178 protein-coding genes and 3 tRNA genes (1 of these 181 cut by a window edge) are annotated in these 206,241 nt (G+C 37.7%); 83 read left to right on the top strand and 98 right to left on the bottom strand.

Annotated elements, in window-relative coordinates; all coding sequences use genetic code 11:
• Positions 1-1,090 precede the first annotated feature (1,090 nt).
• Entirely contained in the window at positions 1,091-2,815 is a 1,725-nt protein-coding gene (gene dnaX / locus ACKTS5_RS08420) for a DNA polymerase III subunit gamma/tau (protein WP_408043424.1), read from the top strand.
• Between the two features lie 62 nt (positions 2,816-2,877).
• On the top strand, positions 2,878-4,533 hold the full coding sequence (locus tag ACKTS5_RS08415) for a MutS-related protein (protein ID WP_408043423.1): 1,656 nt from the start codon (positions 2,878-2,880) through the stop codon (positions 4,531-4,533).
• Here ACKTS5_RS08415 and ACKTS5_RS08410 read toward each other — a convergent pair.
• Positions 4,520-6,340, bottom strand: a complete 1,821-nt coding sequence (locus ACKTS5_RS08410) for a cation:proton antiporter (protein ID WP_408043422.1) — start codon at positions 6,338-6,340, stop codon at positions 4,520-4,522. The genes ACKTS5_RS08415 and ACKTS5_RS08410 overlap by 14 nt on opposite strands.
• A gap of 81 nt (positions 6,341-6,421) precedes the next feature.
• Here ACKTS5_RS08410 and ACKTS5_RS08405 point away from each other — a divergent pair, with 81 nt between their 5' ends.
• Both ACKTS5_RS08405 and ACKTS5_RS08400 read left to right on the top strand, forming a co-directional pair.
• Entirely contained in the window at positions 6,422-7,249 is an 828-nt protein-coding gene (locus ACKTS5_RS08405) for a universal stress protein (protein ID WP_408043421.1), read from the top strand.
• Positions 7,250-7,257: 8 nt separating this feature from the next.
• Positions 7,258-9,474, top strand: a complete 2,217-nt coding sequence (locus ACKTS5_RS08400) for a SulP family inorganic anion transporter (protein WP_408043420.1) — start codon at positions 7,258-7,260, stop codon at positions 9,472-9,474.
• Here ACKTS5_RS08400 and pbpC read toward each other — a convergent pair.
• The 3 genes from pbpC to ACKTS5_RS08385 all read right to left on the bottom strand — a co-directional run bounded on the left by pbpC (position 9,458) and on the right by ACKTS5_RS08385 (position 19,038).
• Positions 9,458-12,193, bottom strand: coding sequence for a penicillin-binding protein 1C (gene pbpC, locus ACKTS5_RS08395; RefSeq protein ID WP_408043419.1), 2,736 nt, complete (start codon positions 12,191-12,193; stop codon positions 9,458-9,460). The genes ACKTS5_RS08400 and pbpC overlap by 17 nt on opposite strands.
• Before the next feature lie 108 nt (positions 12,194-12,301).
• Entirely contained in the window at positions 12,302-13,426 is a 1,125-nt protein-coding gene (locus ACKTS5_RS08390) for a metallophosphoesterase family protein (protein ID WP_408043418.1), read from the bottom strand.
• Between the two features lie 116 nt (positions 13,427-13,542).
• Positions 13,543-19,038, bottom strand: coding sequence for an alpha-2-macroglobulin family protein (locus tag ACKTS5_RS08385; protein WP_408043417.1), 5,496 nt, complete (start codon positions 19,036-19,038; stop codon positions 13,543-13,545).
• 115 nt (positions 19,039-19,153) lie between these two features.
• Between ACKTS5_RS08385 and miaE the strand changes: the two genes are divergently transcribed.
• From miaE to ACKTS5_RS08370, 3 genes are read left to right on the top strand one after another with little or no spacing between them, the layout of a single operon-like run.
• Positions 19,154-19,735 (top strand): tRNA-(ms[2]io[6]A)-hydroxylase, encoded by a 582-nt coding sequence (gene miaE, locus ACKTS5_RS08380; protein ID WP_408043416.1) that lies wholly within the window; start codon positions 19,154-19,156, stop codon positions 19,733-19,735.
• A gap of 27 nt (positions 19,736-19,762) precedes the next feature.
• Positions 19,763-20,200: a DUF4268 domain-containing protein gene (locus tag ACKTS5_RS08375; protein ID WP_408043415.1), complete on the top strand. Its 438-nt coding sequence runs from the start codon at positions 19,763-19,765 to the stop codon at positions 20,198-20,200.
• A 12-nt stretch (positions 20,201-20,212) separates the two neighbouring features.
• Positions 20,213-20,680: a CAP domain-containing protein gene (locus tag ACKTS5_RS08370; protein WP_408043414.1), complete on the top strand. Its 468-nt coding sequence runs from the start codon at positions 20,213-20,215 to the stop codon at positions 20,678-20,680.
• Between the two features lie 62 nt (positions 20,681-20,742).
• Here ACKTS5_RS08370 and ACKTS5_RS08365 read toward each other — a convergent pair whose 3' ends face one another.
• The gene (locus ACKTS5_RS08365; RefSeq protein WP_408043413.1) at positions 20,743-21,078 is read right to left on the bottom strand and encodes a DUF4870 domain-containing protein; all 336 of its coding nucleotides are present in this window, start codon (positions 21,076-21,078) and stop codon (positions 20,743-20,745) included.
• 98 nt (positions 21,079-21,176) lie between these two features.
• Here ACKTS5_RS08365 and mnmE point away from each other — a divergent pair, with 98 nt between their 5' ends.
• The 7 genes from mnmE to ACKTS5_RS08330 all read left to right on the top strand — a co-directional run bounded on the left by mnmE (position 21,177) and on the right by ACKTS5_RS08330 (position 27,302).
• A complete protein-coding gene (gene mnmE, locus ACKTS5_RS08360) occupies positions 21,177-22,571 on the top strand; it encodes a tRNA uridine-5-carboxymethylaminomethyl(34) synthesis GTPase MnmE (protein ID WP_408043412.1) in 1,395 nt (464 codons plus the stop codon).
• A gap of 258 nt (positions 22,572-22,829) precedes the next feature.
• Positions 22,830-23,390: a helix-turn-helix transcriptional regulator gene (locus ACKTS5_RS08355; protein ID WP_408043411.1), complete on the top strand. Its 561-nt coding sequence runs from the start codon at positions 22,830-22,832 to the stop codon at positions 23,388-23,390.
• Between the two features lie 51 nt (positions 23,391-23,441).
• Positions 23,442-24,599: a tyrosine-type recombinase/integrase gene (locus ACKTS5_RS08350; protein WP_408043410.1), complete on the top strand. Its 1,158-nt coding sequence runs from the start codon at positions 23,442-23,444 to the stop codon at positions 24,597-24,599.
• 22 nt (positions 24,600-24,621) lie between these two features.
• The gene (locus tag ACKTS5_RS08345) at positions 24,622-25,659 is read left to right on the top strand and encodes a hypothetical protein (RefSeq protein ID WP_408043409.1); all 1,038 of its coding nucleotides are present in this window, start codon (positions 24,622-24,624) and stop codon (positions 25,657-25,659) included.
• A 94-nt stretch (positions 25,660-25,753) separates the two neighbouring features.
• Positions 25,754-26,104, top strand: a complete 351-nt coding sequence (locus ACKTS5_RS08340; RefSeq protein ID WP_408043408.1) for a helix-turn-helix domain-containing protein — start codon at positions 25,754-25,756, stop codon at positions 26,102-26,104.
• Positions 26,104-26,406, top strand: coding sequence for a hypothetical protein (locus tag ACKTS5_RS08335; protein WP_408043407.1), 303 nt, complete (start codon positions 26,104-26,106; stop codon positions 26,404-26,406). Before ACKTS5_RS08340 ends, ACKTS5_RS08335 begins: the two co-directional genes overlap by 1 nt.
• 2 nt (positions 26,407-26,408) lie before the next feature.
• On the top strand, positions 26,409-27,302 hold the full coding sequence (locus ACKTS5_RS08330; RefSeq protein WP_408043406.1) for a hypothetical protein: 894 nt from the start codon (positions 26,409-26,411) through the stop codon (positions 27,300-27,302).
• Between the two features lie 24 nt (positions 27,303-27,326).
• Here the strand turns inward: ACKTS5_RS08330 and ACKTS5_RS08325 are convergent, their stop codons facing one another.
• Positions 27,327-28,031: an SH3 domain-containing protein gene (locus ACKTS5_RS08325; protein ID WP_408043405.1), complete on the bottom strand. Its 705-nt coding sequence runs from the start codon at positions 28,029-28,031 to the stop codon at positions 27,327-27,329.
• Positions 28,032-28,338: 307 nt separating this feature from the next.
• Between ACKTS5_RS08325 and ACKTS5_RS08320 the strand changes: the two genes are divergently transcribed.
• A complete protein-coding gene (locus tag ACKTS5_RS08320) occupies positions 28,339-28,926 on the top strand; it encodes a hypothetical protein (RefSeq protein ID WP_408043404.1) in 588 nt (195 codons plus the stop codon).
• 649 nt (positions 28,927-29,575) lie between these two features.
• On the opposite strand, the gene ACKTS5_RS08315 is transcribed toward ACKTS5_RS08320, so the two are convergent.
• The 4 genes from ACKTS5_RS08315 to ACKTS5_RS08300 are packed head-to-tail and all read right to left on the bottom strand — an operon-like array spanning position 29,576 to position 36,909.
• Positions 29,576-30,028, bottom strand: coding sequence for a hypothetical protein (locus ACKTS5_RS08315; protein WP_408043403.1), 453 nt, complete (start codon positions 30,026-30,028; stop codon positions 29,576-29,578).
• Between the two features lie 11 nt (positions 30,029-30,039).
• Positions 30,040-31,725 (bottom strand): hypothetical protein, encoded by a 1,686-nt coding sequence (locus ACKTS5_RS08310; RefSeq protein WP_408043402.1) that lies wholly within the window; start codon positions 31,723-31,725, stop codon positions 30,040-30,042.
• Positions 31,709-33,313 (bottom strand): hypothetical protein, encoded by a 1,605-nt coding sequence (locus tag ACKTS5_RS08305; protein ID WP_408043401.1) that lies wholly within the window; start codon positions 33,311-33,313, stop codon positions 31,709-31,711. Before ACKTS5_RS08305 ends, ACKTS5_RS08310 begins: the two co-directional genes overlap by 17 nt.
• 5 nt (positions 33,314-33,318) lie before the next feature.
• The gene (locus tag ACKTS5_RS08300; protein WP_408043400.1) at positions 33,319-36,909 is read right to left on the bottom strand and encodes an nSTAND3 domain-containing NTPase; all 3,591 of its coding nucleotides are present in this window, start codon (positions 36,907-36,909) and stop codon (positions 33,319-33,321) included.
• 766 nt (positions 36,910-37,675) lie between these two features.
• Between ACKTS5_RS08300 and ACKTS5_RS08295 the strand changes: the two genes are divergently transcribed.
• Positions 37,676-39,010: a DUF4886 domain-containing protein gene (locus ACKTS5_RS08295; protein WP_408043399.1), complete on the top strand. Its 1,335-nt coding sequence runs from the start codon at positions 37,676-37,678 to the stop codon at positions 39,008-39,010.
• A gap of 267 nt (positions 39,011-39,277) precedes the next feature.
• Here ACKTS5_RS08295 and ACKTS5_RS08290 read toward each other — a convergent pair whose 3' ends face one another.
• From ACKTS5_RS08290 to ACKTS5_RS08255, 8 genes are all read right to left on the bottom strand, one after another.
• Positions 39,278-40,867, bottom strand: a complete 1,590-nt coding sequence (locus tag ACKTS5_RS08290; protein ID WP_408043398.1) for a tetratricopeptide repeat protein — start codon at positions 40,865-40,867, stop codon at positions 39,278-39,280.
• A gap of 88 nt (positions 40,868-40,955) precedes the next feature.
• A complete protein-coding gene (locus tag ACKTS5_RS08285; protein WP_408043397.1) occupies positions 40,956-41,120 on the bottom strand; it encodes a hypothetical protein in 165 nt (54 codons plus the stop codon).
• 5 nt (positions 41,121-41,125) lie between these two features.
• Positions 41,126-43,327, bottom strand: coding sequence for a T9SS type A sorting domain-containing protein (locus ACKTS5_RS08280; protein WP_408043396.1), 2,202 nt, complete (start codon positions 43,325-43,327; stop codon positions 41,126-41,128).
• A gap of 298 nt (positions 43,328-43,625) precedes the next feature.
• The gene (locus ACKTS5_RS08275) at positions 43,626-46,082 is read right to left on the bottom strand and encodes a leucine-rich repeat protein (protein WP_408043395.1); all 2,457 of its coding nucleotides are present in this window, start codon (positions 46,080-46,082) and stop codon (positions 43,626-43,628) included.
• Positions 46,083-46,097: 15 nt separating this feature from the next.
• Positions 46,098-46,964: a hypothetical protein gene (locus tag ACKTS5_RS08270; RefSeq protein ID WP_408043394.1), complete on the bottom strand. Its 867-nt coding sequence runs from the start codon at positions 46,962-46,964 to the stop codon at positions 46,098-46,100.
• 15 nt (positions 46,965-46,979) lie between these two features.
• Complete coding sequence (locus ACKTS5_RS08265; RefSeq protein WP_408043393.1) at positions 46,980-48,635, bottom strand: hypothetical protein; 1,656 nt, start codon at positions 48,633-48,635, stop codon at positions 46,980-46,982.
• Between the two features lie 82 nt (positions 48,636-48,717).
• Positions 48,718-52,839: a hypothetical protein gene (locus ACKTS5_RS08260; protein WP_408043392.1), complete on the bottom strand. Its 4,122-nt coding sequence runs from the start codon at positions 52,837-52,839 to the stop codon at positions 48,718-48,720.
• A 186-nt stretch (positions 52,840-53,025) separates the two neighbouring features.
• Positions 53,026-54,711, bottom strand: a complete 1,686-nt coding sequence (locus ACKTS5_RS08255; RefSeq protein ID WP_408043391.1) for a hypothetical protein — start codon at positions 54,709-54,711, stop codon at positions 53,026-53,028.
• Between the two features lie 325 nt (positions 54,712-55,036).
• On the opposite strand from ACKTS5_RS08255, the gene ACKTS5_RS08250 reads away from it, so the two are divergent.
• The 20 genes from ACKTS5_RS08250 to ACKTS5_RS08155 all read left to right on the top strand — a co-directional run bounded on the left by ACKTS5_RS08250 (position 55,037) and on the right by ACKTS5_RS08155 (position 78,746).
• On the top strand, positions 55,037-57,931 hold the full coding sequence (locus tag ACKTS5_RS08250) for a G8 domain-containing protein (RefSeq protein WP_408043390.1): 2,895 nt from the start codon (positions 55,037-55,039) through the stop codon (positions 57,929-57,931).
• A gap of 717 nt (positions 57,932-58,648) precedes the next feature.
• Positions 58,649-58,864: a beta/alpha barrel domain-containing protein gene (locus ACKTS5_RS08245; RefSeq protein ID WP_408043389.1), complete on the top strand. Its 216-nt coding sequence runs from the start codon at positions 58,649-58,651 to the stop codon at positions 58,862-58,864.
• 64 nt (positions 58,865-58,928) lie between these two features.
• On the top strand, positions 58,929-59,735 hold the full coding sequence (locus ACKTS5_RS08240; protein ID WP_408043388.1) for a GLPGLI family protein: 807 nt from the start codon (positions 58,929-58,931) through the stop codon (positions 59,733-59,735).
• Positions 59,717-62,356: a carboxypeptidase-like regulatory domain-containing protein gene (locus ACKTS5_RS08235; protein ID WP_408043387.1), complete on the top strand. Its 2,640-nt coding sequence runs from the start codon at positions 59,717-59,719 to the stop codon at positions 62,354-62,356. The genes ACKTS5_RS08240 and ACKTS5_RS08235 overlap by 19 nt, the downstream gene beginning before the upstream one ends.
• Before the next feature lie 184 nt (positions 62,357-62,540).
• Positions 62,541-63,647, top strand: a complete 1,107-nt coding sequence (locus ACKTS5_RS08230) for a helix-turn-helix domain-containing protein (RefSeq protein WP_408043386.1) — start codon at positions 62,541-62,543, stop codon at positions 63,645-63,647.
• A gap of 117 nt (positions 63,648-63,764) precedes the next feature.
• Positions 63,765-65,399 carry a serine hydrolase domain-containing protein gene (locus ACKTS5_RS08225; protein ID WP_408043385.1) on the top strand — a complete coding sequence of 545 codons (1,635 nt, stop codon included), beginning with the start codon at positions 63,765-63,767 and terminating at the stop codon, positions 65,397-65,399.
• A gap of 88 nt (positions 65,400-65,487) precedes the next feature.
• Positions 65,488-66,081: a hypothetical protein gene (locus ACKTS5_RS08220; protein WP_408043384.1), complete on the top strand. Its 594-nt coding sequence runs from the start codon at positions 65,488-65,490 to the stop codon at positions 66,079-66,081.
• Between the two features lie 13 nt (positions 66,082-66,094).
• Positions 66,095-66,832 (top strand): hypothetical protein, encoded by a 738-nt coding sequence (locus ACKTS5_RS08215; RefSeq protein ID WP_408043383.1) that lies wholly within the window; start codon positions 66,095-66,097, stop codon positions 66,830-66,832.
• 51 nt (positions 66,833-66,883) lie between these two features.
• On the top strand, positions 66,884-67,828 hold the full coding sequence (locus ACKTS5_RS08210; RefSeq protein WP_408043382.1) for a DUF2157 domain-containing protein: 945 nt from the start codon (positions 66,884-66,886) through the stop codon (positions 67,826-67,828).
• Positions 67,816-68,880, top strand: coding sequence for a DUF4401 domain-containing protein (locus ACKTS5_RS08205; RefSeq protein WP_408043381.1), 1,065 nt, complete (start codon positions 67,816-67,818; stop codon positions 68,878-68,880). The genes ACKTS5_RS08210 and ACKTS5_RS08205 overlap by 13 nt, the downstream gene beginning before the upstream one ends.
• Complete coding sequence (locus ACKTS5_RS08200) at positions 68,867-69,361, top strand: GDYXXLXY domain-containing protein (RefSeq protein WP_408043380.1); 495 nt, start codon at positions 68,867-68,869, stop codon at positions 69,359-69,361. Before ACKTS5_RS08205 ends, ACKTS5_RS08200 begins: the two co-directional genes overlap by 14 nt.
• 22 nt (positions 69,362-69,383) lie before the next feature.
• Positions 69,384-70,565: a hypothetical protein gene (locus ACKTS5_RS08195; protein WP_408043379.1), complete on the top strand. Its 1,182-nt coding sequence runs from the start codon at positions 69,384-69,386 to the stop codon at positions 70,563-70,565.
• Between the two features lie 156 nt (positions 70,566-70,721).
• Positions 70,722-71,417 carry a hypothetical protein gene (locus ACKTS5_RS08190; RefSeq protein WP_408043378.1) on the top strand — a complete coding sequence of 232 codons (696 nt, stop codon included), beginning with the start codon at positions 70,722-70,724 and terminating at the stop codon, positions 71,415-71,417.
• Positions 71,418-71,431: 14 nt separating this feature from the next.
• Entirely contained in the window at positions 71,432-72,319 is an 888-nt protein-coding gene (locus ACKTS5_RS08185; protein WP_408043377.1) for a hypothetical protein, read from the top strand.
• A gap of 1,222 nt (positions 72,320-73,541) precedes the next feature.
• Positions 73,542-73,727 carry a hypothetical protein gene (locus ACKTS5_RS08180; RefSeq protein ID WP_408043376.1) on the top strand — a complete coding sequence of 62 codons (186 nt, stop codon included), beginning with the start codon at positions 73,542-73,544 and terminating at the stop codon, positions 73,725-73,727.
• Positions 73,728-74,310: 583 nt separating this feature from the next.
• Positions 74,311-75,750, top strand: coding sequence for a hypothetical protein (locus ACKTS5_RS08175; protein WP_408043375.1), 1,440 nt, complete (start codon positions 74,311-74,313; stop codon positions 75,748-75,750).
• 15 nt (positions 75,751-75,765) lie between these two features.
• Positions 75,766-76,404: a hypothetical protein gene (locus ACKTS5_RS08170; RefSeq protein WP_408043374.1), complete on the top strand. Its 639-nt coding sequence runs from the start codon at positions 75,766-75,768 to the stop codon at positions 76,402-76,404.
• A 779-nt stretch (positions 76,405-77,183) separates the two neighbouring features.
• Complete coding sequence (locus tag ACKTS5_RS08165; protein ID WP_408043373.1) at positions 77,184-77,798, top strand: hypothetical protein; 615 nt, start codon at positions 77,184-77,186, stop codon at positions 77,796-77,798.
• Between the two features lie 210 nt (positions 77,799-78,008).
• On the top strand, positions 78,009-78,290 hold the full coding sequence (locus ACKTS5_RS08160; protein WP_408043372.1) for a VOC family protein: 282 nt from the start codon (positions 78,009-78,011) through the stop codon (positions 78,288-78,290).
• A gap of 66 nt (positions 78,291-78,356) precedes the next feature.
• Positions 78,357-78,746 (top strand): hypothetical protein, encoded by a 390-nt coding sequence (locus ACKTS5_RS08155; RefSeq protein WP_408043371.1) that lies wholly within the window; start codon positions 78,357-78,359, stop codon positions 78,744-78,746.
• 2 nt (positions 78,747-78,748) lie between these two features.
• Here the strand turns inward: ACKTS5_RS08155 and ACKTS5_RS08150 are convergent, their stop codons facing one another.
• Positions 78,749-79,237, bottom strand: coding sequence for a DUF2867 domain-containing protein (locus ACKTS5_RS08150; RefSeq protein ID WP_408043370.1), 489 nt, complete (start codon positions 79,235-79,237; stop codon positions 78,749-78,751).
• Between the two features lie 89 nt (positions 79,238-79,326).
• Here ACKTS5_RS08150 and ACKTS5_RS08145 point away from each other — a divergent pair, with 89 nt between their 5' ends.
• From ACKTS5_RS08145 to ACKTS5_RS08110, 8 genes are all read left to right on the top strand, one after another.
• Positions 79,327-80,025 (top strand): hypothetical protein, encoded by a 699-nt coding sequence (locus ACKTS5_RS08145; RefSeq protein WP_408043369.1) that lies wholly within the window; start codon positions 79,327-79,329, stop codon positions 80,023-80,025.
• Positions 80,026-80,031: 6 nt separating this feature from the next.
• Entirely contained in the window at positions 80,032-80,499 is a 468-nt protein-coding gene (locus ACKTS5_RS08140; protein ID WP_408043368.1) for a hypothetical protein, read from the top strand.
• Positions 80,500-80,546: 47 nt separating this feature from the next.
• Positions 80,547-80,975 carry a DUF1801 domain-containing protein gene (locus tag ACKTS5_RS08135; protein WP_408043367.1) on the top strand — a complete coding sequence of 143 codons (429 nt, stop codon included), beginning with the start codon at positions 80,547-80,549 and terminating at the stop codon, positions 80,973-80,975.
• A gap of 314 nt (positions 80,976-81,289) precedes the next feature.
• A complete protein-coding gene (locus tag ACKTS5_RS08130; protein WP_408043366.1) occupies positions 81,290-81,877 on the top strand; it encodes a Crp/Fnr family transcriptional regulator in 588 nt (195 codons plus the stop codon).
• Positions 81,878-81,975: 98 nt separating this feature from the next.
• Positions 81,976-82,374 (top strand): DoxX family protein, encoded by a 399-nt coding sequence (locus ACKTS5_RS08125; RefSeq protein ID WP_408043365.1) that lies wholly within the window; start codon positions 81,976-81,978, stop codon positions 82,372-82,374.
• Positions 82,375-82,380: 6 nt separating this feature from the next.
• Entirely contained in the window at positions 82,381-82,575 is a 195-nt protein-coding gene (locus tag ACKTS5_RS08120) for a tautomerase family protein (protein ID WP_408043364.1), read from the top strand.
• A complete protein-coding gene (locus ACKTS5_RS08115) occupies positions 82,572-82,934 on the top strand; it encodes a nuclear transport factor 2 family protein (RefSeq protein ID WP_408043363.1) in 363 nt (120 codons plus the stop codon). Before ACKTS5_RS08120 ends, ACKTS5_RS08115 begins: the two co-directional genes overlap by 4 nt.
• A gap of 310 nt (positions 82,935-83,244) precedes the next feature.
• Positions 83,245-86,130: a ligand-binding sensor domain-containing protein gene (locus ACKTS5_RS08110; RefSeq protein WP_408043362.1), complete on the top strand. Its 2,886-nt coding sequence runs from the start codon at positions 83,245-83,247 to the stop codon at positions 86,128-86,130.
• 69 nt (positions 86,131-86,199) lie between these two features.
• On the opposite strand, the gene ACKTS5_RS08105 is transcribed toward ACKTS5_RS08110, so the two are convergent.
• The 7 genes from ACKTS5_RS08105 to ACKTS5_RS08075 all read right to left on the bottom strand — a co-directional run bounded on the left by ACKTS5_RS08105 (position 86,200) and on the right by ACKTS5_RS08075 (position 93,396).
• Positions 86,200-86,964, bottom strand: coding sequence for an MBL fold metallo-hydrolase (locus ACKTS5_RS08105; RefSeq protein WP_408043361.1), 765 nt, complete (start codon positions 86,962-86,964; stop codon positions 86,200-86,202).
• A 59-nt stretch (positions 86,965-87,023) separates the two neighbouring features.
• On the bottom strand, positions 87,024-87,620 hold the full coding sequence (locus ACKTS5_RS08100; RefSeq protein WP_408043360.1) for a Crp/Fnr family transcriptional regulator: 597 nt from the start codon (positions 87,618-87,620) through the stop codon (positions 87,024-87,026).
• A 528-nt stretch (positions 87,621-88,148) separates the two neighbouring features.
• Positions 88,149-89,390, bottom strand: coding sequence for a dioxygenase family protein (locus ACKTS5_RS08095; RefSeq protein ID WP_408043359.1), 1,242 nt, complete (start codon positions 89,388-89,390; stop codon positions 88,149-88,151).
• A 72-nt stretch (positions 89,391-89,462) separates the two neighbouring features.
• A complete protein-coding gene (locus ACKTS5_RS08090; RefSeq protein WP_408043358.1) occupies positions 89,463-90,302 on the bottom strand; it encodes a LytR/AlgR family response regulator transcription factor in 840 nt (279 codons plus the stop codon).
• 54 nt (positions 90,303-90,356) lie between these two features.
• Positions 90,357-91,070, bottom strand: a complete 714-nt coding sequence (locus tag ACKTS5_RS08085; protein WP_408043357.1) for a DUF6090 family protein — start codon at positions 91,068-91,070, stop codon at positions 90,357-90,359.
• A gap of 348 nt (positions 91,071-91,418) precedes the next feature.
• A complete protein-coding gene (locus ACKTS5_RS08080; RefSeq protein WP_408043356.1) occupies positions 91,419-91,832 on the bottom strand; it encodes an immunity 22 family protein in 414 nt (137 codons plus the stop codon).
• Between the two features lie 841 nt (positions 91,833-92,673).
• Complete coding sequence (locus tag ACKTS5_RS08075) at positions 92,674-93,396, bottom strand: HNH endonuclease (RefSeq protein ID WP_408043355.1); 723 nt, start codon at positions 93,394-93,396, stop codon at positions 92,674-92,676.
• A gap of 384 nt (positions 93,397-93,780) precedes the next feature.
• Here ACKTS5_RS08075 and ACKTS5_RS08070 point away from each other — a divergent pair, with 384 nt between their 5' ends.
• The 3 genes from ACKTS5_RS08070 (at position 93,781) to ACKTS5_RS08060 (ending at position 96,552) form a co-directional block, all read left to right on the top strand.
• Positions 93,781-94,812 (top strand): hypothetical protein, encoded by a 1,032-nt coding sequence (locus tag ACKTS5_RS08070; protein ID WP_408043354.1) that lies wholly within the window; start codon positions 93,781-93,783, stop codon positions 94,810-94,812.
• A 10-nt stretch (positions 94,813-94,822) separates the two neighbouring features.
• Positions 94,823-95,236, top strand: a complete 414-nt coding sequence (locus ACKTS5_RS08065) for a hypothetical protein (RefSeq protein ID WP_408043353.1) — start codon at positions 94,823-94,825, stop codon at positions 95,234-95,236.
• A 92-nt stretch (positions 95,237-95,328) separates the two neighbouring features.
• Positions 95,329-96,552, top strand: a complete 1,224-nt coding sequence (locus ACKTS5_RS08060) for a hypothetical protein (RefSeq protein WP_408043352.1) — start codon at positions 95,329-95,331, stop codon at positions 96,550-96,552.
• On the opposite strand, the gene ACKTS5_RS08055 is transcribed toward ACKTS5_RS08060, so the two are convergent.
• The 12 genes from ACKTS5_RS08055 to ACKTS5_RS08000 form a co-directional block, all read right to left on the bottom strand.
• Entirely contained in the window at positions 96,539-97,951 is a 1,413-nt protein-coding gene (locus ACKTS5_RS08055) for an MFS transporter (protein WP_408043351.1), read from the bottom strand. The two genes, ACKTS5_RS08060 and ACKTS5_RS08055, sit on opposite strands and share 14 nt — an antisense overlap.
• Positions 97,941-99,455 carry a glycoside hydrolase family 30 protein gene (locus tag ACKTS5_RS08050; RefSeq protein ID WP_408043350.1) on the bottom strand — a complete coding sequence of 505 codons (1,515 nt, stop codon included), beginning with the start codon at positions 99,453-99,455 and terminating at the stop codon, positions 97,941-97,943. Before ACKTS5_RS08050 ends, ACKTS5_RS08055 begins: the two co-directional genes overlap by 11 nt.
• The gene (locus tag ACKTS5_RS08045; protein WP_408043349.1) at positions 99,452-100,459 is read right to left on the bottom strand and encodes a glycoside hydrolase family 2 TIM barrel-domain containing protein; all 1,008 of its coding nucleotides are present in this window, start codon (positions 100,457-100,459) and stop codon (positions 99,452-99,454) included. The genes ACKTS5_RS08050 and ACKTS5_RS08045 overlap by 4 nt, the downstream gene beginning before the upstream one ends.
• Positions 100,452-101,723, bottom strand: a complete 1,272-nt coding sequence (locus ACKTS5_RS08040; RefSeq protein WP_408043348.1) for a glycoside hydrolase family 17 protein — start codon at positions 101,721-101,723, stop codon at positions 100,452-100,454. The genes ACKTS5_RS08045 and ACKTS5_RS08040 overlap by 8 nt, the downstream gene beginning before the upstream one ends.
• Positions 101,724-101,733: 10 nt before the next feature.
• Positions 101,734-105,153: a hypothetical protein gene (locus ACKTS5_RS08035; protein WP_408043347.1), complete on the bottom strand. Its 3,420-nt coding sequence runs from the start codon at positions 105,151-105,153 to the stop codon at positions 101,734-101,736.
• A gap of 139 nt (positions 105,154-105,292) precedes the next feature.
• The gene (locus ACKTS5_RS08030) at positions 105,293-106,978 is read right to left on the bottom strand and encodes a family 16 glycosylhydrolase (RefSeq protein WP_408043346.1); all 1,686 of its coding nucleotides are present in this window, start codon (positions 106,976-106,978) and stop codon (positions 105,293-105,295) included.
• Positions 106,979-106,988: 10 nt separating this feature from the next.
• Positions 106,989-109,043 (bottom strand): PKD domain protein, encoded by a 2,055-nt coding sequence (locus tag ACKTS5_RS08025; protein WP_408043345.1) that lies wholly within the window; start codon positions 109,041-109,043, stop codon positions 106,989-106,991.
• Positions 109,044-109,054: 11 nt separating this feature from the next.
• Positions 109,055-110,506, bottom strand: coding sequence for a RagB/SusD family nutrient uptake outer membrane protein (locus ACKTS5_RS08020; RefSeq protein WP_408043463.1), 1,452 nt, complete (start codon positions 110,504-110,506; stop codon positions 109,055-109,057).
• A 38-nt stretch (positions 110,507-110,544) separates the two neighbouring features.
• Positions 110,545-113,565: a SusC/RagA family TonB-linked outer membrane protein gene (locus ACKTS5_RS08015; RefSeq protein ID WP_408043344.1), complete on the bottom strand. Its 3,021-nt coding sequence runs from the start codon at positions 113,563-113,565 to the stop codon at positions 110,545-110,547.
• Positions 113,566-113,769: 204 nt separating this feature from the next.
• Positions 113,770-116,568, bottom strand: a complete 2,799-nt coding sequence (locus ACKTS5_RS08010) for a helix-turn-helix and ligand-binding sensor domain-containing protein (RefSeq protein ID WP_408043343.1) — start codon at positions 116,566-116,568, stop codon at positions 113,770-113,772.
• Between the two features lie 119 nt (positions 116,569-116,687).
• A complete protein-coding gene (locus tag ACKTS5_RS08005) occupies positions 116,688-117,359 on the bottom strand; it encodes a transglutaminase-like domain-containing protein (RefSeq protein WP_408043342.1) in 672 nt (223 codons plus the stop codon).
• A 3-nt stretch (positions 117,360-117,362) separates the two neighbouring features.
• On the bottom strand, positions 117,363-119,144 hold the full coding sequence (locus tag ACKTS5_RS08000) for an acyl-CoA dehydrogenase family protein (protein ID WP_408043341.1): 1,782 nt from the start codon (positions 119,142-119,144) through the stop codon (positions 117,363-117,365).
• An 88-nt stretch (positions 119,145-119,232) separates the two neighbouring features.
• On the opposite strand from ACKTS5_RS08000, the gene ACKTS5_RS07995 reads away from it, so the two are divergent.
• Both ACKTS5_RS07995 and ACKTS5_RS07990 read left to right on the top strand, forming a co-directional pair.
• Positions 119,233-119,874, top strand: coding sequence for a TetR/AcrR family transcriptional regulator (locus ACKTS5_RS07995; protein WP_408043340.1), 642 nt, complete (start codon positions 119,233-119,235; stop codon positions 119,872-119,874).
• A gap of 115 nt (positions 119,875-119,989) precedes the next feature.
• Positions 119,990-123,982: a collagenase gene (locus tag ACKTS5_RS07990; RefSeq protein ID WP_408043339.1), complete on the top strand. Its 3,993-nt coding sequence runs from the start codon at positions 119,990-119,992 to the stop codon at positions 123,980-123,982.
• Between the two features lie 87 nt (positions 123,983-124,069).
• Here the strand turns inward: ACKTS5_RS07990 and ACKTS5_RS07985 are convergent, their stop codons facing one another.
• From ACKTS5_RS07985 to ACKTS5_RS07965, 5 genes are all read right to left on the bottom strand, one after another.
• Positions 124,070-124,237, bottom strand: a complete 168-nt coding sequence (locus tag ACKTS5_RS07985; RefSeq protein WP_408043338.1) for a hypothetical protein — start codon at positions 124,235-124,237, stop codon at positions 124,070-124,072.
• 2 nt (positions 124,238-124,239) lie between these two features.
• On the bottom strand, positions 124,240-129,687 hold the full coding sequence (locus ACKTS5_RS07980) for an immunoglobulin-like domain-containing protein (protein ID WP_408043337.1): 5,448 nt from the start codon (positions 129,685-129,687) through the stop codon (positions 124,240-124,242).
• Between the two features lie 159 nt (positions 129,688-129,846).
• Positions 129,847-131,487, bottom strand: a complete 1,641-nt coding sequence (locus ACKTS5_RS07975) for a tetratricopeptide repeat protein (RefSeq protein ID WP_408043336.1) — start codon at positions 131,485-131,487, stop codon at positions 129,847-129,849.
• 62 nt (positions 131,488-131,549) lie between these two features.
• Positions 131,550-132,329 (bottom strand): DUF481 domain-containing protein, encoded by a 780-nt coding sequence (locus ACKTS5_RS07970; RefSeq protein ID WP_408043335.1) that lies wholly within the window; start codon positions 132,327-132,329, stop codon positions 131,550-131,552.
• A gap of 162 nt (positions 132,330-132,491) precedes the next feature.
• Complete coding sequence (locus ACKTS5_RS07965) at positions 132,492-133,256, bottom strand: hypothetical protein (protein WP_408043334.1); 765 nt, start codon at positions 133,254-133,256, stop codon at positions 132,492-132,494.
• 331 nt (positions 133,257-133,587) lie between these two features.
• On the opposite strand from ACKTS5_RS07965, the gene ACKTS5_RS07960 reads away from it, so the two are divergent.
• Positions 133,588-133,848 (top strand): hypothetical protein, encoded by a 261-nt coding sequence (locus ACKTS5_RS07960; RefSeq protein ID WP_408043333.1) that lies wholly within the window; start codon positions 133,588-133,590, stop codon positions 133,846-133,848.
• Positions 133,849-133,907: 59 nt separating this feature from the next.
• Positions 133,908-134,528 carry an MBT domain-containing protein gene (locus ACKTS5_RS07955; protein ID WP_408043332.1) on the top strand — a complete coding sequence of 207 codons (621 nt, stop codon included), beginning with the start codon at positions 133,908-133,910 and terminating at the stop codon, positions 134,526-134,528.
• Positions 134,529-134,771: 243 nt separating this feature from the next.
• Here the strand turns inward: ACKTS5_RS07955 and ACKTS5_RS07950 are convergent, their stop codons facing one another.
• From ACKTS5_RS07950 to ACKTS5_RS07920, 7 genes are read right to left on the bottom strand one after another with little or no spacing between them, the layout of a single operon-like run.
• Positions 134,772-135,860, bottom strand: a complete 1,089-nt coding sequence (locus ACKTS5_RS07950) for an FAD-binding oxidoreductase (RefSeq protein ID WP_408043331.1) — start codon at positions 135,858-135,860, stop codon at positions 134,772-134,774.
• A gap of 4 nt (positions 135,861-135,864) precedes the next feature.
• Positions 135,865-137,058 (bottom strand): aromatic ring-hydroxylating oxygenase subunit alpha, encoded by a 1,194-nt coding sequence (locus ACKTS5_RS07945; RefSeq protein WP_408043330.1) that lies wholly within the window; start codon positions 137,056-137,058, stop codon positions 135,865-135,867.
• Complete coding sequence (locus ACKTS5_RS07940; RefSeq protein ID WP_408043329.1) at positions 137,048-137,455, bottom strand: DUF2147 domain-containing protein; 408 nt, start codon at positions 137,453-137,455, stop codon at positions 137,048-137,050. The genes ACKTS5_RS07945 and ACKTS5_RS07940 overlap by 11 nt, the downstream gene beginning before the upstream one ends.
• 7 nt (positions 137,456-137,462) lie before the next feature.
• The gene (locus ACKTS5_RS07935; protein WP_408043328.1) at positions 137,463-138,425 is read right to left on the bottom strand and encodes a sterol desaturase family protein; all 963 of its coding nucleotides are present in this window, start codon (positions 138,423-138,425) and stop codon (positions 137,463-137,465) included.
• A 57-nt stretch (positions 138,426-138,482) separates the two neighbouring features.
• A complete protein-coding gene (locus ACKTS5_RS07930; RefSeq protein ID WP_408043327.1) occupies positions 138,483-138,725 on the bottom strand; it encodes a hypothetical protein in 243 nt (80 codons plus the stop codon).
• The gene (locus tag ACKTS5_RS07925; RefSeq protein ID WP_408043326.1) at positions 138,718-138,978 is read right to left on the bottom strand and encodes a hypothetical protein; all 261 of its coding nucleotides are present in this window, start codon (positions 138,976-138,978) and stop codon (positions 138,718-138,720) included. Before ACKTS5_RS07925 ends, ACKTS5_RS07930 begins: the two co-directional genes overlap by 8 nt.
• Before the next feature lie 14 nt (positions 138,979-138,992).
• Positions 138,993-139,286, bottom strand: a complete 294-nt coding sequence (locus ACKTS5_RS07920; RefSeq protein WP_408043325.1) for a DUF6787 family protein — start codon at positions 139,284-139,286, stop codon at positions 138,993-138,995.
• A gap of 150 nt (positions 139,287-139,436) precedes the next feature.
• On the opposite strand from ACKTS5_RS07920, the gene ACKTS5_RS07915 reads away from it, so the two are divergent.
• From ACKTS5_RS07915 to ACKTS5_RS07890, 6 genes are read left to right on the top strand one after another with little or no spacing between them, the layout of a single operon-like run.
• On the top strand, positions 139,437-139,820 hold the full coding sequence (locus tag ACKTS5_RS07915; protein WP_408043324.1) for a hypothetical protein: 384 nt from the start codon (positions 139,437-139,439) through the stop codon (positions 139,818-139,820).
• 1 nt (position 139,821) lies between these two features.
• Positions 139,822-140,967, top strand: coding sequence for a hypothetical protein (locus ACKTS5_RS07910; RefSeq protein WP_408043323.1), 1,146 nt, complete (start codon positions 139,822-139,824; stop codon positions 140,965-140,967).
• A 1-nt stretch (position 140,968) separates the two neighbouring features.
• Positions 140,969-141,313 (top strand): hypothetical protein, encoded by a 345-nt coding sequence (locus ACKTS5_RS07905; RefSeq protein WP_408043322.1) that lies wholly within the window; start codon positions 140,969-140,971, stop codon positions 141,311-141,313.
• A 7-nt stretch (positions 141,314-141,320) separates the two neighbouring features.
• The gene (locus tag ACKTS5_RS07900; protein ID WP_408043321.1) at positions 141,321-141,866 is read left to right on the top strand and encodes a YceI family protein; all 546 of its coding nucleotides are present in this window, start codon (positions 141,321-141,323) and stop codon (positions 141,864-141,866) included.
• Positions 141,844-142,233, top strand: coding sequence for a hypothetical protein (locus ACKTS5_RS07895; protein WP_408043320.1), 390 nt, complete (start codon positions 141,844-141,846; stop codon positions 142,231-142,233). The genes ACKTS5_RS07900 and ACKTS5_RS07895 overlap by 23 nt, the downstream gene beginning before the upstream one ends.
• Positions 142,218-143,090: a DUF5777 family beta-barrel protein gene (locus tag ACKTS5_RS07890; RefSeq protein WP_408043319.1), complete on the top strand. Its 873-nt coding sequence runs from the start codon at positions 142,218-142,220 to the stop codon at positions 143,088-143,090. Before ACKTS5_RS07895 ends, ACKTS5_RS07890 begins: the two co-directional genes overlap by 16 nt.
• A gap of 57 nt (positions 143,091-143,147) precedes the next feature.
• On the opposite strand, the gene ACKTS5_RS07885 is transcribed toward ACKTS5_RS07890, so the two are convergent.
• The gene (locus ACKTS5_RS07885; RefSeq protein WP_408043318.1) at positions 143,148-143,708 is read right to left on the bottom strand and encodes a Crp/Fnr family transcriptional regulator; all 561 of its coding nucleotides are present in this window, start codon (positions 143,706-143,708) and stop codon (positions 143,148-143,150) included.
• 85 nt (positions 143,709-143,793) lie between these two features.
• Complete coding sequence (locus tag ACKTS5_RS07880; protein WP_408043317.1) at positions 143,794-145,053, bottom strand: glycosyltransferase; 1,260 nt, start codon at positions 145,051-145,053, stop codon at positions 143,794-143,796.
• A gap of 199 nt (positions 145,054-145,252) precedes the next feature.
• On the opposite strand from ACKTS5_RS07880, the gene ACKTS5_RS07875 reads away from it, so the two are divergent.
• The 4 genes from ACKTS5_RS07875 to ACKTS5_RS07860 all read left to right on the top strand — a co-directional run bounded on the left by ACKTS5_RS07875 (position 145,253) and on the right by ACKTS5_RS07860 (position 146,742).
• On the top strand, positions 145,253-145,618 hold the full coding sequence (locus tag ACKTS5_RS07875) for a hypothetical protein (RefSeq protein ID WP_408043316.1): 366 nt from the start codon (positions 145,253-145,255) through the stop codon (positions 145,616-145,618).
• Complete coding sequence (locus ACKTS5_RS07870; RefSeq protein ID WP_408043315.1) at positions 145,618-146,010, top strand: YchJ family protein; 393 nt, start codon at positions 145,618-145,620, stop codon at positions 146,008-146,010. The genes ACKTS5_RS07875 and ACKTS5_RS07870 overlap by 1 nt, the downstream gene beginning before the upstream one ends.
• Before the next feature lie 64 nt (positions 146,011-146,074).
• Positions 146,075-146,413 (top strand): DUF805 domain-containing protein, encoded by a 339-nt coding sequence (locus ACKTS5_RS07865; protein ID WP_408043314.1) that lies wholly within the window; start codon positions 146,075-146,077, stop codon positions 146,411-146,413.
• A gap of 143 nt (positions 146,414-146,556) precedes the next feature.
• The gene (locus ACKTS5_RS07860; protein ID WP_408043313.1) at positions 146,557-146,742 is read left to right on the top strand and encodes a hypothetical protein; all 186 of its coding nucleotides are present in this window, start codon (positions 146,557-146,559) and stop codon (positions 146,740-146,742) included.
• Between the two features lie 61 nt (positions 146,743-146,803).
• Here the strand turns inward: ACKTS5_RS07860 and ACKTS5_RS07855 are convergent, their stop codons facing one another.
• The 3 genes from ACKTS5_RS07855 to ACKTS5_RS07845 form a co-directional block, all read right to left on the bottom strand.
• Positions 146,804-147,148: a hypothetical protein gene (locus tag ACKTS5_RS07855; RefSeq protein WP_408043312.1), complete on the bottom strand. Its 345-nt coding sequence runs from the start codon at positions 147,146-147,148 to the stop codon at positions 146,804-146,806.
• A gap of 86 nt (positions 147,149-147,234) precedes the next feature.
• Positions 147,235-148,230: a hypothetical protein gene (locus ACKTS5_RS07850; protein ID WP_408043311.1), complete on the bottom strand. Its 996-nt coding sequence runs from the start codon at positions 148,228-148,230 to the stop codon at positions 147,235-147,237.
• A 106-nt stretch (positions 148,231-148,336) separates the two neighbouring features.
• Positions 148,337-148,879, bottom strand: a complete 543-nt coding sequence (locus tag ACKTS5_RS07845; protein ID WP_408043310.1) for a nucleotidyltransferase family protein — start codon at positions 148,877-148,879, stop codon at positions 148,337-148,339.
• Between the two features lie 218 nt (positions 148,880-149,097).
• Between ACKTS5_RS07845 and ACKTS5_RS07840 the strand changes: the two genes are divergently transcribed.
• Positions 149,098-149,301 (top strand): hypothetical protein, encoded by a 204-nt coding sequence (locus ACKTS5_RS07840; RefSeq protein WP_408043309.1) that lies wholly within the window; start codon positions 149,098-149,100, stop codon positions 149,299-149,301.
• 74 nt (positions 149,302-149,375) lie between these two features.
• On the opposite strand, the gene ACKTS5_RS07835 is transcribed toward ACKTS5_RS07840, so the two are convergent.
• Positions 149,376-149,567, bottom strand: coding sequence for a cold-shock protein (locus ACKTS5_RS07835; protein WP_408043308.1), 192 nt, complete (start codon positions 149,565-149,567; stop codon positions 149,376-149,378).
• A gap of 401 nt (positions 149,568-149,968) precedes the next feature.
• Between ACKTS5_RS07835 and ACKTS5_RS07830 the strand changes: the two genes are divergently transcribed.
• Positions 149,969-150,148, top strand: a complete 180-nt coding sequence (locus ACKTS5_RS07830) for a hypothetical protein (RefSeq protein WP_408043307.1) — start codon at positions 149,969-149,971, stop codon at positions 150,146-150,148.
• A gap of 99 nt (positions 150,149-150,247) precedes the next feature.
• Here the strand turns inward: ACKTS5_RS07830 and ACKTS5_RS07825 are convergent, their stop codons facing one another.
• From ACKTS5_RS07825 to ACKTS5_RS07775, 11 genes are all read right to left on the bottom strand, one after another.
• Positions 150,248-151,618 (bottom strand): hypothetical protein, encoded by a 1,371-nt coding sequence (locus tag ACKTS5_RS07825; protein WP_408043306.1) that lies wholly within the window; start codon positions 151,616-151,618, stop codon positions 150,248-150,250.
• Positions 151,619-151,817: 199 nt separating this feature from the next.
• Positions 151,818-152,111: a DUF1330 domain-containing protein gene (locus tag ACKTS5_RS07820; RefSeq protein WP_408043305.1), complete on the bottom strand. Its 294-nt coding sequence runs from the start codon at positions 152,109-152,111 to the stop codon at positions 151,818-151,820.
• A 62-nt stretch (positions 152,112-152,173) separates the two neighbouring features.
• The gene (locus ACKTS5_RS07815; protein ID WP_408043304.1) at positions 152,174-152,647 is read right to left on the bottom strand and encodes a Crp/Fnr family transcriptional regulator; all 474 of its coding nucleotides are present in this window, start codon (positions 152,645-152,647) and stop codon (positions 152,174-152,176) included.
• A gap of 239 nt (positions 152,648-152,886) precedes the next feature.
• Entirely contained in the window at positions 152,887-153,528 is a 642-nt protein-coding gene (locus tag ACKTS5_RS07810) for a hypothetical protein (protein ID WP_408043303.1), read from the bottom strand.
• A gap of 225 nt (positions 153,529-153,753) precedes the next feature.
• Entirely contained in the window at positions 153,754-154,152 is a 399-nt protein-coding gene (locus ACKTS5_RS07805; protein ID WP_408043302.1) for an ACT domain-containing protein, read from the bottom strand.
• A gap of 331 nt (positions 154,153-154,483) precedes the next feature.
• Positions 154,484-154,559, bottom strand: a tRNA-His gene (locus tag ACKTS5_RS07800).
• Between the two features lie 220 nt (positions 154,560-154,779).
• Positions 154,780-154,855, bottom strand: a tRNA-His gene (locus ACKTS5_RS07795).
• A gap of 253 nt (positions 154,856-155,108) precedes the next feature.
• Positions 155,109-155,184: transfer RNA gene (locus ACKTS5_RS07790), tRNA-His, on the bottom strand.
• A 55-nt stretch (positions 155,185-155,239) separates the two neighbouring features.
• The gene (bshB1, locus tag ACKTS5_RS07785) at positions 155,240-155,956 is read right to left on the bottom strand and encodes a bacillithiol biosynthesis deacetylase BshB1 (RefSeq protein WP_408043301.1); all 717 of its coding nucleotides are present in this window, start codon (positions 155,954-155,956) and stop codon (positions 155,240-155,242) included.
• Positions 155,953-157,149 (bottom strand): trans-sulfuration enzyme family protein, encoded by a 1,197-nt coding sequence (locus ACKTS5_RS07780; protein ID WP_408043300.1) that lies wholly within the window; start codon positions 157,147-157,149, stop codon positions 155,953-155,955. Before ACKTS5_RS07780 ends, bshB1 begins: the two co-directional genes overlap by 4 nt.
• Before the next feature lie 49 nt (positions 157,150-157,198).
• Positions 157,199-158,614, bottom strand: a complete 1,416-nt coding sequence (locus ACKTS5_RS07775; RefSeq protein ID WP_408043299.1) for an MATE family efflux transporter — start codon at positions 158,612-158,614, stop codon at positions 157,199-157,201.
• Positions 158,615-158,712: 98 nt separating this feature from the next.
• On the opposite strand from ACKTS5_RS07775, the gene ACKTS5_RS07770 reads away from it, so the two are divergent.
• Genes ACKTS5_RS07770 through ACKTS5_RS07760 form a run of 3 tightly spaced genes read left to right on the top strand, consistent with a single transcriptional unit; the run spans position 158,713 to position 160,491 of the window.
• A complete protein-coding gene (locus tag ACKTS5_RS07770; RefSeq protein ID WP_408043298.1) occupies positions 158,713-159,513 on the top strand; it encodes a Rossmann-like and DUF2520 domain-containing protein in 801 nt (266 codons plus the stop codon).
• On the top strand, positions 159,497-160,024 hold the full coding sequence (locus ACKTS5_RS07765; RefSeq protein ID WP_408043297.1) for a KdsC family phosphatase: 528 nt from the start codon (positions 159,497-159,499) through the stop codon (positions 160,022-160,024). Before ACKTS5_RS07770 ends, ACKTS5_RS07765 begins: the two co-directional genes overlap by 17 nt.
• Before the next feature lie 41 nt (positions 160,025-160,065).
• Positions 160,066-160,491, top strand: coding sequence for a DUF2147 domain-containing protein (locus tag ACKTS5_RS07760; protein ID WP_408043296.1), 426 nt, complete (start codon positions 160,066-160,068; stop codon positions 160,489-160,491).
• Between the two features lie 31 nt (positions 160,492-160,522).
• Here the strand turns inward: ACKTS5_RS07760 and msrA are convergent, their stop codons facing one another.
• Both msrA and ACKTS5_RS07750 read right to left on the bottom strand, forming a co-directional pair.
• Positions 160,523-161,158, bottom strand: coding sequence for a peptide-methionine (S)-S-oxide reductase MsrA (msrA, locus tag ACKTS5_RS07755; RefSeq protein ID WP_408043295.1), 636 nt, complete (start codon positions 161,156-161,158; stop codon positions 160,523-160,525).
• An 11-nt stretch (positions 161,159-161,169) separates the two neighbouring features.
• Entirely contained in the window at positions 161,170-163,614 is a 2,445-nt protein-coding gene (locus ACKTS5_RS07750; protein ID WP_408043294.1) for a M1 family aminopeptidase, read from the bottom strand.
• Positions 163,615-163,830: 216 nt separating this feature from the next.
• Between ACKTS5_RS07750 and ACKTS5_RS07745 the strand changes: the two genes are divergently transcribed.
• The 7 genes from ACKTS5_RS07745 (at position 163,831) to ACKTS5_RS07715 (ending at position 170,969) form a co-directional block, all read left to right on the top strand.
• On the top strand, positions 163,831-164,625 hold the full coding sequence (locus ACKTS5_RS07745) for a TrmH family RNA methyltransferase (RefSeq protein WP_408043293.1): 795 nt from the start codon (positions 163,831-163,833) through the stop codon (positions 164,623-164,625).
• A gap of 3 nt (positions 164,626-164,628) precedes the next feature.
• Positions 164,629-165,393 (top strand): DUF6122 family protein, encoded by a 765-nt coding sequence (locus tag ACKTS5_RS07740; RefSeq protein ID WP_408043292.1) that lies wholly within the window; start codon positions 164,629-164,631, stop codon positions 165,391-165,393.
• A gap of 9 nt (positions 165,394-165,402) precedes the next feature.
• On the top strand, positions 165,403-166,281 hold the full coding sequence (locus ACKTS5_RS07735; RefSeq protein ID WP_408043291.1) for an AraC family transcriptional regulator: 879 nt from the start codon (positions 165,403-165,405) through the stop codon (positions 166,279-166,281).
• Between the two features lie 91 nt (positions 166,282-166,372).
• Positions 166,373-167,257, top strand: a complete 885-nt coding sequence (locus ACKTS5_RS07730; RefSeq protein WP_408043290.1) for a nuclear transport factor 2 family protein — start codon at positions 166,373-166,375, stop codon at positions 167,255-167,257.
• Positions 167,258-167,414: 157 nt separating this feature from the next.
• Positions 167,415-168,647: an imidazolonepropionase gene (hutI, locus tag ACKTS5_RS07725; protein ID WP_408043289.1), complete on the top strand. Its 1,233-nt coding sequence runs from the start codon at positions 167,415-167,417 to the stop codon at positions 168,645-168,647.
• A 24-nt stretch (positions 168,648-168,671) separates the two neighbouring features.
• Positions 168,672-169,685, top strand: coding sequence for a formimidoylglutamase (locus ACKTS5_RS07720; protein ID WP_408043288.1), 1,014 nt, complete (start codon positions 168,672-168,674; stop codon positions 169,683-169,685).
• A 108-nt stretch (positions 169,686-169,793) separates the two neighbouring features.
• Positions 169,794-170,969 (top strand): hypothetical protein, encoded by a 1,176-nt coding sequence (locus ACKTS5_RS07715; RefSeq protein ID WP_408043287.1) that lies wholly within the window; start codon positions 169,794-169,796, stop codon positions 170,967-170,969.
• On the opposite strand, the gene ACKTS5_RS07710 is transcribed toward ACKTS5_RS07715, so the two are convergent.
• From ACKTS5_RS07710 to ACKTS5_RS07675, 8 genes are all read right to left on the bottom strand, one after another.
• Positions 170,966-171,727 carry a LytR/AlgR family response regulator transcription factor gene (locus tag ACKTS5_RS07710; RefSeq protein WP_408043286.1) on the bottom strand — a complete coding sequence of 254 codons (762 nt, stop codon included), beginning with the start codon at positions 171,725-171,727 and terminating at the stop codon, positions 170,966-170,968. The genes ACKTS5_RS07715 and ACKTS5_RS07710 overlap by 4 nt on opposite strands.
• The gene (locus ACKTS5_RS07705; RefSeq protein ID WP_408043285.1) at positions 171,720-173,135 is read right to left on the bottom strand and encodes a sensor histidine kinase; all 1,416 of its coding nucleotides are present in this window, start codon (positions 173,133-173,135) and stop codon (positions 171,720-171,722) included. Before ACKTS5_RS07705 ends, ACKTS5_RS07710 begins: the two co-directional genes overlap by 8 nt.
• An 87-nt stretch (positions 173,136-173,222) precedes the next feature.
• Positions 173,223-173,978, bottom strand: coding sequence for a LytR/AlgR family response regulator transcription factor (locus ACKTS5_RS07700; protein WP_408043284.1), 756 nt, complete (start codon positions 173,976-173,978; stop codon positions 173,223-173,225).
• 77 nt (positions 173,979-174,055) lie between these two features.
• A complete protein-coding gene (locus tag ACKTS5_RS07695) occupies positions 174,056-174,367 on the bottom strand; it encodes a 2TM domain-containing protein (protein WP_408043283.1) in 312 nt (103 codons plus the stop codon).
• 1 nt (position 174,368) lies between these two features.
• Entirely contained in the window at positions 174,369-174,701 is a 333-nt protein-coding gene (locus ACKTS5_RS07690; RefSeq protein ID WP_408043282.1) for a 2TM domain-containing protein, read from the bottom strand.
• Positions 174,691-174,978, bottom strand: a complete 288-nt coding sequence (locus ACKTS5_RS07685) for a 2TM domain-containing protein (protein WP_408043281.1) — start codon at positions 174,976-174,978, stop codon at positions 174,691-174,693. The genes ACKTS5_RS07690 and ACKTS5_RS07685 overlap by 11 nt, the downstream gene beginning before the upstream one ends.
• A 1-nt stretch (position 174,979) precedes the next feature.
• On the bottom strand, positions 174,980-176,338 hold the full coding sequence (locus tag ACKTS5_RS07680; protein ID WP_408043280.1) for a 2TM domain-containing protein: 1,359 nt from the start codon (positions 176,336-176,338) through the stop codon (positions 174,980-174,982).
• Positions 176,339-176,349: 11 nt separating this feature from the next.
• The gene (locus ACKTS5_RS07675; RefSeq protein ID WP_408043279.1) at positions 176,350-176,763 is read right to left on the bottom strand and encodes a DUF2141 domain-containing protein; all 414 of its coding nucleotides are present in this window, start codon (positions 176,761-176,763) and stop codon (positions 176,350-176,352) included.
• A 436-nt stretch (positions 176,764-177,199) separates the two neighbouring features.
• Here ACKTS5_RS07675 and ACKTS5_RS07670 point away from each other — a divergent pair, with 436 nt between their 5' ends.
• From ACKTS5_RS07670 to ACKTS5_RS07660, 3 genes are all read left to right on the top strand, one after another.
• Positions 177,200-177,409 carry a hypothetical protein gene (locus ACKTS5_RS07670; protein WP_408043278.1) on the top strand — a complete coding sequence of 70 codons (210 nt, stop codon included), beginning with the start codon at positions 177,200-177,202 and terminating at the stop codon, positions 177,407-177,409.
• 225 nt (positions 177,410-177,634) lie between these two features.
• Positions 177,635-178,129: an RNA polymerase sigma factor gene (locus ACKTS5_RS07665; RefSeq protein WP_408043277.1), complete on the top strand. Its 495-nt coding sequence runs from the start codon at positions 177,635-177,637 to the stop codon at positions 178,127-178,129.
• A gap of 5 nt (positions 178,130-178,134) precedes the next feature.
• On the top strand, positions 178,135-178,788 hold the full coding sequence (locus ACKTS5_RS07660; protein ID WP_408043276.1) for a hypothetical protein: 654 nt from the start codon (positions 178,135-178,137) through the stop codon (positions 178,786-178,788).
• Between the two features lie 33 nt (positions 178,789-178,821).
• Here ACKTS5_RS07660 and ACKTS5_RS07655 read toward each other — a convergent pair whose 3' ends face one another.
• The gene (locus tag ACKTS5_RS07655) at positions 178,822-179,841 is read right to left on the bottom strand and encodes a threonine aldolase family protein (protein ID WP_408043275.1); all 1,020 of its coding nucleotides are present in this window, start codon (positions 179,839-179,841) and stop codon (positions 178,822-178,824) included.
• A 152-nt stretch (positions 179,842-179,993) separates the two neighbouring features.
• Here ACKTS5_RS07655 and prfB point away from each other — a divergent pair, with 152 nt between their 5' ends.
• The 3 genes from prfB (at position 179,994) to ACKTS5_RS07640 (ending at position 184,391) form a co-directional block, all read left to right on the top strand.
• Positions 179,994-181,094 (top strand): peptide chain release factor 2, encoded by a 1,101-nt coding sequence (prfB, locus tag ACKTS5_RS07650; protein ID WP_408043274.1) that lies wholly within the window; start codon positions 179,994-179,996, stop codon positions 181,092-181,094.
• A gap of 18 nt (positions 181,095-181,112) precedes the next feature.
• Positions 181,113-181,454: an arsenate reductase (glutaredoxin) gene (gene arsC, locus ACKTS5_RS07645; protein WP_408043273.1), complete on the top strand. Its 342-nt coding sequence runs from the start codon at positions 181,113-181,115 to the stop codon at positions 181,452-181,454.
• 114 nt (positions 181,455-181,568) lie between these two features.
• Positions 181,569-184,391: a M16 family metallopeptidase gene (locus tag ACKTS5_RS07640; protein ID WP_408043272.1), complete on the top strand. Its 2,823-nt coding sequence runs from the start codon at positions 181,569-181,571 to the stop codon at positions 184,389-184,391.
• Between the two features lie 75 nt (positions 184,392-184,466).
• On the opposite strand, the gene ACKTS5_RS07635 is transcribed toward ACKTS5_RS07640, so the two are convergent.
• The 12 genes from ACKTS5_RS07635 to ACKTS5_RS07580 all read right to left on the bottom strand — a co-directional run bounded on the left by ACKTS5_RS07635 (position 184,467) and on the right by ACKTS5_RS07580 (position 195,428).
• Complete coding sequence (locus tag ACKTS5_RS07635; protein WP_408043271.1) at positions 184,467-185,411, bottom strand: UDP-glucuronic acid decarboxylase family protein; 945 nt, start codon at positions 185,409-185,411, stop codon at positions 184,467-184,469.
• 39 nt (positions 185,412-185,450) lie between these two features.
• The gene (locus ACKTS5_RS07630) at positions 185,451-186,464 is read right to left on the bottom strand and encodes a glycosyltransferase (protein ID WP_408043270.1); all 1,014 of its coding nucleotides are present in this window, start codon (positions 186,462-186,464) and stop codon (positions 185,451-185,453) included.
• A 14-nt stretch (positions 186,465-186,478) separates the two neighbouring features.
• On the bottom strand, positions 186,479-187,270 hold the full coding sequence (locus ACKTS5_RS07625) for a DUF3050 domain-containing protein (protein WP_408043269.1): 792 nt from the start codon (positions 187,268-187,270) through the stop codon (positions 186,479-186,481).
• A 73-nt stretch (positions 187,271-187,343) separates the two neighbouring features.
• Positions 187,344-188,156 carry an enoyl-ACP reductase FabI gene (locus ACKTS5_RS07620; protein ID WP_408043268.1) on the bottom strand — a complete coding sequence of 271 codons (813 nt, stop codon included), beginning with the start codon at positions 188,154-188,156 and terminating at the stop codon, positions 187,344-187,346.
• Between the two features lie 86 nt (positions 188,157-188,242).
• Positions 188,243-189,898 (bottom strand): DNA repair protein RecN, encoded by a 1,656-nt coding sequence (gene recN, locus ACKTS5_RS07615; RefSeq protein WP_408043267.1) that lies wholly within the window; start codon positions 189,896-189,898, stop codon positions 188,243-188,245.
• Between the two features lie 71 nt (positions 189,899-189,969).
• Positions 189,970-190,860 carry a type IX secretion system protein PorD gene (gene porD / locus ACKTS5_RS07610; protein ID WP_408043266.1) on the bottom strand — a complete coding sequence of 297 codons (891 nt, stop codon included), beginning with the start codon at positions 190,858-190,860 and terminating at the stop codon, positions 189,970-189,972.
• Positions 190,853-192,064 (bottom strand): bifunctional phosphopantothenoylcysteine decarboxylase/phosphopantothenate--cysteine ligase CoaBC, encoded by a 1,212-nt coding sequence (coaBC, locus tag ACKTS5_RS07605; RefSeq protein ID WP_408043265.1) that lies wholly within the window; start codon positions 192,062-192,064, stop codon positions 190,853-190,855. The genes porD and coaBC overlap by 8 nt, the downstream gene beginning before the upstream one ends.
• Before the next feature lie 3 nt (positions 192,065-192,067).
• Positions 192,068-192,388 carry a DNA-directed RNA polymerase subunit omega gene (locus tag ACKTS5_RS07600; protein ID WP_408043264.1) on the bottom strand — a complete coding sequence of 107 codons (321 nt, stop codon included), beginning with the start codon at positions 192,386-192,388 and terminating at the stop codon, positions 192,068-192,070.
• A gap of 3 nt (positions 192,389-192,391) precedes the next feature.
• Positions 192,392-193,213, bottom strand: a complete 822-nt coding sequence (locus ACKTS5_RS07595) for an outer membrane protein assembly factor BamD (RefSeq protein ID WP_408043263.1) — start codon at positions 193,211-193,213, stop codon at positions 192,392-192,394.
• Between the two features lie 121 nt (positions 193,214-193,334).
• Positions 193,335-193,847: a ferritin gene (locus ACKTS5_RS07590; protein WP_408043262.1), complete on the bottom strand. Its 513-nt coding sequence runs from the start codon at positions 193,845-193,847 to the stop codon at positions 193,335-193,337.
• Between the two features lie 190 nt (positions 193,848-194,037).
• Complete coding sequence (gene dapA, locus ACKTS5_RS07585; protein WP_408043261.1) at positions 194,038-194,913, bottom strand: 4-hydroxy-tetrahydrodipicolinate synthase; 876 nt, start codon at positions 194,911-194,913, stop codon at positions 194,038-194,040.
• Positions 194,913-195,428 (bottom strand): DUF6913 domain-containing protein, encoded by a 516-nt coding sequence (locus ACKTS5_RS07580; RefSeq protein ID WP_408043260.1) that lies wholly within the window; start codon positions 195,426-195,428, stop codon positions 194,913-194,915. The genes dapA and ACKTS5_RS07580 overlap by 1 nt, the downstream gene beginning before the upstream one ends.
• Positions 195,429-195,480: 52 nt before the next feature.
• On the opposite strand from ACKTS5_RS07580, the gene ACKTS5_RS07575 reads away from it, so the two are divergent.
• From ACKTS5_RS07575 to ACKTS5_RS07565, 3 genes are read left to right on the top strand one after another with little or no spacing between them, the layout of a single operon-like run.
• Positions 195,481-196,233: a 5'-nucleotidase C-terminal domain-containing protein gene (locus ACKTS5_RS07575; RefSeq protein ID WP_408043259.1), complete on the top strand. Its 753-nt coding sequence runs from the start codon at positions 195,481-195,483 to the stop codon at positions 196,231-196,233.
• A 4-nt stretch (positions 196,234-196,237) separates the two neighbouring features.
• Entirely contained in the window at positions 196,238-197,152 is a 915-nt protein-coding gene (locus ACKTS5_RS07570) for a bifunctional metallophosphatase/5'-nucleotidase (RefSeq protein WP_408043258.1), read from the top strand.
• A gap of 42 nt (positions 197,153-197,194) precedes the next feature.
• The gene (locus ACKTS5_RS07565; RefSeq protein WP_408043257.1) at positions 197,195-197,581 is read left to right on the top strand and encodes a DoxX family protein; all 387 of its coding nucleotides are present in this window, start codon (positions 197,195-197,197) and stop codon (positions 197,579-197,581) included.
• Positions 197,582-197,648: 67 nt separating this feature from the next.
• Here the strand turns inward: ACKTS5_RS07565 and ACKTS5_RS07560 are convergent, their stop codons facing one another.
• From ACKTS5_RS07560 to ACKTS5_RS07525, 8 genes are all read right to left on the bottom strand, one after another.
• The gene (locus ACKTS5_RS07560) at positions 197,649-198,107 is read right to left on the bottom strand and encodes a GyrI-like domain-containing protein (protein ID WP_408043256.1); all 459 of its coding nucleotides are present in this window, start codon (positions 198,105-198,107) and stop codon (positions 197,649-197,651) included.
• Between the two features lie 60 nt (positions 198,108-198,167).
• Positions 198,168-198,863 (bottom strand): helix-turn-helix transcriptional regulator, encoded by a 696-nt coding sequence (locus tag ACKTS5_RS07555; RefSeq protein ID WP_408043255.1) that lies wholly within the window; start codon positions 198,861-198,863, stop codon positions 198,168-198,170.
• A gap of 2 nt (positions 198,864-198,865) precedes the next feature.
• Entirely contained in the window at positions 198,866-199,519 is a 654-nt protein-coding gene (locus ACKTS5_RS07550) for a lysoplasmalogenase (protein ID WP_408043254.1), read from the bottom strand.
• Between the two features lie 18 nt (positions 199,520-199,537).
• On the bottom strand, positions 199,538-201,538 hold the full coding sequence (gene ligA / locus ACKTS5_RS07545; RefSeq protein WP_408043253.1) for an NAD-dependent DNA ligase LigA: 2,001 nt from the start codon (positions 201,536-201,538) through the stop codon (positions 199,538-199,540).
• Positions 201,539-201,553: 15 nt separating this feature from the next.
• Positions 201,554-202,123 carry a hypothetical protein gene (locus ACKTS5_RS07540; protein ID WP_408043252.1) on the bottom strand — a complete coding sequence of 190 codons (570 nt, stop codon included), beginning with the start codon at positions 202,121-202,123 and terminating at the stop codon, positions 201,554-201,556.
• A gap of 171 nt (positions 202,124-202,294) precedes the next feature.
• Entirely contained in the window at positions 202,295-202,672 is a 378-nt protein-coding gene (locus ACKTS5_RS07535) for a lipocalin family protein (protein ID WP_408043251.1), read from the bottom strand.
• Between the two features lie 100 nt (positions 202,673-202,772).
• Complete coding sequence (locus ACKTS5_RS07530; protein ID WP_408043250.1) at positions 202,773-204,215, bottom strand: glyceraldehyde-3-phosphate dehydrogenase; 1,443 nt, start codon at positions 204,213-204,215, stop codon at positions 202,773-202,775.
• Positions 204,216-204,350: 135 nt separating this feature from the next.
• Entirely contained in the window at positions 204,351-205,727 is a 1,377-nt protein-coding gene (locus ACKTS5_RS07525; RefSeq protein ID WP_408043249.1) for a trypsin-like peptidase domain-containing protein, read from the bottom strand.
• Positions 205,728-205,865: 138 nt separating this feature from the next.
• Between ACKTS5_RS07525 and dapF the strand changes: the two genes are divergently transcribed.
• On the top strand, positions 205,866-206,241 hold the beginning of the coding sequence (gene dapF / locus ACKTS5_RS07520; protein WP_408043248.1) for a diaminopimelate epimerase. The gene runs 410 nt beyond the window's last position; 376 of the gene's 786 nt are visible here — the first part of the coding sequence; its start codon is at positions 205,866-205,868; its stop codon lies off the right edge, out of view.

Below are 206,241 nucleotides of genomic sequence, written 5' to 3'. Positions count from 1 at the left end.
GAAACATAAAGTAAACAGTAGCACTGTCCCTAAAAAGAAACACGAATTTCAAGTTTAACCTTACCTCTTATCACATATACAATACTTTTGCCCCCTAGGCAGATCCACCTGGCACAATTAACATTCCTAAATCTTATTCAATTCATTATTTGAACCTTTTTTTATCCTCAGTAATTCAGCACGTCTCTACTCTATGCTTAGTATTTAAGAACATAGGTTTATAATAAACGCTATTATTTCCCCATTCACCGACAGCTAATTGTCACTCATCCAAATACCGATAAAACAACCGAACTGCCATCGTATCTTTGAAGTGTCAATGAAACATAAAGTAAACAGCGCCGAACAGCTAAGCCGTCCCTAAAAAGAAACATTGATCGCTAGACAAAAGAAAACATCGAAATAGGAAACAAGGTAGCAACCTCGTGAAACATAAAGTAAACAGTAGCACTGTCCCTAAAAAGAAACACGAATTTCAAGTTTAACCTTACCTCTTATCACATATACAATACTTTTGCCTCATCGGCAGCTCTACCTACACAGTGAGCACTCCAAATCCTATCCAACTTATTTTTTGAAACTTTATTTATCCTCAGTAATTCACCTCGTCTCTACTCCCTGCTTAGTATTTAAGAATATAGATTCATAATAAACGTTATTATTTTCCCATTCACCGACAGCTAATTGCCACTCATCCAAATACCGATAAAACAACCGAACTGCCATCGTATCTTTGAAGTGTCAATGAAACATAAAGTAAACAGCGCCGAACAGATAAGCCGTCCCTAAAAAGAAACATTGATCGCTAGACAAAAGAAAACATCGAAAAAGAAAACAAGGTAACCCCCTCGTGAAACATAAAGTAAACAGTAGCACTGTCCCTAAAAAAAAACACGACCCAAAGTAATGTAGTTCCTGAGTTACCTGTCAAGTACTGAAATAGCGCTACCGCACAAGGTAGTACCACCATTCTTCAATCGCCAAGTTCCTGGCACTCAACAAATGTTCACAACTTTCTAGATTCCTCAATTAATTTCTTTGTGAATTGAAAGGTTGTTTTCTATTTTTGCTTAGTAAATAATAGAGCTCAATGGAACATTTTATCGTATCAGCAAGAAAGTATCGTCCTCAAAACTTTGAAGATGTGGTAGGGCAGCAAGCCATCACCAATACCCTTGAAAATGCTATAAAAAACAATCATTTAGCGCAGGCTTTGTTATTTACAGGACCTCGAGGTGTGGGTAAAACTTCCTGTGCTCGTATTTTGGCGAAGCGTATTAATCAAGAAGATGCTGGCAATAGTGAAGATGAGGATTTTGCATTCAATATCTTCGAGTTAGATGCTGCTTCGAATAACTCTGTTGACGATATTAGAAACTTAACTGATCAAGTTCGTATTCCCCCTCAAACAGGAAAATACAAAGTTTATATTATTGACGAGGTACACATGCTCTCACAGGCCGCTTTTAACGCATTTCTGAAGACCTTAGAGGAACCACCCGCTCATGCTATTTTTATTTTAGCGACCACCGAAAAGCACAAAATCATCCCGACGATACTCTCAAGGTGTCAAATTTTTGATTTCAAGCGAATCAGTGTACTGGACGCCAAAGAGTACCTTAAAACCATTTGTAGTAGAGAAGGAATAACCGCTGACGATGATGCTTTACACATCATTGCGCAGAAAGCAGATGGTGCCATGCGTGATGCGCTTTCTATTTTTGACCGCGTTGTAAGTTTTTCTGGAACTGAACTAACACGAGCAGCCGTTACTCAAAACCTCAATGTTTTAGATTACGACGTGTATTTCGAAATGACCGATTTATTAGTTGAAAATAAAATCCCGGAGGTTTTAATGGCCTACAATGCAGTTTTAGCCAAAGGATTTGAAGGACAGCACTTCATTACAGGATTGGCAAGTCATTTCCGCGATTTATTAGTTGCTAAAGATACGGCTACCATCAGTTTGCTCGAAGTTGGGGATAGTACCAAAAAGAAATACCTGGAACAGGCAAGTAAAACTGGACTGCAATTTTTACTACAGGCCATAGACAAAGCCAATGATTGTGACCTTAAATATCGAGGAAGTAAAAATCAACGCCTACTGGTTGAACTTTGTTTGATGCAAATTGCCTCTATCAATTTTGATGGAGCAAAAAAAAAATCTAGCAACTACATAATACCGGCTACCTTTTTCACGGCGCTAGTCCCTACAAAGGCAAAAGTACCTACGAAAGCAGTTACTGATGTCATTCAGGAAGCAGCAGGAGCCGTTAAAGTCCCTGTTACCAATACACAGGAAGCTCCTAATCAAACTGTTCAGGAAACCAATAGACCTCCTTTGCTTAAGAACATCAAACGTCGTACTTCGGCATTTTCTTTGAAGAATGTTCACCAAAAGAAGGAATTTAAAGGCGGTAATGATGAGGAAAATTACGACAACCACCCGAGAACACCGTTTACCCACGACCAGTTAAAAGATGCTTGGAGAAAGTACTATTTTAAACTTCAAGACATGGGAGAACGCAGCATCGCCGCTGTGATTGCTTCAGGAGAACCACAATTGTTAGAAAACTTTAAGGTATTATTTTCTGTTCCTAATGAATTGATGAAAAATCAACTTCAAAAAGGAAAACCCAAACTACTGCGCTTTGTGCGCGAAAAGCTCAACAACTACGGTATTGATATCCAAGTTACCGTCAATGCAGTTGAAGAAAAAAAGTTTGCTTATACCCCGCATGAAAAGTTCGAAAAACTAAAGGAGAAAAATCCGATGATCGCACAATTGAAGTCCACCTTTGGTTTAGATTTATAAAATGTTAGTGTCTTGCTGTAACATATTCAAAGGAACTACTACCAATAACTATATCACAGGCTATGGATTATTTTTTTGGAACCTTTGTTTTAATACTTTGTGCGTACCTCTACAGCAGATACGACAAAAAGAAACGGTATAGAAAACTACGACGTGTTTTGCATCGTACTTGGGGCAAACCTGTTAAGAACAACCTTATCGACTTTTCTTTAGTTCGAGCTTATTTTGAGCATAAATCCACCTCTAAAAACAGTACGACAATTCGTGTAAGCGATCAGGTAACTGACGATTTAGACCTACACGACGTTTTTATTCGCCTTAATAAAACACGTTCTAAAATAGGTACTCAATATTTGTACTACCTGTTGAGAACCGAAGGCTCTGCTCAACAACTGCAGCACTTTAATACCCTCAGAACTGCATTTAGCAAGCAACCTGAACTCGCAATCAATTGCCAGCTAGCGCTATCAGAACTCGGACATTCCAAGGTTTATTATTTCGAGCAACTGATTCACGGAGCTCCCATTAAACCTTCAAAATATCATCTTGCCATCCAAGTGATGACTGTATTCACCATGGCATTGCTGGTCGGGAGTTTTTTTATGCCGATTTTGAGTCTGGGGCTTATCCCAATTTTAGCTATCAATACCGTTGTGCACTACGCTAACAAAAGCAATTTGCATTACTATCTGAACGGGGTTACCCAACTAAACAAAGCCCTGCGCATTGCTAAATCACTCTACAAAAACGAGCTTATTTCCAAGCATTTCGGAACCACGCCTTGCTTTTCCAAGTTGGAGAAGATGAAATTAAAGACAGAATTTATCGCTTTTGAAAATCATATTGATAATGAATTTTTATTTGCCTTTTGGATGGTTTCCGAAATTATCAAGATACTGTTCAACATAGAATACTTAGCTTTCTTTAGCTTTACCAAAGACCTAAGTACTCAACAACAGTCTTTAGATGACCTCTTTTGTTTTTTAGGGGAGATTGACAGCGCATTAGCCATCGCTTCAGTACTCGCGGAAGATACGAGTACCTGTATGCCCGTTTTTACCGAACGTACAGTGGCTATAAAAAACTTGTACCACCCACTGCTTGAAAACCCCGTAACCAACAGCCTCCAATTGGAAGGAGACAGTGTTCTGCTCACGGGCTCGAACATGTCAGGAAAAACTACATTTATCAGAACAGTTGCCGTTAACGCCTTGCTTGCACAGCGATTTCATTTTGCCTTTGCTACGAGCTACCGTGCTCCTTTTTACAGGGTACTATCGTCGATTCGCATTAGCGATAATATACAAGAAAACACAAGTTATTTTTTGGCCGAAGTCCAAACTGTTAAAACCTTGCTCGAAGCCGCTGATGGCAATAGACCTTGTTTATTTGTCTTAGATGAGCTTTTAAAAGGAACCAACACTGCTGAACGAGTTTCTGCTGCCTTTGCCATCTTAAAATACCTAAACCAAACACAACATACAGTATTTGCCGCAACACACGATTTAGAATTGACATCTCTACTAAAAAACTACGGGTACCTACCCTATCATTTTAAGGAGTCTGTTGCCGGTGGAGGTCTTATTTTCGATTACAAATTACAAGAAGGAATCTTACAAAAAAGTAATGCTATCGAAGTACTCAAATCAAATGAGTACCCCAATAGCATTCTCGAAGATGCTAGGGCTACAAGAGCCCAATATTTTAATCAAAAGTAACCTTTTTCCCTAGGTATACAATGCTGTCATTTTCATGAACACTGCTGCGTTCCACTTCAGGTATCACTGCTAATGTTTTTGAGTTCTTTAAGAACAACGGAATTGCTTTGCGTTCCGCAGTTATCAAATTCAACTTCTCCTGATAATCATCGAACGACTTCACCGGTGCCTCGTGAATAGACGGATAGTCACGCGCACTTTCATTCAAATTGATATAGTCGTCATTTGGCGTAAACAACATGTCTTCATTTTCACACTGTTTTTCACGTGCTTCGTTCTGTGAAGCCAGTCGATACGTTCCTCGCTCACCATAAATGGCTGAAAACTGATTAATCGCGTATTTGTTTACTTCATCACTTCCCGTCATGGCAATCAAATACCCTACGTCATTTAACTCTGCATCATCATCAATGGTGTCGTTGTATATATCAATATCGAAGGCTTCAATTCCTAAATTTCTCGCCTCTTCAATATAACTTTTATTCTGATCGAGGAGCACTACTCTTCGACCATTACCTATTAAATACTTTGCTATCACACGCGCTGCATCTGAAGCTCCAATCATTACAATGGCTTCTGATCGCGTTAAGAAAACTCCCACGATTTTTGCAAACAAACGGGCAGTAGTAGCATTCAGTAATACCGTTCCTAGCACAATCATAAACACCAACGGGGTGATATATTCCGCCCCTTCTACACCTTGCTTCATCAATTTGGTCCCAAAAAGAGAAGCAATCCCTGCAGCCACAATACCTCGTGGCCCTACCCAACTGATAAATAATTTCTCGTTGAGTTTCAGCGTTGAACCATAAGTACTCAGAAATACTGCTAATGGTCGGATCACAAACACTACAGCAGCAAATAAATACAACGCTTTCCAGTTAAATACCAAAAGGAGCTGATCTATGTTCATATTGGCCGCGAGTAGAATAAAAAGAATAGAAATCAGCAATACCGATAACGATTCTTTAAAATACAACAGTTCATCAAAACTTTTCAGGTTGCTATTGGCGATTACCATTCCCATCACTACTACCGATAACAGTCCAGATTCATGTGCAAACAAATCTGACAATACAAACACGAAGAGTACTAGTGATAATGATACGACATTGAGCAAGTAATGTGGTACTAGTTTTTTATTGATGATAAAAATCAAGGCATGAGCAAAGGTAAATCCGAAGGTAGATCCAAAGAGTAAAATTTTACCAAACTCCATCAAAGCAGTTTTGGTAAAACCACTACCTCCACCTACACTGATAAACTCAAACACCAATACTGCGGCTAATGCCCCAATAGGGTCAATGAGTATTCCCTCCCATTTAAGTACGGCAGCGACGTCTTTTTTCAAAGGTATATTTCTCAGAATTGGAGAAATTACTGTAGGTCCTGTTACGATGATCAACGCAGAGAACAGCATGGATATTTCCCATCCTAAATCAAAGGTATAATGCGCAACTATGGCAGCAATAGCAAAGGTAACTCCTGCTCCCAACGTAATTAATTTTGAGATAGCTGGCCCTACATTGGCTATTTCACTTTTTCTCAGTGTCAATCCACCTTCAAAAAGTATGATACTTATGGCCAGTGACACAAAATAAAACAGTCCCTCTCCCGGAAACAATCCATTCTTTCCATTCCATATGGGTTCTATCCATTTACTCCCATCATTACTAAAAAATTCTGCGGCTATCGGACCTACCAATAAACCGATTAAAATTAAAGGTAAAATAGCGGGAATTTTAAACTTCCACGCCACCCATTGGGCAAGTATCCCTAAAATAATGATTCCTGCAAGTTCAATCATAAAGTTTTTATTACGCTTGTTTAAGTATATTTTTTAAAACTACAATAAAATTTTATATTCGAACTCTAAATTTTTAATATTTTGATTCACAAGATTATTGTTGGAATTGCTTTTTCCCCTAACCTAAAAGCTAACTTTTTTGAAGCCATACGATTAGCCAACACCTTTAATGCTGAACTCATCGGAGTACATGTTGGCGTCAAAACAACAGCGAAAGAAAAAGAGTTAGAAACCCTGTTGAAAAGCGCTCCTCTAATGAAAGCGAAATTCACAGCCATTTGGCAAGATGGTGATCCGGCAAACGTAATCATAGAAACCGCAACTGAACTGCGTGCTGACCTTTTGATAATCGGTGCTTTGCAACGCGAAAACCTATACAAATATTACGTAGGGTCTATAGCTCGTAAAATCACCCGAAAGTCTCCTTGCTCCGTATTGCTATTTATAAAACCTTCAGTTGAACGCGTTCCTTGCAATCACATGGTTGTCAATGGACTCGAAAACCACGATACTCAGAAGACTTTACAAACCGCTTTTTACGTCTCTAGACACCTCGGATGTAAACGCGTTACCATCGTTGATGAAATAGACCAAAAAGCCCTTAAGGTGAATGTCTGTGACGATAAAACACTTCAAGAAGCTACAGTGGCGAAAGAAAATATGACTCACCAAGAGAACGAACGAATACAGCGGGAACTCGCAGGAGTAAATATCGGTGATACCATCGTAAAAACCCAAAGTATATTCGGAAAGCGGGGATACAGTATTGGGCATTACGCCAAAGTTAAACGGGCAGACTTGCTAGTCATGAATGCCCCCCAAAAAACGAGTTTACTCGATCGTATTTTTCCTCATGACCTCGAATACATCTTATCGGATTTACCTACTGATGTATTAATCGTAAAATAATATTGACTATGAAAAACACACAAAACGCAAAGGCGTTTATGGCTGCTTTGCCACAAAATATATTCGCTGGATTTGTAGTTTCGTTAATTGCACTTCCCTTAGGTTTCGGATTAGCTATTGCCTCTGGAGCTCCACCTATGTCAGGTGTTATTGCCGCGATAGTAGGAGGAACACTCGCTGCAATTTTGGGCGGATCCAACGTCACCATTACCGGACCAGGTAATGGATTGGTCGTAGTGGTACTCTCCGCCATCACAGTACTAGGAGCCGGTGATATGTATACCGGGTACCTCTATACGCTGGCTGCCATAGTCATCTCCGGAATCATCATGATTATCTTAGGTTTTCTCCGCTTGGGCTCTCTGGGAGACTTTTTCCCGTCATCAGCCATTCAGGGAATGCTCGCCGCTATTGGTATCGGAATCTTTGCTAAACAAATTCACGTAATGTTCGGGAATTTAAACGAAAAAGGGAGTATTGTGCAATTACTTGTCAGGGTACCGGAAACGATTGTTAACTTTTTCCAAACCAATGATACGAGTTTTTTCTATGCCGGAATGGTCGGAGTTGTCAGCTTACTCATCATGGTATTTTACAGTAAAATTCGAAATAAATATTTCCAATTGATTCCTGCTCCTATGTGGATTGTAGTATTGAGCGTAGGCATGTATTACTATTACGAATACCTAGCATCAAGCCCCTACCCGATTCATTCGGATATACTGATAAAGCTTCCCGACAATGTCTTTTCGAGCTTTGCCTTTCCAAACTTTGACAAATGGCATGAATTTGAGTTTATCAATGCCGTTGTGGCCATCACCTTAATAGCGAGTATTGAAAGTTTACTAAGTATCAAAGCAGTGGACAAACTCGACCCTCTCAAGCGACGTTCTAACGTAAACAAAGATATTAGGGCACTCGGCTTCGCAACAGTTGTCAGTGGCCTTTTAGGAGGTTTAAATGTCGTTACTGTAATTGCCAGGAGTTCTGTAAATGTTAACAACAAAGGAAGCAACAGGTCTGCTAACTTTTTCCACGCTACCTTTTTAGTACTCTTTATTCTTTTGTTCGCTTCTGAATTACGCAAAATACCATTGCCTGCCCTAGCGGCAATTCTCGTTTATACAGGCTATAAATTAGCTGCTCCAAGTAATCTAAAAAAAGTATTCAATATCGGAAAAGAGCAATTGGTAATCTTTTTAATAACCTTAATCACGACCATTACAACTAATTTAATTACAGGAATTCTCATTGGGATTTTTTCGACATTTCTCATTCATATCATTATCAATAAAAATCTGAGTTTATTCTTAAGAAATGTTTTAAAACCCAATGTTTTGATGTTTACTGAAGATGGTAAATACTACGTATCTGTAAAAAACTTTTCGAGTTTCTTAAATTATACTAAGCTCAAATCAAAACTGAATCAAATTCCAGAATCCAAAGAAGCTATTGTCGACTTTTCACTTTGCGACTTCGTCGATCATTCGGTAATGGAAAATATGAATAATTACGCGGAGACTTTTAAAAGAAAAGGGGGACACTTCGAGGTAATCGGACTCGACGGCTATAAAACAGGAAGCTCACATCCGTTTGCACTCCGAAAAAACTCACTTGACAACGAGGTTACGACCAAAAAATCAAGTGCCCTTACCAAGCGTCAAAAATCATTGCACACCATCAGTGAGGAATTGGGTTGGACTTACAAAACGCACCCACAAGAGGTCACAGAAATACCGTCATTTGGTTATTTCAAAACACGTCAAATAAATCAGGTTTCAAATATATTATCAAACGACAAATGCACCCTTTTTGACGTACAATTTTCAGAAGGAGAACTCTTTGCTCAACAAATTGTCAAAGCTACGATGTTGTACATAAGATTGGATAATATTCCAGAGTTTACATTAGACAGAGAAGGAATTTTCGAATACATTTATCACTTTGCAGGGTTTAATGATATCGAAATCACTGCCCATCCTGACTTTAGCAAACGTTTTTATCTTTCGGGTAAAGACGAAAATGCCATCAAAGCATTTTTTACGGACGAGCTTATCTTATTCTTTGAAAGTAACAATTACTACCATATTGAAGGTAGTGAAAAAGGCTTGCTCATTATCGGGAAAGAACGCTTGGCAGGTGTTCGAGAAATTAAAGGCTTAGCAGATTTTGGAATTCGATTAAAACACTGCTTACAAAGCACCGCTGTTAGTACAGTTCAATAAATTTTATTTCTTTATTACCTTGTTCATCAACAGTGGTTAGCGTATGTATGCCTAAGGCGGGCTTTACCAAAAATTCATGGACATCCGTAGTAGACCCCAAATACCTATCATCCAAATACCAGTGCACTTTGGTATTTGGGTTTCTGTGGGTAAGTTTTAGAACAATTCCATTCACTTTCCCCTCTATACCTTTCGTCAAACTTAATTTCGTCCATTTCTTTGCCGGGAAAACAAAATCCATCATTTTCTCTTGCCCCTTTACACAATCACTTCTCATTGGAGGTAAAGCACGATAAAAAATATCCTTTTGCTTGTAATAATGCTCCATGATTGGTGGCAATACAAACCACAAGGCCTGCTTGCGCTTATCGACACTTTCACAGGATGCATTTACACGGAATTTCTCCTCCATATCCACAGTGATCTCTTTGTGATACGGACAGGGAGCTCCCATTTCTCCTTTTTGCGGTACCAGTTTCTCAACTTTTGGACACAAGGGTAAGGCCAAATACCCGCTGCGCTCGCATAACTCTATAGCTACCAGATCTTCATGAGGTTCAAGAAACCAATCACTTTTGGGCAATAGCTCAAACACATTAAACAACAAAGGCCCTGCACTGCTTACCCCTGTTAAATCAGGGCGTCCTTCTCCATCCGAATTTCCAATCCAAACTCCTACTACGTAGTCTTTGGTTACTCCGATAGCCCAAGCATCTTTATTTCCGAAACTCGTTCCCGTTTTCCAGGCAATTTTTTGCGCTGAATCGTAATACTTCCAAGCCTGACTACTCGTAGGCCTGTTTACCTCTGTCAGTGTTTCAAGCGTTAAAAAGGCCGCACCTGCACCAATGTGCTGTGGTGCTGTTAGTGTATTCCCAAAATGTACCTGCTCCTTCTCCAGCAAAACAGGCTCCGCAAACTCATTTGAATAATACTGGTGATCCAGAGCTTCAAAATGCGAGACCATGCCTGAATATCCTGCATAGGTTTTACACAAATCCCACAAACTCGCTTCCGCCCCACCGAGAATTAAGGAAAGTCCGTAATACTCAGCCGACTTATCCAGGTGTTGTAAGCGATAGCCTTTGAGTTCATCTCGAAATTTTTCCAAGCCATAGCGTTGTAACATACGAACCGCAGGTATGTTTAGCGATCGCGTAAGAGCTTCATTCGCTGGTACAGCTCCATCGAATTTTAGACTGAAGTTCTTTGGAGAATACCCAGCAATTTCAACGGGTATGTCTGCTAACAATTGTGTTGGCAGTAACTCTCCGGCATGGAGCATGTGTCCGTATAGTATCGGTTTTAGTGTACTTCCAGTACTTCTCCTAGCCATGATATTATCAACATCTTTGTGGTGTATTTTTGTCGTTGGAGTATTCCCTACATAACTCAATACTTTTCTGTCTTTTACACGCAGTACTAATACAGCTGCATTGTGCACTTCGTTCTGTTTCATTTGACGATAGTGCAAACGAACCTGCTCTTGTACTTTTCGTTGCAAAACAGCATCCAATGATGTTTGCAATTGCTGACCAGGATGCTTAGTTGCCAATCGCTGAACCACGTGGGTAGCGTAACTCGGCAGTGGATATGGCTTTTGGGGTAACTCCTCTTCCTTGGCAAGTTCACAAGTAATACTATCGATAATCTTTTTTGCCAATAATTTATCTAAAAGAGCATTTCTTTTTGCCTTTAAACGGCTTTGATTTTTTCCAGGATAAATCAGTGAAGGAGCATTGGGCAATACCGCTAAAGTAGCACTTTCTGCCCACGACAACTGATGTGGAGCTAATCCGTAATATCTCCAAGCAGCCATTTCTAATCCTACTACATTACCTCCGAAGGGCGCGTGTGAGGCGTATAATTTGAGAATTTCTTCCTTGCTATAGCCGAGTTCTACACGTGTTGCCCAAATGAGCTCAATACACTTTTCTAGGTAAGAACGCTTTTTGTTTTTACGTGCTAACCTCACCACTTGCTGGGTTAAGGTACTCCCTCCTCTAACAATCCTATTCGCTTTGCGATTTTGCTGAAAGGCCCTAACAATAGATACCGGGTTAAACCCCATATGCTTGTAAAAATAAGCGTCTTCAAACTGTAGAATACAGGCTTTAAACTTATTAGGTACTGAATCTAACTCCGGAAATCGCCACTGTCCATCTTTCGCAATTACCGCTCCCATCAGTTCATTGTTACGAGCTTTTACCACTGTGGAATTAGGAGCAACAAACAAGGTATCAGGAATACAATTTGCGTACCATCCTAGTAGGAGTACTAGCAGTAGTATTCGCCATAGATACTTCTTAAAACGAGCAAGAATCCAGGGAAATCCCAGTTTTTCCCTGCGCATTTTTTGTACCGTACTCATCGCCACTACCAAAAATACAAACAGTGTAATATCTCTTAGCACTACCGAAGTACTTTCAATGGTATAATCGAGCTCCCCCGTAACGATGTAATAAATATTCACCCCCAAAAAGACCATCGCAGCTCCTAAAATAAGATAGCCACCTATATTTCGTAATACCCCCAAATGCTTCGGAGCGTACTTTCGTATAAGCATATATCCAACCACGATAGCTAAAAGTGCCAATATCCAATAGGCACCAGAAGCTCCAGCGTATACTAATTGTAATATTCCCGACAAAAAACAAACGAAAACAATGGGAATACCGATGTTTTTCCAAGTAGTGATAAAAAAATCTCTTCTATTCATAAACGTCTTAATTTCTTAGCTAATTTTCCTCAAATATACGCCAAATAGCAAAAAAAAACCACCAATCTGTCTCCTGATTGATGGTTAAAATACGACGTAAATCGTCGGCTATTTTGTATAGGGGTTTGCGTTTTTTTGCCAAGTCAATGTAGTGTGATCACGTACCGTGCTGGGATTGTTGGGAACCGCTTTATAGTAGGGATTTCCTTTATCGTAGCCCATAGACGTCAATACCACACGCCCGTCTGTCATAAGATCAATTTTCGAATAGCCGAAAAACGTAGCCTCTCCCGGACTACCACTATTTCCAGCGATCACCTGGTAGGTACCTTCCCCCTCTGGTTGCATGCGCTGGTAATCGTGTAAATGTGCCGAAAGCATGGCTATAACACGGTTGTTACGCAGGGCCGGCCACAATACAGGTCCTTCCGGAATTCCTGCATGTCCAGTTTGTGGTTGACCACTCACATAATAAGGCTTATGCCCCAACACAAAAACGTGCTCGATGGCTGGATTTTCACGGTAAGCTTTTACCTTGTCAATAATCCATTGTGTCGGAATTTGGCCTTCCAGACCATAGGGATTTTCTTTGGTAGGTGCATTATAAGTATCTGTATTCATCAACACAAACCCTATATTTTTTCTTGTAAATGCAAAGGTCATCTGATTGTTAATACTATCATTTCCTGTCACTACCTCTCTGTCCGTAGGCATATATTTTGCCATGTGCTTCATCCAAATTTCTGTAGCTCCTTTTAAAGGCCATTCATCGTGATTGGGTACGTTATAATCATGCCAATACAACATTTCGTGATTTCCAGGAACGGCGACCATTTCAATCCCTGCTTTTGATATGGGGCTAAAACTCGTATCGTTGTACAAGGCATTCCAAGCAGTTAACTGCTGCTCTAAATTTTCAGTGGTCGATTCTGCCAAAACCATATCTCCTAGAAAGAAGAACAAATCTGGTTTGCGTTCTAGCGCTGCAATCTCTGTCCAAATGCGCTTCATTGCCGACAAATTTGCGGTGGACGCATTGGTTGCTGTACTGTCGCCTACTTGTTTTCTGTCAACTCTGTTACAACCAAGAAACACAAAACTAAAGGCTATACTGTCTTTAGCAACTTGTTTTTCCGAAGGAAGAACTTCAGATGTTTTGGTTTTTTTCGCGCCTTGACAGCTGACCGCCATCCACGCTAATAAGACTAAAATAAGATAGTTTAAAAACTTCATAGTATTTCGTTTGGGTTAGTTACCCAAATATACACCTTCTCACCTATAGCCCCCTAAAGATCAGACAAAAAAAAGAGGTGACTTCCGCACCTCTTTTTTTACTTTATATACTGTATTTACTTTATCACTTTGACCCACTGACCTTGAGTTCTAGCGAAATAATTATTATCGTACATGGCCTCTGCCTGCGCTCCCGGTAAATAAAACTCACCTAAATAAGACGCATTGAGCAGCACCGTAAACGTTTTTGTCTCGTAGGCTTTTAAATTGAAGTACTGACTAATACTCGCATCTCTGATGTCGGTGTAATCCGCAGCAGCATTTCCAGCATTCCCCCCATAATCTGTATATCGGGTATTAATAATTTCCCATCCAGAAGGAATGTACTGAGTGAGTGCAACGTCATTTAAAGTCCTATTTGCACTGTTTCTGATAGTAACTACTGCCACGAAGTTCGTTCCTTGAGTCAACTCTTGTGGATTCAGTGTTGCTCCCGATTTCGACTTATAGTTAACCTGAACATCAATGTTTCGCTGCACCGCAATTTCTTTTCCTACTGGTAAAATCCCTTTGTTGATTAGGCGAACATAAACAGTTCCTTCTGAATTATTTTTCAAGGTCACTACGTTTTTCTTACTCAATTTCGTAACGTCTTGTGTATAAAAAGATTTAGAAGTACTTACATCCTCAGAAACTGATCCTAAACTGTACTTTACATCAATACCTTTAGCTCCTTTGTTTTTAAGTGCATACTGACTCATTGCCAGCAAACAATAAGCAGTTGTTTGTGTACTCATCCATTGCTCGCTTGACAGGGCTGTTGCTAACTCTTTAGCGAGTGCAATGCTCTTAGCTTCATCATTCATCAATGAATAGGTTTCTAAAGCCATTGCTTTACTTCTGTCTTCCGAACCGTAATTGTAATACCTCGTACGCTTGTAGGCTACTGCTCCGAGAGTGCCCATTACGGTTCTCGCAATTGCCTTTTTACCAATTAAGGCATAGGCCGCTGCCAAACGCATTTTGGCTTGATTAGAAATCCCGTTCGTTTCTCTGAGTCGATTCATAGAAGCGAGATCGGGACTTTTAGCCACACATAAGGTATACAAACGATAGGCTTGATTCATATCATCGCCATTATCGGAATTAAAGCGCCAATTTCTGGCTTGCTGCTTTTGATACGAAATCCACTTTCCTTTAAAACCTATCGGGAGCACGTAGCCTTTTTTTGCAGCTTCAAGCATAAAATGACCAGCATATGAGGTTCCCCATTGATTTGCGTATGAACCGCCTTGCCAATACGAAAGCCCTCCACTTGACAATTGGAAGTTCGACAGGCGATTGATGGTTGCTTTTATATTCTGATCGATAGTTTCCAATTTTTCCTCTGAAAGATCAAAAATATCTTTCAAAAACAGTTGTGGAAACGCACTAGAGGTCGTTTGTTCTACGCAACCATGAGGATACTGGATTAAGTATTCCATACGACTTCCGAAATTTATTGCCGGAATACTCGATAACTCAACCGTAGCTACATTGGTACCTGCCGTTCCAAAGGTTTCAAAACTCAAACTAGCTTTTTCTTTACCCTTCAACACCAAGGCTTCAACTTTACTCGTAACTGGATTTGGATTTAACACGTCAATTTCAACTTCAAAGCTCGCTTTTTCGCTGCCCGATCGCGCTTCAACCGTCACTTTTCCAACTCCTTTAAAATCGTCTATTTTCAACGTAAAATAGGCCATTTTTTCATCCGGTTGTGCGAAACTCAGACGTTGCTCATCTGCTCCAATAACGGTATAGGCATCATCAGGTAGCACGCGTACCTTCACATTTTTTACAGAAGGCTTCATCGCAAACACTGTCACGGGTAAACTCACTGTTTCTGCAGGTGTAATTTTCCTTGGTAAGGATGCCAATACCATTAACGGTTTGCGTACAAATGCTGTTTTCTCAGCACTTCCGTAGGCTTCGTTTTTTGCATCGCTCGCAACTACCATGGCTCTTACCGAACCTAAGTATTTAGGAATCGAAATCTTATGCGTTTTTGTTTTTCCTTTTTCCAAAGTAAACGGACCTATAAATTTAACCATAGGCTTAAATCGATTGGCCTTCTTATTTTTACTTCCTGCTTCGGCTTCATCACCCCCAATACTTAAAATTTGATGTGCTCGCCCTCCGTAGGCTCCAATAACATCATCAAACAAATCCCAAGTTCTGACACCCAACGATTGACGTGCATAAAAACTGTACCAAGGATTTGGAGTTCTAAATCTCGTTAAATCAAGCAAACCTTCGTCGACTACAGCCAAGGTATAGGTCATCGGTTTCCCTGCTGCTTCGCTAACACTAATCGTAGTAGTTTCTTCAGGACGGAATTCATCAGCCATTTCAATTACTGGACTCAACTCAGTTTCAGGGTCAGTAATCTTCAAAGGAATAATTCCGTACATGCGTATCGGCAAATCATTTACTGTCTTGCTGTGTTTTTGCAAGAGCGATATATTCACGTATACATTTGGTGTATAACTCGCCAATACTGGGAAGGTAAAACTGGTCTGTTTAGCAGTTGTATTTACCCAAAAATGATCGAGAACTTCCTCTCCATTTTCAATCGTTACAAAGGCTCTTCCTCCCTCCGTTGATGGAAACTTAACCGTGGCTTCTTCACCTACCTTATAAGCATCTTTATCCGCAGTAAAAACCAACATGGTTGCATTTGACTTATCTTTTGCTCCCTTTTGCTTTCCGCTGTACCAAGGCCAGTCAAAATAAACTACCTTTGACGTTATATGACCACTCTTTTTATCGCGTACTTTAATGAGGTAACGCCCCCAGTCATTTTCTCGAATTTTTAAAACAAAGCTCCCTTTTCCAGTACCATTCGTAGTTGTTGGCAATGTTTTATAAGCAGACTGATAGCTACTTCCATCATAACTCGACAAACCTGTATTTGATTGATTCCACCACCATCTCCACGAAAGCTTGTAAACCTTTACCTCTAAATTTGAGGCGGTCGCTTTTCCATTTTCATTTACCGTAGCTACGTTAAAACGGTACTCCTTATCTGTAAACAGATAATTCTTACTCTCTTTTTCTTCTGCAGATTGCAATCCTACATACGAAGTATAAGGCGAAACGTTTTTAGTATACACATCCGTACTAAAATCACCTCCATTTTCGTATACTTTGGTTATAAAGCTGGCCTTAAGCATCCCGGGAGCCTTTGAGGCAACACGAGGTTTTAAACTGAATTTTGCTTTCCCTTCATTGTTTAAACTACCTTTAAAAACTGAAAACTCTTCAGTTCCGAAACTCCTAGTTACATCGTCAAACTGGTAAGCACCCAAGCCTTTAAAACTCGTTTTTGCCGGTCTGAACTTCCCAGTAATATCCATTTTCATGTTTCTCGCAATCGCCCCGTGTAACCACTTAACTTCCGCAGTTCCTTCCACGCGTTGATTTGCTTTTATCAAGTCACCGGGCAGCGCCATTTTTATTTTTAAACGATTGGGTTTTATGGTTTCTACCTTAACCGTTTTACTAAATTTAGCGCCTCCTACAGCTACGTGCAATCTCCAATTTCCTGTTAACGCTTCTGATGCTGTGGTTGCCTTGTACACATACACGTCAGTATCATTGGTATACTGTACCGTGCGATCTACAATTTTACCTTGAGGATTTTCAAGTTCAAAACTTATCGGGTGATTGTTTGGTAATGGATTCGCTTCATCATTGAGCACAAAGGTTAAATACATCGTATCTCCTGGTCTCCAAACTCCGCGTTCTCCGTAAACAAACCCTTTCAATCCTTTTTGCGATTTCACACCTGCCACATCAAACTTACTCAATGACAAGGTGTTTCCATCGGTTAGTTTTACGTATGATGTACTTTCTCCTTTTTTAGCTACAGCAAAAAAACTTCCTTCCAATTTGTCAAAGCTCACCACCCCGTCTTTGTTAGAAATTCCGGTTTCTATAGGTTGTTGTTGTAAATTGTACAAGGAAACTTCTGCCCCTTGCACTGGGCTCGCCTCTAATAAATCGGTCACAGCAATCAAGGTCTTATCATTTGTTCCTCGCTTCACTATAACTCCCAAGTTAGATGCCAAAATATTTTTTCTTACTTCCTTATCGTAATAATACGAGGGAGTACATGGGTTTTCTCTATCTCTCCAACGGTAATCGCTATACGATTTCCCATAATATCGGGTACTGTTGTACGCTCGCGTATCCACCTCTTTCTCTCCATAAATAATGGTCGTTTCTTCGTTCTCCTCACAACCGTACTTTGCGTAGGCTTGCTCAAAAGAAAGCTCTACGCGATACATAGCTCCACTTTCTACGTCAATCAGTTCTGCCAAGTCAACAGAAAAGGCATTTTCTTTAGAAATTTCTACTCCTTGATCTTCAAGGTTCATCGTGTACTTTACTTCAGGACGACCTACATAGCGGATATTCCCTTGATTACTCAGCTCATTCTGTTGTAAAAACTGAAGTATATTATCTTCGTAAATCTTATAAACAGTAACGTCAACGGCCTTCAAACTCGCCGCTTTAAAATTGATTTTTAAATTATCCGAATCAGGTAAAATACTCCCGCTGTTAATAAAGGAAACAGTTGGTTTTAGCTCTTCAAAATAGAGGTGTTGTTCATAATCCTCTCGAAGTGTATAGCCGCTCGTATTTTTAATTCCCTTAAATATTTTTAAAGTTGCAGAGCGGTTAAATGAACGTTTCGGGTATACCGTAATAATGTTCTCCTTCACCTTATAGGTATAGGCATTCTTTGCCGTTTCTGTAAACTGAATAAGCCCTTTGATGTTTTGTGATTTTTGAATGGGGTCAGAAAAACTAATTTCTATCTGTTGTTTATCTCCACCAATAACTTCAGTTTGTAGTATTTTAAAATTGTTTTTTCCAGTAATTACCACTTCTTTGTTCCCTCCAGAATTAGAACCCAAAGCTTTACCATCCCATTTCAATTTTACGTAGCTATCATCTTCTCCTCGTTTCAAGCTATCAATTTTAAAATATACCTTGTCTGCGTACGCATCGGTTTTTTCAAAGTTTACTGGATGCTCTTTTGACAAATAATTTGCCTTTAACACTTCCTGTAATTTAGCCGTCTCCATAACATCACTTCCGATCAATACCCCCTCGATATAATACCAATCTTTAGAGTGCACCTTTAACGACTGGGTAGTTACGGTAAATCGAAGTTCTTTGATTTTCAATTTTAAGCGTAACTCCTCTGCATTCGAAGGAACCTCCGCATAGAGTTTATTCAAATTGAGTTTTACCGTATACTCTTTTCCATTCTGTAATTTTTCAGTGGGAACAAAACTCAGCGTTCTGTTACTATCATCGTACAACAAATTTCCCTTTACCTTCGGTTTTATGGTCATCGCCTCAGGAGCAATACTCGCTACATCTGGCTTTTTTGCCAAAATAAAGGAAATGTTATCGGTTGAGGACAGCAATTTTTCTGGTAGCGCACTGATGTACTCACCAAATTTGTTGAGATCCTTAGTTTCATCAGCTGATTTTTTACAACTGTGCAATGCCACTACTGCTATGAAAAGCAGGGCAATTTGATAGATTTTTTTCATTTTTGCGTTATTCTTTTTCTTAAAGTGATTGAAGAACACCAAAGTTAGCCATTTTCGGACTGGATTGTATTAAAAAAGACTTATATTTTTTACTTTTACAGCCTAAAATAGAATTATGCTTGGATTAAAATTTGAAACAGAGACTTCTTGGGTAGCTGTAGCCAAAAATGGATTGCAACAATTGCTTACTGATCATGCTTTTGCTGAACAAAAAGCAGCATCAAATGCCGTATCGATTATCATTAACTATTCAGAAGAAACTGAATTGGTAAAAGACATGAGTGATATTGCCATTGAGGAAATGGAGCACTTTAGAATGGTTCACAACATTATGGTGGAGCGCGATATGGTTTTAGGAAAAGCGACCAAAAATGACTACGCTTTAAAGTTACAAAAGTTTTTCCCTCACACTGGCGACCGCACAGAGGCTTTGGTTCACCGACTCTTGGTAGCTGCCTTAATCGAAGCGAGAAGTTGTGAACGTTTTAAGGTCTTTGCCGACAATATGAACGATGAACAGCTATCAAAATTTTATTACGATTTGATGATTTCAGAAGCAAACCACTATACTTTGTTTTTAGGCTATGCCCGTAAATACATGGATCGTGAAATCGTTGATCAAAAATGGAGTGATTTGTTGGCTTTTGAAGCTGCGATGATGCGCGACAGAGGAACTACCGCCAAAGTTCACGGATAAAAAACACGCAATACTCAAATAATTTTTATGTTTAGTAAAGAAGAATCTGCACGACTGCGCAAGGAATTCTGGACCAGTTTTGGTAAGTCGTTTCCGCGTAAGTGGTTGTTGTATCACACAAAAATCAAAGGTTTTGCGTTCAAATTTCAAGCGGATCGTAAAAGAGCCTCTGTTTGTTTAGATTTAGAACACCCAGAAACCATTGCCAATGAGCTGTTGTACGACCAAATGATTTCATTAAAGAAGATATTGGAATCTGAATATTTACCAGAAGTCATTTTTGACGATAATTTTGAATTGGACAACCGAAAAATCATCCATCGTATTTACGTACCTTACCCCAATAAATTTAGTATTCACAATAAGAATACTTGGCGTGAATGCTATGAGTTTTACGTGGAGACCATGACGCAGTTCGAACTCTTTTTTTACGAGTATGAAGATTTTATAAAACAAGCAATTTAAATACTTTTACATATGAAAAATTCCCCTTTAATTCTCCTTATTACATTAGTACTCAGTTTTTGTACTGCCTGCTCTGATGACGACACCAGTCAAGGATCATCAGCGCACAGCGCTTACGAAACTGAAATTATCAAGCTCATCAACGAGCATCGCAAGGGCAAAGGCCTTGCTGCATTACAAGAATTAGAAGCAATTAAATCGCAAACCGATGCCCATACCGATTATATGATCGGTGCCGGAAAAATATCGCATGACCTCTTTGATCAGCGAAAAGCCTATTTGGTAAAAAATGCAAAAATCAAGAGCATTGCTGAAAACGTTGCTCAGGGCTATTCAACAGCCCAAGGCGTTGTCAATGGTTGGCTAGGAAGCTCGGGACATCGAAAAAATATCGAAGGTAATTACAGTCATTCTATGATAACGGCTAAAAAAGACAAAAACGGTCGTTGGTATTACACACATATCTTCGTAAAACTTTAAATCAAACACAAAAAAAGCGCCCTAGAGCGCTTTTTTTATTCAAATAATTATATGTAATACTCCTAAACAAATGTCATGCTTAACGGATATGATGGTTTTTCATTTTTATTTGCTTTGATGGCATTTACTACCGCGTAGATGTAGGTGATTGCCATAACGGCAAAAATCCCTAACAAGCCAAGTCCAAACAATAAGATGAGCGGGATACAAATTAAGGTGTAAATAAACATCGAAATTCTGAAGTTAATTATTGCTCTACCGTGCTCATCCAAATCTTCTATTTCGTCTTTCTTTACCGCCCAAATTATCAGAGGAACGATAAAACCACCTACCCCCGTTACAAGATCCAATAATTGGCTTAAATGGGTTAAAGTAACTAATTGACTATTTCTTTTCATATGTTTTTGATGAATTGGTTATACTATATAGACGCAGGAGTTGCGAAAATGTTACACTTTGCAAATTCAAAATCGGGATTACTACGTATATTTGCAGCATGATACAAAACGACACCATAATAGCCTTAGCCACTCCGGCAGGCGTTGGAGCCATTGCTGTAATCCGATTATCAGGAGCAGCTGCTATACGTACAGTGAACCAATTTTTTGCTCCTGTAAAAAAAGGGAAAGATTTACTGACACAAAAAACGCACACGTTACATTTAGGACATATAGTACAGGGCACCAAAGTATTGGATCAGGTTTTGGTATCTATCTTTAAAAATCCACATTCGTATACAGGAGAAAATGTGGTGGAGATTTCTTGTCACGGATCGAGTTTTATCCAACAAGAAATTATCCAATTATTTTTACAGAATGGCTGTAGAATGGCAGACAATGGTGAGTTTACCATGCGAGCCTTTTTGAACGGTAAAATGGACTTGAGCCAAGCAGAGGCCGTTGCCGATGTGATTGCCTCAAACTCTGCAGCTTCGCATCAAGTAGCCATTCAACAAATGCGTGGTGGAATTACGAATGAACTCAAAGAACTTCGCGGACAGCTTTTAGACTTCGCCGCATTGATTGAATTAGAGCTCGATTTTTCGGGTGAAGATGTCGAGTTTGCCGATCGAACCAAATTCAAAGAACTCGTTGCAACTATTTCGAGTGTTTTAAAACGACTTATCGACTCTTTTGCTTTTGGTAATGCCATGAAGAATGGAATTCCTGTTGCCATCATCGGTGAGCCCAACGTAGGTAAATCTACCTTGCTGAATGCCTTGCTCAACGAGGAAAAAGCGATCGTTTCTGATATCGCCGGAACAACACGTGACGCTATTGAAGATGAAGTTATCATTGACGGTGTTGCCTTTCGCTTTATCGATACCGCCGGAATCCGTGAAACAGAAGACGTCGTAGAGAATATCGGAATTCAAAAGGCCTATGAAAAAGCAGAAGCTGCCCAGCTAATTATCTTCTTAATCAACGCTGAGAAATACCTCAACAACGCTGCCGAGTTCCACAGTGAAATACGCAGTGTAAAAGAGCGCTTCCCGAATAAACGCTTATTAGTGCTCGTCAATAAAATAGACAGGGTACATACAGAAGTACTCAATGCGCTTACCACAGATCGAGAAGAATTTATTTTGCTTTCTGCCAAGGAAAAAATTGGTATTGACGCTTTACAAGCAGCATTGACCTCATTGGTAAATACCGGTGCCTTGAGTAACAACGAAACCATCGTAACCAATTCACGTCATTTTGAAGCTTTGACCTTAGCTCTTGAAAGTATTGAATCGGTAAAAAATGGAATTGAACTGGATATATCTTCCGATTTGTTTGCTATCGACATCCGCGAGTGTTTACGTCACCTAGGTAATATTACCGGTGAATACGATGTGGATAAAGACATACTCGGACATATTTTCGGTAATTTCTGTATTGGGAAGTAATATAAACGAAACAAACATTTAACACAAATACAAAAACAGTTGATAAGCCCTTTATTTAAGGGCTTTTTTATTACTTTAAAGGTACTGTTTACTTTGTGATATTATACGTTTATTCGGTACAATTTTGTACCTTTGGTGTACCTCAACAGGAAATATTCAGAAAAATAGCTTTTCTGTACCTCGTTTAGGTTAAATAAAGTCTTTTAATTACTCTTATTTATTCTTACTGGTAGTTAATGACATTTAAAACAGGGTTAAATGAGCAAAACAAATTTCACAATTTTAAGGCAATGCGAACATTGTGGGGATATGTTCAAAAGTCAAAAGCGTACAACTCGTTTTTGTTCGCACAAATGCAATTCAGCAAACTATAAATTGAGAAAAAGGCAGGAACTTAAAAAGGCAGTTGAAGCAGAAACCAAACAAAAGTTAAAGCCTAAAGTAAAAGCATTTGACCTTGCAATGATTAAAGAAAAGGAGTTCTTAAGTGTTGCAGAGGTTTCTAAATTATTTGGATGTAGTACAAAAACTATTTACAGAATGATTGAAGCAGATGAAATAAAAGCAAATAACCTTTCCCAAAGGCTTACACGAATAAGACGTAAAGACATTGAAAAGTTATTTGAAACACCTACAAAAGAAGCCCCTAAAGAATTAACTCCTTATAATTGCTATCGAATGAATGAGATTATTAAAAAGTACAATGTTTCGAGAAATACGATATACAACTACGGAGCAAAACACAATATTCAAAGATTGAAACATAACGGAATTACCTACTATTCCAAAACTGATATTGATAATTTGTTTAACCCTTAAAAAAAATTACACGTTTCCTTTTTTCACGATTTTAACAAAGTATAAAAGACAATGGCAACAAAAGTAAGTTTAAGACAAAAGAAAATAAGTAAGGGGCGTAAAAGTCTGTACCTTGATTTTTACCCTCCTATACCCCACCCCGAAAAAGGAAAACCCACACGCAGGGAGTTTTTAAGGCTTTACATTTTTGAGAAACCTAAAACACCTATCGACAAACTACATAATACCGAAACTCTAAATATTGCCCAGAGTATTCGACAAAAGCGTGAAAATTTCCTAAACAAGCCTGAAATTTACAGTCAGTACGAAAAGGAACAACTAAGATTAAAGGAATTAGGCGAACAATGTTTTATTGAATACTTCACTAAGTTAGCCAACAAACGTAAAGCAAGTAACCACGACAACTGGGTTTCAGCACTCAATTATCTTGACACCTTTACAAATGGTAGTTTGAAGTTTACAGACCTCAACCAAAAGTTTTTAGAGGATTTCAAAGAATACCTATTGAACACCAAAAGCAATAGGAGTAACAAAACCACCCTTTCACAAAATTCAGCCGTTTCGTACTTTAACAAGGTAAAAGCTGCACTAAAACAAGCCTACAAAGACGGTATTTTACAATACGACTTGAACTCCAAAGTAAAGCCCATAAAAGCAGCCGAAACAAGACGTGAATACTTAACACTTGACGAACTCAACAAACTAGTAAAGATTGATTGCAACAACCCTCTATTGAAACGTGCAGCCCTATTTTCAGCACTTACAGGATTGAGATTTTCAGATATTCAAAAAATGACATGGAGCGAACTAGAATACATAAACGGGCAAGGGTATTTCCTAAACTTTAGTCAAAAGAAAACCAAAGGCGTTGAGGTATTGCCAATTTCTGAACAAGCGTATAGTTTTACATGGGGTACAGAAAACCCAAAGGATATGCCACAGTACAACCCCGTATTTGAGGGGCTTAAATATTCAGCGTACCATAACAAACACCTCTTTCAATGGATCGGAGCAGCAGGAATAACAAAGGATATTACCTTTCATTGTTTCAGACATACGTTTGCCACCTTGCAACTGTTTAACGGTACAGACATTTACACAGTTTCCAAAATGTTAGGACATAAAGACCTAAAAACAACTCAGGTTTACGCCAAAATCGTTGATGAAGCCAAACGAACAGCTGCCAATAAAATAAAACTGGATATGTAACCACTTAAAGCATAAAAGACAAATGATAACACCGCAAATAAAAGCCTTGTTTCAGTTTGTTGAATATCTACATTCAAATATTGAAAACTTCAAACAGTACAACGGTTTAATAAAGGAACTGGAAGACTTAAAAGACATAAAAAACAAGTTAAAGCCCAAACAGAACTACAAAGACAAATTGCAGCACAGCCAGGTACAGACTGAACTTAAAAGAAAGTTTAAAACCTTGCAGGACAATACTGCTAATTTGATAAAAGCCAAAGCAAGGGAGTTAAACGTATGCAATTTTGATGGCGAACCGCATTACAATTTTAACGGGATTGAAAATGAAATACTCCAATTAAAAGATAATTTCAACAATGAAGATTTATCCGAAATATTCAAACATAAAAGCAAATATCTGAAATACAGAAGCCAAACGCACAAAACGTTTTTATCCTTGGAGTTTTTCTTTAATGATCTTGACGATATAGCAAAAAGCCTGTTTGATTACTTCAAAGACACAGAGCAAAACGAATTTGAAGCCTTTGAAATTAAAGCTATACCAGTAAATAGCATTGCAGAAGTGATACAGGGGTTTAAAAAAGGGCAAACGAAATTAACTTTGCCAACCAACTTTCTTTTTAATACTTCTACAAGTGAAGCCTTATCACCTCAACAAACTGAAAAGCTAAAACCTGAACCAAAGGAACCAGAACTTTCAGAAACGATTAAAAAGCATTTCGAGTTTTTCAATAAAAATTGCCCCCGACAACACAAACAAATATTGAATGATACAGATTTTAAAAAGCTGATTGATTGGACTATTTGGTATTTTGAAAATGAGTTTGAAGTACCCGAAATTTCAGAACCTATTAAAGTAGTGAATACCAATAAAACATTTGTGCAGTTAGCTTTTAAGTATTTATTTAAGGAGTTGCATAAAAGTAGTCCATATCCTGAAACCTTATTTGAGTTATACCGAAGTGCGTTTGCCCCTTATTCACAGGACAAAAAAAGAAACTTTGAAGCCGTTAGAAACAATGATAACGTAAAGAAACTTATGCAAATAGACTACTAAATATCAATATCCGTAAACACGCATTTTTACCGTGAATTAACCGTATTCCCGTTTCAGTATTTCGCAAAAGTATTACAAAAAAAATACTTTCGATATGACTGAATATTTAACATTCGACCAGTTACCCAAAGCGGTAACAATGCTAACAAAAGAAGTTAGTGAACTAAAACGCCTGTTAATCGAGAAACAGGAGCAACCGCAAACAGAACAACCTGAAAAACTCTTAACCGTTCAGGAAGCTGCACAATTTCTAAACCTTACAGTACCTACTATCTACAGTAAGGTAAGTAAAAGAGAATTACCCGTAATGAAAAGAGGCAAACGTCTGTACTTTTCCAGCATCGAACTTTTGGAGTACCTCAAAGAGGGGCGTAAAAAGTCAAACGCTGAAATTGAGCAGGAAGCGGAAACCTATTTGTCTAACAATAGAAAAGAGTTGAAGTAATGGAAAGCACCAATAGCAACAACCCTTTGCATAAAAGACAGATTAAAGATATGGAATTTAAAAGCCAACTGAAAACCATATTTCAATATCTAGAAGAAAATATCGCTACTGCTTCAATGGTTTCTGTAGCAACAGGAATACCGCAAAAGAATATAACGAGGTATAAAAGAGATTTAGAGAAAGCAGGTAAACTTTGGGAGATTTCAAAAGGGTATTGTAAACATACTGGTTTTAAAGCATGGTATTTATCAACAAACCCCAATTTTTCTCCTTATAAAAATCAATTAGGCTTATTTGACTAATTATGCCAGTTGATTATACAACTTTGTATGTGAGGTCGTATAACTGTGATAGAATTTTAAACAACCCTAAACTCGATTTTAGTTTGAATTATAACGAGAACGGGGTTGTTTTAGATAATAAGAGAATTGCGGAACATCATTTTTGTAAAATTCTTGTTTATGATAATGGAACGGTATTTTTTAAAGGTAGTTTGCATAAGATGTATAATTCTATTATGGGAATTAAACCGCCTAACTATAATTCTAATTCAGTTTATAAAGGCTTCAATGGTAATGAGTTTACAGTTGAAAATGTATTATTTGTTATAAGCTACCTTGAATTACTATTTGGAACAAGTAGGTTTAATTTTGTTATAAAGAAAATAGAAATAGGTTTGAATGTTCAAGTTTTTTTCAATCCGCTATTTGTTGTCAGAAATTTACTTGAAATAGGTGGAACACCTTTTGATTTTAAGTATAATAGACATTTTGCGATATGTGAAAAGAGTGATTACTTTTTAAAGGTCTATGATAAAAGCAGTCAATACAATTTAGAAGAATCTAGACTTAGAGTAGAATTAAAAACTCGTAAAATGAGGGTTTTTGAAAGTGCCAATATTAAAACGTTGGGAGATTTAACACATAATAATTTAAGTGAAGCATTAAATATTCTTTTAAAACATTGGAACAAGGTTTTACTATACGATTTCACAATAAATGAAGCTATGTTAACTGCAAGAGAAAAGAACGCTTTAAACAGCAAATATCAACATATTAAATACTGGCAAAGTTTATCTGCAAATAATAAAGACAAGCCAAGAAAAAGATACCAAAAAATTGTAGATAACTATTCAGAAAACATAAAGGAGCAAATTGCAAAAAAAATTCAAAGTACTAAGATTTCACACTTCAATTAGACTGTGATTTCTTAGTTTTTAATGTTAATTCTGATAACTACTTAGCTTACCATTTTTAAAATATAAATAGAGTCCGCTATTAGGATAAACCCACTGTTCTCTTGTTTCCCAAGAATTTACACTTTTATTTTTTTTATTTGGTTCGCCTAAAGAAAGGATAGCCATTTCTTTACTCATACCAATCCAAAAATAACCTTTTTTCAATTTATCATATGTTTTTCTACCATATTCAGCAATATACTTCTTATCTAGTTCTATTTGTTTTACCCTTGCATTTTCTTCTTTTTTTATTCTATTTGCTTTTATTCTTTTTAACTTAAAAGATTGGATATAATTACGTGTGTTTCTGTTCTTGTGAATAGATAGTTCACTTATAAACCCAGATAAAGAGTCAAAGGAAATTTTGAAATAATTACTATCAACTTCATAATCCAAAAGTGTTATTTCAGAATTATGAGGGATTGTTTTGATTTTTCTACTTGAAAAACTTGGTTTTTCTCTTAGATAAGTTGTCCCTAGAGTGTAGATTTTTATATTACTTTTTTGAATAGTGCTAAGCTCTTCTTTTGTTTCAAGTTTGTTTATTTCTTTTTCAGTTTTAATAAGAGAGTCATTCAATAGTTTTATTTTTCTAATTAAAGAGTTTTTTACTGTAAATAAACTGTCTAGTTTTTGAGAATAGCTAGAGGTGTTGTAGGTTAAAAATATTAGAACAATGTACCTTTTCATAATATGTAAATTACTTTTTCACTAAAACCCAAAGCGAAAAGATTAAAATTAAAAACGTGGGTCTGTATAACTCTATTTGCTAATAGAGGTTCTGACAAAACCTTACGACACAAACAGTACAGCCCACGTAAAGCGTGAGTGTTAACTGATTTATTCTGTGTCGTTTGTGAAATTGTCAGATTTCTATTATGCAGAATAAAAGCTAACGCTTTATTAATATTTTAGTTGTAGCAAATTTATGTAATATATTGATTATTGTATTAATGTTTCTTAATAATTTAGGTTATAAATTTAAAAATAGATTTCTATGTCAAAACCTTATACATATCCAGTTTTATACGATGAGGTATTACAATTACATATTTCAAAACTAAAAGATTGGGGTTATCTTAAACCTAAACAAACAAAGAGAGGGGTTATCACTTGGAGCAGAAACGGAAGCCCGACAGGCAATATTTCTATAAAATCAGACACCTATCAAAAGGACTTTTTTATTGAATTAAGCTATAATTATAAAAACAAGGAAATAAACTATAAAATACACTTAGTTTCCATGCCGTCCAATTTAGGTAAGGGGCTTATTTGGTATTTCCTTTGCCCTCAAACAAAAAAACGTTGCCGTAAACTCTATTTAATAAACGGTTACTTTTTACACCGTGAAGCCTTTAACGGTTGTCTGTACGAAACACAAACCCTAAGTAAGAAGTATAGGAAACTTGATAAAACATTCGGGGTTTATTTCAGAACAGATGACCTTTACAGCCAACTTTATAAAAAGCACTTCAAAAAGACCTATGCAGGAAAGCCAACCAAAAAGTATTTGCTAATAATGGAACAAATACAGAAAGCTGAAAGCATACCATACCACGAGATTGAACGTGCAATGTTAAGTTGAAATGTTTAGCGGAAAGTTTCTTATTTCCCGTTTTAGACGTCCTCAAACCTAAAAAATTATTTTATCCTTTAAAGTATTTCATAACAGAAACGTACCTTATTTGTACCTCTTAAACATAACAAACTGATAACCAGTATTAATTACTTTTTGTATTGGGAAGTAGATTTAGTTAACCAATAAAAATGAATAATCTGATTATCTAGAACACTAACAGAGACACTTATGGAGTACATTGGCGTCCTTGATTGGTATTATTAATCCCAGTAATTCCATATTTATCAATGGCTTCTTGCCGTGTTTCTGCAGAGTAGCTAGCCTCCTTTGTGCTGGGTACAGACCAGTTTAAACGTGTCTGTGATTCACTAAATTTTGATCATTTGATAAGTAATCAATTTAGTTAATTTAAACATCTTTTTGCTCTAAACTCTCCAATTCTAATCTGTCCGATTTAATGGGAGGAGGTCAGTTCCTTACCTCAAGCCTTTGCTTGTTTCACTTCACTAACTTATTTAAACCGCAAGGCTCGGTACATATCTTGATGTATCGAGCCTCGAAACTCAGTCTCCCTAGCTTCGGTGAGACGAGCGTTACAAAGTTAATTATTTTTATAAAATTAATGAAACCAAAGATAACAGCTACAAAACAAAAATTAGTTAATACTATCTATAAACTTCAAATCATCATCATCAAACTTACTCATAAATTTTTCATGATTATTTACTCTAACACTATAATTTCCCTCCTTTAACGAATCTTCATAATCTAAGTTCAGAACATATACTATATCTTCGAAATTTTCTATACCAACTAAAGAACCATTATCTTTAATCAGTATAAAGTTATTAAAACTAGATACTGATTTATAGTAATTCAAAGATTGTACATAAATATTATCAGTAGTAATTATATATTCTCTTATATGGAAGCAAAATTTTAACACAAGAGTTTTATCCACTTCCATAAATAGACTCAATAACTTGGCAATATCTATATTTTCATTTTCAAATCTTCTTCTAAGAGCACCTATTAAAAATGGTATTGTTAACCCTGTTTCCTTTCTTTCTCTTTTTTTATCAAGTAAATCAATTACAAACTCATCCATGACTTATCCTATTAACTCAAATTAGTTCTATTATTCATGTCAAATAGTCTTCGCCATAAAAAAGGAAATGGTAAATCTCTATGGTAAATACTCGTTATTGAAAAAATTAAATCATTACCAAATTCCATACTTTTAAACTCCTTCTCAGCTGAAAACAATTCAACTTCTTCCATTATTTCTACTTGATATTCTTGAATAGAATCGTAAAGTGTTATAGAATGTTTAACTTTACCTGAATTCCTACTATAACCTTTACTTAAGTACATTTTTTCAGTTTCTTTCTTCGGAAACCATATTTGTAAATTTAACTTATTATCAAATAAACCTAATATCTTTTTTAAATCTTCATATGCTTCTTTACAATTTAGGATAGCTGACCAATCTGCTAAAAACGTTAGAAGCATTGAAGACTTTTCGTCTTGTTTTTTTATACCCAAATGGTAATCTATCAAATTTTCGTAATTGGAATTAAAAATTGGAAAAAAGTTTTTTATTTTTTTAGAATCATGTATACCTACAACTATCATTCTTAGCCATTTAACACATTCTTCTCCATGACCAGTAAAATATAAAAACCTCATTGCTGGCTCAATATCTATTATATTATCATCATACAAAGGATAATATGATGTTGGGTTTGTATTTATCAAAGAAAGAAGGGCTTCAGAAATATTCATCGCAGATTTTTCATAAATAGCACTAGATTCTGTTTTTTTTGGGTCAAAGTGATACTCAAAATGTTTTATTTCAGTCAATCCAATACTTGCTAAAATATTTATTTCTTCCCAAACTGTTAAATTATATTCAATTTGATTTCTCGAATATCGATGCAAACTATGTTCTACAAAATAGTGTTCATTAACCTTATTAAAATACGCTATTCCTATTTTTCTCCTTAATAAATGAATATTGTAATATTCTAATCTAATATATCTTTTGTTAAAATGATTTTGACCTTCTAACCATTTGTAAACTTCAATTATTGTTTTATCTGCTGCTATAATTGCAGATTTTAGATATCCATTATCTTCAGACCATTTAAAAACTATATTTAGACATATTTGTAATAGTTTTAACTTTTTAATTAATGGTTTCTTAGTTTTGGCACTCTTATTTAAAATTAAACCAACTAACATGTTGTAGTGTTTTAAATCATAATCTTTAAGCTCTAAGAATGCTAAAGTTTTTTTTAAGAGAGACCTCTTTTCAGAATCAAATAGTCTTTCTGAAAGTAAATTTTCAGAAACCATTTTTGTTATGATATCTATTCCCCAAAAATCAAATCTTAGACTATCCTTTTCATATTTTTCACAATATTTTGCCCAGGTAATTTGAATAGTTTGATTTAAATTACCATTAGTAGCAACTATGACTTTCTTGGGTAATTTCTTTTGTTCCGAAGTCAAAGATATTGATATATAAGTTTCTAAAATCTCATTTAGTGATTGTCTAACTGAATTTTGGTTAGAATCCCAAACAGTTCTTGTTATATCCCCTTGCTTTACAGTTATCAAAAACAATTTTTCTACACCATCTTCATCCTTTCCTATTGCTGCAATATCAACTCCATATTGTCTTCCTTTTTGGGGTTTTGATATTGGCGTTATTCCTTTTTTTATTAAAACATCGATAAGTAATGCATCAAGTTCTCCATCTTCTTTTAATAAAGCTATATATTCATTAATTAGGAAGTTCATCTCTTTTAATATTTTGCCACATTAATTTTAGTTTCTCCTCTCCTATCTCATCTATATTTCTAGAGCGAGAAATTTCAATACTGCTTTTTAAATTTTGCATTTCTGACTCCTCTGTATACTTTCCGTCATACTTTAAAAAAAATGATTTTCCAGTTCTAATACTTATATTAGTCATCATACTTAAAAAAGATTCATTTCTAGATTCTTCATTATTCATAAGCTTTTGTATAAGCTTATTTTGTTGTTTATAATAATAATCCATACGTGTTTCAGAAGGTTCAAACTCATTTAAAAACTCTAAATCAGACAACTGTTTGTAATAATTATTTGAATCTGAAACTACTTGATCAATTATACTTTTTATAATTTTATTTGATTTCTTCCTCTTAGCTTTCAAAATATTAGTAACAGAATAATGATTAATTATTAAGTGTTTAGCAAAAAAAGTTGCTATATGGTTTCTAATTCGTTCATTTTCATAATTAGCCTCTAAAACGTTATATAACATTTCGGAAGTATATTTATAATCTGGAATATACCCAACTATCATGAAAACGATATAAAGAGAATCCCTTTCAGATAACTCTTTTAAATCTTTTTTAGGAAGACTAATAACATCTATATCATCATTCAATTCATTAATTAAAAAATGTAAAGCAATTTTATATGACCTCATATCTGAGTTTAACCATGATAGAAATAATTTTCGAATAACTTTCGGATGTTCTGCATATAAATCATAAATCATATCTTTCAAAACTTTTATACCTTTCTGTTTACCTTGATTATTTTTAACCCATTCATTTATAAACTCAATAATACTTTTCGGATTATTAACAATTTCTTTTTTTAATCTGTAATAAAGAGTTCTATAAATCCAATCATGTTTTACATCAGTAAAGACCATTAAGTTTAAACATCTTTGAAAGTACTCTGGATTATCTTCTCGTTTTATTTCTTCTGTTAATGATCTTGCAACTTCATTTTGAATAACAAATTCTTTTCTTTTTAATAATCTTACAACTTTCTCTCTAAACTCTTCTACATCTCTTATATTGTTATTATAAAATCTTGTTATTATACCAAAACATTGTGACGATTTTTTATTTAAGATTGGAGTTAAAGCTTTATTTACATCTTTCAAAAAATTTATTCTTTCTTCAGAATCTTTAATTACCACTTGATAAGCACTATTTACTCCAGCACAAATTTCATTGTCATTATCACTTTTAATAAGTGATAATATATCTTCTTTAAACGGATAATTCTTCTCACTTTGTGATAAACCACCTAATATTGAGGGAACAAAACTCAAAACTCTTAAATCTCCTGCATTCTGTATTAATTTAAGTAATTCAATTCCTTTATTTGATTCTTGAATTGTAAACTTTCTTAACGCTTCATATATTTGATATGACGCCCCATCATTTTTTATTTTATCATATAAAATAGGCAATGATTCTACAAAAAGTTCAATATCATCTATCTTAAAATTTTTGCAATAAATATGATAATCCATCCAAAATCTATTATAATTTGGATTACTTTTAATTTTCTCTTGGAAAGTTTTACAAATATCCTCTTCCATTTTTTTTATGAATTATAGAAATAATTAAAGTTTTCCAGCTTAGGTTCTTCAATAAACTTAAAATACAATTCTTGTTTTTCCTTTATTCTATTAGGAATACTCTTAAGTTTTTTCATCAAATCATGATTTAATATTTCTTTCTTTTCTATTTCACTAATTAATATGAAAATTATATTAAGTTTTATATCCTCTTTTCCCACTTCTTCCATTATAAGTTCAACGACTTCTACCTTATTATCTTCTGTCAACTCTTCATCTTTTATCACCGTCAAATAGGCAAAAATATTATTTTGAGTTTCCATCCATTTAAAATAATCTTTTGTTAGAAATTTATCTATATCAAGAGCTTTAAATACATCTCTATCACTGGAAGTATATATCAATAATTCATGTTTCTCTGCTAACTTTTGACTTAAAAAATCAACACTTCTATTTCTCAAATGGTAATCAATTACTATCCTAAATAATTCTTTAGTTTCATAAATACAAAAACTACTTCTCCCAACTATTTCAATTACAATATTTAATAGTTTATTTTTATCAGCTGAGTTCTCATAAATTTTTTTCCATCTTTCCTTATACTCTTCTAAAACTTCTCTTGAAATTCCATTAATAAATTCTCTTAAAAAAATTTTCACACATTCATCATAATCTATATCCAAATTGTTTTCTGCTATATGAAAAATTATTCTTTTTACTATTTCATTATCCGAAAAACCTCCTATTTGCTGAATTGCCCAATCATTTCCTCTATATACAGTTAAAATATCAATTAACACTTCTTTTCGTAAAACAGACACTAGTTCTTCAATATTTTTATTGAAAAAATCTTCGTCACCAAAAATAACCTTCTGTATTTCTTGTGATAATGATTCGTTTCCATTAATAACTATTGCTCTTAACCAATTTTCATCACTTCTCCTAGAAGAAAGAATATTCAATATAATTTCCTTTTCTTCATCTAAAAGATCTTCCCATCTGCTTATTGCCCATTTAAGGTTATAGCCTATTAAATAAGTTGGTAGATTTATTTCAAAAAAACTATTAAATACTAAACTTCTAGCTTTTGGCTTTTTTAAAGTAGCATTTATTAAAAAGTTTATCAAACTCATTTCCCAATTATCCAAAATTCTAATCTTACTAATCTCTGTAAGTCTTTTTAACATCTTCTTTGATATATTCACTGCTTGTTCAGGACATATCATATCTTTAGCAGCAAACATCATCCCTGAAAATCTTGGCGTATTTGAAAATTTTATAGATGGAGGGAAAACATTCAGAAAATATGGAAAAAATTCCCCCCATACTTTCCATAACCAATTATGTTTACTACGTTCTATTTTTTTCCATTCTATACTATCCTCTGCGTAGTCTGTATCAAAATTTGTCATTAGATTACTAGACCTAATACAAAAAACATCATCGTTCTTAAAAAAATAAAGAAACCTCTCGGTTATTTCTTTATTTATTTTTTTTGAGTTTTTTGTCATTCCTTGAAAAAAACCTTTTAACGAATTTAAAATCACACTCGGATGTTCATCCATTAATATTTTATCCTTAAGTAAAGAATTTTGAAGACTGTGTAAATTAGAAAAATAGATGTACGCACACAAATTTCTTATAAATATTTGGTTACTCTTGAAAGCATATTCTAATAAATTAATGTCAATGCCAATTAAGCCCTTATTAATTGATATCAATGACTTCCAGACTTCTTCGCTTGATAAATTTTTTTTATTCTTTAACTTCTGAATAATAAAATTATATTCTTCCTTATTTAACAAAACAAAATATCTTTCTTTAAAAGGACTGTTTTTCCATTTAAAAGATACTCCTTCTTTAAAACGAATATTTCGTTCTTCAGAACTGGACTGTAGGGTATAAATAATCGAACGCCTTTTATTTTCATCTAAAAGAGGGTTTTTATAATTCTTAATTAAGAATAACGATGACTGATCCGATACTTCTGGAAATATACATTGGTCAGCTACTTTATAAATAAAATCTAAAATATTTTTCTTATGCTCCTCTTCTTCAATTCTTTCAAAAATATAATCTAATGCATTTGAGCATTGAAAAGAGACTTCTCTATTTAAGGTTGTTAATAAATTAAAAATATGATTATATATTCTATTTTTTTTTATCCTGGTTAATTTTCTGAAGATTGCCTTACCTATCTCTTTATAGTGTGGATGAGAGAAAACATAATGATTATTTTCAAAAATTACATATCCGCTAGATTCTAATATTTCTAAACCTCTTTCTATATCCTCTTTATTCCCATAATCTTTCTCATAACTTGGAAGAACTAAATCATCTGCAGTTCCAAATACATATTTCCCAATACCTTCTTCTTTCTCTTTTTTTAATGAAATCTCATAAACTTCTTTTGAATATATATAATCTAAATCACTAATTGAAAGCCCATTAACAGTATTACATCCAAAACCAAGAATCACTAATAATTTCCATAAATCATCATCACTTGATAAAAAACTTTTACATATTTCATCTATATCAATTTGAGCCAAATAATATATTTCGTCAATTGTAAATATCTCCGTCTTTAATTTTTCATGATTAGAAAGATGAGCTAATTGACCAATGTGTATTGACTTTTCTCCCTCAATTATATTAAAAACACTATAAATATTTTCCTTTCTAATTCTCTTTATTTTAGACACTTTTCCCCAAAATTCACTTAAAAAAACAGCATCTTTTTTTGTGAGATCAATCCAACTATACTCCCCCAACTTACAATTCTTTAAATCAGTTTGACTAAAAACAGAGCGTACAATCTCTATCCTTGAAGTCACAATTAAAAAATTATTTTCAGGTAAATTTAAAAGTAAATCTCTTAGTAATTTAAGTTCACTGCTTTTCTCATTTTGTGAAGTATGCCCAAACGGGTCTTCTAGAATACATATTCTTTTACCATCTTTAGATTCAAGAAAAGATGACGCATCTCTTACATTAATAACTCTCTTATAAAAATAATTCTCTTCAGAATAAAAATGCTCAGAAATCTTTTTAGCAAGTTCCGATTTCCCACAAAAAGATACACCTGTTAGTAACAAAACTTTATTCTTCCTAAGCTCACTTATACATTTAGCTTCTATTTCTCTACTAATATAGTTTTCAGATAATGAAGGCTTATGTGGTCCGTCTAAAGCTTCAATCTTATTATAGAATTCTCGAGTGTTTATTATAAAATCATGAATTAGTTCTTCAGATATAGAATAATCTGTATTTAAAAACTTTTTATAGTGGTCCTTTTTCCAACTAATTAGTGTAGTTTTATCATATTCTTCTTCATTAATTTTATTATCAATCATTTGGTGATGTTCATCACACAATAAGATAAGATTATCATATGATCTCCTCTCGTCATTACTCATTCCCTTATTAAATCTAGGACCTCCTTTTTTTGCAGCTTCAATGTGACAAATTTTTCCTATGATAGTATTTCCATCTTCTGCTATAAGTCTGTTTGTACAATCAGGTTTTGAACATTGATTATTTGAAAAGGCAAATAATCTTTTAACATCCGATTGTCTATATTGCCTTGGATTAACTTCTTTTTCTTCTGTTTTCAATAGAATGAGGTTCATGTATAATTATATCCTAAAAATAATAAGAATGTTTAAAATTTACCTTTAATGAACAAAAGAAAACAAAATCTTCCACCACTACTCCACCTTAACCTGCTGAACACACTGATTCTACTAACGTTATTACTTTTTGTATTGGGAAGTAGCGTAAAAGAAACAAAAGACAAGAAAAAGCTTCATAAGGTTGAGTCGTCCTAAAATAGGTCAACAGATTAAAAGGGATTGTTTACAAACCTTTTTTCTGTACTTATGTTTTACTTGTCTTGACCTCCTCCCATTAAATCGGACAGCTTACATTTAGAAAAAACTCTAACAAACAAGTAACATAATACCTCTATTAACAGATTTTCACCCCAACCAACTGTTGGTTTTCATCCTAAAAGAGGTTGATTTTTTACAGTTACTAAGCTCCATACTTAGATTGCCAACTACAGGGGTTGCTCTAGTAGTTCATTGATAGCGGCCAAAACCCCTTGCTTCCACTCTTGTTATAGTCTGCCGAATCATCGCAACTACTTACTTTTCAGCTAGCGTAGCTTTTCATTGCTCACAAAAACGTATAAACCAATAATTTATTCAACGAAAAACCAATAGTGTTAATTCTTCCAAAAAGGAGTAGTAATTGCCGGAAATATTGGAAATTTGACGGCGTTATTTCTGGGAACATACCATAACAACGCCCCTAAAGGTTATGATACACCGGAAGTAATATTTATACCCCAATAGCACAATCATAAAACCAGATATAAAAATGAAAAGATTACTGGCTGTAGTATTCGTATTTAGTATTCCCCTATTTTGCTTAGCTCAAGATCAAAAAAATGTACTTTTCTTAGGAAATAGCTATACCTACACGCACAATGTTCCAAACACGACAAAATTATTAGCACAATCCAATGGAGATGTCCTAAAATTCGACAGTCATACCCCCGGAGGGTACCGGCTAAATCAGCATGCCACCAATACCACATCATTACAAAAAATACGAAACACCAATTGGGATCACGTAGTTTTACAAGACCAAAGCTTAACACCAGCCTATAATTTTAATGGTTTTTACAGGGGTGTCAAAGGGCTTATTGAAGAAATAAACAACGGTTCTTGCACAAACAAAACCATTTTATTTATGACTTGGGGGAGAAAAAACAACGCTACGTATCCCTACAAAGAAATGCAAAAACGCACTACGGATAATTACAATAAAGTTGCTGATGCCTTTGAGACTGAAATTTCACCAGTAGGTGTTGCCTGGAAAAAAGTGCGCGACGACAAGGATCCTGTGAATTTGTACAGTGGCGATGGTAGCCATCAAAGTTTTGCAGGCACCTATTTAGCGGCATGTGTGTTTTATGCAACTATTTTCGACAGATCACCAGTCGGATTAGCCTATCGTGGTTCATTATCAGCAGCCGATGCTTTGTACTTGCAAAAAAAAGCTTTTGAAGCATATAACGAATACGTTGCCTTGAACCGCATTCACACTTCAAGCAATGAGGATGTCATTACCGATGTATATACCGGTAAAATCAACCATACCGAGGCAGAGCTTTCTAAGTTAGTTACCAATTGCTGCTTAAAGACTAATTTCAATCTTAATTTTTCAGGAAAAAAACCTAGTGCTCAAGCTACTACGGAAATTAAGTATCGTATATATCAGAGTGCTGGATTAGTAACTGAAGAATCAAAACGCTTAACCATAGATATCAATCCAACTATTTGCAATAAGGTGTCAAAAAACTTCCCGTTAAACATAAATCTTACTGCTGTTAATATTGGGACGTTTTATTTAGACCTTTATTTAAATGATATCTGGATAGCGTCATACACTTTAGAAAAGTCATCTACCTTAAACGTTCATGAAGTTGCAGACACTAACGTTAAGATAGCCCCCAACCCAACAACAGATTTTTTGTATTTCAATAATTTAAACAAAGTAATTCAAGTTTCAGTAATAGACACTAAGGGTAGCACTGTGCTCGACGCTAGTATCAATAATAACAAACTAGATGTAAGAAGCTTAACAAACGGCATCTATATTTTAAAGATTAAGAATAGTACCGTTAATTATAAGTTTATCAAAAACTAAATTTTAACATTAATGACAAATTTAAAGGGTGGTTTTATCTTATTGTTTACGCTAAGACACATGATCATCCTTTTAAGTTTAGGACAGTAAGAATACTGAATTAAGATCATCAATTAATTCATGCTACTCGTTGTTTTTTCGGAACCCGCACCCCATTCATTGGTAGTGAATTTTAAACTCGATGATGTTATTTGCGATCCTTGCAAAGGAAAATAGCCTTTGCATTGCTTGTACCTAACTACTCCCCTTACGCATGTACGCCATACCTCATATCGTTGCTATATAGGCTTCGAGGGCTTCTTTAGCACTGAGTTGAAGCTTCTTTTTTAGACGAAAACGTGTCGATTTAATGGCTGCTATGCTCGTTTTTCTGATGAGGGCAATCTCTTTTCTCGAAAATCCATTTCGTATGTACAAACACACTTCCAAATCAGTTTTTGTAAGGTTTGGATGCTTTTTTTGCAATCTTCTTACAAAAGAACTTTGCGCATTTTTTAGCTTGCTCTTTACTGAGCTTATATCTTCTGGACTATGAATCCCTGCTTTTATCTTAGCAATGGCTATTTCCAAACTGGGCTCAACCTCTTTACGGGTCACATTCGAACTCAAAGCTGTATTTAACTCCTGGACTAGCCCGTTTTCTCTATTTTCTTTTTGTCGAATTAGCCAAGGATTCTTTGTCCTAGCTCGAAAATGAATCACCACACTAAAACCGATAAACACCACCAGCAACCCCACAAATAAGTAACCGCCTCTAACCTGCGATTTTAATTGTTGATTTTCTTTTTTTCTTGCGTGCTGTATTCGCTCTGAAACACCTAAAAGACTGTCTTGTAGTCGTTGTTTTTCATACTCATGATAAGCTTCTAGTTCTTGAATTTTTTCCGTTTGTTGTAGTAATTGAATTTCGGTGCTTACCTCATTGTACTTGGCCAAATCACTCATAGCTAACTCGTATTGCCCATTAACTTTAAAAATCTCACTTCGTATCAGATATCCCTGACAAAGTTGCTTTTTTTCTCCTTCGCGAATGGCTCCTTCAATACCTTCATTGGCATACTGCAAAGCCTCATCCAAATATTTCATTGAAAGAGATAGTTTCGCTAAACTGATTTGTGTGGCAATAACAGCTCTTCTTTTTTTTATCTGTTGTGCATAACTCAAATACTGTTGATACATCAATCGAGCTGTATCGAGTTTCTTTTCTATCACAAAAAGCGCTGCTCTATGAGCTTCCACCTGTCGTTTTCCTTCCTCATAGCCCACTCGATTAAAATAATGAGTGGCACTGTCCAAAGCAAAAATGGCAGCATCACGTTGCTTAAGATCTTTATAAACCATTGACAGTAAGGTAAAATTATTCCCTAAACGCTTATATGCTTTGCGAGTTCGATTACTAGCAATAGCTTTTTTAAAAAGTTGAATAGCGGTAGTAGCTTCTTTCTGAAGCCTGTAGATATACCCCATATTGTGATATACCGAAGCAAGTCTCCATGTATCGCCCATACTGAGATAAATTTTTTCGGCTTGGTAATAGTTATTGAGGGCCTTTGCATAGTCGAGTTTCCTACGGTAGTAAATTCCCCTGTGATTGTAGGTCTTAGCTCGTTGTATTCGACTGTCGTAGCTCGCTGTTTTAAGCAGCTGAACAATCTCATCACAGTAGTAAGGTACTTTATTGTAATCCCGACGCTTTTGATATCCACATAGCACTAGCAAGGCCTCTACCCTTAAGGAATCAGAACTCGCTGTTTTGTACTTCGCTACTAAAAGCTCTAATTCCGTTTGATTTTTTACTTGTGCCAAAGCAATTACACTCACAAAAAACACGATCCCAAATAAATTCCAATTTCGCATAGCTACCTTACTTAAAAAACAACAAGGCCAGCAGCGCAAATACTGACCTTATTAAGTTAAACTCATAACAATTCTCTTTTTCACTGAATTACCACCCTGGTTCCTCAGGACTTTGTGCTTGTGCTTTTTTAGGATTCAAAAGCACATAAGTGCCAAGGGCGGTCAAAGCGGTATATTTCCCGTAATTCCCCAACTTTTTCAACGCTTCTTTTCTACTAATTTCCTCGGCTTTATGTTGATTTCTATCTTTCATTTTAATTAATGCTTTAGTACTATTTTTTGTGTTTTCACCCCATTCTCCGTGCTGATCTTCACTATGTAAACACCAACTGCGATTCCTTTAATCACGATACTTTTGTCTGTATTCAAGAGTGCAGTGCTCTCGATTATTTCAGCACCAGTAACGCTGTACATACTCAGGTGTATTGGTGAGTTTGCTGATCCTTGAACCCTAAGAATGCCATCGGTATAACTGATAGTATAGTCGTCCAATGCCTCCTCTTGAAGCTCTTCCTTTTTTGTATGAAGGTAAAATCGACCTACGCCTTTTGCTCCCTCTGTAAGTACTAGCGAATAGTCTTCTTTTTTCAAATTAACATACTTCCCTAGCAAACGATCTTCTAAATACACTTCCCTGCTAATCGTTTCTGTACCCTTTGTCAATGAAATGCTTACTTGCGCTCCTTGCTCCGCCAGTACCCCTAAGGATATTTCATCATCTGCAGAGGTCATAGGTAGGTATTGGTGGGTAAAGTTACTTTCTGAAGAACCGTCTACCAATCGCGAATACAAATCCAAACCATTCGCATCAAAATTCCCTACATCATATCCGACATCCAATCCGTTGGTACTCGCTTGATGGTATGCTATTACTGTGCTTACCACCCTACTTTTTGAAGTAATGTTTAGTTCTAATTTCTCAACAGAGTTCATCTGTTCTCTTTGAAATGCTCCTCCTGTAGCTGGCTGCATAACTCTTTGTACTTGATTAAAACTAACAGAACTCGCGCTGGTAGCAGTCTTTACAAAAAAACCTTGCCCTGGAGCCAATGCTCGCTCACCACTGGCCAAGGAGCTTACTACGTATTTGTGCTGAGCATTGTCCCAAACATAAATACCGGCATACATCGGATCAAGATTGGCCAAATTGGTAGTTATAAAATTGGTACCTGAATTTTCATTAACAGGTAAAAATGCCGTAAACGGGTTTCCAATAGCATTCCAGGCTCCACCTGTAACAGCTCGGTTGACATCCGCAGTTTCCACAGTTCCTGTAAAACTAACACCTCCATCAGTTCCCCTAGAAATTGCATAGCTTCTCCCCTTTTCAAACTGAATGCTATTCGTAGTTAAATCGTCAACGGTATAATACACCCATTTTGTTCCTGCTGCCCGGCTATCATCGTAATATGCAACGGCATACTGATGTGGACTTACTGTTGTGTTTTTACGAATATCATTACTTGCATTCTCAACAAACTCTTTGATACTTTGCCCATGAACAGGCGCTGTAATAATACTCCATTTATCAGCCATTAAGCCTCCTCGTTCATAGGTCACCCTTCCGGTAGCACTTCCGGTTACCAGTAACGTTGGGCTTGCATTCACCGAGCTTATCATGGTTAAGGTTCCCTCATTCGTAAAGGTACCAGCAACCTCTAAGGTACCGTTATTGGTAAGTTGTAAAGCTGAACCACTATGAATTTTCAAATCGCGACTCTTAGCAAGTACTCCCGTACCAATTATGGGTGTCGTAGCTACATTTGGTAGCTCCACATTATCCGTCTCCGTTGGGATACTTGAAGTACTCCAGTTAGCCGTATTGGTCCACGAAGTGTCTGAGGTACCTGACCACAGATGACTGCCTTTGATTGTAGCTCCTGATGAATCAAAAGAATCACCAAAAATTTGCGTTCCCGGCGAATTGGTACAATCCGGAAATCCAAAGGTGGCAGGACCACAAGCAGTAAAAAATTGATCTAGAAAAGCGGTTCCCGTTTCAAAGGCAACAGTAGGATCTTGAGTTTTGTCTTGGTATTTAATTTTAATACTACATAGGTGTTTGGCTGTAGTCGTTACATTATTAGCGGTTATAGTTCCACTGCTAACTCCTTGCTGAAAGGAGGTGGATACTCTTCCACTAGTATTGTCGTTGACAATAAAATCTTTATACGCAGGAAATCCATATACTTCTGCCAAAATACTCCCTGTTGGCTGTAAAAAAGAAAAACTTCCATTGGTGTGAATATTAGCACCAAAAGCTGCGGTGTTATAAGTAAAATAAATTTGTCCAGAACCTAATTTGAAGGCGGTATCGGAGGTAATATAAATATCTGCCTCGTAAAAATCATTGGTTCCATCGTTTGTATTTCTGGCATTAACTATGGTAAAACTTATCTGCTGTGCCTTAGAAAATGTACTAATTAACAGCAGCAATACGATGAGTAGTTTTTTGTTCATGATGTAGTAATAAATTTGAGGTTGCTTAAAAACCTGCCTTCCTGAAATCCCCAATAGCGCAGAGAAAGCTATTAATTTCCCTTCAGGAGGCAGGCAAGCCCGAATTCTTATTAAATTTTTTGAATGTTTACAATTTGCATGGTCGAACCATTAAAGGATTTCTCTATTTTAACTCGAGATAACCAGAATAACGTTCCTCGATAAACAATGGGTAGAAATGAAAACTTATTTATTTCTCTTCTCACTCTAAATTTCCTTTTGGGGTTAAATAATTTCATTTGTTGTTTGTTTGTTTTGATTAAAATTGTTCTCCAGCCCCCATGTTGTAATGGAGTACTTTTGTGATATCTATATTTTGAATTTGTCCGTTTAAATCAAGATCTTCTGAGGTATAGCCAGCACTGCCTAATTTTTGCACCAAGCGATTCATATCCGTGTTTTGAATTTGTCCGTTGTTGTCAGTATCTCCGGCGATCAAGGCATATTTCTTTTGTCCGCCAGAACTTGTGTATACATATCGAACAGCGGCTTCACCGCCTTTTAAGTTTGAACTATCAGACAAATCAACTGCCGTTGTAATTGCCGATAAACTCATCGGATTACTGGTTATTACCCCCAAGTGATTGCGGTGAAACACCGCTAGGTAATAGTCTCCGCTTGGAACTGCGAAAAACAAGTTGGTGGTATTGCTTTCCACATCTACAAGGCTACCAGAGCGTGTTATTAGAAAAGATTTCGCAGCTGTAATTTTCGTTTGGTCCGATGCGTCTCGTAATTGAATCTCAACCCAATCAACAACTGCCGTTTCGCCTGTTACCGCTAGCCTACTCGCCGTAGTGCTTATTGCATCAGAAAACGGAGTGCGTTCCGGTACCAATCCCTGCGCCCGAAGATCATCTCTCATTAAATGCTCTTCTCCTACGCTAGGATTTTTCATTGCTCCCTCTAAAAAAAGGCTAACCGTACATTGAATGCCACATGCGGTTTTTACGGAATCAAAACTGGTATACTTCCCTGAATCGGCATAGAACGAAAAGAAACTTGGCCGGGTACCGTAGGTCGCATAATTTACCAATCCACAAACTTCCGATGTGTTGGGTAAATACAAAGACCAATAATTGCCATTTACAGTTCTCAGCGCTGATAAATTCACCGAAACCAACTGTTCTTCTGCCAGATAATGATCTATATTAACATCATTTCCTCCATTGAGGCTCACTAAGTTTTGCAGGCCATCGAGATTTTTTAATGCATTTCCTGAGATATTAAGACGTCCAATATCGGTGAGAGACTCAAACCCCGTTACAGAAACAAGGCTGTTGTTATCTAAAATCAACAAGTTAGCGATACTCGTAAGCTTTGGAAATCCCGTCATGCTTACCAGCCCCGTATTTCTCAAACTCAGCTTTTCCAAGCCATTGAGGTTGTGTATTCCTTGTAAGGATCTAAAACCACTACAATTCTCTACAGCGATCTCTTTCAAAGTTGTAAACGCATCCAATCCAGCTAAATCAGGGAGATTTGCACTACTTTTAATTTCGATAGTTTCTGTAGAATTTTGAGCTAAACCACTTAAGGAAGTCAGACCATCACAGCCTTCAATAGCTATTTTTCCAATTGAACTAACATTGGATACCCCTGTCAAATTGGTTATATTCGGAACATTTTTGATGCCGAGATAAACTATCGAATTCAACTGTGAAACTCCCGACAAAGTTGTCAGTGAATTACAGGTATCTAGATTCAATGAAGACAAGGACTTGATGTTTTCTGCTCCTGTAAAATCGGTGAGCGCACAATTTGTGATGGAAAAGGAAGTCGTAATCCGTTCTAAATTAGAAATCCCTGTGAATTTTACTAAAGAGGTACAATCTATCAACTCAAACGTGGCCAATTCTTGTAAAGATTCCATTCCCTGTAAGTCAAGTACCTTCAACCCTTGTAGCTTTAGACGATCGAGCGAACTAACCTTCGGGAAATTGTTTAAATTCTTCAACCCAGTCATCCCTGAAAGCAACAATTCATTTAGAGAGCTAAGGTTGGAAAGCCCGGCCAACGATTCAATGTTTTCATTGTTTTGAATAGTAATACGCTCCGCACGTATCATTTTTGTAAAATCCAAGAGATCGGTTAACGCACTTTCCGTAATGGTGATATTTTTCCCAGACGTGAGGTTGTGTAATCCGTATAAGCTACTGAGCTTGTTGTTTCCTATAGTGATATTAAAATTGGCTTCCTCCCAATGGCTAAAGGCACTGATATCTTCTAACTTACTATTAGCGTTAATGCTAAGACCATTAAGCACACTTAAGTTTGCCAAACCATCAAGAGCCAGCAGGGCGTCGTTTCCCGATATCGAAAGTCCATTTCCAATAGAACTCAATCCACTCAACCCTTGCAAGCTAGTTAAACTGTCATTGTTACTAATGGACACGGAACTCCCAACACTTTCAATTCCTTTAAGTCCGTTGAGTCCCGCTAGGCTGGTATTGGATATCGACAAAATACCCGTAACTTTTTTAACTTTATTATCAAGCACTGACACATCTGTAATTCCTGCTCCGGAAATAATGAGATTCCCTGTTATTTCCGTGCAATTAGGATAATTGGCAACAAAAGAAGCTACTGCTGCTTGTGAGTTTAAATACACAGTACCGCTAGGGCATTGCGCAGCTAACCGCAACCCCAAAAAACACAAACTCATTGCGAGTATCGCTTTCTTTAAAACGAAAGGCAGGTATTTTTCTGTATTCATGATCATTTGTATTGACTATTTAAACTGCTCTCCTTTACCCATATTTACCTGTAATACGGTATTGACATCTGAGTTTTGAACTTGACCGTTCATATCCACATCGGCATCCGAATACCCAGCAACTCCAATTGATTGCTTCACTGTTGTCGCATCCGTGTTTTGAATTTGTCCATTTCCATCACAATCACCTGCAATCATGGCATAAATTCCATTACCCATCGATACTAAGGCCGCGGCTCCCTCGTATACTGCTGACGGTGAATTCCCTAGATTAACCGATGTTGCTACCGGTGTCAAAGCCACCGTATTTTGGCTGCGTATCGCCAGGTGATTTCTATGATTAACAGCGATGTAATAATCTCCTGAAGTTATTTTAAATCCTACAGCAGAAACACCGTCTGTGCTCACGATGTCACCATCGACCTGTAAAAGAGCAGATTGCCCAGTTACTACAGTATCAGAGTCACTTTTATCTCGAAGTGTTATCCAAACCCAATCGACTATAGCATCCTTACCAGTGACAGCCAAAACTCCAGCATCACACTGCTGTTTATCTGAATACGGGCTCGTTGTAGGAAGCATATTATTTTTCCTCAATCCATCATCCATCAGAACGGTTCCTGTGGTAACCAATGGCCCTTGTAAAAAGACCACCGCAGCGAGCTTAAGTCGAAGTTGAATACTTTCTTGCTGAAAACCTTGATGTAATTGCTGTGTTGTTCCTACTTTTGACTGTACTACCAATTCTCCTAAGGTAAAGTCAAGACTACCATTAACAGTACTTAAATCAGTACCTCCAGCCCCAATTACCGTGCGCTCCAAAGATTGAGAAACCGCTAAGACACTACATAAAATGAAACTTATGATTAAAACTTTTCTCATAATTACACCTTTAAATTATCGCCTTCCAATTATATGTAACACGGCCCCTGCATCTGTTTTTGAAGTACCACCACTACTCGCTACTCTAAACTCTACTTTTCCTGAACCTAACAACGTAATCGTTGGTATTCTGATATTTGAGGTTGATGCTGCAATACAGGTAATATTTACCGCTGGCGGTGAAGAGAAATGTCCTGAGTAACTTACTGTATAAGTATTTCCACTCAAGGAAGAAGTGATACCCGATGAATTTGTTACGTTGGAGTTAATGGTTCCTGAAGGATTGATGATTACAGAAATTATTTCAACAGCTTTTTTTGCTCCTGCGGCCATTAAGTCATCCCCATCTTGATCGATGGTTATTTCTCCATCAGTTTGGATATCATCATCCACCTCTAAGGCCCCTTTTACCTGTAACAAATCGTTATCAAACTCACCATATAGAAGGTCTCTAATATAGAGTTTGTTCGAAAATGCAGCACCTGAAGTACCTGCACCCGCTCCGATTATTACATTAGAACTACCATTGAGGTTATACCCAGCAAAATACCCTATAACAACATTGTTTCCTCCAGATTGAGCTGCTTCAGCAGCCTGAGATCCTATAATTACATTTTTATCACTGAGGTTTGACAAGTTTCCTGTATTCGAATAATCTCCAAAAATCACATTCCCAGAAGTAGGATTGAGAATTCCGCCTACATCGATATTCCCTCCTACTGCCAGTCTATCTGTTACATTGACAAGATCTTTAGAAACATCTAATTGAGAGGCTCCATCGGTTACGAAGTGAATTTCGTCTGAACTCCCAAAATTACCGTCATTTCCAAGAGTGATCAACGTTGAGCTACTTCCTCTCTCATCAGTTGCCTCAATAGCTTTAGTATACATCCATGGACTGGTCACAAATCCTAAATCCTTTTGAGAAGAGGCATTTTGTGAAGTACTTTGCGTACCTACCGTGGTATTCCCAATAACAGCGATGTCTACGACGTCCAAACTCGCCTGAGGTGTTGTTTCTCCAATTCCGACATTCCCACTGGTTATTACACTTCCTGTACTGTCGAATTTAATTCCTTTCCCGTTGGTTCCATCAGCATTAATCCAGTTGGTACCGAGGTTTACATTACTTCCAAGCACTAATTTCTCAGAAGTAGTAACGCGTCCTTCTGCATTGATAAACAGTCCTTCATCATCACCGTCGTTCGAAACCCAATACCCTGCTGTTTGCATGTTTTTTGTCGCTGTATGACTCCCCAGGTCATCTCCGTTTTCGACGTACTTTGCCTGCAGTGCATAGGGTACACTCCACAATTGCGAAGTTCCCATATTGGTATAGCTAGTTCCTCCTGACATATCTACCCCTACTTCTAAAAAATATGTATCCGCTGCCCAGTCAATTGATGAAAAATCGGCTGATGAAGTTCCTTGTCCAACTACCAATGCAAAAACTCCATAAGCATTCGTTGTGGGAGTATGGGTTTCCGTATAGGTAACCGCACCTGTAGCCGTAGTTTTACGCAATTTAAATTGTACTCCAATAACTGTATTGGAAACTACTTCACCAGAAGCATCTCGCAATACAGATTGGTAATTGAAACCTTTAGGCGTCTGGGCAAAAACCCCAACTGAAAGGCAGATAAAAAAGAGTAACGTACTTAATTTTTTCATGTTGTTCTGATTAAAATTATCGTAGGAGCATGCCTCTTTAGCGGCTGCTAACGATGTAATATTGCTATGTTTTGTGTTTGTTTTAGTCTATACTATTAATGAGCTGTTCCCCTTTACCAAGGTTAGGATGCATCAAGCTATTGATATCTGAGTTTTGTACCTGCCCATTCATATCAAAATCTGCTTTACTATACCCGGAGACCCCAAGTTGCTGAATGACAGCGGTACTATCGAGGTTTTGAATCTGACCATTTTCATCATAATCGCCTGCAATCATGGCAAATACTCCTGATTCCATGGCAACTACCGCATTGGTTCCTCCGAGAAGTAGGGAACTTTCCGACGTTAAATCGACTGTAGTTGTGCTGGCTGACAATGGCAAGGCAGCAGCGGTCATAATACTCAAGTGATTTCGGTGTTTGACAACTACGTAATAGTTTCCTTCTGGGATATTAAAATGGAGAGGTGTTATTCCGTCATCCGTAATTGCGACGACATTCCCATTTCGTTGCAATACTGCAGAAGTTCCGGCCACTGTAGTACTCGGAACAGTTGCATTCCGCAACTCTATCCAAATCCAGTCGACCATGGCATTCGCACCAGCATTCCCTAATTTTACTGCATCTGATATCGAAGCTCCATCGCCATAAGGGGAAACTGTTCCATAACTTCCGCCATTACTTCTTAAATCATCTCGCATCAATGCTTCTTCTCCACTGTAAGGGTTTGTCAATGCACCTTGCAACCAAACCCTCAAGCTTAACTGCACTCCATTACAAGACGTTTCATTAAAAACCGAAGGACTGTCAATGGTAGTCCAATTCGTTGCACTATAGGCATAATCATCTACCAAAACACAGCGTAACTTTGGACAATCTTCGGCTTCAAAATCCGAAATCATAGAGTTTGTACCATTTTTGATTGCGATACGCTCTAGTACGGCGCACTCATTAAAATACACCTCTTCTAACTCGGTGAGTTCATTCAAGCTAATCGTCATAAGCTTGTCTGCATATTCCGCTTCAATATAGGTCAGATTGACATTGTTGCTAAGATCGATCGTTTCTATCAGCGTCGAAGAAAATGTAAAGCTCTTTAGTGCCGTATTGGCCGAAACATCAAGTGAAGTAATGTCATTAGCATCGATTTCTAAAATTTCCAGTAACTCGTTTTTCGTAACGTCTAAAACGCTGAGATCACTGCCTCTAACTTCTAGTTCCACTAAACCTAGATTCGTTGAAACATCCAGTGTTTTTAAAGCATTCCCATTAAGTTCAAGGGTCTCCAATTTAGTCAATCCATTTACAGAAATACTCGTAAGTTGATTGTTTGAAAGGTCTACTTCTGTCAGGTTTACATTTTTCGTAAAATCTACGCTGCTAAGATCAGCCCCTGAAACTACCAATCGTTCCAAGGCTGTGAAATCTTCAATTCCTGTAAGATTTTTCACGGGATTTGATGCACTCAACGGTATGTACAAATACTCAATTTCAGTAATCAATTGAGTAGGAACTTGTCCATCATTGGCAATGTCATCATACCCTAAAGCGGTTAACCTATTCTCAAAAGTGGCATCAGGAATACTCGTATACTCACAATAGCTACTGCTAAAACTCGTCGTCGAATCTCGATTCGTCCAGCGAGTAGCGCTTGTGGCAGCATCATCCACTCTAATACAAGATAAGGCACTATTATTTTTCGTATTAAACTCATGAATGGCATTGTTATTTCCATTCTGGAGGTTTAAGGAAGAGAGCTCATTATTCGTCAAATACAAAATTTGCAGGCTCGTAGCCTCTGTCAAATTGAGGTGTTTTAAGTTATTATAACTGGCCGAAATTTTCAACAAATTTGTCGTCCCTCCTAAGTCCAAACTTTCAAGTTTATTTTCATAAACAGAAAGGTTTGTCAAACTTCCTGCACTTTTTGAAAAATCGAGACTCGCTAAACTATTTTTATAGGCAAATAAATACTTCAACCTCGTTGAATTGATCGCCTCAATTTGAGTGAGACCACAGTTGGAGGCATACAGCTCTTCCAGTACAATATTGGCACTCAAATTCAATGCATTCAACGGATTATTACTCAATACCAATACCTTTAACGCCGTATTGTATGAAACATCGATACTTGAAAGACTATTGCCACTCAACCTCAAATCGTATAAGTTCGTATTTTTACTCAAATCAATACTGGTAAGACCATTATTTCCGAGATGTGCGGTTTCTAATAAGGTATTTTTTGAAATATCGACTCCTGCAATCCCTGCGTTATACGAACACCTCAAGTCTTTCAATAGCAAATTATTACTTAAATCAATTGTTGTCAAAGTCATGGCATCTACTCTTAAAAACTCTAATTTGGTCAAGGTAGTAAGCGCAATTTCCCCCGCTTTGTTATTACCAACATCCAAAGAAACAAGACTCACAAAATCTTGAATTCCTGTAAAATCAGTAATTGACTTGCCATTGATACTCAAGCTTTCTATACTATCGATTAAAGTTGTTGGTACTTGACCATCCTCCTCAATATCATCGTATCCTAATTTGGCCAATTGGGCCTCAAATTTACTATCGGGAATTGCGGTATACCTGCAATAACTAGCACTAAAACTAGCCGTACTATCCACTCCTAACCAATGTGTACTACTGTAATCGGCATCATCAACCTTAATACAGGTCAAGTCCGTATTTCCAGAAGCGACAAAATTGGTAATATTCTCATTATTCCCATTTCTCAAATCGAGAGAAACCAAACTATTGTTCGCTACGAGTACAGTATTCAGTTGCGATTGCGCAGAGAGATCGAGATTGGTTATCATATTACTCCCACAAGAAATTGAAGTCAAGGCTCTATTGTCGGCTACATTTAGTTGATTTAATGCATTGGCTCCGCATCGAAGGTCCAACAAGGACGTATTTTCTGAAAGGTCTAAACTTGTTAGGTTGTTATTGTTGCATTCCAAATACGTCAATTCTGTATTGCTAGCTACCGATAAAGTTGACAGTTGATTAAATGAACATACCAGTGTCGTCAATTTAATGCAAGCCGAAAGGTTTAAGGTTTCAAGAGGTGTGAATTTAGTAACTAAACTCTCCAATAAGACATTCTTAGAAAGGTCAAGTGTTTTGAATGCATTGTTAGCGCAATTCAGGGACTTAAGTGATACAAAATCGCGAATCCCCGTTAGGTCCTCAATCCCTAAACTCACCAAAGACAAATCACTCACATCTGCAATCAAAACAGTTGGCACCTGTCCATCTCCTGAAATATCATCATAGCCAAGTGACTCGAGGGCACTTTCAAATTTGGCATCAGGAATAGCTGTGTATGAACAATAGGTTTCACTAAAAACTAATCCCGCCGGAATCGAGGTCCATTGTGAAGCGCTGTAGGATTTATCATCAACGATAGCACAGGATAAATTCGGGTTATCTTCTACCCTAAAGGTGGTGATATTAAGATTATTTCCATTTTGAATCTTCAAATACTTCAGCTGGGCATTTTGGGCATATAGCGCTTTTAATACCGTATTCTTACTAAGATCTAAGCTTTCGATTTTAGTGTCATTCACTCGTAGACTCTGCAAATTACTATTATTGGTTAGATCAATAGATGCAAGCGGTGAATTGTACGCTTGTAAGACTTTCAAATTTACATGACTACTGAGATCTAAGTTTTCAATATTGGTACTGTAGGTACTTAGTTCTTTTAGCGCTGGATTGTTGCTAATATCAATACTCGTTAAGCCACTATTCACCTGTAAATACAGTTTTTGCAAGGAAGTCAACAAACTTACATCAATGCCGGTGAACTGATTTGCACCAAGATTCAAGTTTTTAATTTTCGTATTGTTCGAAAGGTCAATATTCGTCAACTTGTTATTATTTACCGCTAAGGTTTCCAATAATACATTTTTACTTAGATCAACCGCGGTCAGCTCATTTCCTCGACAATTCAACGTTTTAAGAGCTACAAAGCTCTCGATACCGGTTAAATCGACAATTCCAATATCATTCAAGTTTAGACTAGTAACTCCAGCAATTGCAGCCGTTGGTACTTGACCATCTCCAGCAATATCATCGTATCCCAAAGTATTGAGACGTTCCTCAAATTTTGCATCAGGAATAGACGTGTATTGGGCCAAGATCTCCGATGTACTAATGAAAAAACAACAAAGTAGTAGGTAGTATTTGCTCTTCATGTTCTTGCTCTATTTTTTGATTCAAACACGGTGCAATACTATTTCATAATGCCAAGAAAAAAAAGAAATCAAGGGGTGCAAAAAGGGGTGCAAAAAACAAAAACAACTGAAAAACAACGAGTTATATATGTTTTTTTTGCACCCCTCATACTAGTAGCATGATTAATATGCTACCTAAAAAAACTCTTAAAGTGATTGAATATAGACATCCAAGGAATCTTCTGACGTTAATTTTAACTTCTTTTTTAAGCGGTAACGAGTAGATTTGATAGCATCGATACTCGTCTTTCTTAAATTGGCAATTTCGGTTCTTGAAAATCCAATTTTTATAAAAGAACAAATTTCGATATCTGTTTTTGTCAAGCCTGGATGTTTTAACTTGAGGGTCTGCAGAAATTCGTAATTCAAGGTTTCTATATTCTTTTTTAGAACCACAATTTTAGCGTCCTCTAATTTATCAGCCTTTAGATCGGCAATAATTCCTTTGAGAGTGACTCCCTCTTTTTCATTAGACAGTTTTGCCAAATCCTCTGCCAACTTTTCTTTCGTACGCAAATGAATTAAGGTCTCAGTCAACAATTGATTTACTTCACCTGATAATTTCTCTTTATCGGAGTTCAACACCGAAATCTCTTTATGACTTTGTTTCAGTTCTTTTTCAATTTGTTGCCCCATCGCTTGTTCTCTGCGCCATTTCCTCCAGAGACGTCTAATAACGAAAAAGGCAAGTAAGACTCCCAATACACTCAAAAGCACTAACAGCTCGTTTTGGGCTTGGGTTTTCTCTTTTTCCAAGACTAGAATCTCTTTCTGTTTTACATACAAAATACTATCCTTCATCTTCTTTTTCTCGAACTCTCCAGCCATTTCTATTTCTCGAATTTCTTTCGATTTTTTATCTGTATAAATCTCCTTTTGCATTTTCTCATAAGCCTTGTAATCTACCAAGGCTTTACTCAACTTACCTTGTTTCTCATAAATTTGACTACGTAGTTTATAGGTCATTGACTCCAAATGTTTCTTCTGTATTTGATTTGCTAAGCGGATCGTGGTATCGGCATACTTTTCCGCCAAGGCATAATTTTTAGTATTAAAGTTGATCTTTACCAAATCGTAGTAACTCTCACTCAAATAATGCTTGTGCTGTTTCTTCTTAAAATACGCAGTCGTTTCTTTAGCCATAGCTAACAGGTGATCGTGAGAAGCAGTTTCATCCAACTCCAACAAACAATATCTCACAAACTGAATATTTGAAGCGTAATACTCAATTTTCACATTTATTTCCTTAAAAATAGCTCGTGCCTTTTCTAAATAGTACAAAGCAGAATCTTTCATTTCACGAGATTCGAAATTTCCCGCCAATAAACGATAACTAATTCCCAAACTCTCTTTTATGGGCTTGGTATTTATCTGGATGGACTTTTTCAGATATTTAGCTCCTGTTTTATAATCGTACTGATAGTTGTATAAGTTTCCAATGTTCGTATACAAATTGATTAATTTTTCTGTATCATTAATTTCTTCGTATAAAGCGTTTGCCTTATTGTAATTGCGTAGCGCTTTTGGATAATCACCTCGTACACGAGCTATGATTCCTCGTCGACTGTAAATTTGTGCTCGATGTCGCCTGGCATCATAGTCAACTGTATCCAGCATTATCAGTATCTCACTTAGCAAGTTCTCCGCTTTATAAAGATCACGAGCGTGATAATATTTATTCAACCTTAAATAGTGGATTATCTTTAGCGAATCATTCTTGGCAACAGCTATATTTTTTTTTAATCGAACTAAAATTGTATCCGTTTCTTGTCCCAGTATTCCGGTAACAAAAAACAATGCTGAGAAATAAATAATAACTTTTAATGACCTCATTGAGTATCTAATTTTAAGTTATTCAAAGATACTTAAAGAATTTCACCTTTTTCAGTGAACTTCGACGAAGCTCGCGACAAGTACTACGATCAGTAATTTTCAAAAACGAGCTCCATGGTTCACTAAATTTCGTGAATATCCCTCAGTAACTTCAGTATTTTTTAAAATAGACCCACAGTTTTCACAACACCGATCTAACACCCTGTAAAACAACCCTAAAACCAACTCTGTATACTAAAAGTATACCTAAAACAGGAAGCTCAAATCGAGTATTAATTCACTAAAAAAATAACTTTGTGCTATCGAAATTCAAACCCCGAACCTTATGAAATTATCCTTTAAACACTATCTTTATTTGTGTTACTTTCTATTCCTTAGCCAATACAGCATTGCGCAAACCCCCATACAAGTAGCCGGTACACCAACAAATACAGCAGTCAATTCAGGGAATTGGAGCAACCCCAACACCTGGGGTGGTACCCTACCTCCTAATGATGCTAGGATTTTAATTCCTCCAAATATTACCGTTACTGTAGACGGTAAAATTCCAGAAGCCTTTAAATCTGTACGAATTGCTGCCCAGGCAAAACTTCAATTTTCAACGAATGTAAATACGGAACTCAAAACAGAATTTCTGGTGAGTCATATGGGAGGACAACTTGAGATCGGAACGCCAACCAACCCCATACAAAACAATGTGAAAGCGTCATTAATTTTTGCCTGGCGCGGCGGAACCACCAAATCTCAGGATCCCAAACGTTTTGTACCAGGAGCTGTACTTATGGGGCCTGTACGCATGCAAGGTGCTCGAAAAACAAGCTGGTCAACACTAGCCGTAGCTCCAACCGCTGGAAGCACCGTACTCCAATTGGGAAGCACACCTACTGGATGGAAAGCTGGAGATCAGCTCGCTGTTGCCGGTACTAATATTAATGATTATCAAAGTGACGAACTGGTAAGCATTCAGGCTATTTCAAACAATTCAGTTCGCCTTAGCACAGCTTTATTGAAAGACCACCTACCGCCCACTGAGCTTATGAATAAAGTGACTGTCCACGTTGCTAACAATACCAGAAATGTTATTATTTCCTCTGAAAACGCCAGTGTCGATGCTCTACCAGCCACCAATGGCTATGGCAAACCAAGAGGTCATTTGATGTTTATGCACAACCCTGATGTTCAATTGCGATATATTGCCACTAAAAATTTGGGGAGAACCAATAAAATGATTCCTCTTGACGACTGGTCGGTGCCCTTAGAAGGACCTGCGGGACAACCCGATCCACGTTTTAGCACCACCGTTCCCTACCCTGCCGGATTGGGTACGAATCCTCGTGGTCGCTACTCCATCCATTTTCATCGATCATTAGATGCTAATAACAACAAAGCTACAGTGGAAGGCTGTGTCGTTAACGGCGATCCTGGCTGGGGCTTTGTCAACCATTCTTCCTATGTAGACTTCGTTGAAAATGTTACCTATGACGTAGTTGGATCTGCCTATTGTACGGAGGCCGGTGATGAACTCGGATCTTTTAAAAGAAATATTGCCATTCGTACCTATAATGCTAACGAACCCTTAAACGAAGGACGCCCGATGGGTGGTGCGCTAGGAATTAACGGTGGTAGAACCGAAGGCCTGACCGATGGTAGAGAAGGTATTTCTGATTTTGCCCATCAAGGCGATGGCTTTTGGCTGCACAGCACGGGAGTTACCCTTGAAGGAAATGTCGTTGCTGGATGTAGCGGACATGCCTATATTTATTGGACAGAAGGACTCTTTGAAAGTTTGCGTGGGCGACCACAAATGCAAAACAAAATAGACTTATACGTACCTCCAAGTGAATTCCCAACCCTAAACAACGAACTAAAAAACCATCGTCAACGCTATCCTAACTGGATTTATGACGTGTGGTATATACTTCCGAGACCCTTTAAAAACAATATTGGATACTGCGCTGCTCAAGGATTTAGAGGTGACTATATTATGACAGAGTTTCATGAAAATAATGAACCCAACAGTACTGAATTCAATATGACGCCTACACTGTACCGAAATACTATGAATTTAGTAATTGAAAACACCACACTATGGTCTATTCGCAGAACGGGTATGCAATTTGAGAACTGTGCCCAAATCACCCTTAAAAACAATAAAGTATACGGATACGGTGCTTCGACAGAACTAGCTCCTTGGCGTCCGATTCCGAATCCCTACCCAGGGCGCTTGGAGAATGAGCCACATTCCATCGGTATTGACTTAGACCACTATCACAATACGAGGAACTGGAAACTCGAAAACAACGTCATCGCTGGATGGAATGGGCAATCACAAGGACTCACACTTCCCATAAATGCACAAGTACTCGTTAAAGATGGACTTTTTGACAATACTGGGACGGACATCTACATACGCGAAGTAAACTGGGCTAAAGGCTGGACAGATCGTATTGTTGACAATACGGAAACTACTGGTAACCCGGCCACACTGGTAAACCCCGTCCCGAGAGACCTTACCACTGCTTGGAGGAAAATTAGAATTGAAGGTAATATTACCTTCAACAAGCCTCAGAAAAACATAGTGCTCGACGCTCAATTTCACCTTTTAAATAATGCTGGAGATGCCTTTGCCCTATTGCATCCTGACGGATCAGGTGTAAAAATGACTGCCTATTTTCTATTGCCTGACGATATTCAGTTAAACTTTGGGCCATTTCATAATTCTAAGCTCTATTTTGACGAACAGGCTGCTGACTTTATACCCGTCCCTAGCGCAACGTTACTAAGCCCATACCTTTACCCACAAGAAAGTCTATTTCCTGAACGGGTGACACCTACTATGTTTTTGAACAAATCCAATGCGCAACTTAAAACCGCATTTGGAAGTTCTTTTGGAGGCGCAATCACTCCTTCCAATGCACAAAGTCACTCAATGATTACCGGAGGAAAGGCTACCAACATCAATACACTCACTATTGCGCAACATCAAGTAGCTTCGAATAAATGCGTTTTATACCCCAACCCGGCATCAACAAACATACAATGGAAGTTCCAGAATGAACTTACTATCAAAATCTACAATTTACAAGGGCAACTATTAAAACAACAACAAACCTCTAATCAACAGTTTGACATCCATGAGTTTCCTTCAGGAATCTATCTGATTACACTCACGGACAGGCAAACAGGAAAAAGTTGCTCTCAAAAACTCATCAAAAAGTAACAATTACACGAAGACCGGTACTGCTACCGGTCTTACTTTTTAGTATACATCAACAAGGGTTACTCTAGCAATGACGGCCTAATTACTTTAGAAATACTTCGATTCCTCTTGAACATACTTTTGGCTTATCTATGTACCCTATTGAACACTCTACCGCACAGCGCTTCACTTAGATGAATTGTTCTCTACAGTTAAACAACTCTTATTCCTAAAGAAGGCGTTCACAGCCTTTCGTTACAACGACACTATGTTGATCATGTTTTTAACATTTCGCTTACGATATTCTCACAATTTTCTAACAAATATTTTCATTTTTCAAAATTACCCATATATTTGCCTCGATTAAAAAACAAAAAAGGAATTGCTAGCCTTCTTGTAAAAATCATTGCTAAAATTGAAAAGTTTCTCAATACATATTAGTAAAAACACATCGTACCATCGAAACTATTATTGTCATTAATCTCTCGAATTAATTACACATAGACTCAAAATATTTCGAAATCGCATCGATAACCTTTGGAGCTTTTTATTTAATAGTTTCCAAATAAAGTTTGTTGTTTCTTTTGTTATCAAAGAGAAAATTATCAAGCAGTGTGCTTGGAAATTACTAAGGGAAGAACCTTTTGATACTTGTAGACCAAAAATTAAAATGAATATAAAGAAATAGTCGAACACTAATCGCCCAAGACTATAATGGGGCACTTAAATAATTCAATTATGAAAAGATTAATTTTAGGAGTGACATTTGCAGCCGCTATCGGTGCTAGTTTTGCATTCAGTAACCCAAAAGAGTCTGCACCAGCAGAAGATTTTATTGAGTGTGAACGAGCTACATTATCATGTGGTGTTAGCGGAGTTGCTTGTGGACAAACTAAAGAAGAAGTTAAGCAAGTAATCAAAAATGCTGAAGACGCTATCTGCTCTGAAAACTAATTAAATCGCAACCTGTTCACTTGTGAACAGGTTGTTTTTACTATATTTAACGCTATTATCATTCATGTTGAAAAAGCTCACTTTTATACTAAGCCTATTGTTTGCACTGAATAGCAGTGCTCAGTCGGAAAACTTCCAACACAAATTCACGTACTTACTTACGTATCAACCAACAAAAGAAGACCCCAACAGTAAGAATTCTGTTGAAATGGTATTGTTGCGAAACCGAAAAGGATCGGCCTTTTTGAGTAAAAATGAATTTATTAGTGATTCGCTCTTTACCGAAATCAAAAACAAGAGGGCATCTATCGATGTAAAAATGCCTAAAACACGTTTTCCGTATAAGATTATCAAAGATAACTCTGACAATACCATAACGACGTATTACCGATTGTTTATGGATACCTACCAATACGAAGAGTCAAAGAAAAATATCCAATGGAAAATCCATACAGCAACGAAAAAAGTAAACGGTTTTTTATGTCAAAAAGCGACGACTACCTTTTCAGGTCGCCATTATACTGCGTGGTTTACAAATGAAATTCCAGTTTCTGATGGCCCGTATAAATTTAGTGGTTTACCCGGTTTGATAGTAAAAATAGCAGACTCCAAAAACCATTATACGTTCGAATTATTACATCAGGTTCGTTTTAATTACAACTACCCCAATTTGATTCCTACTAAAAACGTGTACACAACAGATAAAAAGACATTTCTACAAAAGCACGAAGAATACAAAAAAAATATCGTCAGTAAACTATCTCAATCTGGCTTTACTTTAGACGAGGAACATCGAAATAAAATCAGAGAAAAATACAATAGGAGAAATAATCCAATAGAATTGGGTGGTGCATGGTACTTAGGACGCTAATATTCATACTTCTCTTCAGTAGTTTAAGCTATGCTCAAACACGAATCAAAGGGACTGTTGTAGACGAAAACAATGGTCCTTTACAAGGCTGTAGTGTTACGGTTACCCGAGTAAACAACAGCGTTATACTGGCCTATGCTATTAGCGATAGTCAAGGATTATTTGAGCTACAACTCGATAGTAAATACACCGAAATACAGCTTAACACCTCGTATATTGGGTTTCAAAAGCAATCCAAAACGCTGGCAAACACCTCTCAATCTGTTCATTTCATTCTCAAGGAATCTTCTGAGAAGCTCAAGGAGGTCATCGTTAAAAACAAGCCTATTCGTCAGCAAGGAGATACCCTAAACTACGCTGTTTCATTATTCAAAAACAAACAAGATCGGGTTATTGCTGATGTGCTTAAAAAACTTCCAGGCATCTCCGTACTCAGTGACGGAAAAATCTTATACCAAGGTACTCCTATTGAAAAATATTATATTGAAGGGATGGATTTATTGGAGGGGAAATACCATTTAGCCAATGCTAATTTGCCTGCCAATGCTGTTTCTAAAGTTCAGATTTTAGAAAATCATCAACCAATACGTCTTTTAGACAGTGTTTCCTTTTCTAACAACACCTCTCTAAATATCAAATTGAAACGCGCCATTGCCGTAACAGGAACGGCAAAAACAGGAGTTGGGATACATCCGACCTTATGGGAATTCAACGCAACTCCAATGTTATTTTCGAAAAATAAGCAAATGATTTCCTCTTACCAAACTAACAACACGGGTAATGATATTGCTACTCAGATCAAAACACTGACTATCGATGCTTTGTTGGAAGAGTTCGATGATGCTAAAAAACAGTGGGTAAACATCCATCAACTCAGTCCACCAAATTTTGAGAAAACAAAATGGTTAAACAACAAAGCTCACCTAGTTAGTACTAACTATTTACAACGGTTAAAGAAAGATTCAGATTTAAAAATAAACTTATCTTATAGTAAGGATCAGCAAGTTTATCAGGGTACTAGTAACACTACCTACCTTACGAATGCAAACGCAATACGCACCACAGAAAAAACCTATAACTCTTTAAACTTTGAAACCTTCAAAGGGAAGGTAATTTATACCAACAATTCTAAAAACTCTTATTTTAAAAACGTAAGTGCCTTTAAAAAGTATTGGGATACTCAACAAGGGACTCTTGTTTTTAATGGCACCCCTTCACAACAACAGGCTAAAATACCAGAACTAGCCATAAGCAATAGGCTAAAATGGATACAACCCATAGGTAAACAACTCCTGAACATTAAATCTATTATTCACTATTCCTCTTCTCCACAAGAGCTCGTATTTGATCAGGTTCAATTTGAAGATGTACTCAACAGCGGGAATACGTATGATAAACTTCGACAGACTGTGAATTATCGAAGGTTCTATACTCGTAATACTGTTGGAATGACCAAAAAATTCAATAACTTCAGTTTTACTCCGGAAGTGGGAGTTACACTGCAACAACAAAAACTTCAAAGTGCTATATTTTTAAGTGAACTAGGGAAAACCAAACAACTAACAGGTAATTTTATAAATGAACTCCAACATCAGGAACTTCAATTGTTTGCGAATATTGCTAGTCAGTATCAGCAAGACCGCTGGAAAATCCAACTAGAAACGCCTTTCCGATTGTACAAAATAGACCGAGAAGATCCACATTTGTTTAAACAGGAGCAGCTTAACAGGTTCACTTTTCAACCGCGAATTTCAGTAAAAAGAACCTTAAATAAGTACTGGAAAACGACCTTAGTTGCTGGCATAAAAAACAGTTTTGGTGAGCTAGATCAGCTGCATTACGGCTACCTATTACGCAATTATAGAAACATACAACGCTACGATACCCCCTTGTTGCAACGATTACATCAAAATTCCTCCTTAGGAATCGCCTATAGAAATCCACTGAATTCCCTTTTTATCAATGGAGTATATACCTATACGCACACTTTACAAAACCTACTATTGGGAAATCAAATTAATAATAATGGTAGCATTGCACTCAACTATAAACAACAGCAAAACACAGCGAATAGCCATTCTTTGAGCATTCATGCAAGTAAATACGTAAGTCGTTTAAAAACATTGGCTTCTCTCACTGTAGATGGGGGGTTTTTCAGTAACAAACAATTACTTAATAGTAGTATGATTACTGTTCGTAATCAAAATATCCAATTTGAAACCAACATTAACAGTGAACTTAACGATTGGTTGCACCTCAACTACCGCAACAGCTTTAATTTTTTAAAAGCATTTATCGGAAATCAACCTGCTTTAGCTACAATTGTTACACAGAAACACGCCGTAAATATCGATTTTCACCCCTTAAAAAATCAATATATCGGTTTAAAATCGTCGTACTACCACAACAATTATTCAGCGAAAAATAATGCCACGTATTTCCTCAATGCTCATTATCGCTATACATTCTCAAAAAGTGGTATTGACCTTGAAATTCAATGCACTAATATTTTGAACTCTGAAGCGTTTACCACCGCCCAGAACGATACGTATTTTTATTCAGAAAGCAACTTTCAATTAAGACCTCGTCAAATAATCGCCTTGGTAAAATTCAGCTTCTAATTCACCAACAATCCCCCCCTTTTATTTTTCACTTTTTTCATGAATGCATTGGATGACTGTAAAATATCTCTCGCTAAGTTTTCAATTTCCTAACCAAGGCGAGGTAACGTTTTCTCCTTTGTATTTAAAGAGTATATTTACCACCAGCAAAAGGGCTTAACTATACCTTAGAATTACCTGTACTATGAGCTTTACATTTATTGAACTTTTGAGTATTTTTTCCGTCTTCTTATTTGTATCCTTCTCAGGATATCTACTAAGTATCCCCTCAAAGAAAAAACTCAGCAATCAATTGTTTGCCTGTTATCTCCTGATAATCGCTCTAGACATTTCAGCTTTCTTTTACCACAAATTCATCCAGCTCCCCCTCGCTCTTGAGATGATCCGTATAGAAGGACTTGCAGGTCTAAAGTCACCTATGCTGTATTTGTACATTTTATCGGTACTGTACGATGACTTTAGCTTAAAAAAGAAACACCTGTTATTTTTTATCCCTCTACTAATTAATTTTATCGTTTTAATACCCGCCTTCTTTAATCAGTCTTCAAGTGTACAAAACGAATTTTTCCAACAATATACCTCACAACCCGCGGCAATATTTATTACCTTTTTCGGCTATCTAGTCGGTTTTTCCTTTTTGTTCGTTGAAATTTATCAGGTGCGACGATATGGTCTTATTGTAAAACAGCACTATGCCAACGCTGCAGCACTCAACAACTACCATTGGCTTAAGCAATTTCTTATTGTAGATGTAATCATTTCCGTGATTACCTTCGTAAAAAGCTATTATAGATTCACTTCAGAAAGTGCCACGACTGTCGATTCATGGCGTATTGTGACCCTTATCTTAATCGTTCTGTTTATTTCATGGCTCTTTAGTAAAGCGCTTTTTGCTCCCAAACTATTTCAAGGCATCAATGCAGCGCTCACTCCCATGGAAGATAATCATAGTACTCCTACAGACGAACGCATTCAAACGTTAAATACCTACCTAAAAACGGAGAAACCCTATTTAAATGCATCCCTAACGATTCAACAATTGTCCGATGCAATGGACATACCCGTACGTGAACTTTCAGGAATTATTAATCAAGAAACGGGCAAACACTTTTTCGACTATATCAATGAATTTCGAATTAACGACGCGAAGGAACTTTTAACCTCTGATCAGGATTTAACAGTGTTAGAAATCCTCTATGATGTCGGATTTAACTCAAAATCTTCTTTTTATACAGCCTTTAAAAAAGAAACCAACCAAACCCCAACAAGCTACCGAAAATCAACCACTTAACACTAGTACGACTAAAAGTCGAACGCTTTTATCACTAAAAAAACAGTTCGACTTCCTGTATTCAAACCCCTATTTCTCAAAGTTGTTTCACTTTTGTCTCGAACAAATAAAACAACCATGAAATCAGTTACTATAGTTATCACATTTTTACTTATTTGCTATTCGAATAGCAAGGTGTACTCACAAAAGAACACGACCAAGTTTCCAGAATACGGTCAAATTGATTCTTTATTTAACAGCCTCTTTAAAGCCGATAAAACAGGAGCCTCATTTGCTATTATCAAAGATGGAAAAACCCAGTACCAAAACAGTATTGGATTGGCAAACTTGGAACACGGCATCCCCGTAACAAAAAAGACCGTCTTTCCAATAGCCTCGGTTTCCAAACAGTTTACAAGTTTCCTTGCCTTGAGCTTGGAAAAAGAAGGAAAGTTATCTATGAAAGACAATATAAAAAAGTACCTACCTGAACTGAAAATGCTCCCCGACAATATATGTTTAGAAAATTTGGCCAATCATACGCACGGACTTCCCAACATCCACGAATTAGCAGGACTCAAAGGTATTTTTCCAAACAAAGCCATGAATCATCGTGAAATTGTAGCCTTTTTACTGAAAATCAGAACGGTGAATTTCGAAGCAGGAACTCAATATCAGTACGGGAATACAGGATTTATTCTCCTTGCTGAAATTATTGAACGCATAGAAAAGAAACCTTTTCCGGAGATTCTTAAAGAGCGAATTTTTGCTCCTTTACAAATGAATAACAGTGCCGCAATAACCGATATGACGACAATCGTTCCGAACAAAGCCTATTCGTATCGCAGTACCAATGGTGGTTATAAAGTATTGCCAGCGACCCTAACTGCAGTAGGTTCGGCAGGGATCAACACCACGATAGAAGATTTTAGCAAATGGGCTCAATACTTCCAAAAAAGTCCCGATGCCACTCAGAGCATATTTCAAAAAATGCATGTTCCAACCGTGCTAAAAAACCGACGTCAGATTGGATATGGACTTGGTTTACAGTTCGAAACTTATAAAGGTATCGATATCGTATTTCACGGTGGAGGAAATGCTGGGTACACCTCATACATACTTCACGCTCCTAAACAAAAACTATCAATGGTCATCATGACAAACACGAACAACTTTTTGGGGTTTGATATGATTTACGGGGCCATAGACCTATTGCTCAAACCTTATTTTACTAACGCTCCAAAAAAATCGAAACCTACAAAGGCTACCTTGAAAAAATTTGCTGGTGTTTACGAATTTCAACCGGGAAATTACTTTGAATTACTCGAAAAAAATGGAGTCCTTCATTTTAGGTCTTTTGGCTCAGAAGAATCAGCTCCATTGCCCCATCTTACGGGAACTACCTATACTTTTCCCTTTATTCCCTATTCAAAAATTCATTTGTACGATGGTAAATTTGACTTTAGGATTGCAGACTTTACTTATGAATGCCCCAAAATTGAAACGCCGAATCTCTCAAAAATAACAGTGAACGTCGGAGGAACCTATTTTAACGACGCCTTTAACATCTATTTAAAAATCATCATTGAAGACGGAAAGGTCTACGTCATTAGAGAATCAGGGGCAAAAGTTTTACTACAAGGTAAATCGGAAAACTGCATGTTCGCACAGCCTATTGGTGAGTTCAATTTTCATAGAGATGAATTAGGAGCAGTTAAAGCGTTTAAGCTATCTGGACAAAACTTCAAAGGTCTGACATTCCTAAAAAAATAATCCATACAGTTTTCGGTGAATTAGAAATAACTACTTTCACCGAAAATGCTTATTGTGTATATTTGAACATCATCAACAGATACATGCTATGATTTCAGAAACTCCCTTAACACAAATACGTAAAATTATCTCCCGACAAGCGGCATCGTCTGCAATTGAATTTCTTGCGAGTAAAGAATCGAGTATACAAAACCTTCGATGGACTGATGGAAAAGATAACTATCACATATACGAATCAGACACTGCGGTAAAAGACAATGGTATTGCTTGGTATCAATGGAGCGACCGAGATCAGTTTCTCCTAGTTGTCTGCGAAGAGAACCAATATTTCGAATGGGAACCAATTACTTACAATCCAATATTTGGCTGTATTTGCATTCTTCTGGAATGGTATAAAGACCACCTACTATTCGCTTATCAAGAAAAACATTCGATTTATGTTTGTAGTTACCAAAATGGCGTTGTGAAAACCTTCGAGATTCAAGGGGCCGAAGTAGCTCGTAAAGACGAGCTTCTTTCTTATTTTAAATTTCAGAATAGAAGTTCCGAAGAAGTCCATCTACTACAACTTCCTAACCTTCAAACACTAGACAGTATTTCCAAAGAGGAAGCAGTTGCTAAAAACATTCTTCCAAAAGGAATTAACCAGCCGGAAGGATTCTTAGACCATACTCCATCCTAACTTCAAAATGCTCATGAAAACGCTACATAACTTTTCAAAAACACTAACAACCATAGTACTAGCAACTATTACATTGCTATTGAGTGGTTGTACTTATCAGGATCATAAAAACGCTTCCAAACCTAAAGATCGTTCAAAAGAACAGGTAATTGTAACCAATGATCCTAAAAAACTCGATTTAACCAAGGCACTGCGTTACCTTGACACCAGTAAAACTTCTGATAATTACCAAAAACTTCTATCAACGAGGCCTTTGCAATTACAAGAACAAATTGAATCACTCCATCGAGATCTACACTTAAAATCGACCATAGCAACTGCAGCACGCCACAATACTTTCAAAAAGTGGATTTGTCTAGAACAATATCAGGGCGAGTATGTTGTTTACGATCCTTGTGATGGAATTACTGAAAGTTTTATACTTCAAGACTCAGCTTTTATTGCCATCAAAAGGCTATCATATGAGATACATTTGTATTCCGAACCACCAAAATTTCAAGGAGACACTATTCATGCAGATTTGATAGCATATGGAAAAAATGGAGTTGCACTCCCTACCACATTACGCATACACCCCACAGAAACCAATGCTGTTTATTTGCTACAACTTACATCCAAAGAAAATGAGATTTCACTGTACATCACACCACAAGAAAAGGTGAATGGGTTCGACCTACTCGTCAACCACTGCCCGATTGAGAAAACGAGTGAATTCAATACTAGTAAGAATAAACAAAATCAGCATCGTTAAGTAACTTTGAAAATTTTGTACCTTCGTATGTGAACTAATCATTCAAAGGCTATGAATAAAATTAATAGGAAGTTGCTTGAATTTCTGGCAGAACACAGTGCTATCAGCAACAAAGAACTGACAGCCCTTTTTGAAAAAGAAGTGTATCCGAGTTCCGACTCCTGGTATCGATTTCTTCGAACAACTACCCTAGCATTAGGAATTGGTTTTTGTACATTGGGTATGTTGTTTTTCTTTGCTTATAACTGGGAAAACATCCATAAGTTTGTCAAAATTGGACTTATAGAAGGTTTGCTGATTGGTATATTAGTAGTAATACAATACGCTAAACTAAAAACCGACCTAAAAAACATGCTCTTAACAGCCGCAGCAATTATTATAGGGGTACTGTTTGCGGTATTTGGCCAAATTTATCAGACAGGAGCCAATGCCTATGATTTCTTTCTAGGCTGGACACTGGCCATAACCTGTTGGGTACTCCTATCTGATTACGCTCCACTGTGGTTGCTTTTTATAGTCTTGATAAATACAACGGCCTATTTTTACAGTGAACAAGTAGCGCTCTGGTCAAGTTTAGAAACTAGTTCGGTATTTATTTTGGGAAATGGACTATTTGTGTGTAGCGCTCTTTATTTAAAAAGAAAGGGAAACCACGTACCTAATTGGTTGATCCGCATTCTTAGTGTCGGTGCAGTATTTGTTATGACCTTAGGCATCGTTAATGGAATTCACACCGCTATAGATGATTTGTTATTTTTTGTTTTGCTCAGTATCGTAACAGTTTTGTATAGTTTGGCTTTGCTTTATGGTTATCAGGAGAAAAGTACATTTTATCCGGTGCTGATTACCTTGAGCTTTATGATCATCTCCACCAACTTTTTAATTCGTGCGTTTGAATTTGGGAATACCTTCTTGTTTCTGAGTTTTTACAACCTTATTGTGGCGAGTATTGCCACGCGTCAACTACTTAAATTGCAACAAACATGGAACGCCTAAACCAAATAACGCAGTACCTTCGCAATTACTACCCGCAGTTAAAAATTGATGAAGAAGCACTTTCTAAAGCCGTTCAAAAAAACAGCTTTTCTCCTTCAGATTTAGCCGTAAATATCTTGTCAATAACAGGAGCTATTTTTTCCGTTTTCTCATTCTTAGGCTTTTTATTTTTATTAAATATTTACGACAGTCCGTCGACCTTGTTTTTCTTGGGTGCAATCTTTATCACTTCAAGTATTGCCATAAGTTACCAAGTACAAAAACTTTTTTTAGATACAGTTAGCATCTCGCTCTTTTGCGCAGGGCTTGTAATGGTTGGCTCAGGTTTAGGATTACAAGATGCCACTTTAAATTCCATCCTACTGATTATCCTTGGAATTTCTAGCATTCCGCTTGCTATCAAACAAACAAAGACATTGACGTTTTTTAGTTTTATGATACTTAATGCCTGCGTTCTCGGACTTATCTTAACTAATAAAGCCTATAGTTTGATACCTATATACATCACCATAATTGCGAGTTTATTGAGTTACTTCTGCTATTATGAAGGTCGTATGTTGACATCGAACTCCCTAAGTCGACGATTGTATTCAGTTATTCGAATTGGACTTATCTGTTCACTAGTCTTAAGCTTAGTACTCATAACACATGCCCCTCAGTTCAATATGACTATTCCTTTTATTTGGTGCACATCATTGGTATTAATCGTGTTGAACCTCATTTTCGCTCATCGTATACTCCTTCGACATGAAATAACCAATCGCAAGAAACAATGGATGTTTTTCGTAGGTTTTAGTATCCTTCTTTTTCCTACTATCTATGCCCCATATATTTCTGGCGCAATACTACTCATACTGTTGAATTACAGCATATACTATAAAACAGGATTGCTTATCGGAGGACTTTGCCTCTGCTATTCCTTAGTACACTACTATTACGATTTAGAACTGAGCTTACTTTACAAATCTGGATTACTCTGTTTATCTGGAAGCTTACTACTTCTGTATTACGCACTACTATCACGAAAAATAAAACGCAATGAAAAAATATAAATGGCTAATCATCTCCCTAAATTTGCTGCTTGTACTCGTTATGTTCAATCGTAATGTGTTTCTAAAAGAACATACCATTTCCGATGGACAACTCGTGTTGTTTGAGTTGGCTCCTGTTGACCCTAGATCATTGATGCAAGGTGATTATATGCGATTGAATTATGCCATCGCAAATGACGAATGGAATTCTTCTGTTCCTGAGCATAAAAGAGGGTACTGTATCATTACTCTAGATAAGAACCAAGTAGCGAAACGCGTGCGTTTACAGCAAGAAAAAACACCTTTGCATGCAGGAGAAATAGCCATACGCTACAACCTCCATCCCTCACAAAGAATTTCAATTGGTGCTGAATCCTTTTTTTTCCAAGAAGGAGAGGCAAAAAAGTATGAAAAAGCAGCCTATGGGGCACTAAAAATAGACAGTCAAGGCAATAGTGTACTGATCGGGTTATCCGACATTGATAAAAAGCTCATCAAGTAAATTTGCTAAATACTACCTACCCATGAAAAAAGAATATAAAATACCGAAAGGGCTGGCAATATTCACCTATATCGCTTGTGTATTGATGAGTGCATTGAGCATTGCTCTCCTTGTCATACCCTTTATCGATGAAGACATGAATATCAATATTGCTTACTTCACTAGCCCCCTTGCTTTAGGCCTACTCACCGTAATGATCATCGCCCTTATCGATACTAAAAACTCGAGGATTATCCTCACAGAAACCAGCCTAAGTATAAAAAGTGTTCTAGCAAATCGCACCTTACACAGTCAAGAAATTGCGGGCTATAAAAAAGATCAAAATTACCTTGTTGTATACCCCAAAACAAGACTGCTTAAAAAGATCAAAATTAGCTTGTTCTATGGTAATATTCATGAAATAGAAAACTGGATCACAACAAAAGTACCAGATTTAGAACATCAGCAACAGCGAATAGAATTAAAAAATGTTTTAAAAGACTCCCGTTTAGGAACAACTAAAAACGAGCGTAAGAAACGCTTAAAACAGGCAAAATTTGCTAGTAGAGCCTTTAATATCCTTGGTACTTTAGGCTTTTTCGGAGTCGTTTTTTTACCTCTACCAGTTTCTATCCGCCTCTGTATTTTCACCTGCTTACCCCTTTTCGGTATAGGACTTATGCTGTATTATCGAGGACTGATAAGAGTTATGGATGAGGAAAAAAGTAGTTTACCGAATATAAATCTAGGAATGACCATGGCCATCTTTGGACCATTATTAGTAGTGATGTTTAGCGTTTCTATATATGATTTTTCCAATATGTGGTTACCTGTAATTGCTCTGGGTGTACTTTGTACCCTATTGGTTGCAAGAGCAACTAAAGAATTGCAATTTACATCGTGGAAAAGAGGGTTTAGCTCGCTTTTTATCAGCCTCTTTTTTATGGCTTATAGCTATACGTTTCTTTGTGTTTTAAATTGCATATTCGATACGAGCCGCCCAAAATCCTACCAGGCAAAAGTTATGGATAAATGGAAAAGCAGCGGTAAGACCACGAGTTATAATATCAAAACTAGTAATTGGGGGCCAGAAGGTTTCGATCGAAGCATCGATATTTCAAAAAAGTATTACGAACAGGTTTCAGTGAACGATAGTATAATACTCACGTTGAAACAAGGATTTCTTCATATTCCGTGGTTTTACGTGGAAAACGATAATCGCTAGTTCATTAAATACAACTCCCCCAATAACCAACCGTCATATGTATGAAAATTTTATACCTTCCGTAAAAAATTGTTTATATCCTAAATTCACATAAGCGTCATCCAATCAATTGTAGAGTTTGTTGGTAGCTAGGTGAGTTTCACAAAAATTAAGACTATGAAAACCTATACCGTTCATTTGGTAAAAACGTCAAAGTTCACTGCTTTTAAATCACTTTGGTCCCCTCCGAATCCAATTGATATCAGAGGAATGCTGAATATTGAATGTATGAGAGGAATGACCTTAGGGGCTCCTTTATTTTCCTTTCAACGAATATTGCTTCAACAACTCGTCGTATTTATAGCTTGGGAAAACAGCGAAGCAATCGATGATTTTTTGGAAAATCACTCTTTTGGGAAACTATTATCTGAAGGGTGGTACGTTAGGCTTGCGCTGGTTCGTCAATGGGGATCTTGCTATCCTTATCAAAATCTGGATACCGAACAACAGTCATACAGTTCTCAAGATCCTATTGTTGCTCTTACTCTAGCCCGAATGAGCCTATTTCAATTACCGCGATTTTTGCATTGGGGAAGGCCCGCAGAAAAACTTGTTCGAGACGACCAGACTGCTCCCCTAGCTATTGCAGCAATTAGATTACCAAAAACCATCGCGACCTTTTCAGTTTGGAAATCACTCGATGATATGTTGAATATGGTGCATGGAAAGAACGCTGTTGACGCCCCTAAAAGACATGCCGATGCCATGAAAGAACGTCGCCGTAAGAATTTTTATGACGAGTTTACCACATTGCGGTTTGTCCCAATATCAGAGCATGGAACGTGGAATGGAAAACATTTTTTCTCTATTTAATCTTATAGCGATTCATGATTTTTACTTTTGCGAAACCCTTTCAAAATATCTTAGATTGGTGTACTCAACAATGGGTTGTTTGGAGTGGAACCAAGTTTGTACCTGAGCAAACCCCTTGGCTGAAAACCCCCATGGGGAAACCCAAAGTAACCGGAAGAGATTATATTCAGGCTCTCTGCGACAAAGAGGGACTTAACATAAGTCCTACCTCCAAGCATCAAGGGCTAATTACTGACTTTTCCAATTTGCAATTAGACGAGGAACAACTGACAAAACTCCCAAAAATCATTCGTGATTTTTATGAGAAAACCGCCTCTTTTGAACTTGATTTGAGCGTTCATTGGTCTCCCTGGTTTATTCCTTTTAATTTTTTAGTGAAGACCTTGTTTAGCAATAGAATCCAACAACTCAACATCCCCTATTCCTACTCCAAAAGCACAGATGTCCTGAATAACGAAATCATACATTTGCATAACAAGGAAACAAATAGCCTTGAACGAGTATTCTGGTTTCGAACTCTTGGCCCAAAGAAAACCATTGTATATGCTGGTATTTACAGTAGTTGCAGACTTAAATCTGGTCGGACTAGTATTCAGGCAGTATTCCCTCTACCCAATGGAAATGCTACGGTTTTGTTAAGTCCAAAAGTTACCGATCAAGGTAAGTTCATTCTTACTGCAAAAGGCAACAAGTTCGGAGATCCTGGATTCTATTTTACATTACAAGATGCCCAAGGTAACTATTGGGCAAAGTACATTCCAAGTTTTAAGGATGAATTGATTATGGAAGCTCTCCATGATGAGATCATAGCACATCAGAAATTTTCTCTCTGGGGATATGAAGTCCTTACCTTGAGGTATAACATATATCAGAGTATCGGTAAAAATCCCCCTTCAAAGTAGTTCTTGAAATTTTCACCGATCCCCAACAAAAAAGGTGATTGGTACATTTATATTAAAATGAAAATAACTTGTATTACAAATACTCCCCGTCTTTTCATCGAATGCAACCGTAAAAATAATTATGTATGGCAACGGTAAACATCTTTAGTACCTTTATTATGCGCTACAGATATGCTATTAAAGAAGGTCACTATGAGGAGGAACGATTTATTTGAGGAGGGACCATTTATTTGAGAAGGTGTTATTTAAGAGGGGGACAATTGAGGAGGGGGACATTGAGGAAACGCAATTTGAGAAGAGGCAATTTTGAGGAATGACAGTGTGAAGAGCGACAATTTAAGACGGAAACTTTGAGGAGACAACATTTGAGAAGAGGCAATTTGAGGAAGGAACTTTTGAGGAGACGACATTTGAGAAGAGACAATTTTGAGGAAGAGACGATTTGAGGAGACGACATTTGAGAAGAGAGAATTTGAGAGGAGACAATTTTGAGGAAGAGACGATTTTGAGGAAGAGACAATTTGAGAAGAGACAATTTTAAGGAAGGAACTTTTGAGGAAAGACAATTTGAGGAGGTGTACGTATTCAATAAGTGAATTTTGAATAACAACATACTGATTGTGTGCATATTTTTAGAAGAAGTTCATATTTAGTTGACAAACATTAAGTAGACTTCTTTTGGATATTGGCATATTCTAGGCAGAGGTACATGTTGGTTTGACAAACTTCAAGTAGATATTTATTGAATGTTAGCATATTTTGGAAAAGGCATTTTCAGAGAAAATTAATTCAAAATATGGAGAGTATTTTAAAGGGCACTAATTGGAAGTGAATCTTTGAAAAGTATAATCTGAATTACTCAAAAATAAAAGAGCTTTTAGAGGAAGCTACAAACTTCCATCCTGTCAGCTCCATTAATAAATGGAGAATAAATTTTAATGAAAGGCATTCGAAACAGTATAAGAATGACTTTAACAAAATAACGGTACAGCAAGTAATTTCACTTGAATACCTATAACAATTTCACATACCATAGTGACTAAGGGATTTCTAAAACACCCTAAACCGATTGGTGAAACGGTAAAAGAACCAGTGAAATTGACGTTGAATAAAAAATATCTTGAAAAAACACATTCATAACATTACTTGACTATTACTACCTTCCTAGTTAAAATTGAGTGAAGCAACAAATACAATTCTATTAATTTAAAAAATTACAATTATGAAATTTAAAAGAAAACTATCAAACACCCCTAAAGCAAACTTAACAGCCAAAAATTCATCAACAGAAACTACTATTGATAAATCATACATCGATATGATAACCCCTCTTGTACATAGAGCAAAAGAGGATGATGGGTTCAGAGAAATTGAAGAAATTCTAGAAAAGTATGGCCTTTCTAATTAAAATTTCCCCTGTAGCAGAAAAAGATTTGGTGTTGGCCTTTTATTATTTTGAATCTCTAATCAAGGAAAGAGCATTTTGAGATGAATTAGCGACTTTGTTGAAATACTTAAGAAAGAATCCATATTTATTTCAAGTATACTACAAAGAAGTTAGAATCGTACATTTTACGAAATTCAATTTTTCAATCCACTACCTCGTTTCCAATGAAACAGTGTACATTTTAAGAATACTGACACAAAACAAGAACCATAATCCAAACTCTTGGAACCTACAAAAGATCTTGATTATGTTTTTCTTAACCCCATCAATAACGGTGCAACCAATAAAAAGAATTGCAGTTAATTCAATACTATATTCCGCAACAACGGGATAAATATTTACTCAGCGGGCTGTATAAAAATTGATAATATTCTATGTGTAATCCTTAATTCACTTTCTTTTTCTTTCTTCGGATGAGTTCCTATAATTACCAACCTATAGGGACTCATCTCTCTTTGATTTTGACTGACCAATAACTCATACAACGGGAAAGTAAAACATTTTTTTATATTGCAGCTTCTACAAAACCATATATTTATCTTATATGAGCTTGAATGTATCGCTTAAAAAACTCTATGAAAACGAGAATTACTCAACCGTCATTGAACAAATTATTGATCTTCCGAAAAATTTACAATCTTATCAAGTTGTCCTTGTCCTAGCAAAATCTTATATCCACCTTAAAGACTATCAGAATGGATTAAGCAGCCTAAACACCATAGCAAAAAAAGGGACAGATGATGGTGATTGGAATTTTTATCGTGGTTATCTGGAATTTTTACAATTGAATTATGATGATGCCCTTCACTATTTTAAAAAAGGTAGTCGTCTTGGTAGTAAAAGCGCAAAAGGTTTTGCCGAAATCTTAGGTGATTATTTTGATCGTCAAAAAAACCCACCTCCAAAGGAACAGCCTCCAAAAAAAAGAGAGCTACTGACCATCAAAAGAAAAGATAAACTCAAAGAAGTTCTTATCCAACTACATAAATACCTTCCAGAAATAGAACCAAATATTCCCGTTGACAAGATTGAAAGCTTTATTGATACACTCCTTGTTCAACTTAACCAATCTAAAATATCATGGCCACTTGGAGTTGAACTCATTAATGACACCCTACATCTAAAAAAACACGATGATACGCAACTTTCAATGCAATGTTGTAAGCGTATCCTCAAATGGATATCAAACAATTATAACACTGCCCCCTACACTAATCTGGACAAGCAATGGAGCTCCCAAAAAGAAACATATACAAAAGTGCTTTCGTGGACTGATCAATTGGTGAGCCTAATACACTCACTATCAAAACAAACCGATACTACCCCGCTATTAACATATATCCAACAACAGAGCATAAACGAATATGAGAAAAATCGAATAACATCACTTATATCATATCTAAACAATCCGGATTCAAAACGTTTCTCCTGTGATCTATCGCTTTCAGAAAAAACCAAACTACTAGCACGGGTCAATGACTATTTCGCTACACAATACCAAACAAATAGTAGTCCCTATGAACTTGTGGGATTGATAGAAACTATTCAAGAACACAACCTTTGCTATACCATGCATTGGTGTCAAAAGTCAGATATATATCTGTCACCCGTCAAACGCGGTGGTTGGGTAGGTGCTGGCCCTATGATGATTTCAAAGACTACAGAACACATGGAACAAATGGGCTCCTCCCCTGGCGTCGACTGGATACACCTTTTTGAATTAAAAATTCAAAATCAAGAGGAGTACTTTTCCTTAGAAATTCCTTTCACAGAAAACTACAAAGCCCACTTGTTGAAAATTCTTGAACTGACTGAGGAACAAATGAACGAACTGATCAATGGTGACAATATTCTATGCCTCAGTGAAACTAAAAGCTGGTGTGATTCATCCCCTAGTTTTTCTTCAAAAATGAAAGAGTTAAAAAAACAACACATTCCTCATGAACTAAAAATCGCTATAAGATTAATTGACAATGAACTATAAACTAAAAATACGCTTATGAAATCTTTACTTTTGAATGCTAAACATTGGCAACTATTTGTACTACTATTTATCGCTCCAGCACTCTTAATGTTAGGAGCTATGGCCATTTTAATTCCAACTATCACCCAGCATACGATTACCAACGTTAACTCTATTTTTGAATATTTTTCCTATTTACCTTTATTGATATTACCCTTTATTCTAATTCAAATTGCTTGGCATTGGTATTCTCTACATCTAGCAACTGAAGTCTTGAGTCCCGAATTCAAGCCTTCATTCAAGCGATCCAAAATGGCTTTAAGTTACCTTATTGTTTATGTTTGTCTCTACATGCTTCTATTCTCATTTCTTACAAGACATATCCAAATAAATCCCATAACAGCTGAAAACATCGCTACTACATTAGGAATCTTTTTCCTAATGATCCCTTTACATTTACTCGCTGTATTTTGTCAATGTTACACTTTCTATGCCCTAGCAAAATCTATAAAAACTATTGAGTTAAATCGTAAAGTAACCTTTTCTGACTATCTTGGAGAGTTTCTTTTACTCTGGTTTTTTCCCGTGGGCATCTGGATCCTACAACCAAAAATTAATGCAATTCTGAAAAACAGAAGGACATCAATTGATGCCACTCGTAATTCCCTCCAATAATCCTGTTTTAAATCATTCAAATTTATGAATTCAAAATGTACAACCATGATCAAAGCAAGGGTAACCACATCAATACCAGTAACTTTTAAACATTAATAATCAAAAAATTAATTGTTTTTTAATATATTGTTGAAAATAAATTATCAAACATTATGCTTAAAAAATTTGCAATTACCAAAGAAGAACAAAAAAAAATTACTGGAGGAACTGCTAGTTCACAACCTTATGAATGTGAACCAAACGGACAAGTATATTGCCCCAATACTGGGCGATATGTAAGGTGTAATTATCCAGGACCATCATATTGTTAAAAAAATTGTTCTTTGAAGTCAGTCTGCACAGCTTGTAGGCTGACTTTTAAGTATTCGTGCTGCGTTTATCATACCTCTCTTATTAAACAGCTCGTATTCATCCGAGAATACCTTTTTTTAATTACGACTTCAATAAATACCCTACAATACTACATTGCCTACTCTTTATACTTCTTGCATACTATTTTTCACCTTTTCTCGAGCTAATTAAACCTCTAAACTCTTTATTTTCCAATTGCCTTTTCCGAAAGTCAACAAATAAAACCTTCTGAATTCAGAGCTTGACATTTTTTTTCATATTCCATACTAATCCTAAAAAAAATGAGTTATTAAAATAAAGACTTATGCTATTCTTCATCACTGAAGAAGCAATTGGAAGAATAGCTCCTAACTATATTACACATGTATACTTCAGTTGTTATCGGTAACGATAATTGCTGAAGTTTTTTTATTTTAAAAGCTTAACTTATGAAATATCAAAACAGTTTTTTATTTCTTTTACTCTTAATTCCGATGTTTTTCTCTTGCAATGATTCTCAGATGGATACTCGGCCTACTACCACCCAGCGTCAGTTTGGAATTTTTAGAGTACAACAAAACAATACCACAGTAATCATGGATGGGACTATTAACAGCTCCTCTTTACAGAATTTCAACGCTTTGGTCAGGGCCTTTCCAAAAATTAAACACATTGATCTAAGAAATTGTGATGGCTCTTCTGACGACATTATAAACCTACAACTGGCTAAGCTCATCTATGACAAAAAACTCTCTATTCATCTGGTATCAAACGGAACCATTGCTTCGGGAGGTGTAGATTTCTTCTTAGCTGGAGCCAAAAGAACAAAAGGGAGTCAAACACGTATTGGTGTACACTCATGGGCAAACGGACATGCAACGGCGACGGACTATGCCGTAGGTCATAGCAATCACCTTCCATATATCAATTATTACGTATACATTGGGTTTACACAAAAAAAAGCCGAAGAATTTTATTATTTCACCATCAACGCGGCACCGGCTATGTCGATGCATTGGATGACCGAGCATGAGATTCAAAAATACGGTATTTTGAAAAACTAAAAAGAACTATTAGCTCATTAAAACATAGGTTATTCATCAGATTTCATGCTGGAAAGTCACTGCATAATCATGACTTGTTATTTACAAGACAACATAACATCAAAAACTTTATGCAACGTACAAAAAACAATTACAATTTGATGTTAATACGAAACACTTGCTCGTAATTAGATTATTGGTTTGCTACATTTAGCAAATAAACACCTAAAAATGATGAAACTCGATCACGTGCTTATTCGTGTGGCCAACTTAAACCAAGCCATCATGGATTTTAAAACTATGGGATTTAACACCTACCCAGGAAACTCAAAAAAGCATTGTCATCATGCAATGATCTATTTTTCAGATGAGACTTTTATAGAACTTGTGGATCCAACGAAATTTCCATACTTGTATCGATGGCTCGCTAAGCTAGGGATTTTAAGTAAACTCGGCCCTTTGTTCAAACGTTTTGGAAAATACGCGACGACCAACAACCTTTTTATTGACTAAGCTTTGTTGGCAGATCCTTTTGAAGAATTTTATGAGAGCGTAACAAATAAGTCCAAGATTCTAACGATGCGTAGAAAAAACCACCTTGGCCAAAAACTAACTTGGAAATTATTTGCTTTTAAAGAATTAGAACTCCCCTTTGTTATGTCGGAGTATTTACCAGAGCGATTACCAGAACCCTTTGCAGATGAACATCCTAATGGAGTGCAAGGAATTGATATATTGGAAATTTCTGCAACAAAAGACTTCCTACAAACCTTTTCTAAACGATTTGACATTCCTCTAACTTCCGATAACAGTTTTTCATTAAAAAACACCCAAATCAATTCGGTAAACCAAAACCGAAACAGTTTAAACAGTGTTATTCTCAAAATTGAGTCCAAAAACACTACTATCGACAAAGAACTATTAAAAAAATACGGATTACAAATAGTTGCTACGACTTACGACCAATAGTGCTAGGAAGATACGTAGGCCTGTCCAACCATGCGTCGAACCACAAGGTGATGAAAAGGTTTTATCAATGTCATATACGCCCTACCAAACCAATTGTTATAGGCCACTAAGGTAGTTACTTTAATATTGTACTTCTCTGCAGTATTATCCCAAATCCGTACCCTAAAATTTAGGTGTTTATCGTCCAAGCCTAACACAATCTCATCAGTATTCAAGCAAAATACCTTGAATAACCCCACATATCCACCCTCCTTCAATTTTGGTGCATCTCCTTCGGGAACAACTGCCTTCAAACCAGCCAATCGAACCATAAAATTCCGTACTTTGAGCAAGGATCTAATCCACAGTGGTGCGTAGGAAAATATCAAATTTGCAACTTCTTCTAAAGAATTTTCCCTATTGGTTGTAGCATAGGTATCCGCATATTCTAAATTTTCTAATAGGTCTTTCATTTCATCAAAAGATGTAACAGGTTCTCTGACAGTTTTCATAAAAAATTGAATTTAGGTCAAATGTACTAATTATAGGTCATAATTACTAATTCATATGCATTTTTTTTGTACCTTTCAAAAAAAAATCCATGTTTGAAAAGCTAAAACTATCCGCGTTATTCTTGATTGTTCTTGTCTCATGCACCAAAGCTCCTGCTGAAAAAACGGCCCAAAAAGAGCCAAACACAATTAGTAACACTTCAATCATACAAAAACAATCTAAAAAAGAGATTGTACCCTATAAAAAACGTTTAGAAGCTTTTGCAGACACCCTCAACTTCATGAATTGGGTTTCAGACCACAAAAGATTAAAACGTCTTAACTTATACCCGGCCTTAGTTCAAGGAGAAGTTGCTTACAGTAGTAAAGAAATCCCTTTTTATAAAGTCAATTATAAGCAAAGTGACATCGGACAAGGTCGATTTTTTGAGTTACTTAAAAAGGAGGAACGAACGTTAGATTTAAAAATGTTTCGTGAAGTTCGCAGTATCTGGGCCTATTTTTACAAAGAAAAGGACGCTGAATATTCTATGCCTGACGGTGTTATTGAACAATGGGAATTCGCTACATCAACGCAAGCCCAAAAAGCTCTCCAACAATTATACCCAGCCAGTAAAATAATTTACTTCAACACCAAACCTTACCTTTGTCAGATAGATAACTATTTGTATATTTTTCACACAAGAGCAATGGCTTATAGTGACCCTCAAAAAAAGGTCTTTACCAAGTTCATCAGCACCTATAAGGGAGCAACCCAATACAAAGATTTGGCAAACAAAATAAAGTAGTTGCTAATGAAAGCTGTTGGTATTCGATGGGGATACACCTCTTTAAAATTTCTTTTACTAATTATTATAGCATACGGTTTTGCTCTTGAACCTTTGGTGGGGTTTTCTTCCAGTTATAACTGTGAACCTGAAACACCTGTTCATTTCGGAGCTCCATTCGTAAGCAAAAAATTTTCACTTGGCAGTTCTATGACTTTTCATTACAGTATTCTTGGACTCCTTATGAATACTCTTTTTTGGTTACTCATATTTTTAATCCTTAGGCATATATCTAAACTTTTAATAAAAAGAGAGCACTTCCGCCAGCTTAAGCGCATGGCCATGGGCTCAGGATTTTTACTTGCCTCTTTCGCAATTTACGGACAATGTATAACTTGTGAGCCTTCCTTCGGGCCAGAAGCTAACTACTGGTGGTGGAAAACACCTTGTGAACAAGTTAACACTACCCTCTTAATTCTGGGCACCCCATTATAGGAAATAAATTCCTTTCTAAGTATCTTACAACAGTAAACGCAGTTCTCATGAACCAATTAAAAATAATTACCGATCCACGAGTAATCATTACTTTTGAACGCTATCCGACTTTTGTACAACCGCAACTGCAGTCGTTACGTGAACTCATTGTACAAACAGCCATCGAATTAGAGGATGTAGTTGAATTACAAGAAACACTAAAATGGGGAGAGCCGAGTTTTATAACGCCCATAGGGAGCACTCTTCGTATGGATTGGAAGGAGAAATTTCCCGACCAATACCAACTCTATTTCCAATGTACGAGCAAACTTATTCCTACTTTTAAATCGGTATTTGGTAACCGTCTGCACTACGAAGGAACACGTGCCATTATTTTTAAATTAGATGAACCCTTTCCTGAAGAAATTGCCAAATACTGTATCCGTACTACCCTTCGGTATCACAAAGTAAAACAACTGCCCTTACTAGGAATGTAACCTAATTTACGTGAAATACCTCATAGTGTTATTACATCGTTCCCCTTAACCTACTATACTTCACCGTAAAAACTAATGAAGGACTGTAACACTGCCTACTAAAATCCACCTATGTTTATATTTAAACTCCGATTTGCATACAAGACACAATACATGCTTATTGAACCGAGAAGCCACGACTTCCTCTTGTTTTTAGCCCTTAACAGCCAAAAACTTCAAGCTACCAAGCAATAACTAGAAGTCACGCCTTATGCAATAACACCTCCATATCAAAGATTTACACTCAATCACTAACTAAAAAAGCACCATACCTAATGCCTGTAAATAAGTCATCTCATCCGCTACGAGCACATCTCGAAGAAATCATTGCCTTAACTGATACTGAATTCGACTATATCGCTAGCTTCTTTACCCATACTAAGAAAAGGAAACATCAATACTTATTACAAGAAGACGAAATTGCTTCACGTGAATACTGGGTAATCAAGGGCTGTGTAAAAAGTTGCTTTTACGACCTCAACGGGAAAGAGCATATCTTGTCATTTGCCATGGAAAATTGGTGGATTACCGACTATGAATCATTTATAAAGCAGACACCATCCAAACTATACATCGATTGTGTCGAAGATGTTGAGTTGTATTATATAACTCGAGAGGATAGAGAACAACTCACTAGAACATCTCATAAAATGGAACGCTTTTGGGCAAAAAAAAGCAAGTTTGGGAGAATTGCTTTACAAAATAGAATTCTGTCTTTACTTAAAGACAGCACCGAAGAACGATACTATCAGCTTCTGCAACAATATCCTTCACTTTTTCAGCGCGTATCCAAAAAATTAATAGCGGCCTATCTCGGAGTTTCAAGAGAAACCTTGAGCAGACTTCAACAAAAACATAAATAATTCATACGTGATTTAACTCACATATTTTTAGTGCGATTGGTCAAGGCAGTTTGATTGGAGATTGAGGAATTTTGTTTCTGAATCTAAACCAATTATTTATGAAAGAAACTATCAGAATATCTTCAGGGATATTACTAATTCGCACCATATTCAGTGCACTACTGCTATTTCATGGCTTTGCAAATTTTACCAGTGATTACAACTTTATCAAATCGGCACTCGCTTCCATTTCACTTCCTGGTAGTTTGGCTTACCTCGTATTTATATCGGAAATCATAGCTCCAATTGCTGTTCTTTCTGGTATCAAAGCTCGTTTTGCAGCAATGATTATTGTAATAAACCTAATTCTGGCCATCCTTATTTCTCACAGTCAGGAACTCACTGAGCTAAATGCTTTTGGAGGATGGGCTGTAGAGTTACAGGTACTCTATTTAACTGGCTTCCTAAGTATTGCAATACTGGGGCCAGGCAAGTTTAAGCTTAATTTAAAATTCTAAATCGATATGCCATTTGTAACTATCAAAATTACCGACACAAACGTCACTAAGCAACAGAAATCCGTTCTTGTAAAAGGGGTGACAGATTTACTGACCGAAACACTGAAAAAAGATCCCAAAACCACTCACATCGTCATCGAAGAAATACCTCTTGATAATTGGGGATACAACGCTAGCTTAACCTCTGAACTACCTTTATGAAAAATTCTATCAACGAAATTCAAGAAGTTCTCAACAATTACTTCTTAGCATTACACGAAGGAAATACTAAAAGTCTCCAATCGGTATTTATTGCAAATCCTTTCATTATGGGAGATAAAAAGGGAACCCTATACCATAAGTCATTTAAAGACTACCTAGAAGATGTGCGAAAAAGAACTAGTCCCAAAGCTCAACAACAACAATTTTCTATGCAAACGCACACTATTTCCGTCACAAAAAACATTGCGACCGCAACTGTACAGGTACCACTCTATGAATACAATTATTATGATGTACTTCATCTAGTGCACTTTGGGGGTTCTTGGAAAATAGCATCGAAAGTTTTTACTCATGTGTAATCAGAACACTAAAAAACCAGCCCGTAGTAAGGCTGGTTTCTTTCGTTTAAATCTCCCTTATGATTCTAAATGCCATTAGTATAAACTCGCATTTACAATTCACAAATCAAAGTTAGTTAAGCTCGTTTATCTCGACAAATAAACACTGTATACATTACATATACAACCCATACACAACACCTAGAAAAACAACACATTAACCTAAAACAACAGCAACCGTAAATTTCATTTTCTGGGCTGCAAAAAAAGTAGTAACTTACACAAAGGTAGTATCTTTGCATCCCTTTGATTTACTAATTTATGATGCTTTATGTCATATAATTTCCATATAAATATCAAGAATTCCCATTCTTTTTTTGGCTGCTTTTTACTCATACTGCTATGCACTAATGTTTGGGCACAGAAATCGATTACTCCTGAATGGCTCACCATTGAGAATGGCCTGTCGCAAGGATTCATTTCCGCAATGCACCAAGATGCTAATGGCTTTTTGTGGTTTGGAACTAAAGCTGGCCTCAACCGATACGATGGAAGGCATTTTAAGCATTTTCGAGATTCTAATATTGATATTACCAACCTTCAAAACGAACAAATACGAAGTATTACCGGAAGTACCGATTTTTTATTGATTGGAACGGAAGGCGACCTATATCTTTACCTGCCAAAATACGACTCATTTTACCCTTTTAAGTTAAAGTTTGGAATTGGAGATATCTTTAAAGTAGACGACACCACCTTTTGGGTGGCTGACACCGCTTTAGGACTTCATAAACTTAGCTTAACACAAAAAGGCAATTTAATAGGTGAGAATGCTATTAGCAGTTTTTCTATTGAGAAACTTATAGGAGCTTCTGTTAATCCTTATTTCAAACTTAGGCCTTTTAAAAATACTATGGTGCTCTTCCGACAAGTAGGTGATCATAAAGAATTGCAATTGTTCAATGTATCTAATGAGCAATTTCAAGCGCTACCACCATTGTTCGAATATCCCATTCCGTCAGAAATGAAAATAGGCTATGCGGTTCTTGAAAATTGTATTATTGCTTATACAGATTCCGCTATTTACCTGTGGAAAGCATCTCGATGGCAAAAAATTCCAATTCCCTATAAAATCAACAATGCCCTTGGACTCCCTAAAGCTAAAAAGCTCTTGCTTAGCACCAATGATCGTTACCTATTGTTCGATATTACTTCGGTGCAAACTGGCCAATTTCAACCTCAACAAGCAGAGCATTCCATCCTTACCCCAAAAACAGGATTTTACAATGTACTGGAAGATAACTCAGGAAATATTTGGATTGGAACGACAGGTTATGGCATCATGAAACTAAACCAGCGAAAAATGGCTATTCAGCATCATTTTGAAGGTGTTTCTATCTATGCTAAGCCTTTTGTTTCGCAATCAGGGACCGTTTTTATTTACAATCCAATGAACGAATCCAAACTCATTGTTCCTGGAAATAATAAAAGAGAAGTTCAAAAAATCAAATCCTTTGCTAAAAATCATCGGGAACTCCTCTTTCTTCAAAACACAACAAATAACGAATTATGGTCAGCGACCATCACGCCTACCCTAATTGAATTATACAGAGAATCTGCTACTGGGTTTACCCCGTTTTTAAAGATTCCGATAGATTTTCAGTACCACATACGATTGTTCGCTTTTACACCTGACCACCAAGAACTCGTTCTTGCCCTTGGGACAAAGATCATTGTGATAAATATGCTCCAAAAAAAATGGATTCAATACGACCACGGTTTGGCCTACGACTGGCTTTGTTTAACTCTAAGTTCTCCATCGACAATTTGGCTGGGCGCTGACCAAGGTCTGCTAGCCATTCAAAGAAACCAGCAAACATTCACCCATAAAGTATATACTCGAAAAAATACGGTACTCACCAACAATAAAATTAGTGCCATTCATCGCGATACGAACTCACCTACTCAGCTCTGGATTGGTACTAAGGGAGGAGGATTGTACAATTTTGATACAGAAAAAGAGAGTTTTACCAAAATAAACACTACCCCTGAATTTCCAGATGCTACGATTTACGGCATCCTTGAGGATACAGAAAATTTCTTGTGGCTCAGTAGTAACAACGGACTTATTAGGTATGACAAGGTAACACAACAGTATAAACATTTTACCAAAAACGACGGATTACAAGGCAATGAATTCAATACTTTTGCCTATGCACAAAATAAAAAAGGGCAACTATATTTTGGTGGAACGAACGGGCTGAATAGTTTTCATCCAAAAGACGTAAAAGACAATACTACGCTCCCCAAAGCTATGATAACTGATATAGCCATCAACAATATCAAATTACACGACAGTATCGCTCCTGAATACCTGCAAAACTTGCAGCTCGAATACCGTGAAAACAGTCTGAGTTTTTCCTTTGCTGCCACTGAATATACTGCTCCTTTCAAAAATACTTTTAGTTACTATTTAGAAGGTTCTGAACAGCCTTGGGTCCATACCACCACCGACAATCGAGCCAATTATCTGAATATTGCTCCTGGCGTCTATCATTTAAAATTAAAAACAGCAAATAGCGATGGATTGTGGAATGAACATTTCACGAGTTTAGCTATCAACATTCGACCTCCGTGGTATCAAACCTACTGGGCATACGGCCTATATCTACTGCTCATGGGCACCAGTGTGATTAGCATTGTTAAAATCCGAGAACAACGGATTAACAATAAACGAGAAAAAGAAAAAATCCAACTAGAAAACCAACTTCTAGAATCCAAAATAGCCAACAAGCAAAAGGATCTTGTTGATCTCGCCAATTCTATCACGGAAAACATAAAATGGCGAGACTATTTGATTCAAAATTTAAAGAAAATACAAGGTGCCAAAGGGCAAACCAAAAATAAATATTACAACGAACTCATCAATGAAATAAAAACAAAAACTTCTATAGAAAACAACCGAGTTGCCTACCAACAAAAGATAGATGTACTAAATAATGAGTTTTATGACAATCTATTAGAAAAATATCCGAAACTTTCTAAAAATGAATTAAAGTTGTGTTCGTTGATTAAACTGGATTTTACCTCGAAAGAAATTGCCATGATTCAAGGAATCGAAGTTCGGTCGGTATACATTAGCAGAAGTAGGCTTCGAAAAAAAATGAAACTGTCGCCCGAAGTTGATTTGGTGGCCTTACTAAAAAAAATAAGTTAGTACTCCAACAGAGTCGTCGTACTAACTTTCAACTTCTTACTATAAATAAGTAATGTATTCGGTTTCCTATCAAAACTCTCTCATCGCTCCATCTTCTGGAATCCAAACCTTGTGTGCCATTCCTTTACTGGTAATCATTGCACTTAAATCAGTTCTTTTAGTAGGGCAGTGATTCACGGCCTCCATATGATTTGCGATCACCATGCCAGGAGCAACCCTTATAAAACGGAGTACATCATCAGTCGTCATTAAAAGTGGCTTAAAAATATCAAATTGTGCGGAACCTGCGGCTACTACGCTAATATCAGGACGGTAGGAAGTAAGAACTTTATCTACATCCTCGGTATAAATGGTATCCGAACTCAAATATACTGTTGGCTGGCCTGGAAAACGAAGAAAGAACCCCATTACATTTCCTGCAGGTTTGGCTACAAAGCCATATCCATGACGAGCAGGAATACCTTCAACAGTCCCCGATAACAATGCTGTCTTTTCCCAGTAACGGACTGTAGTAAACACCTGCAATCCTCTTTTTTTCAGTTCTTTTTCATCCTTAACACTACAAATCACAGGAATCTGCTTATCACGTATAAAGGTTTCTCCTTGAGCATCTAAATGATCTGGATGCAAATGTGTAATAAGACAATGTGTAACTCTGTTTAAAGTATCATTACAAATCTCAGGGAGCGCTACTATAGGATTTCGTTTTGCCCGAAAACGAAAAAAAGAAAAGGGTGGCAAACTGCCCTTAGCTCCCAACATAGGATCAATTAATAATACGATATCTTCAAATTCCACTACCATGGTTGCGTTTCTAAAATGTTGTATTTTCATGTGTTTAACTATTAAAACACAAAATTCAAAACTCTGCGCAACACCTGCATTGATTCAAATCAAGAAATCCGTTTTCGTATTCTGCTCAATGTTTCTGGTGTAATATTTAAATACGAAGCTATGTGATACTGTGGTATGGTTTCTAACCAATGAGTTTTATACATCATTAGTTCTTTGTACAGATCTTCAGGTGATTTTGTAACGCGATTGTACTCCAAGAGCTCTTTCTGCTTCAGGAGTTTTTGAAATGACAGCTCAATAAATGAATTACCACATTGGTATTTTGCGAGCAATTTTCGGAAATCTGCTTTACCGACCACTAAATATTGGATATCAGAAAGGGCTTCCTGTTGTTTAATTGTAGGGGTATCTAAAGTAAAAGAAGTCAGATCTGAAATGAACTGGGGCCGGGTATAGAAATTAATATTGGTTTCTTTTTCGGAGGTACTGTAGTATTCACGAACCTGCCCTTGGTACAAAAAGCGAAGATGTTGTTCTTCCTTCCCTACCGTTAGCAAAGATGTCCCTTTTTTTACAGTTTTGGATTCAAAAAGTGCGAATAACGCTTCTAACCCATGCTTATTCAAAGGATATTCAGTTTCAAAAAAGGTGGCCAGCGTTTGGATGGGAGTATTCATTCCATAAAAGTAGTGCATTCTATTTTATTTCCCTTCTCTGTTCATGAAATTAAAACGAAATTCCACTATAAAAATATGGATATAATTTAACGAAATTGTTCTTTTTCAGTTTTTAGAGGTTTTAAAAACTTACTATTTTAATTCATTCATTTTAATTATTTTTACATCTATGAAAAAGATTTTTTTAGCTCCTACGCTTTTATTTTTTAACCACACTTTATTTATAAAATCATGGAATGGTTACTAGAGTTGGTTATAGATTTTCTTTCAACCACTAAAAATGGTTGGAAGATTTTTTTACTGTTGTTCATCATTATTATCATTTGTTCTGTTATATTTTAATAACAATTATCTAATATAGAGAATGAAAAAACACCTTAAACAAGGTGTTTTGTAAAACGTAGTATCTTTCGATATGGTGTTGTACATCCGCTGTAACGAGTACTGATTTTACCATTCTTAGTATATAATACATGATACAAGAAACAGATCGAATGAGTAGTCAAAACACTATTTGCTATCAATCTTTTTATGTACTCCCCTTCTTTAATGGTATTTCGGTTCAGGAAGGTTAAAATATTTACTTTTCGTATTGTCTAAGGTTTTAGAAATGCGTTTGTAATTTTCTTCAATTGGTTCTAGGTCGACAAATTTATCAACCATTGTTCTATGCCTGTAAATAATAAATGTATTTTTTACTTCTTGATTGATCCTGTTTAATTTTATTTCACTCTCTATGTCATGAAATGATGGAACAAATGTCAATGCAGTATGTTCTAATTGTAGTTCATTCCCGAGTTCTTCCAGCACTTTTTTTCTATTCCTTTTGCTATAATCAACGCTATTGCCATATACAAAATAGACTTTCAAATAATAACTTCTACGTACACTTTCCGATTCTAAGAAAAATAACCATTTTTTAATTTTATCCCAATTAGGCTTATTGCCTACAAAATACAATATTCCTTGAAATCTACCGTATTTACATACCGGGCAAGTTGTAGTTCCTTTGTCTGGTCCAAATGCATGGTATGGAGAAAAAGAAGGGATTTCTTCACCGATTTCAAGTCCTGATTTCAGTTTATTCGAATTATCCTTTGGGTAATTAGGAATATTAAGTCCTAAGACAATATTGTGTTCTGCGATTTGCATAGCTCCATCTATTAAAACCCTCAAAATTCCACTTCCGCCTCGATTTTTAAATTGTTCTCTTTTTTTCCTTGTTAACAATCTGTCATCCGAAAAAACAAAGCTATCGATGTAATATTCGTCATCAATATTCGGTTCTTTGATCGCTATATGAATATGAGCAGGTGCATCTCGATTGGGATAAGGACTTGGACGAATTGTATAAATTGAATAGTTTCCGTTTTCATCAGTTTTTACCCAACCTCGAATATGTCCATGTCTTTTTGCTCTTTCATCCATTCCTACCTTTGGAGAATAATACCCGTTGTTGTCGGTTTGCCAATAATAGATAATTACGTTTGGTGCAGGAATTTTACCCCCGAGTTTATAAACTGTACCCGTTACGAGGAGTTTCTGACCTTTTTCAGTCCAACCAGCACTTGTGTCTCTTGCGGTAATGTTTTTCGGCATCCCCACATACATTAATTCGCAACCATCACAGCCACCTCCAACAAGTTTTTTCTTTTTAGCAAATACTTTTGTCTGTGAAATAGTATTGGTTTGTCCTTTGCAGCTTGTGAAATTCCCTACCAGAGTAACCAAGAAGATGAGATAGCATAGTTTCTTTAAAAATTGAAATTGCATTTTTTTTAAATCCATAATTAATTGTTTTGAATCAAAACTAATGTTGGATATACTCAAAAAGAAATTACATGTTTCAAGACGTGGAGTTTATGTGCTAACCTGATGAGTGTTTTTAAACATACTCTTAAAATTGGCAGCATAAGTTCTGCTCAATCTTAATTCAATACCATTTTTTAACAAGATATCGTAATCACCATTTAGTCGGGATTTTAACGAAACCACTTTGTCCATATTCACGATGGTAGATCTATGTACTCTAACAAACATGCTGTTATCCAACTGGGTTGAAATTGATTTCAGTGTTTCTGTATGAAGATATTTCTTATCCTCAAGTTGGATTGAAATATAAGGTGTTTCCGCAGTAATTCTATAAATGTCGTTAACTTCTAAAATTGTTCTTTTTTTTCCATTGGCAATGACTATTTTTTGGGTACCTATCTTATTGTTTAACGTTACTTTTTCAGGAATTTTATTTGACAGGTACTTGTGAATAAAAACAAAAGCAGCGTAAACTATGACAAGTTTGTAAAAATCGTTTGCCAGTGTGTAGCTTACTATCTTGTAAATGCTATAGCTACCATTAAAGAAAATAATTGAACACAATGAAAACACCAACGTAAGAACTATCAAGTGTATTGCAATGGATAGTACTATTAAAGATACCTTTTTACTAAAGGAGTCAATTTTTTGATTACTCAAGATTCTTTTTATGAGCGCTAACTGTGGAATAAAAAGAAACCAAACTGTTTTAAATAAAATAGATTCACTAAGATAAAATGAATAACCATTTCTTTGGGACTCTAAAAAGTCTTGAAATACCGCTAAGGAAACAATTGAAAGAACGATTACTATTAGTTGTGGAAGATTCTTATAAGTACCACCTGAAAATCGATATATAGTTTTTTTATGTAGTGTTGTTTGTGTCATAATTCTATTTTTCAGGGTTCCACAAAGTTTATGATACCTATTTGTCAGTATTGACTACTTTAGTAGTTCCTTTTCGATGTTCAATTCAAGTTTTTCCATTTCCTTTAAAATCAACCGATACCTGCCAAGTTTAAATTTCCGATTATTTCGAATCCGCCATAAGAAGCTCAGAATTTCTTGTTTTTCAGCTACAGACAATGTGCTAATTCCATGTATTCCTTTTAAATCATCGTTAGCATCAAATTCCATAAACGGATAAATAAATTGATTAATTCTAGCAAAATAATTTGAGTAGGAGTTCATTTCTGGTACTTCAAACTCCAAACTTTCAATTATCGTGTAATAGTAATCATAGAGTGAGATAATTTGTATGCGCAGCGAATCATTTTCAATTGTTTTTAGGTTGTTTGCTTTTAATGATTCATAGGCCGACCGGTTTACAATCGGAATATAATCTCTAAAAAGTGCTGTGTAATAAAAAGCTACTGAATCTTGGTTAATTTCTTTTCCCTTTAGCAAGTCTCTAAACATAGCATCTGCTTTTAAACTCAACGTGTTTCCCTGAATATTTTGTTTAAAATCGTGTTCATCAATTTTTAAACTGTTTTTTATCTCAGAGAGGATTTTGAGTTCAGAGTGTGTGCTTATCCTATTTTCATTCCAGCTATTTAAGCTAAAAGCCGAAATTACAGCAATAAAGATTGACAAAAACTCAAGTCCAAATTTTTGCCAATTTTTAGAGTTTACTATTCTAAATTTCTTTTTCAAAATATAATTATCAATTAATTGTAAAACCAACATCAGTTGTATCCGTTGGTACTAATATATCACCCGATAAGACGAATACAACCAACTTTTCTTGAATGTACACCTTAATTTTTCACTGAAATACGCTCGGAGTACCAATGCTTTTGAGAAAGCAAAAAACAGTTCCAATTTGTTTTCTTTCCTATTCTTATTTTTCAGTTCCTACATACCAACTTAACAGTTTTGTGTCCTGCTAGTTGTATATTCGCGAAACTAATTTACTAAAAGTGAACTAGCCTGAATAATTTTCGTCGGAAATTCTGAGTAGCCCCACAACGGGCAATTAATCAAGCATCTTGCTAACCAACCTTATTTCGGTTCATACTCTTTTCGAAAAACAAATTCAATGGGTTTGTTACTCACTTTCGCTCCATTATATTCAAACAACATTTCGTTTGTTGGGTACGCTCCTTTTTCTCCAAATAAGAATGAAATTGTATTTCGCTTTGTTAAGTCTCTATTTTTTAATTCCGCTATAAGTTCATCGAAAAAGTACTCAGCGTCGAGTAGGTCTTCTTTATATTCAATCAGTTTATTTAATTCCAAGTTATCAAACCACCAACTCTCCATAAAATCCTCATCGTAATCCCCTATCCCCGCATCTTTTGCGAATTTAGATTCAGAATTGTCGTCGTTCTCATAGTCAATATTTAGATAGTCTTCATACAGTTTATCTTCTGATTCAAAAGTTCCAATCCAAACGCAAATTACTTTTTTTGTCATCAATTTTTTTTTAAGGTATAACTACGGTTATACATTCACAAATATAGAACTTATCCCTATAAAATTTCTTGGGTAGCCACGTAAAACAGTTTTATGAGTCATAAACACTTCTTCCCAACGAATACGTATAAGATCGTTTAACAATTTTTGGGTACCATAAACACAGTACGGGACTTCTTTCTGGAGTTCCCTCATAAATACAATAAAAGACCTCCTTAACTAAGCACTTAGCCCCATCCGCTTGGCTATTTACATTTTAGGCAAAATGATCGGTATAAGCAATTGTACTAATTTTCAATTTTTTCAAATTCATTATAATTTTCAGAAAATTGGTATTGAATGTACTTCGCAAATTCTCCAGTTTTTAATTGTTTAACATCAGATCTTAAAAAAGGCTTAATATTTCTTTCTAACTCTTATTTCTAAGCTCCTAAACACCAACTTAACAAACTCATAACATGTTAGTTGCTAGTTCAAACACAATCTTTTAAGCTGAACTAGCACATAAAAAAACTCTTCTTAATCTTTAAATAAATTTAGTTCTTATTAGGATTTAAAATTCAACTGTTAATCATAAATTTGTGGGTTATTACCTTAACAATTAAATGTGTAATATAAGTTGCTTTCCACATCAATCATATTCTCTTGGACAATTATTCATCTCTAATGTTTTCTTCATTGATTAAAGAATTTCTCCTCTTTTTTTCAATATTCATTTTTAAGTTATCAGATAACCAGTTTACTTTTAAATTCAATAGTATTTAAGCGTCAAAATTAGCAAATTCAAACGCATTCAGGATACTAGAGAATGTTCGTTCGCAAACAAATTTCGACGGCGAATTTAAACGGTGTTACCTATTTTCATTTTCAATTCATCAATACTTAAAGTATCAATTGTTCTGTGTAACATTCTATGACAATTTGAACACACAAGTGCCAAATCTTTTAATTTAGTTTTTGTTTCACCATTTATTTCAGATAAGGGTATTCTGTGATGTGACTCAATAAATCCCTTTCCTAATTCCCCATAAGTTTCATAAAAGTCAAATCCACAAACCTCGCAATCCAATTTACCATACTTTTCAAAATATTGATCTTTCTTTCTTTGATTTAGTCCAAAATTTCTTTCTCTTAGTTTATGTAGTTTATAAATTACTTTTCCTTCTTTAGCAGTATAATCTTGATCATCTGATAATTCATAAAGTTTTTCGTTTATACTTTCATTAGAAACAGTGCTTTTTATTTGATTCGCGATAGATTTAAGTTCATCATTTTTCCCTTTAAACTCAAAGAATATTTCTCTATCTCTTTTACTATAACTTGACATTCCTTTTCCATTAAAATCAGGATCAATAGCCTTAAAATTACTGAGCTTTAATCCAACACCATTTGGATTCCTAAACTTAATATCTTCTTTTCTTTCTTTATGAATTGGAAGTTTATTTAGAATCTCAGATAATTCAATAACTTTGGGACTCTTACTTTCCATTTCCTTTGGTTCAATACTGCGATACAAATCAAGCGCAAGTATAATTTCATCTCTTTGCCATCTTGGTGGTCTCATACTTTTTATAATAGTGGTTAACTTATTTATAAATAACACATATCTTTTTGACCCAATTAAACATACCAGGTATACAAAAAATGTTATTTCCCAATTATTGATTGGTGCCAAATATACAGATATCGATCATCTTATAATTGCGGAAAACCTTACCAAAAGTATCGAAAAACTATAGTTTTGAACAGGCGTTAAACTGCTAAAACATCCCCTTTTAAATAAGCATTTCCCTCCTCTCTTTAAAAATGATGATCACCGATCTTTTCAGCAAATCCCAAACCGCACCTAACCCACTACTCATCAACCCACTAATCACGTCATTTTTCTCCACAAAACATTCCACACCTCGTTAATTTTATGTATTTTTATCCTACTAATTAAACGCATATGAAAACAGCTATGACACTTCCGAATACTCTGAAAAACCTGAGTATTCCCTTTGGCCTATTAGCCCTCGTTATTGGACTTACACAAACCTCTTTTTTTTCGCAGTACCCGAGTCAATTAGCACTAGGAATTAGTGTCGATTTACTCCTACTCATTCCAATACTCTATTTTTTTGCCATTCGAAAAACCGAAATTCCCAATATTACCGTTATCCCTTTTACCGTCGCTAGCCTCCTACTAGGAAGCTATGCCTTGCCGGAACAACATCAGAGCTATCTGGAACTTTTTAAATCGTGGGGATTGCCCGTTATAGAGTTAATTGTCGTAGTTGTCATTTTAGGTAAGGTCCGACAAACCCTCCGTTCCTTTAAACAACATCAAGGAACTTCTATTGATTTCTACGACACCCTACAAAAGAGTTGTCAAGAAGTACTTCCAAAACCAGTGGCCAACGTACTTGCGATGGAAATAGGTATCCTTTATTACGCTTTTGCTACTGGATTTACTAAAAAACTCAACGACAACGAGTTTAGTTCCTATAAAGAAACTGGAAGTATCGCCTTGTATTTGGTAGTACTCCTGATTATCGGTATTGAAACTTTTGTTTTACACGGTTATATGATCGAATGGAACTCAACAATTGCATGGATTATTACCATCGCCAGTTGTTATACTGGGATTCAATTTTTAGGCTATCTAAAATCACTTGTATTTAGCCCTACCACGTTAAGCGACACTGGACTTCATCTAAAATACGGTATGATGAGATCAACCTTTATACCCTACAATACAATTGAAAATATTACACTGTTCAGTAAAGATTTAGAAGAAGACTCTCCTGTAAAGAAGTTATCTATTCTGGGAAGTCTAGAGTCCCATACACTTCGCATTAGCTTGCGTACTGCAACTTCCTTGACCAGTCTTTACGGAATGCATTCAGAGTACAAAGAACTCGTTTTCCACATCGATAAACCAGGTGATTTTATCGAAGCGCTACAGAAAAAAACACATCAATTTACTTTAGAAAAATAATTAAAAAACCTTGAAAATTCTTAAAAAAGCACTTATCGTATTGGTGGTAACAGGTACCATTATGATACTTGGTATCCTCTATTTTTTTATTTCCAATAGCTATGTAATGCCATGGGAACACGACGAAGTACAAGCAATTACGCTGAAATGGGGAGGTTTAGCTCCTCTTCCGAATACTGTAAAACACAAAAGCTTTGAGAAAAAAGGGAGTATGTTTAGCCGACAATTTGTACTCTGCTTTGAATTTACCTCAGAAGACAAGTTGCAGCAATGGATACAACGCTCTAAAAGATTAAAAAACAACGTTCCTTCTGTGAATAAACAGATTAAAACCTACCGTATTTACCCCGGTGAGGAAAAATCATCAGGAGGTACAGTAACCATTGAGCAGAGACGAGTAAGGATTTCTATGAGTTGGAGCTAGCGTCATTGCAGTACACCGACATTAGGTAACCATTACCTTTCCTTACAGTATTTTTTAGCATTTGTGAATTACCAAGACAAAAAATTACAACTATGAAAACAACAATATTTTATGTACTTAGCTTCTTGAGTTTTATTGCTTTGAATGCTTGCAAACCAGAAATACAATTCAAAGAGAGTTCTTATACAAGCCCTTATGATTTCAATCAACAAATTGAAGATCAATTAGCACAGGATAGTTTAGCTTGGAAACATCAAATTGCCGCTGCCAAATACGCTTCTAAGGGTGCCTATCAGAAAGCTCTTTTGGCATGGGACAAGGCTTTTCCTAGGCGTCCTTTTGACTATACCCAAGAAGTTGTTGATTCACTGCAACAACACTTTAAAATTGCCAATGCTACGGAGCAACTGCTCAAAGAAGCAGCACAACACGATATACTCATCATCAATGAAGCTCATCACAATGCCTTGCATCGTAACTATACAAAACGACTCCTTAGCAAACTTAAGAAACTAGGCTATAAACATTTATTTTTAGAGGCTTTGACCAACGGTTCCAAAAAAGATAGTTTATTAGTGTCGCGAGGTTACCCAATACTAACCTCGGGCTGGTACTTAAAAGATCCTCAGTTCGGAAACCTGGTACGAGAAGCCCTCTCCTTAGGATTTAAGGTTTGGCCCTACGAACAAACGACGAATAAAAACGGCAAAGAACGAGAAATTGAACAGGCGAAGAACATACAGCGTATCCTCAAAAAATTCCCCAATGAAAAAGTAGTGATTCACTGTGGTTTTGACCACGTATTTGAAGGAGCCCACCGCAAATGGGAAATGGCTATGGCTGCCCGTTTAAAAGCGTACACTGGTAGCGATCCGTTAACCGTACACCAAGTAGTTTACAGTGAACATGGAAATCCTAAGTTTAATCACCCCTTAGTAAAAAAATTCGCAAAAAACACAGCGGCACTCCTAGTGGATAAGAGTACGCAAAAAGCCATACCGTACCGACGAAGAAATGCCTTTACTGACCTGGCAATCATCCACCCAAAAACAACCTATGTACACCAGCGTCCTTCTTGGTTGTTTTCTGACAAGTATCAAGCTATTCGCATTGAACACTCCAAAAGCCAACTCAGCTATCCCATACTGGTCCATGCGTTTTACAAAAATGAAATGGGCGCTCAGGCCATACCGGTTGATTTGATGGAAATTTCTAATGTCGACACCCCTTGCTTTTTAGCATTACCTAAAGGGACGTATACACTTGTATTATCCTCGGCCACATCGGTGAAAGAAACCACTATTACTGTTCCGTAGTTAATTGTTTGCGTTGTTCTAAAAGTTTTCTCGTTTCCTTTGCTTTCTGTTCTGAAACGGAATAATTCCTCATCAAGAACATGGCGATAAGGGTTCCTGCTATGGGGATGGCTGTAAAAAAGAAACGAAGGCCAGTTATCGCTTGTTCTGTCTGTTCAACAGCTCCAGAATTAAATCCTACAGAGCTCAGCAAAACACCGCTGAGACCTCCTGCAATTGCCAATCCAAACTTCACCATCCACCAATAAATAGCCCCAAAAATTCCTTCCCTTCGTTTGCCTGTTTTTAACTCATCCAAGTCAATGACATCGGCAGTCATGCTCATCATTAAGGTAAACAAACTACCTATTCCGAAGGAAAAAAGAGGAAGTGCGATGATAAATAAATAAGGCTTTCCAGGAACGAAGAGAAACCAAAATAGCAAATAACCAATCAAAGAAATCCCTTGAGAAATAAGAAACGCTTGTTTTTTACCATAAACTCGCGACATTTTGGTCACTATAGGGATCACCAAAAATGTAGTAGCCAAAGCCCCTAGTGAACCAAAAAGCGTTGGCCATATTCCGGCATCACCTGTACTTCCGGCAAATAGGTAATAAACGATAATGAAAAAAGAAAAACTTGCAACGGTATTAAAGGCATTAAAAATAAAAAAGGTAGCGAGGCATAATTTTCTAAAAGGAGCCGAGCCAAAGGCCTCTTTAAATCCATTGACTATTTCTGCAATGCTCGCTTTCAAATTGTGGTAAGTCAACGGAATATACTCTTCATCTACCGTACTATTGGAACGTATAAAAAATGCGGGAATCATTGCAAACACCATACAGGTTAGCCCTACCCAAACGGCCAACTCTCTAACAGCAATATCCGCAGATACAAACCATGTCTGATCGTACATTACCACCCAAAACCAAGGAGCTACTACCCATGCCCATTGGCCAATCCATTGCGCAATGGCCATGATCTGCGTACGTTCGTGAAAATCAGTGCTCATTTCGTACCCCATGGCTACATAAGGAACGCTAAAAACCGTAATTCCAAAATAAAATACCAAAGACCAAAGTAAGAAATATCCAAAATTGTACGATACTCCATTTACGCGATACAATTGCCACATTACTATAAATGACACTCCCATAATAATAGCTCCCAGTAAAACATATTGTCGTCTGCGTCCCCATCTAGATCGGGTATTGTCAGAGATAAACCCCATAATGGGATCGGTTATAGCGTCAAAAATTCTAGGAACGAGAAATAAAATTCCCCACATCCAACCGGGGAAACCCAAATCTTGGATAAGTACTACCACAAAAATGCCCAATACAGCAGGAAACATTTGATTTGCGAGCATTCCTATTCCGAAGGCTACTTTTTCAGTATATGTAACTTTATGACTCATAGCGCTGGTTCGTTTTAATGACAATAGTTTGCAAAGCGTTTTTTGATATCCTGATAACTTGTTCCACTCCTGCTACTTTCAATTGAAATACCTTACTGGTTTGGCTTGGATTAAACACGACCACAGCGAGAGAAGTATCTGGATTCCTAACTGCTGTAACTAACAAATCCGAATCTTGATGTTCCCAATGAATTCGCTTGGCTCCAGGTCGAATAAACTTGCTAAAATGCACCATGATATTGTACAGCGGTGTATAGTACACTTCTCCAGCTTCTGTATCGACGATTACCGGAGCCACACACCAATTTTTAAACCAATTAGGGCCTCCTTGTTTGTTGAGTACCATATTCCAATCAACCCAACCATCAACCCAATTATTTAAACATCCGATGATATCTCTGGCATAACGGTGCACAGGGCTGTATTTTGGATGCCATTCTTTTTGATCTTCTGGAGCCCAATCCCATCCCCAATCAGTTGCTTCTTTCTTCCAGTACCAAGCATCATCTCTCCAATGAGGAACTTCTGAATCGACGCAAGCTTCTGTTTGGATCAAGTATTTATCTGGCGCCTTAACATGCGCTCTTTGCAAGGACTTTTCGAATACTTTAAAGGTACTTTCATACCAATGAATTGCTGTACCGGAAAAGTATTTCGCATTTTCTTGATTCGCATACATGCTTTGAGTCCATTCATCCAATCCCGCTCTGTTTTGATCATATCCCAAAATTTTAATGTGATTCCAACCAGATTTTTCCAGCGTCGGACCTAAGACATCACGAACAAAAGAGGTCATTTCATCAGGACTAAAGTGCATACTCTCCCAATTATTCCCATTGCCATGTGGTTCGTTAACCACCGTTAGCCCCCAAATATCTATTCCTTTCTTTTTGTAGGCATCCAAGTACTTTACAAAGAGTTGTGCATAGGATTCTTGATACTCATCGCGTAATTTACCCCCTACATAGCTGTTATTATCTTTCATCCAAGGTGGTGCTGTCCAAGGAGATGCTATAATTTTAAAACCAGTTTCTGAACTATTTTGTGCATCCAAAATCAGCGGAATCAAATCGTTTAAATCTTCTTTGATACTGAAATGGTCCAGATGCTTATCACCAGCAATGGCAGCATAGCTATAATTGGTTAACGAAAAGTCACAAGACCCCATATGCGTTCTCGTCAAAGAATATTGGGCTCCCTCACTTCCGAAATACGCATTTAGTACCTCTTGCCTTTTATCATCTGAAAGTGCGCTTAAAACTTGTGCCGTAGCTTCTGTAAAGGAACCTCCAATTCCCGTTATCGTTTGATATTCTACTGTTGTATCGACCGTTAACTTAATCTCATACTCCTTGGAGGCAACGGTTTGCACCTGTGTTAATGAATGTCCTCCAGCAGAGGTTTCATACACTGTAACAACGCGTTGCTTCGGTTTGTTGCAAGCGACAAATCCAATCACTGCAAAGCAAAACACCAGCTGGATATATTTTTTCACTGCCATCATTTCGTATACCATTTTTTAAGCGTAAAAAAAACTTCTTTTTTTCTTCTATCGATATCCACAATCCCCCAGAACTCTTCATTAGGAGCACCGTCATAGGGAACTCCGCTGCTATTCGGAGCCCAGCCTCCTCGGTCTTGTTTATCCACATTTCCAGCCTTCCACCAGCCATCGGTAAACGAAAAAAGGGTAAGCCCTATACACGGTTGTTTTGCTTCTAATATCGCTCGTAAAATTTTATCAGTGGCGTCGGCTTGAGCTCGCTCGTTAACACCGGCTTCGTACTGGGCATTTGCTACCGTCATAAAACTATCAGCGCCTGCTTCAGAGATATAAATGGGTTTATCACTAATCCCTTGCCATTCTTCTAAAATACTGCTTGGATTATCCCAGCGATATACGTTCATTCCCCAAATATCCACCGCTTCGCACAAATCAACCACTTGCTTGCTAGGTAAATCTCCATGTGCAGTGGCTACGGGACGATTAGGATCTATGTTGTGAATTTCGAGAGCGGCAGTATTCAATGCTCGATACCAATTCTCTAGCGCATTATCAAACCACTCAGGATGGTAGTTATACTCATTTCCCAGCTCCCAAAATAGAATCGCTTTGTGCGATTTAAATTTGGCTATGTACTCTTTATAAGTACCAGAAGCTATGTCATACTTACCATTTTGTCGATAACCAAACCCCATAATAACCTTAATACCACGGGCATGTAAGGTATCAAGCACCGCCATATCCCCTATGGGCTCATATACTCGAATGGTATTGATCCCTGCCTCTTTCATTAAGGCGATGTCTTGTTCGAGGGTTTCAAAACTTCGAATATTCGTACTTCCTTTGGGTACAGGATGATAGCAAACTCCTCTCACTTGATATGCAGTAGTTCCAATATACAATTGCCCTCCACTCACAGTGACTTTCAGTCCTTCTGAAACCGACGGTTTGCAAGCCATACAAAGCATTAATACTATCCATATCCACAGAGCATTTCTATTCATGATTCGACATTATTTTTAATTCCGTTCTCACTACAGGAGGGACTACCTGATTCAATAAGGTGGCTCTATTTCCTCCATATGTTTTCTCTAATAATTTTCCATTTCGCGACTGCAATGCTGGCCCTACGTTATCCGCCCAGTCCCACAATGCGAATTTCACTTTTCCTTCTTTTGTAAAAAGTCCAAAATAATTCTCAGATCCCAGGGTATTTTCAGCATCCTTCCAGGGTTCATCAAATGCTTCAAAATAAAAGCAACTAATACCTTCCTGTTGCGTCCATGCCCTCATATTTCTGTAATACAATCCAGCCTTATATTCATCCGTCGCTTGTGAACCTCTTGGGCCGTACAGACCATTTGATTGGCTAGACCAGCCCGTTTCACCGATGTGCACTAATTTCTTTATCCCTAAACTCTTCACGTATTTTACGACATTGGCATATTGATATTTAGCATAATTTGTAGCTCTATCCATAACTACTTCGAGTTGTTCTTCTTTGTTCAAACTTTGTTCACTAGGCATTAATCCCCAAAAATCAGGTTTGTAATGCGTGTCATGCATGGGATAGGTATGAAGGGAAATAAAATCGACAGTAGCTATTAATTTTTCCAATGCTACTGTGTGGTATTCACTACTTCCTCCACCCCATGAAGCATAGTTATCACTACTCGTAATCCAAAGGTCCGATGACAAAGCGCCTTGACGTTTTTTTTCCTGTAAAAACTGCACCCATTTCAGCACTATCTCAGGACTCACATAATACGAAGTTGCCCACTTCACCATAGACTCATTCCCAACAGAAATCACCTTAACTATATCCGAATAGTCTTTAGCTAGCCTCATGGCTTCCAATATTTCTTGAGCGTTTCGGTCACTTTCCATATGGTGTATTGGCGTTTTCGATGTCCAAGCATTTTTACAATCTATCCAAGCACCGAGCATAACGTACATTTCAAACTCTTGCTCTTCTTCTTTTAATTCTCGAATCGCTTTCAGTACATTAGCAGCATGTGGCAGGTGCACATTATAGGTTCTGAGTAAACGAATACCAACAGCTTGCAACAATTTCAAATCTTCTTTTATCTCTGCAATTGTGGGTTGTACTGTCCTTGAATTCATCCGATACCCTCCATAACAAATAGCCGGATACTTTGGATTCCCGAGAATTTCAGCTGCAACTGCGCCTCGCGAAGCAGTGTCAACAGTCGCATTTTTACAACTCCCTACACAACAAAACAGCAAACAGAACAACAACCACCTCATATACTTAGAATTACAGGTTGATCGGTAATTTTACAACGATCATTTTTAACACGTTTGTTCTGCCAAAAACCTCCTTGCTCAACTCCTTATTCAAATGCAGCGTACCTATGGTCACATTACGACCATCCGTGTAATACAATTCTATTGCTTTTTCACTGTCTAGCTGATAAATAATGGGTAACTGACACAAGGTAAAAGCAAAACTCTTCGGTTCTAACAAAACGGTAATCGCTTCACCCAATACATTGTAACATTGAAATTTTTTAGGCGCCGTCAAAAACGCACTTTTAGTAACTCGCTTAGAATCAAAATGCAGTACTCCTTCATGAATACGAATTCCAAATTCACCGAATCTCGTTAATATATCTTCTTTTACTTGTCCCGTCATACCAGGTTGTTGTGCTCCTTTATTTGCCGGTGTATGAGAATAAGGATCTGTAGGGAATGCCCCATATAATTTTGGTGATTTATGCACCCCTATCCCTTCAACAATGTCATCGTAAGCAGTCAACAAATCTTCAGAAGTTTCACTCCTTCCATCCTGTAATACACTGTATTCCGCAACTTCTTGTACTGCCAATGCCAACTTTGATACCATATGCCAATAAATGGACCCTAATCCTTCATAGCCAAAAAAAGTCCCAGAGCGTCCTGTAAAAAACTTGTGTTGAAAAACTAGCTCATATACTGATAGTACCTCAGCCATTGCTTCACTAGCAACTTTTTCCTGTTTAGCTTTGAGCATATGCTGCAGGTCATCGGCATTTTTAATACTTCCGTTAAAATGATACTGTCCGTATAAATCTTTCTGAATAATCCCTGTGCTATTGTCCTGTACCAAAGCTGCGAGTACTTTAGACCCTTCAACCTTAGAGGTCGGTATGCAATTGCGTTGCATAAACCCTTTTAAATACTTGTTTGGATATAGTAGGTAACTATTTTGGTCTTTTCGATACAAACGACTGACTTTTAATATTTTTACTAATGCCAAAGATTCTTTAGCCGACAATACGCCAGCACTGAGCGCCGCAACTTGTCCTTCTAACATTTCATCGAGACGTTCAATTTTTACCGCATCATTCTGAGTGAGTGTCATGAGGTTGTAAGAATGAAATAATCCATCGTTACGACGATTATTACGCAGAGAATGCTTCGTATAATCTGCTATCAAGTCAAAGAATTCTACAACTGTGACCTTTGTTATTTTTGACTTTCTACCTGAAAAAGAACGGTCGTAAATCACAGTTCTAAAAGCTGTTACCGCATTTCCCATAGCGTCGAGAAATTGCTTTCGTTTTATATCATCAAATCCTGAAGTTAATACGGGATGAAAATGAAGCAAGCCTCGATTTACCGTTTCAAAATAGGTTACGAATTCTTCTGATATCGGAATCTCAGTTCCATTCCATTGTTTAATAATTTTAGACACAAACACGACAAAACGATGTAAATACGCTAGGGTTACCACTGATACGCCATTCCCAACCAACGCATTGTTTGCATCATTCCACTCAGGGCGCTGAGTATTCATCCAAATACCCGCATCCGGAATGAAATTGCTAATTTTAGCTAAGGTTGTCGCCAGTATTTTCTCGATAAAATTAGCTTTGACTATAAAGTTTATCTCACTGCGCAACAAGGCACCATCAGCTCCGTGTTCAGTTCTACTAGCTCTAATCTGTTTATCAGCAAGGACATCGAATACTATGCTGTCTTTTGGATTGTTCAAAACGGTTTGATATTCCTTTATTTTGTAAGGAACATTTGCGTATACAAATACCTCTTCTTCAAACAACTTTTCTAGCTCTCCAGGAAAATACTTTTCTTGGGCCTCTAAGAGTTTTAACAAGTATACAATTTGATGATCTCCCCAATACCCGATATAACTCCATGGGTCCTCAGGTTCAATCGTTTCCCAATCAAAGCCATCTTTGGTTACTCGATAAGGATTGTATCCGTCAAAAGTACTGGCATTTAAAAACTTGTGGATCATTCCTTCCAAAAAATCAGGAAAGGAAAACGCAAGAGCCTCCCAATTCTGAAATATATCTCTCCAATTTCCTTCGTAATCAAGTTTTTTACTCCCATCCTCTCGTTTGGTATTAATCGAAAATTTATTCCAAGGTCTGCTGGGATCACCATGACGTCGGCTAAATCTGATCGGTAAATACTCCAAACAAAGTCGTCTGAAATTTTTATCTGTGCTAGCCCAGGCCAGTGTTCTCAACTCTTTTAACGTTATCGTAGTCGCTAAGGAATTCAGTAAGGATTCTTGAGTAAAAGCCACCTTCTTATTTGCCTTAGCGATGTAGGTTTTAAAATCATCAGTTTCTATGCTGTAATTGAAATCAAAAATTCCTCCTCGCATGCAATTGAACAGCGTATTAGCGAAGTGCCTCGTATCTCTGAGTTCGTCTTGTGTACATTGCAAGCCATCAGCCGAAGCATTTAGGACTGTCAACGCGTCGCGAGTTTTGGCAATATCGTCGTGCAGCATTTCCTGCAGATTATCGGAGGTTAAAACCAAATGATTCAGTCCTACAATTTGTGCATGGTCAAGATTTACGTCGGCTACAATACACCATTCCTTAGCTGTACCCGCCGTTAAAACCAGGCGTTCGTACACAAAATACGCTCCTTTTTCTGCCTTAACATCCATTTCCTGTACTAGAGGGTAGCCTGTCCTAAAACTCTCTAACTGCAAACTTGATAATAAATGCAAGCCTTGCTTCATTCCTACCGACCATACTACATTTGCCTTTAAAGCTTCACTAGGTTCAGCTCTATCTACAATAATTGCACTTAAGGCAAATACCCCAATTCCCGTTGCGGCCATTAACTCTGATCTTTTATAGGCATCAACTAAATTACTGCTCGCACGTTGCAAGTCGTTACCTACGCCAAAAGGGAGTACATTCTGAACACCATCTAGGATTTCTACTTGCTTATCGTATTCACTTAAATTAATTAACTCACACGACCTTACAAATCCAAATCGTTCAGAACAGGTCCACTCGTAACGAAAGGCCAAGCCAACATCATTATTAATTTCCTCAAAAAGAACTTTTGTTCCTGTTTCATTTTTATACAAATTCCTCACGGTCGCATAAGCCCCTACCATCCTGTCCGAAAAAGGTTCCCACAACCGTATCTTTCCATCCACTTCAACACGAACGAGTGTTTTACTTCCAGTATTTTCGAAATTGGCTGCTATTTTATCGTCAGTATCGTACGGAAACAGTGCAAATTCAGCATTCTGTCGTCCGGCTGTGAGTCCTCCAGTACTCGAAATAAACAACCAGTGATTTGAAGGACTTACAATACTCATAAAAAAGGGACGCATCAAATTTACATTGGCTATCTTATAATACCCTTCATTTTTTAGCAAAACACGAATTCCTTTCACTTCCTTTTGTATAGCTTTTTGCATGTTATCTATACTGTATATGTATTGATTATTATTCATAAGCGTAGCATTACTCGCAGGTAATTTTTTGAGAGCATATCGTAAAGAGGGGACCTAATTCAAACCAAATAATTCACAATTAATCCCCCCCTTTCATTCTGCTCTATTGGTAAACTTTTACATAATCTATTTCCATGGTTGCTTGGCTAAAAGTAGCATCGATAGTACCACCAAGCGTTCCTCCCATTGCCACATTGAGGATCAAAAAGAAATCTGAGTTAAACGGTAAATTGGCATTGTTCGCTAGTTCGTAAAACTGAACATCATCCAAATAAATTTTTATCGTTTGGGCGGTCCATTCTAAGGTGTATTTATGAAAATCACTTGTTGCGTTGGCTATGGCCGAAGTTCTACTAAAATCTGCTTTTACATTATTTGCCGTATCAAACCAATGGCAAGTTCCTAAAACACTATTTTTTGCTGCTCCCGTTTGTTCCATAATATCAATTTCGCCACAGCGCGGCCAACCAACGGTTGGGAAATTTGCTCCTAGCATCCAAATTGCAGGCCAGGTTCCTGCCCCTGCAGGCAATTTTGCGCGTACCTCGACGCGACCATAGGTAAAATTGTACAATCCTTGAGTTTTTAACCTTGCAGAAGTATATTGACTACCTGAGAAATTTTCTTTTTTCGCAGTAATCACCAAATTTCCATTTTCCACTTTTACATTATCAGCTCTATCCGTATAGTATTGTACCTCGTTATTTCCCCAGCCGTTAGTCCCTGTTCCAGTATCGTAGGTCCATTTGGTTGCGTCAGGAGCTCCTGGGGTATTAAATTGGTCTTCCCAAACTAGCGTATTGTAGGTATACGAAGGACCTTTCACTGGCTTGGTTGATGTAAACTTATGATACCAAGCAAAACCATTCCCTTTTTGAATAATACGTACAATCAACTCTGTTGCGCTCACTGAAATAATATCGTATTTACTGGCTCCTACAAACCAACCCATAAATCCGCCATCCGAGAGTTCAAAAGATGTCTTTCGATATGGATTCCCGTTATAAGTTCCCTGCAAGGCTGCCTTTGAATTCGAAGGGGTAAAGGTTACGTTTTTTACGCCAAACATCGTAGTTGCTACAGTTTGATCATGACAGGTATCACTGGTAACCCCGAGCACCGAAGCATAGGCTCCTGGTACAAATGCAGGTCCTACCGTCTGTTCAAAAGTAATCCCAGTAGCCGTTCTGGTAAATACGAATTCATTGTCATACATACACGATTTTTCTGTATCCCAAGGCTGTATTGCATTCCACCAAGCCTCATAGGCAAACTCTCCATTTCCATAATCATCCGTTACGGGGCCTAGGCCTACGTGAAGTTTCTTATCTGCTTGCCAGTACCACTTTTTTTGATCTCCCACATTGGGGCCACTTAAAAAATTCTCTGCCTCTACGTCTGAGAAAGAACTGAATACTTCCAAGGTAACTGTTTTGATAGACTTCGTTCCACCAGCACCTATGGCATTAATCACCGCGGTGTATTTATGTACCCCCGTTTTGGAATAAACATGGGTTACCTGACCGTTTGGGATACTCTTTGAGGTACCATCTCCAAAATTTATACTATAACTCAATGCGTTGGATGCAACGATGCTAAATTTCACTTTACCAGAACCATCTCCATTGGGGTTTGCCCCATCTTTACCTATGATTTCAGTAGTAATTTGAATGGCACTTGGTGCTATAATCTCACCAAATTCATATTCGTTGTCTTGACATTGATTAAACAGTAGAAGCACCAACAACTGTATGCTTATCAATTTTATGTATGTGCTAATTTTCTTCATGTTGCTGCTGTTAAAATTGTGTAATATCATCTATGTAAATGGTGTAGTTCCCAGAACCATCACCTTGTGTTCCATTATCCATAATCATAACGAGGTTATAGAACGACACCGAAGTACTAATTGCAGAAAAATCAAAGGTTAGTTCTTCCCATGCATTCGCTGTTGTAGTCGTAGCGGTCACTTCTGCTGATGCTGTTACATTGGGCCAAGGGACGTCGTCTTCAAACTTCATTAATAAGTTCAATCCAGCTCTTGGCGACCAAACTTTCAGTTTTACCCTCGTTTGTCCTACAAATGAGAATTTTTCAGGTACCGTGATTTTTGATCCGGCCCACGGTTGTCCTGCATTTTTAATCATTTTAGCAACCATGGCAGAAGTATTTCCTGTAGTATTCGGATTGGCAACCACCGAAATCTCTCCTCCATCGAAACCACTTAAACTAAATTTAGGTTCAAAATTTAAACTAGGTGTGGTAGCTATATCATCGACGTAGATGGTGTAATTTGCCGAACCATCACCTTGGGTTCCGTTATCCATAATCATCACCAAGTTGTAGAAATCAATACTCGATGAAATCCCTGTAAAATCAAACGTCAATTCTTCCCAAGCATTCGCTACGGTCGTAGTAGCGGTGACTTCCGCTGATGCCGTCACATTGGGCCAAGGGACATTATCTTCAAACTTCATTAAAAGCTTTAGTCCTGCCCTAGGCGACCAGACTTTTGCTTTGACCACAGGGTTTGTAAAATTGAACGGTGTATCCAGTGTAATTTTAGATCCTGCCCATGGCTGTCCTGCATTTTTAATCAGTCTCGCTACCATAGATGAGGAGTTTCCAGTCGTATTCGGATTAGCAACCACTGCAATATCTCCACCGTCAAAACTGCTCAAGCTATAACCAGTTTCAAAATTGATAGGAGTTACATTGTTAGGCACGGCTGGTGTTTTCCAAAAATAGATATTATCGATAAAAACGGTTCCAGACGCCCATGGAGTTCCCACAAATTTCAATTGCAAAATTTCATTGACACTAAGCCCCTGCGCGGTATACTCAGAGATTGGTATGTCTAAACTTACCCAAGCGTCTTTAGTTAAATCTTTAGTCACAGGCTTCTCTGTTGTTGCCGAAGGTGTTGCCGAGGTCACATTGATCAAAGAGGTTTCTAATTTATCTACGTCAGCAGTCCAAACATCAAGGTGTAAAAACTCCATTCCTGAAACATCTTGACGACTACCGAACTGAATTCCTTGATAGCTCAGATTTATGTACTGCAACATTTTATCACCATTCAGATCAAACTCCTTCCACGAACTACCTTGGCCACCTTGTCCCCAATCGGGAAAAGTATTGGTCCCTGATACATCAGTGTAAACACTTGAATAAATACTAATGACATCCGCTGCATTTCTAGACGGAGGTGTCGGAGCTGAAGCTATAGGCTGAACGATTGCCGTTACGTCGAATTCCTGAGTAAATTCCGTAGTGGCAATCGCCGCCCCTTTAGCTACTACCCTAACATTATATTTTCCTGCATTTTGATATTGATACTTTACTGTTTCGCCTATGTTTGCAGTGGCTACAGGCTGATTAACACCTGTTTCACCCGAGTAAAACTCAAACATCGTAGCAAAGTCGGCAGTTGCCGTAATATTTAACTGTTTCGAAACTGCCTGATCATTTTCTAAGGTTACCTTTAGATTTTGTGGCGCCTTAAATGAAACGATTAAATCTTGCTCTTTTTCGGCTTTATCTCCTTTGACATTGAAGGCCTCTATTTTCACTTTATAGTTACCTTCAGCATAGGTATGTTGTACGTTTTTACCTGCTTCCACTGTTGCTGGTTGTGCAGTAGCATCACCAAAATACACTTTAAAACTATTGGCTCCTTCCGCTGTGGGCGTAATGGTTACCAGTCCAGTATTATCTTGAGTAATATCATACACTGCAGCCACATTTGTCGGAACGGGAATGCTATTGAGTAAATCTAGTTCATCTATATCAGTACACGCACTAATTACAATTAACACGGTAAAAATTCTGTATAATAATTTTATTTTTCTCATACGATCCGTTTTTAATAGCCTTGATTTTGTTGCCAATTTCCTTTTGAAAATTGAATTTCCTCTATAGGGATAGGGAATAGTTCGTTCTTGTTAGGTGTAAAACCGGAGATTACAGTTCCATTTCCGGTACGCACTAAATCAAAAAATCGATGTCCTTCCCCTACTAATTCCAAGCGTCGTTCCTCTAAAATCGACCTCGTTAAATTCGTTCCTGTAGTTGTGATATCGTGATTTGTATTTCCAAAAGCTCTTCTTCTCACTCTATTGAGGTACTGCTGTGCTCTGACATCACTAATATTCCCTCGGTTTAGAGCTTCAGCGGCCATTAAAAGAACATCAGCAAATCGGATAGCTCTGTAATTGTTAGGATTGGTCAGATTTGCATCACCTGTATTTAAATCACCTTTACGCGCAATGTACTTTCTGTTAAAGTATCCGGTATGCTCGTAACCCGTTCCGTAAGTTGCTCCTGTTTGAGCTGCCCACGCTACTATGTCCAAAATGGCTACATCCCTTCGATTATCTCCTGCTTCGAAGGCATCGTACACTGCTTTTACAGGCACGTTAAAACTAAATCCTGCATCAAAAGTAGGTCCGCTGTAATTGCGAATACCGTTAAAACCAACGGCTACATTTCCTTCACTACATTGCAAACAATCAAATCCGGCACCTTCTGCATCTGAGTACTGCACTTCAAAAACAGACTCAATTCCATTTTCTCCGTTGTGCTCAAAAATGGTTGAATAATCCGTAACGAGATTGTACGGTCCGTTGACTATAAGATTCTCCAAAACGTTGGCTGCTTCCGAAAACTTGTTTTGATACAAATACGCTTTCCCCAGTAAGGCTTGAGCCGCACCTTTCGTGGCTCTTCCTACCTGTGGAGCGGTATAGGCTAAGTTGGCTATTGCAAATTGTAAGTCCGACTCTATACTCGCATATACTTCTGCCACCGTTGCACGTGGTATGGTTTGTTCGTCCCCTACCTGAAAACGTCGGTCTCCTTTTAGCGGTATGCCTCCAAACCATTTCACCAATTCAAAATGGTAATAGGCCCTCAGGAATCTGGTCTCCGCTATGATTACATTTTTACCTGGAAAATCTGTTTTATCTTTAAATTCCAATATGTAATTCGCCCTGTTGACCCCTGCAAACATCCAACTCCAAATATCTTTGAGATTACTATTTACCGAATTGTGGATCATATCGTCAATTTGTTGAAAACCGATGACGTCTGTAGCGCTTTCGCCTCCACACAAGGTATTATCCGAAGCTATTTCTCCCAACATGGCATTCACATAAGTCGCTTGCAGCAAATCATAGGCACCGATTAGGGCTTTGTAATAATCGTCCTCAGAATTAAAGTAATTTTCTGAGTCAATTTCATAAGTTTTTGCCTCATCTAAGAAATCTTCTTGACAGGCTAAAAATGTGAGCCCAACAAAGGACAATAAAATGCACATTTTATAGGTATTTTGTAGTACTTTCATTTTCTTAGTTTTTAAAATGCAACGTTTAATCCTAGTAAATACTGACGTGATATGGGATAAAATCCATAATCTATTCCTCCTCCGATCGCCTGACCTGAAGTTGCCGCTGGATCGTATCCTTTATAATTTGTTAAGGTAAATGCGTTGTTAACAGTCGTATATATTCTGAGCTTTGAAAAGCCTATTTTTTCCAGTACTTTTTTAGGTAAAGTATAGCCTATTTGAATGTTTTGAACTCGCAGAAAAGAAGCATCTTCAACATAAAAGCTTGAAAACAATCGGTTATTGGTTGCTCCGGTTGTTACCCGAGGAACTTCATTGCTCGTTCCTGGCCCTCTCCATCGATTCAAATAATACGATAATCTATTGACATTTGGCTGGTCTCGCTCATAGTTGCGTACCATGTCTTTGTTGAGCTCTGCATACATATAGGTTGAAAAATCCCAATTTTTGTAGTTGAAGCTCAAATTAAGCCCCATAATAAACTCTGCTTGAGGATTTCCGATATTGGTTCTGTCTTTAAAATCAATTACGCCATCTCCATTGACGTCCACGTATTTTAAATCGCCTGGCACGGCATCAATTCCTAACAAACCGCGTTGAGATGGCGAATTATTAACTTCAGCCACTGTTTGAAAAACTCCAGCCGTTTGCAATCCGTAAAAATATCCTATGGGCTGTCCTACTTCCATTCGTGCTGGTGCTAACTGACCTACGCCAAAAGCTCCTCCTTCAATAAAAACATCTCCGTTTATCTGAGTTACCTCTCCGTTTACACGAGTTATGTTATAGGCTACATTATAACTAAAATCTTCTCCCACAGTATCGTTAAACTTTAATCCCAGTTCAAATCCATGAACGCGAGTTGATCCTGCATTGACTGTTGGGCTACCCGATCCTGGGGCTTGTGCCCCTACGATTCCTGAAACCGGAACATTGGGTATTAGTAAATCATTTCGATCTTCTCTAAAATAATCAAACACCAATTCCAAGCGATTTCCCAGTAAATTAGCATCCAATCCGATATCCAATTTCTTTCCTCGCTCCCATCGCGCATTCGGATTGGGCAAGGTTCCTACTGCAATTCCATTCACTATAGCATTGTCTAATACATAGGCTGCTTCCCCGTTGAGTTGTGCTCTAAATAAATTTCCACCGGCATTGGTTCCCAAAATTCCGTAACTACCTCTCAACTTCAGAAAATTTATCCACTTCCATCTTTTCATGAACTCTTCATCTGACAGTTTCCATCCAGCCGTAACTGAAGGAAAGTAATCAACTCTATTTTGTGGCGAAAAATCGGATGCTGCATCCCTCCTGATCATCGCAGACACTAAATACTTCCCTGCAAAATCGTATTGAATTCTTCCAAATTGAGATAACAATCGATTGTCATAAACGTACGATCCGTTGGTTTTTATGGTATTTGTCCCTGTAGTCAAACTAATATCTGCAAAATCCCATGAGTTGTTAGGTACGTCATAACCTGTAGCAAACAACCCATCTCCCCAGCTCTTCTGCATGCTGGCTCCTACCGTTGCCTCTATAGTATGATCCTCTGCGAAGGTTAACTTGTAATTCACAAATGTTTCCCAGTTGTAGTTGTTTGCATTTGTTCTGGACTGGTTTACCTCACTCCTAGCTCTGTTAAATACTTTTCCAGAACCGTAATTAACAATGGGTAAAAACGTCTTGCCTTTGTCATTGTACGTTTTATATCCCAAACGGGTAGTTATTTTAAGATTATCAATGGGCTCGTAACTCAGAGCAACGCTCCCCTCTATACTTGAACCAAAATACGTATTGTAGGTATCTCTCACCTGAGAGAGCGGATTGATTACTTCATTTCCCAAAAACCCAGCCGTATCTTCTTGACCAGTTGCAAATGTAGGAGCGTAATTGAGCGCGTTAAACAATACCGAACCGAGTACATTCTCCGCAACGGTTCTTCTTGTATTGGTAAAATAATTTGTGGTTGATTTAAACTTTATTCGTTCGCTCAGGTCAATTCCTAAAGCTAGTTTTACGTTATTTCTTTCAAAATTTGATTTGTCTGGAGCGATAATACCATCTTGTTCTAGTCGAGACAGACCGACGTAATACGTAATCTTATCTGTACCTCCCGAAATACCAATATTGTGATTCATCATAAATGCTGTGGTAAACAACTGATCTTGCCAGTCCGTATTCTGTTGAATGGCATTGAGGTCAGGGAATGGCAAACTCTGCCCATTAGCAGCATAACTTTCATTGAGTAATAGTGCGTACTCATTAGCATTTAAATAATCTAACTTTCGCGACGTTTCCTGAAGACCTGTGTAGGCATCGTAGGTGATGCGTGTTTTCGCATTCTTTTTCCCTGATTTTGTAGCCACTAATACAACTCCGTTGGCACCTTGAATTCCATAAATAGCAGCTTGAGCATCTTTTAGTACCGAAATTGAAACGATATCGTTTGGATTCACGGTATTTAAATTGGCTCCAGCTAAACCATCGATAACAATGAGAGGTCCATTGGCTCTGTTCGAACTAATTCCTCGAATAAGTATGTTAAAACCACTTCCTGGCGCCCCAGAAGCCGTGTTTACCGATACTCCTGCTGTGGTTCCTTGCAGCGCTTGTGCAGCATCTACTGGTTTTAGGTCAGTTATCGTCTTTTCACCTACTAAAGACACGGCTCCCGTGAGGTCTTTCTTCCCTTTAGAACCATAACCAATAATCACAACTTCTTCTAACTGCTCAGCACGTTCCTCAAGTTGAATTACCAATGGACTTGCTACCGCCGCTACTTCTTGTGTTTTATATCCAATGAAACTGATTTGTATGGTTGCTCCCTTAGGTATGTTAGGAAGTATAAACTTTCCGTCGAAATCCGTTTGCACTCCCTTATTTGTACCTTTTACCAAGACACTAACTCCCGGAAGTGGGCTGTTGTTTCGGAGGTCAAGAACAGTACCTTTGCTCGTAATTACTTGCCCCCAACCTAGAGAAGTAACTAAAAGGAAAACAATGAGTTGTACGTGTTTTTTCATGTGTTGAAATTTTGATTATCATAAAAATACAACACTTATTTTGCGATATCAATAAAATTTTAGTAACAAAAAACATACAAATTCACTTTTCCTTCAAAAACACCATAAACACTACAAAAAACGACATACTAAACAGAGCTAAAGAACACACAATACTCGTAATGTTGTGGTCATGTATAGGTAAAATGACAAGGTGTTGAGGTCCTATAATTCCAAAATATAGCTGGTTAAGTTCACATCGTGCTTCAATTCCATTTTTTTTCGCAATCGATAACGCTTAACTTCGACACTTCTCGGTGAGATATTCAACAGCGGAGCAATTTCTTTAGAAGACAAATTTAAACGGAGATAAGCACAAAGGCGTAAATCGTTCGGAGTCAAATTAGGGTGTATCGATTTTAGCTTTTTAATAAAATCTTTATCCGCATTATTAAAAGCTTCCTTAAACATATCCCAGTCGTCCTGATTATTAATATTGTTATCTATGATCGAAATCACCTTTTTGATGCTTTCGGGAGCGCCTTTTTCCAATTCCTTTTTAATGGAACTCAACAGTTCATTCTTTTTAACTATACTCATCGTTGAACTCGCGAGCTCTCTCCCTTTGCTTTCCACAGCAATTTTCAATTGATTATTTTTCATAGTCATTAACTCTTTTTCTCTCGACATATTCAGCAACTCAAAATCTCTCTGCTGTTGTTCAAGCTCAGCATTTCTTTGACGTCTGTAATAATTTTTATACACCCGATCCATAAACAATGAGAACAACAGCACTAACAAGCCGTAGGTAGCAAGCATGACATTGGTCAAATACCAAGGTTTGCGAATTTTAAAATCAAAGGAGGCTTCTTCATCACTCATAGTTCCTCCTAAGGAAGCGCGAACCCTGAATTTATACTCGCCATAGGATAAATTTTCAAAGCGAGCTCTTGGCTTGCTAGACCACGGTGACCAACTACTATCATGTCCTTCTAAAAAATACTGAAACCTCAATTCACTGGTTCCTGCATCGAATGGTACATTAAAGAAAAACTCAAAGTTATTAGACCTATTCGCAAACTCCTCTCCACCGAGGAGTTTTACTTTTCTTTTTTCACGGTTGAGCCCGTAGTTGTCGATGGAATTAATACTTACCTTCGAAAAACCATTCTTATTTGAAGAACGGAGCAAATTGAATTTCACATAGCCATTATCAATTCCCATTATGTAATTGCCCCCTCCCAGTGCACTGATATTCTCATATCCAACCGCACTTTTTCTTATGGTCTTTCGGTAAGGAATTTCTCGTAAACTTAATGAATTCTTAAAAATATCTGTGGGCTTCACATTGACTATGGTATTTTTAGTAAAAGCCCAGATGCTTTGGTCAAAAGAATTTGTAAGCAACTTACCACTCTCATAAGTATCCTTTGAATACAAGGTACTCAAAACGGTATCTCTTTGAAAATTCACTCCTCCGATATCCATAGTATAAATTCCCTGTGGATAAGCGTACAACAGCTTATCACGGTATGTAATCAAACTGGAATGTACGCCTTTTTGTAAATTCAAAAATGGCGTCACTGCTGTAATTTCAGTGAAATCCTTTGTTGTTTGCAAGCTAAAAACTCCCTTGTATTCATGATTTACAATAATTTCGTAGGGGCCATTAAATTCAAAAAACCTACAGGATTTGTCAAAGCCTTTGAGCTTATTGCGCACACGCCAACGACCATTTTGGTTTTCTAAGACATACAAGCCCGAATAATTACCTTGTATGTATATATTCGGATGTACTTTTTTGATATCCCAGGTTCCTTGTACTGAAATTTTATAGGCGAGTTGTTCACCTTTAATAACCATGGTTCCGCGATCGTGTGCACAAAATAATTCATCCTCTAAAACAATTAAATTCCACACTTGACCTTGAGTTCCCTCAATTAAATGAAATGCATGCTCATTTTTATAATTTTTTACAAACAAGCCTTGATTTGTTCCGAGATAAATATGCTCCTTGAAATACGCAGTGGCATATACCGTACCCAATTGGCCTTCGACATCTCTGTAGACTAGCATTTGATCATCACCGTGAATACAATTAATGCCTTTATCCAATCCCAACCAAATATTATCACGCTTATCTTGAAAAAGGCTTAAAACAGTATTATTACTTAAACCATTTGTCGTATTTAGTTTATACGACACGTTTCCTTGAGCATCGAAAACGATTACTCCGTCGGCAATGGTTCCAACTGCAATACCGCCATCAGTCAACTGCATGCTGTTATACACTTTTCTGTTATTCAAAAACGCATTACGTGCGTTGTCAGGTACTAAGAGTCCTTCTTTCCAATAATAGAAACCGTGTGAATTGGTCAGTATTTGCAGTCCGTTTTCAGAAGGTATCACATCAATTATATCGTCTGTTTGCAATACGGTATCCTCAGCTATCAAAACTCCCACTCCATTCTCTATCTTAAAAAGACCTTGACCGAATACGTGATAATACACGTCAGCGTCTACTTTAAACATTTTGGTCAATTTTCCCGTGGCACTAATCACCACGGATTTTTCTGACCTTCTATCGTAAATATAAATGCGTTGGAGCGATTGAAACAACAACCAATCTTGTACCTCGATGATATTCCAAAACTGCTCATCTTCTACAATTGGAATCAGATGTTTGGCCACTAAAGAAGTATATTGCAAAGTTCCGTAGGCATCTTTCTCCCAAAAACCGAAATCCATATAACTTCCACTATACACCTTATCCCCTATACAGTTAACAGAACGCATGATGGTATGATTAGGCGTTGGATACAATTGCCAGCGAGACCCGTCAAACTCCAACAATCCTAAATTATTAGCACAGTAAATAGTGCCATCATCGGCCTGGGAAATAGCCCAATTTTGGGATTCTGCCTGGTAGTTATCTGGTAGGTATACATCAATTAAAGGCAACTCTTGACTACAGAGTCCCCATGAGTAACACCAAATAATAACGAAAGTTACAACTGACTTCAAAAGCTTGATTTTTATTCGATTACTAACAATATTACGAATTTTACTGCCCTAATCCTATAAAATCAACCAATTAAACTCTGGTCTTATTCGCCTACAAAAAAACAGCCCGAAGGCTGTTTTTATAGATTGGCCAAGTCTAATACCTCTCCAAACTGTACATTTTTTTGTTGAATAATCGGATAATGCGTATTCATTAATTGAAACATATAATCCAGGGGGACTGTATCAAAACCTCCGTAATCATCCAAGTATTCCATAAAAGTCTTTGCACCACTTTTATCGAATTCGTGAAAAATAGAATCCTCATTCCCATTAAACTCTAGTACTTTCACTTGTAACAGTTCGCAAAGAGCGCTATTAAATGCGGGTGTTGCTTTTACCCAATGGCCCTCTATATACAATTCTACGTACCCGTGGGGTACTAAAATATCTGTACCTAATTTTTCTATAATTTTTTCGACTGCCAAATGATTTTTCACCTTCGCCAATCCCAACCGACTGGGAATTCCTTGTGATCTCAATAAGCTGATGTAAATAATAGCCTTTTCTATACAATGTCCGGAGGGTCGTTGCATGAGGGCCGAAGCTTTCCAATCACCTTCAATTAAGCTAAAATGATAGGGATAATACTCCCATGAATCACGCACGTAATCATGTGCCTTTACGGCAAACTCTTTCGCTGACAATTCTTGAGAATCTCCTTTAATTTTCATCAATACTTTCTGTGCTATCTCACTCGAAAAATCAAAGAAATAATTTTCTTCCAAATAGCTGTTCATTTCCTGCTGCATGTTCTAACTCAGTTTATATACACCTCTCGATTCTTTTACAAAATCACAAATCTCACGTCTGGTGTTTTTGATATTCAAATGAGGAATTCTTCCAAATTTTTTCCAGGCTTTTGCAATGACCTTGATCTCTTCTTTCGAATCAAAACAAGCCATTAAGTCTTTAATCGCAATTGCTATCTTTTCAAAACGTTCAAAAGTTGCTGCTTTTAAAACAGCCTCGTGTATTTGTACTTCATATTTTCCGAGTTCTCTTAACTTCGCAACGCGCATGACAGTACTCTCTAAAGCGTATAACTCTATTAGTAAGTCGGCAATATTGAGCACAACTTCTTGCTCTTGCTCCAATTCTGCCATAAATTTCTGCGCACAAATTCCTGCCGTTACCACCGTTAATGCCTTCATATTTTTCACAAACTGTTGATGTGCCTCCAAGGTATCATCAGAAAATTCTGGTGCTTTATCATCTATACTATCCAAAACACTGGCAAAGGCTCCGAACATATCAATTTCGCCTTTCATTCCTTTTTTAAAGAATTCTTTTACAATCACCAAGCGGTTGATTTCATTTGTTCCTTCAAAAATTCTACTAATTCGCGCTCCTCGGTATAAACGCTCTACAGGTGACTCTGCTGAAAAGCCCATCCCTCCATATATCTGAACGGCTTCATCGACGATCGTATCTTGAGCTTCCGAACCAAACACTTTTGCGATTGCGCACTCTATGCTGAATTCCTTTAACGCTTCCATTTTAGCAACAGGTCCGTTTTGTAGATCCGAGTTGATTGCTGTAGTATACGAATCTATAGCCGCTGCAGCGCGGTAGACCACGGCTTCATTTGTAAAAATATTCGTCGTCATCTTGGCAATTTTTTCCCTAATCGCACCATAGCTGATAATTGGTTTCCCAAATTGTGCTCGCTCCATCGCGTACTCCACCGCGTGTTCCATACTCAATTTACTGACTCCTATACACGACGCTCCAAGTTTAATTCTTCCGGTATTCAAGGTATTTAAGGCAATTTTCAGTCCCTTATTGCGCTCTCCTAAAAGATGGCTTTGAGGCACCTTGGTCTGATCAAAGAATACTTGACGTGTGCTCCATCCCATCAGTCCCATCTTTTGTTCTTCTGGTCCCAATGTAATTCCGCCAAAATCCTTGTGAACCAAAAATGCAGACAGGTTTCTGTCGTCCTCTATTTTGGCAAATACTATAAAAATATCAGCCAATCCCGCATTAGAAATCCAAGCTTTTTGACCGCTAATACTATAATTCCCCGCATCGTCAATCAATGCTTTTGTTGTCCCGGCGTTGGCATCACTCCCCGCATTCGGTTCTGTTAATGCAAAAGCAGAAATTACCTCACCCGCTAACATTGATGACAGGTATTTATCCTTTAAAAAAGGGCTTCCATATAAAAGTAAAGGAGCTATTCCAATACTGGTTTGTACCCCTAACGCCCCAGCAAAAGAATGCCCCTTACTAAAAGCTTCTACAAAATGTAGTACTTCCTTTAAACTCAAATTTAATCCTCCGTATTCTTCTGAAACCTCAAGCCCCAAAAAACCGAGATCTCCACATTTTTTTAGCAATTCTGGAGTTGCATCTATGCCCTCTTTCGTTTCTAAATGAGGGTTTCCTTCCAGCTCTGTCGCCAAAAACTGACCAGCACTTTCCAACATCATTGAAGTTTCTGCCGATTTCATTTCCGGAATATACACGGTGTCCGAAGAAGTTTCTTCTACCAAGAACTTACCTCCTAACTTTTTCTGATCTGTTGTTACCATACGTTTTTTTTAGATTATTAGGCATTAGTGCCTAGACAAATATATAAATATATTTTAAAGTATAGGCATTAATGCCTAAATTTGACCTATGAACACCAAGCAACGCATATTACACAGCGCATTGGAACTTTTTAATAAAGAGGGATATCCGAATGTTTCGAGTAAGAGAATCAGTGAAGAAATGGGCATCAGTTACGGGAACTTATGCTATCATTTTCCTAAAAAAGACGATATCGTACTTCGTTTACAGCAAAATTTGTGGGATGAAGTTGATGAGTCCATGCAAAACTTAGAAGGAGAAATATTTGAATTCGATTTTATGCTACGCAGCCTTACCCAGCTCATGGAACTCACTCTAAAATATCGTTTCTTTCTTATTAACAGTTATGATTTGACCATACGCTACCCAAAAATTAAGGAGAAAACCATAGAACGCGCTAAGGCCTACCATCACGTTCTTTATCGAATTGCTCATTTTTTAATGGACAATGGATACATGCATCCTACGAAGAACGAACAGGTACTTCAAAAGAAAATTCATGGACTTCTCATCATTTTTAATTCATGGATTCTCGACTATGCAGTATTTTACGACAAGCCGGAAAAAAACATTGCGGAGAGCACCCCTTACTATATCCAACTCTTGTTTTCGATGATTCATTCATCACTAACACCTAAAGGGCGAAAAATATTCTCTTCAGTGTATCGAGAAGTACACGGAAACAGCTAAAACCACACAAACACCTGAAAATCAGTAAAATAATACAACTACATGATATTTAAATACGTATCAAAAACATGATTATGATTTAGTTTTAATACAGAAACTATAATCATTATTAATCATGAAAACTTCAACCCTTCTAAAATTTTCAACAAAACAGCTAAAGCTTTTTGCTATTCTGTGCGTTACTTGTGCGAGCATGTCCTTGCAGGCACAAAGTAATTCGACAGCACCCCACACGCCACATCAGCATTCTGACAAATGCTCGAGAATGTTGCATCGCGATCAACAACACAAACGACAAGACCGGGCGCCAACTCCTCCTAGCAGTACGTTTACCGACCATCAGTATGCAACGGCTTCTCGAGTCCTAGGTAAAACCAGCCCAACCTGTGATGCGGGGAATGACGGTTGGTCTCGTTTGTCGCCTAGTGGATTAGTCCGAGAGCTCAAATCGGTATATGACTATCAGAAGTGTTTTAGCGCTTGGTACCAATACCACTCGACGTATACTCCACGCATATTTTCAAATGTGAACGTCGCTGCCGTGGCGCGAGAAATGTACAATATTTCCATAGCTTCAAACGGTACTTATAATTCGGGAATGTACGGCTTAGTAGCCTATTTACACGCCGCTATTTACCACGAATTTTACCAGAGTACGGTTAGCTTAGATACCAATTCAAAATATTGGATTCGTACCGCTTCAGAATCGTTTAGCCAAAATGCTCATTTGCTTGACCATTCAAAGGCAGCCCTCGATATTTTAGACGAATACCTCATCATTTTAGACTACGATGGACTTCGACATCGACCGAGAATCATCTCCTTAATGAAAAATATTATGAGGCGACTAGTGGTCAGTAAATCGTGGAAAACCATTAATGACAGCTCTTTATTACGAAGCTATGCACGCGCGTATAACCGTGTGTTCTTTGCCTATTTCAGAGGTAATCAGGATTCCGATTTTAAAAACGCTATCAATGGAGATCGCGATTTTTTTAATCTACTTTATCAAATAGGTACAGATCAGGAGTTAAAAAACAATGCTACATTAGGTTTTATGTCTGGCAATGCTGTACTAGAGCTTACTCGTATGGCAAACGACAGTAATTTGCTTGACGATGTAGAACCTCTAGCAGCTCAGATAGCAAAACAGCACCCGCGCTTAAGTGTTGCCTGGTTGCGCTGTGTCGAGGCCATTAATAAGTACGGGGACTGTAACCGCTACAACCTTTGCGAAAACGTCGCTCAGCTAAAAACGGAATTGGAAAATTTCTTGTTCCCCAACAGCTATACTTTTGACGATGATAAAATGCGTATCAAAACTCCACTTGCGGAAAACGAAGTACAGGAATTATACCATGCTGCTAAACAGGTTCAAAATCAATTTTTCAGATTAATACAGACAGACCAACCCGTTACAGGAGACTCCAATGAGACCTTAACCATGGTAGTCTTCGGATCCAAACAAGCCTATGAAAATTACGCTACCTATTTGTATGGTATTCCCACTAATAATGGAGGAATGTATATAGAACGGAGAGCTACTTTTTATACTTGGGACAGAACAGTAGGTGTAGAAAGTTCACTTTCGTTAGAAGCCTTGTTTAGACATGAATACGTACACTATTTACAAGGACGTTATCTCATTCCTGGATTTTGGGCAGAGACTGACATGTACAAAAATGATCGAATGGTTTGGTACGAAGAAGGTATGGCCGAATTCTTTTCAGGAGCGACCGATACCGACGGAATCAAACTACTTGCCAGCAATGTCCGCGTAGTCCAAAACAATACAGGAAAATGGCCTTCATTAAGTACTGTTTTTAACTCGAGCTACACCAGCGGAAATTTCCATCATTATCACTATGGTAATATGGCGTGGTACCATTGGTATTTAAATGATTTTGGCAAATTAAAGACCTTTTTCGATTTGACGAGAAGTGACGATGTTCAGGGATTTGACAATTTGGTAAATAATCTTCGATCAACAGATCACTCTCGCTTTAACAACTTTCTGCAAAAAGTGAGTAATGGAACTGTCACCGGTAAAGAACCCAGTACAAACTGGTTAGACGATCGAAAAATTGCCATTGGAAATCCCGCAGACATCAAGACGGAGTTTATCACGCTCACAGGGAATTCATCCATAACAACAGGCATAGATACCCAGGCAAAAAATAGACGCTTTAGAATAGATGGAGTGCTTGAGGGTAGCACGCCTACAAACAACAATGCAACAGCTGCTAAACAATTGCATACCTCACTCGACAATTTACTCAAGCAATTACGCCAAAACCCATTGCTGAATAACTTCCAATATACTGTGGGGTATTTTACAAACATTGACATCAGTTCAGGAATTCCTAAAGCTAGTTTCCGAATTTCAGGCCCTTTGAGAAACTCGGGGACTCCTGACCTACCGGCTGCAGATTTTACTGTCGCAAATCCCTTGACAATTACTGGCGGGAAAATTGCATTCACCAGTGAAACCTCTGGTTATTTAGCTTCTATTTCATGGGATTTCCCTGGAGGTAGTCCTACTCAAATAACCAATCAGACTACTCCGTCCATTCAATACAACCAAGCAGGAACTTATGATGTAAGCCTCACTGCCACCGGTAAAAACGGACAACAAGCCGTGAAAACAAAACAGAACATCGTTCGCGTGTATGACAAAAATAAAATGACCTATTGTGCTGGCTCAGGCGCTCAAAATAACTTATACATACGCGAGGTACGCTTGGGTAGTATACGCAACGTATCGGAACACGAAAGCTATGGCGATTTCAGCAATCAAGTAACGGCACTAGAAATTGGAAAATCTGATACCCTGACTATCGATCTCAATCAATCGCACTGGGCCTATAATGCTATAGGTGCCTGGATAGACTGGAACAACGATGGTGATTTTGACGATCCTAATGAGCAAGTACTCAAAGCCTATAAGGCAGGCCCCTACACCAGTGTAATCACGCCTCCGAATTCGGCTGTAAACGGTACGACCACACTTCGCATTCGAGCCGCTTATGGAAGCGAAAGCAAAATTACCCCCTGTGGTTCTGATTCGTATATGGGAGAGGTTGAAGACTATTCTATCGTCATCAAGGGAAGTACAGGAGTCATACGCCCTCCTATTGCTAATTTTTCAAGTAATACGCAACGTATTTTGGCAGGAGAGTCCGTTAATTTCACCAATACTTCTTTACATACGCCAACCGAACTCTTATGGACGTTTGAAGGTGGAACTCCAAATACAAGTACTGCTAGTACTCCCAGTATTAACTATACACGTCCAGGAGTTTATAAGGTGAGTTTAAAAGCGACAAACAGCGCGGGTACTCACACCAAACTAATAGACCAATACATAACTGTAGAAGAAAATGTTAATTATTGTACACCAAGTACTGCGCTCAATTACAATTCCATTACGAGAGTACAGCTAGGAAGCATCGACCAGCAATCTACATGGTCGGCTAATGGTTATCACGATTATACGCAGCAACAAGGAACTAGCTTAGAAAAAAACAACAGGTATACCCTGAGTGTACAAACCCAGCACGAGCATTGGTCGGGAATTGATGTACAGGTATGGATCGATTGGAACAAAGACGGTACCTTTGATGCCAGCGAACGAAGCTATCACCGACGTGGCAACGGACCTTTTACAGGCCAACTTGCAATACCTAACTCGGCACAATTAGGAAAAACACGTATGCGTGTGCGCCTCGCTTACGGAAAAACACCTGATGCTTGTATGCAAGACGGTTATCAAGGAGAAACAGAAGATTATACTATTACCCTTGTGGACACAACAGGAAGTACATTGGCTCCTCGAGCAAACCCTACAACAGCAACGGCAGAATTGCTCCTGTATCCGAACCCAAGTACTACTGGGACTGTCACGCTGCACCTATCGAGTGGATTTACTCCCGGAACTCGTTTCGAACTCGTCGATTTAAAAGGACAGCGTCATTTAGCAGAGCACATAGAAGCTGCTGGAGTTCAAGAGCTCCAACTTCAACTGCATCAGTTAACTCCCGGTGTCTATTTTATCAAAGTGCATACCGAAACACAAGTGTTTACAAAGCGAATTCTAATTCATAAATAACAAATAAAAAAAAAGACTGTACATGTACAGTCTTTTTTCTATTTACAATACAACTCAACAACTGTATTGATGGGGGAAAAAGAACTATTAGAAGTTCTCGCCGGGGGAATCTGGGCTCTGTGCCTGTGCTCTTTTAGGTTGTAAGATTAAAAAGGTACCTGCAGCCGTCATACCGACATACTTAGCAATAGTACTCAACTTAGCCAGTGCCTGTTTTCTAGAAATTGTATCCGTTTTATTTTCTGAGGGTATCATATTTACTTAATATGTATTTTAAGGGTTTTGGTTTGGTGTTTTGTGGTGATATTGAACAGGTATACTCCCGAAGCCAATTTTGGTAATACTACCGTATTTTCTGCTGCAACAGTCTGAGTATTTCTTGCTATTTGAGCTCCAGACAAGGCGTAAAGTCGCCATTCTAATTCACCGCTGTCAGCACCGGTAATCACAATTGAATTCAATTTGTGTATCAACTGTAATTCACTTACCTCCGGTTCACTCAATGCAACATCTCTACCTCCTATATGTAATTCCAATTCACAAGGATTACAAGTAAGATCTTTCAAATCTATGTGTTTAACTCCGGCAGCAGGCAATGACAAATAACTACCAGATGTTGGATTGAAGAGCTGTATCGCCGTATTTGGAGGAATATTTTTCGCGGTGAATTCTATACTTCCCGAATGATGTGTCTTATTTATTACCGTAATTGGTAATACCTTCTTTACCTTCCAATCATCTGATAACGATTGCACAGCGAAACCGATATCAGCTCCAGAAATTTCTCTTGGCAAATGACTAAACACATCAAAGTCAGCTCCATTAAAGTTTCCTAAATCATACCCTGGATCGAGATCTAACGTTCCTCTCTCATGAAACAAAAAAGCCGTGAATACCTCTCTTTTATTTGATACTAACTTCAATTGAATGGTAGGAAGGCTCGATCGCTGAAACGAACTCCCCACCAACGGAATCGACTTTCTCAATGCTTCTTGAAACTGTAGGTTATTAGCACCCGTTGCTGTTTTTACAAAGAAGGCTTGTCCGGGAGCCAAGTATTTTTCTGCTGTTACACCAGAATTTGGAATGTATTTTTGCTGAGTGCTATCCCAGGTATATACTGCTTGATACACAGGGTCTAGCTCTCCAACATTTGTACTCAAAAAAGTTTCTCCAACTGGGCTATTTACAGGATAATATGCTGTATACGGATTACCCAAAGCTCGCCACGATGAACCGTTCACTGCTACGTTATGGTTTCCAGTTGTAAGACTCCCGGTGAAGTGCAGTTTCCCATCGGTCTCTCGAGAAGCTGTATATCCTTTACCTACTTCAAATTGTAATGAACTAGATACTAAATCCGCCGCTGTATAATACTGCCATTTTTCACCGGTAGAACGCTGATCATCATAGGTTGCAACAGCATAACGAATTGGATTTACAGTACTGTTAGTACGGATAGCATTATCTAGGTTTGCAACAAATGATGCTATTCGCTGCCCTTGCACAGGTGAAGATACGAGGTGCCAGTTATCCGCCAGTAAACCACCTCTTTCATAGGTTACCTGCCCTGAGGCTGCTCCACGTACTAGGAGTGTTCCACTCGATAATTTTGAAGATGCTATACGTATCTCTCCCTCATTGTTCATCGTTTCGAGTACAGTCAAACTACCAGTTGCCGTCACTTCCAACGAGGCCCCTGCATAGAGATGTATCCTTTTTATACTGCCAGCATTTTCTGAAAGTACCGATTTATTAAGGGTATTGGTTATGATAACCTCGTCTGTAGCTACAGGAACAGCAGTTCCTGTCCAGTTATTCGGATTCGACCATTCGGTACTGCTTGCACCCGTCCAAATTGCTTGATTCGGTCCTGCAACCACATGTACTTTCCTTATCAGTTCCTCAGCAGCATTACCATGAGCATCTCTGGCATTGTATCGTACATCATACACCCCAAGTACCTGTGTATTAACAGCAGTATCATCAATACTGACAGCACTTCCGTCATCAGTGGTAGCCCCTAATTCACGATAAACAGCTCCGAAATTTTGATATTGAGGATTGTCACCTATCAAAGTAATCACAGGAGCAACACAGTCCACACTAAAACTTGCTGTATCATCTTTTGTCCAACTGCTTAAATACCCTGCTGTATCATCGTCCACTTGGATACAAGTTAGACTAGCATTTCCCGATAAATTAACACTCGTCAAATTGGCGTTATTACCATTTGCTATATTTAAGGAAATCAAATTATTATCTTCCACCTGAACCTGTTGTAAATTGGGATGCGCTGATAAATCCAATCGAGCTAGTTGATTATTTCCTAGCAGTAAGGACCTCAACACTGTATTTTTACTGAGATCGAGGCTGGTTAAACTATTTTCACGACACTCCAAGGTTTCCAACTTAGAAAGTGCTGAAAGATCAAGAGAACCCAAAGGGTTTTCGGCTGTTATCAATCGTATCAATCCGGTATTTTTACTCAAATCCAATGCATTGAGTTCATTATCCTGTAAACTGAGAATGGTTAATTTTAAATTCTCACTCAAATCAACCGTTTGCAATTTGGATCTTCTACAAATCAAAAACTCTAAATTTTTAAAATCTTCAATTCCTGTAAGATCAGCAATTTCTGTATCTTGAATTATTAAAGTGGTTTCGGCAGCAATCAATTCTGTATATACCTTTTGATCGTTAGCTATGCCATTTCCAAAACCTCTACTTTCCAACAAGCTTTCAAAGTGTGTATCGGGAATGTGAGTTGTTTTACAGTAATTGGCAAAACTGGCCGTGACATCTTTGTCCCAACTACTGAGGTAACTCGCAGTGCTATCATCTACTTGAATACAAGACAAGTTCGGGTTCCCTGTAAGGTATACCTCCATGTCTCTCGAATTGTTTCCATTTTTTAAGTTAACAAACTCAAACTTGGCATCCTTCCCTTCAAAATATTCAAGCAAGTTAAGTTTTGATAAATCCAATTCGGTGATTGCCGTATTATTCAAATACAATTCATCAATTTTAGTCGAATTGCTTAAATCAATGGTAGTCAACGCAGTATTGTCTGCCCCAAATTCCTCTAAATTACTATTGGTCACTAGACTGATACTCGCTATTTGTGTTCCATTGATAAACAAAGAGGTAAGGTTGCTAAGTACACTAACATCGAGAGAGTTCAGCGGATTGCGCTCACAACTCAAGGTAAGCAGGGCTGTATTTTTCGAGACATCCAACGTCGTTAACATGTTATCCGTAGCATACAATCGCATTAACTTGATATTTGCACTGATATCAATACTCGATAACTTATTTTGGGTAAATCGCAAATCCGTCAATTCAGTATTCTCAGAAACATCTAAAGTGGTCAATTCATTGTAATGTAAAGAAGCATGTGCTAGCTTTTTATTGGTACTCAAATTGAGATTTTTCAAGGCATTATTAGTGGCAACCAATCGTGTCACCTGTTGTAGACCTTGAATATTGAGTTGTTCTAAGCCCATATCTGAACAATAAATTTCCTCCAATTTCTTGTTTGAAGAAAGATCCAAGCTCGTGACTAGATTGCGAGAGCAGGTCAACCTTTGTAAGTTTTCGAATCCCTCAATTCCAGTAAAATCCGTGATTCCTTGATTGGAAATATTTAGAATCGCAATGTTTTGAATACGCTCCGTCCCGACTAAATTATCATTAGCGATACCATTTCCCATACTGGTTTTATCGCCAAAGGCAACTGGAGCTCCTCCTTCAGTATGGGTTTCTAAATACGCTTCAAAATTATCGTCCGGTACACTCGTGGCACTACAGAATGTACTGAAGCTCGTTTGCCCATCAACTTGCGTCCATCGGGCAATAGCATCCGTCGCATCATTAACAGCGATACAGGTAAGTCCTGGATTATTTCTGGCATCGAAATCCGTTAGGTTTGCCGCTTGTCCATTTCTTAAATTAAGGCTTGTTAATGCGTTGTTTTGACAGCGTACAACTTCTAGATTAGGAAAGCTGCTCAAGTCCAGTTCCGTAAACGCATTCCCATCTAAATACAACTCATAAAGGTCCGTATTACTCGTTAAATCTATGGTGGTCAACTTACAGTTGGACGCATATAAATACCACATTTCTGGATTTTGACTCAGATTTACACTCGTTATCGGAGTATCCGAGATATCCAAGTCATACAACTTAGGGTTCTTACTCACATCAATACCTGTGATAGCCGTGTTTCCGGCAAGTGATAAGGTATGAAGCTCTGGATTGTTTTGCGTATCAATACTCGACAACTGATTGCGCTGACAGGTCAACATTTTTAATTTTGATAATTGGCTAATATCTATAGCAGTTAACTCATTGTCACGAAGAATTAACTTGACAAGCGCAGTATTGGCTGACAAATCAAGGGTTGTAAGCTTATTTTCATAGGCAAAGATCTCGGTTAGCTTGGTAAGCGTTGTAAGCTCCATACTCACGATGTTATTTCTATGAACAAATAATTTTTCGACATCGGTAAAAATCTCCAACCCGGTAACATTCACAATGGATTGGGCCGCAATGTTTAACTGACTTACTCCTGCAGCCGCCGCAGTTCGAATAAACGCGTCATTGGCAATTCCATTCCCCAAACTATTCAAGGCTCCTACCGCTACAACATTCCCTGCCGCATCATGCGTTTCTAGGTAGTTTTCAAAATTGGCATCAGGTACTGAAGTTTCTCCACAGTGCAGGCAATAAGTAGCTCCATCTACACGCCATAACACCAAACTAGACATAGTAATATCATCGACTAAAACTTCTGTCAAATCGTAATTGGCACGTGCGTCAAAAGTTCCTATTAGCTCATTTTTCCCATTGCGAACATCTAACAACTGCAGTTGATTGTCTGCAACTTGTACTTGAAACAAGTTTGTGTTCTGTTTCAAATCCAAGCGCGTAATCTTATTGGTCGTCAAATACAAATTCTTAAGGGAAGTGCTGGTCGTTAGGTCGATACTTGTCAATTGATTATTGGCCAAGCTCAACGTTTCTAAGGCATTGGTTCCTTCTAAATTTACCTCAGTAAGGGTACAATTTGAGGCATACAGCGTTTTTAGTAAGGGATTATTGCTCAGATCCAGACTCGTTAATCCGGTATCTTGAACTGTCAATTCTGTCAATTTGGTATTCTTTGAGACATCCAACGTAGTCAATGCCATATCATAGGCATAAAGGCTCTTTAGTTCGGTATTCTTTCGTACATCCAAGCTCGTCAATCCCGAATTGAACACCCATAATTTCTCAAGGCTTACCAGACTCGTCAAATTCAAATTTTGCAAATTCGTCGTATTCTCAACCTGTAAGTGCTTTAACGAAGCATTGTTTAATACCAAACTCGTTAAGCTCGAATTGTCATGACAGGTTAACTTCACCAAAGATGTATTGGAACTAACATCTAAACTCGAAAAGGAATTGTCTCTACAAAACAGGTTTTGCAACGCGCTAAAATCAGCGATTCCTGTCATATCTGAAATTCCCTGACTTGAAACATCCAAACTCGTTATAGCTGCAATACTTGCTGTAGTTACATAATTGTCATTTGCAATGCCATTTCCTAAACCATTGGCTTCTAAATACGCTTCAAACTGATCATCTGGAACATAGGTTTGCTGCCCAACAACCGACAAGAAACTGAGTGACATAAGCACTGTCACAAGAATTCGTTTTTTCATCTAGTCAAAATATTATTGAAGATTCCCCTCATTTTGGGGCAAAAATATTTTTCCTAGTAGATTAGCCTTATTTTTAATGGTGGCAAAAAGTGGCAACACACACAAACACCTAACCATCAACAAATTAAAAACAACACTCTAAACTCAAATAAAAATTGATTATCGCAAATTCTGAATGAATTTCTCTAACTCTTCTCCTGTTTTGAGTCCCATTTTTTTTCGTATTCGATACCTGGTCGACTTTACAGCATCCAAGCTTGCATTCCTCACCGTCATAATTTCCTTAATTGATAAGTTGAGACGAAGTAGTGCACAAATTTCTCTTTCGGTCTTACTCAACTTCGGATATTTTTCACGCAGTAACTTATCAAATCCCTTGTTAGCTTCCGTAATTTTATTTTGTAGCGAGGAGTGTTTTATTTCTGTGCTTATCTGTAGCTGTAATTCTGTAAGTACAGAATTCAAACTCTTTTTTAACCCTTCAACAGTATCTTGGTTTAGTTTACTTTTTAACTGCTCTACCAATTCTTGTTTGAATACCAATCGCATGGTATTATCAGCGATTAACCGATTTGCTTCTTCTTCCGTATTTCTCACTTTGGCATCGAGTAACTCCTTTTGCAATTGCTCCTGCGCCAATTTTGCTTTGTAGGCTTTGGTTTTGATTTTGTTATTCACGTATACCAAAAAGCCGATGACAATACCTCCTCCAGAAATTACCAATAGTAACACAAAATACAGCCATTTTTGTGAGGCCTCAGCAGCTGCTATAAGCTCCATTTCACGTTTTTCTTGTTCAAACTTATAATTGAGTTCCAACTCCTGCACCTTTTTCACATTTTCGATATTAAAAATAGAATCAGAATGTCGGTTAAATATACGGTACTCGTAATACGCCTTTTTGTAATTATTCAGCTTGGCGAAGAGATAACTTCGCCTGAGATACCCCTTAGCAATCAAATCTCTAAACTGCTGATTTTTTGCAACTATCAGTGAGGAATCTATGTACTGTAAAGATTGTAAGTAGTCTTTTTTTCCTTTGTAAACGTTCGAGGCATTTCTGTAAGCAACACAGAGAGAATACAGCTTTCCATGCTGTTTGGCATGCTGCAAGTTTTCGAGGGCAATACGTTCCGCTTCTTCGTAATTTTTTAGATTCAAAAACAAGGCTACTAAATTGTTATTAACCCTTCTTACATCATCATAACTCGATAGCTTCTGAAAAAGCGTTCTGGCCTTATCGTAGTATATTTTCGCGGAATCCAATTCTTTAGATTGACGGAAAGATACTCCCATCATATTGTAACCGGCGGCAACACCGTGAAAATCCTCTAAGGGTAATTTGATAGCGATTGCCTTTCGATAGTGTTCTAAAGCTTTGACATGGTTATTTTGATAGCGGTACACCATCCCGATATTGTGCAATACATCAGAACTATTCCATGCATCGCCATTACTATCGTATATACTTTTAGCTTGCAAATAACTAGCTACTGCCTCAGGAAATTTGGCTTCTCTACGCAATACAACACCCTGAATAACTAATGCCTTGGCCAACTGCTGTTGTCCGATACTGTCTGTTGGCGTTTGTAGAAGTTGAAAAACCTTTGACAGTTGTGCTTTTGCTTTGCTAAAATTACGTTCGTATTCTATTTCTGCGGATTCCAACAACCGATGTACCTCATCAGTTATTGGCTCTGTACTAGGTAATGTTTGGTTTAAATTATCTTGAATTGGCTGTTGCCCAAAAGTACTCAGACTACAGCACACAAAAAAGGTGGCAAGTATCACTCGAATCATCACCACAAATGTAAGTATTAATTTTTGAAGTTATTAACCTAGGTTAAGAATGCGGTTTATGACTAGTCAAAACTATACGTCAACCCATTAGTAATTCGATACTGTTCTTTGGGGATACCAATAGCAGGAAAGGCGTCGTACAAATACTTAACACCGATGCTCAATCCTAAGTTCTTTACGATTCCTATAACGACCTTGCTATCATTACTAATTCTAAAATCACTCCATTTATTCAGGCGAGGTTGAAAATAGGTAGTACTTACGATGGAAATATTCTCCTTCGGAAACAAACTAAACGATAGGTAACTACTATTTCTGAAGTCTCTGTTACGCACATTTTCAAGTGCATTTTCGATTTTCTCATACTCAAACATCAATGCAGTTCCCAAAAAGAAATTATACATTTCTGATTTAGACACTTTAAACCGCGGTCCCGTTCCGATGAGCCCTCTAAAATCAATTGCTGATATTTCATCGAACTGACTTTGAACGAATCCCTCCCAAGCGAATGACTTTGAAAATCGATAATTATAACGAAAATGCTGAATTCCCTTGTCTACTAAATTCTTAGCGTTTACTTCCTTAAAATTAATCTCATTGATGAACAAGACCAAATGTTGTTTATACAAGTATTGTACTTGAAGGGTATTGCGTAAGTTGAATAAGGTATTCTTATTTTTAATCAAGTTGAAAGAGAGGCTCGCATTTCCACTCCACCTCGATGTATCACTCACACGTCGCAGTGATTCTACATTTACAATCTGTGCCTGCGCACTCAAAGTTCCCAAAAACAAACATCCTACTACTAGGTAAATCCAACGTGATTTTTGTGCTATTTTCATGTCTAATTTTTCCATCTTTCCCTGAATGACAACTCGGTACTCAGAGGCTATTATTCGAGGGTAAAATTAACGAGAATCCTAAGAAATCACTAACAATTTAACGTTAATGAGGCCGTGTTTAAAAGTACAAAACCAACCTATTGATTTCAAGCAAGTTTGAAGCTAAAAGCCCGAAACAAGTAGACGTCGAGCACCTCGAATTCCACATTTTTGGTATTTGTGATAGGCTTGTGCTGCCTGTTCTCGGAGTTCATCGTTCGACTTGTTGTTTAACCAGGCATCGATTGCGGCGACGAGCGTGTAGGCCTCAGGAGCCATTAAATTCGTTGTCCATAATACAGGAGTCACCGCCAGTTTTTGAAGATAAGGTTTAAAATAACGCTTGCTAAAACAAGCCAAAATTATAGCCTCTTTTTTTGTAGCTGTCCCCTTCCTAACTGGTGGACTCACTGTAAACTCCATAAGCCCATCGTGTCCTATATAGGCTAAGAGCTGGGCAGCACCTCCAAACGACAGCTTCTTCCCATCGTTATGTATAGTTACTACATCCTCTGAATTTAGTGCTTTTAAATAAGCTTCTGTGCAGTTTTTTATAGCCGCACCTTTATAAGCATCCGCCAACAAATACGCATTTTTTGAACGATGCTTAAACAGCAATCGTTCCAAAACGATCTCGGAAGGTCTATGTATTTTCTTTACCAAAATCCACTGTTTAGCTTTGTATTTTAAAAAGGATTTCACACCATAAGCTGCTCCCCAATAGAGGTTTGTTTGAGGTTTTTCACCATTGCCCAAAGTTGCTGGAACGGGAACAATGCCCTGATTTACATTATCACATAGGGCCACAAAAACATGTATCGTTTTTACTTCTTGCGCATTTATGGTTGATGAGTAAAAAACCAAGAACGCTATATACCACTTTTTCATAGACTTCTTAATTGAGATTTCCTCCTAAATAACGAGAATCGCCTTGTATTATTTTGTGTTTGTCGAGTGAATGCCTTATTTCTACTTTTCACAACATCCTGTTATACTAATTTTCTGGCAACGAAATACAGCTTTAAAAATCATAGCTCCAAAAATCAACAATCACATAAAAAATTAATATTTTCAAGTCTTCTTTATTAAGAAAACGACACTCTGCACTTTTGATTTCACAAAAATTATCATTTCATACCTACCCGATAAAACCTTTTCTCTTTTTTGGGGTCTAAGCAGCGCAATAGAACATTTATCACTTAACTAAAAACATCATATTATGGCAATGTATTCCATCGCTAATAAGTCCGGTATTTACGAGGCTGATTTAGAAAAACTGCTAAGAGGTCAGGCCTCACATAGCATTGCAGCCAAGCTCCATGTTAACGAAGCAGAATTACAACGATTTTTAAATGGCGAAGCAGTTTATAACGTCGCTAAAAGGCTCAATGGCATATATGAATCAGATTTGCGCACGTTGTTTAACAAAACGAGAAAGGAAGTTGCTATCGGTATTGTAATCGGAGTACTACTATCCTAGTCATCGCAAATTAAAGCAGTCATCGATTACTTTACAACAAGCTAATCCACATTAACATTATGAACAAAGAACAAAATACTCCTTACAATTACGACCAGTGGTTTTCTTCATTAACTCCAAACACAAAATGTATGGCAGCATATGAAGGCAGTTGGTATGAAGCTATAATAATAGAAACAAACAACAATGCTGAATGGGTTAAAATCACCTATCCTTCATGGGGATCATCCTGGGACGAAAAAATCGAGAAGTCCAGTAATCGGTTAAGACCCTTAACTATCGAAAATTCAGAAGTTGTCGACGAACAAAACTTTTTAGACAACTTAGCTATAGGACAGCAACTGCTTGCTGAATCTGAAGGTGCTTGGTACAAAGTGGAAATTACCAATATTAACGGACCTACCGTAACCGTCACTTGGCTTGGATGGAACTCTAGTTTCGATGAAGATATCGATATGTATAGTAATAGGCTCAAACCATTAGACTCAGAGCATGGTGAGCAGTACGGTACACAAAATGGTCAGCTTAATCTAGATGATATATGCAATAATATGATCGAAAACTTTGAAGAATTAACAAACTATATACGAGGCCTAGAAAAAGCGAATACATTACTCAAAGCAAGAATTGAAAACATCGAAAAGAAAATGAATATCAATATTTCTAAAACGAATTCTTAATAGAGGCGTCCCTCCCTAATAAGAGCTAATAATAAAAGAAAGACTTTTCTTTCTGATTTCCTAAAACCCACAGAAGTTCACTACTTAAAAAAGTCTATTATTCGCATTAAAAGTAAGTACTTCCGTTGTCCCTAGGCAACAACATTAATTAGTAATTCATATTTTGGGCACCTTGGAAGGTGCCCAAAAATCAAACATAAAAAATTCTTCCTCCTAGCAGCTATTTCTTTAGGATACCTCAACTTACTTTTCTCGCTCAAATACTACTTCAAGCTTCTTCGAATTTGCTGTACTCTGGCAAGAAAGTATCCAACCTGCATTGAGCTCTTCTTCGGTAAGTACTGAATTGTTCGCCATCAACACCGCTCCTTTGACCAACTTACAGGCACAGGCCCCACAAACCCCACCTTCGCAGGAATACGGGGGGGTTGCTCCACTATTGAGCAAAGCCTTCAGTATCGTAATTCCCTGTTTAAGCTTTAATTCATACACTTGCTCATCGATATACACCTTAGCTGTCGCAGCCATACCTCCTTTTGATTGTACGTCAGTACCAAGATTTCCAAAACGTTCTATGGCAATTCGATTTTCTGGTACATCCATACCTAATAATCGCGCTTTGGTATTCGCGATCATACTTCCCGGTCCGCAAATAAAATACAAGGCATTTTGTGCATAAGGTGGGTATTCTTTTATAAACCAAGCTATGTTTATGGCGTCAACACGTCCCTTGCGATAAACAAAATCGGTTTTCGTTGACCATAGTTCACTCCAACTGCGAATGGGTTGACTAAGTAGGTATATAATTGTAAATCGATCCGCAAAACGTTCACTCAAAATTTCCAAATCACCTTTAAACATAATTTGTTCTTGATTTCGATTGCCGTACAGCACATAAACTCGACTGTAAGGTTCGACACTCAAAACACTTTTTACCATCGATAAAATGGGAGTAATTCCGCTACCGGCAGCAAAAAAATAATAGGATTTGTATTGGGTTGAATCGAGTTCAGCAGTGAATCTTCCCATGGGAACTTCCACTGCTAAATAATCTCCAACTTTCACTTCCTCATTGAGAAAACGGGACATCCTCCCGTTCTTCACCTTCTTTACTCCTATTTGCACATAGGAATTGTCAGTTATATCATTACAAATAGAATAGGAACGGCGCAGAGATTCTCCCTCCAAAGTATGAATAATTGTGAGAAATTGCCCTGGCTTAAAATGAAAGGCTTTTTTTTCAGCCAATGGAATTTTAAAGAAGAGAGATACTGCCTCTGCGCTTACTTGTTCCTTTTTCAGAACTTCTAATTTGAAGACTTTCTTTTTCATAAAATCATATTTCCGCTCCGTGAGCTACCATCCATTTTTTCACTTCTTCCTGAAATCGAACTATTGCATACTCACCGCGTACAGCTCTTGCTCCCACACTAAACCTAGGAGAGTACAAAGACTTTTGTTGCTGCTCACATGCAAAAACATCTTCTGCCATAAAATCACCAGAAGCCATAGGGTCATTGCTATCCCCTTCGTATTTCCCCTGCCCTCCGTAACGTTGCCATAGCTTATTTGCTGAGGACTTTGCATACTGTTTGGTAAACTCCCATTCTGACTTATTGGCTACTTTCGTTCTTATAACTACCAATGTTCGATCAGCAGCTAGTGGAATTGCATGAAACGTATTCCATTGAGCTTCCCCTTCTGTGATTCCTATATTTGGGAATAACCAAGGTACATAAGCCCCTATTCGCTCTCTAGGCACACTCTCTATCAAAGGAAATTGTGCCGCATTATCCACGTCTGCCAAATAATCTGGTATCAAGGGTTCGTAAAACCAATAATGAGGACCTTTCCATCCGAATTCAGCCTTTTCGTGATCGTACATGTTTAGGGTTCCTGCATGCAAATGGGCCAAGTGATAATGATCGATGTAATTTTCGACCACAATTTTCCAATTGGCTTTTATTTCTTTGGTATAGAAAGGTTCAGGTCCTTTTTCTCTATACTCTACTAGTTCTTCAACTTTGTGAGGACCTAAACAAGGGGCTACTTCCCCAAAAAAATCCATGATATTCGGGGCGTCCTTATCGGGGTGGACAAAGAGCATTCCTTTAAAAATATCTACCGAAGCTTCGTGTAAATTAAGCCCGCAATCTTTTAATTTACCCTCGCACAAATCAGGGAATTCACGCTCTTTTTTGGGAACGCTTAGCAGCTCTCCTTCTAGGCTATACGTCCAGTCGTGATAAGGACAAGTAATTGCCTTCTGCCCTTTCCCTACTGCTCTGAGTAGCTGAGTCCCTCGATGCCTGCACATGTTGTGAAATGCCCGCAATCGATAATCACGACCTTTTACAATAAAAATATTATTTAAACCGGCCTGCACGGAGATATAATCTCCCGGCTCTTGAATATCTTCAACGAGCCCTGCAAATTGCCAAGTTGTACTAAACAACGTTCTCATTTCTAAATCAAACCACTGTTTACTGGTATAAGCCTCTACCGGCAAGACATGCATCTTATTTCCCATTGCTTTTCTCTTCTTCTTTTACACGGTTCCAAATTTCTGTATATGGTTTTCCTTGATAGGTCATTTTAACTTCCAACAAATCTTCTTGTTTTAGCACTGCATTAATTTCGTAATACTTCCCATCAATGCCATACAACTTTCCTTTGCTGTACCCATTCTTACCAGGAACTAAATCGGTCAACACATAACTCGGTTTTTTCTTTTGTTCCCTGAGTTCCTGTTCACCATCGTTATAATACTTAAGCTTTCCAAAGATTTTTCCTTTAAATGAGATCAACTCATAGGTGGCCTGGTAAAATTCACTTTTCACCTTCCACGTGCCTTCAATAGGATCTTGTCCTTTTGCACAGGAAACTGTTAACACAAGGCAGGCCAGTATTGCTATAAAATTTTTCATCTATTTCTTATTTATCTTTTACTACAGGTAGCCAATCTGGGGGTTTTACAAACACCAGTAATTTATTTTTCATTCCCTTGACTTCACTTACTTTTTTAGCCAATCGAGTCAGTCCATGGAAAAACACTTTAAAAGGATTTACACTCTCTAAAGGTTCTGATATACCATAAACTACAGTTTCTTTTTCCGGTTCGAAAGTCCCAAATAAGCGATCCCAAATAATTAAAATCCCTCCATAATTCTTATCCCAATACTGCCTATTTGAACCGTGGTGTACCCGGTGATGGGAAGGAGTATTAAAAATAAACTCCAAAGGTTTTGGTAATTTCCCTATAATTTCCGTGTGCAAAATGGCCTGAAATGTTTGCACAAACAGCTCGGAAGCCAACAGCAGAAACGGATTAAAGCCCAATAAAACAGTAGGAAGTGAAAACAATAATGGAAAAACACTATCCAGAGGACCAAATCGATACGCCACCGACATATTGAAATAAGGAGAACTGTGATGCACGGTATGAGTGGCCCAACCAATTCCGATGCGATGCATTAAACGATGTTCCCAGTAATACAAAAAATCAGCCATTAGTATACAACACCCCACAGTAATCCAATTCAATGGCAATTCAGGAAATATACTGTAATACGAAGCGTACATGTACAATTTTGTCACTAGCAGCAGTCCTAATCCATATTCTATTAGCATAAACGCACCGAGGGTTATACCGTTTGTTAAGGCATCGAGCACAATATTCAACTTCAGGCGTTTTAACACCAAATACCTAAGCAGTTCTACGACAAAAAATGGAATAATCACATAGACTATGCTAAGGTCATTTACCAAGTAAAAAAGGTATTCCACATACTCACTATTGAGTTCGGTAATCTGCCAATTCAGGTTTGCCCAATGTGCTCCTCCAACAATGGATACTATGCAAATCAAAGCGTAAACCAGTAATCTAACTACATTCATAATTTGACTATTTTAGTTACTACAAAAATCTATCAATTCCTCAACATTTTCTTTGACCTAGGTCAAAATCGAGAGGTGTTGCGCTATGGTGTATACACCGATCGTCATCCAAATAACTAACAAGCTCCAGTAGAGTTTTGGGTGTTCTTTTTTGGTTACTGTTTCTACAAAGTGAATTTCCTCGGCACTCAACATGTGCCATAGGGTCATTCCTACAATGAACCCCCAAAACCAATTCCATTCAAAAATTACGGCTCCTATTAGCATTCCTACGGCCAAGACCGTTTTCCATTTATCCATAGTAGTAATCTTTAGCAGTGAATACCGTTGCTATAGACAGTCCTGCAAAGAATAACCAAGTGCATACAATAATCCAAAACAACCAGGGGTGTTCACGTTTCGTGATAGGTTCAATAAAGTAGGTTACACCTGTGAAAATATCGGGGATTACCCAAAACAAAAACAAGCAACCCCATGCCCACTCCCAATTCATGAGGACTGATAGGTACATTACAATTAATGCTATAACCGTTCTCCAAGGTTTCTTAGCCATGCTTCTTAAAGATACTAAATTTTAAGACCAAATCGACGTAACATCTTCTTTTCCATCGTCCAAAAAAATGCAAATTGACCAAACAACCAACCGTAGGTTACTAATAATAACTGGTAACACACAAAGCTGGTGATGACAAACACGGGATAGTACAACCAAGGACTCATGATTTCATTATTGATCCCTATCCACTTCAAAAACGGACGTCCCACTGCAATAGATGAAGATCCTGTGATGGAGAATACAAAAAGTATGATCAACACTTGTCTTGGGCTCTCTAACTGCCACTTATTCATTAATTTTTTCATGTAAATGTAGGTTTGCTACAAAAGTAAATTCCTTTCGTCACACAGACTTTGACCTACATCAAAATACACGCAGCGGAAGGATTTTGATATAAGTCAAAATTTATTTTCATCAAGCTTAGCAACTTTGCCACGTAACAAAGAAACTCTCAGATGAACAAAACGTACTTAATTCTTATCACAGTATTTTTCTCATCCTGTCAAAAATCACCTGATGAACGCATTTTTGGTGACTGGAAAGTAGCCAACAACTACTATACAGCTGATTACAAAATTGAACGTACCGAGCGCGGAATCACCGCCAAAGTCATGTATTACGACGATGGCACTACGATTTTAAAAGCCACCCATAGTGATCAAGACATCTACATTCCGTCACTGCACTATAAAGATGGCGAATACGTCGATGCTGTATCAGGTGCAACGCAACAAACACCGAGTATTCGTATTAAAATACGCAATACGGATAGTTTAGACGTCACCAAATACGTGATGCACAAACCCATCAAAGAATATTGGACCAGAAAAATAGATTAATATGAAACTTTTAAAACACACCCTAATTATTGCTTTACTCACCTTAACGAGTTGCGATAATACTGTTAGGGATATTACGGGAGGAGCGAACAATCAATCTCCTACACCAACACCAGAAGTGAAACCTTTTAATATCAATACTGATGGATTTGATTTTTTAGCAAAAATGCAAGGACATTGGGTAGGTACCAATCGCGTTATCGCCGATGACTACGCTTGGTTTGGTTGGGACTATCGCGCAATTTCACCATCTCATCTACACGGCATTCACGAGGGAGGAAGTTTGGGGAACTTATTGACCTCATTTTTTGTAACCAACTACAAAAACACGAGAACATTAATGGCTCGAAATGGCGGTTTATTAAACGGCATTTACCGTACCAGCTATTTCGTACTCGACAAAGTAGAAGACAGAAATCAGGATGGTAAATACTATCGTTTTGTCGATGCTGTGGGGGGTACTGGTATTATGTATTTTGAGTTGCGATTTAAAGATAACGAACTGTTTTTTAACTCGTATACCAGTAACTTAGGCAATAGGGTTCCTACGCGTCACATGACCTTTAAAGGTACCAAGCAACACCCTGAATTAGCAGCCGCTGCTGCACAGGCCACAGGTTTTCCTAAAAATGAAATTGATACTGGTTTAGATTTTGCCAATGGTTTTAATGAAAACAATCTGTATGTAGAAAAAACAGGAGACAAACCAAAATCTGCGACGTTCTTGTCACAAAATTCGGCAAACGACGTGTATGAACTAGCTCCTTTATCAGGTGATCCGTACACTATTATCAACCACCCCTACCTAGGAACCTTAACCGTTCAACTTACTCGCGGAACCGCTATCAAAGACAGCAATCTATTAGTTTACCTGTCGAGAGATCCTTTAACAGATAACTCTGGATACTTTTCAAGTGTCGCTGGAGCCTTTGATACCTTGTTACACTTTCCGGAATTGGAAAATAAAGAAAATTCCATGTTGTTCACCTACCTGCATCCCGGTACTTACTATGTAACGGTCATTGCGGATATGAATAAAGATGGATCGCCCAACACCGGTGATATTTCGAGTATTTCACAACGCATAACCATTGGAGCAGAAGAAAACAAAACCGTAACTGTCAACACCATTAATGTACAAAACTAACATGAAAAAATACCACACCATCGTTGCATTGGTACTGCTATCCTATAGCTGTACTACTGCAGAAATTCCAGAAGCAGCAAGCATTACTATCGACAGGAAAGTGACCTACGAGCGCGATATTAAACCCATAATGTATACCAATTGCCTCACCTGTCACAGTGCTGTCAACCCCAGAAATGGACTTATTTTGGAAACCTACCAACAGGTAAAAGCGTCAGCAAGTACCGGTACTTTAATTCAACGCATGAATGATGCTGCGAACCCTATGCCTCAAGGAGGCTTATTAACGCCAGACAAGAGGGCTTTGGTAGACAAATGGAAATCGGATGGTTATTTAGAAAACTAACACCTACATGAAAAAATATATTTTACTTTTCGCTTTAGGGCTTATCGGACAATTGATGTACGCCCAAAAATACTACACGCGAACAGGGAGTACACATTTTAACTCATCTGTTGCAACTTTTGAACCCGTCGAGGCAATCAACAACAGCACAACTGTAATTCTCGACAGTAACTCGGGAAAAATGGCGGCTCAGCTTTTTGTCAACGCCTTTCAATTTAAAGTGGCTCTTATGCAAGAACATTTTAATGAAAATTATATGGACAGTGATCAATACCCAAAAGCGAGTTTTACTGGCCAACTCGATAACTTTGATACTACAGTGCAAGCGACTCCTAAAAGCTATACACTTTCTGGAGTATTAAAAATTCGAGGCGTTGCAAAAAACATCGCGACTATCGCCAAAATCCGACGAGAAGGTGATACCCTTATCCTAAGGGCTAATTTCTCAGTTAAACCTGAAGAATTCAAGATTAAAATCCCAAGTATCGTTCGAAAAAAAATAGCCAAAGAAATCAAAATCACTCTGAAGTATGAACTGGTCAAAAAGAACTAGAAGTTATGGTCTGATACTAAGTATTACCCTTCTTATTGGGGTATACTGTAGCTATGTATTCCTGTTTAGTCCTCCGCAAGCTATCGAAAATGCAGCTGTAGACTACAGCGGACCTAGTGAAGCCCTCCTACAAAAAGTATCGAACAACCATAGTAATTGGAAGACTCAAGTTGTAGCTATAAGCGGTACTATTAGCAGTATCGAGCAACAAGGAATCATATTAGATCACAGTATTTTTTGTCAATTCAAAAACAGTGATGACTTAAGAACTATTAAAACAAATCAACGGATCCAAGTAAAAGGTCAAATTGTGGGCTACGATGACCTCCTCGGAGAATTAAAAATTAAACAATGCATAGTATTATAAAAAATATCACCATCGCAGCTGGGCTATTCATGAGCTTTCCGCTGTGTGCTCAAGAAGATTTACTTTCTGAAATCGATCGTGAATCGGGTAGCACTCCCCTATTTAGTTCACCAGCATTCAAAGCACAACAAATAGGAAATTTACAATCTACAAAACTAGCGGACAAAGGAGACCTATACTTAATTGTTTCTCATAGGTTTGGCTCTTTTAAAGATGGTATCGATGAATTTTTCGGTTTGGATCAGGCCAATACGAAAATACAATTGACCTATAGCTTTTGGGAAGGAATCCAAACGAGTTTAAGCAGGGATAGTTTTGAAAAAACCTATTCGGGAAGTTTAAAAGTTCGCCTTTTTCAACAATCTACACAAATGCCAGTAAATCTCGTTGGATATGCCAGTGTGGATATCAATTCTGAATTAAAAAAGGCCAACTATCCTTTGTTAAAATTTGCTGACCGTATGAGTTTTACGTATCAACTACTCGCTTCGCGAAGATTTAGTAAAAAACTATCGGTACAAGTGGCACCAATTTTTGTGCGACACAACCTACAGGATTTAAATGCGACAAAGGCGCGTACCCACAATCAATTTTTATTAGGACTTGGGGGCCGTTTAAAAATTAGCAAGCGCATGAGTCTCAATCTTGATTACGCTTATAATTTTAATAAGTCGCGTAGTTCCATTTATAACAATCCATTGACTTTGGGGCTAGATATCGAAACTGGAGGTCATGTATTCCAGTTGTTGTTTAGTAATGCTAGGGGTAGCAATGACAGTGCTTTTTTAACCAAAGCACAGGGAGATTGGGCCAAGGGAGACATTTCTTTTGGGTTTAATGTTGTACGTGTTTTTTAACCCAATTTCCTTTTCATTTGAATGTCAAGACTTTCTCTTCACAGAGAAAGTCTTTTTTTATTTTCCTCGAATGCGACTCAGTGTCTCTTGACTAATACCCAACATAGAGGCAATATGTCCTAGGTTCGCAATCTGAAGAATTTTAGGATAGAATTCTACAAGTAGTTCGTACTTTTCTTTAGCTGTTAAAAAATAATAGCCTTTGTAAAAGTCATCAATCGTTGCAATTTGTTCTTCGATCATCAATCTTCCAAAACGTTCTAGTTCTGGGTATTTTTCATATAGCTCTTGCCAATCGTCATAAGAAATAGCAATAACAACAGTATCACTAGTGGTTTCAATATATTCGTTTGCCGGCTTTCTAAAAATATAACTGTGCCAAGATGTTACCACCGACATTTCAGGATAGATCCAATGCGTAATATCTTTTCCTTTTTGAAAAAAATACGTCCTCACCGTTCCTTCCTTTAAAAAGTACAAATGTCTACAGGTTCTCCCTTCCTCTACCAGCAATTCATTTTTAGCATAACTAATTTGCACGGCAACTTCTTCTAACGCTCTTTTTAATTCTTCATTTAATGGGATGTATCCCTCTATGTAGGCTATAAACTCTTGCATAGTGCTAAATTACAAATTTCATTGATTTGCATAAAAAAAACAGCAATGAGAATTGCTGCTTTTCCATACTAACTCCTTTTGTTTATCAGCTATTAATGGCTGTGTATCTTTTTGATTTTCGCATTCCGTCATTGACTGCTAACTCCACATTTTCTGGTAAATCAACAACATCTGCATTTTTAGTTCCTTTATTGGTTAATTTATAAGTAAAAGCTATTTGCCCCAATTGAAATACAATTTTTATAGAATCTTTCATTGACAATTTGGAACCATCCATATGTACCCAGCGTTTTAGTGGCTGTTCACAAACCAATTCCTTGGCTCTTTGCAAACCAAATTTCTTTTGCATACGCATAAAAATTTCCACGTCGAACAACCATTTTGTAATGAACTTTTGTCCAAACAAGATTTCAACGACATCTCTCTCAAATATTTTAGCACCGCATTGAGTGTCTTTAAAATTCATAGAAAGTATTTTCCTGATGATAAAGTTAATCGTCATACTGATAATGGCACGCGCCGAGTCTTTGGCAATCTTAGCCCCCATTCTTTGAATTCTTGAACCGCTAACAATTTTAAAATCTTCGCTTTCTATGGTGGCAACCAAATCTTCAAAATCAGCAAAATCTGTTGACAAATCCGCATCTAAAAACCCAATATAATCCAGCTTTTTATGAGTGGCCATGTAGAGCATTCCCTGACGAACGGCCTCCGCCTTTCCTCCATTTTGGGCACAATTATACACCGTGATATATTCCTCTCTTCCTTCTCTCAAACTGTTTAGTACTTCAAGCGTCTTGTCTTTACTTCCGTCGTTAACAAAACACAAATTGTATCCGGAATACTCATCAATAAAGCTTAAAAATTGACTTCCCGACAAGCGTTCTTCTTCGTTGTAACACGGAATAACTACGCCAACGCTGCGCTTCTGGATAAGTACACGGTCTGTTAGTTTCGCCGACTTCGCAGTAGCCTCATTACCCTGTGGCACACCTATTAAGCGTTTTGTTCGTGCACATATCTCATTCAGACTGATGGGTTTTTTCATATAATCATCAATCCCCAAATCAAATCCTCGTAAAATGGTTTCATCATCAACACTTCCTGACAACACCATTATTCTGGCATCTGACTTTTGTTCTTCTCGAATGAACTTTACAATTTCCAAACCGGATATGGTAGGCATGTGTACATCCACTATGACCAAATCGGGCTGAAAAGAAACAAACAAATTTTTACCAATTACCGGACTCGTCTCTATCTTTACAGTATAGCCGAGTGCCGTTAATCGTTTTTCAATGGGTAGTAGCACTAATTGCTCGTCATCTATGACTAATATTTTCATTGTATGTTAAATTTCGGGGTTAGCTCTTTAAATATAGTTTTTTCCAACTGAATTACCAAACCCACACAATTGATTTTCAAGCTTTTTTAGTTCAACAACCCTATTGTATAGATGAATGGTATCACGCTTTTTTAATCCCATTAAAAACGCATAGCAAATTGAAAAGCATTATTTTTGCCTCCTTAATAGAAAATAAACTATGACCGCAGAAGATATTGTCGGAAGCTACCACATAATTGGGACCAATCAAAATGATAGTCCCGAAGAATATCGAGGTACGCTATCACTAACGCTTGATCAACATAAGCGCATTGTAGCTGAATGGTGCATTCACGACAATCAATTACAATTCGGTTATGGATTTTTTAAAGACAACATTCTGGTAATAAATTTTTATTACTACGGTAGTGAAAACGACAAATACAAAGGTGTTGTCGTATACCGTTGCTTAACCTCTAACATTTTAGATGGTTTTTGGTCAGAAAAACACGGCGATTTGGACTTTCTTGGAGAGGAACGCTGCTTTAAAATTGATACCACTAACCAACAAAACCCTACCTGCTAATGAAGTGTCCTTGCTCACCAAACAAAACCTACGAATCCTGCTGTGCCCCTATCCATCGCGATGTACACAATGCTACCACTGCAGAGTTACTTATGCGTTCGCGTTACAGCGCGTTTGTTTTAGCAAATGGTCATTACCTATCCTTGAGTCATCATCACACAGAGCGTTTATCTAAACGCGAAATGAAAGAATTAATTCATTGGACCACTTCTGTACAATGGTTAGGCTTGCAAGTAATGAACACCCAATCCGGAGGCCCCAATGACGACACAGGTATCGTAGAATTCAAGGCCCACTTTATTGAACACGGGAAAACGAATTTCATTCACGAACGCTCAAAATTTGTTCGAGAAAATGGACATTGGGTCTATTTAAACGGTGCGCATCAATAATTTGATAACCACATTTTTCCTATAAAATAAAATAGTATCTTGCGCACCTTAAAAATTTGCTATTATGTTCAAAAACATTTTTTCATTTGAAGGTCGCATTCGTCGATCAGAACACAATTTCACCTTATTAATTTATTTGGTTTTAGTTCAAATCATCCAACTCTTAATGGAGTCGTTGAATATGCCGTTGCTTGTCATTTTGATATTCCCTTTGCTCTATATTTTTATAGCACAGAGCGCTAAACGTTGCCATGATTTAGGCAACTCAGGTTGGTATCAACTCATTCCTTTTTACGGATTGGTTCTTATCTTTTCGGATAGTAAGTTTGGGCCTAACAAATACGGTGACAACCCAAAAGGAGAAGGTAATGGATCTGAAATCAATCAAATAGGAACAGAATAATTTCTTTTTTTTGAAATACTAAGGCTTGTTACTTTAGTCGCTTTTGTGGTATAACTTTATCATTTTTCCTTACTTAAAGTAAGGAAATTACACGCAATTTTGGGTAATTTATAACTAAGTTTCCAGTACTAAATTACCAATCAATGTTAAACTATATTACCACTTTAGGAAAAAAATTAAATTCAGAACAACAGCGTAACATCCAAGGAGGAATTTCGGGTATTTGCCCAAGTGTAGGCATGCGATGTAATGCCCAATATCCAAGTCTCATAAATTGTATCAGTGATGTAGACTACTGTTGTGTTGATGGAAAGTTCAAAGTATGTTAAAAAAAGCGAGAAAACTCGCTTTTTTTATTTTACCATCTTATTAACAAGTCCTCACTATCAGCTAAGACTTCAAAATATCCGGGACTCTTACATAAGTAGCGAAAACAATTGCCACTACTATTAAAGCTACTACTTCATGAGGTTTTCCTTTATACATATGAATACCTGTAATTAATACGTAATAGCCTATTAAAAAGCTCGCCCCGTAGTAAACTGTTTTCTGATATAAAAATAAACCGGTTGCTACCAGCAAGAATATTCCGGTTCCTACAATTACCACTGGATTACTTACAACCTTGTTCAATTGTTCTGCTGAACTTATTTTTTCCAGGGCATTGGGTATAAAAATTAAACTCAACATCAATGAAGGGAGCCATATCAAGAATGGCTTTAATAATTTTTTCATAACTCTTTTTTCTTAGTCATCTGCGATTTGATTTATACAGCGTATTAATAGTCCTAAAGTTAGTATTTTTTCTCTAACTTTCAGCATTACTCACGTTCAGTGCGTACGCGTTCATCAATCCACTGCATGAGCGCTAGTTTATCAACTGAAATCCACGTTCCCTCCACGTTTTTCTTTTCCGATTTGCTATCTTTTGGATAAATAATGGTTAGACTAGCGTCTTTATTTCCTGCCATTTGTAATTCAGCTACCAATCCCACCATATCAGGGCCGTTATTATCGAAGGGAGTTTTCTTTTTTTCCTTTAACCAATATTGAATGGCTTCTTGCATGTACGTGCGAAAAGGAATATTTTTAAAAACAGCAATATTTCTACTGCTAGTATCTGAATAACTATAGATTGAAAAATTCAAATAATTTTCCATGACCTCTGCTGGTGTTCCTCCAAGATTACTCGCTAGTAAATAGGTTGTTAATTTCCCTTCCCATACGGCACCCTTATTCTGGTTAATACGTACATCCCGAGCTCCTTCATTGTACTGGCGTACCCAGTCTAATGCAGAATCGCAAACAACGACCCCTCGAATATTCAATCGTGGCTTAGGTTTCTCTTGCGCAATGTATTTTAGGTAACTCAATGCTCGGTGACCAGATAGTCCTACCCCTAAAAAAAACACATTATTCGTTGGTAGCGCATACTTCGTAAATGCCTTTTTCAGCTGTTCCTGCGCCTGGTGTAACGATGACTTTTTAAAGAAAAAGTCCAGAGGAATTTCGGTGGAAATAGAAAGGACCGCAAACCCTTTTTGATTGGCTTGATCATATAACAAACGAGCCATTTTGTTCTTTTTCTCAAAGCCAGCATCTTCAAAAAACACGAGTGTTCCGCGAATATTTTTTGCTGCTGGTAGGTACAAAGTATAGCCTTTTGAAATATACGGTAGTACCGACTTAGTTTCTTTGCCTATACGCTGTACTTTGTTCAGTGGTGCAGGTTGATACTCTTGCACCAAACGTTGACTGTAAAGCAACTGCCCACCTCCCAATAGGACAAGCGTGATTCCTGTAACAATAGCTTTCATCTCATTCTTAATTTCTATTCTACCGACGAAAGATACACCAACGTTGTTTTGGCGATTGTTAAGAGACTGCCAAAAATGACTAATAGCCCCTCATAATAGTAAAATTCTAAATAGAAGTATATGTTAAATACATCCAATAGGATTTCCAATTCTTTTTTCGACTACGTTCCTCAAACACTTGCTGAGACGCCTTTGGGCTCTTTCGGATCTGTAGACTAAAAAGATCTCTAAATCCATACGGGGCCAGAAATTCCAAATCATCACTCTCGGTTACCCTTACCGCTATCGCTGTTGCCGTTTCAGGCCAAAACGAAATAGCATCAATGCAATTTTCATAAGGAGAGTGCCCATTTCTGACATGCATACGTGCTTGGTTTTTAACAGACCACTTACCTTCGGGTATCCTGTTTTTTAAACGTGCTATTTGCTCGTGCTCCTCTGCTTCACTCCCACCTTCTTCGAAATAAATCACATCAATATCGAACAAAGAGCGATACTGAGAATTATGTAATTCGTCCCAAACTTTATTTCTCAAAAAACCCGCACCTATCCAACAATCTGGTAATTCTAAATCCCGCACCGCTCGTAATACACCCATCATCGAATCGTCAGCAAAAAGCCACTCTTTTATTTGTAATTCATAATTCATACTATCAGTAGCATTACTAATTTCTACTTACTTTTTATAGCGTTTTCATTTTTTGTTTCTAATCAAAAAAGTCTCGAATCCATTGACTTCTTTGAACAGCTAAACTACCGAATTGAAAATCAAACTTCTTTGAACAGTATTGAAATCGAATACTAAATTCAGCAAATTTTAACAGTACACCTCTTTGATATTAATCCTATCTTTGCGCCAAAAAAGTTGTGAATAATATTCTTACCTACCTCATTCGAGGTTTATTGATTGTAGGTATTATGTTGTGTATTGACCGCATTATTGACCTATTAAAATCCGATAAAAAACAAAACCAATGGCAACAATTGAGCTCGAAAGGAATTCGCATTCTACTATTGTTGATCATCTTGATATCTCTGTTGTACTTGCTCTTCGTGAGCTATACTTCATAAACTAATGGTGTACCTAATAGGTACAAAAAAAGGTCGTCTGTACAGACGACCTTTAGTAACTTTTATAATTGAGATTAGATTACCTCAACATTAACGGCGTTAATACCTTTTTTTCCTTGTTCAGTGTTGTAACGAACGCGGTCATTTTCTCTAATTTCGTCGATTAATCCAGAAACGTGTACAAATACATCTTTACCTGTATCTGCATCTGTGATAAATCCAAAACCTTTTGATTCGTTAAAAAACTTTACTGTGCCTTCTTGCATTTTAATTAATTTTAAATGATTATTTATACTTCGCTCCCTCAGATGCCTTTGATTATCTTTTAACTCATTTTTTGAACTAAATAGAAAAGCTAACCATTTTAAAAGTACTGATAAAATAAATAAAGGCAAGAAGAGTTGTTACTCAAAAAACTAATTACTAAATAAGACCTTATAAATGAAAAGCATTCCTTAGGAACGTCCCAAAGGTACATTAATTTAGGTTAGTATTTCACTACCTAATCATTATTTTTTCCACGATTTTATAAACAAAATTCTCAAGTCAAGAGTACCCCGAGCATATCTTTAGTAAAAAGTATAGTTTATCCTTACTTTTTTTATGGTTTTTTTTCTTCACAACAGATTGCAAGTTGCTAATTTTAAGAAATTTAAATAACCAAACCATGCTAAAAAACATTTCAAACTTAGGTACAGCGCTAAACAAAAAGGAACAAAAATCTATTAACGGAGGAAATCGTTGGAGACAATGTGGGACTCGTTGGTGTTGTTTAACCTTACCAAACGGACACGAATTAAGAGAGCCTTGCTTTTGTAACCGTTGGGGAAGCTGTATCCTATTATAAGAAAATTACAAACTACCGCATTGGAATGCGGTAGTTTTTTTTAAACTTCCGTCGATCTACGGAATAAAAAAAGCGGTAGTATTAACCACCGCTCGTATTTTATTTTTCATTCATTTTCTTTTCCAATTGTTGCACTCTTATGAGCAACGATTTTAGAAGTTTATTTTCTTCCTCTAAGGTTTTGATTTTTTTCTGCTGAGCTCTTAGCGTTTCTATTTCCTTTTGTTGCTGGATGGTATACAAGGTTAGTTGTTCGATCTTCTCCAATAATCTCGCGTCCATATCGGCCAAGTAAAAACCTTCTTTTGCCACTATTTCAGCACTAGGAATGTTTGCCAGATGTCCTTTTTGACGTATGTGCTCTTCTACCTCCGTTAAACTTGGTAAATCATAAGTTGGTTGAAAAACGTAGTCCGGCCAGTTGCTCTTTGCTGCTACTTTAACTTCTAAAGCAGCTACCTTTCCATTAACTCCCAATTTAAATCCACTTGTATCAACAGTACCAACACCTATATTCCCGGTATTTAAGTCTACCGCGAATACCTCACTTTCCGTCATTTTTTGTCCAGACTTCTTACCGATAAAGAATTTGCCGTTATTGGCAAAAGCCACTGCTGAACTCGAACTAGGAGTCGCATCTGAAAACTCGATACTAGGCACAAACTCTTTAATCGTTAAAGATGACTTTCCGTTTACATCTAGTTGATTTTCGGGATTTAACAAAACCGTTCTATTCGTGTCTTGAAAAACTTCAAACTTGGCATTTGGTGTTGTAGTACCGACTCCTACACTACCGTTTGAGTTGATGTAAAACTTTGCGTACTGTAATTGTCCAATAGCATCAGGACTACTCGTCTTTGGTGCTACACCAATCATATAGGAATTCGCGTGATCTCTGTACGGATTTCCTGCATACCAATAGTTCGTTTGCCCCATACTTACTATTCCTGCTCCTCTGTAGTCATTATGACTTTCTAAATACAATCGAGATGACAAATACCCAGTACCATTATCAGGATTAAGATACATGTGCCCCTGCCCAATGATATTTCCATTTACCGTAAGCTTCCCCTTAGGATTGTCGGTTCCAATCCCCACGTTATTATTACTCCCTAGGATGACCATTGCATTCCCAGTTCGCGTATCCCAACGATGACCATAATAACCAAAATTTAGATACCGTGCCTCCAAAAGTGAACTGTTATACGCAGAATAGGCATGCGTGTAATTGTTAGGGTCAAAAGTAAGTTTAGCACCACTTGCTAAAGTTATCCCACCATTCACCTGTAATTTTTTATTAGTATCCGGACTTGCGAAAGACCCCAAACTCGTTTGACCAATCGCCACAATTCCACTTTGATAAATAAAGTCGGACTTCCCTCCTGACTCGGTAGTTACTTTTTCCTGACCATACGCACTTGTAAACGCAGTCAACATAGCAATAGATGCAATTTTTAATGTAGTTTTCATAAAAAAATAATATTTCAGTGAATTACAACAAGACAACACCGAAGGCTCACCTTTAGTCAGTTTAATATCGATAGTGTTGTTGTAAATGCAATTTATTCGGGGCAAAAATAAAAAAACTAGCCAATTCAAGCTAGTTTTTTTTATCATATCCTATTAAATCCTCTTCCATGTCAGTTTTCTGAATTTTAATAGCATTCCTTTATAATCCCGATTCAAAAATTACGGCTTCGCTAGTACTCACTCCTTGCCTCCATTTTTTTAAAGGTTGGTATGCTGGATCGTTATAAAACCCTAAGGCCTTCTGCTTCGAGTCAAATTCAATAAGCACCAATCGACCTGCAGGTAGTACTCCCTCAATGTACTCTGGAGTATCATCTACAGCAAGGGTGATCCCTCCGTACCGTTTTACAATTGGTACCGCTTTACTTAGGTAAGAATGTGCGAACTCCTCGTAGTTATTGACACTAACAAATGCTAACATATATGCTTTCATACTTAAAAATTTTAATTGAAATCAAAATTAGCTGCTGGCAATACCCCCTGCATTAATATATATTAAGAGTTGGAACGCAATGCATCGTGCTTTGCCTTGCTAAGAGCCTCGGGGGTCATTCCTAAATAGGAAGCGATCATTTTTTGTGATACTCGTTGCACTAATGACGGATAAGTTTGTAAAAAATGTTCGTAACGTTCTAATCCCGTATAACTCATTAACATGATTACTCGTTGTTGTAATACCCACATGCGTTTCGATATGGCTTGCAATTGTGATTCAGTACCTATCAATTCCTTTTTTCTAATACGAACTTCGGTGTCTTCTAACGCCTCAATATACAATTCCGCGGGTAGTGTACTCGGTGTTGCATCTGCAACAATCCACCCTTCAGGAGCGAACATAAAGGTGTACTCTCTTCCCTTTTTATCAATGGTATAACAGCGTAGTAAGCCTGAAACGACTTCATAAACACAGGTATTATACACTCCACTACGTTGTAAACACGTTCCTTTCTTTATTTTCATTACTTCCATAAACATCAATTTAAATCATGTAAAGGATAACATCTTTCTTTCAATACTTGATCAAGAATACCATCCAATGATATACAACACCCAATACCTGCGACAATTGCTGATTGTTGTCTACTTTTTCATGTGCCCCTTCCATCAACCCAATTGTGATTTGAATGCCCGTGTCGCACCTTAATTATTTTACTGAGAATGAATATGTAAACCTAAAAAACGCAAGAAATAACAAACGACGAATTTCCCTATTCCCGAGTCTCCCAAATAGTTGTTGAACTACCTATAGGATATTGTTCCGCTAACTCTTTCCTACCTTGTTCAAAATTATAGATGAGTGCTGGTTCAGTTAGTACCCCTTTCTGAAACTCTTCTTCTAAAGAAAACAATAACGAAAGTTCCTTTAAAGTCCTTTTGTATATGGGAAGTGATCCATAGCTCGATATCTTTTGTAAATTGATCAGTTCTGTAAATATCCTATTGTGTGTATAGTCCGATAAATTCTTAGCAATGATTTCATTGGACACAATCTTCTCCATCAATTGAGGATATGGAACGGGATTGTTTTTTTTAATCTCAATTAGACGTTCCTCGGATATTTTAAGACTATCTTTTTCCAACGATTGTATGTACGTTTCCAAACCAATGACATATACGTGCGTTCTATCCAGTATATTCGATGCCGATTTTAAAAGTTTAATGGTATCAGAAACTTCTTTAGTTTTATTTGACCTGTCAGACAACGTTATAGCCAATAATACCCCAAACAATGTCGCAATCATCGTTGACAAAAAAGACAAGGCCTCTGCCTTATTGCCCTTTCTTCTGATGATCCATAAAAACACAAGACTAGCGATACTCAATACTATCAGGACAATCAAATTACTCATAAAAACAAGGTTTCAAGTTAGGTTTAGAGTCAAATGTAATTTCTTTTTTTCAAATGCGATGGGGTCCCAGTATTTTTATGACGTAAAAAGCGGAATTCGACATCTATATCCCGTAAAACAACTGGCCTTTTCGAGCCAAATACAAGCACATTAAGAATTTTAAGTTCTTTAGATGTTATAGTAAGTAAACATCATTACTTAGCCTAGTACTATAATGCGCTTCTATTAGTCAATTTTCTTTAAGCCTTGCAATACCGATAAGGCACGATGGCCATCTTTTTCAGCAACAAACACATGATCGTGATAGTAAGCTGCCACAACATTACAGCTAATCCCTTCGGCTGCCAGTGCATTTGAAAATGCTGCCGTCAAACCAACAGCTTCTAATGATGAGTGTATTTGTAGTGTAATCCAGGCCGCCGTATACTCATAGGTATATCCCAAAGAATCAGCTAGTGATTTTTCAAGAATAATTGTTGTCGCTTCTTCTTCTTTAAACACTCCTATGAGTTCATCCCAAGGAAGACCTTGCAATGAACTGACTTTACAAAACACGTACACTCCTTCTTGTAGTTTAGGAGTCATATTTTCCAAAAGCTTTACCAATTTTGTTTCTCCCGACAATTCCTCTTGTTTATGTTATTATACAAATATTGAATTCTTTACTACAGGGCTCGGCTCTTGGTCTGCTTACTTAGCAAGTCTTTATAAGCACTTCGTTGAACACTACAGCAAAGCTCCATAGCCATCAATGTCTTAGCTTCTCGAGCCAACTCGTTAATTAATACCCTGAATTTTAAAAATACAACTAAAGTTCGAAGAAATAAATTTATAGTGAAATCTTTATGATAGCAATTTGCTCCTCAGCTCCGTTATTGACTAAAACGCTTCGCGTAACAACTTTATACAGTATAAAAACAAAAAAACCTCAGTATTTCTACTGAGGTTTAACTTTGGGTGGAAGATCGGTCTCGAACCGACGACCTCCGGAACCACAATCCGGCGCTCTAACCAACTGAGCTACAACCACCATTTGTTTTGCGAGTGCAAATATACAAAATAATTGAGAATTACACTCAAGTTTAAACTATAAATCAGGGTTAATTTCCACAAAAAAATGCTATTAGCTGTCTTCCAGAATGATACGTTAAAACGATCCCTACGCTAGCCTATATACGCATACGAGGAGGCCTGTTGGTTAAAATAAAAGTTATAAAAAAGCCTTAGTATTTCTACTAAGGCTTTACTATTGGGTGGAAGATCGGTCTCGAACCGACGACCTCCGGAACCACAATCCGGCGCTCTAACCAACTGAGCTACAACCACCAGGTATTTTGCGGGTGCAAACATACAAAATAATCAGAAATTACAACAAAAATATTTAGATAAAATATAAGTTTCCACAACTATAAAGTTGATTTAGGAACAGTCCCCATTTAGGCCTACTCATAAAATAATCAGAGCGCGGTGTTGGGAGTGAATTTTACAACAATTTCAAGAGATGACTACTCTACCGTTGGTCTGACTAAAAATTTTGAACAACAAAAAAGCCTTAGTATTTCTACTAAGGCTTGGCATTTGGGTGGAAGATCGGTCTCGAACCGACGACCTCCGGAACCACAATCCGGCGCTCTAACCAACTGAGCTACAACCACCATATGTCTTGCGGGTGCAAATATACAAGCTTTTCGCAATTCCGCCAAACTTTTATCTAAAAAATTTCGCTTAAACTTTTAACTCCTACGTAACGTTCTGAATTAAAACCCTCTGCAAAATCAACTCCTACAAGCCTTCCTAAATCTTTTGCCCGATATTCAATACTATCAGTAAAATTCTTACTCGTTATTGGAGTTTCCGGTTCCTCACTATTGGGATCGTAGAACTGAGAGGCATAGGCCATCACAGAGGCTATTTTCTTGTCCATATACCCAGTCACATCGACAACGAAATCAGGTTCAATATTTTTCCATTGAATATAGTGATATACTTGTTTCGGGCGCCATTTCTCTTGAGCTACCCCATCAATGCTCGTTGCTATCTTTAGTAGTCCACTCAAAAAGCAGGCATCGGAAACGAGTTTACTCCCCTTGGGGTGATCGATATGACGATCATCAACAGCATTACAAAGCACGATATCGGGTTGGTACTTTCGAATCATTCTAATTACTGCTAGTTGATGTTCTTTGTCATTTTTAAAGAACCCATCTGAGAAACCGAGATTTTCACGTACTGATACTCCCAATATTTCGGCCGCTTTCGCCGCTTCTTGATCTCTTAATTCCGCTGAACCTCTCGTTCCTAATTCTCCTCTCGTAAGATCAACTATTCCCACCTTTTTTCCAAGGGCTATTTCTTTCGCAATTGTTGCACTGCAACCTAATTCTACGTCATCCGGATGTGCTCCGAAAGCAAGTATGTCTAATTTCATAAATTACTCTTCTGTACTTCTTTTTTTGTACTTTTTTTAATTTTGCTCCGCTCTATGGCTTGGTTAATATCTTCAATTAAATCACTCGTATCTTCAATTCCAACAGAAAATCGGAGAAGTCTATCGGAGATTCCTTGTCGCGCTCGTTCTTCTTCGGAAAGCAAGGCGTGCGAAGTCTGTGACGGACTTAACACCGTACTCTCTACTCCGGCCAAACTCATAGATGATTTTATCAATTCTAAATTACGTTGGAATTCCATCGCTCCATACCCTTCCTTTAATTCGAAAGACAACATACCTCCAAAAGCACTCATTTGCTTTTGTGCTACCTGATACTGAGGGTGTGAAAGTAACCCAGGGTAATGTACTTTATCCACTGCCTTGTGCTGTTCCAAATACATGGCCAATTCCATCGCATTTTCACATTGTTTTTGAACCCGCAAATTAAGTGTTTTTAAACTTCGTTCCAACATCCAAACCGTAAATTCACTAAGGCTTCCTCCTAAATTTTTGGCGAGATCCCAAATTCGATGAATGTCTCTTGCCGTACCAACCACTGCTCCAGCCAAAATATCGGAATGTCCTCCTAAATATTTTGTTGCTGAATGCACTACTACATCAATTCCAAGTGCAATCGGATTTTGATTGATCGGTGTTGCAAACGTATTGTCGATCATCGAACGAATTTCATAGCTCTTTGCCAATGCTGCAACTGCTTCAATATCGACTAATTTCAAGAGTGGATTCGAGGGTGTTTCAATAAAAATAAGTCTCGTATTTGCCTGAATGGCTTCTTCAAAATCAGCCACATCCATTCCTTTAGTTAGCGTATAGGTAATTCCGAACTTCTCTAATTCTTCTTTTACGAAATTGTAGGTACCGCCATAGAGGGTTTCTTGGAGTACAACATGATCTCCTCGCTCCAAAAAGGCCAACATGCTCGTGCTAATTGCCGCCATTCCTGAAGCCAATAGCAAGGCTGCCTCTGCCCCTTCGAGGGCTGCAATTTTTTCACTTACTCCCAATTGATTTGGCGTATTAAAGTACCTCGGATATCGCTTCACATCAACTCCATCAAAAGCATAAGAAGTAGCCATGTACAAAGGAGATATAGATCCTTTAAACTGTTCATCTTTTAGTTCGCCTACATGTGTACATATGGTATTTTTACCAAAATTTGTGTTTTTTTTCATTTTAAAAGCTGGTTAAACGTTTCGTAATATGTAAGTTACGAAAAACATTTTAAACTTTCACCTGCTTCCAATTCCCCTTCCTAAACCACAAAACACCAATAATAGCAATGAGTACCTCTGCCAAGGTTATAGACCAAAAGACTCCTTTTGGACCGTAATCGAAATAAATGGCAACGGCATAGGCAAAAGGTAATTGAAACAACCAAAAACAAACAAAATTGATAATGGTTGGTGTTATGGTATCCCCCGCTCCGTTAAACGATTGAATTGTTACCATACCATAAGCATAGGCGATATAACCTATAGCCATAACTCGCAAACACAGCGCTCCGTTTTCAATTACCGTTGCATTTGAAGAAAACAGGGCTAAAAATTCCGTAGCTCCTACCAAATAAACTAACGATACCAACCCCATAAACCACGCGCAATACTTACTTGTAATCCATACCGATTGTTCCGCACGCTCAGGTTGTTTAGCTCCTAAATTTTGTCCTACTAAAGTAGCAGCGGCATTGCTCATTCCCCAAGCGGGCATTAAAGTAAACAGCATAATACGAATGGCAATCGTGTATCCCGCCAATACTTCGCTTCCAAATTCAGATATCATGCGCATTAAAAATACCCAACTAGAAGTCCCTATTAAAAATTGTCCGATTCCTCCAATAGAAACGCGTAGTAATTGAAGCATTAGAGCGAGTTGCAATTGCAGTGCTCTTAGACTCAGTTTTATTTTACCTGATCCAAAAAACAAAATCCCTAATTGGAGTACTACCGCAACCCCTCTACCGGTGGTTGTGGCAATAGCAGCCCCTTCAAGGCCGTACGCTGGAATGGGGCCCCAACCAAAAATCAACAGGGGATCCAAAATCATGTTGAGCACGTTAGATACTATAAGCGTCCACATGGCTATGGAGGCATTTCCCGCCCCTCGGAACACGGCATTTATTAAGAATAACAACATTACGGTAATGTTTCCTCCTAGTACTATTTGCGTGTAACCGTATCCTTCTGCAATCAATTCGGGAGATCCTCCCATGAGTTCCAATAACTCTTTGGGATAAACGATCCCCACAGCACTGATAAGTGCTGCCAATACGACGCCTAAGAAAATTACCTGTACCGCAGTTTCATTGGCTTTTTCGGGCTCATTTTCACCGATACGACGGGCCACCATTGCCGTGGCTGACATACTCAATCCAATGGCTACCGCGTACACCAAGGTCAGTACTGACTCGGTTAATCCCACGGTTGCAATAGCATTAACGCTTACCCTCGATACAAAAAACGCATCGACCAAAGCAAATACCGATTCAAAAAGCATTTCCAAAATCATTGGAATTGACAGCATAAAAACTGCTCTTTTCAAATTTCCTTGGGTAAAGTCGTGCTCTTTCCCTAAGATAGCTTGTTTAAATAAAGAAAAAATAGAATGTATATAAGTTGAAGTATGATTGTATTTTGTCATTTTAAAAAGTTTTCACATAAACAATGAACCTTTAACACAAAGGTTTTTAAATAATTATATGTCGATGGGTAAACTTAAACAATCATAATGATACAAATATGCAAAAAAAATCGCAAATCCTCTTAAATAAAATCAATATCTTCGCTTATATGATTCGAATAGCTATTATAGGAGGAGGCAATATCGCCCATCATTTGATTCGTGCTTTTTTACCCGTTCCACAAGTTGAAATTGTGGAACTTTATGCGAGGAAACCCGAGCAATTAAGCGAATTCAATACCCTTCCTATCGCCCATTCACTTAATGAAATGAAAGCAGTAGACGTGGCAATTGTCGCAGTCTCTGACGACGCCATCTCTATTGTTTCACAGCAACTTAACAATGCCCGATTGGTAGTCCATACCTCGGGAAGCGCTGATCTACAAAGCTTGGAGAATTCACAGAGAAAAGGAGTATTTTACCTATTACAGAGTTTTAGCAAGGCAAAAGAAGTCGACTTCTCTGATGTTCCTTTTTGTTTAGAAGCACCAAACCCAGATGATTTTGCGCTGTTGAAAACATTGGCTGAATGTATCGGCTCTAAAATTTATGCAATAAATTCTGAGCAACGTCGCTATTTACATGTGGCAGCTGTCTTCGTCAACAATTTCACCAATCACCTATATAAAATTGGGTATGATATTTGTAATCGCTATGCTGTACCTTTTGAAGTATTGCATCCGCTAATCGGTGAAACAGCAGCTAAAATTCAAAACTTAGCTCCTGAATCGGCACAAACCGGACCAGCCAAGCGCAACGACGAAAAGACCATACAAAAACACCTGAATCTTTTGACTCAGGAACAACAAGAAATTTATCAATTATTAACCGATTCAATACGAAATGGAAAAAAGTTATAAAGAGTTACTTCCACAAATTGACACTCTGATCTTTGATGTTGATGGGGTATTAACTAACGGAATGGTAACCATCATGCCTAGTGGTGAACTCATACGACATATGAATATCAAGGATGGCTACGCGCTCAAAGCTGCGGTAAAAGCTGGATATCGCGTGTGTATCATCTCGGGTGGTAAAAACGAAGGTGTGCGAACGCGTCTTGCCAACCTCGGTATTCAAGACATCTACTTGGGTGCACACAATAAAATGGAACAGTACACTGAACTCGTTGAAAAGTATCAATTAAACCCAGCCAACGTGATGTATATGGGCGATGATATTCCGGACTACCCAGTAATGGCCAAAGTAGGAATGCCTTGTAGCCCTAATGACGGTGTACGAGAAATAAAACAGGTATCGAAGTACATCTCAGATAAAAAAGGAGGCGAAGGCTGTGTCCGTGACATCATTGAGCAGGTACTCCGTGTACAAGGTAAGTGGGACGACAATTTTGACGCCCAATACGACTAACAATTTTAACTAGTAAATTCATTAAATCAAAACAGGATACTATGAAGCAATTATTTTTTACATTCATGCTATTAGCTACTTTAGGTATGCAGGCGCAAACGATTTTTGGAAAATGGGAAAACCGAGATGAGAAAACAAATCGCGTAGACAGCGTTATCGAAGTGTACGAAAAAGACGGTAAAGCCTATGCTAAAATTATTGAAATCACTGATGAAAACAGACAAAATGCTGTTTGTGATAAGTGTAGCGGTAAAAATAAAAACAAGCCTATTTTAGGAATGAATATTTTAACTGGACTAAAAAAAGACGGTGACGAATGGAGTGGTGGAAAAATCTTAGACCCTAAAAAAGGAAAAGAATACAAGTGTTTCATCAAACTAGAAAATGCAAATAAATTAAAAATTCGCGGATATATCGGATTCTCTCTTTTAGGAAGAACCGCATATTGGTATCGAAAAGACAGTTAACAAAAAAGGCACTTTACAGTGCCTTTTTTTATTACTTTAAAAGTTGTGGAAACTTTCTTTTAAACTTGTTTAACCTCGGTATCGATACATTTTTCACATAAGGATTGTCTGGATGCAAGCGTTCGTAATTTTGATGATACTCCTCCGCTTTATAAAATTTCTTAAAAGGTAGGACCTCTGTGGCTATTTTCCTTTTATACACCTTTGACAAGCCTGCTATATACTTCTCTAATACCTGCTTTTCTCGCTTGTTTTGATAAAAAGCTATAGAGCGGTATTGTGTCCCGTAATCCGGATGCTGTCCGTTTACGGTAGTTGGGTCATGAGAACCAAAAAATACGGTCACTAAGGTTTTATAACTTACCTTTTGAGGATCGTAATACACAGCAACGGTTTCAGCATGTCCCGTTCGCCCTGTACCTATGCGCTGATACGTCGGGTTAGTCGTATGTCCTCCGGCATATCCTGATACCGCCTCCTCTACGCCACGTACGCTTTCAAAAACAGCTTCGACACACCAAAAACATCCACTGGCAAAATAAGCCACCTTGGTATCCTTTTGATGCCCCATAGGTCTTACTTCTGAGTTTCTCCTTTCAGGGCCTTTTGCAAAGCTCCAAACTACTAAACTTACAATAACTAAACTTACAATTCTAACTACTCTCATAAATGATTAAATTATTCTAATAATTTAGCCATAGCAGTTTTGATAATTTCGATATTTTTATGCTTGTTTGACGGATTCGCATTTTTTTGCTTTTGAACCATTTGGCGCAATAAATTAATACCTACCTTGTCAAAATTATACTGCTTGTATTGAATACCCTTGGCAACAATATCATTGGCTAAATTTCTAATGGCTTCCGAATTGTTACTCTCGGCAATCTTATCGTAGGCCTTTTTATACAATGATTGAATTTGTTTATTTGGACTCAAAAACATGCCCGACATTACATTACTCGCAATAAAATTTAATTCTTCAGCATCATTTTCTTCTAAATAGATACGTGTTAAGGGGGTGGCAATGATCTTTTTCACCTCTACTGGTAAGGTTTTCGACTTCTTGATAGCCAAGTCTTTGTCTACGTAATACATTGCTACAAGAGCTTTCCCCAATACAGCGTAGGATTTACTTTCAAGCGCCTTTTCAAAAACCGGTTTTAATTCCGGATCTGTCAACTTTCCTAAAGTTTCGATAGCTGCTGCCTGTACCAAGGTTTTAGGATCGTTCATCGCCAATTGCTTGATTTTTTCAATAACAGCCTTCTTTGAATTCTTATAAATTAAGTTGATATTATTCAAGGCTAATATTCGAACTTTAAAAAACGGATCGTTCATGGCCTGACTGATTGCCTTAAAAACTCGTTTTTCATCCTGTTTGTTGCGCAATGCCAGCAAGGCTTCCCTTTTGTGAATAAAACTCACGGCATTTTTTAATTGGAATATATAATCATCCGTCAGCTTATTTTCGATAACATCACACAACAAAACAGCATCAGCATTTATTTGAATATACTCCGGTTGCTTCGTAAATGGGAAAGAAAACGAGCGTTCACGTCCATCGACAAAAACTGTATGTCTCGTTCGTTTACCTCCTTCGAAAATATCGATTGCTAGTGGAAATTGAAATACCTTATCTTGAGTTTGATTGATATTTACCGCAACGGTTTTTAATAGCTTATTGTAGTCATAGCTTATATCTAAGGTAGGGTGTCCATTGCTAAAATACCATTGGTTAAAAAACCAATTTAAATCTTTCCCGCTGACCTTTTCAAAAGCCAAACGCAATTGATGTGCTTCACCAGTACCGTACTTATGAGCCTCTAAATAGGTTTTCATTCCTGCAAAAAAGGCCTCATCTCCTAAGTAATTGCGAAGCATATGTAAAATTGCCCCTCCTTTATTATAACTAACCGCATCAAACATATCTTCCTTATCCGCGTAATTAAAACGAACAAGGTGCTTGTTAAAATTCTGACCTTCCTTGTAGGCTTTGATTTCCTCAAACATATGTGCATCGGCAAAATCTTTTCCGTATTTGTGTTCAAACCACAAATATTCGCTGTAATTAGCAAAACTCTCGTTAACCGTTAAATTACTCCAGCTTTCTGCCGTTACTAAATCACCAAACCAATGGTGAAAAGCCTCGTGCGCAATCGTTTTTTCATGACTGTTTTGATCGATGAGCTGACCCGGAACTTGATAGGCGTGTTCACCGTGGATTACTGCAGTTGTATTTTCCATTGCACCGCTAACATAATCGCGACCAACTAACTGCGCATACTTGTTCCACGGGTATTCAACTCCCGTTATCTTAGAGAAAAAAGCGAGCATTGCAGGTGTATCTCCAAATATCTCCTTTGCATAAGGTGCGTATTTCTTTTCGACGTAATAATCAACGGGAATCTCTTTGTATTTGTCACGAATAATCTCGAACTCCCCTACTCCCATAAAAAACAAATAAGGTGCGTGCTTTTGGTTAAAATTCCAATAATCCGTGCGCGTCCCGTCTGGATTATTGGTTTGTTTTTCGAGCTTCCCATTAGATAAAGTCACATATTTACTAGGTACGGTGATGTAAATTTCTTGTGATGTCTTTTGGTTGGGAGCATCGATGGTAGGAAACCAACAACTACTAGCTTCCGTTTCTCCTTGAGTCCACACCTGAGTTGGTTTATCAGGATCGAGACCATTTGGATTGATAAAATACAACCCTTTGGCACTGGTGATCGCGGCACTCCCTTGCTGCTTGACTCTTTCAGGTCTTGCTGTATATTTGATATACAGTTCAAAGGCTTCGTCTTTTTTATAGACCCTTGGAAGATCAATTCTCAATTTAAAATCATCGTAATTATACGGTAGCGTTTTCCCGTTTAACTTCAGCTCGTGAATGAGCATGGCTTTGGCATCCAATACTACTTTATCAGTTGCGTAAAAATGGGGACGGAGACGAACCCATTCTTCTCCTTTTAATTCTTTTGCTTTAAAATCGAAAGCGACTTTTAATTTGGTGTGAATTAAATCGTGTGTTTTTTCTCGTTCCGGGTGGTACACATCTTGGGCCTGAACCCAAGAAAAATTAACTACTAAAATTACGAGGATGATCCTATTAAATAACTTCATACGTTGTATCTAACTCTTTAAATTAAGGTTTTTTAGCTCAGTATTTACAAGCTTTGGCTTCAAAAATACTAAAATTAGTTGGCCTCTCTGTTAATGGGCAGTTAAAAGGAGCAGTGTGTTGACTATCAAGACTGCGCTAAATTTCTCACAACTACCCTCTTAATTCTTTTTAGAGAATCTGTGATTAAATGGGTGCAGAATGCTATTTTTGCAAGCATGAAAAGTATCACAAGCCCACAAAATTCATTTATAAAAGATTTGTTAAAACTACAAGACAAAGCACGAGAGAGAAAAAAGAAAGGTGTTTTTATTGTAGAAGGACAACGTGAGCTAAAACTAGCCCTCGCGGGAAGCTATGAAATTACCCACCTGCTCTTTGACCCTAGTTTGTGCGATACTACTACACTTACTTCTTTTGATACTGACACGAATAAATACGTAGAAATTTCAAGAGAAGTCTATAAAAAATTGGCTTATCGCGAATCTACTGAAGGGATTATCGCAGTTCTAAAATCAAAAGATTTCTCTTTGGATGCTGTTAAATTCAATACCGAAACACCTCTAGTGCTAGTAATGGAAAGTATTGAAAAACCAGGCAATGTCGGAGCCATGCTTCGCACAGCTGATGCGGCAAATGTCGATGCTGTTTTTATTGCCGATCCGAAAGCTGACTTGTACAATCCAAATATTATTCGATCGAGTGTCGGGTGTTTATTCACCAATCAAATCGCTGTTGGAAGCTCAGAAGAAATTTGTGAATACCTCGAAGCACAAGAGATAAACATATACAGCGCAACATTGCAGAACTCTAATGCTTACCACCTCAACGATTACACACAGCCCTCGGCATTAGTTGTGGGTACAGAAGCCACAGGCTTAACAGAAATTTGGAGAGAACGCGCCACTCAAAACATCAACATCCCCATGCAAGGTACCATCGATTCAATGAACGTCTCTGTAGCCGCTGCTATTTTGACTTTTGAAGCGAAAAGACAGCGAGATTTCCAGTAAGTCATGCGCTCATTAATTCACTATTTTCTGCATTTTGGAGCCCCTTTGCTCATTGCTGTATTTCTGTTTAAAGAGCAATGGAAAAAGGTGTATCTCATCTTTTTGGCCAGTATGCTCATCGATTTAGATCATATGTTGGCAACCCCGATATTTCAATCAGACCGGTGTAGTATTAATTTCCATCCTCTCCACAGCTACCTAGCCATAGGTGTATATCTATTGGGACTGTTTTTGAAGCGCCCCATTCGTCTGTTCGCAGCAGCCTGTCTTTTTCATATCTTTACAGACAGTATCGATTGTTGGTTACAACAGGTACTCCCACAAAAACAGATGAATAACAAGATATATCCAGCCACTGAAAACCTATACGACGAATTTCTAGACATTTGGGAAGCGTCGGTACGAGCAACCCATCACTTTTTAAAAGAAGAAGACCTTCGTTATTACAAACCGCGTATTCGAAATGAGTATTTCTATGCGGTAGCATTGTTTTATACCAAAGATACAGAAGGAAAGCCCAACGGATTTCTCGGCATTCATAAAAATAGTATTGAAATGCTTTTCATTCATCCTGATGTCCGAAGAGCTGGACTGGGGAGTTCCTTGGTAAACTTCGCAATTACTCAAAAAAACTGTGCTCTCGTCGAAGTAAATGAGGCGAATGAACAGGCTTTGAATTTTTATACAAAAATGGGATTTAAAGTCATCGGAAGATCCCCGCTAGACGGCAGCGGTAAACCCTATCCTATTGTAAGCATGTCATTGTAATTCCGCATTATGATAAAGGACTTCGCACACATAAAATTCAATAATCAACAGTTACCTGGAGCCGAATTTGACATCATAACATTGGAAAACTTATTTCAAATGACAGGTCTTGAGCACGAGCTCAATGAACTCCAAGTAGTAGATTTTTTCATGTTGGTTATTATTAGAGAAGGAAAAGGAAAGCACCGCATAGACTTTACGGACTATCCTTATCAAGCCGGAAGTGTACTGAGCATACGAAAACAACAATTGCACAAGTTTTATCTAAACCCTGAGGCTAAGGGAGATTTACTATTATTTACAGACAACTTTCTGGTTAGTTACCTCGAAGCTTCTGCTAATGAAATAGCCATGCAGCTCTTTAACGAACTCCTAGGCCCTCCTGTATTTCAACTCGAGGAACAGCAAGCCGAAGCAAGCCTGCGTATCATTGCGCAAATAAAGCGCGAATATTTCGAACAACGCGATCAATTTTCTCTAGGAATTATTCGCAGTCAGCTTCACATACTCTTAACCACCTTGTATCGAATTAAATCAAAGCAGGGTCTCACCATCAGCAATATAAAATACTTGAAAGAATTTTTAGAGTTTCAAGCCTTGGTAGAAAAACACATTTGCTCCTCTTCAAAAGTAAGTTACTATGCAGCTCGCCTAAACATCTCTTCAAAAACCCTGAATACGATTACCCAAAGCATCATACACCAATCGGCTAAAGTATTTATCGACGCTACCTACATCAAAGTCATCAAACGCCATTTACTTAATACCAACCTCCCTATAAAAGAAATTGCTTTTGAAACTGGTTTCGAAGAAACGAGTAACTTTTATAAGTACTTTAAGAAAAACACCGGACTAACGCCTGAAGAATTTAGGAGCACAACCAGGTAATTTCCCATTTTTACACTAGATAGTACCATTAGGATACTCGAATAACTGGTAGCTTTCTTGAACTTTGCACAGAGATTTAACTCGTTAATTTATGAAGCTAAACAAATCAATTGCTCTTGGCATGGCTATAGTCCTACTAGGGACTTCTTGCAAGAGCTCACAGCAAAACAATCAACAAAACACCATGAAAACGACCACACATTCAATCGATTTAAAGTCATTAGCGACACGTGCTCAAGATGCTTTTTTTAACCGCTACAATGCAGAAGAGGTACAACAGTACTTTTCCGAAAATTACATTCAACACAATCCCCATGTACCAACGGGAATTGCTCCCGTATTGGGTTTTTTACCGGTACTCGAGAAAGCCCAAACAAAAAGTACCACACATCGTATGTTACAAGACGGTAACTTTATAGTTATGCATAATAGCTACATCAATGCCGATGCTTTTGGCGCTCCAGAAGTAGTAACTTTTGATGTTTGGCGTATGGAAAACGGGCGCGTTGCGGAGCATTGGGATGCTATCACGCCTAAAGTACAAACCACCAAAAGCGGCCGCTCGCAAGTTGATGGACCAACCGCAATTACAGACTTGGACAAAACGGAAGTAAACAAAATGCTGGTTAGCAATTTTGTCAAAGATGTTTTATTTGGCAAACACCCTGAACGCATTACTCAATACCTGAGCACTACCCAATACGATCAACACAACCCTATGGTGGCTGATGGATTACAAGGATTGTCCGAAGCAATAGACTACCTCACAGCACAAGGAGATATGTTTGTTTACAAAAAAACTCACAAAATTTTGGGAGAAAGTAACTTCGTTTTGACGATCAGCGAAGGGAGTTGGCACCAGCGCCCTCATGCCTTTTACGATTTATTTCGAGTTGCTGATGGAAAAATTGTAGAACACTGGGATGTTATCCAAGAAATCCCATCCGAAATGGCACATACTAACGGTATGTTCTAAATGCTAATAGCTATCGTTCGCGATAGCTATTTGTTTTTTGCAAAGGTTGAAAAAACCGCTTAAAACCCGTTGTTATTCGGATGCCAGTTATTCAAAAAAACCGCTAAGACTTTGGTCATTTTAATGTAAGTTTGTCTCGTACTAATACGAACAACACATGACAACTTTATTTACTAACATTAAAGAGTTATTACAGATACGTGACGCAGCTACTACCAAAGTAAGTGGTAAAGACATGGCGACACTCCCGAGCATTAAAAACGCTTTTTTATTCATAAAAGACGATCGCATAGAAGACTTTGGTCCTATGGATCAAGCTCCACAAACTGCAGATACTACTGTAGATTGCACGGGCCAGATTGTTTTACCTACCTGGTGTGATTCTCATACCCATATCGTTTATGCTGGTAATAGAGAACAAGAATTTGTAGACCGTATCAACGGACTTTCGTACGAAGAAATAGCCAACAATGGTGGAGGAATACTCAACTCTGCAAAAAAACTCCAAGAAACCTCTGAAGAGGCCCTTTATGAACAAGCCTCAAAACGCTTGGACGAAGTTATTTCTTTAGGTACCGGAGCTATCGAAATTAAATCGGGATACGGTTTAACCGTTGAAGCAGAACTCAAGATGCTTCGCGTGATAAAAAAACTGAAAGAAAACTACGCGCTGCCCATAAAGGCTACCTTTTTAGGAGCCCATGCATTTCCTACAGAGTTTAAAAATAACAAAGAAGCCTATATTCAGCAAATCATTGAAGAAATGCTACCCAAAGTTGCCTCTGAAAAACTCGCTGAGTTTGTAGATGCTTTTTGTGAAACAGGATATTTTTCTGTGGAAGATACAGATAGAATTTTGATCGCTGCTCAAAAATACGGACTTACACCTAAAGTACACGTCAACCAGTTTACCACGATCGGTGGCGTTGCTATGAGTGTCAAAAACAATGCTTTGTCAGTAGATCATTTAGAGGTGATGAATGCAGACGATATTACTGCCTTACAAGGTAGTACTACCATGCCAGTAGCACTCCCCTCTTGTTCTTACTTTTTAAGCATTCCTTATACGCCTGCAAGAGACTTAATGAATGCAGGTTTACCTGTAGCCCTTGCTACCGACTACAACCCAGGGTCAACACCTTCAGGAAATATGAATTTCGTAGTGGCTACCGCCTGTATAAAAATGAAAATGACTCCGGAAGAAGCGATTAACGCGGCAACACTTAACGGAGCTTATGCCATGAATCTCGCCGAAGAAGTAGGAAGTATCACCAAAGGAAAAAAGGCGAATATTATAGTGACAAAGGAAATCCCTTCTTATGGGTTTTTACCGTACAGTTTCGGATCTAACCACATCGATAGTGTTTATATCGACGGTAAGAAAATTTAATTCACCCTATAACACATTGCTTTTATGCTTACTTTTTTTACTAGAGAACACATAGATCAATTCGTTAACAAACGACCTGGTGAAACCAAACTCGGAGAAACCGTAGCGGTATTCAACCAACGGGTATCCTTTGAAGAGGCTCTACAAGAACTCGATGCTCAGTATATTTTATTAGGAGTCCCTGAAGATATTGGCGTAAAAATGAACGGAGGTAATGGCGGTGCACATACCGGATTCATTCCCGGTTTAAAAGCCTTCCTCAATACCCAACAAAATCAGTTTATCCAAGGTAGTGACATCGCTGTTCTGGGCTATCTCGACTGTTTGGATGATGTCTTAAAATTCGATCCTAAAGACCGCGCATTAGGCGATCGTTTGGTGAAAAAAATTGACGATGCCTTAGCTGATATTATCCGTCAAATTATTGAAGCCGATAAAACTCCTATTATTATTGGAGGTGGACACAATAACGCATTTGGAAATATCAAAGGACTCGCATCGGCAAAAGGAAATGCTGTGAATGTGATTAACATGGATGCTCATACCGATTTAAGACGCCTAGAAGAGCGCCATAGTGGCAACGGGTTTTCTTATGCCTTAGACCAGGGATATTTGCAAAAGTACTTTATGTTTGGGCTTCATGAAAACTACACGCCTCAGTATATATTTGAAGAAATACACAACAATCCTAATTTAGAATACAACACCTATGAAGAATTGGCGATTACACAGCTAGCCTCCTTTACAAATGAACTACAACGAGCTGTGGATTTTATCACCAATACGCATTACGGTATAGAGTTAGATCTGGATTGCATTGAACACTTCCCGAGTAGTGCTATGACGCCTAGTGGCTTTTCTGCTCGTGAAGCACGACAGTTTGTTTACAACTTAGGAAAACACGCTAATGCGAGCTACTTACACATTTGCGAAGGAGCACCGGCCGTAAAAAACGAACCTACCACAGCTGGACAAGTTGGAAAATTCATCAGTTATTTAGTGTCTGATTTTATCAAAGCAAGGACGCGAATGAATTAAATAACAAAGTATTCAACATAATAAAAACCTGCATAATTTGCAGGTTTTTTTATGCCCACCAACTTAAATATTTGTCGTAAATTCCGACGCAATTATTGACTATAACTCATGATGAAGAAATTACTATTCGCTCTTTTATTTAGCGCTTCTTTTATGCTCGTTGCTCAAGAGTCCGTTTTTTATACCAAGGATACACTAAGCAATACTCCGATTAACAAGTTTGGACTGCACGTGTACAATCACAACTTTATAAAGAACAACGAATATTTTAATTTCATCGCTGACGGTTATACCTTACTCGCTACACAACTCCACCCACAGTTTGTTTATCAAAACAGTCCTGAACTACAATTTAAAGCGGGAGTTTTTGTACAGAAAAACTTCGGTGAGTCAACCATTGCACATGTCTTGCCAACATTTAGTGCACACTACAGAAATAAAGCACATCAGCTAACGTTTGGAAACACTGTTGCAAGTAACAACCACGGAATGATTGAACCCTTGCTAGCCAGTGAAAAAATACTAAGCCGAGAACTCATCGAAACGGGTATTCGCTACCAATACACTAAATCAAAATGGCAGTTAGACCTCTGGCTCGACTGGGAGCACTATATACGCCCCAACGATGATTTCAAAGAGGTATTCACATTGGGATTTCAGACAGCATTGCCCCTACTCCCCAACTTAAGCTTACCGGTACAATGGTTAACCAGACATAGAGGTGGCCAAATCAATAAAAAGTTCAGGGACCCGAGAAACATCACAGACATCTACGACCTGCACAACGCGGCTATCGGGTTGCAGTACAAATTCCACACCTCAGACTACGACACTTGGAATCTGAGTAGTTTTTGGCTGTGGCACGGCACGGATGCCCCGAATGCGGTGTATCCTTTTAAACGAGGAAATGCCTTTTACGCTACTTTAACATATCGAAATCGAAACTTTAATGCTGTCTTGGCCTATTTTAGAGGAAGTAACTTTATCCCCGCTCGTGGAAATGAGATGTTTTATTCCTATTCACTTAAAGCGAATGTCAATTACTGGAACGGCGTTTTAGACAATCGATACGTAGCACATCAAGAAGTTGATAGAAGTCTGCTTTTTACCAAAATTTACTACCAAAAGGCACTCAGTAAAAATGTAGTCTTAGGTGCACAATTAGAAGGCTTTTTACAACTCAATCCAGCAATTGATTCTGTGGTTACCCAAGAGAATAAAGAATTTAACTTTGACTATTCGTACGGTGTGTATTTACGCTTTAACGAGGTCTTTAAATTTTAGGCGAATTCCTCTAGGTCTAACCAATTTTTAAACGCTTTAACACGATCACGACTGACGATAATCTCAAATTCTGAAAAATCCCTCAGCTTAATTAACAACCTAGTCACCGAGTACTTATCAACGCTTATAAGAGCATGGCGGGCTATGATTACTTTTCTATTTACACGAAAAAAATCGTGAGGATCGAGCTGATTTGACAAATGAGTCAAAGAAGTATTCAACAGCGCATTTCGTCCTGATGCATTTAAATACGTAGCATTGTCTGCACTGAAAAAACAACAGACAGCTGTCGCTTCAAAAATTCTTATGCTAGCGCCAATTTTAGTTGTAAACCTGCGTTTGTGCGCTCCTTGTATTCGTCGGGCTGTCCCAAGAGTATTTCGGAACTCCTGAAAACTTACTGCTTGTAGACTCTCAATTTTCTCGAGCGCTTTTACGAGCTTGTCTTCATTAATAGGTTTTAGCAAATATGCGACACTGTTGTAATCAAAAGCCTGAATACTGTATTCTGGGTAGGCCGTGGTGCATACAATTTTTGTTCGTAGCTGTGGAAGCTGATCTAGCAAATAAAATCCCAATCCATCCGATAACTTCATATCTAAAAACAACACCTCAGGACTTTCGTGTTTACCAAACCACTGAAGTGCATCAGCAATAGAACTCAGTTGCGCCATCACCTCAACCCCTTGCTTATGCAATAAACGCTGTAGCTTTCGGCTAGCCGCCAATTCGTCTTCTATAATAACTGCTTTAATCATCGATTTCTAATAATGGAATTGCAACTTCAAAAGTGGTTTCAGTATCCGTTATCTTCACTGCTTTATCGGTAAAAAATCGATAGCGTTCTTCAATATTTTTGAGTCCTGTACCGTTTTGATGCTTTTCATCGTAGGCCTTCTCTTGTTTTGAATTCCTCACCACCAAGTACCCCTCCGCAATCTCAAGAGTTACCTGTATCGGAAGAGCTCTGTTCAAGCTGTTGTGTTTACAAATATTTTCAGTAATCTGCTGTAAAGCCAAACTTACCACATAATAGTTATCGAAAGATGCATCCAGTTTATTATCCAATACAAAACAAGCTTCAAACCGCTGTTCTAACAATGAAAAATACTGGTAAAAAAAAGCTACTTCTTCCTTTACAGTCATCAAATCGTTGTTTTCTAAAAGAAGGTAATAGCGGTACACAGCTGCCAACTGATCTGAAAACGCCACCGCTTTCCCTGGATCCTCCTCAATGAGCCCTGTCAATACATTTAAATTATTAAATAAAAAGTGAGGACTCAACTGTTGTTTTAACTCGTCATACCCCTCTTTGTAGTCGGCTCGGTCTTTGGCTAATAATACTTGTTGCCTCGATCGAACCAATAAAACAAAATAACCATGTGTCCCTAAAAACACTAAGGTGAGATACACTGCGTAATACAAGGTGGTAGGCAAAATAAAAGCCTTTGCCAAAGCTCCTCCGAGACCTCCTTTCACTATTGCAAAACTACTTCGGGTGATGATCAGCATCGTCACAATGGCAAAAGTAACAACCAAGTAGTAGCCGCCCAGAACTAAGGGACGCTTCCAGCCAGAAAATCGCACATAACTATAGGTCAATACGTGAATGGTAGCGAAGCTCAATGTGAACCCTAAAGGAAACAGCTCGTACCAGATTGGTAGTAGTAACACACTGCTCTCAGCAAATACTAAGGTAAACAAAGAATAGAGTCCACTCACAGCAATGGCAATTGCCAATACGTATTTTACTCGATATTTCACCGCTCCTATCTCTCGCAATTCAATACTATCAGAACCCTGCGAAATCCACTGACTAGCGTACACCATCAATGCTAATAACAGCGCTCCAAGCCCCGTTCCCAGATGCACCGATTCAAAGACAAATGAATCGGCATCGATACCGTTGAAAAGAACACTGAGCAACAATCCAAACGCAAAACTTCCAATCCCTATTTTCAATCCTAAAAGCTGACTAAAAGGATGCTTAAAACTCAGGTATAACACGACAAATGGTATGCCTACGAACATTAAAATACTCGCTGGAAGAAGCGCGAGTACCTCGCGAAAATCAAAATCAGCAATACTTCCTACAGAATAAACTAAAATATGGAGAAATACTCCCAAAGTAATGGCGCGTTTAAACGCCGCAACAAATAACTTCATACTTATAAATTTTAGTCCAATATGAGCTTGTTATCTTTCAGCAACAAAAAAATAGTAGTGAACGGTAGTACTTCGAACAGTGAACTGCTATTGAATCCACATTTTGAAATCCTTTACGCGCTCTCTACTGACAATAATTTCTGTGTCATCGTAGTTGTGAAGTTTTAATTGCAATCGAGAGTTGGTATACGACACGATGTCTTTAATAGCGTTGATATGAACTATATAAGTACGGTTTACTCTGTAAAATTGTTCCGGATCCAATTGCTCTTGCCAATGTTCCAAAGAATGATCAATCAAATAATTTCTATTGCCATTGGTATGAATATAACTCGCTTTGTTTTCAGAATACAAGCATTCAATTTCATCAGTATGCACGATTTTTATATGCTGACCTACCTTGATGGTAAAACGCTTTTTATATTTTCTGTCGATAGGATTGATGAGTAATTTTCTGATATCGTCAATATTCACCTGTAAGTCGGTTTGTTTGGGCTGTTGTTCCTGAAATTTTTGAACTGCTGCTTCCAGCTCTTCGTCATCAATAGGCTTTAACAAGTAATCAATAGAATTCAACTTAAACGCTTTCAGGGCGTATTCATCATAAGCTGTGGTAAATATAATGGCCGATTTCACTGTAACTTCTTCAAAAATCTCAAAAGACAATCCATCAGACAATTGAATATCTAAAAAAATCAAATCGGGATGTGTATTCGTTTGAAACCAATTAATAGCCTCTTCAACGGAGTGCAGCAGTTGGTTTACTTCTAATCCTAAGGCGTTTAACATACGCTGCAATCGACGTGCTGCAGGTTTTTCATCTTCAATAATTACTATGTTCATAAGTGCGAACTTTCTAAAATTAACATGGTGGTTCTAGTTGACAAGATAAGGAGTCTTGCTTAATCCTCATCGGAAATTTACTCTTTCATATACTCTTTGATCTTCTTCTCTTCCCATTCCTTACCCAACAACCACTGTGTTCCGAACATTTTAAACGTATGCCCTAGCATCCCTATTCCCCAAAAAAACCATAGGTAGTAGGTTGAAAAGCTCGTCAATACCTCTTCTAAATTGCCTCCTGCTTCCCAAACTCGGTAAATTTTTCTTCCAGACAAAAAGCAATTCACTGCCAAGAAAACAACTAAATGAGTGTAGTATTCTTTTAATTTTTTTACGCGTTCCTTTGCTCTTAAGTAATCGTGTTCTCGTTGGTTATTTACTAAAGTCATGTTATTCTTTATTACGTTCGTTTAAATACTCTTTTATCTTTCGTTCCTCCCAGTCTTTACTAAAAAACCATTGTGAACCATATACTCCCAGCCAGTGAAAAAATAAGCCGATTCCCCAAAACAACCAAGTTGCCCATACTCCAAAATTGCCAAAGGCCGCCTTCAAACTAGCTCCTTCTGAGGTCATTCCTACAATGATAATTGCTGAAATAAATATATTCACAATTACGTAGGAAACGGCATGCCAGAAAAACCCTTTAATATTATCCACCCGCTTTTTTGCATAAATATATCGCGGGTTATTTTTGTAATCACCTTCTAAATTATTTCTCATTTTCTAAAAATTCTTTAATTTTTTTTTCTTCCCAATCTTTACCGAAGCCTAATTTTTCGGCTCCAAATACACCAAACCAATGGAACAATAATCCTATCGACATTCCTAAAGAAGGATACCAAAACCAGTGGTATTGCGGTACAAACTTTAAATTAATGACCACGAGTACTGGAATGATTAATACGGTTACCAAAGCATGTGCATACAATCCTTTAATTCGCTCTACGCGTTTCTTTGCTCTTACGTAGCGGTACTCTTGTGTAAATCGCTCTTCCATACTAGTTATTGTTTTTTTCGTCTTCTTCCATAATTTCACGAATCTTTCGCTCTTCCCAGTCCTTTCCTAAGAACACCTTGTAATTGTTGACATCTAAAAAGTGAAAGACCACCCCTATTCCCCAACCTATCATCGGAAACCAAAACCATTGGAACTGCGGAGAGAATCGCAAATTGATAAAGATTAAAAAAGGTATTACTAACACATACGACGCTAAGTTCTGATAGAATTCTTTTAACTTCTCGACGCGTTCAACGGCTCTTACGTACTTATTATTTTCAAATGTATTGGTATCTAGTCTCATTTCTTTTGTTTTTAATAACAGTGGTAAACTCACTGTAAAGGTTTTGTTATTGTTGGTGATTTGCACCGTTTGATCCGTGATCAACCCATAGCGATCTGCAATATTTCTCAATCCTACTTTCGTACTCTTACCTATCGCCTCTTTAGGATTAATATTATTACTCACTTGTAGGTAATCGCCTTCCTCATAAATGCGAATATCCAAGGGGCGCTGTGTGGACACTACATTGTGCTTTACCGCATTCTCGAGTAATAATTGCAGCGATAAGGGTACAATTTTTAAGTCTGGATTGCTCAAACTCGTCGGTATCGAAAACTTAACGGCATCTTCAAAGCGCATTTGTAAAAGCTCCATATACGTTTTAGCGAAACGCAACTCCTCTGCAATGGGCACCAATTCCTTATTCCGCTGTTCGAGTACGTAGCGATATACTTTGGATAGCTTCGTAGTAAACTTCTCAGCTAAATAAGGATTCTCACCGATCAGAGAAGTCAAAACATTCAAACTGTTGAACAAAAAATGCGGATCAATTTGGCTTTTTAATGTTTCAAACTTTGCTGATTCTGTTTTGGCTACAATTTGCTGCTGCGTAGTTTCTTGGGATGCTGCATTTTTCCATTCCACCATAAACCCTCTCGCATGTAAAAAGGAGGCTACTCCCAGAGATAAAATGATGGCAAACATGTGGACCCAAATCAAACGACCGCTAAAAAAATTGCTCGCATCGTAATTCAATATTAGTACGTATTGTATATAATGGATACACAAAACAGCAATTACGGTGTAAAATACGGTACTGACTATAGCCGCAGTAACACGTTGATTGGTTTGAGTTACCCAACTCAATCGCTCACTGAGTAGGTCGTTAATCATTCCGTTCCCCACTCCTAAAACAAATGAATACATGCCTGAGAACAAAAAGGTAAGTCCCATTCCCTTGAGCGTAAACTCCCTGTTTATCAAGGTAAAGACCGTACCAAAAATGACTGTCATTTTTAGACAGACCCACAGGTCTGATTTGAAGCGTTCCACGGCTGTTTTAGGTGTAGTATTCATACTGTTTATTGTTAAAATCTGATTTCTAAAGATACATTTTTATCAGTAACTGTAAACTTGGCATCTGTAAACTGTGGTGGCCCCATTCGAAGCACATTGTTAGAGGCTCCATAATCTTCTTCCGGCATCCCATTCGGTGAAAAATCCATTTTTTTGTTGTCGTTTTTATCGTGGTAGCAAACAATTGCATAGGTTCCTGGCGCAAGGTCTTCAAAGGTAAAACTGCTCTTCCCCTCCGCAATGATGGCTCCCCCTGATTTTAATGGCTTTTTCATAAAACTCGCTTGGTTGTACAGCGAAAAATATACTTTTCCCGAATCAGAAGTCGCATTGGTTACCGTTGCAGTAACCGCCGTGTTTTGCGCGTTCATTTGCTGAACTGTAGCAAAAAATGTAAAGGCAATTAAAGTTGTTAATAGTTTCATGGTTTTTAGTTTTATTGATTAATTACACCACAAATATCTCGGCTATTACACGACTTTCAAATTGTAATCTACCCAACTGTCAAATTTCATGACCGAACTGTAAGAAACCCCTTATCCTTTACTTTACAACTCCTATTTCTACGAAAAAAACCAGTTTCATTTCGGTCTTTACATATACATTGTCCTTCTTATCACCTCTGTTCTTTTTAAGAAACATTTCTACTAATTTTCCATCGTATGGTCACCGGTTCTTAAAAGCCACAACAATAAAAAGAAGGGGCAAAATCAATATTGACCGGGAAACTTGCATTGAAAAAAAGAAATTTAACTGTGAAACGGGCTTTATATGTTGAATGCTCTCCTGACTTACAGGAGTATCTGCTTAACACTTTATGGGTATCCCTTTTACAGTTCCAACCCAAAAAAACAAAAAACTATGAAAACCAAACACACGAACGAATTGCGTATATCCAGAAAACAAGCCTTAAAAAAACTCACAGCATACTCAAAATACACCGCCTTGACGGCCCTTGGCACCTATTTATTTTTAAATCCAAGAAATGCTCAGGCACAAAGCCCTGACGATCCAGGTGATGGCTTTACGAATGCTACCACTTTTAACTTAAATAGTACAAGCCTTTCATAAACAGGATGTCTTGCAACTTCCAAACCACCACTTTCCAAAACGAGCTCATATCACAAGGCATTGAACTAACTGGTGTTCAATGACAACATGACTGTTTGGAAGTGCTACTTTATAGTCTTGGTATGACTTTTGTAATAAATTTTCAAAAAAAACGACGGTATATGTAACGTTTTGTACATTTGAGCTTCTAATACTCTAAATACAGGAAACTAGTAGCTAAACTAAGTGCAAAAAGAACTCGAAAATAAATTTTTAACGGATTTCGAATCCAATCAGAACATCGTTCATAAGGTATGTAGAATTTACACTACCAATTCGGATGCTCACAATGATTTGTTTCAAGAAATTACGATTCAACTCTGGAAAAATTATCACAAATTTCGAGGAGATGCCAAGTTTAGTACCTGGATGTATCGAGTTGCCCTCAATACCGCAATCTCGTTATACCGAAAATCAACTAGGTCTGTAAAAACTCAAGATATTAGTGAGGTAGTATACAAAGTACAATCAACAGAGTACGACGATACCGAAGAACAGCAGCTCAAATCACTATATCAAGCTATTCATAAGTTGAACGACATTGATAAGGCACTGATTTTTTTATACTTGGAAGACAAACCATACAAAGAAATTTCAGACACCTTAGGGATTACCGAAGTCAATGCTCGTGTAAAAATGAATAGAGCAAAAGATAAATTAAAAAAAATACTGAACCCATAAATTATATGGACGCATTAGAAAGATATAAAAAAGCTTGGGACAACCAGCCTGATGAGACCTTGAAGGTTTCCAAGCTTGACATTTACAGGATGGCACATTCCAAGTCGTCATCCATCGTAAAATGGATTTTTATTATTGGAATTTTAGAATTACTGTTTTGGGGAGGATTGAATATCTTCTTTGCAGGGTCGTCGTACTCGGATCTTTATGAGAGTTTACATTTACAGAAGCTCGTCAATGCCACTATCTACATACATTACTTTGTCATTGTACTTTTCTTAGTTGGTTTTTACAAAAATTACAAATCGATATCCATTTCAGAAAACACAAAAGGGCTCATCAAAAAAATCTTGAACACGCGAAGAGTGGTAAAGTACTATGTATATTTTAACCTGGTGTATGCTATTTTAACAAACATTATCGTGGTGCTACTCATCTTTAGTGATCTGGATACCCTTATTGATTATTACAATACCCACGGTATCACGGTAAACCAAAGCAAAGACCAATTGCTTATCTCACTGATCATATCCATGGTAGTCGTATTGACCTTATTGTTTTTCACCATGTGGTTATTTTATAAGTTGCTATACGGAAGCCTCCTTAAAAAGTTAAATAAAAACTACGAAGAACTCATTAAAATAAATGATGAGGAATAATATAAAAGGCACTCCAATGGAGTGCCTTTCTTTTTAAAATTCTTTTAATTGTTGGATGAGTAAAGATAGCATAGATTCGTTGATATCCAAATGAGTCACCATCCTCAACTTTCCTTGTCCCATAGAAATAAAGAGAATTCCTTTCGACTGCATGCGGCTCATAAAAGCTTCAATATCTACGTCGTCACTAACATTAAAAATGATGATATTGGTATCTACTGGTTCTACCTTTGACACATACGTACAGGAAGCTAAAACTTCTGCGATACGCTTCGCTTTCTCGTGATCTTCAGCCAAACGAGTAACCTGATGTTCCAAGGCGTAAATTCCAGCAGCCGCCAAAAAACCAGCCTGTCGCATTCCACCTCCAAACAACTTTCGAATGCGGAGTGCTTTTTGCATATCCTCTTCTGACCCGAGTAAAATGGATCCTACAGGAGCTCCCAGTCCTTTGGATAAGCATATTGAAATGGTATCAAATAATTTTCCGTATTGTGCTGCTGTTTCATTTTTCTCTACGAGGGCATTAAAAAGACGTGCCCCATCAAGGTGATAAGCCAGTTTCTCCTGATCAGCAACTTCTCTAATAGCTTCCAATTCTTTAAAATTCCAACAAGCTCCTCCCCCTTTATTCGTAGTATTTTCGATACAGACTAAACGATTAAACGGCGAATGGATATCGATATTCCCAGCGGCAACAGCGCGCAATTGATCGGCTGTAAACATCCCGCGATGTCCGTCGATGAGTTGTGAGGTTACCCCCGCATTAAAAGCCGCTCCTCCTCCTTCATAATTATACACATGCGCCCATTTATCACAAAACATGCGATCACCGGGTTGGGTATGTAATTTAATTGCCGTTTGATTGGCCATCGTTCCAGAAGGAAAAAACAAGGCTGCCTCCATACCAAAACGCTCTGCAGCCAAGGTCTGCAACTTATTAACAGTTGGATCTGTTTTAAACACGTCATCTCCAACCTCCGCAGCCATCATGGCGGCTAACATCCCTTTTGTCGGTTTGGTAACGGTATCACTAATCAAATTAATTTCCATAAAGATCTAAAGTATTTCTTTTTTTATTCACCCAGAACTGCCCAGCCCAAAAAGCACTGCTTAGCTCTAGTGGTTAAAAATACTAAATTCACCCTCGAAATTAAACCGGAACCTACGCCAATCTTAAATTTTAACTTATTTTTGTTTTGATTATGATTACGTACGAGCACTTAAAAGATATCGGTAGTCGAGTTGCCAAACTCAAAGACTACCTAGAAATAGATAAAAAACAAATTGAAATCAGCAACGAAGAAGAGCAAACAGCAAATCCTGATTTTTGGAATGACCCCAAACAAGCAGAGGTTTTGATGAAATCACTTCGTATGAAAAAGAAATGGGTAAGCGATTATCAGGAAATAAATACCTTATACGACGATTTACTCGTGTTATACGACTTTTATAAGGAAGGTGATGTTGAGGAAGCCGAACTTCAAGAGCACTTCGATAAAACAAAAATATTACTTGAAGACATCGAATTTAAGAACATGCTTTCAGAAGAAGGAGATAACCTCAGTGCTGTGATTCAAATTACAGCGGGTGCAGGGGGTACCGAAAGCTGTGATTGGACCGAAATGCTGATGCGCATGTACAGCATGTGGGCAGAAAAGCACGGCATTTCTATCAAAACACTCAACTATCAAGAAGGTGATGTAGCCGGTGTCAAAACGGTTACCTTACAATTTGACGGTGACTATGCCTTTGGTTGGCTTAAAGGGGAAAACGGTGTACACAGGTTGGTACGTATCTCTCCATTTGACAGCAATGCCAAACGCCACACCTCTTTTTCTTCGGTATATGTATATCCCGTTGCCGATGATTCTATTGAAATTGAAATCAATCCGGCCGATATCGAAATCACTACTGCCCGATCTAGCGGTGCTGGTGGACAGAATGTAAATAAGGTAGAAACTAAGGTACAACTGGTGCACAAGCCTACAGGTATTCAAATTCAATGCTCAAATTCCCGTTCTCAACACGACAACAGAGCAACTGCCTTACAGATGTTAAAATCACAGCTCTACGAAATTGAGCTACAAAAGCGTCAAGCAGCTCGAGCGGATATCGAGGCTAACAAACTTAAAAATGAATGGGGAAGTCAAATACGCAATTACGTAATGCACCCCTATAAATTAGTAAAGGATGTGAGAACGGCTCATGAAACTGGAAATGTTGATGCCGTAATGAACGGTGATATCAATGCCTTTTTAAAAGCCTATCTGATGATGATGGGACAAAAAGAAACCGACGAATAACTAATAAATCAACCAACAATGATAAAAATTTACCACAACCCTCGTTGCAGTAAATCTAGAAACGGCGTTGCCATTCTAGAAAATTCTGGAAAGGAGTTCGAAATTGTCAAATACTTGGATAGCGTTCCACAAAAAGAAGAGCTCAAAGAACTTTTGACACTACTCGACATGACTCCTATGCAATTGATTAGAACCAATGAAAAAATTTGGAAAGAAGAATTCAAAGGAAAGGAACTTTCCGATGAAGAACTCATCGACGCCATGCTAAGCCACCCTAAGCTCATTGAGCGTCCAATTGTGGTAAATGGAAACAAAGCTGTTGTCGGGAGACCTCCAGAAAACATAGAAAACATACTGTAAATCAAAACTCTACGTAACGTAGAGTTTTTTTTTTAACAACATTTTACAACTAACAACATAGTTATTAAATCCATAAAGTGTACCTTTAGCCTACAAAACAAATATTTACGCACTATGAAAAAAGTACTGTATTCCATTACACTTGCGGCGCTCATGATAAGCCCTGCTATCGCGCAAACCAGCGGTAGTAAGCAACGAAAAATTGTGAAGCTAAGTGAAATGAAAATTCCAGTCGACCCTTCTGTCAAAATTGGAAAACTAGCCAATGGACTCACCTATTACATCAAGCAAAACCCAAAACCAGCCGATAAGGTTGAATTGCGATTAGTAGTGAATGCAGGGTCTATTTTGGAAGATGACGATCAGAGAGGTCTTGCTCACTTTATGGAGCATATGAACTTCAATGGAACCAAACATTTTAAGAAAAATGAACTCGTGGATTACCTTCAATCTATCGGAGTTAAATTTGGTGCCCATCTCAATGCCTACACAGGCTTTAATGAAACGGTATATATTTTACCAATCCCAAGTGACGATCCAAAAAAACTAGAAAAAGGATTTCAAATTCTAGAAGACTGGGCACATGGTGCCTTGCTTACAGGAAAGGATATTGACGAGGAACGCGGTGTCGTTTTGGAAGAATACCGCTCTGGAAAAGGTGCCGATAGTAGAATGTTACAAAACTACCTACCTATTGTTATGCACGGTTCTAAGTATGCCGAACGCTTACCTATTGGAACAAAGAAAAATTTAGAGACGTTCAAGCACGAAAGTCTTCGTCGCTTCTACAAAGATTGGTATCGCCCAGATTTAATGGCCGTCGTAGCTGTTGGTGATGTTGATGTCGCAACCCTAGAAGCCAAAATCAAATCACATTTTTCTGGAATTAAACCAGTAACATCTCCTCGTCCGAGAAAAGTAGCTGCACCGAAAAACCACAAGGAAACATTTATCGCTATTGAAGCGGATAAAGAAGCTGCTTTTTCACGCGTGCAATTGATGTACAAAGACAGCGATCAAGCAACAGCAGTAAACTCTATAGAAGATTACCGCAACACCATGGTAGAATCTATTTTCGCTCAAATGTTGAACAATAGATTAACCGATTTACAAAACAGTGAAAAGCCGCCTTTTGTATACGGATACAGCTATCACGGAGGAACATGGGCCCGTGGAAAAGAAGCCTACCAGTCTTTTGCTATGACCAGTGCCGAAGGTCAGTTAAAAGGATTAGAAGCCTTACTCGATGAAAACGAACGCGTAAAGCGCTTTGGTTTCCAGCAAGGAGAATTTGACCGTGCTAAAGCCAATGTACTTTCTCGCTGGGAAAAAATGTACAAGGATAGAAACAAACAAGAGTCTCGTCGAATTATTGGACAATACGTAAACAATTATTTAGAACAAGAACCTATTCCTAGTATCGAATGGGAATACGATGCTCAAAAGCGTTTGATGCCTACCATTACCCTTCTTGACGTTAACAATTTAATAGGAAGTTACTTGCATGACGACAACCGTGTGGTAGTGATTACTGGACCTAAAAAATTGGTTACCGAAAAGCAAGTGATGGACTTGTTAAACAAGTCAAAAACTAAAAAGTTAACTCCTTACCAAGATAAGAAGGTAGCGAGTTCACTCATCACCAAACTTCCTAAGCCAGGAGCTATCGTGAAGAGCAGTGAAGACAAGCTTTTAGGAACAAAGACATTGCATTTGAGCAACGGAGCAACAGTAACTTATAAGCAAACTGACTTTAAAAACGACGAAGTTCTTTTCGAAGCCTTTAGTTACGGTGGAACTTCATTGTACTCTGACGCTGATTTGAAAGCGACCAACTACGCAAATCAAGGACTTTCTGAAGCTGGGGTAAACGGTTTTACTAAAACCGACCTCCGTAAAATGATGGCTGGAAAAATCGTTCGTGTCAATCCGTACATCGGAAGGTATAGTGAAGGATTTAGAGGAATGGCAGCTCCTAAATACCTAGAAGAACTCTTTCAAATGGTTCACTTGTATTTTACAGCCCTTAATAAGGATCAAAAAGCATTCAACTCGTTTACAAATAAACAAAAGAGCTTTTTAGGTAACTTGTTAGCGAATCCTAACTTCTACTTCCAAAAAGAAATGGGAGATTTCTTAAACGAAGGAAACCCTAGGTACTACGGATTCCCAACACCTGCTGCTTATGAAACTGCGGATTATAATTTAGCGTATAAAAAATACTTTGAGCGCTTTGCCAATGCGGGAGATTTCCATTTCTATTTTGTCGGAAATATCGACGAGGCTAAACTGATGAAGTACGCTAGTCAATACCTTGCAAATTTACCGAGTTCTAAAGATCGTGAAATGTATAAAATCAGTGACTTTAGACCAAAACACGGTAGTCATACCAAGGAATTCAAGAAAGGGAAAGAAGCGAAAAGCTCCGTGAGAATTAACTATCAAGGACCGGCTAAATATTCAAAAGAAGACGCTTTGGCCTTCAAAATGTTAGGTGATGTATTGGCTATCAAACTCACAGAAAAGTTACGCGAAAAAGAAGGAGGAGTGTATTCTTCTAGAACACGTGCTTATATGTCGAAAATGCCATACGATTGGTATAATTTAAGCGTATCGTTCCCATGTGCCCCTGAAAATGTGGCGAAACTACAAAAAATTGTAGTGGACGAAGTAGCACACTTAGTGAAAAACGGTCCCTTACAATCTGATGTTGAAAAAGCTCAGAAAGGAATGATTAACGACTTTAAGGAAGATTTAAAGAAAAACCGTTATTGGTTGCGTACGATTAAGAATATCGATTATTTAAAGAACGATAAGGAATCGGCAATAGACTTAGAAAAACGCGTTACTAAGGTAACTGCTAAAGACATTCAGAAAGTAGCTAAAAAGTATTTAAAAAACGGTTATATATCAGCCGTATTAAATCCAGAAAAATAATGCAACAAAAAACCAGAGCTAAGCTCTGGTTTTTTATTTTTTATGTCTTTTCTAATTACTCTTTTACTAGGTTGCCTAGCCCTCAGCAAGTATTTCTTTAAAATAAGCAATTACCTTTAACAGCCCCTGCTCCAGTTCAATGGTAGGCTCCCAATTGTTTAAAATTTCTCTTGCCAAACGAATATCCGGTTTGCGCTGCATAGGGTCGTCTTCGGGCAACTCTTTAAAGATGATGGTAGAACTTGAACCTGTCAATCGAATAATTTCGCAGGCCAATTCCAGAATAGAATACTCCCCTGGGTTTCCGATATTCACTGGGCCAGTCACTGTATCATCGGTATTCATCATCCTGATCATTCCTTCTACCAAATCGTCTACATACTGAAAACTTCGCGTCTGAGATCCGTCACCGTAAATAGTAATATCTTCTCCTTTTAATGCTTGCACTATAAAGTTAGAAATTACCCTTCCGTCATTAATATTCATACGAGTCCCGTAGGTATTAAAAATTCGGATAATTTTTATGCGAACATCCTTCTGCTTATGATAGTTTACAAATAGTGACTCAGCACAGCGTTTTCCTTCGTCATAACACGAACGCAACCCTATTGGGTTTACATTTCCCCAATACGTTTCTGGTTGTGGATGAATTTTCGGATCACCGTACACCTCACTTGTCGATGCTTGTAAAATTTTAGCATTAACACGCTTGGCTAAGCCCAACATATTCGTAGCCCCTACTACTGAAGTATTAATCGTCTTGATAGGATCGTACTGATAATGAATGGGAGATGCCGGACATGCCAAATTGTAAATCTCATCTACTTCTGCAAAATAAGGTTCCGTAATGTCGTGCCGTATTAATTCAAAATACGGATTGTCCATTAAATGCAATATATTTCGTTTGCTTCCTGTGAAATAGTTGTCTAAACACAGTACTTCATTACCTTCTTTTAACAATCGTTCGCAGAGGTGAGATCCTATAAAACCTGCTCCACCCGTAACTAAAATTTTCTTCACGCGTAAAATTTAAATTTTCTCAAAAATAAGAACTTAATCTTATAATTTTTCCTTAAAAAAGAGTTGAGGAAATTGTTTTTCGGGATTCTTCTTTAACAGGCGTATAAAGAAACTCGATTTCACAAAAGCTAGTCCATAACCAAAAAACTGAACAAGTACCGCAAACACGCTTAAAACGCCTACAACGATGCTCTTGTTCAACACGGTAGCATGTATAGCAATGAATCCGAGGTATCCCAACAATACCGACAGGTATATCGGATTCTGCGTCGCAATCGCTGCAGTGACAGATATCAAAACAAACCCGACAAACAAACTGGGCAACCAAAAAGTAAGCTTGGCCGTTTCTGGATGCCAACTAGAAAGTATTGGACGTACCATTCCAAACTTCTTTACCTGGGTATGAAACTTTTTCCAAGAAATTCTCCGCTTGTGAAACACCGCGGCACCGGGTAAAAAATTAGTTCTGAAACCGGCCTTTTCAATTCTCCTTGACAAATCCGGATCTTCACCAGGATGAATTCTCGCAAATCCTTGGGTCGCTTCAAAAGCTTCCTTAGAAATCCCCATATTAAAACTTCTCGGTTCAAACTTTTGAATTTTAAGTTTGGAACCACGAATTCCTCCTGTTGTCAAAAAGGAGGTCATAACATAGTTAATAGCTTTCTGGAGGTTGCTAAAACTCTCGTGAGCAGCATCACTTCCTCCAAAGCAATCTACGTATTGCTCTTTGAGAAACTTATGAATGGTACTCAAGTAAGTCGGTGGCAAAATCACATCGGAATCCAATACGATAAAATAGTTTCCCGCCGCCTTTTGCATCCCGTAATTTCTGGAATCACCTGGGCCAGAGTTTTCTTTGTAAAAATAAGTAAGTGGTAAGCGAGAACGGTAATTATCTACGATAGTTTCAGACGACTCACTAGAGCCGTCTTCCACTATGACAATCTCGTACTTCTCATTGTAATCTTGTTGGGTAAAACTCTCAAGGAGTTCTTCTATTTCATTAGGCCTGTTATACACAGGCACAATCACTGAGAAAAATAAATTCATTCAGAGTTTTCGTATTAATAAGCTACAGCTTTTTGCTTATTCGATTCGATTTTTTTGTGAATTCCACTCCACAATTCGATTCTCTTTTCTAAAGCTGCTTTCGCGTAGTACAACACATCTTGCCATTTCTGATCATCGTTACCACAGAGTTCCGCGATCATTTGTAAGGCCAATGGTCCGTGTTCATCACCATCCAATTCAATATGGCGGTTCAGATAGTACTTTAACTTCCCGTAATCAACGCGTTCTTCCTCTTCTGTACGCTTTACAATTTCCAAAAACATATCAGGAATCACATCTTCTCTACCAAAGGTAAAGCTAGCCGCAATGATATGCGGTTCATTCGTGCGTATTACTTCGAAGGTAAAGTCGACAAAAGCCTTTGTTTCCTCTGACAAGCCGCTGTTCTCTAAAATTTCTTTGATGTCTTTTCCGTCAATTACTTCGGAAATAAACGCGGAAATTTTAGTCAAATCAGCTTTCGTTTCTTTCATGGCATCGATATACATTTCAAAATGACTCCTCGGTTCACCAAGCTCGTTGATATCGCTTTCCTCCTCAAGGACAATTTCATTAATAAATCGCGCCGTTTTAGGGTTTACTACCGGTACCCAAGGTGTTTGAATACAGGTTAACCGCTGTTGCAATGCCTTTAATAAAGACATAAAGTCCCAAACTGCATAAACATGCTCTTCCATAAAAAAACGAACATCATTGATATCGTTTAATGAGGAATACAACTCGTGCTCTCTTAATCTTTTTCTAAGAGGGTTAAGCTCTTTTTCTATTACTATAATTCGATCCATGTTCATAAAGTTACAATAAAAAATGCAAATCTAACGACCTGCATTTCATCTTTTTATGTGTTTTATTTTGTCCTTATTCTTCTGTAAATTCAGTCATCACAGCATCACTTACTCCGACATTCGAGAAACCTCCGTCATGGAATAAATTCTGTAAGGTTACTTTCTTGGTCAAATCAGAGAATAGTGAAATCGTGTAGTCCGCACACTCTAATGCTGTTGCATTTCCTAAAGGAGACATTTTTTCAGCGTAGTTGATAAATCCGTCAAATCCTTTTACACCACTTCCAGCAGTAGTTGGAGTTGGCGACTGAGAAATCGTATTAACACGTACCTTGTGATCACGTCCGAAGAAATATCCAAAACTTCTAGCAATAGACTCTAAATAAGCTTTGTTATCTGCCATATCATTGTAGTCTGGGAATACGCGCTGTGCTGCCATATACGTTAAGGCAACAATACTACCCCACTCATTCATTGCTTGTTTGTTGTACAATACATTCATCAACTTATGGAAAGACAATGCTGAAACATCAAATCCTTTCATGGTGAAATCGTACTTAGAATCTGTATAGTGACGTCCTTTACGAACATTTACTGACATTCCAATAGAGTGTAAAACAAAATCAATTTTACCACCCAAAATCTCCATAGATTGCTCTATTAAATTTGTTAAGTCTTCTACCGAAGTAGCATCAGCAGGAATCACTTGAGAACCCGTCTTTTCAGCGAGTGCATTTAACTCTCCCATTCTCATAGCGATTGGTGCGTTCGTCAATACAAACTCAGCTCCCTCTTCATGAGCTCTTTCTGCAACTTTCCAAGCGATAGAGTGCTCGTTCAACGCTCCAAAAATAATTCCTTTTTTACCTTTTAATAAATTATACATAGTTAAATTATTTTGTCCATTTAGTTATTTGTAGCAGCAAATATAGTACTTAAACCCATTTACTACCTCTTTAAATCTTGGAGAAATTACAATTCTAATAACTCCTTTGCGTGGGTCAACGCACTTTCTGAATAGTCTTTTCCACTGAGCATTTCTGCGATTTCCGCAATGCGTTCTTCGGTATTCAACTGTTTCAAGTTGGAGGTCGTTACGCCATCTACATCACCCTTATACACCTTGTAATGCTGCTGTCCTTTAGCCGCTATTTGAGGTAAGTGTGTAATTGTAATTACCTGCATGTGTTTCGCCATATCATCCATAATCGCCGCAATCTTATTCGATACTTCTCCAGAAACTCCGGTATCAATCTCATCGAAAATAATGGTCGGTAATTTGATGTTTTTAGATAGAATATTCTTTATTGAAAGCATGATCCTAGACAATTCACCTCCGGATGCCACTTTTTTCAACTCTCCGAAACTACCTCCCTTATTCGCGGCAAATAGGAAACTCAATTGGTCCTTACCATTGGCCAAATACGAAGTACTCGGTGCCAATTCAATTTGAAAATTAGCATTGGGCATTCCAAGCGAATTTAGTAGTTTTTTGAGTTCTTTTATCAGTTTAGGGATCACTTTAGTACGGGCTTCTGTGATTCGACCCGCAACGTCATCGAGTTTTTCAGCAATTTTTGCCTGCTCAGCTAACAAGCCGGCTAAGGCTTCATCTGCTCCTTCTACCTGTGCAACCTTTACCGCCAATTGATCGAAAATCACAAGCAGTTCTTCAACAGTGGCCACTTGGTGCTTCTTCTGTAAATTATACATCAACTGCAGTCGATCATTAAGTTGCTCTAATTCCGAAGGATTGTACTCGACATCTTCATTAGCCTGTTCTAATTCGCTCACCACATCATCCAATTCAATTTTTACGCTCGCCACGCGATTGGCAAGTTCTTCATAGCTCGCAGCAAAACCACTAATCCGTTGCAGTTTCGACTCTAAGCTATGCAATTGATTTTGGATACCAATCTCCTCGCTAGCTGCCAACTGATAGCTCTCTGACAACTGTAATTTAATCTCTTCAATATTGTTGAGCTTTTCAAGTTTTTGCTCCAATTCTTCTTGCTCACCGGCACGGAGTTCCGCCTCTTCCAGTTCTTTGTACAGGTGTAAATTGTATTCGTATTGCTCTTTTGACTGACTTGCTTCCAATTGCTTTAAACGCAACTCGCGTTCTACTTTTTGGTACTTTGACAAACCTCTGCGGTACGAAGCCAGTTTTACCTGATTCTTGGCAAGGGCATCCAAAATTGAAAATTGAAAGTCCGTATCTGATAAAGATAACGTTTGGTGCTGCGAATGAATATCGACCAGCTGTCCAGACAATTCATTGAGCGCAGATAAATTTACCGGCGTATCATTGACAAAAGCACGCGATTTCCCCGAAGGTAAAATTTCGCGTCGAATAATGGTCTCTTCTTCGTAGTCCATATCCAAATCGTCAAAAAGCTCTTCCAATTGGTAATTGGCCAGATTAAACTGGGCTTCAATAATACACTTTTTATCATCGTATTTTAACGACGATAAGTCTGCTCTCTTTCCCATTACCAAGCCCAAAGCTCCTAATAAGATCGATTTTCCTGCACCCGTTTCACCAGTGATAATTGATAATCCCTGGGTAAAATCAATCGATAATTGATTGATGAGTGCGTAATTTTGTATGGTTAAATGTGTCAGCAAATCCTAAACTTTCAAAGCTATAAAAGTAAGAATTTTTAGGCGAAACTTAAGCAGTAATTTTCAGCGAAATTTTACTTTATCTTTTTCCACTTATCCTCGTAAGTAGGTGCGATTTTATCGAGCATGGTACGCAGCTTTTGCTGATTAGAAGAAGGTCGTCCATCCGAAAACACACTGACAATTTCATCTGACTTTGCATCTAAAAAGATGCGAATCATGTAATTTCCGATGGTAATATTATGCAATTGCTCCAGTTGTAACACCGCTGTTTCAATCACCTGTTTTGCTCGGTCCTTATCCTCTGCGAAAGTATCAAACCCATTGCGGTGGTATTCGTAATATATTGCGCGTAAGGCCGCGAATTTCTCAGAGAGTAAACTATCGATTAATGCGTAACGATTTTGTTTTCCTATCTGATTTTGCCATCCACTCTCACCGTTACTCTGTGCCTGCAGCATCGCATTCTCCGCTTGCTTTAAATACTTTTGACCTCCTTTGGCAACAAAGGTATCTGCATCTACCCCAAGAATTACATAGGTGTAAAACGCAATTACCGAAACTAAATTTGAATCGTAGGTCGTTGGATTGTACAGGAGCGGATCGAATTCGTTGTATTTAAAATTGAAATTCGTATCGTTGATGTTCAACAAAGGAGTTGCATAAGACGAGTTGTACACCGGGCGTGTTGCCTGAATTTGCAAGCTCGCAGAAAAGTTATTTCCGTTTTGTTCATTGATGATAATCGTATAAGCACAATTAATTCGTTCCTGAACTTTATAGGTCTTATTGGTCCATTGCTTTTGATTGATAAACTCAGTCAAAGCGGTTTGTAACGTTTGATAAACTTGCTTGTTCGAACTCTGAATTTTATCCGAATTAATGGTTACCAAGGCATTCAGCTCTTGAGCTTTCACCGTTAACATTCCAAGAAAAACAAAGGCAATAAGTACTATTTTACGCATCTAATTTTTGAATTATTTCATTAACAATATCCACAGAGACTTCTCTTTTTGATTTCAACTCGAAGCTAGTCTGTTCAAAATCAGCATCAATAATAGTAATTTTATTTGTATCTGTGGCAAAGCCAGCGCCTTTATCTCGTAATGAATTTAACACAATCAGGTCTAAATTCTTCTTTCGGATCTTGGCCTCAGCATTGGCAATTTCATTATTGGTTTCCAGTGCAAACCCTACTAATAACTGATGTTCTTTTGCTTCTCCGAGCGACTTCAAAATATCTTTTGTAGGCTCTAACTCAATAGTTAACGAAACATCCTTCTTTTTTATTTTCTGATCAGCAACATTTTTTGGTCGGTAATCAGCCACTGCTGCCGATAAAATAGCGACATCTACAGAAGCGTAATACTCATGACAAGCCTGATACATCTCTTCGGCCGAGCGTACATCAATACGCTCAATAGCACTGTGTTGCACTTTCTGAGCAGAGGGTCCTGCTACCAAAAATACTTTTGCTCCTAAAGTAGCAGCGGTATGCGCCAGCTCGAAGCCCATTTTTCCTGACGAGTGATTTCCAATAAATCGAACCGGATCTATGGCTTCATAGGTCGGACCCGCTGTTATCAAAATTCGTTTAGATCGCAAGGGTAGTTTGTAGTAGATATCCTTTTCAATAAAACTCAAGATATCTTCAGGTTCGGCCATGCGTCCTTGTCCTACCAATCCGCTAGCCAGTTCACCTGACGTCGCTGGTATCATGATATTTCCGAATTCTTGAAGTTTGTTCAAACTATCCAATGTCGATGGGTGTTTGTACATATCTAAATCCATGGCTGGTGCGAAATACACAGGGCATTTTGCCGACAAATAGGTTGCTAGTAATAAATTATCACAGGCCCCATTAGTCATCTTTGACAAGGTATTGGCAGTTGCTGGAGCGATGAGCATAAAATCGGCCCACAATCCCAGTTCCACATGATTGTTCCAGAGTTCGTTTTCGTCTTCCTGATCGTAGAATGTAGAATGAACAGGATTTTTAGACAAGGTAGATAATGTAAGAGGTGTTACAAAATCTTTAGACGCAGGAGTCATAATAACTTGAACTTCTGCGCCTGATTTTATAAATAAACGTACCAGATTTGCCGTTTTGTAAGCGGCAATTCCTGCGGTAACGCCTATTAAGACTTTTTTACCGTGAAATACAGACATAGATTATTCCGCGTCTGGAGTTCTGTAGTATACTTTTTCACTTAACCACTCATCCACTGCTATAGCATGTGGCTTAGGTAAGCGCTCATAGAATTTAGAAACTTCTATTTGCTCTTTATTTTCAAAAACTTCTTCTAAACTATCGTTGTAAGTAGCGAACTCATCTAATTTATCAACCAATTCCTTCTTTAAATCAGAGTTAATTTGAGTAGCTCTTTTCGCGATAATTGAGATGGCCTCATAGATGTTATCTGTTGGAGCCTCGATAGCTTCTTTATCATAAGTAATAGTACTTACAGGTGCTTTCGTTTCTTTATAATCCATTTATTAACTTTTTACTAAATTCTTCTTTTCGTTTACTAATGCTGTGTGCATTGCTTCAATTTCCTTGTCAAACTTTGATTCCGGAAAACTTCTTTTTAATTTATCATACGCTTTTATGGCGTTCTCAATTCGCTCAACTTTTCTACGTTGTGTACTCTTCATTGCGAAATCATGAGCTGCCTTTAAGCGGTAGTACAATGCCTCTTCTTTAAAACTAGTCCCCAAGTAATCTGACAATAAATTGTCAAAAGCTACAATGGCAGCAGTGTAATTACGAGCGTCATAATCTGCTGTACGGTAATAGGTCTTTCCTATTTCAAAGGCCTTTTTCTCCAACTTATAACGGAGTTCACCATAGTACTTGTTCGCTTCGTCTAAACGTTCTGACTTTGGATAGGTATCGATAAAGCGCTGAAAAGACTCCAAAGCTTTGTTCGTATCCGTAGGGTCCAAACTAAAAACAGGAGCGGCTTTGTAATAACTCAATGCCGACATAAAAGAAGCCTCTTCTACTTTTGAACTCTTAGGGTAATTTCGAGCAAAACGATTAAAATAATACCCAGCTAAACTGTAGTTTTTCTCATTAAAATTTGATTGTGACACCATGTATTGTATACGTTCCATTTGTGGCTTTCCACGATATGAAGGTGTTATTTTCTCAAATAAACGAAGTGCTTTTGCGTACTTTTGAGCCTCGTACATTTTGACGGCCATTTTGTACTGCTCTTCTACAGTTCCTTTGTTTAATACTTTTTGATATTGACCACATGAGGTTAATAAGACAAAAACTACTACAATGAGGGCTAAATTTTTACTTTTTTGCATCTGGCAAAATTAATGATTAATTATGGATTATTAAAACTATTTTTTCTAACTAGTTTCGAAGTGCAAGAAACCTAAAATAGTGTTACAAAAAATCCAACAAACTCCTAAATCTTTGTTAATCTTAAACTTCGGCACCAGCATCGGGTCCTACTAATTGTTTTACGTCATTGTCAAATAAGTACAATCCTCCTTTATCGTCTCCAATCAAGTTGATTTTATCGAGAATATTTCGCGCCAAGGCTTCTTCTTCAATTTGTTCAGACACGTACCACTGTAAGAAGTTATGTGTTGCGTAGTCGCGTTCTTCTAAGGTAATATGTACCAAATCGTTAATCGATTTTGACACCATTACTTCGTGATTAAAAAGCGTCTCAAACATTTCTTTAAAAGATCCAAATTCAAGAGGTGGCTCTGCCAACGCCGATACCTTTGCATGTCCTCCGCGTTCATTCACGAACTTCACCAATTTTAACATGTGCATGCGTTCCTCATCAGAATGAGCGTACATAAATTGAGCTACTCCTTCAAAACCTTGAGTTTCTGCCCAGCAGGCCATAGATAAATACACCTGTGACGACTCTGCTTCTATCTTGATTTGGTTATTTAACGCTTCTTCTATTTTTTTTGATAACATAGTTGATTTTTAATTTCTAATACAAAGATGCTAAAAAAAGTGGAATTCATAAAGCTATCGCCCACGTGAAAACCGCCTTTTTTCACCTTCGTAAAAACTATATGCACTGTATTTTTTTACAGCTAACGAGCCAAGACTTGCTTACTATTGCAACTCTTGGCTCGTTTAAAAATATCGATCTGCTCGTTTCTTAAAATGCTTTTACAAAAGCACCTATTCTCGCTTGTAATTCTTCAGTAGCGGGTACCAATGGCAAACGCACTTTGTCAGTAGTGATATCCAAATGCTTCAGTACCGACTTAATACCAGCAGGATTGTTTTCTTCAAAAATCATGCTTACGATATCCATCAAGCGGTAATGCAATTCAAATGCTTCTTTATTTTTCCCCTCACGTCCTAAACGAATCATCGTTGAGAACTCTTTAGGAAAACCTTGTCCGATCACAGAAATCACTCCTGCTCCCCCACCGAGCACCGCTCCTAATGCCAAATCATCATCTCCAGAAATAATCAAGAAATCTTCAGGTGCATCTTTGAGCAATGCGTAATATTGTTGCTGGTTATTTCCAGCCTCTTTCACTCCTACGATATTATCGAAATCCGCAGCTAAACGCAAGGTCGTTTGTGGCTCCATATTTTTAGCAGTTCTTCCAGGTACATTATATACAATCACCGGCTTTGGACTCGCTTCCGACACTGCTTTAAAATGTTGGTAAAAACCTTCTTGTGTAGGCTTGCTGTAATAAGGAGCAACGGATAAAATTCCATCAATGGCAGACAAATCTAATCGCTTTAATTCTGCAACTACTTGCTGAGTATTATTTCCACCTACTCCTAAAACCAACGGTAATCGTCCGTTGTTTTCTTCGGCAATAACAGCAATGATCTGTTCTTTTTCTTCCGCAGTGATCGTAGCACTCTCCGCTGTCGTCCCGTTAATCACAAGGTAATCCGTACCGTTGTCAATATTGTAACTCACCAACTTTCTCAACGCGGCATAATCTACCTGTAAATCTTCTGTAAAAGGCGTTACCAAAGCAACTCCCATACCCACAAACTTTTGCATTATATTTTATTTAAAATCGTTAAATATTTCTTTAGTTCCTGATTTAAGACGGCCTCATTAAAAGTAGTATCAGTCACGATCAAATCAAAAAGTTGATCTTCCACCTCCGCAAATCCCGCCTTAAAACGTGCATTCGACTGCAAAGTTATTACATTCGTATATAAATTGAAGCTCTTTGTATAATTTATAAGTAAATCATAGTCATTTTTAACGAAGTTTAGCAAATTGTCTGATTTCAAACTCGCTTTATAGCCCATTTCATTCTCTGTAAAAAACAGCTCCGATGCTTCTTGACCTTTTTCGAATTTTCGATAAACTAAAAACCGAATATCGCTCGCTTTAAACGGAAACTTATTAGTGAGGTTCGCCGTAATCACATTGACTAACGACTCGTTATCCAACACCACTGCTACCTTTTTAATCTTTGTAGTCAACGAGTTAGCAGACACTTTATTTACTAGCAACTCGCGGTATTTTTTTTCTATCGAACGTTCTTTTAAGGAGTTTAAAATCATTTCTTAAGTTAGTATCTTTACCAAACAAAAATACTTAAAAAGTTATCTATAAATGAAAAAAATCGCAACGGGGCTATCCTTGTTCTTTTTATTGGCTTCTTGCAACAGCAAGACCTTTAAAAACAACAAAATAACCGCCAAAACAACTACTATTGACAGCAGCATAACTACAACACCCGCCATCGATAGTACCATTGCCCCCTACAAAAAAAAGCTCTTAAGCGAAATTAATAAAGTACTTACTACCTCGAGTAAAAAACTGGTTAGAACCGATGGAGAACTACAGAGCTCCTTAGGAAATTTAATGGCCGATATGTGCTACGACATTGCCAATCCAATTTTTAGAGAGAAGACAGGGAAAAACATTGATTTTGCCATGTTTAATTACGGAGGAATTCGCGCTGGTTTGCCGGAAGGGAACATAACCAATCGTCATGCCTTCGAATTAATGCCCTTTGAAAACTCTTTAGTAGTTGCCGAATTATCCGGTAAAAAAATAGAAGAACTCGTCAGCTATTTCATTGCAGGAGCTAAAGCACATCCGCTATCAAAAAACATTCAGCTAGAACTCCAAGGGAGCGCATACACACTTCATATTCAGGGAAAACCATTTGACCCAAATAAAACCTATACTGTACTGACTTCTGACTATTTGCAGGGCGGTGGTGACCGTATGGATTTCTTTAAAAATCCTGTACAGCTCACCCTACTCGACTACAAGGTACGCGATGCTATTATCAAGTATTTCAAAAGTGTAACAACATTAACCCCACAACTCGATCAGCGTGTGGTTGTAAAAAACTAATCCTATGAACAGAAGAAAATTCATTAAACAATCCGTTGCCGCTTCTGCCCTCACGGCAGTTGGAGGACTCACACTTCAGTCGTTTAACAGTAAGACTCAAAAGCGCATTACGATTTTACATACCAACGATACACACAGTCATATAGAACCTTTTGAGGCGAGCCATTATCGCTATGCTAATAAAGGAGGTGTTTCCAGAAGAGCTGCTTTAGTTGAGGCCGTACGCAAAGAAAATCCGCACACCTTACTATTAGATGCCGGAGATATTTTTCAAGGAACTCCCTACTTTAACTATTTCGGCGGTGAACTCGAATTCAAATTAATGAGCATGCTCAAATACGATGCTGCAACTCTAGGAAATCACGACTTTGACAATTCAATCACCGGACTTCACAAGCAATTACCTCACGCCAAGTTTGATTTTTTGGTTGCCAACTACGATTTTAAGAACACAGTACTTGACACCTTGGTGAAACCCTATAAGGTATTTGTTAAAGACGGTATTAAAATTGGAGTTTTTGGTTTAGGAATAGAACTCGACGGTCTGGTTGACAAAAAAATGTACAAAGAAACAACCTACCTCCCTCCTTACGAAATCGCCAATGACATGTCGAGAATACTCAAAGAAGAAGAGCGTTGTGATCTCGTTATTTGCCTGTCACATTTAGGGTATTATTACAAGAGAAATCCAGAAGCCATTTGCGATTTAAACTTAGCTAAACAATCAAAAAACATCGACCTCATTATCGGGGGGCATACACACACCTTTTTGCCCAAACCTACGGTCGTACGAAATGCTGATGACCAAAACATGCTAGTTAATCAAGTGGGAGCCTACGGAGTGAATTTAGGGCGCGTAGATTTCTATTTTGACGAATGGAATGAAAAATCGAGCAAAGGAAGAAGTATTATAGTGTAAGGTTGGATTTTTATTGCGTCTAAGCTAATAAACCCAACCCAAATGAAGAGATATATACCATTACTCTTGAAATTCATCGCTGCAATTATCATGTTGCAAACCCTATTTTTCAAATTTTCGGGCGCCCAAGAAAGTATCGATTTATTTACGAAACTCGCCGGTGATCAAGAAGCTTTGATGCGAATAGGAACGGGCGTATTAGAACTGATTGCCGCAATACTATTGTTCATCCCAAACAAAACATGGCTTGGTTCGTTTTTAACCATTGGTTTAATGGGCGGAGCTATCATGGGACACCTTACCGTTCTCGGTATTGAACACAACAATGACGGAGGTTTGTTGTTTGCCTTAGCTGTCACTACACTGATTTCAGCTACTGCCTTATTATACCTCAACAAAAAAGACATTCCCCTGCTTAATTTAAGCTAAAAATACATTGTTTGATTTATTATTTTACCCCACTGCACTAGCCTACACTATGCAGTGGGGTAATTTTTTAAACCGCAATACCAATCGCTACGACTTGGCGGTTCGCCACCGTTACATCAGCGGCGTAACATTCGAAATCTGTGGTGTATTTACGCGGATAGTCGGCAGCCCAAATTGCTTGCCATTGCTCGATTACTGCCGTATTATTTAAGGGCCCCTGAATGGAATACAAAGCGTATTCACCCGTCTCAATAACACAACTAACCATCCCTTCAGGAACAGGTGTTTCTTCCGGTACTTCGCAACCTAAAACCGTATCGTAGTCACCTGTAAAATCACTCTCGTAATTAGTGTATACACAATACACTTTATCATCGCGTTTTTCCTGAATTTTTTCGGCTATTGCTTCCTTTACAAATCGTTCCCAAAGCGCTGTAATATCGATTAACGCACGATTGTCCGCATTACTCGTTCTTACCTTTATTCCAATAATTCGCGTTTTGTGTTCTTTACTGATCGTTTTCATGATGTATCTTTTTAGTTTTTCAAAAATACACCCGGCCTATGACAGCCCTATGTCAGAGGTCTAAGAATATTTGCTTTTGCATTCCGCAATGTATTGTTCCAAAGTCATGTTATGAGGTTCAAAAGCTGTTTCTAACAGTTCCAATTCATCTATTTTATCGAGTCGAAAGGCTCTAAACGCCCCGCGAAGGCGACAGTGAGCAATAAGCACCCAATTTTCGAACGTACTGTACAAGGCAAAAGGCTCGATCAAGCGTTCTGTAGTTTCATTTTGTAGTGACGTATAGCGCAGGTGAACCAGTTTAAAATTAGTAATGGCCGTTTGTAGTTGTATCAAAACAGCACTGGTACTCTTCGCTGCAAGTGCTGGTCTGAATTGTAATCGCTGTTCTAAGAGGTCTGCTTTCCCCTTCTGACTGTACTTTAGCACAGCCTTTATTTTCTGTAGTGCTTTTTCGTAATTCGCTACCAAGGAAGCCTCTTGATATTGCGCTAGTATTTGCCCCGCAGTTATCAAAGCATTGGCTTCCGCCTCGTCGAACATTACGGGTGGTAAGTTATAGCCTGGCATCAAAGAATAACCTTTACCCTCTTCAGTAATTATCGGTACTCCTGCCTCTTCCAGCGCGCGAATATCGCGGTATATTGTGCGAACACTCACCCCAAACTTCCCTGCCAGTTCACTGGCGTTCACCATGGATTTGCTTTGAAGTAATAAATGAATTTCTGTCAGTCGCGTCAGACGTTTCTTTTCCATAATTAACGCTTTGCAATCATTGCTCTCGTAATATAATACTGTGCGATGATGTACAAAACAATGATAGCGATATCAAACAAGTGTTTTGGACTGTAAAAATTATTTAACGCTATCAAACTATCCGAAGCTATAAAAATAACTGCTCCTAAAAACAGCCAAGTATGTTCCTTTGAAGGCTGTTGTCGATACAACAAAAAGGCGCAAGAACCAAACGTTGCTATGGTTAAACCATACACGATTACCGGTACCAGCATTTCTCCTAAATTATCGTAAATCAACAAAAGTAAGCCTGCAAATAACAGTACAAAAGGAATTGACGAACTGATCATCTTACTCGTCAATTCCTTTTCCAAAAAGGATACTGTAATTTTTATATAGATAAAATGAGCTAGTAAAAAAGACCCGAGTCCAAACACAAAAAACTGTTCTTTATCGAGCAAAAACACATCGCCCCAAAATGAAAAAAACAAGCCGCTGACAAACCAAAAATTAGGCTTGTTGACTGCTGTTAAATACACCGTAACCAGTGTAGTCATCAACAGTGGTTTACACAACATTTCTACCGATTTATTTGCTGTAATAACTGCATACACATCAGCGATTGCTACCAGCATAAAAAATACGGTCGCTATCCAATACCATCTCGTTTTTTTCATTTGTTTTTCTTTTATAAATTATTGATTAATCATATCGATAAAATCTTGTTCCGAAATAATAGGAATACCAAGCCCTTCTGCTTTGGTGAGCTTACTAGGCCCCATATTGTCACCCGCCACAACATACGTGGTTTTTTTAGAAATAGAACTACTCACTTTACCTCCGTTATCTTCAATTGCCTTTTTCAGCTCGTTTCGACTCATTTGATGAAACACTCCCGAAACTACAAAAACACTCCCGGCAAGTTTATCTGTCTGATTCGCTAAGCTTTCCTCAGACACCTGAAGTTGTAGTCCGTAACTTTTCAAACGCGTTATCAATGCAGTATTTGAAGGCTCCTCAGCAAAGGCTCGAATACTCTGCGCAATTCGCTCTCCAATTTCATCCACAGCTACGAGCGTTTCTATATCTGCTGCTAGTAATGCATCAATGGATTTAAAATGTTTAGCCAATTTCTTAGCAACCGTTTCACCAACAAAACGTATGCCTAAAGCAAACAATACTTTTTCAAAGGGGATTTCCTTGGATTTCTCAATCCCAGCAATCATGTTTTGTGCCGACTTTTCAGCCATTCGATCCAATGGAATAATTTGCTCCTTGGTTAACTCGTACAAATCAGCATAACTCGTCACCAATCCTTCTTTTCGCAACAGATCTACAGTTTCACCTCCTAAACCATCAATATCCATTGCCTTTCTGCTGATAAAATGTTGAATACGCCCTGTAATTTGCGGAGCACAGCCAAATTCATTAGGACAATAATGCTTGGCGTCTCCATCGGTTCGTACCAATTCCGTATCGCATTCAGGACAGTGGGTCGCATATGCGGTGGCCTTTGAATCTAAAGGGCGTTTCGCCAATTCTACTTTGATAATCTTCGGAATAATTTCACCTCCCTTTTCTACGTACACCGTATCACCAACACGAATATCTAACTTTTCAATTTGGTCTGCATTGTGCAAGGAAGCTCTTTTTACTACCGTACCGGCCAGGTGAACAGGTGCTAAATTAGCCACTGGCGTTATCGCCCCAGTACGTCCAACTTGATAGCTGATACTTTCGAGTACCGTTGTTACTTGTTCGGCTTTAAACTTATAGGCTATAGCCCAACGTGGGGCCTTAGAAGTAAACCCTAATTCCTCTTGTAATTGAATACTGTTGACTTTGATCACCACCCCATCGGTTTCATAAGGTAGGTCATGCCTTTTCTCATCCCAAGCTTCGACAAAAGCAATCACTTCTTCTATGGAATTCGCCAAGGTAATTGTATCAGGCACCTTAAATCCTACTTTTTGTGCAGCCAATAAGCTGTCGTAATGGGTATCGTATTTTCGTTCGTCAGTAACAACTTGGTACAGCAAACAATCCAAAGGTCGTTTTGCTACCTCTGCACTGTCTTGTAATTTTAAACTTCCACTTGCCGTATTTCTCGGATTTCGGTAGGGCTCCTCCCCGTTTACCACGCGCTCTTCGTTCATTTTTTCAAAGCCGGCAATTGGTAAAATAATTTCACCTCGCATCTCAAAATCCTTAACAAAATCCTCTGAAATTACTAAGGGGAGCGATTTAATAGTTCTAATATTCGCCGTAACTTCATCACCTTGAACGCCATCACCACGAGTCACTGCCTTCACAAAACGTCCATTTTCATAGGTTAAATTTATAGAGGCTCCATCGTATTTTAACTCGCAGGTATAGCTAATCCCAGCTGTCCCCACAATCTTTTGAATTCGCTTCTCCCAATCTAACAAATCTTCTTTCGAATAGGAATTGTCCAACGAATACATTCTGTTCTTGTGAACACTCGTCACAAAATTTTTCGTCACTCCGCCTCCTACTCGTTGCGTTGGAGAGTTCGGATCAAACAACTCCGGATTCGCTTCTTCCAATCGGATAAGCTCACTGAGTTTGGTATCAAACTCAAAATCGTCAATGCTTGGGTTGTCTAAAACATAATAGCGGTAGTTGTGCTGTCGTAACTCTTCTCTCAGCCCTTCAATCTTCTCTTTTATTGTCATTATAAGTTCTCTAAACTATTTTTTTACAGTTCCTGTTAATAAGCTCACTCCTTTAGGAAAGGGATTTCCCGACATTCTTCGAAACGAAACCACCTGTCCCACATGCCATAAGGCATCGGCAATAGGACCGTTTAATTGATTCCAAAACGGAAGTGTCGTCACTCCTTCTTTTCTTTGTATCTTTAAAGGATAAGCACTTAAATCATCCGTATTTACTAAAATATTACTCGCCTTGTAAAAATTTTCTAGGGTGAGCTTCCTCAATTCTTTAAAGGAAAGGCCATTCACCTGCTGTGGTTTCATCACCCGTTGTTCAGCAGCGCTTAAAGTCATTTCTGAAAGCGTATAAATATGCTCTAGGGTCTCTCGTACATTCCTGGATGCTTCTGTACTTCTAAATGCGAGGTCTTCCTTACGGAGCCCTTCTGTTGCCCAGTAATATCTAAATCCCAATCCGTCAATAAGTCTGCTCACCACAGCTCCTGCTTTGTAAGAATTTGGAGCCTCAGGTAATTCGTAATAAGGTAATTGTGCTTGCATGGTTAAGGAAACTAATATACAGCCTAAAAATAAGGAAACTTTCATATCGTAAAAATATCTGAATTAAATTTTGAAATGTCTCGCAATACGCTGTGCTATTCCTGCGCTTGTGAGGAGGCTAAGTTACGTAAAAGTTTGTGGTTAGCCCCTTGCCTTAAAAACAAAAAACGCCTCAAGTTAGACTTCAGGCGTTGTTCATTTTTAAAAAGTTGTTTTTTAGCGCTCCAAAACCATGGTGTACTCTACTGCATTTTCAACTGTAGTAAATTCCAAAGCACTTTGGGTCAATTTTCTGATGTTAAAATCGTCTTTCGAACCTTCGTTTTTAAACATTAGCACCTTTCCTTGTCGTTCTAATTCCCATTTTCCAGACTTCTTATTAGCATTCATGACCATGACATAAGTTCCGTTTTTTTCAAACTGCAACCAACTTTCAGTGTTCGAGGAAAAAGTTTCTTTTTCCGCACCGATACGCAACGACGCAATGCGCCATTTCCCTGAGGTTAGTACTGTACTTGCTTTTGAATTTTCTTGAGAATACGACTTACCGCATAGCAGTAAAAAAAAGGCAACTAGAGCGATTGCTTTTTTCATTATAGGGGATTATTTTGGGGATTAATGTCTCAAATATACTAAAAAAACCGAAACGTAAAATCGCTTCGGTTTTTTATAATTATTCTAAGTAATACTACTGTTAATAGTAGGTAAAACGACGCACTTTAGCGATGTGTTTTGCCAAACGCATTACTTGGTGTGAGTATCCGTATTCGTTATCATACCAAACGTAAATTACGATAGTATCCCCATCAGCAATCGTCGCTTTACTATCAAAAATAGAAGGCGCTGTAGTTCCAACGATATCCGATGACACTAACTCGTTGCTCAATGAGTACTGAATTTGCTCTACTAAGTCTCCTTCTAAAGCGTACTGTTTCATGATCGCATTAACCGCTTCTACGGTTGTCGATGAATTCAACTGTAAGTTTAAAATCGCCAATGACCCATTAGGTACTGGTACGCGAATAGCACTAGAAGTCAGTTTACCCTCCAAGGCTGGCAAGGCTTTAGACACAGCTTTACCCGCACCTGTTTCCGTGATAACCATGTTTAACGCAGCAGCTCTACCACGACGGTATTTCTTGTGCATATTGTCTACTAAATTCTGGTCATTCGTATAAGCGTGAATCGTTTCTAAGTGTCCTTTTTTGATACCAAAATTATCTTCTAAAACTTTCAATACAGGAGTAATTGCATTCGTTGTACATGAAGCTGCAGAGAAAATATCGATCGTATCTGGATTGTTTTCTAAGTGATTCACACCGTGTACGATGTTAGGAATCCCCTTACCTGGAGCTGTTAATAACACTTTGCTTGCTCCTTTTGGTACTAAGTGACGCTTTAAAGCCTCTTCATCTCTAAAGGCTCCTGTATTATCAATAATCAGGGCATCGTTAATTCCGTAAGCCGTATAGTCAATATCTTCTGGCTGAGCCGCAGAAATCATGTATACTGTTGTACCGTTGATGATCAATGCATTGTTTTCAGCATCCACCTGAACAGTTCCTAAGAAGTCACCGTGTACAGAATCAATACTCAACAATGAAGCTCTCTTTTCTAAAACTGATTGGTCAATTTTTCCACGGGTAACCACAGCTCTCAAACGCAACTGTGAACCTTTCCCCATTTTACTACTCAACTCACGAGCCAACAAACGTCCAATACGTCCAAATCCGTATAACACTACGTCTTTAGGTTCAATATTCACTGCTTCCTTTGCCTCGCTTAGTTGATTCTTAACAAAGGCTACCTTGTCTAATGAGCTATCATCAGTTAAGTGATATTCATAAGCAAGTTTACCGATGTCCAATTTTGACGCTGGTAACTCGATTGACTGAATTGCCTTTGCAATCGACAACGCATCTTCAATAGAGATCGGTTTCGCAACAAAAGCTCCTGCGTAATCGATAAGGTTCAATACCTCACTCGCTCTTTTATCGACCAACGGGTTTCTAAAAAGCACTAATTCAATAGATTTGTCATACCATAAATCATTTACAATATTGATAAATTCTACGGTCGCTCTACGAACCTGAGCTTGGCTTGCTACTTCTTTTTCGTAATTTGTTATTGTTGACATAGTTGTGTGTTAACTAAAATTTTAAATATTGCTGCAAAAGTACATATTTCAAACGATTTCGTAACTTTTTTAAAAATAAAAAATCCCATCGCTTTTTGCCATGGGATCTTCGTTGTTATATCCTTTCTTTCATTCTTAAAAACGGTATACTTCCGTTTGCCCCGAAGGATTCATTAACTGTACTGACATGCGTTGTTTTCCAGTATAGTTTTCTAAAATTTCTGCAGCCTGACTAGCCGAAGTAATTTTTACCGCATTGATTTGTGTAATGACATAACCAGCACCAACATTGTAATATTCAAACACCTTGTTGTTACTTTTCGTAATCTTAGCTCCTCCATCAATTCCTAACTTTTTCAACTCTTTGGCTGTCATATCTTTTAATTCTAAGCCAAAGCGATACGCACGGAAAGTAACTCGTTTGGACAATTTCACTTTCTTGATCAAATCTTCACCATCACGTTTTACGGTAACCGCCACATATTCTCCCGGACGTTTTGCTGTTAGTTGCCCTTTGAGATCCGAAAACTTTGCAATCTTCACATCGTTTACCTTGACAATTACATCGCCTTCTTTTAAACCTGCACGAAGCGCCTCACTGCCTTCTTCCATCGATCCAATTTTGACACCTTCCAATTCCTCATCAGAGCTATCCACTCCAATACCTAAAATTGCTTCCTGAACACTCCCAAACTCCAACAAATCGTCAATAATCTTTTTGGCAATGTTAGAAGGTACTGCAAAAGAATAACCGATAAACGATCCTGTTCTCGAAGAAATAGCCGTATTAATTCCTATTAACTCACCTCGTGTATTCACCAAAGCTCCACCACTGTTCCCAGGGTTCACCGCCGCGTCAGTTTGAATAAACGATTCTATATTTCTATTTCCTTCTAAATCTCTTCCTTTGGCACTTACAATTCCCGCCGTTACCGTAGAGGTTAAGTTATACGGGTTTCCTACTGCCAACACCCATTCTCCAATTTTAATATTGTCTGAATTTCCAAAAGGAATATTCGGCAAGTCTTTCCCAGCGTCGATCTTTAATAAAGCAATGTCTCTATTTTTATCAGCTCCAATCAAAGATGCCTTGTATTTTTTTCTGTTGTTCAAGGTAATTTCAATATCCTTTGCCCCTTCAATCACGTGGTTGTTCGTTACGATATAACCATCAGGAGAGATGATTACTCCACTTCCAGTTCCTACCTGTTCGTACTGTCGTGTTCCTCGCCCCCCAAAAAAGAAACTCATGGGATCTTGCTGGGTTCTAATTGCGGTATTTTTTACGTGTACCACTGCGTGCACCGTACTTTCCGCTGCCTCCGTAAAATTGGTCGGCATCGATGACGTATTCATAATCGGATTGGTATACGAGGTACGAACAACAGGGACACTGTCTTCCTCTTGCACGCGCACAATAGTTTGGTTATCTTCTAATAACAACTTGTAGCCTCCAAGCGCCACGGCGCCTCCTAAAAACGCTACACCTAAAATTCCTAATAATTTCTTCATATGCTTTTGACTCATTATATTGATACTCAAATATACAATTTTAACATTTTAAGAAAATCTGTTTAACGACGTTTTAACGCAATTTAACCAGCGTTTAACACTTCCTGATTTCTAAACTAAATAGTATCTTTGCCTATTATGACATTAGACTTTTTCAAATACCAAGGCACCGGTAATGACTTTGTGATACTCGACAATCGCCTTGGACAGTTCCCTAAAGAAAACCAAAAACTTATCGCTCATTTATGCCATCGAAATTTTGGTATTGGGGCCGATGGTCTTATCCTCTTAGAGAACGATGACCATAGTGATTTTCGTATGGTGTATTTCAATGCCGACGGAAATGAGAGTACTATGTGTGGAAATGGCGGTCGTTGTATCGTAGCATTCGCACAGCACTTAGGCATTTTTGATCAACAAACGACCTTTAATGCCATTGACGGTTTGCATCACGCCACTATGACTGATGGCATCGTTTCGCTGCAGATGATAGATGTTGCTCAGGTGGAAATCC

The organism is Tenacibaculum litopenaei (assembly GCF_964514025.1).
GTDB classification, from domain to species: domain Bacteria; phylum Bacteroidota; class Bacteroidia; order Flavobacteriales; family Flavobacteriaceae; genus Polaribacter; species Polaribacter litopenaei.
This window is presented reverse-complemented; position numbering and strand designations above follow the sequence as displayed.

Excerpts from the sequence above, each read along its gene's own strand:
- dnaX (WP_408043424.1), top strand. The coding sequence starts at position 1,091 with ATGGAACATTTTATCGTATCAGCAAGAAAGTATCGTCCTCAAAACTTT.
- ACKTS5_RS08415 (WP_408043423.1), top strand. The coding sequence starts at position 2,878 with ATGGATTATTTTTTTGGAACCTTTGTTTTAATACTTTGTGCGTACCTC.
- ACKTS5_RS08410 (WP_408043422.1), bottom strand. The coding sequence starts at position 6,340 with ATGATTGAACTTGCAGGAATCATTATTTTAGGGATACTTGCCCAATGG.
- ACKTS5_RS08400 (WP_408043420.1), top strand. The coding sequence starts at position 7,258 with ATGAAAAACACACAAAACGCAAAGGCGTTTATGGCTGCTTTGCCACAA.
- pbpC (WP_408043419.1), bottom strand. The coding sequence starts at position 12,193 with ATGAATAGAAGAGATTTTTTTATCACTACTTGGAAAAACATCGGTATT.
- ACKTS5_RS08390 (WP_408043418.1), bottom strand. The coding sequence starts at position 13,426 with ATGAAGTTTTTAAACTATCTTATTTTAGTCTTATTAGCGTGGATGGCG.
- ACKTS5_RS08385 (WP_408043417.1), bottom strand. The coding sequence starts at position 19,038 with ATGAAAAAAATCTATCAAATTGCCCTGCTTTTCATAGCAGTAGTGGCA.
- miaE (WP_408043416.1), top strand. The coding sequence starts at position 19,154 with ATGCTTGGATTAAAATTTGAAACAGAGACTTCTTGGGTAGCTGTAGCC.
- ACKTS5_RS08375 (WP_408043415.1), top strand. The coding sequence starts at position 19,763 with ATGTTTAGTAAAGAAGAATCTGCACGACTGCGCAAGGAATTCTGGACC.
- ACKTS5_RS08370 (WP_408043414.1), top strand. The coding sequence starts at position 20,213 with ATGAAAAATTCCCCTTTAATTCTCCTTATTACATTAGTACTCAGTTTT.
- ACKTS5_RS08365 (WP_408043413.1), bottom strand. The coding sequence starts at position 21,078 with ATGAAAAGAAATAGTCAATTAGTTACTTTAACCCATTTAAGCCAATTA.
- mnmE (WP_408043412.1), top strand. The coding sequence starts at position 21,177 with ATGATACAAAACGACACCATAATAGCCTTAGCCACTCCGGCAGGCGTT.
- ACKTS5_RS08355 (WP_408043411.1), top strand. The coding sequence starts at position 22,830 with ATGAGCAAAACAAATTTCACAATTTTAAGGCAATGCGAACATTGTGGG.
- ACKTS5_RS08350 (WP_408043410.1), top strand. The coding sequence starts at position 23,442 with ATGGCAACAAAAGTAAGTTTAAGACAAAAGAAAATAAGTAAGGGGCGT.
- ACKTS5_RS08345 (WP_408043409.1), top strand. The coding sequence starts at position 24,622 with ATGATAACACCGCAAATAAAAGCCTTGTTTCAGTTTGTTGAATATCTA.
- ACKTS5_RS08340 (WP_408043408.1), top strand. The coding sequence starts at position 25,754 with ATGACTGAATATTTAACATTCGACCAGTTACCCAAAGCGGTAACAATG.
- ACKTS5_RS08335 (WP_408043407.1), top strand. The coding sequence starts at position 26,104 with ATGGAAAGCACCAATAGCAACAACCCTTTGCATAAAAGACAGATTAAA.
- ACKTS5_RS08330 (WP_408043406.1), top strand. The coding sequence starts at position 26,409 with ATGCCAGTTGATTATACAACTTTGTATGTGAGGTCGTATAACTGTGAT.
- ACKTS5_RS08325 (WP_408043405.1), bottom strand. The coding sequence starts at position 28,031 with ATGAAAAGGTACATTGTTCTAATATTTTTAACCTACAACACCTCTAGC.
- ACKTS5_RS08320 (WP_408043404.1), top strand. The coding sequence starts at position 28,339 with ATGTCAAAACCTTATACATATCCAGTTTTATACGATGAGGTATTACAA.
- ACKTS5_RS08315 (WP_408043403.1), bottom strand. The coding sequence starts at position 30,028 with ATGGATGAGTTTGTAATTGATTTACTTGATAAAAAAAGAGAAAGAAAG.
- ACKTS5_RS08310 (WP_408043402.1), bottom strand. The coding sequence starts at position 31,725 with ATGAACTTCCTAATTAATGAATATATAGCTTTATTAAAAGAAGATGGA.
- ACKTS5_RS08305 (WP_408043401.1), bottom strand. The coding sequence starts at position 33,313 with ATGGAAGAGGATATTTGTAAAACTTTCCAAGAGAAAATTAAAAGTAAT.
- ACKTS5_RS08295 (WP_408043399.1), top strand. The coding sequence starts at position 37,676 with ATGAAAAGATTACTGGCTGTAGTATTCGTATTTAGTATTCCCCTATTT.
- ACKTS5_RS08290 (WP_408043398.1), bottom strand. The coding sequence starts at position 40,867 with ATGCGAAATTGGAATTTATTTGGGATCGTGTTTTTTGTGAGTGTAATT.
- ACKTS5_RS08285 (WP_408043397.1), bottom strand. The coding sequence starts at position 41,120 with ATGAAAGATAGAAATCAACATAAAGCCGAGGAAATTAGTAGAAAAGAA.
- ACKTS5_RS08280 (WP_408043396.1), bottom strand. The coding sequence starts at position 43,327 with ATGAACAAAAAACTACTCATCGTATTGCTGCTGTTAATTAGTACATTT.
- ACKTS5_RS08275 (WP_408043395.1), bottom strand. The coding sequence starts at position 46,082 with ATGAATACAGAAAAATACCTGCCTTTCGTTTTAAAGAAAGCGATACTC.
- ACKTS5_RS08270 (WP_408043394.1), bottom strand. The coding sequence starts at position 46,964 with ATGAGAAAAGTTTTAATCATAAGTTTCATTTTATGTAGTGTCTTAGCG.
- ACKTS5_RS08265 (WP_408043393.1), bottom strand. The coding sequence starts at position 48,635 with ATGAAAAAATTAAGTACGTTACTCTTTTTTATCTGCCTTTCAGTTGGG.
- ACKTS5_RS08260 (WP_408043392.1), bottom strand. The coding sequence starts at position 52,839 with ATGAAGAGCAAATACTACCTACTACTTTGTTGTTTTTTCATTAGTACA.
- ACKTS5_RS08255 (WP_408043391.1), bottom strand. The coding sequence starts at position 54,711 with ATGAGGTCATTAAAAGTTATTATTTATTTCTCAGCATTGTTTTTTGTT.
- ACKTS5_RS08250 (WP_408043390.1), top strand. The coding sequence starts at position 55,037 with ATGAAATTATCCTTTAAACACTATCTTTATTTGTGTTACTTTCTATTC.
- ACKTS5_RS08245 (WP_408043389.1), top strand. The coding sequence starts at position 58,649 with ATGAAAAGATTAATTTTAGGAGTGACATTTGCAGCCGCTATCGGTGCT.
- ACKTS5_RS08240 (WP_408043388.1), top strand. The coding sequence starts at position 58,929 with ATGTTGAAAAAGCTCACTTTTATACTAAGCCTATTGTTTGCACTGAAT.
- ACKTS5_RS08235 (WP_408043387.1), top strand. The coding sequence starts at position 59,717 with ATGGTACTTAGGACGCTAATATTCATACTTCTCTTCAGTAGTTTAAGC.
- ACKTS5_RS08230 (WP_408043386.1), top strand. The coding sequence starts at position 62,541 with ATGAGCTTTACATTTATTGAACTTTTGAGTATTTTTTCCGTCTTCTTA.
- ACKTS5_RS08225 (WP_408043385.1), top strand. The coding sequence starts at position 63,765 with ATGAAATCAGTTACTATAGTTATCACATTTTTACTTATTTGCTATTCG.
- ACKTS5_RS08220 (WP_408043384.1), top strand. The coding sequence starts at position 65,488 with ATGATTTCAGAAACTCCCTTAACACAAATACGTAAAATTATCTCCCGA.
- ACKTS5_RS08215 (WP_408043383.1), top strand. The coding sequence starts at position 66,095 with ATGAAAACGCTACATAACTTTTCAAAAACACTAACAACCATAGTACTA.
- ACKTS5_RS08210 (WP_408043382.1), top strand. The coding sequence starts at position 66,884 with ATGAATAAAATTAATAGGAAGTTGCTTGAATTTCTGGCAGAACACAGT.
- ACKTS5_RS08205 (WP_408043381.1), top strand. The coding sequence starts at position 67,816 with ATGGAACGCCTAAACCAAATAACGCAGTACCTTCGCAATTACTACCCG.
- ACKTS5_RS08200 (WP_408043380.1), top strand. The coding sequence starts at position 68,867 with ATGAAAAAATATAAATGGCTAATCATCTCCCTAAATTTGCTGCTTGTA.
- ACKTS5_RS08195 (WP_408043379.1), top strand. The coding sequence starts at position 69,384 with ATGAAAAAAGAATATAAAATACCGAAAGGGCTGGCAATATTCACCTAT.
- ACKTS5_RS08190 (WP_408043378.1), top strand. The coding sequence starts at position 70,722 with ATGAAAACCTATACCGTTCATTTGGTAAAAACGTCAAAGTTCACTGCT.
- ACKTS5_RS08185 (WP_408043377.1), top strand. The coding sequence starts at position 71,432 with ATGATTTTTACTTTTGCGAAACCCTTTCAAAATATCTTAGATTGGTGT.
- ACKTS5_RS08180 (WP_408043376.1), top strand. The coding sequence starts at position 73,542 with ATGAAATTTAAAAGAAAACTATCAAACACCCCTAAAGCAAACTTAACA.
- ACKTS5_RS08175 (WP_408043375.1), top strand. The coding sequence starts at position 74,311 with ATGAGCTTGAATGTATCGCTTAAAAAACTCTATGAAAACGAGAATTAC.
- ACKTS5_RS08170 (WP_408043374.1), top strand. The coding sequence starts at position 75,766 with ATGAAATCTTTACTTTTGAATGCTAAACATTGGCAACTATTTGTACTA.
- ACKTS5_RS08165 (WP_408043373.1), top strand. The coding sequence starts at position 77,184 with ATGAAATATCAAAACAGTTTTTTATTTCTTTTACTCTTAATTCCGATG.
- ACKTS5_RS08160 (WP_408043372.1), top strand. The coding sequence starts at position 78,009 with ATGATGAAACTCGATCACGTGCTTATTCGTGTGGCCAACTTAAACCAA.
- ACKTS5_RS08155 (WP_408043371.1), top strand. The coding sequence starts at position 78,357 with ATGCGTAGAAAAAACCACCTTGGCCAAAAACTAACTTGGAAATTATTT.
- ACKTS5_RS08150 (WP_408043370.1), bottom strand. The coding sequence starts at position 79,237 with ATGAAAACTGTCAGAGAACCTGTTACATCTTTTGATGAAATGAAAGAC.
- ACKTS5_RS08145 (WP_408043369.1), top strand. The coding sequence starts at position 79,327 with ATGTTTGAAAAGCTAAAACTATCCGCGTTATTCTTGATTGTTCTTGTC.
- ACKTS5_RS08140 (WP_408043368.1), top strand. The coding sequence starts at position 80,032 with ATGAAAGCTGTTGGTATTCGATGGGGATACACCTCTTTAAAATTTCTT.
- ACKTS5_RS08135 (WP_408043367.1), top strand. The coding sequence starts at position 80,547 with ATGAACCAATTAAAAATAATTACCGATCCACGAGTAATCATTACTTTT.
- ACKTS5_RS08130 (WP_408043366.1), top strand. The coding sequence starts at position 81,290 with ATGCCTGTAAATAAGTCATCTCATCCGCTACGAGCACATCTCGAAGAA.
- ACKTS5_RS08125 (WP_408043365.1), top strand. The coding sequence starts at position 81,976 with ATGAAAGAAACTATCAGAATATCTTCAGGGATATTACTAATTCGCACC.
- ACKTS5_RS08120 (WP_408043364.1), top strand. The coding sequence starts at position 82,381 with ATGCCATTTGTAACTATCAAAATTACCGACACAAACGTCACTAAGCAA.
- ACKTS5_RS08115 (WP_408043363.1), top strand. The coding sequence starts at position 82,572 with ATGAAAAATTCTATCAACGAAATTCAAGAAGTTCTCAACAATTACTTC.
- ACKTS5_RS08110 (WP_408043362.1), top strand. The coding sequence starts at position 83,245 with ATGTCATATAATTTCCATATAAATATCAAGAATTCCCATTCTTTTTTT.
- ACKTS5_RS08105 (WP_408043361.1), bottom strand. The coding sequence starts at position 86,964 with ATGAAAATACAACATTTTAGAAACGCAACCATGGTAGTGGAATTTGAA.
- ACKTS5_RS08100 (WP_408043360.1), bottom strand. The coding sequence starts at position 87,620 with ATGCACTACTTTTATGGAATGAATACTCCCATCCAAACGCTGGCCACC.
- ACKTS5_RS08095 (WP_408043359.1), bottom strand. The coding sequence starts at position 89,390 with ATGGATTTAAAAAAAATGCAATTTCAATTTTTAAAGAAACTATGCTAT.
- ACKTS5_RS08090 (WP_408043358.1), bottom strand. The coding sequence starts at position 90,302 with ATGACACAAACAACACTACATAAAAAAACTATATATCGATTTTCAGGT.
- ACKTS5_RS08080 (WP_408043356.1), bottom strand. The coding sequence starts at position 91,832 with ATGACAAAAAAAGTAATTTGCGTTTGGATTGGAACTTTTGAATCAGAA.
- ACKTS5_RS08075 (WP_408043355.1), bottom strand. The coding sequence starts at position 93,396 with ATGAGACCACCAAGATGGCAAAGAGATGAAATTATACTTGCGCTTGAT.
- ACKTS5_RS08070 (WP_408043354.1), top strand. The coding sequence starts at position 93,781 with ATGAAAACAGCTATGACACTTCCGAATACTCTGAAAAACCTGAGTATT.
- ACKTS5_RS08060 (WP_408043352.1), top strand. The coding sequence starts at position 95,329 with ATGAAAACAACAATATTTTATGTACTTAGCTTCTTGAGTTTTATTGCT.
- ACKTS5_RS08055 (WP_408043351.1), bottom strand. The coding sequence starts at position 97,951 with ATGAGTCATAAAGTTACATATACTGAAAAAGTAGCCTTCGGAATAGGA.
- ACKTS5_RS08050 (WP_408043350.1), bottom strand. The coding sequence starts at position 99,455 with ATGATGGCAGTGAAAAAATATATCCAGCTGGTGTTTTGCTTTGCAGTG.
- ACKTS5_RS08045 (WP_408043349.1), bottom strand. The coding sequence starts at position 100,459 with ATGAATAGAAATGCTCTGTGGATATGGATAGTATTAATGCTTTGTATG.
- ACKTS5_RS08040 (WP_408043348.1), bottom strand. The coding sequence starts at position 101,723 with ATGAGGTGGTTGTTGTTCTGTTTGCTGTTTTGTTGTGTAGGGAGTTGT.
- ACKTS5_RS08035 (WP_408043347.1), bottom strand. The coding sequence starts at position 105,153 with ATGCAAAAAGCTATACAAAAGGAAGTGAAAGGAATTCGTGTTTTGCTA.
- ACKTS5_RS08030 (WP_408043346.1), bottom strand. The coding sequence starts at position 106,978 with ATGAAGAAAATTAGCACATACATAAAATTGATAAGCATACAGTTGTTG.
- ACKTS5_RS08025 (WP_408043345.1), bottom strand. The coding sequence starts at position 109,043 with ATGAGAAAAATAAAATTATTATACAGAATTTTTACCGTGTTAATTGTA.
- ACKTS5_RS08020 (WP_408043463.1), bottom strand. The coding sequence starts at position 110,506 with ATGTGCATTTTATTGTCCTTTGTTGGGCTCACATTTTTAGCCTGTCAA.
- ACKTS5_RS08015 (WP_408043344.1), bottom strand. The coding sequence starts at position 113,565 with ATGAAAAAACACGTACAACTCATTGTTTTCCTTTTAGTTACTTCTCTA.
- ACKTS5_RS08005 (WP_408043342.1), bottom strand. The coding sequence starts at position 117,359 with ATGCAGCAGGAAATGAACAGCTATTTGGAAGAAAATTATTTCTTTGAT.
- ACKTS5_RS08000 (WP_408043341.1), bottom strand. The coding sequence starts at position 119,144 with ATGGTAACAACAGATCAGAAAAAGTTAGGAGGTAAGTTCTTGGTAGAA.
- ACKTS5_RS07995 (WP_408043340.1), top strand. The coding sequence starts at position 119,233 with ATGAACACCAAGCAACGCATATTACACAGCGCATTGGAACTTTTTAAT.
- ACKTS5_RS07990 (WP_408043339.1), top strand. The coding sequence starts at position 119,990 with ATGAAAACTTCAACCCTTCTAAAATTTTCAACAAAACAGCTAAAGCTT.
- ACKTS5_RS07985 (WP_408043338.1), bottom strand. The coding sequence starts at position 124,237 with ATGATACCCTCAGAAAATAAAACGGATACAATTTCTAGAAAACAGGCA.
- ACKTS5_RS07980 (WP_408043337.1), bottom strand. The coding sequence starts at position 129,687 with ATGAAAAAACGAATTCTTGTGACAGTGCTTATGTCACTCAGTTTCTTG.
- ACKTS5_RS07975 (WP_408043336.1), bottom strand. The coding sequence starts at position 131,487 with ATGATTCGAGTGATACTTGCCACCTTTTTTGTGTGCTGTAGTCTGAGT.
- ACKTS5_RS07970 (WP_408043335.1), bottom strand. The coding sequence starts at position 132,329 with ATGAAAATAGCACAAAAATCACGTTGGATTTACCTAGTAGTAGGATGT.
- ACKTS5_RS07965 (WP_408043334.1), bottom strand. The coding sequence starts at position 133,256 with ATGAAAAAGTGGTATATAGCGTTCTTGGTTTTTTACTCATCAACCATA.
- ACKTS5_RS07960 (WP_408043333.1), top strand. The coding sequence starts at position 133,588 with ATGGCAATGTATTCCATCGCTAATAAGTCCGGTATTTACGAGGCTGAT.
- ACKTS5_RS07955 (WP_408043332.1), top strand. The coding sequence starts at position 133,908 with ATGAACAAAGAACAAAATACTCCTTACAATTACGACCAGTGGTTTTCT.
- ACKTS5_RS07950 (WP_408043331.1), bottom strand. The coding sequence starts at position 135,860 with ATGAAAAAGAAAGTCTTCAAATTAGAAGTTCTGAAAAAGGAACAAGTA.
- ACKTS5_RS07945 (WP_408043330.1), bottom strand. The coding sequence starts at position 137,058 with ATGGGAAATAAGATGCATGTCTTGCCGGTAGAGGCTTATACCAGTAAA.
- ACKTS5_RS07940 (WP_408043329.1), bottom strand. The coding sequence starts at position 137,455 with ATGAAAAATTTTATAGCAATACTGGCCTGCCTTGTGTTAACAGTTTCC.
- ACKTS5_RS07935 (WP_408043328.1), bottom strand. The coding sequence starts at position 138,425 with ATGAATGTAGTTAGATTACTGGTTTACGCTTTGATTTGCATAGTATCC.
- ACKTS5_RS07930 (WP_408043327.1), bottom strand. The coding sequence starts at position 138,725 with ATGGATAAATGGAAAACGGTCTTGGCCGTAGGAATGCTAATAGGAGCC.
- ACKTS5_RS07925 (WP_408043326.1), bottom strand. The coding sequence starts at position 138,978 with ATGGCTAAGAAACCTTGGAGAACGGTTATAGCATTAATTGTAATGTAC.
- ACKTS5_RS07920 (WP_408043325.1), bottom strand. The coding sequence starts at position 139,286 with ATGAAAAAATTAATGAATAAGTGGCAGTTAGAGAGCCCAAGACAAGTG.
- ACKTS5_RS07915 (WP_408043324.1), top strand. The coding sequence starts at position 139,437 with ATGAACAAAACGTACTTAATTCTTATCACAGTATTTTTCTCATCCTGT.
- ACKTS5_RS07910 (WP_408043323.1), top strand. The coding sequence starts at position 139,822 with ATGAAACTTTTAAAACACACCCTAATTATTGCTTTACTCACCTTAACG.
- ACKTS5_RS07905 (WP_408043322.1), top strand. The coding sequence starts at position 140,969 with ATGAAAAAATACCACACCATCGTTGCATTGGTACTGCTATCCTATAGC.
- ACKTS5_RS07900 (WP_408043321.1), top strand. The coding sequence starts at position 141,321 with ATGAAAAAATATATTTTACTTTTCGCTTTAGGGCTTATCGGACAATTG.
- ACKTS5_RS07895 (WP_408043320.1), top strand. The coding sequence starts at position 141,844 with ATGAACTGGTCAAAAAGAACTAGAAGTTATGGTCTGATACTAAGTATT.
- ACKTS5_RS07890 (WP_408043319.1), top strand. The coding sequence starts at position 142,218 with ATGCATAGTATTATAAAAAATATCACCATCGCAGCTGGGCTATTCATG.
- ACKTS5_RS07885 (WP_408043318.1), bottom strand. The coding sequence starts at position 143,708 with ATGCAAGAGTTTATAGCCTACATAGAGGGATACATCCCATTAAATGAA.
- ACKTS5_RS07880 (WP_408043317.1), bottom strand. The coding sequence starts at position 145,053 with ATGAAAATATTAGTCATAGATGACGAGCAATTAGTGCTACTACCCATT.
- ACKTS5_RS07875 (WP_408043316.1), top strand. The coding sequence starts at position 145,253 with ATGACCGCAGAAGATATTGTCGGAAGCTACCACATAATTGGGACCAAT.
- ACKTS5_RS07870 (WP_408043315.1), top strand. The coding sequence starts at position 145,618 with ATGAAGTGTCCTTGCTCACCAAACAAAACCTACGAATCCTGCTGTGCC.
- ACKTS5_RS07865 (WP_408043314.1), top strand. The coding sequence starts at position 146,075 with ATGTTCAAAAACATTTTTTCATTTGAAGGTCGCATTCGTCGATCAGAA.
- ACKTS5_RS07860 (WP_408043313.1), top strand. The coding sequence starts at position 146,557 with ATGTTAAACTATATTACCACTTTAGGAAAAAAATTAAATTCAGAACAA.
- ACKTS5_RS07855 (WP_408043312.1), bottom strand. The coding sequence starts at position 147,148 with ATGAAAAAATTATTAAAGCCATTCTTGATATGGCTCCCTTCATTGATG.
- ACKTS5_RS07850 (WP_408043311.1), bottom strand. The coding sequence starts at position 148,230 with ATGAAAGCTATTGTTACAGGAATCACGCTTGTCCTATTGGGAGGTGGG.
- ACKTS5_RS07845 (WP_408043310.1), bottom strand. The coding sequence starts at position 148,879 with ATGAATTATGAATTACAAATAAAAGAGTGGCTTTTTGCTGACGATTCG.
- ACKTS5_RS07835 (WP_408043308.1), bottom strand. The coding sequence starts at position 149,567 with ATGCAAGAAGGCACAGTAAAGTTTTTTAACGAATCAAAAGGTTTTGGA.
- ACKTS5_RS07830 (WP_408043307.1), top strand. The coding sequence starts at position 149,969 with ATGCTAAAAAACATTTCAAACTTAGGTACAGCGCTAAACAAAAAGGAA.
- ACKTS5_RS07825 (WP_408043306.1), bottom strand. The coding sequence starts at position 151,618 with ATGAAAACTACATTAAAAATTGCATCTATTGCTATGTTGACTGCGTTT.
- ACKTS5_RS07820 (WP_408043305.1), bottom strand. The coding sequence starts at position 152,111 with ATGAAAGCATATATGTTAGCATTTGTTAGTGTCAATAACTACGAGGAG.
- ACKTS5_RS07815 (WP_408043304.1), bottom strand. The coding sequence starts at position 152,647 with ATGGAAGTAATGAAAATAAAGAAAGGAACGTGTTTACAACGTAGTGGA.
- ACKTS5_RS07810 (WP_408043303.1), bottom strand. The coding sequence starts at position 153,528 with ATGAGTAATTTGATTGTCCTGATAGTATTGAGTATCGCTAGTCTTGTG.
- bshB1 (WP_408043301.1), bottom strand. The coding sequence starts at position 155,956 with ATGAAATTAGACATACTTGCTTTCGGAGCACATCCGGATGACGTAGAA.
- ACKTS5_RS07780 (WP_408043300.1), bottom strand. The coding sequence starts at position 157,149 with ATGAAAAAAAACACAAATTTTGGTAAAAATACCATATGTACACATGTA.
- ACKTS5_RS07775 (WP_408043299.1), bottom strand. The coding sequence starts at position 158,614 with ATGACAAAATACAATCATACTTCAACTTATATACATTCTATTTTTTCT.
- ACKTS5_RS07770 (WP_408043298.1), top strand. The coding sequence starts at position 158,713 with ATGCAAAAAAAATCGCAAATCCTCTTAAATAAAATCAATATCTTCGCT.
- ACKTS5_RS07765 (WP_408043297.1), top strand. The coding sequence starts at position 159,497 with ATGGAAAAAAGTTATAAAGAGTTACTTCCACAAATTGACACTCTGATC.
- ACKTS5_RS07760 (WP_408043296.1), top strand. The coding sequence starts at position 160,066 with ATGAAGCAATTATTTTTTACATTCATGCTATTAGCTACTTTAGGTATG.
- msrA (WP_408043295.1), bottom strand. The coding sequence starts at position 161,158 with ATGAGAGTAGTTAGAATTGTAAGTTTAGTTATTGTAAGTTTAGTAGTT.
- ACKTS5_RS07750 (WP_408043294.1), bottom strand. The coding sequence starts at position 163,614 with ATGAAGTTATTTAATAGGATCATCCTCGTAATTTTAGTAGTTAATTTT.
- ACKTS5_RS07745 (WP_408043293.1), top strand. The coding sequence starts at position 163,831 with ATGAAAAGTATCACAAGCCCACAAAATTCATTTATAAAAGATTTGTTA.
- ACKTS5_RS07740 (WP_408043292.1), top strand. The coding sequence starts at position 164,629 with ATGCGCTCATTAATTCACTATTTTCTGCATTTTGGAGCCCCTTTGCTC.
- ACKTS5_RS07735 (WP_408043291.1), top strand. The coding sequence starts at position 165,403 with ATGATAAAGGACTTCGCACACATAAAATTCAATAATCAACAGTTACCT.
- ACKTS5_RS07730 (WP_408043290.1), top strand. The coding sequence starts at position 166,373 with ATGAAGCTAAACAAATCAATTGCTCTTGGCATGGCTATAGTCCTACTA.
- hutI (WP_408043289.1), top strand. The coding sequence starts at position 167,415 with ATGACAACTTTATTTACTAACATTAAAGAGTTATTACAGATACGTGAC.
- ACKTS5_RS07720 (WP_408043288.1), top strand. The coding sequence starts at position 168,672 with ATGCTTACTTTTTTTACTAGAGAACACATAGATCAATTCGTTAACAAA.
- ACKTS5_RS07715 (WP_408043287.1), top strand. The coding sequence starts at position 169,794 with ATGATGAAGAAATTACTATTCGCTCTTTTATTTAGCGCTTCTTTTATG.
- ACKTS5_RS07710 (WP_408043286.1), bottom strand. The coding sequence starts at position 171,727 with ATGATTAAAGCAGTTATTATAGAAGACGAATTGGCGGCTAGCCGAAAG.
- ACKTS5_RS07705 (WP_408043285.1), bottom strand. The coding sequence starts at position 173,135 with ATGAAGTTATTTGTTGCGGCGTTTAAACGCGCCATTACTTTGGGAGTA.
- ACKTS5_RS07700 (WP_408043284.1), bottom strand. The coding sequence starts at position 173,978 with ATGAACATAGTAATTATTGAAGATGAAAAACCTGCAGCACGTCGATTG.
- ACKTS5_RS07695 (WP_408043283.1), bottom strand. The coding sequence starts at position 174,367 with ATGACTTTAGTAAATAACCAACGAGAACACGATTACTTAAGAGCAAAG.
- ACKTS5_RS07690 (WP_408043282.1), bottom strand. The coding sequence starts at position 174,701 with ATGAGAAATAATTTAGAAGGTGATTACAAAAATAACCCGCGATATATT.
- ACKTS5_RS07685 (WP_408043281.1), bottom strand. The coding sequence starts at position 174,978 with ATGGAAGAGCGATTTACACAAGAGTACCGCTACGTAAGAGCAAAGAAA.
- ACKTS5_RS07680 (WP_408043280.1), bottom strand. The coding sequence starts at position 176,338 with ATGAATACTACACCTAAAACAGCCGTGGAACGCTTCAAATCAGACCTG.
- ACKTS5_RS07675 (WP_408043279.1), bottom strand. The coding sequence starts at position 176,763 with ATGAAACTATTAACAACTTTAATTGCCTTTACATTTTTTGCTACAGTT.
- ACKTS5_RS07670 (WP_408043278.1), top strand. The coding sequence starts at position 177,200 with ATGAAAACCAAACACACGAACGAATTGCGTATATCCAGAAAACAAGCC.
- ACKTS5_RS07660 (WP_408043276.1), top strand. The coding sequence starts at position 178,135 with ATGGACGCATTAGAAAGATATAAAAAAGCTTGGGACAACCAGCCTGAT.
- ACKTS5_RS07655 (WP_408043275.1), bottom strand. The coding sequence starts at position 179,841 with ATGGAAATTAATTTGATTAGTGATACCGTTACCAAACCGACAAAAGGG.
- prfB (WP_408043274.1), top strand. The coding sequence starts at position 179,994 with ATGATTACGTACGAGCACTTAAAAGATATCGGTAGTCGAGTTGCCAAA.
- arsC (WP_408043273.1), top strand. The coding sequence starts at position 181,113 with ATGATAAAAATTTACCACAACCCTCGTTGCAGTAAATCTAGAAACGGC.
- ACKTS5_RS07640 (WP_408043272.1), top strand. The coding sequence starts at position 181,569 with ATGAAAAAAGTACTGTATTCCATTACACTTGCGGCGCTCATGATAAGC.
- ACKTS5_RS07630 (WP_408043270.1), bottom strand. The coding sequence starts at position 186,464 with ATGAATTTATTTTTCTCAGTGATTGTGCCTGTGTATAACAGGCCTAAT.
- ACKTS5_RS07625 (WP_408043269.1), bottom strand. The coding sequence starts at position 187,270 with ATGGATCGAATTATAGTAATAGAAAAAGAGCTTAACCCTCTTAGAAAA.
- ACKTS5_RS07620 (WP_408043268.1), bottom strand. The coding sequence starts at position 188,156 with ATGTATAATTTATTAAAAGGTAAAAAAGGAATTATTTTTGGAGCGTTG.
- porD (WP_408043266.1), bottom strand. The coding sequence starts at position 190,860 with ATGCGTAAAATAGTACTTATTGCCTTTGTTTTTCTTGGAATGTTAACG.
- coaBC (WP_408043265.1), bottom strand. The coding sequence starts at position 192,064 with ATGTCTGTATTTCACGGTAAAAAAGTCTTAATAGGCGTTACCGCAGGA.
- ACKTS5_RS07600 (WP_408043264.1), bottom strand. The coding sequence starts at position 192,388 with ATGGATTATAAAGAAACGAAAGCACCTGTAAGTACTATTACTTATGAT.
- ACKTS5_RS07595 (WP_408043263.1), bottom strand. The coding sequence starts at position 193,213 with ATGCAAAAAAGTAAAAATTTAGCCCTCATTGTAGTAGTTTTTGTCTTA.
- ACKTS5_RS07590 (WP_408043262.1), bottom strand. The coding sequence starts at position 193,847 with ATGTTATCAAAAAAAATAGAAGAAGCGTTAAATAACCAAATCAAGATA.
- dapA (WP_408043261.1), bottom strand. The coding sequence starts at position 194,913 with ATGCAAAAGTTTGTGGGTATGGGAGTTGCTTTGGTAACGCCTTTTACA.
- ACKTS5_RS07580 (WP_408043260.1), bottom strand. The coding sequence starts at position 195,428 with ATGATTTTAAACTCCTTAAAAGAACGTTCGATAGAAAAAAAATACCGC.
- ACKTS5_RS07575 (WP_408043259.1), top strand. The coding sequence starts at position 195,481 with ATGAAAAAAATCGCAACGGGGCTATCCTTGTTCTTTTTATTGGCTTCT.
- ACKTS5_RS07570 (WP_408043258.1), top strand. The coding sequence starts at position 196,238 with ATGAACAGAAGAAAATTCATTAAACAATCCGTTGCCGCTTCTGCCCTC.
- ACKTS5_RS07565 (WP_408043257.1), top strand. The coding sequence starts at position 197,195 with ATGAAGAGATATATACCATTACTCTTGAAATTCATCGCTGCAATTATC.
- ACKTS5_RS07560 (WP_408043256.1), bottom strand. The coding sequence starts at position 198,107 with ATGAAAACGATCAGTAAAGAACACAAAACGCGAATTATTGGAATAAAG.
- ACKTS5_RS07555 (WP_408043255.1), bottom strand. The coding sequence starts at position 198,863 with ATGGAAAAGAAACGTCTGACGCGACTGACAGAAATTCATTTATTACTT.
- ACKTS5_RS07550 (WP_408043254.1), bottom strand. The coding sequence starts at position 199,519 with ATGAAAAAAACGAGATGGTATTGGATAGCGACCGTATTTTTTATGCTG.
- ligA (WP_408043253.1), bottom strand. The coding sequence starts at position 201,538 with ATGACAATAAAAGAGAAGATTGAAGGGCTGAGAGAAGAGTTACGACAG.
- ACKTS5_RS07540 (WP_408043252.1), bottom strand. The coding sequence starts at position 202,123 with ATGAAAGTTTCCTTATTTTTAGGCTGTATATTAGTTTCCTTAACCATG.
- ACKTS5_RS07535 (WP_408043251.1), bottom strand. The coding sequence starts at position 202,672 with ATGAAAAAAGCAATCGCTCTAGTTGCCTTTTTTTTACTGCTATGCGGT.
- ACKTS5_RS07530 (WP_408043250.1), bottom strand. The coding sequence starts at position 204,215 with ATGTCAACAATAACAAATTACGAAAAAGAAGTAGCAAGCCAAGCTCAG.
- ACKTS5_RS07525 (WP_408043249.1), bottom strand. The coding sequence starts at position 205,727 with ATGAAGAAATTATTAGGAATTTTAGGTGTAGCGTTTTTAGGAGGCGCC.